The sequence below is a fragment of the Litoribacter ruber genome (assembly GCF_018449405.1).
GTDB lineage: Bacteria > Bacteroidota > Bacteroidia > Cytophagales > Cyclobacteriaceae > Litoribacter > Litoribacter ruber.
Window position 1 is genome coordinate 922268 of sequence record NZ_JAHCMY010000001.1, and the last position, 175333, is coordinate 1097600.

General features: G+C 42.7%; 151 protein-coding genes and 1 tRNA gene (1 of these 152 only partly in view). 71 read left to right on the forward strand and 81 right to left on the reverse strand.

The annotated features are described in order from the left end of the window. The 7 genes from KI659_RS03915 to KI659_RS03945 all read right to left on the reverse strand — a co-directional run. Positions 1 to 61, reverse strand: partial view of a Dps family protein gene (locus tag KI659_RS03915; protein WP_213944021.1) — the 5' end (the start) only. The gene continues 431 nt to the left of window position 1, outside the view; the window shows 61 of its 492 coding nt (coding positions 1–61); it begins with the start codon at positions 59 to 61; the stop codon falls past the left edge of the window. A gap of 8 nt (positions 62 to 69) precedes the next feature. Next, a complete protein-coding gene (locus KI659_RS03920) occupies positions 70 to 480 on the reverse strand; it encodes a thioredoxin domain-containing protein (protein ID WP_213944022.1) in 411 nt (136 codons plus the stop codon). Between the two features lie 154 nt (positions 481 to 634). Further along, positions 635 to 1657, reverse strand: a complete 1023-nt coding sequence (locus KI659_RS03925) for a hypothetical protein (RefSeq protein ID WP_213944023.1) — start codon at positions 1655 to 1657, stop codon at positions 635 to 637. Between the two features lie 9 nt (positions 1658 to 1666). Continuing rightward, positions 1667 to 1993 carry a DUF3817 domain-containing protein gene (locus KI659_RS03930; protein WP_213944024.1) on the reverse strand — a complete coding sequence of 109 codons (327 nt, stop codon included), beginning with the start codon at positions 1991 to 1993 and terminating at the stop codon, positions 1667 to 1669. 1 nt (position 1994) lies between these two features. Continuing rightward, complete coding sequence (locus KI659_RS03935; RefSeq protein ID WP_213944025.1) at positions 1995 to 2555, reverse strand: hypothetical protein; 561 nt, start codon at positions 2553 to 2555, stop codon at positions 1995 to 1997. Between the two features lie 191 nt (positions 2556 to 2746). Further along, positions 2747 to 3295 (reverse strand): acyl-CoA thioesterase, encoded by a 549-nt coding sequence (locus KI659_RS03940; RefSeq protein WP_213944026.1) that lies wholly within the window; start codon positions 3293 to 3295, stop codon positions 2747 to 2749. Between the two features lie 73 nt (positions 3296 to 3368). Beyond that, on the reverse strand, positions 3369 to 4034 hold the full coding sequence (locus KI659_RS03945; protein ID WP_213944027.1) for a protein-L-isoaspartate(D-aspartate) O-methyltransferase: 666 nt from the start codon (positions 4032 to 4034) through the stop codon (positions 3369 to 3371). 122 nt (positions 4035 to 4156) lie between these two features. Here KI659_RS03945 and KI659_RS03950 point away from each other — a divergent pair, with 122 nt between their 5' ends. After that, positions 4157 to 4750 carry a riboflavin synthase gene (locus KI659_RS03950; RefSeq protein ID WP_213944028.1) on the forward strand — a complete coding sequence of 198 codons (594 nt, stop codon included), beginning with the start codon at positions 4157 to 4159 and terminating at the stop codon, positions 4748 to 4750. Here the strand turns inward: KI659_RS03950 and KI659_RS03955 are convergent. From KI659_RS03955 to tamL, 3 genes are read right to left on the reverse strand one after another with little or no spacing between them, the layout of a single operon-like run. Next, a complete protein-coding gene (locus tag KI659_RS03955; RefSeq protein ID WP_213944029.1) occupies positions 4747 to 5316 on the reverse strand; it encodes a phosphatase PAP2 family protein in 570 nt (189 codons plus the stop codon). The genes KI659_RS03950 and KI659_RS03955 overlap by 4 nt on opposite strands. Beyond that, entirely contained in the window at positions 5309 to 6229 is a 921-nt protein-coding gene (gene hemF, locus KI659_RS03960; RefSeq protein ID WP_213944030.1) for an oxygen-dependent coproporphyrinogen oxidase, read from the reverse strand. Before hemF ends, KI659_RS03955 begins: the two co-directional genes overlap by 8 nt. Positions 6230 to 6263: 34 nt before the next feature. Beyond that, positions 6264 to 8708, reverse strand: a complete 2445-nt coding sequence (tamL, locus tag KI659_RS03965; RefSeq protein WP_394370080.1) for a translocation and assembly module lipoprotein TamL — start codon at positions 8706 to 8708, stop codon at positions 6264 to 6266. Between tamL and KI659_RS03970 the strand changes: the two genes are divergently transcribed. Then, on the forward strand, positions 8698 to 9447 hold the full coding sequence (locus tag KI659_RS03970; protein ID WP_213944031.1) for a TrmH family RNA methyltransferase: 750 nt from the start codon (positions 8698 to 8700) through the stop codon (positions 9445 to 9447). The genes tamL and KI659_RS03970 overlap by 11 nt on opposite strands. Here KI659_RS03970 and KI659_RS03975 read toward each other — a convergent pair whose 3' ends face one another. From KI659_RS03975 to KI659_RS04015, 9 genes are all read right to left on the reverse strand, one after another. Further along, positions 9448 to 10257, reverse strand: coding sequence for a queuosine precursor transporter (locus tag KI659_RS03975; protein WP_213944032.1), 810 nt, complete (start codon positions 10255 to 10257; stop codon positions 9448 to 9450). Then, on the reverse strand, positions 10242 to 11177 hold the full coding sequence (locus tag KI659_RS03980; RefSeq protein WP_213944033.1) for a ribonuclease Z: 936 nt from the start codon (positions 11175 to 11177) through the stop codon (positions 10242 to 10244). The genes KI659_RS03975 and KI659_RS03980 overlap by 16 nt, the downstream gene beginning before the upstream one ends. A 2-nt stretch (positions 11178 to 11179) precedes the next feature. Beyond that, a complete protein-coding gene (locus KI659_RS03985; RefSeq protein ID WP_213944034.1) occupies positions 11180 to 11554 on the reverse strand; it encodes an STAS domain-containing protein in 375 nt (124 codons plus the stop codon). 34 nt (positions 11555 to 11588) lie between these two features. Beyond that, positions 11589 to 12524: a phosphoribosylaminoimidazolesuccinocarboxamide synthase gene (locus KI659_RS03990; RefSeq protein ID WP_213944035.1), complete on the reverse strand. Its 936-nt coding sequence runs from the start codon at positions 12522 to 12524 to the stop codon at positions 11589 to 11591. 116 nt (positions 12525 to 12640) lie between these two features. Beyond that, the gene (locus KI659_RS03995; protein ID WP_213944036.1) at positions 12641 to 13954 is read right to left on the reverse strand and encodes a toxin-antitoxin system YwqK family antitoxin; all 1314 of its coding nucleotides are present in this window, start codon (positions 13952 to 13954) and stop codon (positions 12641 to 12643) included. A 48-nt stretch (positions 13955 to 14002) separates the two neighbouring features. Further along, positions 14003 to 15181: an acetyl-CoA C-acyltransferase gene (locus tag KI659_RS04000; RefSeq protein ID WP_213944037.1), complete on the reverse strand. Its 1179-nt coding sequence runs from the start codon at positions 15179 to 15181 to the stop codon at positions 14003 to 14005. Between the two features lie 35 nt (positions 15182 to 15216). Beyond that, positions 15217 to 15834, reverse strand: coding sequence for a hypothetical protein (locus KI659_RS04005; protein WP_213944038.1), 618 nt, complete (start codon positions 15832 to 15834; stop codon positions 15217 to 15219). Continuing rightward, positions 15815 to 16474 (reverse strand): hypothetical protein, encoded by a 660-nt coding sequence (locus KI659_RS04010; RefSeq protein ID WP_213944039.1) that lies wholly within the window; start codon positions 16472 to 16474, stop codon positions 15815 to 15817. The genes KI659_RS04005 and KI659_RS04010 overlap by 20 nt, the downstream gene beginning before the upstream one ends. A gap of 3 nt (positions 16475 to 16477) precedes the next feature. Continuing rightward, positions 16478 to 17443 (reverse strand): vWA domain-containing protein, encoded by a 966-nt coding sequence (locus tag KI659_RS04015; RefSeq protein ID WP_213944040.1) that lies wholly within the window; start codon positions 17441 to 17443, stop codon positions 16478 to 16480. Positions 17444 to 17659: 216 nt separating this feature from the next. Here KI659_RS04015 and KI659_RS04020 point away from each other — a divergent pair, with 216 nt between their 5' ends. The 25 genes from KI659_RS04020 to KI659_RS04140 all read left to right on the forward strand — a co-directional run bounded on the left by KI659_RS04020 (position 17660) and on the right by KI659_RS04140 (position 45686). Next, positions 17660 to 20011, forward strand: coding sequence for a TonB-dependent receptor (locus tag KI659_RS04020; protein ID WP_246535276.1), 2352 nt, complete (start codon positions 17660 to 17662; stop codon positions 20009 to 20011). After that, a complete protein-coding gene (locus tag KI659_RS04025) occupies positions 20008 to 20850 on the forward strand; it encodes a DUF4249 family protein (protein ID WP_213944041.1) in 843 nt (280 codons plus the stop codon). The genes KI659_RS04020 and KI659_RS04025 overlap by 4 nt, the downstream gene beginning before the upstream one ends. A gap of 179 nt (positions 20851 to 21029) precedes the next feature. Continuing rightward, on the forward strand, positions 21030 to 21884 hold the full coding sequence (locus KI659_RS04030; RefSeq protein WP_317195916.1) for a 1-acyl-sn-glycerol-3-phosphate acyltransferase: 855 nt from the start codon (positions 21030 to 21032) through the stop codon (positions 21882 to 21884). A 4-nt stretch (positions 21885 to 21888) separates the two neighbouring features. Then, the gene (locus KI659_RS04035; RefSeq protein ID WP_213944042.1) at positions 21889 to 22827 is read left to right on the forward strand and encodes a GNAT family N-acetyltransferase; all 939 of its coding nucleotides are present in this window, start codon (positions 21889 to 21891) and stop codon (positions 22825 to 22827) included. A 368-nt stretch (positions 22828 to 23195) separates the two neighbouring features. Next, entirely contained in the window at positions 23196 to 24026 is an 831-nt protein-coding gene (locus KI659_RS04040; protein ID WP_213944043.1) for a polysaccharide biosynthesis/export family protein, read from the forward strand. Between the two features lie 3 nt (positions 24027 to 24029). Continuing rightward, complete coding sequence (locus tag KI659_RS04045; RefSeq protein ID WP_213944044.1) at positions 24030 to 26408, forward strand: GumC family protein; 2379 nt, start codon at positions 24030 to 24032, stop codon at positions 26406 to 26408. 147 nt (positions 26409 to 26555) lie between these two features. Next, positions 26556 to 28346: an ABC transporter ATP-binding protein gene (locus KI659_RS04050; RefSeq protein ID WP_213944045.1), complete on the forward strand. Its 1791-nt coding sequence runs from the start codon at positions 26556 to 26558 to the stop codon at positions 28344 to 28346. 10 nt (positions 28347 to 28356) lie between these two features. Further along, on the forward strand, positions 28357 to 29490 hold the full coding sequence (locus tag KI659_RS04055) for a glycosyltransferase (protein ID WP_213944046.1): 1134 nt from the start codon (positions 28357 to 28359) through the stop codon (positions 29488 to 29490). Then, positions 29490 to 30455 (forward strand): glycosyltransferase family 2 protein, encoded by a 966-nt coding sequence (locus KI659_RS04060; RefSeq protein ID WP_213944047.1) that lies wholly within the window; start codon positions 29490 to 29492, stop codon positions 30453 to 30455. Before KI659_RS04055 ends, KI659_RS04060 begins: the two co-directional genes overlap by 1 nt. Positions 30456 to 30499: 44 nt before the next feature. Then, on the forward strand, positions 30500 to 31627 hold the full coding sequence (locus KI659_RS04065) for a glycosyltransferase (RefSeq protein WP_262898489.1): 1128 nt from the start codon (positions 30500 to 30502) through the stop codon (positions 31625 to 31627). 11 nt (positions 31628 to 31638) lie between these two features. Beyond that, entirely contained in the window at positions 31639 to 32100 is a 462-nt protein-coding gene (locus KI659_RS04070) for an acyltransferase (RefSeq protein ID WP_213944049.1), read from the forward strand. Positions 32101 to 32111: 11 nt separating this feature from the next. Then, positions 32112 to 33302 carry an O-antigen ligase family protein gene (locus KI659_RS18710; protein ID WP_213944050.1) on the forward strand — a complete coding sequence of 397 codons (1191 nt, stop codon included), beginning with the start codon at positions 32112 to 32114 and terminating at the stop codon, positions 33300 to 33302. A 3-nt stretch (positions 33303 to 33305) separates the two neighbouring features. Next, the gene (locus tag KI659_RS04080) at positions 33306 to 34403 is read left to right on the forward strand and encodes a glycosyltransferase family 4 protein (RefSeq protein WP_213944051.1); all 1098 of its coding nucleotides are present in this window, start codon (positions 33306 to 33308) and stop codon (positions 34401 to 34403) included. Positions 34404 to 34416: 13 nt separating this feature from the next. Continuing rightward, positions 34417 to 35574, forward strand: coding sequence for a glycosyltransferase (locus tag KI659_RS04085; RefSeq protein ID WP_213944052.1), 1158 nt, complete (start codon positions 34417 to 34419; stop codon positions 35572 to 35574). Further along, the gene (locus KI659_RS04090; RefSeq protein WP_213944053.1) at positions 35574 to 36143 is read left to right on the forward strand and encodes an LbetaH domain-containing protein; all 570 of its coding nucleotides are present in this window, start codon (positions 35574 to 35576) and stop codon (positions 36141 to 36143) included. Before KI659_RS04085 ends, KI659_RS04090 begins: the two co-directional genes overlap by 1 nt. Beyond that, positions 36140 to 37024 carry a glycosyltransferase family 2 protein gene (locus tag KI659_RS04095; protein ID WP_213944054.1) on the forward strand — a complete coding sequence of 295 codons (885 nt, stop codon included), beginning with the start codon at positions 36140 to 36142 and terminating at the stop codon, positions 37022 to 37024. The genes KI659_RS04090 and KI659_RS04095 overlap by 4 nt, the downstream gene beginning before the upstream one ends. Before the next feature lie 12 nt (positions 37025 to 37036). Next, on the forward strand, positions 37037 to 37798 hold the full coding sequence (locus KI659_RS04100) for a glycosyltransferase family 2 protein (protein ID WP_213944055.1): 762 nt from the start codon (positions 37037 to 37039) through the stop codon (positions 37796 to 37798). Between the two features lie 64 nt (positions 37799 to 37862). After that, on the forward strand, positions 37863 to 38735 hold the full coding sequence (gene rfbA, locus KI659_RS04105) for a glucose-1-phosphate thymidylyltransferase RfbA (RefSeq protein WP_213944056.1): 873 nt from the start codon (positions 37863 to 37865) through the stop codon (positions 38733 to 38735). Positions 38736 to 38784: 49 nt separating this feature from the next. Further along, positions 38785 to 39828 carry a glycosyltransferase family 2 protein gene (locus tag KI659_RS04110; RefSeq protein WP_213944057.1) on the forward strand — a complete coding sequence of 348 codons (1044 nt, stop codon included), beginning with the start codon at positions 38785 to 38787 and terminating at the stop codon, positions 39826 to 39828. Beyond that, positions 39829 to 40815, forward strand: coding sequence for a glycosyltransferase (locus tag KI659_RS04115; protein ID WP_213944058.1), 987 nt, complete (start codon positions 39829 to 39831; stop codon positions 40813 to 40815). It begins immediately after the preceding gene. Between the two features lie 101 nt (positions 40816 to 40916). Then, the gene (locus KI659_RS04120; protein WP_213944059.1) at positions 40917 to 41885 is read left to right on the forward strand and encodes a glycosyltransferase; all 969 of its coding nucleotides are present in this window, start codon (positions 40917 to 40919) and stop codon (positions 41883 to 41885) included. Then, the gene (locus KI659_RS04125; RefSeq protein WP_213944060.1) at positions 41878 to 42903 is read left to right on the forward strand and encodes a glycosyltransferase family 2 protein; all 1026 of its coding nucleotides are present in this window, start codon (positions 41878 to 41880) and stop codon (positions 42901 to 42903) included. Before KI659_RS04120 ends, KI659_RS04125 begins: the two co-directional genes overlap by 8 nt. Then, on the forward strand, positions 42900 to 43793 hold the full coding sequence (locus tag KI659_RS04130) for a beta-1,6-N-acetylglucosaminyltransferase (RefSeq protein WP_213944061.1): 894 nt from the start codon (positions 42900 to 42902) through the stop codon (positions 43791 to 43793). Before KI659_RS04125 ends, KI659_RS04130 begins: the two co-directional genes overlap by 4 nt. A gap of 16 nt (positions 43794 to 43809) precedes the next feature. Next, positions 43810 to 44775 carry an NAD-dependent epimerase/dehydratase family protein gene (locus KI659_RS04135; RefSeq protein WP_213944062.1) on the forward strand — a complete coding sequence of 322 codons (966 nt, stop codon included), beginning with the start codon at positions 43810 to 43812 and terminating at the stop codon, positions 44773 to 44775. Further along, entirely contained in the window at positions 44742 to 45686 is a 945-nt protein-coding gene (locus KI659_RS04140; protein WP_213944063.1) for an MraY family glycosyltransferase, read from the forward strand. The genes KI659_RS04135 and KI659_RS04140 overlap by 34 nt, the downstream gene beginning before the upstream one ends. 62 nt (positions 45687 to 45748) lie before the next feature. Here KI659_RS04140 and pfkA read toward each other — a convergent pair whose 3' ends face one another. The 9 genes from pfkA to KI659_RS04185 all read right to left on the reverse strand — a co-directional run bounded on the left by pfkA (position 45749) and on the right by KI659_RS04185 (position 55300). After that, positions 45749 to 46735, reverse strand: coding sequence for a 6-phosphofructokinase (gene pfkA, locus KI659_RS04145; protein WP_213944064.1), 987 nt, complete (start codon positions 46733 to 46735; stop codon positions 45749 to 45751). A gap of 1 nt (position 46736) precedes the next feature. Next, complete coding sequence (locus KI659_RS04150; RefSeq protein WP_213944065.1) at positions 46737 to 47114, reverse strand: methylglyoxal synthase; 378 nt, start codon at positions 47112 to 47114, stop codon at positions 46737 to 46739. 299 nt (positions 47115 to 47413) lie between these two features. Then, entirely contained in the window at positions 47414 to 49933 is a 2520-nt protein-coding gene (gene priA / locus KI659_RS04155; protein ID WP_213944066.1) for a replication restart helicase PriA, read from the reverse strand. Then, on the reverse strand, positions 49934 to 51964 hold the full coding sequence (locus tag KI659_RS04160) for a thioredoxin domain-containing protein (protein ID WP_213944067.1): 2031 nt from the start codon (positions 51962 to 51964) through the stop codon (positions 49934 to 49936). Continuing rightward, positions 51951 to 52940: a GSCFA domain-containing protein gene (locus tag KI659_RS04165; RefSeq protein WP_213944068.1), complete on the reverse strand. Its 990-nt coding sequence runs from the start codon at positions 52938 to 52940 to the stop codon at positions 51951 to 51953. Before KI659_RS04165 ends, KI659_RS04160 begins: the two co-directional genes overlap by 14 nt. Positions 52941 to 53031: 91 nt before the next feature. After that, the gene (rplI, locus tag KI659_RS04170; protein WP_213944069.1) at positions 53032 to 53475 is read right to left on the reverse strand and encodes a 50S ribosomal protein L9; all 444 of its coding nucleotides are present in this window, start codon (positions 53473 to 53475) and stop codon (positions 53032 to 53034) included. 37 nt (positions 53476 to 53512) lie between these two features. Beyond that, positions 53513 to 53764 carry a 30S ribosomal protein S18 gene (gene rpsR / locus KI659_RS04175; RefSeq protein ID WP_143960718.1) on the reverse strand — a complete coding sequence of 84 codons (252 nt, stop codon included), beginning with the start codon at positions 53762 to 53764 and terminating at the stop codon, positions 53513 to 53515. Continuing rightward, positions 53761 to 54132 (reverse strand): 30S ribosomal protein S6, encoded by a 372-nt coding sequence (gene rpsF / locus KI659_RS04180; protein WP_213944070.1) that lies wholly within the window; start codon positions 54130 to 54132, stop codon positions 53761 to 53763. Before rpsF ends, rpsR begins: the two co-directional genes overlap by 4 nt. Before the next feature lie 247 nt (positions 54133 to 54379). Continuing rightward, positions 54380 to 55300 (reverse strand): hypothetical protein, encoded by a 921-nt coding sequence (locus KI659_RS04185; protein ID WP_213944071.1) that lies wholly within the window; start codon positions 55298 to 55300, stop codon positions 54380 to 54382. A 50-nt stretch (positions 55301 to 55350) separates the two neighbouring features. Between KI659_RS04185 and KI659_RS04190 the strand changes: the two genes are divergently transcribed. After that, positions 55351 to 55929 (forward strand): methyltransferase, encoded by a 579-nt coding sequence (locus KI659_RS04190; protein WP_317195917.1) that lies wholly within the window; start codon positions 55351 to 55353, stop codon positions 55927 to 55929. Here the strand turns inward: KI659_RS04190 and KI659_RS04195 are convergent. Together KI659_RS04195 and apaG are read right to left on the reverse strand one after the other, a co-directional pair. Next, positions 55919 to 56683: an O-methyltransferase gene (locus KI659_RS04195; protein ID WP_213944073.1), complete on the reverse strand. Its 765-nt coding sequence runs from the start codon at positions 56681 to 56683 to the stop codon at positions 55919 to 55921. The two genes, KI659_RS04190 and KI659_RS04195, sit on opposite strands and share 11 nt — an antisense overlap. A 4-nt stretch (positions 56684 to 56687) precedes the next feature. Further along, positions 56688 to 57074: a Co2+/Mg2+ efflux protein ApaG gene (gene apaG, locus KI659_RS04200; protein ID WP_213944074.1), complete on the reverse strand. Its 387-nt coding sequence runs from the start codon at positions 57072 to 57074 to the stop codon at positions 56688 to 56690. Between the two features lie 58 nt (positions 57075 to 57132). On the opposite strand from apaG, the gene ung reads away from it, so the two are divergent. Then, positions 57133 to 57795, forward strand: a complete 663-nt coding sequence (ung, locus tag KI659_RS04205) for a uracil-DNA glycosylase (RefSeq protein WP_213944075.1) — start codon at positions 57133 to 57135, stop codon at positions 57793 to 57795. Between the two features lie 265 nt (positions 57796 to 58060). Here ung and lepB read toward each other — a convergent pair whose 3' ends face one another. The 8 genes from lepB to KI659_RS04245 all read right to left on the reverse strand — a co-directional run bounded on the left by lepB (position 58061) and on the right by KI659_RS04245 (position 66602). Further along, positions 58061 to 59143: a signal peptidase I gene (gene lepB / locus KI659_RS04210; RefSeq protein WP_213944076.1), complete on the reverse strand. Its 1083-nt coding sequence runs from the start codon at positions 59141 to 59143 to the stop codon at positions 58061 to 58063. A gap of 10 nt (positions 59144 to 59153) precedes the next feature. Then, a complete protein-coding gene (gene dapB, locus KI659_RS04215) occupies positions 59154 to 59876 on the reverse strand; it encodes a 4-hydroxy-tetrahydrodipicolinate reductase (protein WP_213944077.1) in 723 nt (240 codons plus the stop codon). 4 nt (positions 59877 to 59880) lie between these two features. Beyond that, on the reverse strand, positions 59881 to 60498 hold the full coding sequence (locus tag KI659_RS04220; protein WP_394370081.1) for a DUF5683 domain-containing protein: 618 nt from the start codon (positions 60496 to 60498) through the stop codon (positions 59881 to 59883). A gap of 28 nt (positions 60499 to 60526) precedes the next feature. Continuing rightward, positions 60527 to 61444 carry a ParB/RepB/Spo0J family partition protein gene (locus tag KI659_RS04225; protein WP_213944078.1) on the reverse strand — a complete coding sequence of 306 codons (918 nt, stop codon included), beginning with the start codon at positions 61442 to 61444 and terminating at the stop codon, positions 60527 to 60529. Between the two features lie 2 nt (positions 61445 to 61446). Then, a complete protein-coding gene (locus KI659_RS04230; protein ID WP_213944079.1) occupies positions 61447 to 62229 on the reverse strand; it encodes a ParA family protein in 783 nt (260 codons plus the stop codon). 9 nt (positions 62230 to 62238) lie between these two features. Next, a complete protein-coding gene (locus KI659_RS04235; protein ID WP_213944080.1) occupies positions 62239 to 62919 on the reverse strand; it encodes a metal-dependent hydrolase in 681 nt (226 codons plus the stop codon). A 212-nt stretch (positions 62920 to 63131) separates the two neighbouring features. Beyond that, positions 63132 to 64937 (reverse strand): membrane protein insertase YidC, encoded by a 1806-nt coding sequence (gene yidC / locus KI659_RS04240; protein ID WP_213944081.1) that lies wholly within the window; start codon positions 64935 to 64937, stop codon positions 63132 to 63134. A 45-nt stretch (positions 64938 to 64982) separates the two neighbouring features. After that, positions 64983 to 66602, reverse strand: a complete 1620-nt coding sequence (locus KI659_RS04245) for a CTP synthase (RefSeq protein ID WP_213944082.1) — start codon at positions 66600 to 66602, stop codon at positions 64983 to 64985. Positions 66603 to 66879: 277 nt separating this feature from the next. Between KI659_RS04245 and KI659_RS04250 the strand changes: the two genes are divergently transcribed. From KI659_RS04250 to KI659_RS04280, 7 genes are all read left to right on the forward strand, one after another. Next, a complete protein-coding gene (locus tag KI659_RS04250) occupies positions 66880 to 67338 on the forward strand; it encodes a hypothetical protein (protein ID WP_213944083.1) in 459 nt (152 codons plus the stop codon). Next, positions 67338 to 68756 (forward strand): CCA tRNA nucleotidyltransferase, encoded by a 1419-nt coding sequence (locus KI659_RS04255; RefSeq protein ID WP_213944084.1) that lies wholly within the window; start codon positions 67338 to 67340, stop codon positions 68754 to 68756. The genes KI659_RS04250 and KI659_RS04255 overlap by 1 nt, the downstream gene beginning before the upstream one ends. Positions 68757 to 68762: 6 nt before the next feature. Then, on the forward strand, positions 68763 to 69467 hold the full coding sequence (locus tag KI659_RS04260; protein WP_213944085.1) for a tetratricopeptide repeat protein: 705 nt from the start codon (positions 68763 to 68765) through the stop codon (positions 69465 to 69467). An 89-nt stretch (positions 69468 to 69556) separates the two neighbouring features. Further along, positions 69557 to 70876 carry a M24 family metallopeptidase gene (locus KI659_RS04265; protein ID WP_213944086.1) on the forward strand — a complete coding sequence of 440 codons (1320 nt, stop codon included), beginning with the start codon at positions 69557 to 69559 and terminating at the stop codon, positions 70874 to 70876. Positions 70877 to 71108: 232 nt separating this feature from the next. Further along, on the forward strand, positions 71109 to 73478 hold the full coding sequence (locus tag KI659_RS04270) for a TonB-dependent receptor (RefSeq protein WP_246535277.1): 2370 nt from the start codon (positions 71109 to 71111) through the stop codon (positions 73476 to 73478). Positions 73479 to 73593: 115 nt separating this feature from the next. Beyond that, positions 73594 to 74514, forward strand: a complete 921-nt coding sequence (locus tag KI659_RS04275; RefSeq protein ID WP_246535278.1) for a DUF4625 domain-containing protein — start codon at positions 73594 to 73596, stop codon at positions 74512 to 74514. A gap of 132 nt (positions 74515 to 74646) precedes the next feature. Then, positions 74647 to 75972, forward strand: a complete 1326-nt coding sequence (locus KI659_RS04280; protein WP_213944087.1) for a DEAD/DEAH box helicase — start codon at positions 74647 to 74649, stop codon at positions 75970 to 75972. 3 nt (positions 75973 to 75975) lie between these two features. Here KI659_RS04280 and KI659_RS04285 read toward each other — a convergent pair whose 3' ends face one another. Further along, a complete protein-coding gene (locus tag KI659_RS04285; protein WP_213944088.1) occupies positions 75976 to 77091 on the reverse strand; it encodes a site-2 protease family protein in 1116 nt (371 codons plus the stop codon). Next, a complete protein-coding gene (locus KI659_RS04290) occupies positions 77084 to 77716 on the reverse strand; it encodes an HAD family hydrolase (RefSeq protein WP_213944089.1) in 633 nt (210 codons plus the stop codon). The genes KI659_RS04285 and KI659_RS04290 overlap by 8 nt, the downstream gene beginning before the upstream one ends. A gap of 189 nt (positions 77717 to 77905) precedes the next feature. On the opposite strand from KI659_RS04290, the gene KI659_RS04295 reads away from it, so the two are divergent. Together KI659_RS04295 and KI659_RS04300 are read left to right on the forward strand one after the other, a co-directional pair. Next, positions 77906 to 77979: transfer RNA gene (locus KI659_RS04295), tRNA-Ile, on the forward strand. 45 nt (positions 77980 to 78024) lie between these two features. Next, positions 78025 to 78324: a GIY-YIG nuclease family protein gene (locus KI659_RS04300; RefSeq protein WP_213944090.1), complete on the forward strand. Its 300-nt coding sequence runs from the start codon at positions 78025 to 78027 to the stop codon at positions 78322 to 78324. A gap of 446 nt (positions 78325 to 78770) precedes the next feature. On the opposite strand, the gene KI659_RS04305 is transcribed toward KI659_RS04300, so the two are convergent. From KI659_RS04305 to KI659_RS04330, 6 genes are all read right to left on the reverse strand, one after another. Further along, the gene (locus KI659_RS04305) at positions 78771 to 79079 is read right to left on the reverse strand and encodes a rhodanese-like domain-containing protein (RefSeq protein ID WP_213944091.1); all 309 of its coding nucleotides are present in this window, start codon (positions 79077 to 79079) and stop codon (positions 78771 to 78773) included. A gap of 2 nt (positions 79080 to 79081) precedes the next feature. Then, complete coding sequence (locus KI659_RS04310) at positions 79082 to 80923, reverse strand: T9SS type A sorting domain-containing protein (protein ID WP_213944092.1); 1842 nt, start codon at positions 80921 to 80923, stop codon at positions 79082 to 79084. 196 nt (positions 80924 to 81119) lie between these two features. After that, positions 81120 to 81887: a PASTA domain-containing protein gene (locus KI659_RS04315; RefSeq protein WP_213944093.1), complete on the reverse strand. Its 768-nt coding sequence runs from the start codon at positions 81885 to 81887 to the stop codon at positions 81120 to 81122. A gap of 114 nt (positions 81888 to 82001) precedes the next feature. Continuing rightward, positions 82002 to 85073, reverse strand: a complete 3072-nt coding sequence (locus KI659_RS04320; protein ID WP_213944094.1) for a M43 family zinc metalloprotease — start codon at positions 85071 to 85073, stop codon at positions 82002 to 82004. 24 nt (positions 85074 to 85097) lie between these two features. Continuing rightward, positions 85098 to 85346 carry a NifU family protein gene (locus KI659_RS04325; RefSeq protein ID WP_213944095.1) on the reverse strand — a complete coding sequence of 83 codons (249 nt, stop codon included), beginning with the start codon at positions 85344 to 85346 and terminating at the stop codon, positions 85098 to 85100. A 4-nt stretch (positions 85347 to 85350) separates the two neighbouring features. After that, positions 85351 to 86445, reverse strand: a complete 1095-nt coding sequence (locus tag KI659_RS04330) for an Mrp/NBP35 family ATP-binding protein (RefSeq protein WP_213944096.1) — start codon at positions 86443 to 86445, stop codon at positions 85351 to 85353. A 155-nt stretch (positions 86446 to 86600) separates the two neighbouring features. Here KI659_RS04330 and dnaG point away from each other — a divergent pair, with 155 nt between their 5' ends. From dnaG to surE, 4 genes are all read left to right on the forward strand, one after another. Beyond that, entirely contained in the window at positions 86601 to 88535 is a 1935-nt protein-coding gene (gene dnaG / locus KI659_RS04335) for a DNA primase (protein WP_213944097.1), read from the forward strand. Positions 88536 to 88618: 83 nt separating this feature from the next. After that, entirely contained in the window at positions 88619 to 89854 is a 1236-nt protein-coding gene (locus KI659_RS04340; RefSeq protein ID WP_213944098.1) for a bifunctional 3,4-dihydroxy-2-butanone-4-phosphate synthase/GTP cyclohydrolase II, read from the forward strand. A 103-nt stretch (positions 89855 to 89957) separates the two neighbouring features. Continuing rightward, the gene (locus KI659_RS04345; protein WP_213944099.1) at positions 89958 to 90596 is read left to right on the forward strand and encodes a hypothetical protein; all 639 of its coding nucleotides are present in this window, start codon (positions 89958 to 89960) and stop codon (positions 90594 to 90596) included. Next, entirely contained in the window at positions 90597 to 91379 is a 783-nt protein-coding gene (gene surE / locus KI659_RS04350) for a 5'/3'-nucleotidase SurE (protein WP_213944100.1), read from the forward strand. It begins immediately after the preceding gene. A 308-nt stretch (positions 91380 to 91687) separates the two neighbouring features. On the opposite strand, the gene KI659_RS04355 is transcribed toward surE, so the two are convergent. The 10 genes from KI659_RS04355 to KI659_RS04400 form a co-directional block, all read right to left on the reverse strand. Beyond that, positions 91688 to 92548 (reverse strand): PhnD/SsuA/transferrin family substrate-binding protein, encoded by an 861-nt coding sequence (locus tag KI659_RS04355; protein WP_213944101.1) that lies wholly within the window; start codon positions 92546 to 92548, stop codon positions 91688 to 91690. A 13-nt stretch (positions 92549 to 92561) separates the two neighbouring features. Beyond that, entirely contained in the window at positions 92562 to 93113 is a 552-nt protein-coding gene (locus KI659_RS04360) for a DUF4269 domain-containing protein (protein ID WP_213944102.1), read from the reverse strand. A gap of 3 nt (positions 93114 to 93116) precedes the next feature. Continuing rightward, entirely contained in the window at positions 93117 to 93692 is a 576-nt protein-coding gene (locus KI659_RS04365; RefSeq protein ID WP_213944103.1) for a GNAT family N-acetyltransferase, read from the reverse strand. Between the two features lie 62 nt (positions 93693 to 93754). Beyond that, positions 93755 to 94519: a creatininase family protein gene (locus KI659_RS04370; RefSeq protein ID WP_213944104.1), complete on the reverse strand. Its 765-nt coding sequence runs from the start codon at positions 94517 to 94519 to the stop codon at positions 93755 to 93757. Next, positions 94512 to 95051 carry a GyrI-like domain-containing protein gene (locus KI659_RS04375; protein ID WP_213944105.1) on the reverse strand — a complete coding sequence of 180 codons (540 nt, stop codon included), beginning with the start codon at positions 95049 to 95051 and terminating at the stop codon, positions 94512 to 94514. The genes KI659_RS04370 and KI659_RS04375 overlap by 8 nt, the downstream gene beginning before the upstream one ends. A gap of 78 nt (positions 95052 to 95129) precedes the next feature. Continuing rightward, positions 95130 to 95666, reverse strand: a complete 537-nt coding sequence (locus KI659_RS04380; protein WP_213944106.1) for a GyrI-like domain-containing protein — start codon at positions 95664 to 95666, stop codon at positions 95130 to 95132. A gap of 112 nt (positions 95667 to 95778) precedes the next feature. Then, positions 95779 to 96306 carry a menaquinone-dependent protoporphyrinogen IX dehydrogenase gene (gene hemG / locus KI659_RS04385; protein WP_213944107.1) on the reverse strand — a complete coding sequence of 176 codons (528 nt, stop codon included), beginning with the start codon at positions 96304 to 96306 and terminating at the stop codon, positions 95779 to 95781. A 110-nt stretch (positions 96307 to 96416) separates the two neighbouring features. Further along, a complete protein-coding gene (locus tag KI659_RS04390) occupies positions 96417 to 97787 on the reverse strand; it encodes an MFS transporter (RefSeq protein ID WP_213944108.1) in 1371 nt (456 codons plus the stop codon). A 3-nt stretch (positions 97788 to 97790) separates the two neighbouring features. Next, a complete protein-coding gene (locus KI659_RS04395; protein ID WP_213944109.1) occupies positions 97791 to 99164 on the reverse strand; it encodes an alpha-amylase family glycosyl hydrolase in 1374 nt (457 codons plus the stop codon). 40 nt (positions 99165 to 99204) lie between these two features. After that, the gene (locus KI659_RS04400) at positions 99205 to 101631 is read right to left on the reverse strand and encodes a glycoside hydrolase family 31 protein (RefSeq protein WP_213944110.1); all 2427 of its coding nucleotides are present in this window, start codon (positions 101629 to 101631) and stop codon (positions 99205 to 99207) included. Positions 101632 to 101716: 85 nt separating this feature from the next. Here KI659_RS04400 and KI659_RS18650 point away from each other — a divergent pair, with 85 nt between their 5' ends. After that, a complete protein-coding gene (locus tag KI659_RS18650) occupies positions 101717 to 101848 on the forward strand; it encodes a hypothetical protein (RefSeq protein WP_262898486.1) in 132 nt (43 codons plus the stop codon). A gap of 2 nt (positions 101849 to 101850) precedes the next feature. Here the strand turns inward: KI659_RS18650 and KI659_RS04405 are convergent, their stop codons facing one another. Next, positions 101851 to 102885, reverse strand: a complete 1035-nt coding sequence (locus KI659_RS04405) for a LacI family DNA-binding transcriptional regulator (protein WP_213944111.1) — start codon at positions 102883 to 102885, stop codon at positions 101851 to 101853. A gap of 528 nt (positions 102886 to 103413) precedes the next feature. Here KI659_RS04405 and KI659_RS04410 point away from each other — a divergent pair. From KI659_RS04410 to KI659_RS04425, 4 genes are all read left to right on the forward strand, one after another. Then, on the forward strand, positions 103414 to 106359 hold the full coding sequence (locus KI659_RS04410) for a SusC/RagA family TonB-linked outer membrane protein (protein ID WP_213944112.1): 2946 nt from the start codon (positions 103414 to 103416) through the stop codon (positions 106357 to 106359). A 54-nt stretch (positions 106360 to 106413) separates the two neighbouring features. Continuing rightward, on the forward strand, positions 106414 to 108009 hold the full coding sequence (locus KI659_RS04415; protein ID WP_213944113.1) for a RagB/SusD family nutrient uptake outer membrane protein: 1596 nt from the start codon (positions 106414 to 106416) through the stop codon (positions 108007 to 108009). A gap of 18 nt (positions 108010 to 108027) precedes the next feature. Then, on the forward strand, positions 108028 to 109071 hold the full coding sequence (locus KI659_RS04420) for a SusE domain-containing protein (protein ID WP_213944114.1): 1044 nt from the start codon (positions 108028 to 108030) through the stop codon (positions 109069 to 109071). Positions 109072 to 109137: 66 nt separating this feature from the next. Beyond that, a complete protein-coding gene (locus tag KI659_RS04425) occupies positions 109138 to 111918 on the forward strand; it encodes a DUF4961 domain-containing protein (protein WP_213944115.1) in 2781 nt (926 codons plus the stop codon). A 157-nt stretch (positions 111919 to 112075) separates the two neighbouring features. Here KI659_RS04425 and KI659_RS04430 read toward each other — a convergent pair whose 3' ends face one another. Then, positions 112076 to 113107 (reverse strand): LLM class flavin-dependent oxidoreductase, encoded by a 1032-nt coding sequence (locus KI659_RS04430; protein ID WP_246535279.1) that lies wholly within the window; start codon positions 113105 to 113107, stop codon positions 112076 to 112078. A gap of 239 nt (positions 113108 to 113346) precedes the next feature. Between KI659_RS04430 and KI659_RS04435 the strand changes: the two genes are divergently transcribed. Then, a complete protein-coding gene (locus KI659_RS04435) occupies positions 113347 to 113979 on the forward strand; it encodes a SatD family protein (RefSeq protein ID WP_213944116.1) in 633 nt (210 codons plus the stop codon). After that, a complete protein-coding gene (locus KI659_RS04440; protein WP_213944117.1) occupies positions 113976 to 114680 on the forward strand; it encodes a DUF3307 domain-containing protein in 705 nt (234 codons plus the stop codon). Before KI659_RS04435 ends, KI659_RS04440 begins: the two co-directional genes overlap by 4 nt. Here the strand turns inward: KI659_RS04440 and KI659_RS04445 are convergent. Next, complete coding sequence (locus KI659_RS04445; RefSeq protein WP_213944118.1) at positions 114677 to 116800, reverse strand: TonB-dependent receptor plug domain-containing protein; 2124 nt, start codon at positions 116798 to 116800, stop codon at positions 114677 to 114679. The two genes, KI659_RS04440 and KI659_RS04445, sit on opposite strands and share 4 nt — an antisense overlap. A gap of 161 nt (positions 116801 to 116961) precedes the next feature. On the opposite strand from KI659_RS04445, the gene KI659_RS04450 reads away from it, so the two are divergent. Then, the gene (locus KI659_RS04450; protein WP_213944119.1) at positions 116962 to 118977 is read left to right on the forward strand and encodes a heavy metal translocating P-type ATPase; all 2016 of its coding nucleotides are present in this window, start codon (positions 116962 to 116964) and stop codon (positions 118975 to 118977) included. 33 nt (positions 118978 to 119010) lie between these two features. Here KI659_RS04450 and KI659_RS04455 read toward each other — a convergent pair whose 3' ends face one another. Then, positions 119011 to 119190: a histone H1 gene (locus KI659_RS04455; RefSeq protein WP_213944120.1), complete on the reverse strand. Its 180-nt coding sequence runs from the start codon at positions 119188 to 119190 to the stop codon at positions 119011 to 119013. A gap of 413 nt (positions 119191 to 119603) precedes the next feature. Between KI659_RS04455 and fbaA the strand changes: the two genes are divergently transcribed. The 5 genes from fbaA (at position 119604) to KI659_RS04480 (ending at position 127460) form a co-directional block, all read left to right on the forward strand. Beyond that, the gene (gene fbaA / locus KI659_RS04460) at positions 119604 to 120665 is read left to right on the forward strand and encodes a class II fructose-bisphosphate aldolase (RefSeq protein ID WP_213944121.1); all 1062 of its coding nucleotides are present in this window, start codon (positions 119604 to 119606) and stop codon (positions 120663 to 120665) included. 83 nt (positions 120666 to 120748) lie between these two features. Further along, positions 120749 to 122311 (forward strand): alpha-amylase family glycosyl hydrolase, encoded by a 1563-nt coding sequence (locus KI659_RS04465; protein ID WP_246535280.1) that lies wholly within the window; start codon positions 120749 to 120751, stop codon positions 122309 to 122311. A 253-nt stretch (positions 122312 to 122564) separates the two neighbouring features. Beyond that, positions 122565 to 124478 carry a polysaccharide biosynthesis protein gene (locus KI659_RS04470; RefSeq protein WP_213944123.1) on the forward strand — a complete coding sequence of 638 codons (1914 nt, stop codon included), beginning with the start codon at positions 122565 to 122567 and terminating at the stop codon, positions 124476 to 124478. 246 nt (positions 124479 to 124724) lie between these two features. After that, a complete protein-coding gene (locus KI659_RS04475) occupies positions 124725 to 125858 on the forward strand; it encodes a DUF4221 family protein (protein WP_213944124.1) in 1134 nt (377 codons plus the stop codon). A gap of 123 nt (positions 125859 to 125981) precedes the next feature. Next, complete coding sequence (locus KI659_RS04480; RefSeq protein WP_213944125.1) at positions 125982 to 127460, forward strand: S10 family peptidase; 1479 nt, start codon at positions 125982 to 125984, stop codon at positions 127458 to 127460. A 220-nt stretch (positions 127461 to 127680) separates the two neighbouring features. Here KI659_RS04480 and KI659_RS04485 read toward each other — a convergent pair whose 3' ends face one another. The 3 genes from KI659_RS04485 to KI659_RS04495 all read right to left on the reverse strand — a co-directional run bounded on the left by KI659_RS04485 (position 127681) and on the right by KI659_RS04495 (position 130649). Further along, a complete protein-coding gene (locus KI659_RS04485) occupies positions 127681 to 128739 on the reverse strand; it encodes an NAD(P)-dependent alcohol dehydrogenase (RefSeq protein WP_213944126.1) in 1059 nt (352 codons plus the stop codon). Between the two features lie 295 nt (positions 128740 to 129034). Continuing rightward, positions 129035 to 129913, reverse strand: coding sequence for a glutamate--tRNA ligase family protein (locus KI659_RS04490; protein ID WP_213944127.1), 879 nt, complete (start codon positions 129911 to 129913; stop codon positions 129035 to 129037). Between the two features lie 10 nt (positions 129914 to 129923). After that, positions 129924 to 130649 (reverse strand): DUF3291 domain-containing protein, encoded by a 726-nt coding sequence (locus KI659_RS04495; protein WP_213944128.1) that lies wholly within the window; start codon positions 130647 to 130649, stop codon positions 129924 to 129926. A gap of 108 nt (positions 130650 to 130757) precedes the next feature. Between KI659_RS04495 and KI659_RS04500 the strand changes: the two genes are divergently transcribed. From KI659_RS04500 to KI659_RS04510, 3 genes are all read left to right on the forward strand, one after another. Then, positions 130758 to 132578 carry an ABC transporter ATP-binding protein gene (locus KI659_RS04500; protein ID WP_213944129.1) on the forward strand — a complete coding sequence of 607 codons (1821 nt, stop codon included), beginning with the start codon at positions 130758 to 130760 and terminating at the stop codon, positions 132576 to 132578. A gap of 156 nt (positions 132579 to 132734) precedes the next feature. Next, complete coding sequence (locus KI659_RS04505) at positions 132735 to 133745, forward strand: glycosyltransferase family 2 protein (RefSeq protein WP_213944130.1); 1011 nt, start codon at positions 132735 to 132737, stop codon at positions 133743 to 133745. 44 nt (positions 133746 to 133789) lie between these two features. Next, on the forward strand, positions 133790 to 134695 hold the full coding sequence (locus KI659_RS04510; RefSeq protein ID WP_213944131.1) for a glycosyltransferase: 906 nt from the start codon (positions 133790 to 133792) through the stop codon (positions 134693 to 134695). On the opposite strand, the gene KI659_RS04515 is transcribed toward KI659_RS04510, so the two are convergent. Further along, positions 134673 to 135473: an FkbM family methyltransferase gene (locus KI659_RS04515; RefSeq protein ID WP_213944132.1), complete on the reverse strand. Its 801-nt coding sequence runs from the start codon at positions 135471 to 135473 to the stop codon at positions 134673 to 134675. The two genes, KI659_RS04510 and KI659_RS04515, sit on opposite strands and share 23 nt — an antisense overlap. Before the next feature lie 144 nt (positions 135474 to 135617). On the opposite strand from KI659_RS04515, the gene KI659_RS04520 reads away from it, so the two are divergent. Further along, on the forward strand, positions 135618 to 136424 hold the full coding sequence (locus tag KI659_RS04520; RefSeq protein ID WP_213944133.1) for a M48 family metallopeptidase: 807 nt from the start codon (positions 135618 to 135620) through the stop codon (positions 136422 to 136424). Positions 136425 to 136498: 74 nt separating this feature from the next. Here KI659_RS04520 and KI659_RS04525 read toward each other — a convergent pair whose 3' ends face one another. Together KI659_RS04525 and KI659_RS04530 are read right to left on the reverse strand one after the other, a co-directional pair. Next, positions 136499 to 137302 (reverse strand): 3'-5' exonuclease, encoded by an 804-nt coding sequence (locus tag KI659_RS04525; RefSeq protein WP_213944134.1) that lies wholly within the window; start codon positions 137300 to 137302, stop codon positions 136499 to 136501. Next, positions 137302 to 138669 (reverse strand): UDP-N-acetylmuramate--L-alanine ligase, encoded by a 1368-nt coding sequence (locus KI659_RS04530; protein WP_213944135.1) that lies wholly within the window; start codon positions 138667 to 138669, stop codon positions 137302 to 137304. Before KI659_RS04530 ends, KI659_RS04525 begins: the two co-directional genes overlap by 1 nt. Positions 138670 to 138982: 313 nt before the next feature. On the opposite strand from KI659_RS04530, the gene dnaB reads away from it, so the two are divergent. After that, positions 138983 to 140560, forward strand: coding sequence for a replicative DNA helicase (gene dnaB, locus KI659_RS04535; RefSeq protein WP_213944136.1), 1578 nt, complete (start codon positions 138983 to 138985; stop codon positions 140558 to 140560). A 77-nt stretch (positions 140561 to 140637) separates the two neighbouring features. Here dnaB and KI659_RS04540 read toward each other — a convergent pair whose 3' ends face one another. Further along, positions 140638 to 141822 carry an aspartate aminotransferase family protein gene (locus KI659_RS04540; protein ID WP_213944137.1) on the reverse strand — a complete coding sequence of 395 codons (1185 nt, stop codon included), beginning with the start codon at positions 141820 to 141822 and terminating at the stop codon, positions 140638 to 140640. Between the two features lie 138 nt (positions 141823 to 141960). Next, a complete protein-coding gene (locus KI659_RS04545; protein ID WP_213944138.1) occupies positions 141961 to 142857 on the reverse strand; it encodes a class I SAM-dependent methyltransferase in 897 nt (298 codons plus the stop codon). A gap of 117 nt (positions 142858 to 142974) precedes the next feature. Here KI659_RS04545 and KI659_RS04550 point away from each other — a divergent pair, with 117 nt between their 5' ends. Further along, positions 142975 to 143658, forward strand: a complete 684-nt coding sequence (locus KI659_RS04550; protein WP_213944139.1) for a hypothetical protein — start codon at positions 142975 to 142977, stop codon at positions 143656 to 143658. Between the two features lie 68 nt (positions 143659 to 143726). Here the strand turns inward: KI659_RS04550 and KI659_RS04555 are convergent, their stop codons facing one another. From KI659_RS04555 to KI659_RS04575, 5 genes are read right to left on the reverse strand one after another with little or no spacing between them, the layout of a single operon-like run. Next, on the reverse strand, positions 143727 to 144695 hold the full coding sequence (locus KI659_RS04555; protein ID WP_213944140.1) for a transketolase family protein: 969 nt from the start codon (positions 144693 to 144695) through the stop codon (positions 143727 to 143729). Positions 144696 to 144735: 40 nt separating this feature from the next. Then, the gene (locus KI659_RS04560; protein ID WP_213944141.1) at positions 144736 to 145587 is read right to left on the reverse strand and encodes a transketolase; all 852 of its coding nucleotides are present in this window, start codon (positions 145585 to 145587) and stop codon (positions 144736 to 144738) included. 14 nt (positions 145588 to 145601) lie between these two features. Beyond that, positions 145602 to 146051 (reverse strand): thioredoxin-dependent thiol peroxidase, encoded by a 450-nt coding sequence (bcp, locus tag KI659_RS04565; RefSeq protein ID WP_213944142.1) that lies wholly within the window; start codon positions 146049 to 146051, stop codon positions 145602 to 145604. A 22-nt stretch (positions 146052 to 146073) separates the two neighbouring features. After that, complete coding sequence (locus KI659_RS04570) at positions 146074 to 147945, reverse strand: M23 family metallopeptidase (protein ID WP_246535281.1); 1872 nt, start codon at positions 147943 to 147945, stop codon at positions 146074 to 146076. Next, positions 147932 to 148543: a fumarylacetoacetate hydrolase family protein gene (locus KI659_RS04575; protein WP_213944143.1), complete on the reverse strand. Its 612-nt coding sequence runs from the start codon at positions 148541 to 148543 to the stop codon at positions 147932 to 147934. Before KI659_RS04575 ends, KI659_RS04570 begins: the two co-directional genes overlap by 14 nt. A gap of 196 nt (positions 148544 to 148739) precedes the next feature. On the opposite strand from KI659_RS04575, the gene KI659_RS04580 reads away from it, so the two are divergent. From KI659_RS04580 to KI659_RS04590, 3 genes are all read left to right on the forward strand, one after another. After that, the gene (locus tag KI659_RS04580) at positions 148740 to 151085 is read left to right on the forward strand and encodes a TonB-dependent receptor (protein WP_213944144.1); all 2346 of its coding nucleotides are present in this window, start codon (positions 148740 to 148742) and stop codon (positions 151083 to 151085) included. Between the two features lie 5 nt (positions 151086 to 151090). Further along, positions 151091 to 152002: a DUF4249 domain-containing protein gene (locus KI659_RS04585; RefSeq protein ID WP_213944145.1), complete on the forward strand. Its 912-nt coding sequence runs from the start codon at positions 151091 to 151093 to the stop codon at positions 152000 to 152002. Positions 152003 to 152086: 84 nt separating this feature from the next. Further along, positions 152087 to 152296, forward strand: a complete 210-nt coding sequence (locus KI659_RS04590; RefSeq protein ID WP_213944146.1) for a hypothetical protein — start codon at positions 152087 to 152089, stop codon at positions 152294 to 152296. Between the two features lie 167 nt (positions 152297 to 152463). Here KI659_RS04590 and hemN read toward each other — a convergent pair whose 3' ends face one another. The 8 genes from hemN to ccoS all read right to left on the reverse strand — a co-directional run bounded on the left by hemN (position 152464) and on the right by ccoS (position 160162). Continuing rightward, positions 152464 to 153825 carry an oxygen-independent coproporphyrinogen III oxidase gene (gene hemN / locus KI659_RS04595; RefSeq protein ID WP_213944147.1) on the reverse strand — a complete coding sequence of 454 codons (1362 nt, stop codon included), beginning with the start codon at positions 153823 to 153825 and terminating at the stop codon, positions 152464 to 152466. A 78-nt stretch (positions 153826 to 153903) separates the two neighbouring features. After that, a complete protein-coding gene (locus KI659_RS04600) occupies positions 153904 to 154611 on the reverse strand; it encodes a sulfite exporter TauE/SafE family protein (RefSeq protein ID WP_213944148.1) in 708 nt (235 codons plus the stop codon). 1 nt (position 154612) lies between these two features. Beyond that, positions 154613 to 155041 carry a FixH family protein gene (locus tag KI659_RS04605; protein ID WP_213944149.1) on the reverse strand — a complete coding sequence of 143 codons (429 nt, stop codon included), beginning with the start codon at positions 155039 to 155041 and terminating at the stop codon, positions 154613 to 154615. 101 nt (positions 155042 to 155142) lie between these two features. Beyond that, positions 155143 to 156537: a cytochrome c oxidase accessory protein CcoG gene (gene ccoG / locus KI659_RS04610; RefSeq protein WP_213944150.1), complete on the reverse strand. Its 1395-nt coding sequence runs from the start codon at positions 156535 to 156537 to the stop codon at positions 155143 to 155145. Positions 156538 to 156631: 94 nt separating this feature from the next. Next, positions 156632 to 157516 (reverse strand): cbb3-type cytochrome c oxidase N-terminal domain-containing protein, encoded by an 885-nt coding sequence (locus tag KI659_RS04615; RefSeq protein ID WP_213944151.1) that lies wholly within the window; start codon positions 157514 to 157516, stop codon positions 156632 to 156634. Beyond that, the gene (locus KI659_RS04620) at positions 157513 to 157722 is read right to left on the reverse strand and encodes a CcoQ/FixQ family Cbb3-type cytochrome c oxidase assembly chaperone (RefSeq protein WP_213944152.1); all 210 of its coding nucleotides are present in this window, start codon (positions 157720 to 157722) and stop codon (positions 157513 to 157515) included. Before KI659_RS04620 ends, KI659_RS04615 begins: the two co-directional genes overlap by 4 nt. Positions 157723 to 157729: 7 nt before the next feature. Further along, positions 157730 to 159934 carry a cytochrome-c oxidase, cbb3-type subunit I gene (ccoN, locus tag KI659_RS04625; RefSeq protein ID WP_213944153.1) on the reverse strand — a complete coding sequence of 735 codons (2205 nt, stop codon included), beginning with the start codon at positions 159932 to 159934 and terminating at the stop codon, positions 157730 to 157732. A 30-nt stretch (positions 159935 to 159964) separates the two neighbouring features. Beyond that, positions 159965 to 160162, reverse strand: coding sequence for a cbb3-type cytochrome oxidase assembly protein CcoS (gene ccoS / locus KI659_RS04630; protein ID WP_213944154.1), 198 nt, complete (start codon positions 160160 to 160162; stop codon positions 159965 to 159967). A gap of 177 nt (positions 160163 to 160339) precedes the next feature. Here ccoS and KI659_RS04635 point away from each other — a divergent pair, with 177 nt between their 5' ends. The 7 genes from KI659_RS04635 to KI659_RS04665 all read left to right on the forward strand — a co-directional run. Next, on the forward strand, positions 160340 to 161740 hold the full coding sequence (locus tag KI659_RS04635; RefSeq protein ID WP_213944155.1) for an MBL fold metallo-hydrolase RNA specificity domain-containing protein: 1401 nt from the start codon (positions 160340 to 160342) through the stop codon (positions 161738 to 161740). Positions 161741 to 161867: 127 nt separating this feature from the next. Continuing rightward, a complete protein-coding gene (locus KI659_RS04640) occupies positions 161868 to 162578 on the forward strand; it encodes a Crp/Fnr family transcriptional regulator (protein WP_213944156.1) in 711 nt (236 codons plus the stop codon). A 130-nt stretch (positions 162579 to 162708) separates the two neighbouring features. Next, positions 162709 to 163530 carry a hypothetical protein gene (locus tag KI659_RS04645; RefSeq protein ID WP_213944157.1) on the forward strand — a complete coding sequence of 274 codons (822 nt, stop codon included), beginning with the start codon at positions 162709 to 162711 and terminating at the stop codon, positions 163528 to 163530. Between the two features lie 5 nt (positions 163531 to 163535). Continuing rightward, entirely contained in the window at positions 163536 to 165971 is a 2436-nt protein-coding gene (locus KI659_RS04650) for a heavy metal translocating P-type ATPase (protein WP_213944158.1), read from the forward strand. Positions 165972 to 165992: 21 nt separating this feature from the next. Continuing rightward, the gene (locus KI659_RS04655) at positions 165993 to 167798 is read left to right on the forward strand and encodes a hypothetical protein (RefSeq protein ID WP_213944159.1); all 1806 of its coding nucleotides are present in this window, start codon (positions 165993 to 165995) and stop codon (positions 167796 to 167798) included. 446 nt (positions 167799 to 168244) lie between these two features. Next, the gene (locus KI659_RS04660; RefSeq protein WP_213944160.1) at positions 168245 to 173440 is read left to right on the forward strand and encodes an MBG domain-containing protein; all 5196 of its coding nucleotides are present in this window, start codon (positions 168245 to 168247) and stop codon (positions 173438 to 173440) included. A 404-nt stretch (positions 173441 to 173844) separates the two neighbouring features. Next, positions 173845 to 175333 (forward strand): autotransporter outer membrane beta-barrel domain-containing protein (locus KI659_RS04665; RefSeq protein ID WP_213944161.1); only part of this gene is annotated, 1489 nt, incomplete at its 3' end.

A 175333-nucleotide genomic window follows, 5' to 3' on the forward strand; every position in this document is an offset into this window, starting at 1 on the left:
TGTCTGTCTCGCTTTGTTTGTAGCCGAGTTTTTTAAACACTCGCTTATCTTTATTACTCATGGTTATTTTTATTGGTTTTTGGTTTCGTCGCTAGGCGGAATGTTCTTGAATACCATGTCCAGTGAAATGGTTTCTGCCGAACTGTCTAGCATTTTACTTACATGTTTGGAAATCAAAATAGGGGTATTTAGGCACTCCTTTTCTTTCTGAAGTATATTCAGCAGATCTTTTTCTTGCACATCTTTTCCCTCTATCTGCTCTCTGAAATAGGCCGATTCCCGGTCGAAAAGATCTATAATTCTCACCTCCAACTTGTTGGCAAGTTCAGAAATCTGGGTAGGAGTCATATCGTTTTGATACACATCCAGCTCGTTGATTACATGTTGGTGGAGAGATTTGACATAGGCTAAGGTCTCCCTGTCACCCATTTTGTTGCTGTTGTATAGAAACTTGATTTCATTTCCTTCTACTTCGAACATATGGTGATGTTGTTAAAAATTAGTGGATAAATAATATTGCATTGCAACCCATTTGAGGACTTCAACAGGCTAAAATGTCCATAAATTATGCCAAGGTTGCCCTGTTTCTATTACTTAAACATGGATAGGAGGAGAATGTTTTTACAGGATTTCTTTATTTAGTGATTACCTGCTGCAGATTTAATCGCAGTATTTGGCCCATTTTGGTACACTTTAAAAAATCATCATTTTTATGATGTCTGGCTAAGTCTTTTTTAAGCGAATTGATGTTTTCAGGAGTGGAAATATTATCCTCTTCCATGGCCAAAAGAATGTCTTCAATTTCCGTTGGCGCAGTTTTCAGGCGGTTGGCGATCAAAGCCCGCTCTTCCCGCTGGTATTGGACCATGGATTCTGAGGTGATGTGCTTGATGCCTAGCTGGATTAAGGGGTTGTTTTGTTTGAAATACTGGGGGAGATAAATGCTCTTTTTCCCTTCATAAGACTGTTGGTCAAAATCTATAGCTCTGATCCTGTAATGGATCTCCTCAAAATCAGGTGTGATGTCCACCACAAAATTGCTGGAATGCATATCACCCAACAAACGCACAAAGCACCTCTCATTGAATTTTACAAACTCTTTCGCTAAACGAATAGGATTTAAAAGGCTACTGTTGATGTATTGGCGCATGAACATTTCCCCGGGAATCCCGGCGATATGCTCTTCAATCAGTGTGTCGCGATAGACAAGGTAATTGATCCTGTTGGGGCTGAGTAAATGCTCTAGCTCCAAACCGTAAACCCTGCTGGCATCAGCATTTTTTATATAAAAGTAATCGAAATTGTCGTTGATTTTATTGACAATCCGTACCCGGAAAGGCTGCGTATTACCATAGATACATAAGTCGACCCGATCTACATAAAGGTGTTCCATCACACCCATGTCGCCTTCAGCCTTGAGCAGTGAATAGATTTTCTTTAAGTTAAAGTATATTTCATTTCTGTCAGACTCATCAAAAAAGACCGTCTCCCAAAGTGTGTCATTGCCTTTGTAATCATACAGGGCAATTGAACTGGTATAGCGCAGCAATTCCTTATAGTGTATCGGAATATCCACCTCCCGGCCATATTTGACCAAATAATTCCTCAAAATGCCATTGATAGGGTAGATAATTTTCTTTTTGCTGATTAGCGCCATAGGGTGTGCTTAGGCTTTTTGTCCTTCCAGATAATGATATTCTTTTTTCAACTTTCTGTCAAATAGAAAGGGCCCGAATGGTAATACGGAAACCACCAGTCCCCAAAAGGTCTTCGCATAAGACCACTGAAGTTTTTTACTTGTTGGAAAAATAATATAAATGTACAGGACAAATAATGCGCCATGTGCCCAGCCCACATAGGTAACTGCCAAAGGCATATCCATGGTGTATTTGAGAGGCATGGCTATAAACAACAGCACCAAGAATGATATTCCCTCAGCTATACTTATAAATCTAAACCGATTGAGTACTTTTAGTTTTTCGCTAGGGGTCATATTATTTGTTGATTTGAAATAAAGATTGGAGGCTGGTCCAAAGCTGCTTTTTCAAGGCCACATTCTCGGAAATGTCCTTAAGATCATCCGCAAACAAAATCTCAAAACTTGGTTGGGTAATGATGTATTTGCTCTTTTTGTGTTCAAATATGGGGTGATGAATCAAGCCAAAGACGATTATTTTATTGGGATTGAGGACATCTATACAAGACTCAGGCATGTTTTCAATGTTGTCAGCGCCTATCAATGCAATGTCTTTGAGTGAACAGTTTACCGCTCCGAGGATTTTCAACAAAAATTCCTGAAGACTGCTTTCAAGTTCATGTCCCTCATGAATGACAACTATTCCTTTTTGGAATTGCCCCTTGACTTGGGCAAGGATGTCCTCAATCTGGATCTCCGCCACATTGCCATTTTCTTGTACTAATTCTTTCTGATGGGGAATCAGCGCATCATTGTTCTTGAATTTTTGGGAAAGGGAGATCTTTTGTAGCTCCTCTGGTATGATTACCATTTCCTCGGTAATGAATAGGCTTAGGCTGCTTAGGTTCAATTCATCCATACGGCTAATTTGCCTAAAAATTGGGCTTTAAGCAATTATTAGGAAGGATAAAAATTGGGGGAAATAATGGAAAAGCTTCGCGTAGTTTAAATGAAGTTTGACAGAGGACCGTCTTCACAAAAAAAAGAAAGCGGAAGGCGGTAAGGGGGTTATCCTTTACAGCCTCCCGCTGTATGCCAAAGTAGGTTGTATTATTTGTCTTTCTTGGCAGTTTTGTCAGGCTCGTCAAAATTAAAGATTGACTTGAGCTCTACTGCGTCGTTTGGACTCATTCTTTTGGCCAAAACTAATCTTAACTGGCGTCGACGAAGTGCACCTGCGTACAACTCCTCTTCCTCTGGATTGGAAGGCTTTACTGAAGGAACCTCGATAGGTCTTCCGTTTTGGTCTACTGCCACGAAGGTGAAAAATGCGCGGTGAGTTTTGACCTTTTTGTTTGCAGGAATATCTTCCGCCCACACTTCGATAAACACCTCCATGGAAGAGTTGAAGGAGCGGGTGACTTGAGCCTTCAATGTAACCACGTTGCCCAGGGCAATGGGGTGCTGAAAAGAAATGCTGTCCGCAGCTGCAGTTACCACGATCCTGTTGGAGTGTTTTTGGGCAGCAATGGCGGCTACAATATCCATCCAATGCATCAGTCTTCCACCCATGAGGTTATTTAAAGGATTGGTGTCGTTTGGTAGCACCAATTCGGTCATGACCACTTCTGATTCGCTTACTAATTTCTGCTTTACCATAAAAACTTTATTTAATGTAAAAATAAGAAATTAAATTTTTACATCATGAAAAACCCATTATAAAATCAGAATTTTATTTTGAAGGCTTCCATCCTTCATCACCCAAAAGCGGTACGAAGGCAAAATTATCGTATTCCTCCTGCATGATTTCGGTAGGGGAAACCTTGGTGAGTTTTAGCATTTTCTGGGAGTTGCGGTCCCCCACTGGAATGACCAAGATGCCATTTACATTCAGCTGTTCAAGCAGGGAATGGGGCACCACGGGGGCGCCTGCGGTAACGATGATCTTGTCGAAAGGGGCTTGGGCTGGAAGTCCTTTGGAACCGTCACCTTGGTAAAAGTTGATGTTTATGCCAAGGCGGGGCAAGAACTTTTTGGTGCGTTCATAAAGCTTTGGCTGATACTCTATGGAATGAACCTCAGCGCCCAAGAGAAAAAGAACTGCTGCCTGATAACCTGAGCCCGTTCCTATTTCCAGGATTTTATCGCCCTGCTTGACTTCCAAAAGCTCAGTCTGAAAGGCCACGGTGTAGGGCTGGCTGATCGTCTGCCCCTCACCAATTGGAAACGCCTTGTCCTCATAGGCATGGGAATGCAGTGCGCTTTCGAAGAAAAAGTGCCTTGGGATGGCATTAATCACATTCAAGACGCCCTCGTCCGTGATTCCCTTTTTTCTCAACAGGTTTACTAATTCCCTTCTTTGGCCTTTGTGGCGATAGGTGTCCTCAAGTCTAATCATTAACTATTATGTTTCTAAAAGTGGTATTTTTGCAAAGTTACGGCTTTAAATGGCTTAATTTGAATTACAGTCGCAAGATATCATTTTGCAGCTGAGTATTTGCATTTTAAAAATCAGCAAAGATGTTTACAGGAATTATTGAAGCTTTAGGAGAAATAAAAAACATTGAAAAAGAAGGGACTAATGTACATTTTACCCTTGCCGCCTCACTTGCCCCTGAGCTCAAGATCGATCAGTCCGTCGCCCATAATGGGGTTTGCCTGACAGTAGTAAAGACTGATGGGGTGAATTATACTGTGACTGCGATAGATGAGACGCTGCAAAAGACCAACCTTGGTGATTGGTCGATTGGGCAAAAGGTCAATTTGGAAAGGTGCATGGCTGCCGATGGACGCTTTGATGGCCATATTGTACAGGGCCATGTGGACCAAGTCGGTGAAGTGGAAAACATAAGCGAAAAGGATGGTAGTTGGGTTTTTGATTTCGGCTTCGATCCCGGTAAAAGTAACGTCACGGTTGAAAAGGGTTCCATCACCATCAATGGCACCAGTCTAACCTGTTTTAACTCCAAGAACGGGAAATTTTCTGTAGCCATAATTCCCTACACATATGAGCACACCAATTTTCACCAGCTCAAGATAGGTGACAAGGTCAATTTGGAGTTTGATGTAATTGGAAAGTATATCCAGCGGATTATTCGCGGATATGATAATTAAGGGGCTTTGGTGAAATAGTTTTTGAGGAATACAGCAACTAACCAAGATAAGACGGCTCCGACAATTCCCACTATTGCCCCTACAATGATATCTCCAGGGTAATGGACTCCCAAATAAACCCGGGTAAAGGCATACATGGCAGCCCAGAGGAACAGCCAGCCAACCCAGTTTCTTTTACCCCAGAAAACTAGGGTGAAATAAGTGGCTACGGCAAAGGCATTGGAGGAATGTGAGGAGACAAATCCAAACATTCCCCCGCAGCCTCCATAATTATTGATATCGTCCAGCCAGCGTTCGTCATGACAGGGGCGAAGCCTGCCAAAGTAGGGTTTCATCAAGGCAGAGGCCACTTGGTCGGCAAAAAGTATGGCCAGGCCAATTCCCATCAAGAACCAAAAGGATTGCTTCCCGTAGTCTTTGAATACAAAATATAGGATAAAAAGATAAAGCGGGATCCAGATGACTGAGCCGGTAAAGGTCAGCATGACAGGATCCAGCCAATCTGCTCGAAGGGCATTCAGCTGCAAAAACAGCTTTTCATCAAGTTCTATCAGTTTTTCAAGCACCTTTGGAGTCAAGTATATGTATCCAGTCTATTTCCTTTTGAAGATGCTTTAAAGTAAACTCCTCTTTGGACCCTACCTCCGGTTGATGCATATATTCCCAATTGGCCATGGGAGGCATGCTCATTAGGATGCTTTCCGTTCTCCCATTGGTGTCAAGCCCGAATTTTGTGCCCGCATCCCACACGAGGTTAAACTCAACATAGCGGCCTCGTCTGAGTGCCTGCCATTTTTGGTTTTCTTCTGTGAAGGGTAGTTGGGCATTTTTGGCCATGTAGTGGCGGTAGATTTTTGGGAAAAGATAGCCCACTTCTTTTACGAAGAAAAAAAGCTTTTCGAAAGGCATCTCCTCATCAGCTTTCAACCTATCAAAGAAAATCCCCCCAATACCCCGTGTTTCATTTCTATGTTTGATAAAGAAATAATCGTCAGCCCATTTTTTAAATTTGGGGTAATAGTCCTGATGGTATTGGTCACAGAGGTCCTTCAGGGATTGATGAAAAAATTGGGCATCCTCCAAATTCACATAATGCGGCGTCAGATCAATACCTCCACCAAACCAGTAGACTCCATTTGACATCTCAAAATAGCGGATATTCATATGGATGATCGGTATCATGGGACTTTTGGGGTGGATCACGATTGAGACGCCCGTGGCAAAAAAGTCCGCTTGGTCCAATTTGAGTTTGGCCAAAATCTTTTCCGGGGTAGGGCCGCTTACCGCTGAAAAGGCCACGCCTCCTTTTTCGATGATATTCCCATCCTGGATAATGCGGGTTCTGCCGCCGCCGCCTTCAGGCCTGTCCCATTGATCCTCTTTGAAGACAGCCTTGCCGTCTCCAAGTTCTAACTCTTTGCATATGTAATCTTGAATGGACTGGAAGTCCCTGGAAATTTCTTCCTTGCTGATGCGCATATCGTTTTGGTTATTACACCACAAAATTAAAAAATCAAAAAGGATATCCTATCCCAATGTTAAATACTGCCTGTCCTCGCTCTCCAAGTGGCCTGGCGAGAGATATCTTATCCAACACAAACCGCTCACCCTCCGGCTGGGCGGGGTCGAGGGCTTTGACCCCCATATCCAATCTCAGCACGAGAAAATCAAAATCCATACGCAGACCAACTCCAGTACCCACTGCGATTTCCTTATAAAACTCAGTGGCCCTAAACTGCGCACCTTCTCTAGTGGGGTCTGGCAAGAATGTCCAGATATTACCCGCATCTATGAAGAAAGCCCCGTCGAAATATCCGAAGAGCTTCCTGCGGTACTCAAACATGGTTTCAAACACAATTTCTCCAGGTTGCTCAAATCGATAGTCAAATGTTCCGTCCTCTCTCAGTTGAGGGGTGAACGAACCGGGTCCTAATCGACGGGGCTGCCAAGCCCGGTTGCTAGTGCTACCTCCGGCGAAGAAGTATTTTTCATAAGGAAGTACCCCATTGCTAATGCCATATGGTCGCGCCAAGCCTAGATTTGCTCTGTAGGCAAAAGTGCTCTGGTTATTTATGGGAATATACCTGCGCCAATCGAGTTGGACTTTCAGAAATTGGAAATAGGCTAGGGAGCGGTTGTCAAAGAATTCATCGGAGAGAAAATTATAGGTTGTTCCCCCGCTTTCTCCAAAAATCCTCAACAAGGAGGCGTTTCTTTTTCCAAAGAGGCCATATTCATTGAAATTGATAATTGCCTGTCCTGAAACGCTGCTGACGTAGGATGAGAGAAAGGAATTGATCAGGTTGTTTCCCTGGCCTTGAAGTTCCTCAAGTCGGGTCTGAAATGCCGGGTTGAGGTTTGAGCGGATGAAGTTAGCATCCAATAAATTGAGTGTAAACTGCTGCCTCAAATCCCGGGTGGCCCAATTGTAAGCAAAAATGGTGTTTAAGGCCTCTCTGACATATTCAGGCCGATTTACATAATTATAACCGAAGAGTACTCTTGTTCGCGGGTTATACCGGCCAAATTGGTTCAATGCCCAGGTGTTGAAAGGAAAAAGAAACTGGGGGAATATGATGGACGCGGAGGTGTTAAGCTCCCTACTACGATACACACCTCCCTCTGCTGTGGCTGAGGCAACTCCTTCCAAACCTGCCCTGAAATTCAATTCAAAGATCTCCAAACCACCAAAAAGATTCCTGTTCCTCAGCGAATGGCTGACAAACGGGCCAGGCAACTGCTCCGTCACACTGGCTCCCAATTGGTTTATCACTTGATATTTTTGACTGGGGCTGGTAAATATCTTGGTGTGTATTTTATTTCCCAGAGTGTCAAAGCTGATGTTCACAAACCTGAAAACATCCAGATTGGCCAGCTGCCTTTGGGTTTCTAATACATCTCGACGGTTATAGACTTTGCCCTCATTGATGAAAATCCTGGAATTCAAAATTCTCTCGGCATATCGATCCCGATAGAAAATGAACTTCTTGTTGTCAAATTCCGACTCCACCTGCCTGTCACGGATCACGTCATTGGGCGAAGAGATGCGGAAGGTGACAGAGTCAACTTTATAGACGCGGTGCTGCTCATCATAAACCGGTTTACGGATAATTTGCTCCACCTGCACATGTTTTTCTACCGTGTCCTTATAAATGTTGTATTCAATATAGGATTTTGAAAATGTGTAATATCCATTCTCTTTGAGCAAATCCTCCACTCGCTGCCTTTCTCTGCTGATGTTGGACTGGATGTAACGTTGATTTGGGCTGATTAGAGAACTTCTATTTGACCTTTGGAGGAGTTCGTAAATGTGACTGTCATCAGACCGTGTAAAGACAGAATCGATCAGGTATTCATCGTGTTCATTTATTTCATAAGTAATGAAGGCCTTACGTTTTTCCCGTCTTACGGAGGAAGTCACTTCCGCGTCGAAAAAACCATTATTGACTAGGTAGTAATTGATTTGCCTTTCGGTTTCAAAGGTTTTGATGCTGTCATAGATCACTCTAGGACTCCCTGTACGCATAAACCAATTTCCGTATTCAAGCTTTCTTTCCAGATTGGAAATTTGGGAGTTGACTTTGATGTATCGTCTGCGCAGTTTTCGCTGATTGGGGTCTTTTTGAAGGGTGGTTTCAAGCAACTCCCTTTCTGCCTCAAATTCGTTTTTCCGTTCGGCTAACTTTGCGCTGTCATAGGTGACCATCCCCATATCGTGAAAAAACACACCGGGGGAGAAATTTGTCAACGGGATGCGGGTGTTGGGTTTTTGGGCGATGAGGTTGCGGATGGCCTCACCATCAGCTTTTTGGATGCCTTTTACTTCATTATTATAAACTAAATACTGTCCCCTCTCCAGGCCTTTAGTCAAACTACAGGCCGTGGTTACGATTAGGAACAGAAGAAAGTTTATATATTTGAAGTAATTCACGCTATAGATATCCCAAATGCTCAGCAAAAATACGGTTAAGTTTATTAAATCCTTGCAACAGAAGAAATTCAGGAAGCAAGAAAACTCTTTTTTCGTAGAAGGTGCCAAAAATGTAACGGAATTATTGCGTTCCGAATATGAAATTACCCATTTGCTTTTTACAAAATCCTTTGAGCAAGAGAATATTAGCCTGATTAAGAGATGTGGGGCCGAAAAATTTGAAGTAACACCCAAAGTGTTGGAAAGTGCGGGTTCTTTTCAGAGCAATGACGCCGCGCTCGCTGTCGCTAAAATCAAAGAAAACCGTCCCTTGAAACTCGAAAGTTCTGAACTGATTTTAGCTTTGGATGATGTAAGAGACCCAGGGAATTTGGGAACGATCATTCGAATTGCCGATTGGTACGGATTGAAGAAAATCATTTGCAGCCCTCAATGCGCTGATATCTATAACCCCAAAGTGTTGAACTCCAGTATGGGATCTTTTACCAGAATGGATTATTACTATACCGATCTTGAGCTTTTTCTTCAAGATTGTGGCAAACCCATTTTTGGGACTTTTTTGGGAGGGGACAACATCTACGATTCAGATCTGCCCGCTGATGGGGTGATAGTGATGGGTAATGAATCAAAGGGGATATCACCTGAGGTCGAAAAACTGGTCACCCATAAACTTACCATTCCCCAATTTGGGCAGGCGGAATCATTGAATGTAGCCATTGCAACAGCTGTCATTTGCGACAACTTCCGAAGGGCCCAATGGAAATAATCAGTTGAAAAACGAGGTGTCGGAGGAGGCTTCGTCCATCATTCTTTGCGCAGTATCTTTGCCTAGGTATCTGTCGATCACACTATGGCCAAGATATAGCATCGGTGTAAGCATCACAGCCACGACGAATTTGTAAATGTAATTCATGATCCCCACAGAGATCACCTGAGGCCAAGTCCAATCCCCAAAGACATAAAAGGCGATAATTAATACCACAAAAGAGTCAAAGAATTGGGAAACCACCGTGGAGCCAGTAGCTCTAAGCCATATTTTGCTTGGGCCGGTGATGGCACGCAGTTTTTGAAATACAAATACATCAATAAGTTGCCCCAAGAGAAAGGCTATCAGCGAGCCGGCAATGATCCCAAGCCCCTGTCTGAATATGGTGTTAAAAGCAAAGTCAATGTTAAAAGCGTTTCCTGCATCATCCACTGGGGTTACCGTTAGCCAAAATGGGGCGGGGGGCAGTCCGGTAACCACCGTTATGACGATGAAAATGTAGGCAATGAAAAAGGCAGTCAGAAAACTGATTTTTCTTACCCCTTTTTTGCCAAAATATTCATTGATAATATCTGTGGTTACAAAAACCACTGGCCAAATAATGGCACCGGCCGTGAGGTTAAAGTCCAAAACATAATCCCCGAAAAACGTCCAGCCGGCCGGGGAGAGCCCTATGGATTTTTCGGCAGAAAAAATCTTTACCCCGATGATTTCGGCTAGGATTGCATTGGTTAGAAAAATCCCTGCTAGGATAATGAAAAGGTTGGTCTTTTTTGACTGGAACTTTTGATCGGTTAATACGGCTTCCATTCTTCCAAAATGTGGGTTTTTCCTTCAATGCTTAATTCGGTATTGGGAAATACTTCTTGAGCTTCCATGAGGAGCCCATCCAGTTCTTTGTATCTTACAGAATAATGACCCAAGAGTAATTTTTTTGCATTAGCCTGTTTGGCTATGCTTGCCGCCTGGGAGGCGGTAGAGTGGAAAGTTTCATGTGCTCTTTCCTTTTCACTTTCCATAAAGGTGGATTCATGGTAAAGTAAATCCACACTTTCAAAATTCGGAATCAAATCTGGATCATAGATGGTGTCGGCGCTATAGGCATAAGACCGCGTATGTGCAGGGGGATAGGTGAAATCTTCCAAGCTGTACAGAAGCTCGCCGCTTTCTTCATCAAACACATCCCGGCCTGCTTTCAGATTATTGATAGCCTCAAGGTTCAACTTATGCTTGAAAAGCATTTCTTTTCTAAGATTGCGAGGTTTGGGCTTTTCTGCGAAAAAAAATCCAGTACAGGGCACCCTGTGTTTGGTTGGAAAGCTGTAAACCTCGAAAAACTTGTGGTCGATGAGTTTAGTTTTCTCTTTAGGGTTTATCAGGACAAAATTGAGCGGATAATTGAGTTTGATGTTGCCATACTTCAATTGCACGGTGATGATTTCATCCAGACCTTTTGGACCAAAAACGGTAAGCGGCTTGGTTCTCTTATTGAGGTGGAAAGTGGAAAGGATTCCCATCAAGCCAAGGTAATGGTCGCCATGGAGATGGGAAATCAGGATATATTCGATTCTGGAGGTTTTAACCCCAAATTTCCGAAATTGGATCTGGGTGCCTTCACCGCAGTCCACTAAAACAGAAACCCTCCCAATAGTAACTATTTGGGAGGTTTGGTTTCGGTCGTGGGCCGGTGCGGCAGAATTAGAGCCTAAAATGGTAACATGGAAATCCAATTCTATTCTTCCTCGTCAGAAGTGTTTTTGATTTCATGGATAAAGATTGCCTCAGCTGCTTCCTCATGACTGTCAGCCACGTTCAACACTTTGTCAAGCATTGAGATTTTGATCAATTTCATTACGTGCTCCTGAGGGTTGCTGATCACGAAAATGCCGCCATCTTCATTGAAAGCCCTATTACCAACCAACAAGGCACTCAATCCACTTGAATCCGCGTATTTTACCTCGCTCATGTCCAAAATCATATTTCGGTAGCCCTCAGCATGTACCGTAAGCAATTCTGATTTCAAGACAGGACTCAGAGCAGAGTCAAGTTTTTCTTCGTGTGGGGTGAAAACTACGTATTGCTCTTTTTTATCAACTGAATATTTCATAGTAGTGTAAATATTAGAGACCTTGGGTGGCCTGTTATATATGGTTTAAAATTGCTTTTTCAATCCTTTCTGTCAGATTCTCGGCAGGAGCCTTCACAAACTTTTCTCCGGTAATCTTTTCAAAAAGCTCAATATATCTTTCGGATATTTCCTGGACTTTATCTTCCGACATAAATGGTGTTTTTTGATCCTCCTTACCTTGGAAGCCATTGGCGATCAGCCATTGGCGTACAAATTCCTTTGAAAGCTGCTTTTGAGGCAAATTTGCCTGCTGGTTTTTTTCATAGCTATCGGAATAAAAATACCGGGAAGAGTCTGGGGTGTGGATTTCATCGATCAAAAAGATTTCACCCTTGTATTTTCCGAACTCATATTTAGTATCTACCAAAATCAGGCCTTTTTTTGCAGCCAGCTCGGTTCCTCTTTCAAATAGGGCCCGAGTATATTTTTCCAAAAGTACGTAGTCCTGCTCACTGACGATTTTTTGGGCCAAGATTTCTTCCCTGGAAATATCCTCATCATGCCCCTTGTCCGCTTTGGTGGTAGGAGTAATGATGGGCTCGGGAAGCTTATCATTTTCCTTCAACCCGTTTGGCAACAATACACCACAAATTTCTCTTTTTCCATCTCGGTATTCTCTCCAAGCATGTCCCGCCAAATAGCCTCTAATGACCATCTCAACTTTGAAAGGCTCACATTTTTTACCAAAAGTCACATTGGGATCTAATTGGGCAGTCACCCAATTTGGGACAATGTCTTTGGTAGCTTCAAGTGATTTTGCTGCAATCTGATTTAAAACCTGGCCCTTGTAAGGAATCGGTTTAGGTAAGACCACATCAAAGGCTGAAATCCTGTCGGTTGCTACTACGGCAATGGAATCTTCAAAGATGTAAACATCCCTCACTTTGCCTCTATAGAAATCTTTCTGGCCTGGAAAGTTGAAATTTGTCTCTTTTATCGCGGAATTCATCCTAATTGGGTTAATTAAATAATGTTTTCTTGGAGCAACCCACTCTTTTAAAATACAGCGAGAGGGATGGAGCCTTAAGCGTAAACAAAAATATAAAAAGCAGAAGGATTACACGGTTAATCTGCCGATTTTTCTCCCATATTATATTCTTCCTCCTTGACGATATTTTCATCTTCATCAAAATATTGCCAGGTGCCATGCTTTCTGTTGGCTTTAAACTCACCTTTTACGGCTACATTCCCATTAGGAAAATACTTTTCAAAGGCGCCTTCCTTCCAGTTGCCCATGTAGGAGGTACTGCTTTCTTTTTCTCCTGTAGGGAAATAGGCAATCTCTTCCCCTGTCTGCTTCCCGTTTCGGAAGCGTCTTTCCAAGATTAGATTACCATCTTCATCAAACCTTTGGTACTTTCCTTCGCGTCTGCCATTGACGTATGCGGTTTCTTCCTGAAGTTTTCCGGAAGGATAGTAGGTGTTTTCTTTTCCGTGGATTCTACCTTCTCTAAATGGGGTTTCCTTTTTCAATTTGCCGTCCTCATAAAAATTTTTGGCCAGAATAGGGTCTCCATATTTGTCGTGGGTAGTCACAGCCATTTTTTGTCCTGAAGGATAATAGGCCAGGATTTCACCATCAATTTGACCGCGTTTGAACTTGGTGCTTCGGGAAAGTTTTCCATTATCGTAAAACTCCTTGAACTGCCCGTGGGGTTGGCCCCTTCTATAAGCTCCTTCCCGCTGTTTTTGGCCATTTTCGAAGTAAGTGACAAATTCACCATCCTTTACACCTTGGCGGTGAGAAATAACAGAGGCCACTTTTCCTGACGGGAAGTAGGTTTTTACATCCCCCTCGAGCTCTCCGTTTTTATAAAACGCTTCTTCTTCTACTTTGCCGTCGGGGAAAAACGAAATTAGCTTGCCTTCCAACTGACCCAGCTCATAAGTAGCTTCTTCCTGAAGTTCTCCAGTGGGGTGGTAGGTCAATGATTTTCCGTGGGGATAATTTCTTGAAAATTCGGCTACTGACTGTAAAGTACCGTCTTCATAATAAGTCTTTACTTCTCCTTCAATGATGTCGGATTGGTAGGTGGTGGTTTGGGAAACCTGTCCATTTTTATAAAAAGTGTGTGATTCACCTTCCTTGAGGCCATCTTCATACTTGATTATGCGCAAAGTGTCTTCCGTACCTGGGTGAAAATCCACAAATGCGCCAATCTTTTTCCCCTCTTTAAAAACTCCCTTTTGTGCCAATGAGCCATCATCATAGTAGAGGGTATACTTGCCCTCTGGTTGGTTGTTGACTTTATTGTAGACTTCTCTTACCTGAGTTTGGCCTGGATCATAATAGGTCCTGACAGGCTCCTGTGCCTGGCTTTCAAAGGCCAGTGGGGAAATCAAAGATAAACAACCTAGTAAGAAAGGTGCCTTTTTCATAGGATAAGCAAAGAGATATTGGGCAGCCTAAAGCTGCCCAATAAGAAATTACATTTTTTCAATTACAATAGCAGAAGCACCGCCGCCGCCATTACAGATACCGGCAACACCGATTTTGCCGTTTTTCTGATGCAATACGCTGTTGAGGGTAGCGATGATTCTTGCTCCGGAGGCTCCTAGTGGGTGACCCAAAGAGACTGCGCCTCCGAATATATTCAACTTGTCATTGTCCAAGTTTAGTTCTTTTTGGTTGGCAATTGCTACAGCTGAAAATGCCTCGTTGATTTCATAATAATCAACGTCTGCTTCCGTGATGCCAGCATTTTTGATTGCCTTTGGAATAGCCAGTGCCGGAGCCGTGGTAAACCACAACGGGTCCTGAGCAGCATCAGCAAAGCCAAGGATTTTTGCGATTGGCTTCAATCCCAACTCTTCAGCTTTTTCCTTGCTCATTAAGATAATCGCAGAAGCTCCATCATTCATGGTGGAAGCGTTGGCTGCCGTTACAGTTCCTTCCTTGTCAAAAACCGGACGCAAGGAGGGGATTTTTTCGAACATGACATTCTTGAATTCTTCATCCTCATCTATTACAGAGGTCTCACCTTTTCGGCCTTTTATTTCTACTGGAACTACCTCATCTTTGAAAGCACCAGCTTCCCAAGAAGCAGCACTTCTTTTATATGACTGGATGGCATAATTGTCTTGGTCTTCGCGGGAGATGTTCATTTCCTTGGCCGTATGCTCTGCACAATTGCCCATCGGGAATTGATTGTAGACTTCAAATAGGCCGTCTTTTACCAAACCGTCAACCATTTCAGCATTTCCGTATTTGTAACCGAATCTTGCCTTTGGTATATAATAAGGTACGTTTGACATACTTTCCATACCCCCGGCTACGACTACATCGTTTTGACCAGTCATGATGCTTTGCGCACCAAACATTACGGCTTTCATACCTGAAGCACAAACCTTATTTACAATGGTACATGGCACGTTTGTGCCGATTCCGGCTCCCAAAGCGGCCTGTCGAGCAGGTGCCTGACCCAGGTTGGCCGAAATTACGTTACCCATCAATACTTCTTGAACTTCTTTTGGGTCGAGGCCGACTTTTGCCAAGGCGCCTTTGATCGCGATACTGCCTAGTTCAACAGCCGTCAAAGAGCTAAGTTTACCTCCAAAACTTCCCAGGGGAGTTCTTACCGCTGCTATGATATATACTTCTTTCATTTGGGTTTATATATTTATAGTTAACAAAATTTATTTTACCATTCTGGCAATCCACGGTTGGTTTTTTGCGTGGGTTTCCTGCGATTTTGTTGAATATGACGCATTTCAGCGTTATTCATCGCATCTAAAATTTGGGCGGCCTGCTGTGGTGTGATATTCATATCCTGAAGCCTTTCCTGCATCTGCTGCATTTGCTTTTCCCGTTCACTGAGGTCACTTTCTTGATCGGAAAGTTCATCTGATGGCTGTTCTTGCTGGGACTTTTCGCCCTGCCTTTCTTCAGATTTTTCGCTTTCCACATCAGCATCTTCATCGGTTTGTTCATCTCCTTCACCTTGCTTCTGGTCCTGAGAGTCCTGCTGGTTTTCCTGATCCTGATTTTGGCCGTCCTGCTGGTCCTGTTGATCTTGTTGCTGCTGTTGCTCTTCTTCGTCCTCTTGGTTAAGCTTGTCTAAAAGCGCCTGCATTTTGCGATCACCGGGAAAACGGGAGAGACCCTCTGCCAGTGTTTGGCCGGTGCTTTCCCGATCAGCATTGACATACTGCTTGGCAGCGCGGTTGAAATAATCGGCTGCCGACTGGGCGCTGGCCATGTGGGTTAGCCCAAATGCCAGCAAACAAACAAATAAGAATTTATTGATTGTTGATTTCATTTACTTCATCTAAATATTGCATAAAATCTTGGTAGTAGGCCACCGTTTCATCAATCTGAAGTGCACGCTCCATGATATTTTGGGCTTCTGCAAAGTTGAATGAGTCCACCATCTTGTCAGCCTCTGCCTTCATACGTTTGGCATAATTGGAAGGTTTAAGCTGATCCTCGTCGGGCTGTTCGTCTTGCTCTTCCTGGTCCTCATTTTGAGCCAGCCATCGGGCAAGCATTTCGTAATTGTGCCTGGCAGTTTCGTTTTCCGGATTGCGGACAAGGGCTGCCCTGAAAGCCTGAAGTGCTTCTTTAAAATCCTTTTCCCTCCCAGCAATGGTGCCGTTTTGATTGGAGGCCATAGATGCGATTAACCTGTTTCTGCTCTCAGTTAGTTCCTGAAAACCCCGTTGGGCTTCCTCCTCCTGTCCATTGAACTGAAAACTCAGATTAAGGTTAAAATTGGCCTCAGGGGAATTGACATTGAAATCGTTTTTCAGAGCCAAATGTTCTCTAACCGCTGTTTCGTAATCAGTTTTTTTGTAGGCAGTTTCTGCGCGGTTGAGGGCTTTGTTTCGCAAGGCAATTTCCTTCCAGGTAGCTGGAATAATTAACAAAACGACAAATATGAAAGATAAAACCTGATTCATTCCTTACATTGAAATTGTGCGTAATGGTAAAATCATATCCAGAAGAGCAAGACTCAGACCTGCCAATAGAAAATAGAAGTATTTGTTGGCAGAGGCTTCGACCATTCTGGTTCCCGTGACGGTTCCTTCAATTCTTTCAATTGCTGAAATGAGATAAGGAATGTCCATGGCTATGTCACTAAGCTCAAAATACTGCCCATCTGTGCGGGTCGAAACCGTTTTTAGGGTGTTAGTTTCGAGTTTAGTCATGGCTGGCCGCCCAGTGCGCCGGTCCATGATCACCCCGCTGCCTTGGGGGATGGTGCTGCCTTCAGCGGTTCCCACTCCAAGACTGAATACACGGACCCCTGCCTCGTTGAGGTTTTTGATGGCATTATCCAGATTTTCCCCGAAATCTTCCCCATCACTGATCAAAATGATGGATTTTGAGGTGTTGTCCGGATTTTCATCCTGATTGAATTTGCTTAGAGCCAGCTCAAGAGGAGCAGCTATATCTGTTCCATAATTTGGAACCAATCCTGTGTTAAGGCCATCGATATGAAGCTGAATGATATTTTGGTCAAATGTCAACGGACATTGGATAAAAGCTTCGGAAGAGAAAATGATGATGCCAATCCTGTCGGAGTCAAAGTTTTTGACAAGTCTCTTCAATTCCAATTTGATTCTTTCCAGACGGCTAGGCGCAATATCTTGCGCATCCATTGACCGTGATAAATCCACGGCAATAAATATATCCTTACCCTCTTCCTTTATTTCCTTCAAAGCCCCGCCTATGGACGGACCGGTAAAAGCAACAAGAAAAAGGATAAAGTAGGCTGCACGGATCAACAGTTTAAAGAAAAGCGACCCTTTTTGCACTTTAAGTTTAGTGTTGATGCGGTAGAAGCGGTATAAATATATGACGTATAGCAGGGTGAAAAAAACCACCAATATACTTATCGTATCAAAATCAGGATATGCCCAAATCATGGCTTGAAATTAGGTATTTTTATCAAAACGAAATAGAAGCGGATTAATTATTCGTTAAGGCAGTGTTATAATTTATGTTAATTTTTGCTCCTTTGGGGTGAAACTAATTGTTTTGGGAGTTGTTATCGGTTTAGCATTGTCTTTGGATAGAAAGCATTGAAGATTTATATAGAATTTAGGAAAAGGAAATTACCCCAGTTTTTAGGGCTATTCATTTTGATTTTTACATTTTGTGGCCACCCCTCATTTGCCCAGCAGCGCGATGAAGTGGAAGGTGTGGTGTATGACACGGACTCCGGGGAACCACTCCCTGGGGCGAATATCTATTGGGCTGGCCGTCCTCAAAGCGGTGTGGTGTCCGATGAAAATGGCCGCTTCCGCCTGCAAAAAATCACCTTGCCTGCCGAGTTGGTGGTCAGTTTTATAGGATTTCAAGAGATCAGGCGGCAGATTCAAGAAAATGACAAACCAACCAAAATCTACCTCAGACCAGAAGAGTTTTCCCTCAGCGAAGTGGTAGTGAGTGAGAGGCGACCGGATGAAAATGTCAAGAGTGTGGATATGGGAAAATCAGTGGTGCCCATTGCCACGATCAAAAATATACCGGCCCTCTTCGGAGAAGTGGATATTCTGCGCTCGCTACAAATGCTTCCTGGGATCCAGACGGCCGGAGAGGGGACGACAGGTTTGTTTGTGAGGGGCGGATCGGCAGACCAAAACTTGGTGCAACTGGATGGTGCCCCGATTTACAACCCATCGCATTTCTTTGGGTTTTTCTCAGTTTTCAATCCTGATGCCATAGATAATGTCTCTTTATACAAAGGGAACATCCCAGCACAATTTGGAGGTAGGTTATCTTCATTGGTTGATGTGTCGCTGAAAGAAGGTAATACTAACAGGATCCGGGGTGAGGGTGGAATTGGGACTATTAGCTCGAGGTTGACTATAGATGGGCCGATCAATGATAAGGTGACTTTTGTGGCGTCCGGAAGAAGGACCTATGCGGATATTTTTCTTGGACTTTCAAGCGATCCAAACATTCGGAACAATTCCCTTTATTTTTATGACTTGAGTGGAAAGGTGACTTACAGACCTAGTGACAAGGATAAAATTACCGTGAGTAGTTATTATGGTAATGATTTCCTGGGGCTTTCCGAGCAGTTTGGCTTTGGCTGGACAAATTGGGTGAATAGCGCTGTTTGGAATAGGACATTGAGTGATAAGCTTTACCTGGATGTAAATGCCTATCACAGCTCATATAATTACGCGGTCTACTTTCAGGATGAAGAAAGCGGCTTTGCTTGGGATAACCTGTTTTCCGAAAGTGGATTGAGAGGGGAGCTGGTTTATATGCCGAAAGAAAACCTGAAATTTCATACCGGAGTGCATACCCAGTATTACCACTTTTCACCTTTGAATTTTGCGCCAGATGAAAATAGCAATCTGGAGGGGATTACAACTAATGCCAGAAATGCTTTGCAATATAACTTGTTCCTATCTTCTCAATGGGAAATAAATCCAAGGTTTAGCGCGGAAGTTGGACTGAGAAAAAGCTTTTACCAGCAAATAGGAAGTGGGGTGGCCTATGAATATGAAAATGGTGACCCACGCACAGGTGTGCTTACTGATACGTTGAACTACGGGTCTTTCCAAACCATGCAGACCTATTCCGGTTGGGAGCCCCGTGCGGCTTTGCGATACCTGGTAAACGAATCCAGTTCCTTAAAAGCATCTTATAACCGTAATTATCAATACTTGCAGGTGGCTTCCAATAGCTCAGCTGGACTTCCCATCGACCGATGGGTGCCCGCTGATCGGTATATGAGCCCGATTAGTTCGGATCAGTATTCTGTTGGGTATTTCAAAAACTTGGTGAATAACAGGTGGGAGTTTAGTGTAGAAGCTTATTACAAGGATTTTCAAAATATCATTGACCTGAAGCAAGGGGCCAATGTTTTGTTTACCGATAATGTAGAAACCGAAATTTTGGCAGGTAGGGGCTGGGCATATGGAGCGGAGTTTTTGATCAGGAAAAATGTGGGTTCCACCACCGGGTGGGTTGGATACACGTATTCCAGAACATATCGTCAAATTGAGGGTATTAGTTTGGGCCAGCCGTTCAATCCCAGGTTTGACCGTCCGCATGATTTGAATGTGGTGGTCAACCAGCAATTTAACCCGAAATGGTCCGCGTCATTAACATTCGTGTACACGACAGGGCAGGCGGTAACATTTCCCATTGGCATTTACGAGGTGGATAACCAGCGCCTGCCGCTTTATTCGGATTTGAGAAATGAAGATAGATTTCCCGACTACCACCGTATGGATGTGTCTATTAATTACAAAGCGCCTGACAAGGGTAGAAAATGGCGTGGTAGCTGGAACTTCAGCGTGTACAACGTGTATGGAAGGAAGAACCCCTTCTCGTATCAGTTTGCGGAGATTCTCAATGAGACCATTAATTTCCGCCCTACCAGCGACAACCCTGTCACCACCAGACGGCCAGGTGTGGTAAAAACTTACCTTTTTACCTACCTTCCTTCTTTAACCTATAATTTCGAGTTTTGAATAAGCTAGCATTATATATTGTAGTTATTACAGCCCTTTTGTTAACAGCATGTCAGGAGGAGGTATTTATAGAGTTAGACAGCCAGCCGGATATCCCGGTAATTGAGGCCATATGGACGGATGCGCCTGGCCTCAATCAAGTGACCATTTCTTACTCTAAAGATTATTATAACTTGGATGAAAACCAAGTTGAGCGTGATGCAGAGGTTTTTATCAGGGATGAGGAGACCGAGCAGATTTTTCCCTTCCGATTTGTGCCACAGATAGGAGCTTACTTGCCCATCAACAATCAGACAGCCAGAATTGGCCCTGAGTACTCCCTTCATGTGTTGATGAATGGTAGGCATTTTTACTCCAAAGGCAGGGTTTTGCCACCACCAACCTTGGACAGTATTGCCGTAAACTACAGGGAGGAGAGGTTATTTCGCGAGGAAGGATATTATTTGACATTATATGGGGATATTCCCTTTGAAACAGAGAATAATTACCGTATCCGGATTGTGAGAAATGATACGCTACTTAATCGAAGGAATGATTATTTGCTTTTTGACGACACATTTGGCACCCAAATATTAAACAGAGGTTTTGAATTAAATGGCTATGCATTTAAAGAAAACGATCGGGTCAGATTGGAGCTGTTTAGGCTTAATCGGGATGCTTATGATTATCTGAATGAATTGGTGGGGTTGTTGTTCAATGATGGGGGATTATTTAGCCCCCCGCCTCAAAATCCGACCTCCAATATTCGAGAACTGAATGAAAATGGTGAGGTGTTGGGATATTTTAAATGTAGTTCTGTATTAAGTTCGATTATCACTATTGGAGGTGCTGAAAATTAGCGATATATACATAAATGACTGTCTAACCAGCTTCAAATAAAATTTCGTTAGGGTAGGTTTGACCTCCTCAATTGATATTTTTTTGTATTTTTAGGGAACGGAAATTTTAATTTCGGCTCCTAACAAGAAACTTGGTTGCTTTGTTGTTAAAATAAAATTACTAGCAATCAGAGGGTTAGGTGGAACTGAAAAACCTTATTGTGGTGTCTGTGGAGCGCAAAGAGAAATTTATAGATATTGAAAAAATCCTTGGGGATAAGAATCCAACCCTTAAAAAGTGGTTGCCTTCCCCGATTTTAAAGTATATTAAAAGAATTGTTCATGAAAAGGACATAAACGTCATCATGAACAAGCATGGCCATCTTCAAGGTCTGGATTTTGTAGATGCTTTGATTAAAGAATTTGGAGTAGAAGTTGAGCTTCGGGGTGCCGAAAACATTTCATTGGAGAAGGGGGTAATCTTTGCCGCAAACCATCCTTTGGGAGGTCTTGATGGGATTGCCTTCATGCATGTTTTGGGCAAGTATAGGAAGGATATAAAGTTTTTGGTCAATGACATTTTGACCAATATTAAGAATTTTGAATCCCTTTTTGTGCCGGTCAACAAACACGGAAGTCATGGAAGGGGTGGAGTGGCAGCCATCGAAGCGGCTTATTCCGGCGATGATGCCTTGCTGGTTTTTCCTGCCGGCTTGGTTTCCAGGAAGCAGGCTGAAGGCATCAAGGATTTGGAATGGAAGAAGAGCTTTATTTCTAAAGCAAAAAAATATAAAAAGACTATTATTCCGGTTTACATCGACGGGCGAAATTCGGGTTTTTTCTATAATCTCGCCCGGTTCAGAAAGATGGCCGGCATAAAGGCAAATGTGGAAATGTTTTACCTGGCTGATGAAATGTTTCAGCAAAGAGGTAAAAAAGTGGTTATCCATATCGGGAAGCCAGTTTCTTATCAACATTTTGACAATACCAAAAATGAAAAACAATGGGCCAGTGAAATGAGGGATCGTGTGTATAGTATGGCCCAAGAAAAATAGAATTATGCAAGAAATTATAGCACCTATAGATAAAGCAGTTTTAAAGGACGAGTTGAATCATGATAGATTTCTCAGATATACCAATAACGGTAGCAACGAAATTTATCTGGTGAACTACCACAATGCTCCAAACGTGGTCAAGGAAATCGGTAGGCTGAGAGAAATCACTTTCCGTCAAGCCGGGGGAGGTACTGGATTACCTTATGATATCGATGAAAATGATACAAACGAAAGATGCTATGATCAACTGATTGCTTACAACCCCGAAGAGCAAGAAATTATTGCTGGGTACAGACTGATCAACTGTGGTGAGAATGGCGTGAGCCAAAATGGCAAGCTCAATCTTTCGACTGCTCATCTGTTTAAATTTTCGGAAAAGTTTATCAAGGATTTTTTGCCATACACCATTGAGTTGGGAAGATCATTTGTTCAGCCCAAATACCAGCCTAGCAAGGACAAGAGAAAAGGCCTGTTTTCTCTTGACAACCTGTGGGATGGCCTTGGCGCTATTGTGATGCTCAATCCAGAGGTGAAGTACCTTTTTGGTAAGGTGACTATGTACCCGCATTATAATAAAGAAGCAAGAGACTTGTTGCTCTATTTCATGAACCACTATTTCCCAGATCCGGAAGAATTGGTGAGGCCTCTTAAACCCTTGGGCTACCATGCGGATCCGTCCAGGTTTGAAGAGCTTTTTAAAGGACTTGATTATAAAGAGGGGTACAAGGTTTTGAATAGTAAAGTAAGAGCATATGGTGAAAACATACCACCGTTGATAAACACTTATATGAACCTGTCTTCGTCCATGAAAACCTTCGGGACGTGTATGAATAACGAGTTTGGAGCAGTAGAGGAGACCGGTATTTTGATCACCATAGATGATATCTACGAGACTAAGAAAAGTAGGCATATGGATACCTTTGAGCGAGATAGGGTGAAATAATATTATTTTAAAAGCCGATAATTTAAAATTATTGGCTTTTTTGTTTTTTACATTTATATTTAGGTCATCATATAGAGAGATTTCCCCTCAGGTGTATTTTTTTGGGCAATAATCTCTTCATAGGATTCAGTAGGAATTCGATTTTTAAATTTTCCCAGTATGAGATTCTCAGACTCACTATTTTATTTTTATCCCATACAGGCTAATTCTTGGAAAATTATAAATGTCCCAACTTCCTATAGTCCCAGTGGTTGTCAAATGAAATTTTAAAAGATTTTATTTAAATGCTTGTCATGTTAAATGCAAAAATGTATATTCGAAAAGCATTTTGCATTGTTTGTAGTTTTTTAGGTTTATAGATTATTTTTATGAGAACTGATTTTTGTCGAGTAGCGTCCTTCCTGTTGATTTTAGCGGTATTTACTGGCTGCATCTCCAACAAAAAGATCATCTATTTACAAAACCTTCCTGGCAAGCCAGAAATAGAGGAGGAAACCCTTGTGACATATGATCTGCCTATCTATCGAATCCAAAAGGATGATATCCTCGACGTACAGGTCCGGTCCACGAATGTGGAGGTGAATGAAATCTTTAACCTTGCCTCCGGCATGGCCGGAGCAGGAGGACAGATGGGTGTGGGAGGTTTTATGGGGGGTGGTGGAGGTGATGTCTATTATATGACAGGGTATACCGTGGACAAAACAGGGATGATCGAACTACCATTTGTAGGGAAGCTGTCTGTAGAAGGACTAAATACCGATGAGATAAAGGAACTGGTGGAGAAAAACTTGATGCAATACTTTCAGGATGAAATTTTTGTCAGGGTAAAACTCGGAGGTATTAGATATGCTGCCTTTGGCGAATTTAGAATGGCAGGCAATTTTGTAGTTCTTCAAAATAGGCTTACCATATTTGAGGCCATCGCCAATGCGGGTGACTTGAACATCATGGCCAAAAGGGATGAGATTTTAGTTTTGAGGCAATACCCCGAAGGAACTAAGCTCCATAGGGTCAATTTGAAAGACCGAAATATAATTAGTTCGCCATTCTATTTTATCCAGCCAAATGACCAATTATATGCCGAACCCATCAAAGCCAGGGAAATTGGTGGGGGAGAAACTGGCGTCCAAACTTTTCAACTTTTCATGACTTTGCTGTCGGCAGGGTTATTTATCTATGCAATTTTTCTAAATGACTAAGGTATGAGAAACAATTTTCAAAATAACTCGTCGGGCAACCCTTTTGAATCCTCAGGAGATGGGTATGATTTCCAGGCCTTGCTCAAGAAATTCATGGCCAAATGGTATCTGTTTTTAATATTCCCTGCCCTTGGCTTCGGTATTACTTATATAGTAAACGACATTCTTTTTAGCCAATACAGGGTAGAATCATCCGTATTGATCGGTGATTTTGGCAAGGAAAATATGAATTCTGTATTGTTTGAAAATTTTGGTCCTCAAACGGGGACCAACCTTGAAAATGAGATAGGGATTTTATCGTCCTTTGGCCTTCATGCACGTACTTTACAGGGGCTTGATTTTAATGTTTCTATCTCAGAAAAAAACCTACTAGGTGATGAGCTGGATTTATATAGGGCGGGACCTGTAAATGTTAATCTTGACCTAAATAAACCTTATGTAGCCAATGCTACACTTATTTTGTCAGTAACAGATGAAGGCGTTTTTTTAGAAACCGAAGGAGAGAGTTACACCATATATAACCCCGTTTCAAAAACCTACTCTTATAATGATGGAAAATTAAAGACCAAGTTGAAAGATGGTGTTCCAAGCTCGACTCCATTTGGCTCTCTTACTTTTTCTATTATCGACCAGCAGTTTAGAGGAGAGTTGATTGTAAGGTTCAGACCTACCCATGATTTGGTTTTAGATTACCTTCACGCGGTAAGCTTTGCAGAGCCACTAAACGAAAGTACGATCATAAAATTATCGATGGTTAGCTCTTCGCCTGAAAAAGCAAAGGTTTATTTATCTGCTCTGATGAATCAGTATATTCAGGAGGAGCTAGATCAAGCTAACCAAACAGCTGAAAATATTGTCAATTTCATTGACTCCCAATTGACGGGTATCACAGACAGCCTCAATCATATAGAAAACAGATTGGAAAATTACAGGACGAATAATCAAATATTTGACTTAAGTAGTGAAGGTGCCTCTATTTATGGCAGGCTAGCCGACCTAGAGCAGGAGAAGGCTATTTTAGATATGAATTTAAGGTATTACAATACTTTGAATGAATATGTCCAAGAGGAGAAATTTGAAGAGTTGATGGTCCCTTCTTTGGCAGGTGTTACAGAGCCTGTGTTAAATCAGCTTGTGAGTAAAGTGTTGGAGCAACAGGGCAAACTTTCGACATTGAGGCTGGCATTAACAAAAGATAATTCAAGGCTGAAAAATGAGGAGGAAAAGCTAAGAATTGTTATCCGCTCACTTAAGGAAAATTTAAAAAATCTTTTGATCAATACTAAAGCTCAAAGTGGTGACTTGGAGCGCAGAATAGCAAAAGTAAATGCTGAAGTGAGTAGTTTGCCGGCTACCGAAAGACGCTTGCTCTCCATTCAAAGGAAGTTTACTATCAACGAAGGGATATACAATTATTTGTTGCAGAGAAGAGCGGAATCAGCAATTTCCAAAGCTGCTACTAAGAGCCAAAACAACATATTGGATGAGCCTAGAATAATGGAAACAGTTTTCCCAAAACGGCAGCACAATCTTGCTATTGGGATTATAGCGGGACTTATGATTCCAGGGTTGTTCATATTTTTGAAGGATTTTTTCAGGACCAAAGTAGAATCTATTTCTGATGTGAAAAAATACTTTAGTTTTCCGGTAATTGGGAATGTTCCAAAGAGCAAAGTAAATGGAGAGTTGGCTGTATACAATTTTCCCAAATCCCATGTGACGGAATCTTACCGTTCTATCAGGGCCAATTTTAAATATTTATTTCCTGAAAGGGACATGAAAACAATCTATGTCACCTCAGCCCAGCCCAAAGATGGCAAAACTTTTACGGCTGTAAATTTAGCTTCTATTTTTGCCCTAAGCGGAAAAAAGACAGTAATAGTTGGTGTTGACTTGAGAAAGCCGCGGTTGCATGAGTCTTTTAATATGTCCAATAAAGTGGGATTAACATCCTACCTAATTGGGCAAAATAGTTATGAAGAAGTAGTTACGGCTACAGAGTATGAGAATTTATATGTGGTGTTAGCGGGACCTATTCCACCTAATCCAGCTGAATTAATCTTGACTCAGAAATTTAGAACTTTTGTAGCTGCTCTTCATGAGCAATTTGATACCATAATTTTTGATACTCCACCGATGGGGGTGGTCGCGGAAACCTTGGACATCATGTCTCTGTGTGATGCCGGATTGTTTGTGGTTCGACAAAACCAGACATCCTTGGAAGCTATGGAAGCCTGTAAGGATACTTTAGACAAGACCAATTCCCCCGCACTATATATTGTTTACAATGATTGCGATGACGTACGATCCGGATATGCTTCAGGCTATTACGGGGATGAAAGTGAAAGTAAATCCAAAAAGCTGATAAAGGACCCAGCATAAGAGAATTTTTTAGTACGCGTTATATTTTAATTAATTTTATAAGTAGCTGTTGCTAAGCTTTTTAATGGGGCTGACCGGGCGAAGCCGTGTTTTTAAGTGATAGTTACAAATGCACTATACTAAGTTTTTACGAGTAAGATTTATCTGATGAGTAGTTTAAAAAAATTGTTTTATAAGTACTTTTCTTCATTTGCTTATTTTTACCAACATCTTCGTTACAGAATATTTATAGCCCTGGCATTAAGCTTATCTGTAGGGTTGATGGACGGGTTGGGTATTGCAATGTTCTTGCCACTTTTGGAGTCGACTGATGGACAAGCTTCAGCTGAAGGCTTGGGAAATCTTGGGTTTCTTTTGGATTGGATGGATGGCATAGGTTTGGGCACGGGGGTAGGAGCTGTATTAATAGTTTTGGTTTTTTTCTTTTCGATGAAAGGCCTGTTTTACTTTTGTTCTGAATATTATTCTGTGATTATCCGCCGGTATTACATTACCAAAATGCGATTTGAAAATATAGATAGTTTAGCAGATTTTAATTACAAATCATTCGTTTTGGCAGACTCGGGAAGAATTCAGAATACATTTTCCGGTGAAGTGGGGCAGGTTCTCCAATCCTATATTTATTACTTTCATACCATCCAGGCCGTGATTATGGTTTCGGTCTATGCTACTTTAGCATTTTTCGCCAATCCGCATTTTGCTTTATTGGTAGTATTGGGTGGTGTTGCCACTAACTTTTTGTACGGCAAAATTTACAAAAAAACAAAAGAGCTCTCAGCCAAAATTACAGAGGATGCACATGAGTTTCAGGGTTTACTCGTACAAAAAGTAGCTTTTTTCAAATATTTAAAAGCAACAGGTTTGGTGTATGCTTTTGGGAAAAAGCTAAAGGAAACCATAGTCAAGATCGAAGACAGTTCCATGAAGATTGGTAAGTATGGAGCTATCTTAAGTGGGGCCAGGGAGCCATTGGTGGTGAGCATTGTGGCCATTGTTATTCTAATACAACTCAATTGGTTTGGTACCAACATGGGGGTGATTTTATTAAGTTTATTGTTTTTTTATAGGGCATTGGCTTATCTGATGGGGCTCCAAAATACTTATAATGCATTCATTGGGACTACCGGTTCGCTTAACAATATGACTGCGTTTATGAAAGAGCTTAGAGAGGGTAAAGAAAGTTTTGGAGACATATCCAGTCATTCCTTAGAAAATAGTATTGTGCTCAAAGACTTGAACTTTCATTATGGTATCACGCCAATTCTTACGGATATTAATTTGACTATACGTAAGAATGAAACTGTTGCTTTTGTAGGAGAGAGCGGAAGCGGAAAAACAACTTTGGTCAATATCATTGCCGGATTAATGGCACCTGATAGTGGGAATATATTGGTGGATGGCATTGACAGAGCTCAAATTGATATCAGAAGTTTTGCACTCAACGTAGGATACATCACTCAGGAGCCTGTGATTTTTGACGATACAATTTTTAATAACATAACATTTTGGGCTGAGGATAATCGTGAAAATAAACAGAAGTTTTGGAAAGCATTGGAGAAAGCCTCAATTGCGGGCTTTGTGCGAAGCCTACCTGAGAAAGAGTATTCCCATTTAGGAAGTAATGGTATAATGGTGAGTGGAGGGCAGAAGCAACGGTTATCAATTGCAAGGGAACTTTACAAAGATATTGAAATCCTTATTATGGATGAGGCCACCTCAGCATTGGACTCCGAGACAGAAAAGGCAATTCAACAGAACATTGAGGCTCTAAAAGGAAAGTATACAATTTTGATTGTAGCCCATAGATTAAGTACTGTGAAGAATGCAGATAGAGTGGTATTGCTTCAAAAAGGAAAAATAATGGGAACAGGGGAGTTTTATGAACTGGTGAATGATTCAGTTACTTTTAAAAACATGGTAGCTTTGCAAGAAATATAACCGTGGATAAATGAAAACCAAGAGGACTATTTTTATTCTGATTAACACACTTAGGGGAGGAGGCGCTGAGAAAGTGCTAATTGATATTTTGAGGCGAATAAATTTTGATAGGTATGAAATTACCTTAGGTTTAGTGTTCCCAAGCGGAGTACATATCAATAAAATACCCTCCCAGGTTAAGTTGATTTATTTGATGCCTGAGAATCCATTTTTTTCCAGATTATTGAATAAAATAATGTTTGAATGGCCCAATAAAATTGGTGTCGATTTTCTAACCAAGATTTTTATCAATATAAGGTTTAATGAAACCTATGATCTCGAAGTGGCATTTATGGAGGGACTATCCACCAAGTATTTGAGATATAAAAATAATCGTAATAAAAGAATAGCTTGGGTACATACTGACTTAAAGAACAATCATTATACCTCCTCGCTATTTGAGAGTGTCTCGGAAGAATCCCGCTTTTACAACTCCTATGATCAGATCATATTCGTCAGTAAAGAATCTATGCTGGAATTTAATGAAATGTTTGGAGTTCCAAAAAACAAGCAACTTGTTCAATCTAACCTGATCCCCCGGTCAGAAATTTTATATAAAAGTGAGGAGTTTCAGGTTTCTAAATCAAAGTTTACCATTGTATCCGTAGGGAGACTTGAAATTCAGAAAGCGTTTTATAGATTAATAGAAGTAGCTAAGTTTTTGAAAAATGAAGGATATGAATTTGAAATTTGGCTTATTGGTGAAGGTGAATTAGAAGCAGATTTAAAAGCTCAAGTTCAAAATTTGGATCTTACTTCTGAGGTTCAATTTTTAGGGTATAAACACAACCCTTACCCCTATATTAAGGCAGCAGATTTATACCTCAACACTTCAATTACAGAAGGCTATCCATTGTCTGTATGTGAGGCTATATGTTTGGGTAAAGTTGTAGTATGTACTTCGAGCCCTGGTTCTAGAGAAATATTGGGTGATAATGAGTTTGGTATCATTACTTACCATGAATCCTACGCAATATTCAGTTCGATCAAACAACTAATTGATACTCCCGAATTATTTGAGGAATATGAGGAGAAATCTTTAGAAAGAGCCAAAATCTTTGATGAAAAGAAAACCATGCGTGAAATTGAAAACATTCTAGGTTGATGATACTTTCAATTGTTTTGCCCACATATAATGTAGAAAACTATTTGGGAAGTTGCCTCAATAGTATTCTTAACCAAGGAATCAATCCTAGTTTGTATGAAGTGTTGGTCATAAATGATGGGTCCACCGATAATTCTGGGAAAATAGCGGAGAGATTTTCTAAAATTCATAATAATGTCAAGGTTATAAATCAACCAAATAAAGGGTTAAGTGGTGCTCGAAACACAGGTTTGAGAAATGCTATAGGAAAATACGTATGGTTTATAGATAGTGATGATATAATCGTGGAAGGAAGTCTAAAATTGGTTTTCCAAAACTTGAATGAAACTAACGTTGATGCTTTGGTTATTAATTTCGCTAGATGCACTCCTGAAGGAAAACTGATTTCTTCTTCCCCTTTAAACAAGACTTTTGATGAATATAAGACTTATACCGGCGTTGATTATTTTTCAAACAGGCCTGGTGATTTTTTATGTTCTTGGAGATATATTACCAAAAGGGAAATTTTATTGACTAATGACCTTTTCTGGCTTGAGGGAGTGATTCATGAAGATAACGAGCATACACCGAAGCTGCTTTATTATATACACAGTTTAAAAATTCTTCATTCGACTGTGTATGTTTACCAGGTTAGACCAGGGTCAATCATGAGCAGCTTTAGTCCCAAAAAAACAAAAAGCTGGATAGACATATTTAGATCCCTAAAAGTCTTCAGAGATAGTTTGCCAAAAAACGATTCCTACAGAAAGTGTCTGAATGAATATTTCCTTCAGCAGTATAGTAATTACCTTCATGATAGGTGTTTATTACCTAATATCAAGGCGGAAATAAAAATGTTAAATAGGGTCTCATTTCTTGAGTACTGGCAGGGGATGGGTGTAAGAAGTTTTGGGAAATTACTTTGGATTAAAAATTTCCCAATCATGTTTAGTAAATGCTCCTATTTTTATCATAAGCTGACCTGATGAAAATTTGCCTTGTTACCTATAGCGTTTTTACCCATGGCGGAATGCAGAGGATTACTGCTACAATGGCCAAGGAACTATGCAAAAGACATGATATTCATATTTTAGTGACCTCGGGAAAATCCGATGGGAACATTTATAATATTCCTGAAGAAATCCCCGTCACCATCCATGAGTTAAGTCTACCTAGGAAGGTGATCAGAAATTTTTTTAATTATATCGCCAAAAAAGGATTTTTCAACCGAAGACGTGTAAAGAGTTATAAAAAATTAATGTTTCTCAAAAAGCAGAGGGATTTTCTAATAGACTTTATTTATAGAAACAAGTTTGACCTTGTAATTGGATTTGATAATGGTAGTGATTTTTGGATGGCATCGGTTAAAGACCAAGTAGAAGTTCCCATGATTGGGGTGATCCAAGCGTCTTATGAGCACTTTTTCGGTAGTCCTTCAAGAGGAAATTATAATCACGAATGGATATTCCAACACCTTCTTGGCAAATTAGATAGGCTAATTGTGCTTTCTGATGATGATAGGAGAAGTTTTGCAGAGAAGTTAGGCCTTGATACGGTTAAGGTTTATAATGCACATGACATGGCCTATGATCAGATCACCGGGTTGACAAATAAGAAATTTATTGCGCTAGGAAGATGTGCGCACCATAAGGGATTTGACATATTGGTTGAGGGGTTTAAAATTTTCGCTGAAAAAAATTCGGAATGGTCCTTAGAAATTATAGGAGATGGACCTATGAAGGCAGAGTTGCAGGAAAAAGTTGCTGAGTACAAATTGTCGCAACGCGTTAGTTTTCACCCTTACACTAACAATGTTCAGGCGCATTTGGCGGCTGCTTCTGTCTTTGTTTTTAGTTCTAGAAGTGAAGGGTTTGGAATTGTGCAGGTAGAAGCCATGAGTTGCGGGTTGCCAATTGTTGCCTCTACTATTCCTGTGACAGCCGAAATTCTTTCTGACCGTGGTTTAGCTATATTTTATGAAACCGAAAGCCCCCAATCTCTAGCTGCAGCCATGAATGAAATAATTCAGTTAGATTTGGCGCAAATGAGTCAGAGAGCCTTGTCCTATTCCAAAAATTTTACGGCCGAAGAGATTGGTAAGCAATATGAATCCATTTTTTATGAAGTAGTGAAATGCGTTCCGGAATACAATATATAATTAACCTATTCATGCCCTTGATTCCCGAAACGAGGCTATTTGGGCTAAAGAATAAGCTTTATAAAATTGCAGGGGCGACAATTGGTAGGGGCGTGAGGATCTGCTCATCGGTGCAAATCAGAGGAATTGGCGAACTGAGTATTGGGGACCACACATGGGTGGGCCATAATAGTCATATTATAAGCGCCTGTAATATAGTAATAGGGAAAAATGTGGACATTGCCCCAAACGTATTTTTCACTACGGGTTCTCATCAAATTAATATGTCGGGCGAGAGAATTGCGGGGAAAGGCATTCAAGAAGCTATTAACATAGGGGATGGTAGCTGGATTGCAGCAGGGGCTATCATTTTGCCGGGGACTTCTATTGGTAACAAATGTATAGTAGCTGCTGGTGCGGTAGTGAAGGGTTCATTTCCTGACAATTCATTGATAGGCGGAGTCCCCGCCAAACTTATAAAACAGTTAATCTAGATTTTTAGGTTGTGAATAAACTCATCAAGTATTCTGCATTTTTTGTTGGAGCAATAGGCATCAATCAAGTTTTAATCATTAGTCCGGAGGTAAATCAAAGTATTTATTACGGGATCTGTGGACTATTTTTTATCATGTTGCTTTTTTCTGGGGGGATAGATAAGCTGAATATTTTCCTTAGCGGGTTTCTGTTTTTTGCGGTAGTAAGCATCATGATGAATACTATCCCTTCACAATTTCAACCTTGGTTTAGGCTGGTTTCCTTCATAATTATGGTTGGCTTGTTGGGCCCATTTATTTCTTCTCCAAAATTCTTTGCCTTTAGATATTTTACCTTTAGTAAAGTGAATTTATTTATTCTGATCCTTGGGTCGAGCAGCTTTTTAACTAAAATTGTTCCAATGGGTGTTGCGGAAGGACGAGGAGGTTGGAGCGGTTTATTTGTTCACACGATGATACTTGGACCTATGGCAGCCATTTCAATGGTTTTGGCATTGTACCTTTATTATAATGAGAAAATCAGCTGTCGACCACGAAAAAACTGGCTACTTTTGTATCAAGTCTGTATGGCTTCTTCATTTTTTAGTCTATTGCTTGCTAGTTCGAGAACGGCTATTTTGGCTTGTATAGGGGCACTTATATTCTTTTTTTATAAGATTTATCAAGATAGGCTGTCTAGGTTTTTTACCAAAATAATATTGATCTCAGGTTTATTGATATTCTCGAGCCCATTATGGCTTTCTTATGCCGAGGGAATTCAGGATAAGATGCATCAGAGTGAGAAAAAAGGTGATTTAGTATCCACCCGAAGGGCAATATGGGATGCCCGTTTTTTGGAGTTCTACGAATCCCCAATCTTTGGGGTTGGATTTGCCCATTTGAAGTACAATGCTAAAAAGAAAAAAGATGATGATGGGAAAATAGAACCCGGCAGCTCATTTTTAGCGACTTTATCTATGACAGGTATTTTAGGGTTTCTGATGCTGGTGGGTATTTTAGTATCCTATATAATTTTTGTAATTAGGAATAAGACTGATGTCTTAAATATTGGTGTTCTGGGAAGCCTCTTGGTATTCTTCTCAATTCATATGTTGGCAGAAGGCTACTTGCTTTCTTCTGGTGGAGTTATGTTTTTTTACCTCTGGCTCTTATTGGGAAATATTGAACTTTTTAAGCAAACTGGCAAAGTGCAGATTTTATAGCATATGAAAACCTTGATTTTTTGGCAGTACGCATTAAGCATTCATCAGTCCGCATTTACCAAGAACATTGCAAAAACACATAAGGTGATGTTATTGGTAAATAAGGACTTTAGTGAAAACAGGAAGGATTTGGGTTGGATTGCACCTGATTTTGGAAATGTGGAAGTCCGAGTTGCTCCATCTAAATCTGAAGTTGAGCAGGTCTTCAGATCCCATCCAGAGGCCATACATGTTTTTGGCGGTATAGACGCTTTTCCATTTGTATTTGAGGCATTTAAGTTGGCCGTGGGGCTAAAGAGTAGGATACTTGTTTACCTAGAAACCGTTAATCTCGAGGGTTTTAAAGGTCAGCTGAGGTTCATTAAATATACCTTGTTGTTTCGGAAGTATGAAAAACACATTCGTGGCATTTTGGCCACTGGATTAACAGCTAAAAGGTCTTTTATCAAATTGGGTTTTCCTGAAGCAAAAATTTATGATTGGGGATATTTTACTGAAGAACCTGATAATGTCTTGGATTTTGGTCAAGAGAATAAAAATAAGCCTAGCTACCTCTACGTGGGCGCTCTAATCAAAAGGAAGAATATAGTACCCATTATAAAAACCGTTTGTAAATTTTCTGAAAAAGTTGAAAGATTCACAGTTTTAGGTGGTGGACCTTTGGAAAACGAGGTTAAGGCTCTGCTGGAACCTGTTGGCAACTTCCATTTTTCCGGAAGCGTTTCCAATACTGAAGTTTTTGGCCTTATGAAAACCCATGACTATTTAATCCTGCCTAGTTATTTCGATGGCTGGGGGGCGGTGGTCAATGAAGCACTGATGTCGGGCATGAAAGTGCTGGTGAGCAACCGGTGTGGGGCCAGTGTGTTAGTGGCCAAAAATGAGGCTGGGTTGGTATTTGATCCATTTTTTCCAGAATCGTTTGAGTCGGTTTTTCGAAAGTCATTGCAGGATGGTCCATTAGAAAATGAATCAAGGGTGGCCATTCAAAATTGGGCCGTTTCCACAATTTCAGGTCCGGTGGTCTCTATGTATTTTGAAAAAATTATTGAACATATTTTTGAAGGTTCCGAGGACCTGACAGAGGCCCCTTGGCTTTAATATTCACTTTTTTATGCAAGTTTTACATGTTATTTCCACCTTGAATAAACGTTCCGGTGGGCCCTCCTTAAGTTCTTTTACTTTGGTGAAAGGGCTTCAGCAAATCGGGTTGAATATCGAAATGCTGACTTTTGCCCCTAGGGATGAAAACGAAAAATTGATTTCAGAGGAAGTTTTTATCTGGAAGCTTCCTTACTCTATGTTTCCAAGATGGGAGTATTCGTTGTCAGCTATCAAGTTTTTAAAATATAACCACAAGCAATTTGATATTTTTCATATTCATGGCCTGTGGGAGTTTTTGCCCCATGCCGCGGCCAGGCAGGCCATGAAAACCAATAAACCCTTTGTTTTTACCCTTAGGGGCATGCTGTATCCTTCAGCGCTGAATCACTCCAAAGCAGTGAAGACGGTAGCATCCATGCTTTTTCAAAACAAGGATTTGGCCAGTGCCGCAGTTCTGCACGCCACGTGTGAGGAGGAATACAAGGTCATCAGGTCATTGAATTTTAAAAATCCCGTTGCAATAATCCCCAATCCGATCTCTCTTCCGCCTGAATATAAAACGCTTAAAGAAAAATGCAGGGAAAAAGTTCGATTTGGATTTGTGGGGAGGCTCAATTTTATTAAAAATATTGAAGGGTTAATTTTTTCCTGGAGATTATTGATGAATGAACTGGATGAGGAAAGTGTAGAATTGGTGATTGTGGGCAATGGGGATAATAAATATAAGCGCAAGCTTACAAGTTTGGTGGCTAAAGAGAAATTGAAAAATATTATTTTTTCGGGATTTCTGGACGGTGAGGAGAAAGATGAAATGATCTCCTCTTTCCACTACCTTCTTTTGCCTAGCAAGTCTGAAAATTTTGGAATGGTGGTCACCGAAGCATTATCCAAAGGAGTTCCAGTGATTGCTTCCAAAGGAACGCCTTGGGAGGACTTGGAAACATTTGGCTGTGGATGGTGGGTGGATAATGAGCCATCAAACATCAAATCTTACATATTGAAAGCCTACCATCAAAAGGAGGCAGAAAGAATCCAAATGGGCATTTCAGGACAAAAGTTGGTTAGAAATAAATACAGCCAAGCTGCTGTGGCCGACAATATGAAAGATTTATATAATTGGGTGATGAATAAAGAAACTATACCGCCTGCATTTGTAAAACTTCATTAATGATTGAGCAAATAAACAATATAGAGGTAGATTTATCCAAATACCAAAATCGATTAAGTTTTGGCAATAAAGTGGGTAGGCTATTGTGGACCATAGTTCATCTATTATTAATTAGGCCATTTACCTTGGGGCTATTCAATTCCTATAGGGTGTTTATTTTTAATTTATTCGGTGCAAGTGTATCATATAAGGCGACTGTTAGTGCCAATGCGCGCGTTTGGGCACCTTGGAATTTGATTATGGAACCTTTTTCCTGTCTTGGTCCCAATGTGGACTGTTATAATCCAGGATGTGTCAGAATTGGCAAAAACTCAACAGTTTCTCAAAAAGCATATCTATGCACTGCTACGCACGACATTACTTTAGCGCACCATCCTCTGATAATTTCCCCGATTACGATTAAGGATCAAGTTTGGGTGGCCGCCGATGCATTTATTGGACCCGGGGTGACCATTCACCAAGGGGCAGTGGTAGGAGCGAGGGCGGCTGTTTTTAAAGACGTGGAAGGGTGGTCAGTAGTAGGGGGGAATCCTGCAAAGTTTATAAAAATCAGACAATTGGTAGGTTGAAAATCAGTGTTGTCATATTGACTTTTAATGAGGGAATTCATCTTCAAAGGTGTCTGGATAGTGCCAAATCCATTTCCAACGACATTCATGTAGTTGATTCCTTTTCGACTGACAATACCAGTCATATAGCCAAACAAAATTCAGTAAAGTTCTACCAAAGAAAATGGGAAAACAGCCACGCCAAACAATTGAATTGGGCACTGGCTACGTTGCCCTTTGAAGGTGATTGGATACTTAGGATGGATGCTGATGAATACCTGACCGATGAGCTTATTGAAGAAATGAAAATTAAGTTGCCTCACCTGGATTCCGATGTAAATGGAGTTTATTTGCCCTTGCAAAGGGTTTTCCTGGGTCGCCACATTAAAAGAGGTGGGGCAAATGGGGTGAAAATCATGAGGCTTTTCAGACCTGGAAAGGCATATTCCCAACAGAAATGGATGGATGAGCGGATGGTCGTACCAACTGGCTCTACTACAACCTTTAAAGGCGCTTTTGTAGATGAAAACTTAAATGATATCAGCTGGTGGATTGCAAAACATAATCAATATGCAACTAAGGAAGCAATTGATTTGCTCTCGGCTAGTTTCCGCAACCCAGATTTAAGGGTGCAGGATGATACTTTAAAGCGAAAGACCACCGAAAAGGTTGTCTACAACAAATTACCACTTTTCATCCGAGCCTTCTTATACTTTTTTTATCGCTACTTTATTCAGTTAGGTTTTTTAGACGGCAAGGAGGGGTTTGTATGGCATTTCATGCAAGGTTGGTGGTATAGGACTTTGGTGGACGTGTTATTATTGGAAGTAAGGATCAAATACGGTAAAGACACAGAAGCCATTAAAACATATTTTTTGAAAGAGCATAATATAGACTTTTAAACTTTTGAAGTTATGAAGATTAGCGTTGTCACGGTCAGCTTCAATAGTATCCGGACTATTAAGGACACCATTAATTCGGTACTTGCCCAAGATTATCATGATTTGGAATATATCGTAATCGACGGCAATTCCTGGGATGGTACAGTGGAGATACTCAAGTCAATTGATGATCCTAGGTTAAAATGGATTTCAGAACCCGATAAAGGGATTTATGATGGGATGAACAAAGGTATAAAAATGGCCTCGGGTGAAATAGTAGGGATTTTGAACTCCGATGATTTTTATAAGGATGAGACGGTTGTAAGCCAAATTGCAAAGGAATTTTCCAATTCAAATGCAGAGGCGGTATTTGGTGACGTGAGCTTTGTGAATCCTAAAAAGCTAAATAAAACCGTGCGGTATTACAGTTCCAAATTCTTCAACCCTTCAAAATTTCGGTATGGTTTCATGCCTGCCCATCCCACTTTTTTTACAAGGAAAATATGGTTTGAGGAATTCGGTTATTATCAAACAGACTATAAAATAGCGGCGGATTATGAGCTGCTGACTAGATTTCTTTACAAACACAAGCTCCCATACCGGTATGTTCCTGTAGATATGGTGGTAATGAGAACGGGTGGGGTGAGCAACCGATCCATTGTCAGCAATTACATTTTAAACAAGGAAATCATTCGAGGGTGCAAGGAAAATGGTATTAGGACTTACCTCGGTTTATTGATGTTCAAATATTTCGTAAAAGTTTTTGAATTGGTGCCAAAGTGGAAAGTCTCCTAAAATATGCTAATTTTGGGCTGTTTTAATCTAATTACCATATGCCGAGGCATATAAACGAAACTTGATGAAAGGAATTATTTTAGCTGGAGGCTCTGGCACGCGATTACACCCCCTTACCATATCCGTAAGTAAGCAATTAATGCCTATTTATGACAAGCCCATGGTTTATTATCCGCTTTCGGTGCTTATGTTGTCGGGGATCAAGGAAATCCTGATTATATCCACGCCTCATGATTTACCAGGCTTTGAAAAGTTATTGGGTGACGGAAGTCAATTAGGAATTAAATTAAGGTATGCCGAGCAGCCCTCTCCGGATGGTTTGGCCCAGGCTTTTATTATTGGAGAAGAATTTATAGGCGATGACGATGTCTGCTTGGTTCTAGGTGATAACATTTTCTATGGTGCAGGCTTACCGGGCTTGCTTACCAATTCCGCCAAAGTAGCCGCATCGGAGAAAAAAGGAGTGGTGTTTGGATATTATGTGGAGGATCCAGAAAGATATGGGGTAGCCGAAATTGATGACAATGGCAATGTTTTGAGTATCGAAGAAAAGCCAACAAATCCGAAGTCCAATTATGCAGTGGTCGGCCTATATTACTATCCAAACAATGTAGTTCAATACGCGAAGCAGATTAAGCCTTCAGAGAGAGGGGAGCTAGAAATTACCGCCATTAACCAGATGTATTTAGATGACAAAAATCTAAAACTACAAAAATTGAGCAGGGGATATGCCTGGCTGGATACCGGTACCCATGAATCGATGAGTGAGGCTACTGAATTTGTAAAGGCTGTCGAGAAAAGAACAAGTTTGAAAATTGCCTGTATAGAAGAGGTTGCCTACAGGATGGGGTATATTTCGAAGGATGAATTAAGGGAATTAGGTACACCGTTAGCAAAAAGTACTTATGGGCAATATATTTTGAAAATTGCAGAATAAATTATATAGGTGTTACATGTAGTAGCACCTTTTATTTCTTTATTTTTTTATGACATTAGTTACTGTTCTGATGCCAGTCTATAATGTGGCACCCTGGCTGCCTGAGACTATTAGCTCTATACTTAACCAGACTTTTACAGATTTTGATTTTTTGATTATAAATGATGGAAGTACAGACAATAGCGGAGAAATAATAAACTCTTTTAATGACCCCCGAATTAGATATATTAAAAATAGCCGGAATTTGGGATATATTGAATGTCTCAATTTTGGGCTAAAAAGCATAATTAGCAAATATATAGTCCGGATGGATGCGGATGATATTTCTATGCCAGATCGACTTGCGAAACAAGTTGCCTATATGGAAGCTCATCCAGAAGTAGTAGTATGCGGAGGCAGCAGAATTAATCTGTTTGAGGAAAGTACCCGAAAGCCACAGTTTATTAAGGCAGTTACAGATACAAATCGGCTTTTTATTCAATCTATATTTAATACCTCAATACATCATCCCAGTGCAATTATTCGTACTTCTGTGGTAAAAGAAAATCAACTAGAATATAAGGAGAGGTTTTATTACGCTGAAGATAAGGAGTTTTGGTTGAAGTTGTCGCAATTTGGCGTTTTAGCAAATGTTTCAGACCCTGTTCTATATTATAGAATCCACAGTAAACAGGTGACTTTTTTGTTTTTGGAAACCCAGCGAGCTAACAGCACTACCATCACCCAGGAATTTTTTAATAGAAATGGGATTTGCATACCTGGCCGAAGTTTGAAGGCCCTCAGAAAAATTTGTTACGAGGAATCCTGCACCTCCCTTTCCGAATTAAGAGAGGTTGAAGAGTTAATTTTTTTTATCCTTGAAAAGGCGCTTGCAACAGGTTTAGCCTACTCAAATGAATTGGAGATAGAACTGAAAAAAAGGATGGTTACGATTGTTTCCCGGTCGTCAAGAGTAGGTTTTGAGATGTTTGCCTTTGTGTATAAAAGCAAACTTATTAGTCTTATGCAAATGGGCCCTTCTACCTATTTGAAAATTGGGGCCCGATACTTTTACAAGGGCAACAACCCCTTACCCAAAGGTATTAGAATATAGATGATCCTAAGCGTAATCATATCAGCTTATAATCTAGAAAACTTCATTGGGGAATGTATAGAGTCATTAATGCTTGATTCCGATTGCTATGAATTAATTGTTGTTGATGATGGGTCGAGTGATAAAACAGCGCAGGTTATTAAACAATTTTCGAATTCAAATTCACAAGTCAAATACTTTTACCAAGAAAACAAAGGAGTAGGAGCGGCCAGGAATTTGGGTCTTTCAAAAGCGGATGGGGAGTACGTATGGTTTGTGGATGGGGATGATTTTATAAATACTGTTCAATTTTCCAAAGCTCTTCAAATTGTAAAAAATAGTGAGGAAGATGTGTTAAGCTTTGGGTTTGACCTGGTAGATGAAGCGGGAAGAAAACATGATTGGTTAAATCTGAAACCTGTTTTTGAGAAGTCAATAAGTATGTCAGGCGAGCAGTTTTACCTTCAGAATTTGCGGTTCAACTATGTGTGGCAGTTTATCATTAGAAAGGACTTGTTGCTAAAAAACAACATAACTTTTCTAACTCCTTATAAAATGCAAGATGCAGCATTTTTTCCCCGTCTAATGTATCATGCAACTTTAGTAAAGACAATTGATCTTATATTGGTTAATTACAGGCAAAGATTAAACTCGGCCGTAAATAGCATAAATCCTTCCGATCGCCATTTTTTTTATTTATCAATGCTAGAGGTGGCCAATAGTGTGCAAAGATTCAGAGATAAATTAAAGGAAAATTCGTCCTTTAAAAATGGATTGGAAAAAGCCATAGACAGGTTTAATCAGATGCTGTTTTTAGATTTTATTAGTTCTGACTTTGATATGGAGAAGGAAAGTCAACTGTATAAAATGCTTAAATCGTATGGATTTTTTCCCTTTAAGAGGATTACCGGGTTTACCACCAAGATGAATTTAAAACTGAATTTCTACAGGTCAATTTGCAATACAAATCCACTATTTTTTAAAAAAATATATCGTATAATTAACTGATGGTTGAGGTTGATTCAAATTCAAAAATACACTGCATAGTTCCTAGGCCGCAATCGGCCCATTGTAACCAGATCTTTACCGGTTTTTATACATTGCATAAGATGGGCCTGATTGATATGCAGCTCACAAACCCGAGTCTGGCTAACAATAATATTTTTGATGTGATAGTCAACAATCAAATCAAGGTCAGGTACGATTTGTTGGATGGGTTTAATTGGGGGCTGGGTGAAAGTGATTCCGGAAAATTTGAGCTTTTTAGCAAGCTAACAGGGGATTGTGATTATTACTTTAAAAGAAGCTTCCACCCAATTTTAGAGAATTATGCCAAAGCGTCATGTAAGGTTTTGCCACTGGGCTTCAACCTGAATGTGGTACCCTCATCCTATTATTTTTTAAAGAAAGGACTCTCATCTTTGATTTTCACTCCCAAGGTATTATTAAACTGGCTTTCAAATTTTGCTCAAGACAACATCGAGGAAAAATACTATTCCTATCCGCCAGTTCAAGGAATAAATGTCAATATTTTATTTTATACACGACTTTGGGACCCTGCTGATTATGTAGATAGTTCTGATTTTTCGGATCACTTGGCTCAAATTAATATCACCAGAATTCAATCCCTTCAGACTTGTAGAAAAAATTTTGGCGACCAATTTAAGGGAGGTCTATATGACAGTCCAATAGCTAGAAGGTTGGCTCCAGAGCTAATTCTTAATAGGAGAGCTGTTCGGAAATTGAATTACTTAAAGGAAATGAAGAAAAGTAGCATATGCATCAGTACGGCTGGCCTTCATAATTCCACAGGCTGGAAAATGGCCGAATATATTGCTGCAAGTCGAGCTATTGTATCGGAGCCCTTGCATTATTTGCCGACAGGTAATTTTCAGAAAAACATGAATTACTTGGAATTCCATTCAACTGAAACATTGATTGGTCAAATAGAACAATTGCTAGTCAATCCTGATTTACGGGCACAAATGATGAAAGCTAATCAGGAGTATTATCAAAATTTTTTACGACCAGACCAGCTGGTATTAAATTCCTTAAAGAAAATCCAAGAGTATGCGTGATTTGGTTACAGTGTTGATGCCTGCCTATAATTGTGAAAATTATATTCAGGAGTCTATTGATTCTATCCTGAATCAAACTTTTTCTGATTTCAAATTTTTAATCATTGATGACGGGTCTACCGATGCCACTAAAGAAGTGATCAACTCATATCCTGATCCACGCATCCAGTTTGTAAATAGCCCAACCAACAATGGCTATATACATTGCTTAAATCAGGGGATTGAGATGATTTCCTCTAAATATATAGTCAGGATGGATGCTGATGATATAAGCTTACCTCAAAGGCTGGAAAAGCAAATTGAGTTTATGGAAAAAAACTCAAATATTGCAGTCTGTGGATGCGGTAAAATTAATTTCTTGGATGGCCATCCGGAAACTGAAACGGAAGTTTTTAATATTACAGATTCTAGAGAATTGCTATTTAGCTCCTTATTTAACACCTCCATACCTCATCCCAGTGCGATTATAAGACGATCTATTTTATCTCAGAATAACATTAAATATAATGAGCACTATTATTATGCCGAGGATAAAGCCATGTGGCTTGACCTTTCCAAGTTTGGTGAATTGGCCAATTTACCAGAATATCTGATCAAATATCGGCTTCACAAAAATCAAGTGTCCACCACAAAGCATCTTATGCAAAGGAATAATAGCTTAGAGAAAACTAAGCTTGCTCTTAATGATTACGGGATTGACCTTGCACAGGAAGAAATGGATGCGCTTCATTTTATTTGTTACCCACAATGCTGTACTTCACTAAAAGATCTCTATCAAGTCGAAAGTCTGATCAATAAGATGATCTATTTTTTCAAGATCTCTAATCAGTTTGATATACAATTTGTAGAGAATTTTTTATTCAATAGGTTATTGATGAACGTGACATGGTCCACGCCAATTGGTCTTGAAATTATCGGGTTTATTAAAGGCAGTAAATTCCTGAATTTAAATATGTTTGATGTCAAGTTCTTCGTTAAGTCAATTTTGAAAAGAAAAACTAGAGGGTTATTTCCATGAAAATTGTTTACCTCATATTGGCACATAGGTATCCAGATCAATTGATCAGGTTAGTAAATAAATTGAATACCGAGGATACCCATTTTCTGATACATTTGGATAAAAAAGTTGGGCGTTATGAATATCATTATATTCATAACGCCCTGGCCTCAAATGGTAATGTTGATTTTTTAAAAAGACATACTTGCAATTGGGCTGGATTCGGAATAATGAAGGCAACTTATGAAGGTATAAAATTTTGCGTTGAAAATAACATTGCCTGTGATTACCTCTGCTTGATGAGTGGTCAGGATTATCCAATCAAAAGCAATGGATTTATATTTGATTACTTAAAAGCACATGAAGGTAAGTCATTTATAAACTTTAATTCTTTGCCAAACCCGATTTGGACGAATCACAATGGGGGATTGGAACGGTTAACTAATTGGTATATCATTACCGACAAGCAGCGATATGGATTCCCAAATAACCTATTTAGTTCTAGACCTAGGTTGTCTAAACTATTTAAAAATACGATTGGCAAAGTAATTCCAAAAAGGAAGTTTCCATCAGGTTTCAAACCCTATGGTGGTGCTCAATTTTGGACCTTACATAGTAAACATGTCCGATATGTTTATGACATCATTCAAAGCCATCCTGATTTTTTCAACTTCTTTAAATATGTGATGGTTTCTGACGAGTTTTTGTTTCAAACCATCATGGGCAACTATCCCCAGCAAGCAGAATTGATAAACACTACACTTCATTTTTTGGAATGGGACAGGCCTGGAGCTGTATTGAATTATAAAGACCGTGAAAACCTACGGACAACTGAACATCTTTTTGCCCGCAAATTTGACTGCAACGTGGACGCTGAAATAATCGATTATTTGGATTCACATCTTTTATAAACCTTAATTTATTTTTATGTCTTCTGTTTTAATTACGGGCTCCTCTGGTTTTGTAGGTAAAAATCTGGTCAAGTATTTTCAACTGGATAAAGGTTTTGACATTACGGAGGTTAATAGGTCACCAGCTTTTCCAAATCCAAATTATTTTACGTTTTCAGAATTTTTCTCTGATAACAATCATCAATTTAACCACTATATCCACTTAGCTGGGAAAGCCCATGATGTACACAATGCATCAAGTCCAGAGGAATACTTTGAGGTCAATTTAAAGCTGACCAAGAAAGTTTTTGATAAGTTTCTTCAAGATTCTCAGGCAGAAACCTTTATTTATATAAGCTCCGTAAAAGCGGTTAGGGATTCTATTGAAACTGCCCTTACTGAAGAAATTGAACCCAATCCGCTTTCGGCATATGGGCTGTCGAAATTAAAAGCCGAGCAATATATCCTTGAAAATTGCCCTTCTGATAGGAAAGCAATTATCCTCCGGCCATGTATGATCCACGGTCCTGAAAATAAGGGGAATTTAAACCTATTGTATTCTTTTATTTCCAGAGGCATACCATATCCATTAGGGGCATTTTCAAATTTCCGATCATTTCTCAGTATCGAAAACCTTTGCTTTATTATCATGCAGGTTATTGCCAAGCCCATTGCCACAGGAATATACCATATCTCAGATGACATCCCGTTGAGTACCAGGGATTTGATTGAAATCATGGGCGATTCCACAGGAAAAAGGGCTAGGATTTTACATGTTCCCAAACCAATTATTCGGGGTATTGCTAAAGTAGGTGATTATTTACGCCTTCCCATCAATTCAGAAAGGCTCAAGAAGCTGACAGAAAACTATGTCGTTTCTAATTCAAAACTGACCCGCTCACTACTTGTCGAACTCCCCGTGTCCAGCAAACAAGGACTTTTTCAAACTTTTAAATCTTTTCAAAAGCTATGTATTATCTTTTTGCCATATGCGCTCTTTTAGCCACAGAAATCCTCTACATTCAGTTAGCCAAAAGCTTTAGGATAGTAGATTTACCAACAGACCGGTCTTCCCATAAATATGCTACAGTAAGGGGAGGGGGAGTCATCTTCCCGATAGCATTATTCCTGCCATATTACTTTGGTGAAATCAATTCCAGCTTGGTTTTGGTGGTCCTTTTGGTAGCCGCGATTAGCTTTCTTGACGACATGTTTTCTTTGAGTCAACTGCCGAGGGCTGTAGCTCAAATTGCTGGAACACTTTATCTCTTTTATGATCTGGAAGTTCTTTACCTGGAGTGGTATTATGTATTGATTTGCGCGGTGTTGTTTTTTGGATGGATCAATGCCTACAATTTCATGGATGGGATTAATGGAATATCCGTACTGTACTGTTTGGTAGCTTTGATTTCCTTCAGTGTAATTGAAGCCAATTATATTTATCATGAGACCTTTGCCATCCTGGGGCTGGCTTGTCTTGTTTTTTCATTTTTCAACTTACGCCAAAAAGCTGTTGCTTTTCTGGGGGATGTGGGAAGCATAAGTCTCGCAATTATCCTCGGCTACTTTATGCTTCATACAATTGTGGCAACTGATAACATTTACTATTTATTGTTTTTTGCCATTTATGGAGTGGATGCCATAATTACTATCTTTATAAGATTACTGAAAAGGGAAAACATTCTTAAACCACATCGCTCACACCTGTACCAACAGCTGGCAAATGAGCACGGCAAAAGTCATATTAGGGTCTCCGTCTGTTACGCCTTGGCACAATTATCTCTCAATTTCCTACTGATTTATGGAATCGGTATGGCTAATATGAGCGCAATATTATTTACGCTTGTATTGTGCACAATCTTCTTTTTTTACATCTTGGCAAGAATCAATTACCGGATTAAAACCGTAAGTTGATAGTTAAGAGAGAAACAAAAAAGGCCAGATGTTTAGTCTGGCCTTTTTTGTTTAGGTTAAGATCATTGTGAAAGAATCTTTGCAACTCGAAAGTCATCCTCATCAACCTCCTTGTCATCCACAATGGCACGCTTAATTGGGGTATAAACGATCTTGTTGTTTATAATTCCCGCCATCACGTCTTCTTTTCCATGTATCAACCCCTCTACGGCGGCAACGCCAAGCTTACTAGCCAACAAACGATCGAAGGATGATGGAGACCCTCCTCTTTGAAGATGGCCCAAAATGGTAACCCTGATGTCGTATGTTGGCAAGAACTTTTTCACCTTCTTGGAAATCTCCAATGCTCCACCGCTCTTTCCGCCTTCCGCCACGATTACGATATTGGATTGCTTTTTGGCTTTTGCCCTGGATTTTAGCCTTTCAATAAGGTTTTCCACCGGCATTTTTCGCTCAGGGATCAAAGTAGCAGCAGCGCCACTTCCAATTCCGGCATTCACTGCAATAAAACCTGCATCTCGTCCCATCACCTCTACAAAGAAAAGGCGGTCGTGTGAACTTGCCGTATCCCTAATCTTATCGATTGCTTCTATGGCCGTATTGCAAGCCGTATCAAAGCCTATGGTACTGTCAGTCCCGGAAAGATCATTATCGATGGTGCCCGGAAGGCCTATGGACGGGATTCCAAATTCTTTATAAAACAGGTGCGCACCCGTAAGTGATCCATCACCACCAATGACTACCAGAGCATCAATGCCATGGGATTTCAAGTTGTCATAGGCAGTTTGTCGGCCTTCCGGAGTCCTAAACTCCTGGCTTCTGGCAGACTTGAGAAACGTGCCTCCTCTTTCAAGAATGTAGGCCACATCCCTATTTTCGAGTTTTTTGATGTCATTTTGTATCAATCCTTCATAGCCTCGGAAAATCCCAAAGACCTCCAAATTGTAGTATTTAGCCGATCTTACGACAGCTCTGATGGCGGCGTTCATTCCGGGTGCATCGCCTCCCGAAGTGAGCACACCAATGCGTGTGATCGTTTTGTTTGCCATTTTATTTCGAAATTGTGTTCAGGTGTTTAAACATTAATTCTGCAGACGCCAGGTTGGTGGCCAGGGGTATATGGTGTACGTCACATATGCGCATCAACATCTGTACATCCGGTTCATGAGGGTGTTTGTCCAGTGGGTCCCTGAAGAACACGACCATGTCGAGCTCTTTTTGGGCAGCCATGGCGGCAATTTGTGCATCGCCTCCCAAAGGTCCCGAAAGAACTCGGGTAACTTCAAATCCGGCTTTTTCTATATGTAGTCCTGTGGTGCCTGTGGCGACCAACTGAACGTTTGAACTTTTCAACTTTTGCTTAAAGCCGCTAAGAAAATGAACCATATCGGCTTTCTTGCCATCGTGGGCAATCAGGGCAATTTTCATAGAGAGTGAGTAATAGGTTTAGTTTACCTCTATCGATGCTAGTGCGCATATTCATGGACCGGAGATGGAAGACCGAAGACCGAAGACCGAAAGAGTCCTCATTAGTCCCTCTTCCCTTCACCGTTGGAGCTTACTGGCAATGATGCGGGTTAACAAATAGGTTCTAAAGCTTAAAGTTATAAAAAAACCATTGACCAATAAGCATTCTGCCAAGTGTAAAATGCTTTAATTTTTTGTTATAAGAATATGCTGAGGAAATATTTTGGCTGGAGAGGGGCATGGTTAAGCGCATTAGTATCTTACCCCGGATCCACATCCACCACAAATCTGATCGACCGGAAGGTCTTGTCTCCTTGAAGTTCCTCTATTTGTCGCATTAATTCCTGCTTGAAGTAGGCGGGGACTTGGTGGGACTTGTCGAGCTTGACCAAGATTTCAAAAATGTAGAGGTTTTTGATCTTGCCTATCAGCGCTTTTTCCGGACCGAGAATTATCTTTTTGACTTCTATGCTGTTCAGCAGATTGACTAGATGTTTGGCTCCACGCTCGGCAATGTTATGGTCTTTGTGCTTTACACTTATTTTAATGGCCTTAATGAATGGGGGATAGAAGAAATTTTTTCTCTCCCCCATTTCCTGCAGGTAAAAATTCCGGTAGTCCCCCTTGATGATTGATTGGTAGATAGGATTATCAGGTTGGCGGGTTTGGATGATCACCGAACCGGTTTTTTCTCTCCGCCCGGCCCTGCCGGCCACTTGGGTAATTTGTTGGAAGGCTCTTTCTCCGGCACGGTAATCCGGGAAATAGAGTATTCTGTCAGCATCCACGATGCCCACTACAGTCACCTTGTCAAAGTCCAGTCCCTTGGTAACCATTTGGGTGCCCACCAAGATGTCAATATTGCCTTGACCGAAATTTTCCAGGAGTTTTTGAAACCCATATTTGCTGCGGGTGGTGTCCATGTCCATTCTAGCGATTCTGGCTTCTGGAAAAAGCATGGACAAATTTTCCTCTATGCGCTCGGTACCTTGCCCCACCGTGGTAATGGATACACTGCCGCAGGCTTCACATTTTTTGGGAAGCTTTTCCTTAAATCCACAGTAATGACACCGCATTTCCTCGCCAAACTGGTGATAGGTGAGGCTCACATCACAATGCTCACATTCGGGAATCCAGCCGCATTCCTCGCAATTCACAAAAGGAGCGTAGCCTCGGCGGTTTTGAAAGATGATGACCTGTTCCTGATTGTTGAGAGCGGCCTGTATCTTTTCCCTAAGCTGTCGCGTGGTGTCAAGTTTGAGTAAATTTTTTTTCTTGTCACTCAAAATATCCGACAAGACAAAATCAGGCAACTGGGCATTTCCATACCTATGGGCCATTTCCACCAAACCATATTTTTGTTGGCGGGCATTGTAGTAGGACTCAAATGAAGGCGTAGCGCTGCCCAATAGTACCTTGGCTTGATGCAGGTAGCCCAACATAATGGCGGCATCTCGAGCATGAAATCGCGGTGCCGGGTCAAATTGCTTGTAGCTGGTCTCGTGTTCCTCATCCACAATGATAAGTCCGAGGCTGTCAAAAGGCAAAAAGATGGAAGAGCGCACCCCAACCACCAATGGAAAACGACCGCTCAGCACGCCCTGCCATACTTCCACGCGTTCATTGTCGGAATATTTGGAGTGGAAGACGCCCATTTTGCTTCCAAAAACTTTTTGTAGTCTATTAACAATCTGGGTGGTAAGTGCAATTTCAGGTAATAAAAATAAAACCTGAGAACCACTGTCAAGCACTTCTTCTATCAACTTTATGTAAATCTCAGTTTTCCCGCTGCCGGTGATTCCATGGAGCAGCACGGTCTGCTTTTCTTCAAAATGGGCCTTGATGGCTTGCATAGATTGGTCCTGCGCATCGGATAATTCCACCAGCTTTGGCTCATCCACCTGAAGTCCATCAAATCTGCTGATCACCTTTTTAAATTCCTCAAACACCCCGTATTTGACCATTGTTTTGACAGTGCTAGGAGAAGACCCTGTTTCCAACAGGAGTTTTTTATCTACCCCAGCCTCATTCAATTCAGGTTTTTGATAAATGGGCACCATTTGAAGATAACGCAGGAGCAATTCTTCCTGCTTGGCTTTTTTGGAAAGGAGCTCGAAAAGCCCTTCTAAGGCCGCTTTTTCTTCAATGAATTTCCCATGTAACCTTATCCTGTTTTCTATCTTGGGGGAGAATTTCTCCTTTACTTGGTCAAAAATCAGCACAGCCTCTTTGGCCACAAGGCTTTTGATGATATGGTGAGCTGATTTTAGCTGCAGGAGCTTCCCACATTCCTCGTAACTAAGCTCATCCTTAGTTTCCAATTGATCCAAAATGACCTGTTCCCTAGGATCCATGGGGTATTTGGTTTCGTAAGGGTCAAAATTGGGGTTGAGCTGGATTTTGCTTTCACTGCTTAATTTGAGCCCAGATGGCAGTGCGGCATTCATCACCTCCCCTATATGGCAACAGTAGTATTCAGACATCCAGGTCCAAAACTTGATCTGGAGCGGATTGACGGTAGGGTTGCTATCCAAAAGTTCCAATAGGGGTTTGGCCTCATATTCCTTTGGGGGTTTTTGATGCACCCTGCCAATGATGCCCGTCAACACTTTTCTTTTCCCGAAATGCACCATCACGCGCTGGCCAATTTGAATTTCAGCCAAGAGCTCTTTTTGGATTTTATAGGTAAACATTTTGGGAATCGGGACCGGAAGGATTACATCCGCAAAATGGCCACCTTGGGCCGATTCAGAATTGTCGAATAAGGTGTTCTCAAACATTTAATTCAGCTTAGGTAATTGTTTCAAGGCCTCTTCTACTGTTTCTACAGGCTGTTTGCAGGTCTTATTAAAGCAGACATAAAAACGTGAACCTGTTTCTGGGACAGTTTTGCCTTCCAAGAGTGGGGGAGTGGAAGATTCCACTTTTGAGAAACTGAAAACAACATTAGGGTGGAGTGATTTGACAAGCCTTTCCGCTTGCTTCTTGGCACTTGGGCCCATTATAGCTATCTCGCCTGTAGGCAAATGCATCTCCATGTAATGTTGAGCCCAATGGGCCATAAAAGCGGGATCAGATAGGATAAGCTTTTGCACCATTCCCAGCATCTTTTTGGAAAGGTCCAGATATTCCTCATTGTAATAATACAGACCTAAGAAATGAAGATTTCTGGCCATTTTGGAATTGCTTGATGGGATTACATTATCGAAAAGCTCTTTTTTATTGGCAATAAGTTTTTCCGATTTTGGATTGTTGAAAAAGAATAGGGGTTCCTTCTGGTCAAGAAATTCATCCATAACCACTGCAGTCATCTCACGGCTTAATTCAATCCATTTTATATCCCCCGTCATTTGATAAACTTTGATGTTTGCCTCTATTGTTGTGGCGTAATCTTCCAGGAAGGCGCTGTTGTAGGCGGTCCCTTCTTTGTAAACTCTATAGAGTTTTTTGTCGGTGTATAATTTGTCTGCGATGAAATTAGCCGCATTAAGAGCCAAATTTCTATACTCCTCTTTTCCACAGGCGAAATAGCAATCAACAAGCCCAGTAATGGTTAACGCATTCCAGCCGGTCAAAATCTTGTCATCCAAGCCTGGTTTTACCCTGTTTTGACGATGTGTGAAAAGTTTATGCTTTATCCCCTTCAATTTGGTATGTAGGTCTGTTTCCGTAAAGCCATACTTCTGAGAAATTTGGTCGTATTCCTGGGTTTGAAATAGAATGTTGGTGCCTTCTTCCCAGTTTCCTGCATCCTTAATGTTGTAGAGGTCTTTAAACCACTCAAAATCCTCCCCAAGCATATCCTCCAGATCGTTTGCCTTCCAAGTATAGAACTTTCCTTCTACTCCCTCACTGTCGGCATCAATGGCAGCATTAAAGCCACCTTCAGGCTGAAGCATATCATTTTTAAGCCATGCTATGGTTTCACAGATCTTTTCCAAGAAAAAGCTGTCATCACTGGCTTGGTAGGCCTTGGCATACATGGATAAAAGTTGACCGTTGTCGTAGAGCATTTTTTCAAAATGTGGGGCAAACCACTCGGCGTCTACCGAATATCTTGCAAATCCACCTCCGACATGGTCATAGATGCCTCCCATTCCGATTTTTTTGAGCGTAAACAATACCTGATCTCTTACCTCCAAATTGTCGGAAAGCCTAGAGTAGCTCAACAGAAATTCCCAGATTGCGGGCATGGGGAACTTAGGGCTCCTTGAGAGACCTCCCCATTGGCCATCAAATTGCTTTAGGATCTCTTCAGCTGCTTTGTGTATGACCTCATCAGTGGTCTGTATGGTTTCATCGGAAAGCCCATATTTATCCTTTTCCAACCTACTCAAGGTTTCCCCAAAGCCATCTGCACTTTCAGCCAGCTTATCATAGTGCTCATCAAATGCCTGGGTAATGTTTTTCAATAAAGCCTTAAAGTTTTTATTGGGAAAATAAGTGCCTCCATAAAAAGGCTTTTGGTTTGGCAAAAGAAAAACATTTAAGGGCCAGCCGCCATTGAGCCCCATAGCCTGCACAGCATCCATGTAGATGTTGTCCAGATCTGGCCGCTCCTCACGGTCAATTTTGATACATACAAAGTGCTCATTCATCAACTTCGCGGTAGCCTCATCCTCAAAGCTTTCTTTTTCCATCACATGGCACCAATGACAGGCTGAATAGCCAATACTGACCAGAATGGGCTTGTTTTGAGACACGGCCTGCTGCAAAGCATCCTCATTCCACTCCTGCCAATCCACCGGGTTGTAGGCGTGCTGGAGAAGGTATGGGCTTTTGCTATGAATGAGTCGGTTAGCGTTTTTCATGGGTGTTAAGCTGGTTAAGGATCGTTTGTTTTTCCGATTTAAAGTCAAGGCTTTCAGGAAGCTGTTCAATCTTCAGTAACAATTTTTTCAAAAATTTCTGGTGTCCCTCAGAGTCTGGATTGAATGGCTTATGCGCCAAATCCTTTTGAATGGAAGTGATCACCTGGTTTAATTGTTTTTCTTCTTCCTTCAAAAATGCATTTTCAAATTTCTCCCAAATGTAATCTTCTGCCATAGGGGTGACGTGAAGCAAGTCCGACTGGTAGAAACGGTAGTCCCGTAGATCATCCATCACCAATTCGTAGCTGGGGAAATAATGTACGTTTGCAAATTTGGAGCTGAGCTGATGGCTTAGCACCCTCAGAAGACTTTTGCTCACCTGGTTTTCAGGTATCCCGTCTTTGATATGACGTACTGGGCTTACTGTAAAGATCAACTGGATCTTCGGATTGACGGAAAGGAGTATAGCGTGAAGTTCTTCAAAAGACTCGATGTTTGCCTCCAGGCTCAGCAACCGTTTGCTAAAGTTTTTTGCGGGCTGCTTATGGCAATTGGCCACTAGCTGGCCTGAATCCAAATGCTTATATACGAATGAAGTACCTAGCGTGATAAAAAGATGGGAAGCCTGCGTTAAGTACTCTTTAGTTGCGCTTAGCTTTTCCTCAATTATTTTTCCCAGCAACTCCTTAGATCCGGCTTTGATTTCCGAGTGGACATGATAATGTAAATGTAGCCCGTTAGTTTCAAGCCTTAGAATTGGATCCAGCTCCTTATTGAGAAGAGCGCTCTTCAAAAGGTGAAAAAGGGAAATGGGGTTAAATATAATCCCAAATGGATTGGATAGAATTTGGTATTTTCTTTCCCCAAGCTTGTGTCCCAGCATGTTGGCAAAGCAGGAACCTACCGAAATTATTTTTTGGGAGTGGGTTAGGGGTTGCTGAAAAGTGGGGATGGGAAAAGTGGTGCGAAAATTCATATTATAAAAATAAGAATTTCAGCTTGAATGAGCCATAAAAAAAGCTAAGAACATACGTCCTTAGCTTTCTATTGGGGAAATAAAACAGTGCTTATTCGGCAACTACTTCAAATTTCACGTTAGTTTTTACTTCTCTGTGAAGGTCGATCTCAGCTTCGTATTCACCGGCTCCAACTACTGGAGAAGTGATTGCGATTTTCTTTCTGTCCACGTTGATGCCGTTGTTGGCAAGAGCGTCAGAAATCTGAAGAGTAGTAACCTTACCGAAGATTTTACCTGAATCACCGATTTTAGCTTTGATCTCCAAAGTGATTTTTTCGATCTGAGCAGCTATGTTTTCAGCTTCAGTTTTGATTTTTTCTGCTTTGTGAGCAGCTTGCTTGATATTTTCAGCTAGGATTTTCTTGTTAGAAGAAGTGGCCAAAACAGCAAAACCTTGTGGGATAAGGTAGTTTCTACCATAACCCGGCTTTACGGATACCAAGTCGTTCTTATAGCCAAGTCCTTTTATATCTGTTTTTAATATAACGTCCATTGTCTTATTGATTTATAAATAGTTGATAGAAACCGGATTATTTCAACCCGTCAGTCACGTAAGGCAACAAGGCAAGGTGTCTTGCTTTCTTGATAGCTGTAGCAACTTTTCTTTGGAATTTGGCAGAGTTTCCTGTCAATCTTCTTGGAAGGATCTTGCCCTGCTCATTTACAAACTTCAATAAGAAGTTAGGATCTTTGTAATCGATATACTTGATGCCGTGCTTCTTGAATCGGCAGTATTTCTTTCTATTTTCTCCTCTGTTGATTGGTTCGTTCTTAAGTGTCATTTTGCAGCTTCCTCCTTAACTTCAGATTTTTTGTTAAATTCACCTTTTCTTCTTCTTTCTGCATAAGCCATAGAATGCTTATCCATTACAGTGGTCAAGAAACGCATAACTTTCTCGTCTCTTCTGAACTCAAGCTCAAATTTCTTGATGATCTGTGGATCGGCGTTGAATTCAACCATAACATAAAAACCGGTGCTTTTTTTCTGAATTGGGTAAGCCATTTTCTTAAGGCCCCAGTTCTCAACATTCACGATTTCTGCCCCCTCTTCTTTTAACAAGTTCACGAACTTGTCTACGGTATCCTTCATCTGAACATCAGACAAAACGGGAGTTAAAATGAATACCGTTTCATAACTTTTTTGGAACATTTGTTTTTTCGTTTAATTTTAGAATATTTAAACAGACCGCAAAAGTATCACTTTCTAGTAAATAATCAAAATAGGTAGGGCAAATAATAGCCCTTCTCAGACCCATAAAACGAAAAAATCACGGGAGCTTTAAGTCCCGTGATATACTAATTCACCATCTCAGGTTTTCCTTTGGCTTGGAAACCTTACGACACTTTGCGGTCAAAGTCAGCTTTATCTCTGTGCCCCCGCGGGTATTTTTTTTCAATTACCTCACTTCAAACTCCCTGTTCCCAATTTGAAACCCATCGGCAAAAATCCTAACCTTGTAAGTGCCGGGCGCATAATCGGAGCCTTTCTCATAATAATAGGTTAGCTTTTGGCTGGAATTGTTATAAAGAATATCCTGCTTGGCAGTAAAGAATTCTTCTTTTCCCTCAAGGTCAAATGTGCCAGAACCTCTAGCTATGTCAAAGATCACTTGATTATTAGGAGCGATCACCTGCACAAAGATGTCCTTGGTACCCGCTGGGGTCAGGTCATTTTCCGTTAAGTCAAAAGAGATTTTAAGCTTGTCCAGCTGGCGGTTTCTGAAATTGTCTTCCCGCTCCCGTCCCCTGGAGTTGACGGCCGCCACTACGATGTTTTCAGCGCGTAGCCGTTCAGCTTTGGTGACTTTTTCGGTCAGTTGTTGCTGCTTGATATTGAGCTGGGCTACTTCCTCTTCAATCTCCGCCTGAGTGGATTTGAGCTGCTTGTTTTCTGAATAGAGTTCCTGATTTTGCTCACGCAACGCCAAAATTTCAGAATCTTTTTCACGGAGTAGGGTGGAGTAACCGTCAATTTTACGGTTTAGACTTGCAATCTCAGTCGCTGAGCGCTTGCGGTCAGTGGTCCTTTCCTCGATTAGTTGATCCCTGATCTGCTTGAGGGAGTCCACATCACCACCCAGGGTTTCGATCTCGTCGATACGGAGGGTGAGTTGGTAGGTCATAGAATCCAGCCTCAGGTTGAGATCATTGTTTTCCTCAGAAAGAATGATGATTTCCTCTGATTTTTTATTTTTGTCCTGGTGATCCATATACAATTTGACACCACTGACAATCACCAAAATGATCAAGACGATGATAAGAATATTCTTGCCCTTTTCGGTGTTTGGAGCTTTTCCCGAAGGAGTGTTGTTACTCATAATTGCTTTGTAGAAACTAAGTTATATTTGTTAAATATAAAATGCGAACGATGTTAGATGACCAATATTGGACAAATCGGTATATTAATAACGAAACTGGCTGGGATGCCGGAAACGTTACTTTGCCGATAATGCAATATTTAGACCAAATCAGGGACAAATCCCTGCAGGTGCTTGTTCCTGGGGCCGGCAACGGATATGAAGCGGCTTATGCTCATTCAATTGGTTTTAAGAATGTTCATATTCTGGATTTTTCCCCTGTTCCAATTGAAAACTTTATCAAGGAAAATCCCAATTTCCCAGCCTCCCAAATACACTGCGAAGATTTCTTTGAGCATCAAAATAAATATGATCTGATTCTAGAACAGACATTTTTTTGTGCCCTTCTTCCCGATCAACGGGAAAATTATGTAAAAAAAATGAAATCCCTATTAAATCCCGGAGGAAAATTGGTTGGGGTGCTTTTCGATAAAGAGTTTGCAAAGCAGGGGCCGCCCTTTGGAGCATCGCGTGATGAATACCAAAAACTTTTTGAGTCCAATTTCCAGATCCAGACCTTGGAGCCTTGCTACAATTCCATCGCCCCTCGGCAAGGGCATGAGCTTTTTATAATCCTTGTTAATAAGTAAGAATGTAATGTTCTTTTTGCAAATCCTTTTTGAAGAAAACCACGCCACATTCAAAAAAGTCAAAGGTCATTCTCACCTTCGAGTGGCCTTTGATTTTCTCCCAGGCCTTTTTCATTCCTTTGGACCAATAGATGTCACCTACAATCACAATACTGGTCTCATGAAGGAAGGGGAGTAGTATGTTGAAATATTTAATTGTGGCCTCGTAGGTATGATTGGCATCTATCAATAAAAAATCAAGAGAAGTGAATTTGCTGGCGATGAAAGGCAAAACATGGTCTATTTCCTCGCATACCACTTCAACATTCTTTAGTTTTTCCAAATGGGATGCGGCTAGCTGACAAATAGCCTTGTCGGCTTCAATGGTGATGAGTTTGTTTTTCACCTCCGCTGCAAGGTATGCCGAATTGATGCCCAGCCCTGTCCCGAGTTCTAAGGCATTTTGGGCAGGGGTTTGTTTGAGGAAATATTGATATAGGAGGTTATACTTGATAGGAGAATTGCTGTATTGGGCAACCTCTTTTACCTTTCGCTTGGCATGGGGAACTTTCTTGCTGCCCGCTCCATAGTCGGTCACCTGGATTTCAGTGGGGTCTTTTAGGAAGGCAGTTCTAATTTTTTCGATCTCAGGATATCGTACTATTTTCAAATGGTTTCGAAGCCCATCATACATTTTGAATGCAAATGGAGATTGCAGGCTATGTCTGTCTTCTTTTTTGAGAAAATAAAGAATATACTGAAATGCGGAAAACATTGTTCTAATTCGAGAAGATATCGGCCACAAGTTGAAACTCCGGGATTTCCACTTCGATGATTTTGCCATCTACTACTCTTTCCATGTAATAGTAGCCTTTCATCTTACCAAAGCCAGACCGGAGGTTGCAGCCAGAAACATAGCTGTGGGAGGTACCAGGTTCCAGTACAGGCTGGTTGCCTACGACGCCTTCGCCTTCTACAAGTTTGAGGTCTTCGGCAGCGTCGGTAATTTCCCATTTTCTCCTCATGAGCTGAAGAGTGGACTTGCTGTGGTTTTCGATAGTAACCTTATAGGTGAATACATAATGATGTTGGTGCGGGCTGGAGAACTCCGCCTGGTATTTCGCATTTATGCTTACTTTTACACCCTCTGTGATTGCAGTCGCCATGGAGAAAGATTATGATTTCGAATATAGTTTAATAATTTCAATTTCCAATTATTGAGATATGCACTTTAACATCCATCCAGATTGGGAGGCCATCCTTAGACCAGAAATGGAAATGCCTTATTTTCAGGATTTATTGAAATTTGTAGAAGAAGAATACAAATATAAAACCATTTTCCCTCCAAAGGCATTCGTGTTTAATGCCTTAAACCATGCGCGGCCTGAGGAAGTCAAGGTGGTGATATTGGGTCAGGACCCCTATCATGGCCCCGGGCAGGCCCATGGGCTGAGTTTTTCTGTTCCCGATGGGATAGCATTTCCCCCCTCATTAAGAAATATTTTCAAGGAAATCCAGCGTGATTTGGGGATTTCGGCCCCTTTTTCCGGCAATTTGGAAAGATGGGCCGATCAAGGAGTGTTACTTTTGAACGCCACATTGACCGTAAGGGCCTCCCTCGCCGGGTCACATCAGAAGAAGGGGTGGGAGGAATTTACAGATGCCATCATCCACCGTTTGGCCGAAGATAGTGAGAATCTTGTTTTCATGCTTTGGGGATCCCATGCCCAGAAAAAAGGACAATTTATAGATGAAAGGCGGCATTTGGTCTTAAAAGCACCCCATCCAAGCCCGTTGTCAGCCCATAGGGGATTCATCGGTTGCGGGCATTTTAGTCAGGCTAATGAGTATTTGGAAAGTAAGAGGAAGGGTGGAATAGATTGGTGAGTTAATTAATGAAAAAATGGTCACGAAGCACACGAAGTTAAAATGAAGTAGCACAAAGGCCACTTCGCGGTAAGATTGGTTAAATTTCGATGAATCGGGAATGATGTCAGTAGCTAATTTCCGTTGCTTATAGGGACTGAAGACCGAAGACGGAAGACCGAAATAGGGGCCAAACTAGTGTCAGGCGCAGTTTTTACACTCTTACTTTTAAATATATGGGATAAGTAAAAAAAAGGCTTGAGTTTATGTACTCAAGCCTTTTGATTTATCTGATGGGTTTGAAGAATCTTTCCCAACGGATTTTGCTAAACATATTGCGGTGCTTGTCTAGGGAAAGCCATAGGAACCAGGCTTTGCCTACAATGTGGTCTTCTGGAACGAAGCCCCAATACCGGGAATCAGCTGAATCATGTCTGTTATCACCCATCATGAAGAAATAATCCTGCTTGAAGGTGTAGCTTTCCTGCAATTGCCCGTCTATATAGATTTTGTTGGCCTCAATGTTAAGGTTCTTGTTTCCTTCAAACCTTTCAATGGTAAATGCATATCTGCGAACCATGTCCTCGTCGGTCAAATCTATCGTCCAGCCTTTGGCAGGGATCTCCAAAGGACCAAAATTGTCGCGGTTCCAAGAATAGTAAGATCCGTCGGGCATGATGTCCGGCTCCCCGAGGCCTTCTTTGTAAGACCTTAAGTGAACGGCTGAAATACTGGAAACTTTTCTTAGCCTCTCCGCCGTGGCAGGAGTGGTGGAAACCAAATATCCAGCACCATTTGAAAATGGCATTATACTTTCCGGGTTGATCTCGTAATCCTGGAAAAACTCCAGCCCAAATCTTCTTTCGGTCATGACCTCATAAGAGAACTGCATCAGTTCCGGATTGTCACCGGGCTGGCCATTGATCAGCAGCTGGGTATCCTTGATCTCAATCACATCTCCAGGCATGCCAACGGCGCGTTTGATGTAATTTGTTCTCAAGTCGGAAGGATGCTCAAATTCAACTGGGTAATTGAATACCACCACGTCGTTTCTTTTGACTGATGTAAAGCCTGGAAGCCTAAAGTAAGGCAATTGAACAGCATCGTTGTAAGACTTTATGTTGGTGCCCCAGATGGTCTGATGGGTGAGGGGCATCTGAAGGATGGTCCTGGGAGCACGAGTACCGTAATGCATTTTACTCACAAAAAGGAAGTCGCCTACCAAAAGGCTTTTCTCCATGGAAGCAGTAGGTATGGTAAAAGGCTCCAGCAACAGCCATCGGATTAAGCTGGCCGCAATGACTGCAAAAACCAATGCGTCCAACCATTCGCGGGCTGGGGATTTTTTCTTTTTTTCTTTAGTCTTCATTTACTTTCACTTAAAAGGATAAAAAATCATCCATGGACAAAATTCCTTTTCTGTTTTTTATCCATTCGGATACTAAAACTGCACCAAGTGCAAAACCTTTGCGTGAATGTGCGGTATGTTTGATCTCAATATCATCTGTCTCAGAGGAATAGGTGACTGTATGGGTACCAGGAACTTTGTCTATGCGCTTGGCACTGATCAGGATGTTGTGTCCGTTTTCGACCGACTCAGTGTCCAGATTCCAACGCTTGGCGCGGTCAATTTTGTTGATGATGTCTTCGGCCAGGGTGATGGCAGTTCCACTTGGGGCATCTTTTTTCTCCGTATGATGGATTTCCTCCATTCGAATGGCATAGTCGTGCTGTTCATCCATAAGTTTGGCTAAATAGCGGTTCACTTTGAAGAAAATGTTGACCCCGATGCTGAAGTTGGAAGCATAAAAGAATGCGCCTCCCTTAGAAAGTGTCAATTGTTCGACTTCATGTTTATGCTCTAACCAACCCGTGGTACCACACACCACGGGGATACCCTGGTTGATAGCCCAAGAGAGGTTATCGACGGCAGATTCCGGCTGGCTAAATTCTATGGCCACATCCACGGATGATCCGTCCAGATTATCTAATTGAGCTCTGTTGTCAGAGGTGATTTTAGCGACTATAGTATGGCCTCTCTCTTCTGCGATTTCAGAGATGATTTTGCCCATTTTACCATATCCGAGTATTATTATATTCACTTTATTAAAAGTTGATTTTAAATGATAATCCTATTAATCCAGAGCCGGCATAGAGATTCTCATATGCTGGCTTTAATTCAAAGCTGAGGTCATCGCTGACATCAAAAGCCGAAAGGTGGGCGTCCACTTGGGCATCCACTAAATTCAGGGCGTAAATGATTACGAAAATCATGTAGTTCAAATCCCTGTTTCTTCTCCAGTAGTTAACGTTTCGGACCAGCCCATCCTCGTTGAGATTAGGGAAGGGGTTGAGGCTGGGGTCAATGTTGGGATCTCTTGAAATCCTCAATGCGTCACGGAAAAGCTGATAGCGCCTATTGTTGAATTCCACAAAATAGGCAGTGGTGGTAATCCCCCCATAGATGATGGGTACCTTCCAGATTTTCTCATTGTACACCTGTCCGGCACCAGGCAAAATAGCTGAAAGCAAAGTCGCCGTTCGGGGATCCTTGGCTTTGGAAGGGTTGATTCGGATCTTATCCGCATCTGGACTTTCCATCACCACGCCTCCGGCCACGGTGTCTTGCACCACTTGGGCCATTCCCGACTGTGAGAAGCCAAATGATAAAACAAAAATAGCAATAGCTTTATATAAAACTATTGCTTGAAGTTTTTTTGCCATCCAACGATTTTCAAAAATCTGCAAATCTCTATATGATTTCAAGAATTTCAAGAATCCGGTTAAGGTCTTCTGTTGATCTAAACGGTATTTTGATCTCACCTTTATCTTTATTGTCTGACTTTAATGCAACCTTTGCTCCAAAGTGGGAGGCAAGCTTTTGCTGCAGTTTTCCCAATTCATATTTTTTGACGGGATCCAGGTCCTTTTCTTTTGTGTTTGCCTTTTCTTCCGGTCCGTCATTGAGACTTTTTACAAGTGCCTCCACTTTTCTAACGCTCAATTCCTCATCTACCGTCTTCTTATAGATGGCCAATTGCGTGTCGATGTCTTCAATATTGATCAACGCCCTTGCATGGCCCATGCTGATTTTTTGATCCCGAAGACCGGCTTGGATATCCGGCGGCAATTTAAGCAATCGTAGGTAATTGTTGACAGTTGTTCTGTTTTTTCCTACGCGGTCACCCAGCTGTTCTTGCTTTAGGTCGCATTCGCTAAGCAGTCTTTGATAGGAGTGGGCGATTTCCAAGGCATTCAGGTTTTCCCGCTGAATGTTTTCGATCAAAGCCATTTCCAGCATCTGCTGGTCATTGGCGGTCCTGATATAAGCCGGTACTTTGACTAAGCCAGCTAGCTTGGAGGCTTGGAATCGCCTTTCCCCAGAAATCAACTGGTATTCATTGTCAGCCAGTTTTCTAACCGTAATTGGCTGGATGATTCCTTGGACTTTTATGGATTCAGAAAGCTCTTCTAGGGCTGTTTTATCAAAATGGGTCCTGGGTTGGAATGGATTGACCTGGATTTCATCCAAGGGTATCTCGTTGATGCTCGCCGATGGGTTAGCAGCCGGCAAAACCTCTGGTTTTCCTTTCTTTGGACTGTCCTCTAATAATGCACCTAAACCTCTTCCTAATGCACTCTTCTTTTTCATAGGTTTATTATTAGCCATAATTATCCGTTAACTTTTACCATGTTGTTTTTCTCGACAATCTCACTTGCGAGGTTGAGGTATGCTACTGCACCTTTGCCTTCGGCGTCAAATGCCACCACTGGCACACCGAAACTTGGAGATTCACTCAGACGGACATTCCGGGGGATGATGGTTTCAAACACCATATCCTTAAAATGCATCCTCACTTCTTCCACCACTTGGTTGGAAAGTCGTAGTCTGACATCATACATAGTCAATAATATGCCTTCGATGCCCAATTCCGGGTTCAATCGGGTTTGGATAATCTTTATGGTGTTGAGCAACTTGCCCAAACCTTCAAGTGCAAAGTATTCACATTGCACCGGTATGATAACGGAATTGGCCGCAGTGAGTGCGTTGATGGTAATCAGACCGAGAGAAGGGGAGCAGTCGATGATAATGAAGTCATAAAGGTCTTTGATCCCTTCGATCACTTCTTTCATCTTTTCTTCCCGGTCTTCCAGGTTGATCATTTCGACTTCAGCACCTACCAAGTCGATATGGGATGGTACGAGATCTAAGTAGTCCATCTCAGTTTTGATGATGATAGAATCGATTTCGATTCCATCTACCATGCATTCGTAAATGCTAGTTTCGATTTCTTTGGGATCTTGACCAAGACCGGAAGTAGTGTTGGCCTGAGGATCTGCATCGATGACTAGGGTTTTGTACTCCAATACGGCCAAACTCGCCGCGAGATTCATAGCTGTAGTAGTTTTACCTACTCCGCCTTTCTGATTTGCAATTGCAATAATTTTTCCCATTCTATGCGATCAAAGGGTGATTATTTCTCCAATATTAAGCATTATCAATTCTTTTCCTGCCTCTTGGGCTGATTTTTTTACATCCTGCTCATCGATCTGGATGTAAGGAAAAGTATCGTAATGCATGCCTATGAACTTATTTGTGCCTACAAAGTCGGCCGCCTTGCAGGCATCTTTGATCCCCATGGTGAAATTATCCCCTATGGGCATAATGGCAAAGTCCAATTTAAATTCCTCTCCGATGAGCTTCATGTCATAGGTGAGGGCGGTGTCTCCGGCAAAATAGAAAGTGCCCTCCTCGGTGCTAACCACAAAACCTCCCGGATTTCCGCCAGGGGTACCGTCAGGCAAGGTGCTGCTGTGGATGGCATTCACATATTTAACATTTCCAAAATCAAATGTTTTGCTGCCTCCGTGATTCATAGGATGGACATTTTCCAAACCCTTTTCTTGGAACCAGCTCACTACCTCAAAATTTGAAACCACGACTGCCCCTGTGTTTTTTGCTATAGCCTTTACATCGGCGACATGGTCCTCATGGCCATGGGTCACTAGGATGTAATCGGCTTCAATCTGCTTGATATCGATATCCTTTGCCAACTCATTGGGTGTAATGAAGGGATCGAAAAGGATTTTCTTATCAGCAACAGTGATCAAAAAAGTGGAGTGTCCAAAGTATTGAAGTTTCATGATGATAGCATTTTTGGGTTAGTGAGATTCTACAAAGATAAAAGTTTAATCTTTACTGAAAACAGATTCTTATCCACATGGCATTGTGGATATATATCAAAACAGTAATTTAATCTTTTAACGACATATTTACTAATAAATTTTGCATAAAATAAGTCGTAAAAAAAGGGGGCAAAATTCACTTGCCCCCTTGATTATTTTTTCAGAGAATCTTATTTCTTTTTCTTTTGAGCTTCAGAGGCTTTCATGGCTTCCTCAAGTCTAGTCTGAAACTTACTCTTCTTCTTATTGGCATTCTTCTTTTTGCTTTCCTCTACTTTCTCTCTGATTTTGGCATCATCTACGAATGCTTTGATTAGATATTGCTGTCCAAAGGTTACCATGTTGGAAACAAAGTAATAGAAACTCAATGCCGCAGGGTAGGAGTTAAGTACAAACATAAAACCTATTGGCATAATATAACCAAGATTTTTCATTGGTCCCTGAGCGGCGGTCAGCTGGTTGTTAAACCTGGTGTAAACAATCTGTGAAATTGTCATCAACAAGGTAAACAATGACACGTGCGAACCATAGAAAGGTATGGTAAACGGCAGATTAATCACCGAATCATAGGTAGAAAGGTCATGTGCCCACAGGAAGCTCTCCTGTCTCAACTCAATGGAGTTAGGGAAGAAGAAGAACATTGCAAACAAAAATGGCATCTGAAGCAACATTGGAAGACAGCCGCTGATTGGGCTAACTCCCAATTGGCCAAACATCTTCATTTGCTCTTGCTGCATCTTGGTAGGATCATCCTTGTATTTCTCCTTCAGCTCATCAATTTCCGGTTTGATCACCCTCATCTTGGCCATGCCCACGTATGATTTGTAAGTGAGCGGGAACAAGAAAAGCTTAATGATAAACACGATCAGGATAATGATCACACCATAGTTGGTGAAGAATCTTTCCAGAAAGTGGAATAGGTTAACAATTATATATTTGTTGACCCAGCTTACAAACCAGTAGCCCATTTCCACATTTTTGTGGAAACCCGGGGTAATTTTTCTTAGGAGGTTGTAATTGTTCGGACCAAAGAAATAGGAAATGTCAGAACCGTTTTGATCAAGATTAAGGATCAAAGTGGCCGACATGTTTTTTACCGACATGGTGTCGGTAGGCGTTTCTTGGGCTAGATTTCCTTCTTGAAACTGATTTCCGGCAATGATACCAGAAGTAAAGAATCGCTGCTTAAAAGCCACCCATTTTAATGGAGTCCTTACCTGTTCTGCATCTGAAGATGAAGATGCGCTCAGATAGTCATAGCTCTCATCAGCCGTGAAGAAGTTCATGTAGGTCTTTCTACGCGACTCTTCGATATCCGCTTCATGTTTCTTGAGCTGCCCCTCCCAGTTGATGGTAATATTTCTGTCGGTCAATAGAGTGGAGCCCGCTGAAAGATCCAAATGCTGATTTAAGACATAGCTCTCATTTGGAAGAAAATAGGTTCTTGAAAGCGTTCCGGAAGGAGTCTGGGCAGTGAAAACTACCTCCTGTCCCGGAGCCTCGGCATCGGACACCTGTCTGGTTTCAGCTGCAAAGTAAAGGTTGTTCAAGCTGATAGGACCCTTTGCGGTCTGTACTTGATAGTCCAGCGAGAAGTTTTCCTCATCCACCAAGATCAACGGTCGTTGGTCCCAAGTTTTAAAGGTTTTCAATTCTACTTCCCTGATTTCTCCGCCTTTGTTGGAAAAGGTAACCCTGATCACTTCATTTTCCAACACCAGTGACTCTTCCGTTCCGCTCACTAAAGCGGCAAAATCACCGAACTGGGCTTGATTCTGCACTTGCATCAAGCTGTCAGTTGGTTGTGGTACTGCCTGCGTGGTGCTTTGCTGTTCTGGCTGGTTGGAATCCACTACTTCCGTTTGGGCGGGAGTTTCTGTTGCTTCCGGAAGTTCTGGCCCCTTGGCAAAGAACATCGAATAAACCAGAATAACTGCTGCGAATAGGATTAACCCTGTCGCTTGATTTCTGTCCATACTTTACTTTTTAAAAGAGCTCAAAGTATAAGCTCCCAACTTTCGTTAATTTTTAGTTTTATTCTCTATCGCTGCTTTCACAAACCTCACGAATAAAGGATGAGGGTTCAGCACAGTACTCTTATATTCTGGGTGGAACTGGGAAGCCACAAACCACGGATGGTCTTTGATCTCAACAATCTCCACTAAGTTGGTGTCGGGATTTATCCCTGCAGCCACCATCCCGTTTTTCTCAAATTGCTCCAGATATTTATTGTTGAACTCATATCTGTGGCGGTGTCTTTCGCTGATCTTTGTTTTTCCATAGGCCGCACTGGATTTTGTTCCTTTTTTCAGCTCACAAGGATAAGCGCCAAGTCTCATTGTGCCGCCCATCTGTTCGATGTTCTTTTGCTCTTCCATCAGTGCAATCACCGGGTGGGAGGTTTCGGCATCCATTTCGGTGCTGTTTGCGCCTTTGAGATTCAATACGTTACGGGCAAATTCAATCACCGCCACTTGCATTCCCAAGCAGATTCCGAAAAACGGGATTCTTTTTGTCCGCGCAAATTTAACAGTTTCTACCTTACCATCAAGGCCTCTTTCCCCAAAACCCGGGGCAACCAAGATTCCATCCAGCTCAGCCAGCTTCTTTTCCACGTTTTCAGCATCAATTTCTTCCGAGCTAATCAGCTTCAAATTCACTTTGCACTCTGCAGCCGCACCGGCATGGATAAAGCTTTCGATTATAGATTTGTAAGCATCTGGCAGGGAAACATATTTCCCGATCAGGCCAATATTTACCTCAGATGTTGGGTTTTTCAACCTGCCCAGAAAGTCTTTCCACTGCTCCAACTCTGTGTTAGTTTTGGTGCTGAGCTTCAGTTTGGACATTACTCGTTCATCCAATTTCTCCTTTTTCATCAAAAGCGGAACATCATATATGGTTTCCGCATCCAAGGCTTCAATCACACAGTTGAGCTGCACGTTGCAGAAAAGGGCCAGCTTTTTCTTCACCTCCTGTGGCAAATGGTGCTCAGAACGGCAAACCAAGATGTCCGGCTGAATACCTGCCTCAAGCAATTGCTTTACCGAATGCTGGGTAGGTTTGGTTTTTAGTTCTTTTGCTGCCGCCAAGTAGGGGATCAGTGTGAGGTGGACTACCAAGAAGTTGTTTGGCCCCAAATCCCATCTCGCTTGTCTCACGGCCTCAATGAAGGGCAATGATTCAATATCACCCACACAACCACCGATTTCGGTGATTACGACATCATATTTTTCACCTTCGCCAAGCTTGTAGAAGTTTGACTTGATTTCATCCGTGATATGGGGGATTACCTGAACGGTTTTGCCCAAAAACTCACCTTTTCTTTCCTTGGTAATCACATTGTTGTAAATACGTCCGGTAGTGATGTTGTTGTTTTGGGAGGTAGGTGCGTTCAGGAAGCGCTCATAGTGTCCAAGGTCCAAATCCGTTTCGGCCCCATCATCAGTTACATAACATTCTCCATGCTCATAAGGATTCAGTGTTCCTGGATCAATATTTAGATAAGGGTCAAATTTTTGGATGGTAACAGAGAAACCGCGGGATTGGAGTAATTTGGCTAAAGAGGCGGCGATAATGCCTTTTCCCAAAGATGATGTAACTCCTCCTGTAATGAAAATGTACTTGGTAGGTGAGGCCATAGAAGCTGAAATGAAATTTTGTTTTGAACTCTATGGGATGCAAAATTAAGTAATTTTTCAGAGATTCCTGATGTTTGTGGAATTAAAATTCTGAAGCAGCTCCACTTCTGATTTTAATTCAAATTTTCCTCCAAACAGTTTAATCCGCATCCTCCCGCTGAAAATGTTTGGCCCTCAATTTCAAACTCGTTGTGCCAATTTCTAACGTTATTCAGAATTCTGTTATACTTTTGGGGTATAAAAGCATTTGATTAAAAACTGACCCCAATTATATAAAGTGGATATCAAAAAAATTACCGATACGATAAAGTCCAAAGGCAGAGTTTGTTTGCAGGAAAAGTCCGGGATGCGGTTTGAGTTGATCAGCCCTGAAAAGTGGGAAAAGGGCAAGGATGACAAGGAGGGGATTTTTCTCCTATTCGACCTATTCCAGATCAGGACCATTACTGAGCAGTTTTCAGAAATATCATTGGACATTGTGGAATTCACCACCAAGCCGGTGGTTTTTCACTCACCTGTGAACAAAGTTTTACAGTCTGGTCCGATGGTAGACGGAAATGTGAAGTTTCTGATGATTAAGGAAGGGGTGTGGAACAAAGTACTGTTTGCAATCGGCAGACCGGTTGTTTTTCAAAAGGCCGGAAGAGAAGCCGAGGTGATCGTGGATGATAACTTCATTATGCCAAGCAAGGAGATGTTTTTGGGGCCTGAAGGGGATGTGAAAATTTTGGATTGATGAATTTCAAAGAGCAATTAGACAAAGTAGATATTTTTAGAAAAGTTGGAGAATGTGCTGACCAGCTCCAGTTGGATACCTATGTGGTTGGTGGATATGTGAGGGATTTGGTCCTCAAAAGGGATAGCAAGGATATTGATTTTGTGTGTGTGGGCAGTGGGATTCAGCTGGCGCAAAAGGTTGCCGAAAGCTACGATTTTCACGTGCCTGTCTCCGTTTTCAAAACCTATGGAACCGCCCAAATCAAACTTGGGGAGTGGGAGGTTGAATTTGTGGGGGCCAGAAAGGAGTCCTACAGGAGCGATTCCCGCAATCCGCTGGTGGAGGACGGTACCTTGAAGGAGGACCAAGACCGACGTGATTTCACCATCAATGCGATGGCCATCAGTGTGAATAATGAAGATTTCGGTGAATTGATCGACCCATTCGACGGATTAAGGGATATCAAACGCAAACTGATCCGCACGCCGGCCGAGCCAAACATCACTTTTTCTGATGACCCGCTGCGCATGATGAGGGCGGTGAGATTTGCCACCCAGTTGAAATTTGACATTGAGCCGGATACTTTTGATGGCATAGTGGATAATGCTGAAAGACTGAAGATCATTTCCGGCGAAAGAATTATTGATGAACTGAACAAGATCATCCTTGCCGACAACCCTTCTTATGGATTTAAGCTATTGTTTGTTAGTAAATTGCTTCACCAGTTTTTCCCAGAAATGGTGGACCTGCAGGGCGTGGATTCGGTAGGGGACAAGTCACATAAGGACAATTTCTATCATACCCTCCAGGTATTGGATAATGTGGCCGGCGTATCTAATGACCTTTGGCTGCGCTGGGCCGCTATCATGCATGATATTGCCAAACCTGCCACGAAGCGCTTTAACAAGAAAGTTGGCTGGACTTTTCATGGGCACGAGGATAAGGGGGCGCGGATGACCCCGGGGATTTTCCGAAGGCTCAAGCTTCCCATGGATGATCGCATGAAATATGTGCAAAAGCTGGTAAGGCTTCACCTAAGGCCAATTGCCTTAGTCAACGACAAGGTGACAGATGCTGCCGTTAGAAGGCTGCTTTTTGATGCCGGAGATGATATCGAAGATTTAATGATGTTGTGCAGGGCGGATGTGACCTCTAAAAACAACAACAAGGTGAAGCGTTTTTTGGCCAATTTTGACAAGGTTGAGGAAAAAATGCAGGCTGTAGAGGAGCACGATCAGGTGAGAAACTTCCAGCCCCCGGTATCTGGAGAGGAAATAATGGAAATTTTTGATTTAAAGCCATCAAAAATGGTCGGAGAGTTAAAAGAAGAAATAAAAGAAGCTATATTGGAGGGCGAAATTCAAAACAATAAAGAAGAAGCTTTGGAGTTAATGTATAAATTAGCCGCCAAGAAAGGATTGAATATTAACAGATAAATGAGTATGACCCAGAAGTTTAAAATCTTAACCTTAGTATTGGCCCTTTGCAGTGCCAATCTTTTTGCACAAGACCAACAGGTGGATCCCAAGGACACCAATAAAGTGAAAAATGAAGCCGATCAGCGGATTTACCAAATGGCTTTGAGATACAACGATGTGGATGTAGCCAAATCCAAACTGTATGACCTGATTGCCAGAAATCCCAACAATGCCCGCTATGCAGAGATGTTGGCGACTATGTACTTTGAAATGGACCAATATGCTTCGGCAGCCTTGGTTTCCATGGATATTTTGGAGGCCAACAGCAAGAATGTAGCAGCTTTGGAAATTGCTGCCTATTCCCTTGAGCAACTGGGAGCTTTGGACAGGGCATTGGGACATTTTGAGTCATTGTACCTTTTGTCAGATGACATCTTTAGCCTTTATAAAGCCGCTAATCTTCAGTTTAGCTTGAAAAAGTATGATGAGGCCTTAAATTCTCTAAACATGCTAACCAAAAACAAAAAGGCGGATGAGGAGAAGTTGGCTTTCCCAACCAAAGACAATTCCCAGCAGGAGATCTCCATGAAAGCGGCAGCCTACAATCTTAAAGGGTTGATCTATAAAGAAAAGGGCAGTAGCACAGATGCCAAAGAGGCGTTTAATCAAGCCTTGACCTTCTCGCCTGATTTTGAGGTGGCGAAAGAGAATATTGCTGAATTAAATTAAACCATTACAGGATATTTATAAAGGAGCTCTCGGGCTCCTTTTTTTATTTTTCAATTTTAACCTATTTTAGAGAGCCAAACATTATATATATGAGATTTCTGAAATTTACCACTTGCCTGATTCTTATCCTTAGCACGTTTCAATTTTCTTTTGCCCAAGGAAACAACAATCCTTTTGAAGAAGAAAACCCCTGGCCGGAAATCAGGAAGCAGCGTATTGCTGAACTACTGCCCTCTGCCATGAAAGCGGCCGAGGTGGACGCCTGGGTGGTAGTTTGCCGGGAAAACAATAACGACCCCATTGCGGCGCATGTAGGGGGAGAAAATGCAGGTGGAACCGCCGTGTTTTTATTTTATCAGGATGGTGGCAAAGTGACCTCCAAAGTATTTTCCCCCATAGGAGAGGCCACCGCATTGGCAGATTTGAAGATCCATGATGAGGTGATCCCCATCGGAAGAACAGAATCCGCCATGTCTGCGGCGGCGTCTTATATTAAAGACAGAGGGTTCAAGACTGTTGCCGTGAACAGCTCCAAAGATAACGAAATGGCCGATGGGCTCAGCTATACGCAAAGGAAGGCTTTTGAGCAAGAGTTGGGAGAATTGGCTTCCATACTGGTGTCCTCAGAAGGCTTGATATACGAATGGCTTAGCGTCAAACTGCCTCAGGAGGTTGAGATAATGAGAAAAGCTGCCCAACTAACAGCCGACTGGCAAGTGGAAGCTTATGAGCAGGTGGTGCCTGGAAAAAGTACCGATGCGGATATTGCCAAGTTTTTGAAAAACAAGATTGCTGAATTCGGTTTCAAAGATGGCTGGCATCCAGATCAGAACCCCAATGTAAATTCGGGACCCGACCGCGGACATTCCCATGCCACCGACAAGGTGATTATGCCTGGTGATGTTATCCAAATTGATTTCGGGATTAGAGTTCACGATATGTGGGTGACAGATATTCAGAGATTTGCTTATGTATTGAGAGAAGGGGAGACCACAGCCCCGGATTCCGTGCTTCAATATTGGGAAAACAGCAAGCAGGGATCAAGGATAGCTTTGGCTGCCATGAGGCCAGGATCGACGGGATATGAGGTAGATAAAGCCCAGCGGGAATTTATGAAGGAGAAAGGATCCGAGTATGTGATGTGGAGCACTGGCCACCCTGTAGGCTATGTAGCCCATGATGTGGGTCCTAACCTTGGCGGTGCGCAATTAGATGAACCTAGGCCATCTTCTTTAAAAGAGCTCAAGGAAGGGATGACATTCGCATTTGATGGTTTCTTTACCTGGAAATTGCCCGATGGAAACGAAAAGACTATGTCGGTAGAGGAAATGGCGGTAATTACAGCTGATGGCGCTGAATATTTAATAGAGCCTCAGGAGGAGTTGATTTTAATTCCCAATAGGAATTGATTTCTCATTTAATTTAAAACAAAAGATCAGCTATCTATAGTTGATCTTTTGTTTTATCATAATTTTCTTTTAAAATTGCTTTGGAGGCAAATTCCAAATCCCATTTACCCCATCCAAACCTGATTATTATCATTAAAATAAACTTTTAAAGTTCTTCAACTTTCTTCATTGATTCATGGAACTGAAATGCATACTTTTGTAGTTGAAACACTGTTGCAAATAACTGGAGAACTTGAAAACTTTATTTCTTTATATACCCATTTTCTTTCTTAGCCTAATTCACGTGTCTGGTCAGACCAAGACTTTTTCTGTTTCTGGCACAATTGTAAACGATGCAGGAGAGGGGCTGCCTGCCCAGGTAGTCGTCCATGAATTACAGAAAGGTGTAATGGCGGACCTTGACGGAGAGTTTGAAATCAGCAGGTTGCGCAGAGGCAGTTATCACCTGCACATCACCATGATGGGGTATCAATCTGCTTCCCAAACCATCATCGTAAAAGACGAAGATCTCGCGGATCTGCACATTGTAATGAAGGAGTCCACCTTCAATCTGGAAGAGCTTACGATTGAGGCCAATCCTTTTAAAAATGGGCCTTTGGAGCATAGCCAAACCATTGAAGTAGTGGATCGGGCATATTTGGAAAAGAACAATGCAGGGACTTTTGCCAATGCTTTGGAAAAGCTTCCCGGTATCACCACCATCAATACCGGGGTGGGGATAAGTAAGCCCGTGATTCGTGGCTTAAGTTTTAACCGGATTATGGTCAATGACCGCGGAATCAAGCAGGAAGGTCAACAGTGGGGTGCAGACCACGGACTTGAAATCGATCCATTTGACGTGGATAGGGTAGAGGTGATCAAAGGTCCAGGGTCGTTAATCTATGGCTCTGACGGGATGGCCGGAGTGATCAATATTTCCCCAGCCCCACTTCCATCGCCCGGAACCATCAATGCCGATGTGATGTCCACTTACCGGTCCAATAATAACATGTGGGGAAATACGGTGTCTGTTGAGGGCAATGAAAATGATTTTGTTTTCAAGGGAAGGTTTACGATGCAGGATTATGAGGATTATAGAGTTCCTACTGATCGATTTACCTATGCAGGGTTTGTACTGCCTGTTCATGGTGGTAGGCTTAAAAATACTGCCGGGCAAGAAAGGCACTTCAGCGTTACTGGGGGGCTTCGAAAAGAGTGGGGCCACTCTACGGTTACAGTCAGTCGTTTTTCTCAGCTGGCTGGGATCTTTCCAGGAGCTGTGGGAATCCCAAATTCCTATAACCTTCAGCATAGGGGCGACCACACGGATATTGAGCTCCCCAATCAAAATAATTCCCACCTTAAAGTCATTTCAAATACGAAATACCTTTTGGGAAAAAATTGGCTGGAATTGGACTTGGGGTATCAAAAGAACAACAGAGAGGAACATTCACTTCCCCATACCCATGGAATTGGCCCGACCCCTTCTGGCACAATGGCCTTGGGGCTAAACCTGGATACTTATACGGCCAACTTGAGATACAATACTTCTCAGTCGGAAACCCATCAGCATATTTATGGCTTCCAGTTTCAGCATATGAGAAACCAGAAGGATGGTTTTGAATTTCTTCTTCCAGACTTTACCACTACGCAGGGTGGCGTATTTTATTTTCATGAAATGACCTACAGCCCAAGCTTAATTCTCAACGCAGGTATAAGAGTTGATGGTGCTGTCCATGATATTCAGGAGCATTTACAGCCCATTTATAGACGACAGGAAGCCACAGGAGAGTTTGACCAGAGAAACCCTGACATCAACAGGTCCATGTACAATGCTAGTGGTGGTACTGGTCTTTCATGGATTATCAATGACTCGAATAACCTGAAAGTAAACCTTGGGACAAGTTATAGGATACCCACAGCTATAGAATTGGCTTCCAATGGCGTCCATCATGGGAACTTTCGACACGAGATAGGGAATGCGGATTTGGAGAGCGAAAGAAGTTATCAAATCGATCTTAATTATACCTATAGAAAGAAGAACTTCTATGTCGGAATCAGTCCGTATTTTAGTTTTTACGACAATTTTATCTACCTAGCTCCAACAGGTTTGTTTTCACCCCTGCCTGCATCAAGCATGATGTGGGAATACCGTCAAAATGATTCCTACTTTTTAGGGGCTGAACTGAAAACTGAATTTGCCATTTTGCCAAGCTTGAGGATATCCACAGCCTTGGAGTATGTCTACAATCAAAATCTTGATACAGGTCTTCCATTGCCTTTGACACCACCATTCTCGGCTCTAACGCGACTGGAATATTCATTAGGTAATATTGGTAGGAGGATAGAAAACTTCTACGTATTCGGTGAAGTCCGAAATGTGGCAACACAAGATCGAGTTGATAGAAATGAACGAATTACGGAAGGTTACACGTTGTTTGAATCCGGAATAGGAATGGATTTTAGATTTGGTAATCAATTGGTTAAGCTTAACGTGTCAGGTCAGAACCTCACGGATGCGTATTACTTCAACCATTTGAGTAGGTATAGGTTACTTAACTTGCCGGAGCAGGGTAGGAATATCAATTTCAGTATCAAAGTGCCCGTTCAAATAAGAAAATAGCCGTTAGTTCTATTCATAAGTAAAATTTAAATGCAAACGTGTTGCAATTAACTGATGTTTGTCTTATTATTGCAATGTGATTGCAAATACAACTAACTTACAAAATACAAATACCATGATTAAAAAGTACCTTTTATTGTCAGCGATGGCAGGTGTGGTTTTTTTCAGCTGTAACACAGATGATGATACACCTAGAGATATGGATGCGCCGGTAATCTCCACTGCAGAGGGGCGAGATGAAATAAGACCTAGACAAGGTGAAAGAATGGCCGCCACCAATGATCACATGCACGTGCGTTTTAGCGTGTCGGATCCTTCAGGCATTCAACAAGTGAGAATTGATGTGCATTCTGGTTTTGATGGTCATACCCATGGAAGAGTTGCTCAGGGCTTTGAGCCTTTGACTGTTTCAAGAAGAATTGATTTGAATGGTGCTACTTTTTATAACCAGGATGGTCATGACACAGATATCTATTGGGAAGGCGAAAACTCTGAAATTGACGGAACTGTATTAGCGGGTCCTTACCACTTTGGAATTGACGCAACTGATATTCATGGAAACGTGACTAGCTATGCGGATAACAACAACTATTCTTCAACTTTCTATCTTGAAAGACCATATGCGCCAGATATGCAGATTACCAATTTGGATGGTAACGAACTTGATGGAGAGCCAGGTGAAGCACTAGATGTTCAGGGTACGGTTCATAGAAGAGATCATCAATTAAGCTCTGATATTACTTTCCTTTGGGTTAGATTGGTAGAAGAGGATGATCATGATGATGACGACCATGGCCATGGTGAAGATGTTTATGAGCGTATGTGGGGACAGTCTACTTGGAGACAGCATAGCAACGGTAACTGGTATGGTGGAGCTGATTTGCCATCAGGTGCCTCTATCAACCTTGCAGAAGCTTTGGCTGGTGATAATGCGATAATATTGCCTTCAGGCGACCGTCATTATGAATTGATCATATGGGCTGAAGACTCCAATGGCAACGTGACCAGAAGAGCTTACGAAGTTCATGCACATTAAGAGTTAAGGTTTAATGAAATTGAAAAAGCCATCCGGATAGGATGGCTTTTTTTGTGCCTGCTTGGAGCGAGTGTGGCTGGAAATTAGAAGAGCATCCTGCAAAAGACCTCAGAATCTGATTACCTTTGTAGAATGGAAGACAACTTGCAGGAAGCTCAAAGCAAATACCTCAACAATCTCGGCATTGAAAAATTGAATGAAATGCAGGGGGCTTTTATCAAAAAAGCAAATAACGGAAACAACCTGATGCTCTTGGCGCCGACTGGGTCAGGCAAAACACTTGCTTTTCTACTCCCCTTAATTCATCAGCTCAAGTCAGATGTCAAAGGCATTCAGGCTCTCATCATAGCGCCTTCCAGAGAACTGACCTTGCAGATTGAACAGGTCTTTCGAGCCATGAAGACTTCATTTAAAGTGAGTAGCTGTTATGGAGGCCATGGCTTTAAGATTGAGCAAAACAGCCTTCAAGAAAATCCCGCGCTGGTGATCGGAACCCCTGGCAGGCTACAAGATCATGTTATTCGGGGATCATTTAATACAGATTCGATAAGCATTGTGGTGCTGGATGAATTTGATAAATCCTTACAATTGGGTTTTCACGAACAGTTAAAAACGATTTTCCATGCCTTAAATGGAGAGCAACAGCACCTGCTTACTTCGGCCACCAGATTGGATAAATGGCCCGAGTTTTTGACTTTTTCCTATCCTGAGACGGTAAGCTTTCTAAGGCAAGAAGCCTACTCTAGGCTGAAGTTGGGAGTGGTCCATACGGATAGCATTGAAAAAGCTCAGACCTTGATGAAACTGGTAGCAAGATTTAAAAACGAGGTTTGCTTGGTTTTTTGCAATCACCGGGATGCGGTAGAGCGGATTAGTTTGCTTTTGAATGACCATGATTTTGCACATGGTACCCTTCATGGCGGAATGGAGCAAATAGACCGTGAAAAGAACCTGATCAAGTTTCGTGGAGGGGCCTGCAATGTTCTTGTCGCCACAGATCTGGCTGCTAGAGGCTTGGATATTCCTGAAATCAAGCATGTGGTGCATTATCAATTGCCCCCTAAGGAGGATGCCTTTATTCACCGTAACGGGCGAACGGCAAGAATGCATGCCGAAGGTCAGGCCTACCTGGTTTTGGCCCATGATGAATCGCTGCCTGATTATATGGAAGGTTCTGTGGAGGATATCAGCATTGATAACCATATCGAGTTGCCTGCACCACCTGATTTTGTTTCCGTTTACATCTCTGCAGGGAAGAAAAACAAGATAAGCAAAGGTGACATACTTGGCTTGTTGACCAAAAAGGGAGGACTCAGCAGTGCTGATATTGGTTTGATTACTGTGTTGGACTTTTCCTCCTACGTTTCGGTCAAAAGGGAAAAGGTCACCAGACTATTGGCAAAGGTTAAGCATGAAAAGCTTAAAAAACAGAAAGTGAAAATGGAGGAAGCTAATTAGCAGCTACTCTATTTCAAGCATAAATGGGGCAGGCGTAAAGCATAGAATAAATATTAGCACAGCAGCCCATCCGATCAGTTTTTGCTTTTGAGAAAGTGGCCTGTTGTCCTTGACGGAGGGGTGTTCGATTCCCAGCACCCTTCCCAAGATGAAAGCAAAAAACAGCCATCCACTATAACCTATTGTTTCAGGATTGATAAAAACTATCAAATACTGGATAGCTACGATTCCCAAGGTAAGCATCCACTTTGTTTGGTTGGCCATACTTGTTTTTCGGAGACAGATGTAGATAAAGCCTATATAAAGGGGCAGGGCAAACATCAGATAGTTTGGATCATCGAAGGGGCTTACCATTCCTAATCCAGCGTAAAATATGAATAGGCAATAGGCCGTAATGGTGATGATTTTATGATGTTTCGGAAAAAGCCCAAACACCACGTGTCCTCCGTCCAACTGGCCAATTGGCAATAAGTTTAAAGCAGTAAAGAAAAGGGTAAGGAAGCCAGCGAATAAATATGGATAATGCATCACCTCGTCCATGGTAGGCATTTTGGCGGGATCGGCCAGCATTTTTTCCATTCCATAAAAGAGTAAATTATAGCCAAAGGTTACCTTCATCAAATCCCCCTCAGATTCCTCTGCTTGATTAGCTTCCAAATACTCGGGATGTATTTCATAAATGTAATCGGCCTCAGGAAGATTGGTGAAACCATAGGCCAGTAGACCAACAGCGACTACAAAGCCAGCAATAGGTCCTGCCACACCAATATCGAAGAATTTTTTCCGGCTAGATATTACATCTTGGATTTTGATAACGGCCCCAAAGGTCCCGATGGATGGGGCTCCAATAAACCCCAGCCAGCCTGGAATAAAATAGGGCAGGGTAGACTTTACCTTATGGTGAATGGAGGTAAATAGGTGTCCCAATTCATGAATTAGCAGAATTCCAATAAATGGAATAGAAAAATGAAGGGATTTCAGAAAATACTCCCAGGTCAAGGGAGATTCACTGGAAAGTACCGATCTACCGTAAAGCCACTCTGCACCAGCCAAGGTGGTAGCTACAAGCGTTAGAAGAAATAATAAGGTGTGTTTAAAATAGTCCTTTCTGCTATACATTATTTTTAAAATAGCCCATCCAAGCATTGGGATGGTCAACATGATACGTTCTTAAACCGGCTTTCTCTGCAGCTTTCAGGTTGTCTTCCAAGTCATCAAAGAAAAGACAACGATGTGGCTCTGAGTTGAGCTGCTTGATCACTTCATGATAAATAGCCGGGTCTGGTTTTTTGTAGCCCATTTCATAGCTCAAAAACAACCTGTCGAAGATACTTGAAAAACTATGGACACCACAATCTCTCAGCAAGATTTCCTCCACTTTTTTGAAGTGGATAGAATTGGTGTTGCTCAACATGCAGATTTTATAGGTAGACTTTAATTTTCGTAGCATATCTATTCTTTCTTGAGGGATTCTTACCAAAAGAGAATTCCACATTTCATCGATCAATTGGTCTTCCCATTTCTTGGAAAAAGCTTTTCTCACTGAATCCCGGAACTCCAAATCGGCGATCCTACCAGTTTCAAAATCAGCATGAATCTGTGACTTAAAAAAATCTTCAGCTAATCCATGCTCGGTATCTTGAAGGTTTTGTTTTAACAAATTGACAGTAAGAGGGATATCAATATCAATGATCACATTGCCCAGATCAAATATCAAAAAATCCACTTCAGGTAATTTTTTCATGCTACAAATTGTTGTTAATTTCGATTCAAATATGTAACATTGCAGTCCCAAAAGCAAGGTTTTTATGACCTTGATCTGGGACTATAGCTCTCCCGAAAGCTTTCGGGAGGTTAGAGCTTCTGACTCCCCCGATGTTCCGATAGCTATCGGGAGGGCAGGAGGTCCAGAAGAAAAGATATTATTAATTTAGGGCCTATAGCTCAGTTGGTTAGAGCTTCTGACTCATAATCAGGAGGTCCCTGGTTCGAGCCCAGGTGGGCCCACAAGCCGCTTAAGAGATTAAGCGGCTTTTTTTTATATATTGTAGTATGAAAACTTTTTTATATATACTCCACTCGCAGCAGCTCAATAGATTTTATACTGGCATTACAACTCTGGAAGTCGAAGAGAGGTTAGAAAACCATCTAGCCAAAAAGTATAGCCCATTAAATTATACCCAAAAGGCCAATGATTGGGAAGTCTTTTTTCATTTGGTGTGCGAGGATTATTCCCAGGCGCGAAAAATCGAAAACCACATAAAAAGAATGAAATCATATAAATACATTCAAAACCTGAAACTCTATCCGGATATCAGTATTAAACTATTGAAAAAATACCAAAGCTTTTGACCCGCTACTAGGGTAGTAATTGATACTGTCGTTAGAGCTTCTGACTCTCCCGAAGGTTTTCGGGACAGGAGGTCCCTGGTTCGCCATGTCCCGTTACTTGCTATCGGGAAGCCCAGGTGGGCCCACAAGCCGCTTAAGAGATTAAGCGGCTTTTTTTTGCATTAGAGATTGAAAAAAATGGTAAGAAGAAAACTCCGTGTTACTCTACGCAGAACTCCGTGCCCCTTTTTCTTCCGCAATGTTTTATTCGGTCTCCGGTCCTTCATCCTTACATCAAAAAAAGCTGCNGCATTAGAGATTGAAAAAAATGGTAAGAAGAAAACTCCGTGTTACTCTACGCAGAACTCCGTGCCCCTTTTTCTTCCGCAATGTTTTATTCGGTCTCCGGTCCTTCATCCTTACATCAAAAAAAGCTGCCTCAAATAGAGACAGCCTCAAATCTGTTTTTATCCTTGCCCTTCAAGCTCTCGGTAGGCCATAATACCACCGATTAGGTTGCGGACTTTCGAGAAGCCTTTGGTCTGCAAAAACTTCTTGGCATTGTCGCTTCTTGCCCCTGAGCGGCAGTGGACCACCAATTCCTTATTTTTATATTCATCGATCTCCGAAAGTTGGTGTGGCAGCTGGCTCAAGGGGATATTTAAAGCCCCTAAGTTGTCTTCTTCATATTCCCACTCTTCCCTCACATCCACAAAGCCAAATTCTTCCTTCTTTTCTAATCTTTCCTTAAGTTCCTGTACGTTGATATCTTCCATAGTTATTTCACTAAAATTCGTATTGAGGTTGGTTTCTGGTTCACATTTGTGCGTATCAAATATACGCCTTTTTGTTTGCCTATAAAATCCAAAACTTTACCGTTCTCGGTTTCGCTCATGTTCACCTGGATTTGGCGGCCAAAGGAATCATAAACTGTCACTTCACCAGTTGCTCCCTCCAAAACCAATCTTTCGGTCACCGGATTGGGATAGGCTCTCAACTTAACTTCAAGGGGTGCCTCAACTGTTTCTTCCGGGGCATCCTGGGTGAGGTGGGGGCGCAACAGCAGCGAGCCTTCCACTATCTGGTTCTGTGCCCAAGCACCTGTCACGTTGTAGAAGATTTCCTCTCCGCTGTCGTTGGTCTTATCCAATCCTACATGAATAAAGTCGTTGGTGAATTGCCTATAACCGACATAAAATTCCCCTTGAACTCTAAGCAGGGTGTCCAATGGGAAAAAGCTGATTTCTCTCAAGGATTCTTTTTGAGGGATGGTTCTTTCCCTTGCGTAAATTGGATCCTGATCTAGTGAATTCCAAACAAGGATTTCAATGGGGCTGCCGATCTGGACAAAATTTGTGAAATTGATACTTAATCCATTTACATAAGCCTCTTCCTCGATTTCATATCTTACGGCAAGCATACCCGCACGCTGGTTTATCCCAGCGGCATAATCGATTGAATTGTTGTCATAGGCAAAATAATCCCTCAAGGGGATGGTTTGCCGGATGGTGTCATTCACACGAAAATCTACTTGTCTTTGAAACACGGTATCCTGCCCGCTTATACTATTGATTAAATAGTTGTCACCTGTGGTAAGGTATATTACCGCCTCAAGGTCTATGCCCTCCGTGAGATCGGCGTCCAGTTCATCAAAAGGATTGCTAATGAAATCTCTTCTTTCACGGCTCAGGGGAACTGGATTGAAGGGTGTATCGGAATTGATGTTTTGTATTATGGCACCAGTCTCGGCATTTCTCAATTGCACGGTATATTCCATGGCCCTAAAGCGGTTGTCAAGGTTGTGAAATTGGCTGGCCACAATTCCTGAATAAAGTTCTGGGTGCGCTTGGTATTCAAAATACGGTATGGCCGTATAGCGTCCTAGAGGGGAGGAGGGGAGTTTGGTAAGGGCCCTGTCGGGAAAGTGTGTGTTGGATGGATTTCTGCCAGTGTTTAGAAAAACGTAATCCACTATCCAGGAGTCAAACGGGCCAGATAGCCGGCCTCGGTTTTGAAATTTGAATCTAAAGTTGTCATGGACAAATTCAGCTGGTATTTGAACAAAAACCTGAGTAAAAATTTCTCTTTTGGAAAGGTCCCCGCCAGGCATTTCCCACACCATTTGCCAATTACCGAGGGTGTCCATGAGATGGACTTCGAGGAAGTCATCTCCATCAGGAAATTCTGCTTTGCCGCCTGCCTGGTAAGAAAAACTTAAATAAAGGGATGAAATCTGCTCTGAAGTAAGACCTGAGAGGTTAAATGGCCAAGAAGAGAGCTGGTCTCCTAACCCTTGTTCACGCATCCTGGTGGAGTAGGGAGCGCCTCTCTCATCCGTTCCATCGAGAATTACACCGCCCTGTGTGACCGGATTGATCCCCACGGAGCGGGAGACTACAGTGCCGCTGTTTTCCCATTTGGCCGTGTCTAGAATGCCTGTGGAAAAGTCATCCCAAAAAGGCAGGGTTAATGTTTCTTGCTGGAGTCTTTGGCCTACAGATGGGGAACTTGCCTTCTTATGGGACACAGGAAGTTGCTGTAGCTGTGCTTTAATATTTTCAGGAATGAAAAATAAAAAAGTACAGCACAACCAAAAACCTATGTTGCCCAGTTTTCTCATGTAAGTACGCGGTGTTTAGATTACCGGCTATAATTTTAATAAGTATATCCGCAATAGAGCCAGTTATAAAATCAATTACTTAATCCAAGCTTAACGCTAACAGTGCCCGCTTCTTCGGTTCTGCCTTTGCTGAGCAGGCAGGTTTCGGTCTTCCGTTCAGTCTATCAAAGAAACAATGGGAGGATAATCATAAACCTTAATTATATTCCTCCATTTCAGAAATCCAAAGGTCAATGATCTCACCTGTTTTGGCATTTATGCCTGCTGGGGGAGACTGCTGTACGATGGTGCCTTTAGGCACCGTATCGGTTTCCACAAAGGCGATACGCCCCATTCTTAGCCCCGAGCCAATGATCAAGAATTCAGCGTCGGTTTCGTCCATTCCCAAAAGATCAGGAACCTGCAAGGTCTGCTTGCCCAAACCATCACCTACCACCAAGTCAATTTGTGAGCCTTTGCTGATTTCAAAGCCTTCCTTGATTGGCCTTCCTCTATATTTTTGCTCCAATACAGAATTAAGGGCAATGTCTGGAACATATACGATCTCCCCCCTCACCAGACCATGGTTGGCCAGGATTTCCTGGGCGTTTTTAAGTGGGGTATTCACCAAATTAGGCATCTTAATCAAAGGCGCATTCTTGGCGTTTAAGGTGATGTAGATTTTTCTGTCCTTTTTAACTTTGGACCCAGCTCTGGGATACTGCTTTAGAACTGCCAAGGGTTTTGCTTCAGCCATAAACCCACTGTCTGGTGTGATTTCATAGCGTAGGTCTTTGCTTGAAATGAGGTTTTGAAGTTCTTCATAGGCATATCCCTGAAGGTCAGGCACCGTGACCGTTTCTCCGTGATTGGTATAGCTAGGAAGATACACCCTAAAGAAAATGATCAATAGTATAAATAAAGCCCCGAATATAAGTAAGGTATGTAATCCTAATTTCTTTAATGCTGCTTTTAAAGTACTCATTTTATAATGTTATGAAGCGGTAAATTTATACCTATTTAATGGAATTTCCATTTACTATATGAATAATACGCAGTAGCCACTGTTCAAGTATAGATCTTGAGTTAAAAAATCTATTTACTGAATAAGTAGCCTCTTTGTGTCTGTGATGGATTGGCTTCTGATTTTCACGATAAATACACCTTTGGAAAACATTTGCGTACTGAATGTATAGGTCTGATTAAGCGTGTTGGGATAGTCTACATCATGAAGGACCATGCCTGATAGGTTTAGAATCTGAATATTAACATCCTCAAATTCATCAAAGTTAAAACCTATGCTAAACACATCCACAGCTGGATTTGGGTACATCACAGAGGTGCCTTGCTCAGGAATTACCGGTTCCGGTGTGTTGGTGAAGAACAGCTCCATGTTATCCACGTAAACCGGGGCAGTTGTGGATGTAGCCTGGTCCACTACAAATGCCACCCTCACGTTGTCGTTTCCACTTCCTGCAAATGCAGAAAGATCCACAAACTCTCTTCTCCAATCTTCTGGGCTGTTAGGATTGACACCCCCTGAGCTCTCTATCGAGGCGATTTCCGCACCCACTTGGGAAAGCACCTCGTTGTAGGTGGTCCCTCCGTCATTGGTGACCAGCACCCTGAAGCGGGCATTTCCGCCTTGGTGGCTGTGGGCCTTGTCAAAGAACACGCTAGCCGCGCCAGTCCTGCTCAAATCAAATTTTGGCGAAGCCAGCCAATAACTGTTCCCCTCTACCATTGAGCTCAGTTCCATCACCCTCTCCGGGCCGTTGCCAGTAGAAAGACTGAAGAATCTCCATGTGCCCAAGTTGTTTTCTGGATTGATTACAACCCAGGGCGCAAGTGGTCCCTGATTAAAGTCTTTTCTCCAAGGAGCACGTACGGTGTCAGGGGACTGAACAATGAACCTGGTTAATCTTGAGGTATTCCCTTCATTTTGGTCAAAGTTCGGCCTGCTGATTTCAAGATTCAGACGGTTTGTTCCATTGCCGAAATTGCTTGCAGGGAGGTTTATCTGGGCAGTTTCTCCTGCCGGCACTGCTTCACCTTGCGCTATGAAACTTTGCACACCCCCATTGTTGACCTGGCGGGAAAGGATAAAGGAAGAAATGGGGAGGTTACCTATGTTGGAAACTTCCAACACCTGGTTCTCCTGACTGCCATCGATCACTGGCCCTGGGCTGAGCAATCTATTTAGCCTTAAATTGTATTCAAACTCCTCAGTAGAAGTGATGCTGATGTTTTTAACATAAATATTGTTGCCATATCCGTTCAAGCTCACAAAGGCTATTCTGACATTGGGTTCACCCTCATATGCGCTTAGGTTGAGGATTTCTTTTCTAAACTGATCTTCAGAGTTGGGAACAAACTCATTTTGATCTGGGTCAGTGGTCTGTAGTTCGACACCTTCTTTCCGGTAGGGTGCGTTAAACAAGTCAAAGGTATTGCCACAATCCGTCGAAACAGCGATCCATAGCCTGTCCTCAAGTCCTTCCTGGGGATATGGGGCATAGGCCAAATCAAATGTCATTTGGGCACTCGGGGTATTGCTTAGATCTATGGGTGGAGAGATGAAGAAATCCTGAGCGCCAATTCTTTCATACTCAAAGCTTCTTATGAAAACCACTTCTTGACTTACTCCACTGATATTGAGAACCCTTGACTCCCATGTGAAGCCGCTGTCATCATTTCTCACTGTCCAAGTAGACTCAAAGTCACCAGGCGAATACGTATAAGGCAAAGGCAAGCCATCCTGTAAAATCGGTTCACTGGATACGAGGTTGGTGCTGGCATTGACATCCGCATCCTGGGCATTGATTTCAATAATTTCTAATTCAAATGTATTATCACTTGATTCATTCAAATCCACAGGATTGAAAGTAAGGGTCGCCCGATCCCCTGTTGGGAGGTTGGTGCTTACGGTTTGTCTGTAGGTTGCGCCACCATTTACCCTTACTTCCACTCTCACGGAGGTGATGGTGGTCTCGCCCACATTTTGAACTTCAATTTGTGGGTTGAGGGGAGTTTCACAGATAAAGTTGCTGGGCTGGATCAGCCTTCTGATCACGAGGCTGAAGGAAGGCAGGTCAGCTGGAGGCGTGGTGGCTCGGTTGTTAACCAGGCTTACACGTCTTGGGCTATTAGCCAATACCACCCACATTCTCTCCACCTGTCCTTGGGTGAAAAGATTCATGCAGCGATCTGGAGTGTAATCCATGTAATTTTGGATCATATCTCTAGAGTCGCAGGTAAATATCTCTGCAGTGGTACAGCTGGTATTGGCCCGCTGCTGGTTGGGGGTGTCGGCTACAAAATCATCCACATCACAGCCATTTGTCCCTCCTGGAGGATCCCCCCAGATGTGTCTCAAACCCAAAAAGTGCCCCACTTCGTGCGTGAGAGTACGTCCTCTTGCTGTACCCAAGGCATTTCCACCTTCACCGAAATACCGGTAATCCACAGTCACGCCATCCAACTCTCTGGTAGTGGGAGGGAAATTTAGGCCAGGGAGGTCGGAAATCGGAAAGGAAGCATAGCCAATGTTGGGGGCGGAAAGTCTCACCACCCAAATGTTAAGATATTCCTCTGGTGGCCAAAGGGCCAAGCTGGAAATCAAACTAGCGTCCTGAGGGGCATAGCTCTCCGCTGGTCCCTGTACCCGGTTAATGCCTGTGGTAGGCAGCCCGTCTGGATCTTCCTGAGCCAAGACAAACTCAATTCTGGAATCTGCCGCCACTCCTTGGAATTCAGCGGGAGTATCTCCTGCATCAGGGTTTGTCCTGCGGAAATCTTCATTTAAGGATCTGATTTGAGCTTCAATCTGTGATCTGGGTATGTTGGCTCCATCACCTACGGCAGTCCCGTCGTGAATCACATGGATTACTACCGGGATGGTTCTTATGTCATCTTGGGCAGTTCTTAGCTGTGGGGCTTCTTTAAGTTTTTTTAACTCACCCTGCATCCAGGTTTCAAAATATTCCTGGCTGCCATAGATGCCCATGGACTCGGTCTGCTTTTGTTCAATAAAAGTGGCAGCACATTTCTCATCGTGCTGGTGCAGGGGAGCGGTGTTTAGTATTTGCTGGGAATGACCGTGAAAGACTAAAAATAAAAACAAAAAGGATAAGACCAATCTCATCCTAAAAATCAGTAATATCCTTTTCATTTAAGAATCATTAAATAATCGCAATTAAGCCACAGTGATATTTATGGCTTCCACACGCTTGATCTCAGGGATTGCCCTCTTAACGGCTTCTTCCACCCCCGCTTTCAATGTCATGGTGGACATCGGGCAGCTGCTGCAGGCGCCAGTAAGCTCAAGCTGCAGGACCATATCCTCGCTCAACCCCACTACCTTCACATTGCCTCCATCTGCTTCCAGATAAGGTCGTATACTGTCCAAAGCCCCTTCTATTTTTTCCTTTAACTCTACTTGCATTTCATTATGCTTTAACCTGTACAATTTCTGTTTTACTTCCTTCGGCGTTTCTGATGGCCACTTGGCGGGCAAGATTCTCTGCCAAAGCTTGGAATGCCACTTGGGTTACGCCTTCCTTAAAAACGGCCGGGTAACCACTATCCCCACTTTCCCTGATACTCTGCACGATTGGGATCTCTCCTAAAAATGGAACATCAAATTTAGCGGAAAGTTTTTGTCCTCCTTCTTTTCCAAATAGGTAATATTTGTTGTCAGGCAATTCTTCCGGTGTAAAATACGCCATATTTTCGACAACACCCAATATTGGAACCTTTATTTGTGGCTGTTGAAACATTGTCAAACCCTTGGTTGCGTCTGCTATGGCCACTTTTTGAGGGGTAGTCACTATGACGGCGCCTGTTACAGGGATAGTCTGCACCATAGTCAAATGAATGTCCGAGGTGCCCGGAGGAAGGTCAATCAATAGGTAATCCAGTTCTCCCCACTCCACGTCTGCAATGAATTGACGAAGGGCGGAACTGGCCATTGGGCCTCTCCATACCACCGCGCTATCGGCAGGGGTCAGGAAGCCAATTGACATCAACTTCACGCCATATTGCTCTATTGGGATAATGATGTTTTTGCCATTTTCCTGCTTTACGGCCGGCTGTTCACCTTCCACATTGAACATGGTAGGGAGGGAAGGGCCGGAAATGTCTGCGTCAATCAGGCCTACTTTGGCGCCTGTTTGAGCCAGGGCTACTGCTAAGTTAGACGAACAGGTTGATTTACCTACGCCGCCTTTACCGGAGGCAATGGCGATGATGTTTTTCACCTGCGGGATAAGCGGGGCATTGTCTCTGGCAGTGGTTACATTGGACGTCATGAAGATGTCCGTTTTCACCTCGGTACCAAATTCTTGTTCAATTGCCTCAATACAATTGTTCTTGATCAGCTCTTTCAGCGGGCATGCAGGAGTGGTAAGCACTACCTTGAAACTGATTTTGTTGTCTTGGATCTCCACTTCTTGGACCATTCCCAAAGTGACAAGATCCTTCTTTAAATCGGGGTCATCTACCGTTGATAGAGCCTTGAAAACGCGTTCTTTATTGATACTCATTCTTCTGCTAGCTTATTGGGTCGCAATTTACTTCTTATAAATGCTTTTTTAAAACTTAATAAGGAATAATCCTCGGTATTTGTTCCACATAGGCCAGTTTTGGGTTAAGCAATTTTGCTTATCTTTATGCCCTAATTCTTCGATTGAAATAGTTTATGTCCATAAGTCACAGCACCACAGAGAAAGTAAAGGAAAGAGCGGATATTGAGGATGTGGTAAATGATTATGTGCCCCTGAAGAAAAAGGGGCAAAACCTTTGGGCCTGCTGCCCTTTTCACAACGAAAAATCCCCATCTTTTTCCGTTTCCCCTGCCAAACAGATTTATAAGTGCTTTGGCTGTGGCAAAGCGGGCGACCCCATTCAGTTTGTGATGGATGTGGAAGGAATCGGTTTCAATGAAGCTATCCGCCACTTGGCCAAAAAATACGGGATTGAAATAGAGGAGGATAAAGCCACCACCCCTGAGGACATTCAGGCATTCAATGAGAGGGAAAGCCTTTATATTGCCCTCAATTTTGCTAAAAACCTTTTTGTGGAAAACCTGAAAAGTGACGAAGGCCGGTCCATTGGTTTAAGCTATTTTAAAGAAAGAGGATTTACTCAGGAGATAATCGAAAAGTTTGACCTGGGCTATGCCCTGGACAGCTGGGATCACATGCTCAAATCGGGCAAGAAAGCCGGTCACAGCGAAGAAATCCTCCTAAAGGCCGGGCTGGTCCTTCAAAAAGACGACGACAAAGCCAGGATATACGACCGGTTTAGAAACCGGGTGATTTTCACCATCCATAACCTTGGTGGGAAACCCATTGCCTTCGGCGCCCGGATTTTAACCCAAGATAAGAAGCAACCCAAATACATCAACTCTCCGGAGACGGAGGTTTACCATAAAAGTGATGTCCTTTATGGCCTCTTTCAGGCCAAGCAGGCAATGCGTCAGGCAGACAATTGCTACTTAGTAGAAGGATACACCGATGTGATCTCCCTTCACCTCGCCGGCATCCAAAATGTGGTGGCCTCATCTGGAACATCATTAACAGAGGGGCAGATCAAGCTCATCAAGCGGTTTACCGACAATGTGACTGTCCTCTATGATGGGGATGCGGCCGGTATCAAGGCCTCTCTGAGGGGGATAGATATGTTATTGGAAGGTGGACTCAATGTGAAAGCCGTTGTATTCCCTGACGGGGATGACCCGGATAGCTATTCCAGAAAAGTGGGCGGAGAAATATTTCAGGATTACCTGAAAAACAATGCCCGAGACTTCATCGAATTCAAAATTGACCTTTACGCCAAAGAGTCGGAAGGGGACCCCATCAAGCGGGCAGAAGTGATCAGGCAGGTGGTGCAGAGTATCTCCAAGATCCCTGATCCGATCATCAGGACGGTGTATGTGAAGGAATCCGGCCGCCTGCTCAGCATTGAGGAGGATATTGTATTGGCCGAGCTTAACAAAATCCTGCTCAAAGGTGAAAAAGACGCCGCTTTCAAGGCCCAAAGGGAACAGGAGGCCAATGCCGCTGATATTCCTTTTGAGGACCTGCTTCCGGTGGCCAAACCTGAAGTGCCCGCCAAGGAAATTCTGGCCGCCCAGGAAGGGGAAACCCTTAGGTTGCTGATATCCTATGGGTTTGAAAAAGTCAGCGATGACCTTCATGTCTGTGAATACCTGCTTCAGGAAATTGCCGATCTTAGTTTTGAAACGCCGGTTTATCAAAAAATTCTTGTCAGGTATAAGCAGGCTTTGGCCAAAGGGGAGCTGCCTACTGCCGAATATTTCCTCAACACCCCAGATGCCGAGGCCAAATCCATCATTGTGAACATGATTTCCCCTAAGCACGAACTGTCAGAGTCTTGGGAGAAAAAGCATCAGATCTTTACCGCCCGGGAAAGAGACAATCTTCCCAAGACCATCTATGATGGGGTACTCAGGTTGAAAAGAAATGTGCTCAAGAAAATGATAGACGAGACCAAGTTAAAAATCAAGACTGCGGGTGATGATGAGCTACTCGAATTGCTTGGCGTGTATCAGGAGCTCAAGAGGTACCAGGCAGAAATTGATAAGCATTTCGGGACCGTGATCTCAAATTAAACCAAACTAAAAATCGCTTTAGTCGGTTTTAGTGGATAAGAAGTGTATTTTTGCACTCGAATTTCGATCTTTCAAAAAATATTATGGCAGAAGAATTTAAGCTCAATACCATAGAAGAGGCAATTGAGGCAATCAAAAACGGGGAAATCATCATTGTGGTAGACGACGAGGATCGTGAAAATGAGGGTGATTTCATCTGTGCTGCAGAAAAAGTAACGCCTGAAATCATCAACTTTATGGCCACCCACGGCCGCGGACTTATCTGTGCATCCCTCCATGAGGACCGCTGCGATGAATTGGGTCTGGAATTGATGGTTGGGAAGAATACCGCAACTTACGAAACCCCTTTTACCATATCTGTTGATTTGATAGGTCATGGCTGTACTACGGGTATATCCGCAAGTGATAGAGCCAAAACCATCCAGGCTTTGGTTGATCCGGAGACCAAGCCGGAAGATCTAGGCAAGCCAGGCCACATTTTTCCCCTTAAGGCAAAAAGAGGAGGTGTATTGAGAAGAACTGGTCACACGGAGGCTGCTATGGATCTTGCCAGACTTGCGGGATTTGCTCCAGGGGGCGTTTTGGTAGAGATCATGAACGAAGACGGTACCATGGCCCGCCTGCCGGATCTTGTGGAAGTGGCCAAGAAATTCGATTTGAAACTGGTAACCATCAAGGACCTAATCGCCTACAGGCTGAAGCATGATACCTTGATCAAAAGAGAAATTGGCGTTGACCTCCCTACCGAATGGGGGAATTTTGACCTGATTGCTTTCAGACAAACCAACACTGACGAAATCCACCTTGCCCTTATCAAAGGGGAGTGGGAACAGGATGAGCCTGTAATGGTGCGTGTACACTCCAGCTGTATCACAGGCGACATATTTGGCTCATGCCGTTGCGACTGTGGATCCCAGCTTCATACTGCCATGGAAATGGTGGAAAAGGAGGGTAAAGGTGTCATTATTTATATGAATCAAGAGGGCAGAGGTATAGGCCTTATCAATAAATTGAAAGCCTACAAGCTTCAGGAGCAAGGAATGGATACCGTACAGGCCAATATTGCCCTGGGCTTCCCAACCGATAAAAGAGATTATGGGGTAGGAGCGCAAATCTTAAGAGATCTTGGCGTTTCCAAAATCAGGCTGATCTCCAACAATCCTACCAAGAGAGCCGGTTTGCTCGGCTATGGCTTGGAGATTGTTGATTCCCTGCCTTTGGAGGTGGTGCCCAATCCACATAACACCAGGTATTTAGAGACCAAACGCGATAAAATGGGACACACCATTTTGAAGAAAGAAATAGATAAAATCAAATAAAAACACGGCCCGGAACTCCGGGCTTTGTTTTGCCTATAAAATCGTATTTTCTCCTAACTATTCTGTGGTTTAATTCGTTATGTAGATATAAAAATCATCCAAAATGAAAAAATACTTTTATATCGTCTTACTCACCCTAATTAGCGTATCGTTCGTGCAGGCTCAGGAGTTTCCAAGCCAAATCTGGCACGAAGGCCGACTATTTTTGACTGATGGGGAAATCCTTGATGGCCCTATCAAGTACGATCTGGAAACCAATACGGTCCAGAGGAAAGGTAACACCATAGAGACCTTCAACGCAACTTCTTTGGAGTATTTTGAAATCTATGACGAATATTACGGCGGGATCAGGACTTTTTACAGTCTGCCTTATGCCATGAATCCCGATTATGAAGTTCCTGTTTTCTTTGAACTTCTGGTCGATGGAAATAACCTCACTCTTCTTTGCCGTGAGTTCATCACCGTGGACAACCGCATGGGTGGTATGGGCATGGGTGGAATGTACATGAACCCAATGTGGGGAGGCCCGATGATGGGGGTCAACAAACTTGCTTTCAACTTCTATTTTCTCCAGGATGGGAAAATCCAAAAGTACAGCCAGAAGAGAAAAGAGCTTTTGAATATTATGGATGACAAATCATCCGAAGTTAAACTTTTCATTAGGAAAAACAGGTTAAACCACGATCGTCGTGGTGACCTGCTCAGAATCACCTCATATTACAATAAATTAAAAGAATCTTAAATGTCAAGACCGCTTATTTTGGTCTCCAATGATGACGGTATCACGTCTAGGGGAATTCGTGTGCTAGTAAATGTAATGAAAAAACTTGGAGATGTAGTCGTGGTAGCCCCAGATAGCCCTCAATCCGGAATGGGGCACGCCATCACCATAGGAAACACCCTCCGACTCGTGGAGGAGGAGATTTTTGACGATGTATTGGCCTACAAATCCAGCGGTACCCCTGCGGATTGCGTAAAACTTGCCAAACACTACGTTTTAAAAGACAGGTCGCCAGATTTGATTGTCAGCGGTATCAACCACGGTAGCAATACTTCTATCAGTGTTTTGTATTCAGGTACCATGTCTGCTGCCATAGAAGGAGCAATTGAAGGGTATCCGTCTATTGGTTTTAGTCTTTGTGATTACAGCTCAAAAGCAGATTTTTCCCATGTGGAGGAAATCGTTTATAAAGTAGCCAAACAGGTTTTGGAACATGGCATGCCCAAAGGGGTTGCCTTAAACGTAAACTTCCCTCCAAAGAGAAATGAGCCTATCAAGGGCGTGAAACTCTGTAGACAGGCAAGGGCCAAATGGCAGGAAGAGTTTAAAGAAAGATATGATCCGAATGGTCAGAAGTATTTCTGGATGGCCGGTAACTTTGTGAACTTCGATAAAGGTGAAGACAATGATGAGTGGGCCATTGCCAACAACTATGCATCGATTGTTCCTTGTCAATTTGATATGACTGCCCATCATGCCATTACCCAGCTGAATGAGGATTGGGACTGGGAGGAAATGAAATGATTTGAAAGGTCAAAATCAGGGATTAAAAAAAGGACGGTTTGTAAGCCGTCCTTTTTTTATGCCTCCGCCTAAAATTCTCTCATTACCAGGCGGGGAAAAGGTTTACCTGAACCAGTCATAGACCAGTAATAAACCAATGTTAAACCAGTGTAAAAACAATCTGTGATTGGTTTAATATCAGTTAATTATAGGTTGTTGTAAGGGATTTAAATGGTTGATTACTATTGTTATGATCTAAATGTTCTGATTTGAGATGCCTGAATGCCTGGGGAAGCCATGCGTAAATTGAAGAATAAACTAAAATAGCGTTACGTCAATTTTACAAAATTCAAATCTACCAATTCCTCAACGGGCAGCTCTTGATCTATTAAGCCGAGCTCTTCCAGAATGGTCATGGTGTTGAGCAGGGTGATTTTTTCCATATTCGGATCGGTGGCCCAATTGAGGTCCTTTAGCCAAGATTTGATGTCCTCAAGTTTCAATTGGTAATGCTTGCTAAGGTCTTCGGCAAGGGTGTCCTCTTCCTTGAGACTGGCAGTAGTTTCGTAGAGTGCTTTTTGAAGTTGCTTGAGCTCCTCGGTGTGGTTTTCCAAAGCGTTGTGGCTTGCCACGATCACAAAGCAAGGCCAAGGGGTGGGAATGGATCCTATGCGTCTAAACTCGCCATTGTCTACAAATGGCTTGGTCGTGTATTTTTCCCAAAGGAAAGCTTGTGGCTGGTTGGTGGCAAAGCTATTTCTAGCCCCATTGAGATCTCCGATGATGTCAAATTTGAGATTTTCCAAAGCCCATCCTTTTTGCTTGGCCAATAGAAAAGCCATCAAGTGAGATCCTGAACCCAATCTGCTGATCAGAAAGGGGTGATTTTGTAGCTCCGCCAGATCAGTCACTTCACTTCCAGAGGGAACATGAATTCCCCAAGTAAGTGGACTTTTGACATGGTAGCCGATAGCCTGCGCTTTTAACTTTTCCACCTTGGCCTTGAGGTAGCTTTCCGTTAAAAGAATGGCAACATCTGTTTCGCCATTTTGAAGAGACTGAATCATGGCTCCTGAGCCTTTGGGCTCTTCTTTCCAGGTTAGGTTGAATTTAAAAGGCTTTTTTTCAATTAATTTTATCCAGGGAAAATTGAAATGTTCCGGCACACCGGTGATTGTAATGTTTTTCATCTAATCGGTTTTTTCAAAAGTCAAACTCATCCTCCCGCTTTTCCAGCGGATAATCCAACAATACCAAATAGGGATTTCCTTCCAACCCTAATAACTTGGTAAATGCGGGCTCTGTTTTCATCCCTTCTCTTTTAAGCTCAATAATCTTCTCCTTGAAATCATCATCAAACTTTTTAAGGATATGGTATTCGATGATCATGTGGCGGAAAGCCAGCTGTTTTTCCGTTGGCATGTCCTGCCCAAATACCTCAATAGGTAGGCCTTCCAGCTCAAAACGGCATACAATGGTAGGTTTGTTGTGCAAATCGGTTTTTTTGATGCTAAACCATTTTTCCCCGCCAAACTTGGATTGCAAATCCTTCCTGAAATCATCAGGATCCTTTATTTCACAGATAATATCCACATCGCTTTGGGGAACATCTATTCCTAAAGGAATAGTGCCGACCACTAGCGGATGATATTTTTCCAATTTTGCCATCAATTGGTATTTGGTAAGAAGTTCAAAAACCTGTTTCTGGCGTTGGTTTCCATGCTCAAGGTAATCGATGGTGGTAAAAGGGTACATAAGTCAACTGTTAATGCTTGGCCATTCGTCGGCTAATATTCCAAAAAAAATTGTGTCTCTTCGTCTTTCCTTTGTCATCAAGGTATGACTTCTCAATATTCCTTCTTCTTTGATCCCCATTTTCTGGAGAGCTTTGCGGGCAGGTTGGTTTAGTACATCAGTTTTAAACTCTACACGCACAAAGTTTACTTTACCAAATGCATAGCTGAGCATGGCTTTTTTCATGTCCGCATTGTAACCTTTTCCTCTGGCGGAAGGAGAAAGCCAAGTCCAGCCTATTTCCACCCGTTGGTCGCGAAGGCTGATGTTGCCAAAGCTGCTGGACCCCAGGATCTCGCCAGTTTGCTTATCCTCTACTGTAAAGGGAATTCGCTGCCGTGATTCTTTCAGCTTTAAACCTTCCAATAGCCACATCTCAAGCTCCCTTTCATCAGAAAGATCATGTGTGAAATATGTCCAGTCCGAGGTTTTGGTCAATTCTTCAAAGGCTTTCATATCCTCAAGCCTCATGGGTCGCAATCTGACCAATTCGCCTTCCAGGCAAAGGTTGAAATCCAGGTATTTTGGGTCACATTTCATGCTAAAAAGTTTTTAGGGTCTAAATTTTATAGCCTCAAAGGCGCTAAGAAAGCACTTATGGTTCATTCGTAAAGGTTTTTTGGGTCCGCATCTGCAATTTCCGTATAGAGCTGGGCAAGTTTGTCCGTGACATCTTGGAAAAAACGTGCGCCCTTTTCAGCAGATGCAGCTTTGGGGTTTCCCACTCCGGTGTCTTCAGAGATAAGGGGCCAATTTCTTTCTGTCCAAGCCCAACCTTCACGGAAGCCCTTGATCTTGTTCTTTTTTTCCTGGCCCTCACCGGCTTCATCGAGGGGCAGTACTAGCTCAGGCTTGAGATGCATGATCAAGCTGGTTTCCATTTCATCAGCATGATCACCGTCTTGGTCAAAATACTTGGATTTGTCCAAAGACCTGAACCAATTGGAAGTCGCCAGAAACATCTCAGGATATTTAAGGCCAAGCTCTCTGAGTGCGGTTTTAAAATCATTTCCTCCATGGCTGTTGACAATCAGCAGCTTTTTAAGCCCTTGCCTATTCAATACCTCGATGATATTGTCGAGGATGGCCATTTGCACGGAGGGGTTTAAATTGATGTCAAGATAAATGTCTTTTTGGCCGGTATTTACGCCAAAGGGAATGGTGGGCAGGACGGTCACTTTTGTGCCGTTTTCCCAAGCTTTTCTGGCAGCTTCAGCGGCCAGGTATTCTGATTCGTAATTGTCTGTTGCGTAGGGGAGGTGATAATTGTGTGCTTCAGTTGCGCCCCAGGGTAGGACGGCTAGGTCAAAGCGAAAAGTCTGGAGGTCTTTCCAGTGGCTTTCTGCCAAAATATAGGGTCTACTCATGTGCTTCTATGCTAACTTCAATATGCTCTGGTAATTTTTCCAAACTGTCCAATTTGCCCTCAATGCCGATGTAAATATCCATCTCGGCATTTCTCCAATCCTGGATTTCACTGCTGTAAACTTCAAAATCGGTGCTGTACTTTCTGTCAATGTCTGATTCCCAAATCTCTTTCCAGGCCGCGGAATGGCATTCGGGAATTTTTTCATGGGAGCGAACTTTTAAATACGGCCCGTGGTCCATCTCAAATGTCTGCATCCCTTCTGGGATCTCATCGACATGTGTCACCTGACAGCCTACCAGAAACTCAAATGGCTTAGTACTGTCTCCCTCAAAATTAAAATAAGCGGCAATGATGTTATCATTAACTTTATTGGGTATTGCTTCGGAGTAACCACCCGTGACAAATTTTTTCCAAATCTCATCGCAATTTTCAAAAAAGTCAGAATCTACATCATGACTGACACATTTAGTAGCTAGCCCGATAACCGGAAAACTTTTGATATTTACTATTTTAAGTTTAAGTTTTTTCATAAGAGCACCCTTATACAGGCTTATAAGTTAAGAATATTTCTATATAGACAAAAACCACATGTATAAATGAGGATTGTCTTAGGGGTTGGTAATGTTGTTTTGAATATATTCGGGTAGCTCTTCAAGTTGGGAAGCACTCAATGAAATTCCAATAAACACATCCATATTAGCACTTCGCCACCTTTGGATGTCTGCATCATATACCTCAAAATCTGTTTTATAAGTTCTTGCCATATGGGAAGACCAGATCTTTTTCCAGGTGTCGGTGTGGCATTCCGGGACCTTGTCAAATGTGGTAACCTTCAAGTAAGTACCTCCTTTTATAGTCACGCAATCCATTCCCTCCGGTACTTCGGCGTCTGGAGCTACCTTGGACCCTACTAGGTAACGGGCCTGGGAGCCGGTCATCTCCGGATAATCGTAATACACTGCATACACTTTGCTATCGATTTTGTCTGGAATGTTTTCAGAAACCCTTTCCAATATGAATTTTCGCCAGACCTTACCGCAAGTATCCTCAAAAACCAGCTCATTGAATTCACAACTATTCTCAGATGTGATGCCTATAACTTTAAAAGACTCAACGTTAATAATTCTGAGGTTGTGATTTTCCATGATCTTATTTAGTGTTAGTGGTTCGTAAATCTTATATAGCAGTAATGTGCATATATCATTCCTAAATATTCATATTTAACTATTTCAAAAAAGGAAAAGTTAAATTTTTTTTCTACAATTTGGAGAAATCCCTGGAAAACGCCTCCACTTTTTGCCAATTGGTAAATTCCATGGCGATGGGAGGGAAGAGGGGCCCATCGGTGAAAAACATGATCATTCTTATGAGCCACTTATCCCAAAAGCTATATTTAGCATAGTCCAATTTACCTGCAAAGACGCCAACCATATCAGGTTTCCAATCCGTATTCTCGAAAAATTTCTTCACATAAGGATTGGTATCGGCCTCAGCTTTGTTTTCCTTCCGCGCTACAAGATTTACAGATAAAAATGCCGTTTTAAGCCGATTTAACTCCGTCAAATTTTCGTCAATAAAAGAGATAAGTTCTGCATTGTGTTTTCCATAGCGGATGCTGGAAGCCATAATTATTTTATCGAAAGCTTTAATCGAGGGCGGGGGATCTTGGATAGTCAAAATTTCTACCAGGTGTCCAGCCTCTTCCAGTTGCCCCCTTATTTTGCCGCAGATGTCTGCTGTCTGACCATCTACACTTGCATAAAGAATCAGGGTTTTATTAGGCATAAGTAGCTGTAAAAATGAATTGGTGATTAAACTTAATGAAAATAGCCGCAAAGGCTTTACCCTTACGGCTATTTTTATACCAAATCAATTTAATGATGAATTAACTGTTACTATTCATCCACGATTACTACATCATCTTTATCCTCTACGAACATTACGCAAACAGCTGCAATAAAGAGGATGATGCCAGCCGAAAGGATAGCATAGATGGCTTGGCCGCCATATAAATATTTGACGATATAGCCACCAAAGAAACCGTTGACGATCTGAGGGGCGGTGATGAAGAAATTGAAAATCCCCATGTAAACGCCCATTTTGCGCAAAGGAATGGATCCTGCCAATATTGCATACGGCATGGCCAATATACTTGCCCAGGCGATTCCCACGCCAATCATGGAAATGTTGAGCATCCAAGCTTGTGATGGGTCGGTGATCAACATGATGGAAGCCAGGCCGATTCCTCCCGCTGTCAAACAAATTGCATGTGTCCATTTCCTGCCCACCTTGGCCGCAATGACCGGAAGAGCTAGGGCGAAAAGGGCTGACACAAGATTGTAAACGCCAAAAATCACCCCTACATAATTTCCCGCTTCATTGAAAGCCAGCGAGCTCCGGTCCTCGGGTGCCAATCCCCAAACGTGCTGGGCCAAAGCGGGCGTGGTAAATACCCACATCGAAAATAGGGCAAACCAGGAGAAAAACTGTACCAAGCCTAGCTGGCGCATAGTTTCCGGCATTTTCCAAAAGTCGGTGAAAATGTCCATGATGCCCTTAGATTCCTCCTTGGGCTTCTCTTTGTTATGCCCGTCTATGGCCGCCTGTTCATCAGGAGAATATTCTGTAGTTCGCAGTACGGTCCAAAGTATGGAGCCTACCAGGATCATGGCACCAATGAAGAATGCCATGATCACGTTGAGAGGAATAATGCCTTCATCGGCGGTGGTTGCTACACCAAACCAATTGGTCAAAACATAAGGCATCCAAGAGCCCAAAACAGCTCCTAGGCCTATCAATAACGTTTGCACGGAAAAACCCAAAGTTCGCTGATCAGTCGGGAGTTTGTCCGCAACCAAAGCCCTGAAAGGCTCCATGGCCACATTGAAGGAGGCGTCCATGATCATCAAGAAACCAGCCCCCACCCAGAGAGCGGGAAGATAAGCCACGAAAAGTGAGGCGTTGGGCATCAATATCAATCCAATGGCTGCCAGGATGGCCCCGACCAGAAAATAAGGCCTTCTCCGGCCTAATCTGGTCCAGGTTCTATCGCTATAATAGCCGATGATGGGCTGCACGATCATCCCGGTAATGGGGGCCACCAACCAAAATAGAGACAGGTGCTCCACATCGGCTCCGAAAGTCTGAAGGATCCTGCTGGCGTTGGCATTCTGCAAGGCAAAGCCCATTTGTATCCCAAGAAACCCAAAACTCATGTTCCAGATCTGCCAGAAGCTTAGTTTTTTCTTTTCCACAAGTGTAGCCATGGCTTAGTTAGTCAAAACTCTATACCCCCAAGGCTGCATTTTTATCGAGGAACCAATCTCCGAGGCACCTGGGCTGAAATAGTCTTTCAGTCCTTCTTTGTTGTCGGTAAACTCATAGGTCCTTTCCCTAACCGAAAGGTTAACAATAGTGATCACCCTGTTACGGTCCTTTTTCCTTTCAAAGGCATAGATCCCCTCCGATTTGGAATTGGGAAGTCTCTTGAAGCTGCCACCATGCTCTCCATTCCAAAGGGCTTTGTTTTGGTGTTTCAAAGCATTCAGTTGGGTATAAAAATCGGCCTTTTCGTAATCACCCCAATCGATTGGGTCTCTTTCAAAAAACTCAAGGCGCTGGGTGATATTGGCCTCTTGTCCGGAGTAAATAAGCGGCATACCCGGGATGGTGTGGATCAACACTGCCATGGCTTCATGGGCTGGACCCAAAAGTGAATCAATGGTGCCTTTCCAAGTATTTTCGTCATGATTGGTCAAGAAATTCATTATAAAAGCCCCTTCAGGCAAACCTTCAACGCCTTCCAATACTGACCCATGCAAAGTGTCATTGTTTTTCTCTCTGTCTCCAGCCAAATCTACCAGCGTGTGAAAGACATTCCAAGCGTATGTCATATCGAAAGCCTCATAGAGCTCTACTTTTTCACCTTCCGCTAGCATGAATACAGGCTTGATTTCATCCAGACTTTTCCGGGTGTTGTTCCAGAATTCCATAGGAACCAATTCGGCCACATCACATCTGAAGCCATCGATATCATGTTCCTTTACCCAATACACCATGGCATCTTCCATGGCAGTATGAACCTCTGGATTATTATAATCCAAATCGATCACATCCTCCCAATCGGTATTGGCTGGAGGCATGAAATTGTCATTCTCATCCTTGGAGTAGTATTCCGGATTGCTTTTAGTCCAAGGGTGGTCCCAAGCGGTGTGATTGGCCACCCAATCAATGATTATATACATATCATTGTCATGGATGGTTTTTACAAGTCTGTCAAAGTCTTCTTTGGTCCCAAACTCTGCATTTACGCTCTTGTAATCTTTGATGGCATAATAGCTGCCGAGGGAGCCTTTTCTGTTCTTTTCCCCGATATCATGAATAGGCATAAACCATAGGATGTCCACGCCCATTTCCTTTAATCTTGGAACCTCCTTTTCAAAAGCAGCAAAGGTACCCTCTTGGGTATACTGGCGAAGATTGACTTCATAGATGTTTTTGTCCTTTACCCAATCAGGAGCCTGGGAAAAGTTACTCGTTTCCTGAGCTGTATCCGGGGGGCTTGTTTCTGGAGCCGGCTTGCAGCTCATAGTAAAGCCAATCAAGATCAACAGCAGGTAATTCTTAATAAAATTCGTAGTCATTCTGGGTTGAGTATAAGGTATTGAAACTAATTCTGGGTGTTTAATGCAATTCGATTTCCACCGCATCCGTAGTATTTTCTATTTCAAAGGTAAAGACATTTTTCACCTCATGGAAGGGATGCAAATGCTCCGGCAAGGGATCAAACTCGGTAAGTTTTTCAAGGAAAGCGAGATTCTCTTTCTTTAAATTACTTTCTGAATCCCCGATTTGTATGGATTTGGCATTAAAGCCGTGAAAATGCAGTTTGTATGTATTATAAGTAGACGGATGAGCTCCTTCCTGGCTGGAAATGGTGACCGAACCGGAATCCGAATCCAGAGTTATAGTCTTTTTGCAGAAATCACCGTCCTTGTGGCCGTTTGAAATCCCGTCATCTTCATAATGGACATATTTAGATTTACCTTTTCCTTTGTAAAAATGAAGGTTCAACACGCCGTCGTGATCTTCCCCGGTATGGTACGTTTCCGATTGCAGGGCTATAATACTGCCTCCTTTAACAAAAACAGGAAGGTAATTCAAAGGTGACTCCACAAAAACTGGATTGCCGCCCTTATGGTGTTGGTCATTAAAGAAATAATACCAGTCACCTTTTGGGAGGTAAACTTTGGCAATATCGCGGGTGCTTTTCACTGGAGCTACCAAGAAAGCATCACAGAAAATGTATTGGTCCTGGTATTTGGAGTCAAACACATTCATATCCTGGCTGTATTGTATGGCCAGACTTTCCGTCAAAGGTAAACCTGTCTGCGTGCTGCTGTAAAAGGCGCTATAAATAGTAGGAAGTAACTTGTACCTCAGCTTGATATAATTCCTTGAAATTTCTTCCACTTCTTCACCAAAAGCCCAAGGCTCAGCGTCGTTACTGTTTATCATACTGTGGGCGCGGAAAAGAGGGGCAAAGGTGGCGATACTCATCCACCGTGCATAAAGGCTCGGTGCAGCATCACCGGCAAATCCGCCAATATCATAACCTGAAAATGGTATGCCGCTGATCCCCATGCTGTTCAGTAACCTGACTCCAGCTAGCATATGGTCTTCAGAGGCCACATTGTCCCCGGTCCAAGCTGCTGCATAGCGTTGAATTCCGGAAAATCCGGCTCTTGTAAGTACAAAAGGACGGGCATCGGGGCTGATTTTTTCTGCGCCTTCTTTTACGCTTCTGGCCATCTGCATGCCGTAAATGTTTCGGGCTTTTCGGTGGCTCACCTTTTGGCCTTCAAAATCGAAATCAATTAAATTGGGAGTACATTGGCCCCATGTGGCCGGTTCATTCATGTCCGTCCAAAACCCGTCTACACCTGCTTCAGTGTAAAATTTCATTTTCCCTGCCCACCAGTCCCGGGTTTCAGGGTTGGTGTAATCAGGGAAAGCACACCAGCCGGGCCAAACCTGGCCTTCATAGATACTGTCATCCGGGTATTTGAGGAAGAGGTCTTTTTCTTTGCCATCTACATAAGGCTCATAGTCTTCTTCCGTTCGGATTCCTGGATCCATGATCACCACCACTTTAAACCCTCTATCTTTTAGCGTTTGGATCATGGCTTTTGGATCAGGGAATTTTTCTCCGTCAAAAGTAAAGACCTTGTATTTCTCCATATGATGGATATCAAGATAAATAACATCTGCGGGTACCTTTTTATCTCTAAATGACTGTGAAAGCGTCAATACCTCACTGTCAGGGTAGTAGGAATAGCGGCACTGCTGATATCCCAAAGCCCATTTTGGAGGCAGTTGCATCCGGCCAGTCAGATCGGAATAGGCACTGATGATCCCCTTGACCTCCGCATCATGGAAGAAATAATAATCCATTTCTCCATCCTCTGCAGAATAGTATGCAAAGCGGTTGTTGGAGGCGCCAAAGTTGAATACAGTTTTGTGGGTGTTGTCGAAGAATATGCCATAACTGCCCTTGTCATGGATGCCCACATAAAATGGGATGGACATATACAAGGGATCATCATCGGTACCATAGGCAAAATAATCTGTGTTCCAGTTGGTATAGGCGTTTCCGCTCCTATCCAAGTTGCCTGTCTTTTCACCCAGTCCGATAAACCGCTCGTTTTCTTGCAGTTTTTTATAGTTGGTGACCTCAGTGCCTAGCCAAGAGACGGAAAAAGCCTGGTCATCTTGGTTTATGATATTGCCCTTTTGGTCTTTAAAGATGATAGCGAAGGGTGTTTTATTGATTTCTATATTGATGTAGTCAGTCTGCAACAGCAAAAAGCTTCCTCCATCACTCACTTCAAAACCCTCCGACACCGGGGCTTTCACCACCGAGTAGGGGTTGGGGTTGAATTCATCCGAGCGGCTCACCTGTACCCTGACCGTTTTGGGTCCATATACGGAGAGGTTGAAAACCCCATTTTCGGTGGTGCCCTCAAGACCAAATGGGGTAGGGGACCATGAGTTGATGGCTCCAGCATGAAGGTTGCGGGAAGTAGATGTTGATTGGACTTTTTGGGTCATATTGGGCGTAAATTTTTGTCTTGAATCCAAACCTGGCCGAAAAATAAGAAGGTTTGTTTTGGGCTAATTTAGAAAGTATAATCAAATGAAAAAACCAGCCCAAGAACCAGATATGACAAAAGAAAGCCTTGCAAAGTCAAACTTTGACGTAAAAAATGATTACAAAACAATTTCAATCGTTTGCACTAAAAAATCAAATTTTGTTATAAAAAATTAATTTTAATCCTTTTTGAGGGAGGATCCTCTCACCAAAAGCTCCGTTTCCAGGATTTCGGTGATGGGCTCAAAGGGGTCTTCCTCCTTTTTGTTGATCATCTTTAGAAGCAACTGCGTGGCTCTTTCCCCAATCTTGAAACCTGGCTGGGATACGGTAGTGATGGGTGGGTCAACCATGGATGAAAACTGCCAGTTGCTAAACCCAACTATGCCCACATCCTGCGGAACTCTTAATCCGAGACTTTTTACAGCCCTCATTGCACCGGCCGCCGCAATATCGTTGGCTGCAAAGACGGCATCAGGCCTCACGTCTGATTCTTGGAAAACTTTTGTGATGATCCCGAAACTCTCCTCCTCAGTGCCTATAGGACAAGATTCCACCATAGTTGGGTCGAATTCACGGTTAGATTCTTTAAGGGCATCTTTATAGCCATCCAGACGGTGGGTACTGATAAGCAGGTTTTTTGGTCCTGCCAGATGGAAGATTTTTTGGTATCCCTGGTCAATGAGATGTTTGACGGCCTCCTTTGCTCCGGAATAATCGTCAACGGTTACGTTAACGGTATTGGGAAGTTCTGGAACCCTGTCAAAAAACACAATGGGGAAATTATGGTCAATGAGCTTTTGAAAATGGCTAAAGTCCGTGGTTTCTTTGGAGTAGCTAATCAATAGCCCATCTATCTGGTTACTTATTATTGTATCCACACTGGACATTTCCCTGGAAAGGCTTTCGTTGGTCTGACACAGGATTACATTATAGCCATTTGCAAAAGCTATTTCCTCAATACCGCTGATTACAGTGGAGAAAAAGAAGTGAACCACCTCCGGAATGATCACCCCAATAGTAAAAGATTTGCTTTTCCTAAGACTCAATGCCACTGCATTGGGACGGTAATTCAGCTTTTCCGCCAACTCCTTCACTTTCCGCTTGGTTTCCTTGCTGATACCGGGGTAATCCTTCAATGCCCGGGACACGGTGGAGGAGGAGACATTTAAAGCTTTGGCTATATCTTTTATGGTTGCTTGACCAAGTTTCATGGTATTCCTTTTTTCTGATTCAGAATTGGTAAAGAAAGCTTATTTTGATGATTATTCATAAAAACAAGCTAATTAATTTAAAGTTTGCAAAATGATGAAGCGCTCTTGATTATTTTGCAACGGTACGGCTATAATTTTAAATTATTCGCATTTTTAATAGTCTGAACGTCAAATAATTGAATTTTTTTAAGATATATTGATTTATTCAGAGGTTTGAATTAGGCTCTTTGTCACACATCCATTTTTAACAATTTAACAATCATAGACACCTTTTTGCATAATGTACTAAAAAATATTTTTTCTATGCAAACGATTGCGGTTTCGTTTGCAATAAAAAATGCAGGAAATACCCCTGCAACCTCCTTGGTAGGGAATTATTTTTTGGTTAATATTTCCTAAAATATGCACAGGGACTAGGAACGATATCATTTTCCAATCGCTTCAAACCTCTTCGGAGAATGCATGGAATTGGAATATTTTAAGAATTTTAACCTTGTACTAATTAAATAAATCCAAAATAAAACAGTTATGCGAAAAGTTTTTACCGTCTTTAAAATCACGGTCGTATTACTGTCCTTTATTTGTTGTCAGGAATTGATGGCACAGGAAAGGACAGTGACAGGTAAGGTGACAGATCTCAACTCAGGTGAGGAATTACCTTTTGTCAATGTTAGCATCAAGGGTACCACGCGGGGTACCACTACCGACATCGATGGTAACTATTCAATAGGCGTCCAATCCAATGAGGAGATCTTGGTTTACTCCTTTATAGGGTACACAGCCAGAGAAGTGGTAGCTGGAAACCAGTCTGTGATTGATGTGCAGCTGGAGGGTGACACCAAGCAGCTAGATGAAGTAGTTGTAATCGGTTACGGTACGCAAAGAAAAGCTGACCTTACGGGTTCGGTTGGCTCGGTGACCAGGGGCGACTTCAACGTCGGTCAGGTAACCAATCCCGAGCAGCTGATCACCGGTAAGATCGCTGGGGTGAACATCACCCCAAACAGTGGTCAGCCAGGTGCAGGTGCCAGAATCAGAATCCGTGGGGGTTCCTCTTTGAATGCATCAAATGACCCTTTGATTGTAATCGATGGGGTGCCTTTGGATAACTCCTCCATAGCAGGCTCTGCCAACCCGCTTAACTTTTTGAACCCAAATGATATCGAGACTTTTGATATCTTGAAAGATGCCTCTGCAACGGCAATCTACGGTTCTCGAGCTTCTAACGGTGTGATCTTGATTACTACTCGTAAAGGTAAAAGAGGTCAAGACCTGAGTGTTAATGTCAGCAGCTTAATGTCGGTGTCTGAGGTTACCAACACTGTCGATGTGCTAAACCCGGATCAATTCAGGCAAATAGCGTCGGAGCAGGCTTCTCCAGCACAACAAGCCCTGATGGGTGATGCCAATACCAACTGGCAGGATGCCATTTACAGAGATGCCATCTCTTTCGACAACAATGCAAGTATTTCAGGATCCATTAATGACATCCCTTATAGAGTGTCAGTGGGTTACTTGGATCAAAACGGGGTGTTAAGAACAGACCATATGAACAGAACTACGGCTGGCCTTTCCTTGACTCCAAGCCTTTTGGATGATCAGTTGAAAATCAATTTCAATATACGTGGAGCTTTGACTAGAAGCCGTTTTGCTGACCAAGGAGCCATTGGCGCAGCAGCGGTTTTTGACCCTACTCAGCCGATCCGTGACCCAGAAGGGTTAGGTGGATTTTGGGAATGGAGAAATCCTGACGGAAGCCCTCAGCTTTTGTCACCAAGAAACCCAGTGGGTCTTCTTGAGCAAAGAGACAATAGAAGTGAAGTGAGAAGAAGTATTGGTAACCTTCAATTGGATTACTCGCTTCCATTTGTGGAAGGCTTGAGAGCTAATTTGAACTTGGGTTATGATATCAGCCGTGGTGAAGGTACAGATATTATTCCTTCCACTGCTGCAGCAGGATTCAACCAGGGAGGATCAATTTCTCCATACGCACAAAATAACAGAAACCTATTGGCTGATTTCTATTTGAATTATGTCAGGGATTTTGGAAATGCGGGAAGACTTGATGTGACGGGTGGTTACTCTTGGCAAGATTTCTTGTTTGAATACCCACAATTCCCTACGGTGAACGAAGAAGGGGTAGAGCTCACCCCTGCAGGTATCGAAACAAGGCCACAATATAGATTGATCTCTTTCTTTGGAAGAGCAAACTACAACTTGATGGATAAATACTTGTTGACCGCTACAATCCGAACTGACGGTTCTTCAAGATTTAGTCCTGAAAATAGATGGGGTGTATTCCCTTCTCTTGCAGCAGCATGGAGAATCAGTGAAGAAGGATTCTTGGCCGATAACAATACACTGACAGATTTTAAATTGAGATTGGGTTGGGGGATGACAGGTCAGCAGGATATTGGATCGTTTTTCCCTTATCTACCAAGATATACCGTATCTGACAACGCTGCCAGATATAGATTCGGCAACACTTTCTACAATACGTTGAGACCAGAAGGATACGATAGAAATATCAAGTGGGAAGAGACGGTGACTTGGAATGCAGGGGTTGATTATGAATTCCTGAACGGAAAAGTATTCGGTACCTTGGACTACTATTATAAGAGAACAAATGACCTTCTTGCTGTAATACCGGTTCCTGCAGGTACTAACCTGACCAACCAGCTTTTTACCAACGTAGGTAATATTGAAAACTACGGTGTGGAGGCAGCTATCAATTACAACATCATCAGAACTAATCAGCTAGACTGGACTATAGGAGCAAACTTTACCTATAACCGAAACAACATCCTAAGCCTTAGCAATGTAGCCGAGGATGCAGTTGGTATCTTGGTGGGTGAAATTTCCGGTGGAACTGGTAACACTATCCAAGTTCATACTGTTGGCTTCCAGCCTAATTCTTTCTATGTATGGCAACAGGTATATAACCAAGACGGCAGACCATTGGAGAATGTGTATGTGGACAGAAACGGTGACGGTGTTGTCAATGAGCAGGATCTTTACAGAAGAGGATTCCCTGATCCACAATACTTCTTTGGCTTTAACTCGCAATTGCGTTACAACAACTGGGATTTCAGCTTCGTGTTGAGAGGCAATACAGGTAACATGGCTTACAACAACATCAGAGCTGCCAACGGAGCTTATCAAGGGCTTAGATTCCCAGGTTATTTGAACAACATCACTTCGGATATCCTTCAAACTGGTTTCCAGGATTACAGGTTGAGATCTGATTACTATTTGGAAGATGCCACTTTTGTAAGAATGGAGAACATCAGCTTGGGATATAACTTCGGTAATATTTTCAACTCCAATATTAATTTAAGAGCAAACGCAACGGTTCAGAATGCTTTCTTGATTACCAACTATTCAGGTATCGATCCTGAAATCCCAGGTGGTATAGATAACAACTTCTATCCGTTCCCAAGAATTTATTCCTTTGGTGTAAACTTTGGATTTTAATGGACTCAACCAATGAAAGGGTCTGACTCTTTGATTGTTAAAAATATTGAAAAGATGAAAAAACAATTTCTAAAAATAATGGCATTGGTGATGGGGACCTTTTTCTCATTCACCTCCTGTACCGACTTGGATTTGGAGCCCTTCAATGAGCTCACCTCCATTCAGGTATATGAAGATTTTGATAACTATATCCAAGTGTTGGCTAAACTGTACGGTGGTTTAGCCGTATCCGGCCAATCTGGACCTGATGGCCGTGGTGATATTGGCGGCCAGGATGAGGGTGCTTCCACTTACCTTCGTGCATACTGGAAACTTCAGCAACTTCCAACTGATGAGGCAATCATCGCTTGGAATGATGAGGGTCTTCCAACCTTGAACACTATGACTTATTCTGCTGACAACGGCTTCATTGCCGCTATGTACTACAGGATTTTTTACCAAATCACTTTGGCTAATGAGTTTATCCGTGAGCTAAGTGATGAAAACATGGCTTCTAGAGGAATTTCAGAAGCTAACCAGAATACCGCAAGAGGTTATAGAACCGAGGCGAGATTCCTTAGAGCCCTTTCTTACTACCATGCTTTGGATCTTTACGGAAACGTTCCGTTTGTGACTGAAGCAGATGTGGTAGGTTCATTCTTCCCAGAGCAGATTCAGAGAAGAGATCTTTTCAACTACATCGAAAGTGAGTTGGTAGAGATCATCCCTCAGATGGTGCCAGCTGGTCAGCATGAATATGCGAGAGCAGATCAGGGTGCAGCGAGAATGCTTTTGGCCAAATTGTATTTGAATGCCGAAGTGTACACTGGTGAAGCCAGATATACAGAAGCACTTGCCCAATTGAATGAAGTGATTGGAGCTGGCTATTCTTTGGAGCCAAACTACAACCACTTGTTCCTTGCTGACAATGATAATTCTCCTGAAATCATTTTCCCTATTGCTTTTGACCAAGTAAGCACAATGGCTTGGGGTGGCGCTACATTTTTGATCAATGCGGCGATAGGTGGTGACATGGCTTCAAACATCAACTTTGGCGTTCCAGGTGGATGGCAGGGATTGAGAATTAGGCCTGAAGTAGCCAATCTTTACCCTGGCTTAAATGGTGAGCCTGATGCAAGAGGTTGGTTATACACTTCAGGTCACCAAGCTGATATTGAAAGTGTGTCAACTTTCCAGGATGGCTATGGTGTAGTGAAATTCAGAAATGTGCTTAGCACTACTGACGCCAGACCTGACGGCCCTATCAACGATCACGTGAGTGTTGATTTCCCAATGTTTAGATTGGCGGACGCTTACCTGATGTATGCCGAAGCGGTATTGAGAGGCGGATCTGGTGGAAGCCAGGCGCAGGCGTTGACCTTTATCAATGAGTTGAGAGAAAGAGCTTATGGTGATGCGAGCGGTAATATTGCTGCAAACCAGCTTAACCTGGATTTCATCATTGACGAAAGAGCCAGAGAGTTGAAGTGGGAAGCTCACAGAAGAACTGACTTGATCAGATTCGGCAGATACACCGGTGGGGATTATGTATGGCAGTGGAAAGGTGGATCATTCAATGGAGCAAGTACGCCTGCTTCCAGAAACCTATACCCACTTCCTCAGGCAGATTTGATCGCCAACCCTACATTGGTACAGAACCAAGGTTATTAATCTAAAATTAGAAGAAGCATGAAATCTTTATTTAATATATTCTTTGCAGTATTTGCCCTGGCTTTTGCCTGGGCATGTACTGAGGAGATGGAGCAGGTCAGGATCAGCGAAAATCCTGAAGCCGCTACAATAACCAGCCCCTCAGCAGGCCAGTCATTCGTGTTAACTGAGGAAGACGCCGGAGAGAGAATGGTTTTCAACTATGAGCCTGCCGACTTTGGCTATTCTGCGGCAGTAAGCTATACGGTACAAATGGATGTGGCGGGTAATGAATTTGCCAACCCAACTGAGGTAGGAACAACCAACGGGACTTCATTGGACCTTTCTTATGCGGAATTTAACCAGAAGTTAGTTGGAAAAGGCTTAGCACCAGAAGAAGAAGCAGAAATTGAAATTAGGGTTAGATCTTCAGTGGGATCCGCTGTTGCGGCTAATTACTCTTCCCCTATTACTATGGTGGTAACACCTTATTTGGCAGCATTGACTTTCCCAAGAATGTATGTGCCTGGTGATTACCAAGGATGGAATCCAGAAAATGAAAATACCGTAATTTATTCCGTAGAAGGTGATGATGTTTACGAAGGCTATGTACACATCCTTGGTGGTTCAGGAGCTTTTAAAGTAAATGAAGAGCCAAACTGGGATGTCAACTACGGTGGAGTTAATGGCGTTTTGGAACAAAACGGACCAGATATTATCCTAGATGAACCATTCGGAACATTCAGATTAAAAGTTGATTTGAATGCAGGTACTTACGAAATCGGAACAAGAAGAGTTTGGGGTATAATAGGTAGTGCCACTCCAGGTGATTGGGAAACTGACACACCATTGGAGTTTAATGCTGATGAAAACGTTTTGACATTAACATTAGATTTGGTAGCTGGAGAAATGAAGTTTAGAGCTGATAATGTTTGGGATATTGATTATGGCGCTAATAGCCCTGAAGGTGGTGTCCTTGAACAAGGTGGACCAAATATTCCGGTTGAGGAAGATGGAAACTATACCATCACAATGGATTGGAAAGTACCTGGTGAAATTACGTATTCAATAGTTAAGAATTAACAATTCAAATTCCATATAAAGCTACCGGGTATGTGCCCGGTATCTTTTTTTAAACCCAATTTGCCTATGAAAGCAACTTTTACTTTACTTTTACTTTGGGTGATTGTCTTACTGCCGGTGGCAGTCCAGGCCCAAATAACCACAGACCCAGAATTTCCCAGAGCAAATGCTCCTCTAACCATAAGATATGATGCCACCCAAGGTACTTCAGGACTTCAGGGAGCAGATCAGGTATATGTCCATCTAGGCGCTGTAATAGCCGGACCCAACTCAACTTCTTGGGAAATTGTCCCATTTGATTGGGGACAGGATATTGAAGAGGCCAGAATGACCAGAGTGGAAGGGGATATCTGGGAATATGAACTAACTCCCAATGAACTTTTCGAGCCTTCAAGCGAACAGACCATTTATAGAATAGGGCTGGTTTTCAGGAACCGGGACGGTTCCCGAGAAGGAAAAACTGAAACCAACCAAGATTTTTTCATCAACCTCAGCCAGGGGTTTGATCTCCAGTTTACAGAGCCTACCAGGTCTACGGTGATGCTGGAAATAGGGGACAGTCAAAACATCTCCTTTTCCACTTCGGATGAAGGAGATTTAAGCCTTGAAATCAATGGCAGCGTTGTCGCTTCTGAAGCCAACTCTTCATCGCTGGATTATACGTTCATTGCTACAGAGTCTGGGAACTTTGATGTAGTTGCCAAAGCTGTTGCCAATGGGGAAACTGCAGAGCGTAGCATGAGGATTTCCGTAGTGGCTGAAAGCCCTAGGGGAGATTTGCCGATAGGAACCAGAAAGGGAATCAACTACAATTCTGATACAGAGGTGACTTTTGTATTGGAGGCTCCGGGAAAGAAAAACGTATTCTTGATCGGGGATTTCAATGACTGGCAAGTTGATCCGGATTATCAGATGACAATGACTCCAGATGGGGAAATGTTTTGGTTTACTCTTACGGATGTGGAACCTGGCAGGGAGTATATTTTTCAGTATTTGGTAGACGGCGACATCCGCATCGGGGACCCGTATGCCGATAAAACTTCCGATCCATTTCACGACCAAGAAATCATTGATCAAAACAGGTATCCTGGCCTGCTTCCTTTTCCAGATGGACAAACTGAATTTCAGGCCACCTACTTCCAGACTGCCCAACAGCCATATGAATGGAAACACCTGAATTATGAAAAACCTGCACCAGAGGAATTGGTGATTTATGAACTGCTCGTCAGGGATTTTGATGACCGACGGACTTACAAGGCCGTGACCGAAAGGTTGGATTACCTGCAGGATTTGGGGATTAATGCCCTTGAACTAATGCCCATAAAAGAATTTGAAGGCAACCTGTCTTGGGGATACAACCCGTCATTCTTTTTTGCCCCTGATAAATTTTACGGGACGAAAAATGACCTTAAAGAACTCATAGATGAAGCCCACAAAAGAGGCATGGTGGTGCTGTTAGATATGGTATTGAACCATGCGTTTGGCCAATCCCCATTTGTGAGGCTTTACAATGACGGGGACTATGGCGCTCCCACTGAGGATAACCCTTGGCTCAATAGAGTGGCCAGACATCCATTTAATGTGGGCTATGATTTTAACCATGAAAGCCCTTACACTAGGGAGTTTGTGGATTCAGTTAACAATTATTGGCTCACCGAATATAAGTTTGATGGATATAGGTTTGATTTGAGTAAGGGCTTTACCCAGGTCAATTCAGGTGATGATGTGGGGTTGTGGTCGCAGCTAGATGAGTCCAGAATCGAAATCTGGAAACACATTTATGACCGCATCAAGGCCAACCATCCTGATGCTTATGTGATTTTGGAGCATTTTGCGGACAATTCCGAAGAGACTATCCTTGCCGATTATGGCATGATGCTTTGGGGCAATATAAACCATCCTTTCCGGGAAATGGGTAGGGGCTTGAGCCGAAATTTCAATGGAGCTTATTATGAAACTCGCAATTGGTCGAAAAATCACTTAATCGCTTACATGGAAAGCCATGATGAAGAAAGGGTGATGTTTGAAACCTTGACCCGTGGGGCCACGTCTCCTGTTAATCTAAGGAATCTCACCCATGCAGTCAACAGAAAGCAACTTTTGACTGCCTTCTACTTTGGCATCCCAGGGCCGAAGATGATCTGGCAGTTTGGTGAATTTGGCTATGATGTGGAGCTAAACGATGACCGGCTGGGTATCAAGCCCACCAAGTGGGAGTATCTTGATGATGAGGACCGTCTGCGACTGTATTACCTCTACAGGGCCATGATCAGGCTAAAGGATCAGCATGAGGTGTTCAACCGTCCTGAGGAAGTGAATTTGAGTCTGAACGGATTGATCAAAACCATTTCTCTTAAGCATACTGATATGGATGTGTTCGTGGTTGGGAATTTTGGTTTGGAGGACGCCGAGCAGGCTTCTGTCAATTTTCCTTCCTCAGGGGTCTGGTATGACTACCTTTCTGGCGAGCAGATTTCAGTGGGTGGAAGCATTTACCGTTTGGATTTTGCTCCAAATCAGTTCCATATTTTCACAAGTGTGCCATTGGAAAAGCCTGAGGAGGAAATACTCTTTAATGACCCGATATTAAGTGTGGAGGAAAAGCCAAGCCTCGAGGGGTTAAAATTATACCCAGTGCCAGCCTCAAATTCATTAAATATTGAATTACCGAATGGTTTTGGACAAGCCAATTATCGCATCATGGATGTGACCGGACAAATGCTTCAGGAAGGTAGCTTAGAAAGCGAGTTTGTCAATGTGGGGCTTCAATCCATCCGGCCGGGTGTGTATGTGATAGAGATGTACAACAGCAATAATGTGGTGAGGAAGAGGTTTGTGAAGGAATGACCGGTGTTGGGTGTCGGATGTCCAATGTCGGATGGCAAAGTAACCACAGCACTTGTCCCGAGAAGCGAAGCGAATCGGGAGCCTCAGGGAGCACAGAGAAAACCTGTCAAGTAAAATTAGGCCGTGACACTGTTGAGAAGGAAACATCAAAAGGGGGTTACCCTCTTGATGTTTCTACTTCTGCTGTTTTTGCTATTTTTTGAAAAACTTCTGCGGTTAGTTCAAATGACTTCAGCCGGTCCTCATGATCATAAATGTTGGTAGTGACCATGATCTCATCGAGTTTAGTCTGATCTAGAAAGCTTTCCATTTCCGCCTTTATAGTTTTCTTGGTGCCAATAAAGGTGCAAGCCATCATATTTTGAATGGCAGCAGCTTCTTGGGGAGTCCAAATGTCTTGCATGCTCTTAACTGGCGGACGCAAAGGGTAAGATTTTCCTCTGACAATTCCCAAAGCCATCTGATAAAAAGAGGTAGCCAATCTGTGCGCTTTCTCTTCATTGTCTGCGGCAATTACATTCACGCATGAGATAACATATGGCCTTTGGCAGTCAGGAGATGGACGGAAGTTATCTTTGTAATATTTGGTGGCTTGCAGGAAATACGTGGGGGCAAAATGACTGGCAAACACATAGGGGAGTCCCCTTTCAGCGGCCAGCGCGGCACTACTCATGCTCGATCCTAAAATGTAAAAAGGAACGTGGAGGCCTTCCGATGGAAAAGCCCTTACCGATTTGTCAAAATTGGATTTGGAAAAATACTGCTGAAGCTCGCTGAGGTCTTTAGGGAATTCCTGGATTGTTTCCACCCGCCCTCTTCGTAGCACTGAGGCCGTTTTCTGGTCTGTGCCCGGTGCTCTGCCCAGTCCTAGGTCTATTCTGCCAGGATAGAGCGATTCCAGAACACCGATTTGCTCAGCCACGATCAAGGGGCTGTGATTGGGAAGCATTATACCCCCGGAGCCTATTCGGATTTTTTTTGTGCCCTGAGCAATATACCCCATCAATACCGTTGGGGCGGAACTGCCCACGTAGGGCATGTTATGGTGCTCGGCCAGCCAAAATCTGCTATATCCCCAGTCTTCAGCCTTTTGGGCCAATTCCAAACTCCTGCGGTAAGCGTCTCTGGCATCAAAATTCTCCTTGAGGATAGCCAGATCCAAAATCGAAATAGGTAAGGTTGTTCTCAAAATTCAGTACGGAATTAGTCTGCTATCAAAACGGTGACTTTATTGGTTTCGTTCCTCTTCATCCTAACTCGTGAAAATCAATGTTTCAAGCTGTTATTTTTCAGCTATTTAAATTAATAATGAGTTAGTGGTATATCGTTTGTTTGAGAGATATTTTAAAATATCGTTTATTTAGACGATATTTGTGATTATCGTTTGATTAGGCGATAATATGGGGATACCTGTAATAATGGAGAAGAATGATAGCAGTAATTAAAGGGGATATTATAAATAGTAGGGCGGTAGAAAACCAAGCCATCTGGCTGGAACCGCTAAAGAAGCTTTTGAGTGAGTGGGGTAGGGCAAATGCTGATTGGGAAATCCTGTGGGGTGATTTTTTTCAACTGGAGATAGGGGAGGTTCAGGATGTTTTGACGGCTGCTTTTCAGATCAAAGCTTTGATCCGGTCTGTGGAGACAGAGACGGGGAAAAACCTGGATGTTCGTATGGCCATCGGTATAGGAAAAAAGACATTTGAAGCCGAAAGGATTTCGGAAAGCAATGGCGAGGCATTTGTTTTTGCAGGTGAGAAATTTGACAGACTGGCAAAGGATAAAACCAATTTGGGGCTACTAACTTCATGGCCTGAGTTTGACCAGGATATAAATTTGATGTTGAGACTGGCAGGATTGTTTATGGATAAATGGACCGCCCCCTCAGCAGAGCTAGTCCAGCTGGTTTTGCAAAATCCAAAAATCACTCAGCAGGAAATTGGTAAAAAACTGGATATCAAGCAAAACTCAGTAAGCGGCAGATGGAGCAGATCTAATGTGGATGAAATTTTGGCTATCGATCAGGTTTTTAGGAAAAAATTGGCTAAGCTTATTGGATGATTATTTTTATAAAAATGATTTTGGCTCACCTCATAGGTGATTTTCTTTTACAGCCTACGGGCTGGATCAAAAGCAAGGAAGATAAAAAGGCCGGCAGCATGTTTCTCTACCTCCATGTTGTTCTTCACGGAGTATTGGTGTTTTTATTTTTATGGAATTGGCAAATAGCTTTGCTCATTGCAGGAAGTCATTATTTGATTGATGTAATAAAACTCTACGCTCAAACTCCCCAAAACAAGCCCGCATGGTTTTTAGGAGATCAATTACTCCATCTAACAGTGATTTTTGGCGTGGGAATGTACTTTTCTGGCATGACCATATTTCCTTTCTGGGAAAATCACTTGGTCTGGCTTTACCTTACGGCTATCCTGTTCTTAACAGTAGCGTCGGGAATCATCATACAGGTATTGATGTCCAAATGGTCCCAAAACTTATTTGACGGGGAAAATGAATCGCTTACCAATGCAGGGAAATACATTGGGATCTTGGAGCGCTTGTTTGTTTTTGTCTTTGTGATCAGCGGAAGATGGGAGGCTGTCGGATTTCTGTTGACCGCCAAATCTGTTTTCCGTTTTGGGGATCTTAAGGAATCCAAAGACAGAAAGCTTACAGAGTACATCCTGATAGGGACTCTGATGAGCTTTGGGCTGGCGATCTTTACCGCACTTTTGGTTTTAGGGATGGACAGAATCCAATTTTAATCGGAACCGACTTCAAAGGTGACCACCTCTCTTAAAGCCTGTCCTTCTGTGGTAATTCCTTCGATTATTACCCTATATGTGCCTGGGGTATCAGCAGTGAAGAAATTAAAGGTTTTTCCTCCTTCATTACTCAGGTGTATAATGGGATTCCAATAGAGGGTACTTCGCAGGTCAGGCAGGTCATAATAGTCCATGTCCTCATGGGTGGGTGAATAGAAGTTTCTGGTTCTCGAAAACCCTTGAGCTCTATGTACGACAATATGCTTGCCTCCCTGAATATCTATTTCCTCCTCATATCCGATATCTGTAAACATCGCTATCACCCCTCCGCCACCTCTTCCCCCATAAATCCCGGCAGCTGAGGGTCTCCTGATGATTTCAATCCTGCTGATATCAAAGGGATTGATCATCTGAAGGGTATTCTCAGGGATTGGCATGCCATCCAACAAATATAAAGGAGTGCCTTGACCCCGAATGGTGGCTGTAAACTCATTCATGCCCCTTCTTATAACCTGCAAGCCAGCCACTCTTCCTTGAAGGACCTCGAGAATATTTCCTGAGGGGGCCACAGGAAGTTGCTTGCGGAACAGCACCATATCCGGTTGGGTATGAAGCCTAAAGGGTTTATGAATTTCAGCCCTTCCTTCCACTACAATTTCATCCAAAAGCAACTCTCCCAGTTCCATCGCCCCAACTTCGGCCTCCGTACGGCGGAATTGATCCAAAACTGTGGCGGCATAATCCCGCGGAGGCTGACCAATTGTCTTGATTCTATTGGAAAGAAGGGGTGGGGTGTACTCCTCTTCCCCCATAATCACTTCCACCTGCTCCCTTCTCCCACGGTGGTCGCCCCCTTGCACCACTACGGGGATTTCTCCGGTATAATAGAAGCCTCGGAAAGCGAAATAGCCCTCCTCATCTGTGTTGGTACTGACAAAAGTCTGAAAGCGGTCCTTCAGCCACAGCAAAGCTTCTCCGTTGTTGACAGGTTTCCCGTTTTTTAACAATTGACCTCTGATGTTGATTTCCTGCTCATTGCCGTACCGAATCGCGGGAAACTTGGCACTTGCTAAGTCATCCAGGCTATAGCGTTTAAATTTAGCCTGGCTCAAGGCCTCATTCAACAATTCAATCTTCTTGTCATCTTCTCCGTTGAAAAATGCCCCCGCATTTAGGAGTGGGTTTTCAATTTCAGAGTTGATATAGAAATAGCTTAAAATATTTTCTTGCTCGGGTTGGTAAGGAACAAAGTTGTCAGCCGTCACGGACAGAGAAAGTTTGGCAATATTTCCTTCGTCCAAACCCAATGCCGATATGGATAAGGTGACTTCTTCCCGCACGTCATAGCTTTCTTTTTCAAGGTTGACCGAGATGGTTGGGGTGAATTCTTGATTTACGAAAAATAGCATTTCTGCTACTTTGTCTCCATCCGGATTGACCAATACAAACTTTGAAATGCCTGTTTGAAAATCCTCTCTAGGGATTTTTACGGAAGTCGTATTTTCCTCTAAAGTCTGATCAAAAATCATTTTATCTCCCGAAAAAGCCATCAGTATAAGCTCAGTAGTTTCTGGAAGATCATGGGTTACAAGGACAGCATCTTCCTGTACTTGTATAGAAAGTGGGGAATCGTGTTCATCAAATGGGATACTAGATGAAGCATTTTCGGTAGGGATTTCAGAGCCTTCTGCAAGAACTTGGATTTCCTTTTGGAAAAATGTCTCCTCGCCAAAGTTTCTCATCCACCTGGTATAGGCAGTCAGTTTATAGGTCCCTGCTTCCAAATCATCGGGCAGGGTGATATCTCCATAGGACTCCCCTTCGAAAACAGGCAAGGTGAGCTTTTCCACCGCTGAGCCTTCATCATCCAATAAATCCACATACAATACACCACTCCGCTCAGTAGCCTTTAGATCCGACGCTCTTAGCACATAAGCTTTTAGCCAAATTATCTCTCCACCCAAAAAATGGGATTTGTCCAAGTGCAGATAGATTTTCTCGGGTGTAAAGCTCTCCCTGTAGATTTTCAGGTTTTCTTTAATCTTGCTGGTTTTGTCTTGTGCTGAAAGTGGCGGAATTAGTAAAGCAATCAGACAGAATAGAATGAGCAGGTTTCGCATGTGTGGTTAAGGAATTTGGGTCTCTTAATCAATACGTTAATATAACCAAAAAGATTTTATAGGGAATAAATCCTGCCCCAGGCGTGTTAGAGGGAAATACAGAGATATGCAATTGCCGTGCATGCGGTAATTGGCTAACTTTCCCAAAAGCATATATGCGAATGAAAGACTCCACTGAACAAACAGATACTTTGGAAGCAACCGAAAAGGCGCAGCCGTCAGCTTCATTTTTGGATGCTGAAGGCTGTGGGTGCGATTCCCATGCCTGTAGTACCCATGCCTCCATCGAAGGTTCCACCTTCGATTGGAAATTGTATTGGCAGGCGGGAGTGAGTTTTATTTTGCTGGCATTAGGTATCGGTTTTGATTTTTTTGATTCCAGCTGGTTTGAGGGAGTACCGAGATTTTTATGGTTTGCCGTCGCATATGTTTTGGTGGCCTACCAAGTTGTGGGACCTGCGGTGAGGAACTTGGTAAAGGGTTCCATATTCAATGAATTCTTTTTGATGACCATCGCCACCTTTGGAGCTTTTTATCTGGGAGAGTATGCCGAAGGGGTAGCCGTGATGCTGTTTTATACTATTGGGGAGCATTTCCAGGCCTTGGCAGTGAAAAGGTCTAAAAACAGTATCAAAAACCTAATTGATGCCCGGCCTGATAAAGCTTTTGTCAAGCGTAACGGGGTTTTTCGGGCGATTGATCCCAAACAGGTCAAAATAGGGGAGGTAATTCAGGTCAAGGCTGGGGAAAAGGTGGTTTTGGATGGCGCGCTTCTCTCTGGACCAGCAGAGTTTAACACGGCAGCTCTCACCGGGGAATCGGTGCCACGTGTTTATGAAAAAGGTGATAAGGTGCTTTCAGGTATGATCAACCTAAGTGGGCTGATTGAGCTTCAGGTCGCCTCCCGCTTTGAGGATAGTGCCTTGTCCAGGATTTTGTATTTGGTTGAGCAGGCTGGGTCCAGAAAAGCCACTACCCAAAAGTTCATCAGTAAATTTGCCAAGGTTTATACGCCTATAGTGGTTTTTCTGGCGCTTGGGCTATTGTTGGTGCCGATGCTGATTGTTGCAGAATACGATTTTCAGGAATGGCTGTATAGGGCTTTGGTGTTTTTGGTGATTTCCTGCCCCTGTGCTTTGGTGATTTCCATCCCCTTAGGCTACTTTGGAGGATTAGGTGCAGGAGCCCAAAACGGGATTCTTTTTAAGGGCGCCAATTATCTGGATGTGTTGGCAAAGGTTGACACCATCGTGTTTGATAAAACAGGAACCTTGACAGAGGGAAAATTGAGGTTGACTGGGATTTCACCGACTGATATAGATCCTAATGTCATTGAAAAGGTAGTAGCACTGGAAATGGCCTCTACCCATCCGGTGGCCAAGGCTATAGCAGAACGCTTTTCAGAAATTGATTCGACAACAAAATTGGAAGAAATCAGAGAACATGCAGGTATGGGTCTTTCTGCCTTCACAGAGGAAAAGTTGCTTTTAGCTGGAAATATTAACCTGCTTGATAAGCATAACATAGAGTACCCCGCTGCCTTGAAAAACCACCCCTCAACCTTAATTGCAATTGCTATGGATGGAAAGTATCAGGGACACTTTACGTTTGAAGATGAAATAAAGCCTGATGCTAGGCAAATGGTTGGGCAATTGAAGAAGCTAGGAGCTAAAAGGCTGGCAATGCTTTCCGGTGATAGAAGCAGTGTAGCGGAAAAGGTGGCTACCAAACTTGATCTGAGTGATTTTCACGGCGAGCTCCTTCCCGAGGAAAAATTGAAAAAGCTGGAGGAATTGAAAAGCACCTCTTCGAAAATAGCCTTTGTGGGAGATGGCATCAACGATGCACCTGCATTGGCACTTGCTGATGTTGGGATTGCTATGGGGGGAATGGGTACTGATGCGGCTATCGAAACCGCCGATGTGGTGCTGCAGGATGATAGATTGCTCAAAATACCCTTGGCGATCCAGATTGGAAGAAAAACCAGGGAGATTGTTTGGCAAAATATAGGTTTGGCATTCGGAGTTAAGGCCTTGGTGTTAATACTTGGAGGTATGGGAATTGCCTCACTCTGGGAGGCTGTCTTTGCCGATGTAGGGGTGGCCCTGCTGGCCATTCTTAATGCGGTCCGGATCCAAAAATTTTATAGACCAAAAAAAACAACCCCTGCCAAGTAAGGCCGGGGTTGTCTACTCCTATTGGATTCGGAATTATTTTCCTGAGTTTTTGATATCAGTGATCTCTTTACGGATTTCCTGAGCAAGCTTCTTAGCTTCGTTCATACCGTTTCTTACTCTGGTCCCGGCAGCTTTGTTGCCTTTGTCATAAAACTTATGGAAGTCATCTTCCAGACCTGAGATCAAATTTTTAACTTCTTCAAATCTACTCATTTTTGTCTTTGGTTATGTTAGTTAAAATATTACCTATGGGAAATGTAGTTTAGTTTTTTTAAATCACCAACAAATAGTTTTAAAAAAATAAATAAAATTTTTTCTACCAATCCACTGTGCTACTTATAATTCCTTGATTTATAGAAAGAAGCGGGTTTTCAACTGATGTTCAAATAATTTAGGGGCATTTTCTTTAATTCGAGGGTTTTGGTGTTATTTACCAGCAAATTATCCTTTAAGACTATTGGGAGGTTGTTTTGGGATTATAGCTTAGAAGCATTCCCAATTCAAATAAATCCTTGTTTTCAGTGATTTTAAACTCCTTGTTTTTATCTTTGAATAACCCTCCATGCCAACCTTATTTTCACATGGAGTGGTGAGATGAAATTTAAATTTTAAACTAAACAATACCTATGAAATTCAAACCAGGAGTTAAGTACGGCCAAGAGCTTCAAGATCTTTTGGCTTATGCCAAAGAAAATGAATTTGCAATGCCTGCGGTGAACGTAATCAATACAAGTACTGTCAACGCGGTACTGGAGACAGCCAAAAAGGTGAATTCTCCAGTTATGATTCAATTCTCAAATGGTGGTGCTCAGTTTTTTGCTGGTAAAGGCCTTCCAAACGATCAGCAACAGGCTTCTGTAGTCGGTGCTGTATCGGGAGCCATGCATGTTCATAAAATGGCCGAAGCCTATGGAGTTCCTGTGGTTTTACATACCGACCATGCGGCCAAAAAGCTTCTACCTTGGATTGACGGAATGCTTAAGGAAGGCCAAGAATACTATAAAGCATTCAAAAAGCCTCTTTTCAGCTCCCATATGCTTGACCTTTCTGAAGAGACTTTGGAGGAAAACATTGAGACTTCGGTAAAGTATTTCAAGGAGTTTGCTAAAATCGAAATGGGCATCGAGATCGAACTTGGTGTGACGGGTGGAGAAGAAGACGGGGTGGACAATACCGACGTGGACAGCTCCAAGCTTTATACCCAGCCTGAGGAAGTGGCCTTTGCCTATGAGCAACTGAAAAAAGTTGGTGACAGCTTCACCGTAGCTGCTGCATTTGGTAATGTGCATGGTGTTTACAAGCCAGGCAACGTAAGCCTTGAGCCGATCATCCTTAAAAACAGCCAAGACTACATCAACGAGAAATTTGGCACTTCTGGCAAGCCGGTAAGCTTTGTATTCCATGGCGGTTCTGGTTCTTCTGTGGAGGAAATCCGCGAGGCAAACAGCTATGGTTCTATCAAAATGAACATCGATACAGACATGCAATGGGCATTCTGGGAAGGTGTGCTTAAGTATTACCACTCAAATGAAGGATATCTTCAAACACAACTGGGCAATCCTGACGGAGACGACAAGCCAAACAAGAAGTATTATGATCCAAGAGCATGGTTGAGAAAAGGCGAAGAGAACTTCGTGAAAAGACTTGAGCAGGCTTTTGATATGCTTAACTGTATTGACAGAAATTAATATCTCAATAATCCAAACCTGATAGTCCACCTTTCAAGTTGCTTCAGCTTGAATGGTGGACTATGTTTTTAACAATTAAACCTATGCGCAAACTTTATTCAGTATTCCTCTTACCTTTTTTTATTGCCTCAGTTGGATGTGCTCCAACCCCGGATGTAGTTTCTGGAAATGAGGTCAAAGATGACCATTGGCCAAAGGCTGGGATCACCTATGAGATATTTGTCCAGTCTTTTTACGATACAGATGGAGACGGAATCGGGGATATCAATGGCGTAACAAAGAAACTTGACCACGTTAAAAACCTAAATGCCAATGCTATTTGGTTTATGCCCATCATGCCTTCCCCAAGTTATCACAAATATGATGTGACTGATTATAAAGAGATCCACCCGGATTATGGTACCTTAGAGGATTTCAAAAAACTGATTGAGGAGGCCCACAGAAAGGACATCAGGATTGTGATCGATATGATCATCAATCATACTAGTAGCGAACATCCTTGGTTTTTGGAAGCCAAAAAAGGCCCCGATAATCCTTTTCGAGATTATTACGTGTGGGCTGGAAAAGATACTATCGCTGACCACATCAATAAGAAGCAAACTACGCTGGATAGTGATAATATCCGTCAGTGGCATGATCCAGGACATGGTGATGAGTTTTATTATGGTTTTTTCACCGGAAATATGCCGGATCTGAATTTTGACAATCCGAAGGTAAGGGAAGAAATTTATGAAATCGGCCGCTTTTGGCTGGAGGAAATGGGTGTAGACGGATTTAGACTAGATGCGGCCAAACACATCTATCCTGATGACAGACCAGAAGATAACCATGCGTTTTGGGTGGAGTTCAGAGAAGAAATGGAAAAGATCAAGCCAGATGTGTATTTGGTAGGAGAGGTGTATGACATGAAAGAAGTGGTGGCTCCGTATCTTCCGGGTTTGCCGGCACTATTTAACTTTGATTTCCATTATACCCTTCTGGAGTCTTTTGAGAAAGGGGAAGGGATGCTTTTGGCAGAAAGGCAAAAAGAGATCCTAGACTATTATTATGACATTACGGATGATTTTATCGACGCCACTTTCTCTTCAAATCATGATCAGCCTAGGCTTTTAAGTAGTCTGAAAGGAAACGAGGCTAAAGCCCGTCAGGCGATCGTGATTCTAATGACAATGCCAGGAGCACCCTATTTGTATTATGGGGAGGAAATTGGTATGCTGGGAGAAAAACCTGATGAGCACATCCGAGAACCTTTTTTATGGGATGTGGAGGAAAATGACACCGGTCGAGCCACGTGGATTGAGCCGAAATTTAGTACCGATGATACGGTAATTCCTTTGGTAAAACAAAAGGATGACCCTGAGAGTAAGTTTAACTTTTATAAAGAGATTACTTCTTTAAGAGCTAATGACCGGGTGTTGACTTTGGGCTCGCTTGAATTGACCGACCTTGAGTTGAATAAAACGGTGATGGGTTATGAAAGGCATCATAATGGGGAAGTCTATAAAGTGTTCCATAATATAGGAGATGCAGAAGTGGAATTTGACCTTGATGACCAAGATTACGAGGTTGTATATAAGCACGGCAATGTGGATGTCAAGAATGGAAAAATATCCTTGGCAGCTTATGAAAGTGTTGTTATTAAGTAATTTGTTGAATACTAGTAGTAAACCTCGCCAGATGGCGAGGTTTTTTTGTATTTGTAAAAATTTTATAATTATCCTTTAAAATGCTGATTTATAAGGTTTTGTGTATTTTTATCTAAATCAATACTTACATTTTTTGAAGAAAAATTTGGCATAACTCCTTAATTTTTAACCAGAAAGCTTATTTTTATGAAATCTTTTTATTTATATTTGAAATACAAAAAGAAGTATTTTTTAAACAACTGCAATTTTGGCTATGGAATTTTTAAGTCGAGTGAGCATCTTGCCCCGGTGGGCCGTTGCACTTTTTGATAGTTTGATCCTGGTATTTGCGATATTCATTGGCTTCACCCTCCGCTACAATTTTGATTTTTCCGGATTAGAAGCCTATTCAATACCAGCGGGTTTGATGCTTTTTCTTATTTGTGGGTGGGTAGCCATGCTCATCACAAAAAGCTATTTGGGGATCATCCGCCACACCAGTTTGAGGGATGGGGTTATCTTGGCAAAAATGGTGGTAATTACATCCGTTTTGGCCACTTTGGCCAATTTTACGGCTGTTCATTTTCTCGGCCAGGAATGGATCTTGTCATCGGCAGTTCTGCTTATTTCAGCAGGTGTCGCGCTGATGACTTTGCTTTTTTACCGCATGATCATCAAAGAGCTATTTGGGTACATCAAGCACAGCAACAAGGATATCATTCCTGTGGCCGTATTTGGGGCCGGAGAGGCCGGTATACTCGCCCAGGAGATTTACGCCAACGACAACCAGGTGAAAAAGAGGGTGGTGGCATTTTTGGACGATGACCCCAATAAGGCAGGTAAAATTCTATCTGGTGCAAAAATCTATTTGGGCTTGGAAATCCTTGCCTCTGTAGTGGCCAAGTACAAAATCAGAGAGCTAGTAATCTCGGTGCAGGAACTTTCCCCCACAAGAAGAAGACAGATCATTGATGAGTGTCTCCGTCTGAATGTCCACGCCACAATCATCCCACCTGTAAAAGAATGGATCAATGGTTCTTTGGGGTCTAATGAGATCAGGGAAGTGAAAATTGAAGATCTTCTTTCCCGTGAAGAAATTGGTCTTGACAATGATCAGGTCAAGAATGATATAGCAGGAAGGGTGATTATGGTAACAGGCGCAGCGGGCTCCATTGGAAGTCAATTGATAAGACAGCTGCAAAAGTATAATCCAAGACAAATCTTGCTTGTAGATCAAGCGGAATCCCCGCTTTACACTTTGTATACTGAAGTGTGCTCCTCTGCTAAAGAAATCAGCTTTGTGCCTTTGCTAGCAGATATCCGTAAAAGAAAAGGGATGTCGCGCATTATCAGCAAGTATAGGCCCCAGATTATCTATCACGCCGCAGCCTACAAGCATGTGCCGATGATGGAGGAATTCCCGGAAGAAGCTATCAAGGCCAATATACTAGGTACCCGTACCCTGGCCGACTTGGCAGTGATCAACCATGTAGAAAAGTTTGTCATGGTGAGCACCGATAAGGCGGTGAACCCAACCAATGTGATGGGGGCTTCAAAAAGGATTGCGGAAATGTATGTTCAAGCGCTCAATGACGCCATTGCTGATACGGGTGATCACAGAAGGACGCGATTTGTTACTACCCGGTTTGGAAATGTTTTGGGTTCCAATGGTTCAGTAATCCCGCTATTCAAGAACCAGATTAAAAACGGAGGCCCAGTGACAGTTACTCATCCTAACATCACTCGGTATTTCATGACTATCCCTGAAGCCTGTCAACTGGTCATTGAAGCCGGGGTGATGGGGAATGGGGGAGAGGTTTTCGTGTTTGATATGGGAGAGCCGATAAAAATCCTCGACTTGGCGAAGAAAATGATACAGCTCAGCGGGAAAAAGCTTTGGAAAGATATAGGAATCGAATTTTCTGGTTTACGGCAAGGGGAAAAGCTGTATGAAGAACTTTTGACAAGTTCTGAAAAAGTGATCGAGACCCATCATCCTAAGATCATGATCGCCAAAGTGAAAAAGGTCAACTTCGAGGCTATTGTCAATAAAGTGGAAGCCTTTAAAGTGTTGCGTGACAAAAACTCGGACATCGCTTTGGTAAGCCATATGAAAAAGATCGTGCCTGAATACATCAGTAATGCTTCCCGTTTCAGCTTTTTGGATAAAATGGAGCTTAAGCAATAACAATTTCTCAATTTAACCACTACGCCCCTTGACTACTGTTGAGGGGTTTTTTTATGGCTTAAGCTATCATTTAAACATGTGAATTATAAATAGATTTGATTTTTTGATATTGTTTAAGTAAAAATGTGATTTTTTTAATTAAAAAAATAAATATTTAATCTTGCAGAAAGTGCTCATGGTATAATAATTGTATCCTGTATTATTGAATTTGTATTTGGTGATTATTTTTTAAATCAATAATTGGATATGTTTCGTTTGGTGGCCTTTTTAGTATTTTACTGTTGTTTTCTTTGTGCCCATGAGGTGGAAGGTCAGAGACACACTCCTGTAATCGAATTTCACGATATCATCAGTGATACACTGGTACTAAACCACAACAAGTTTCCTGAATCTTACCGAATGAAGATGGTGACCAACCATAAGGGGGCTGATTTTTTATATGTTTTTGATTGTAAAAAGGGAGGTTTCGAAATCTTTGACCTTTGGACTAAAACCCACATCAAAACCATTAATCCCCCTGTAGTGGAGGGGTTGCCTGGGTTCAAGGCAGTTTCCTTCGATATCATGAGTCCAAATGAAATTTATATGCTCAGCCAGAAAGGGAATTTGATTCAGCTTGATAGTGCTGGAAAAATGGTGGAACATTGGCTGGTCACGCAGGAGTTGGATAATGAAGAATATGCGATAAGTGTGTCGGACCATCTTAATAACTTTGCTGTGATGGACCAAAAGGCCTATTTGCCTATTATGCATGCTTACCAAAAGAATGGAAGCTTCACCTTGAAAGGGAAGTCGGCCATGATTGTATATGACCTAGCAGCCGGGGAAGTTGAAAAAGAATTTGCGGGATATCCTAAATCGACTTATAAGTCAAACAATCTACCCAGTCCAAAATATGAATTTGCCACCTTGAAAATGAAAGACGAGGAAAAGTTGGTGATTTCTTACTTGAAAGATCCTGAACTCAAAGCTTATAAATTCAAGAATAACAAGGCCAAATCGAGTAAGGCTGAAAGTCCTTTCCTCAACGATAACCGAATTAGACCACAAAAAGACCAATTCGGAAACGTAATCCAATACAGCAACCCGAATGGATTTTACCACAACATTTATTATGATGAAAACAGGCAGTTGTTTTACAGAACTGTAGCCCATCATCATGACAATGGCAACAGTTTGGCCCGACGACCTTTTTCAATTCAGGTGATTGACAAAAATTTCAACTTGCTGTCTGAAATCAAAGTCCCAGGCTCAGAGCCTTTGGACCATATGAAACTGACTGTGATCAAAGAGGGAATCCTGCTCCAGATCTGTCAGCAAAAAAACCCTGAAGAGGTCAGGTTCTTGGTTTTGGATGTCAATAAGTCATTTAGAGACTAATCCGCTTATCAGGTTAAAGCAGTATTTATAGAAAGTTCAGATATAGTTTATCCATATTGTTTTATATTAGGAACCTATTCAGTGATGCTGGATAGGTTTTTTTGCAAATAAAACTTAACCCAAATGAAAAAAACTATACTGATGCTGAGTTTGCTGATCTCAGTTCAATTTGTATCCTTTTCCCAAGAAAGGCAGATCGAAGTGGAGTCGGCTAATACCACCAATCACGAGATTACCATCAATGGCAAGCGTGTCCCATATTCTGCCACTGCGGGTACCCAGCCTGTCTGGAATGAGGATGGCAAGCCAATCGCCTCTTTGTTCTACACCTATTACGAAAGAACTGATGTTAGTGATAAAGCTACCAGACCATTGGTGATTTCCTTCAACGGTGGCCCAGGCTCCGCTTCCATATGGATGCACATTGCCTATACCGGGCCAGTATTACTGAATATGGACGATGAGGGTAATCCAACGCAGCCATACGGGACCCGTTCTAACCCGCACTCCATCTTGGATGTAGCTGATATCGTGTATGTAGATCCGGTCAATACTGGCTATTCCAGAATTGTAGACAAGGAAACTGATAGAAAGAAGTTTTTCGGCGTAAATGCCGATATTGAATACCTGTCTGATTGGGTTAATACATTTGTGACTAGACAGAACAGATGGGCTTCCCCAAAATACCTTATTGGAGAAAGTTACGGTACCACAAGAGTGGCCGGAATGGTCAACAGATTGCAAAATTCCCATTGGATGTTTTTCAACGGTGTGATCTTGGTGTCGCCTACCGGATTGGGAATTGATAGAGGGGGACCTGTGTCAGCTGCCAATTATTTGCCTTATTACGCCGCAACGGCTTGGTTTCATGAAATGTTGGATTCCGATCTTCAAAACCAGGATTTGGACGACCTACTTCCTGAAGTGGAGGAGTTTACCATCAATGAGTTGATCCCAGCGATGGTGAAAGGTGGATATTTGGAGGAAGACCGCAAAAAGGAACTTGCCGAAAAGATGGCCCGCTATTCGGGAATGAGTGAAAAGGTGATCTTGGAGCATAACTTGGCTGTACCCACAAACTTTTTCTGGAAGGAGCTGATGAGGGAAGAAGGACTAACAATTGGAAGATTGGACAGCCGTTATAGGGGGATTGATCGCCAGGGCTCAGGAGAGCGTCCCGATCATGACCCAGCCCTTACTGCTTGGAACCATGCCTTTGCACCGGCCATGAACTATTATGTAAGGAACGTTTTGAAATATGAAACTGACCTAACGTATAATTTATTCGGACCTGTGCACCCTTGGGACAGAAGCGGTGATAGGACAGGGGAGAATCTCCGTTCTGCTATGGCTCAGAATCCTTTCCTTCATTTGTTGGTTCAGTCCGGTTACTATGATGGAGGTACTGATTACTTCAATGCCAAATATAATTTGTGGCAAATGGATCCAAGTGGTAAACTGAAAGACAGAATGGACTGGAAAGGGTACCGCAGTGGTCACATGATGTACCTGCGCGCAGAGGATTTGGAAACCTCCAATGAGGATATACGACAATTTATCTTGAAGTCGACGCCAGAAAAAGGAGCTCCTGCGAGGTATTGATAGAAATTGAAGACGGAGACAGGAGTAGGCTCCAAAAGAAACAAAAATGCCAAGTCTTTGACTTGGCATTTTTGTTTTTTCGAACCGCTTAATCGCAAAGATATGAAGGAGCGTGTTTAGGTCTCAAGGCTCAGCCTTGGAACAATTAAATCAATTTTACTAAACTCCTAAACCTCCCGATGTGCGCAGCACCCATCGGGAAATAAACTTCTAAACCACTCTAATCCTTCAACGAAGCCATATCAATAACAAAGCGGTATTTTACGTCGCTTTTGAGCATTCTTTCATAGGCCGTGTTGATTTCCTGCATTTTGATCATTTCTATATCCGAGACGATGTTATGCTCTCCACAGAAATCGAGCATTTCCTGCGTTTCGGCGATGCCTCCGATCACTGATCCGGCCACTGATTTTCTTCCAAGGATCATTGGAACAGAATTTAAGATGGGGTCAAGGTCTCCTAAATAGCCAACCAATACCAATGTGCCATTGATATTTAATGTGCTGACATAGGGATTAAGATCATGGGCGTAAGGGACAGTGTCTATGATTAGATCAAATTTTCCTCTTGATTTCTTCATTTGGTCGGAGTCGGTTGAAATGATGACTTCATCTGCTCCAAGCCTTTTGGCATCCTCTATTTTGCCTTCTGACCTTGAGAATAGCGCTACCGATGCCCCCAGTCCTTTGGCCAGCTTAATAGCCATATGTCCTAGACCACCCAGCCCGACTACAGCAACCTTGCTGCCTTCTTTTACATTCCAATGCCTCAAGGGGGACCAAGTCGTGATACCGGCACACAGCAAGGGGGCAACCGCCGCTGTGTCTAAATTCGTGGGGACCTTCAATACAAAATGTTCCTCAACCACAATTTTTTGCGAATACCCCCCAAAGGTCTGTTCATCTAGGTGTTTTTCATTTCCATTATAGGTGCCAGTAAAGCCATTTTTACAATACTGTTCCAGGTCCATTTTACAGCTCTCGCAGGTTCTACAGCTGTCTACCATACACCCTACGCCGACAAGGTCACCAACTTTATATTTTGAAACTTCTTCACCAACTTGAGTGACCTTGCCGATGATCTCATGCCCCGGCACGGTTGGGTATATAGTGCCTCCCCAGTCATTTCTGGCCGTGTGTAAATCCGAATGGCAAACCCCGCAATACAGGATTTCAATTTCGACATCCGTTGACGTCACCGATCTGCGTTTAATGTCCATTTGGTCCAAATCCGCCTCTTTTGAAGCTGCACCGAAGGCTTTTACTGTTGTGGTTTCCATGTTTTTGCTTGATTTAATTATATCTGAAGTCTGGGTTTACTTAGATAAGAAAATTGAAGGGAAATAGTTTGGATACAGCACCATAATACAATCCTGTCAGCAGTATAATTAAGGGATGTTAGGAGGATGTCAGTAGGATATCAGCAGGATGTTGGCAGGATGTAGGCAGGATGTAGGCCATCTTCCTTACCCATTCCCGCCTGTTTTGCTATGGATTAAGAATTCGTTGTACTTTTCTAAGGGAGAATTATTCCGGCTCAACTCTTCAATCCATCTAAAGCTGTCAGGAATAAGTTCAACCCATTCTAAATCCCTCAACGAATTCCTCAAATTTATTTACAGGTTCCATTTTTAGAAAATCGCTAACCATTTTGTATATGTCAGAGGGTGGGATTCCGATGCTGCGCATGTAGTGGATGGAAGTGCTTCCTGCTGACTTGGAAAGCTTGATGGATGATTCGTCTTTGATTAAAGGGTGATGATAAAAGCAGATGTTGGCAAAATTAGCTTCATCTAGTATCTCACTTAAAATGAGTTGGGCGGCGGTGGAGCCCAATAAGTCTTCCCCGCGTACAATCATATCAATTCCATAATGGAGATCGTCCACCAAGGAGGCTATTTGGTAGGCCGGCAGTAGGTGTTTTCTTCTGACGATGAAGTGCTGCAGCTTTTTGGGTAATTGGATTTCTTTTTTGTGTCCTTCAAGTGTTTGATAGCTGGTGACGGTTTTTCCTTTTACCCTACATCGCCAGCAGCAATCTTTTTTCTCAAAAAGAAGGTTTTTAGGAATACATTTGCCTTTGTAGATGCCCTTTTTGCTTCGGGATAAAATCTGTTTGCGGCTGCAAGAACATGAAAAAATTGCTTTTTGTGCTTTCAAACCCTCTAAGGCATTTTGGTATAAAGGAAGCCGATGGACCTGAGACCAATTGTTTTCAAAATCCTTCATATCTTTTGGTCCTTCATCAAAGGGGATTTTGAGGTATTCAAGTGTTTCAAAAATATCTTGGACATATGCTGCCCTTTTACGGGCTTGATCCAAATCATCAATTCGCAGCAGGATGGTCGCTCCCTGTTGGCGGGCCAAGGCGGCGGTGATCAGGAAGTTGAGCACATTTCCTAAATGCAGGTAACCACTTGGGGTAGGAGCAAGTCTGGTTTTGGTAAATTTCATGAAATCTGGCTCACAGGTCATTGATGTCAACAGGAATAAACCTTGCAAAAAGATCTTCCCTAAACCACCCTTCTTTATTGGCCATCTTAAGGACCTGCTTATGATCCGACTGGTAAGCGAAGTTTTTCATGCTTTCCAGGTCTTTCCATTGGGAAAATGTGGCCTGTTCCACCAAGGGGAATTGTCCAATCCCTTTAGCAAAAATAAGTCCCGGGGAGTCATAAAGCGCCTTTGTAGTCACGGGCACATTCCTCCAAAAAGCCAATAACTTGGTTTTGTCAATACTTGCTCTGGTCAAGGCAAAAACAGGCCCATCGGTATAGGCTGCCATTTCATAATTTTGGAAAGGGTTGCCATCTTCCCAGCAGCCATATGACTGAAGGCAGGACATCCAGTGAGTTTGGTGGCTATGGCTTTTGGAGGCAAAGGTTGAAAACAGATCGGTGCTCTCCCAGGCCTTGGCTTTCTCAGCTGAATCCCAAATGCACATAATGACGTAAGTTCCAAAATCGGGCTTGATGGAAAAACCTGAGCCTCCTCCGCTTCCCAGTAATTTTGCAAAACTGGCTCCCGGAACCTCCAAGTCTGAATGCTGCATCTGCCTCAGGGCCCACCATTTTTGAGCAAAAGGGAAATTAAAGAAACTGAAGGATACTAGGGATTTACTCATGGTCTTAAGCCTATTATGATCAGGGTTTTTGGCAATTCTACTAGTGGGAACTGGCTGTTGAGGCATTAGTTTTTGATTTTCAAAAGGATTTCTAGCCTGAATCGTTATAGATTTAGTAATTTTGCGGACTTAAATTACCAGATACGTCACAGGTGCATCCTGTAAAGATATATAATGAAAACATACTTTCGGTTACTTTCCTTTGCCAAGCCAATAGAAAAATTCGCCATCCCCTATTTGATTTTCACCTTGCTTGGGGTAATCTTCAATACACTTAACCTAGCCCTGCTGGCTCCGTTGCTCAACACCCTCTTTTCCAGTAAGGACGCAGGACCAACCCGCGAGCCAGAAAGCTGGACCGATCCGGTGGGTTATCTTAATTACTACGCCCATTTGGCCAATGAGCAGTTTGGCCCATACGGCGCTCTAAAAGTTGTTTGTGCTGTTATTGTCATTTCTGTGCTATTCAGTAATATTTTCAGGTACCTATCCCAGCGGGTGATGGAAAACCTGAGGATTCATACGCTCCTTAACCTTCGGAGAAGGGTTTTTGACAACATCATGGATATGCATGTGGGTTATTTCAGCAACCAGCGCAAAGGGGATATCATTTCCAAGATTGCCTCCGATGTGCAGGTCGTGCAGTTCAGTGTGACCGGTACCCTTCAAGTAATCTTTAAGGAACCCTTGCAATTGCTTGCTTATATATTCATGCTATTTGCCATTTCATTTAAGCTGACTATTTTTTCTCTGTTAATTATTCCCATTTCTGGTTTTGTGATAGCCAGAATCGTAAAGCGGTTGAAAAAGCAGGCCTCCGAGGCACAGCACATGTATGGGGTGATGATCAGTTACCTGGATGAGGCACTATCCGGTATAAAAATTATCAAAGCCTTCAATGCGACGGAAAGCATCAAAGACAAGTTTAACTGGGAAAACGAAAAGTATTCGAACCTGAGCCGTAAGATGGTCAAAAGGCAACAGTTGGCCTCTCCGGTGTCAGAATTTATGGGAGTGACCATGGTGGCAATCATAGTTCTTTATGGAGGATCCCTGATTATCGATAACCGATCGGAACTTAGCCCATCGGAATTTATCGCCTACATCGCCATATTTTCGCAGGTAATGCGACCTGCCAAAGCAATTACGGATTCCTTCAGCACGGTTCACTCGGGCATTGCGGCAGGGGAGCGGGTGCTGGCCCTTATAGACGAGAAGCCAGAAATAAAAGATGCAAAAAATGCGAAAGTTCTTAAGGAGTTCCAAGATGAGTTGAGCCTTGAAAATGTGGACTTTGCGTATCCGGGCAGAAATGTTCTCAATAATATTAACCTGAAAATCCCAAAAGGCAAGACAGTTGCTCTAGTTGGTCCGTCAGGGGGAGGTAAATCAACTTTGATGGATTTGATTCCAAGGTTTATTGAACCACAGGGGGGGAAGATTTTGATTGATGGCCATGATATCACGCAACTGACGATGGACTCCCTCAGGAGCCAGATCGGGGTGGTCAATCAGGAATCGATTCTTTTCAACGACTCCATCCGAAACAACATCGCATTTGGAAAGCCAGATGCAAGCCAGGAGGAAATCGAAGCAGCAGCTAGGATTGCCAATGCCCATGATTTCATTCTGGAAACAGAAAAGGGCTACGATACCAATATTGGTGATCGGGGGATGAAGCTGTCCGGTGGACAAAAGCAGCGGATTTCCATAGCCCGGGCGGTATTAAAAAATCCACCCATCATGTTGCTGGATGAAGCGACCTCAGCTCTGGATACCGAATCCGAAAAACTGGTACAAGATGCCCTGAACAAACTGATGCGCAACCGTACCTCTTTGGTCATTGCCCATAGGCTCAGTACCATTCAGAATGCGGATTTGATTGTAGTGTTGGAAGATGGCAGGATAACAGAGCAAGGGTCTCATCAAGAGCTTATTACGCACGATGGTGTCTATAAGAAATTGGTGGAAATGCAGGAGTTTTCTACTACCTAGGGTTGACATTCATTGAGTTGATTTAATAATACGCCAAATTTCTATTTTCTTGTATAAATATTTGTTTTTTATTATTTATTAAGAGAATGGTATAATAATTGGTTTAAAACTGTATTGTTTAATTACTAACTCAAATCAGGTTATACCCTAATAGCCATGAACCAGACAAACCAACTTAACCCACTTGTTTCAATTGCTGTTTGTACCTACAACGGTGAGAAGTATCTAAAGCGTCAATTGGATACTTTGGTTAATCAGACATATCCCAACTTGGAGATCATCGTTCTAGATGATGGAAGTTCGGATCGTACCTGGGAGATTTTAAAAGAGTATGAAGCTCAATTTTCATTTTTTACAGCCATAAAAAACGAGGAAAACTTGGGGTATGTCAAAAACTTTGAAAAGGCGTTGGGACTTTGTAATGGAGAATTCATTGCCCTTTCGGATCAGGATGATATATGGGAGTTGGGTAAAATCGAAAAGCAAGTGGCCAGTATAGGCGATCATTTGTTGATATACCATGATTCCCATTTTATTGATGAGAATGACAATGATTTGGAAAAATGTATGACTGATATAATCAACCTTTACCATGGATCAGACCCAGAACCATTTTTATTGTTCAATTGTGTCTCTGGTCACACTATGTTGATCAAACGCGAGCTATTGGATTATGCCCTTCCTTTCCAAAAAGGTTATTTTCATGATCATTGGTTGGCCTATGTGGCTTCTAATGTAGGTTCAATTGGATATGTGGATGAAAGGTTAGTAAGCTATAGGCAGCATACAGAAAGCAATACAGACATTCTCAACCTTCGTAAAAGGAATAGAAACAAAAGATACCACTCAAATAGGGATGTCAACAAATTGCAAAAAGAGTTGAGTTGGCTAAAAATGTGTGCATCTTACCCAAATAATAAAGATAGTAGGTTAGTGAAAAAGTTGACTAGGATGTTTGAAAACAGGATGTCTTCTTTCATTTCAATTGATTATGCCATCTACTTGTTTAAAAATAGGGACCGCTTCCTGTGTATTCCTAAGAAAAGTGCTGCTAGTAAAAATACATTTATTTATAAGCAGATTTGGGGTTTGAAAACCAAATTGTTTTGGGACAAATTGTCTCAAAAGCAAATCCTTCCTGAACTAAGGTCATTTTTGCATCTGTAGACTTATATATACAGGCCTAAAGACATTATTTTTAAATCTTAACAATGATTAGCATCATCATTTGCTCGGTCAATCAATCGTATTTAGACCAAGTTTCCCAAAATATTTCTCAAACCGTGGGAATAGAGTTTGAATTAATTGCTATTGATAATACTCAAAATCCAAGAGGGATTACTTCAGTTTACAATGAAGGGGCTAATAGAGCGAAGTATCCTCACCTTTGTTTTGTGCACGAGGATGTAATCTTTGAAACCATGGATTGGGGGAAAAAGGTTTGTGAGATCCTGAGTGACGAATCCATTGGCTTAGTGGGTGTGGCTGGGAGTATTTACAAATCTTTAGCACCGTCAGGCTGGTATCTTTATGAACTGAATTATCCTGCTAAAGCATTTCAAAAAATTCGGCAAGCTTACAAATTTGAGGATCGTCCACCTATGTTAGTAGAAGCGAATCATAACGATAAAAAGCTAAATGAAGTCGTTTGCATCGATGGGGTATGGTTTTGTACTACCAAAAAAGTGATGGAGGAGATGTCGTTTGACGAATCCATTCAAGGGTTTCATGGGTATGATGTGGACTTCTCTTTATCCGTTGCTCAGAAATATAAGGTGATGGTTACCTATGATGTCCTTCTCACGCATTTTTCAGAAGGTAGGTTTGATCGACAGTGGCTGGATTCGACATTGAAAGTGCAGAAAAAATGGAATCATTGCCTTCCGAACTATTTGCCAGATGTGCCTGAACATTTAATTTACAAAACTGAAAAAGCTGCCTTCAAAAGGTCTATAAAAGAAATGCTAAAATATGGATATGGTTTTAGGGAAATTAAAGCAATGCTTTTAAATGCCCGTAAATCTCCATTTATGAGTGATTCCCTATTTTACAAGCTTTATTTTTATCTAATTAAAACGACCTTATTTTCACGCTTTACTTATAACAAAACACAGTAATCGCCATGTCAAAAGTCTCACAGATTAAATTTTTATCCACAAACGGTCTCCTTCTAACACTTGATTCCTTGAGGTGATACTTGAAGCCTTCTTCAGTAATCAGTTTTAATAATTCATGCAAAGACTGAGGCTTATGGATATCGTTGTGATATTCGAAAAAGATGTGCTGCACTTTTGATAGGGAGCCCTTGCAGGCTTTTAGGACTTCCACTTCGGCGCCCTCTATGTCGAGCTTTAAAAAGTCTACTTGCTCGTTTAGTAAGGTTTTCAAATCCACCGTTTTTACCTTTTCTACAGGCTTTTTCTTGGATTTATAAAGGTTGTTGACCCGGCCGCCCATGCCGCCATCGGTGCTGAAGGTTAATTCTGTTTCCTCCGTCCACACCGCCTTTTGGTGTAGGGTAACGTTGTTGAGCTTGAATTTTTCAACATTCTCCTCCAAGACTTCAAAGATTGCCTTTTCCGGCTCAAAAGCTATAATCTGGTGCTTGGGGTAGTTTTTGGAGAAATACATCACGCTCAACCCCATATTTGCCCCACAATCCAAAATCACGCCTCCAGATTTTATCTTGGGGTTGAATTTATAGATCTCATCCTGGTAAATCTCCATGTAGGTGTTTACAAAACTCGCCGCATGGTGATAGCGAAATGGGGTAGTGAAAATGGTGCTGTATCCTTTGTGGCTGCTGGAAAGTCCGCGTAAGCGGTTGAGTTCTATATTGATTTTATCCGGTATGGATCTGACTTTCTTCTTAAAAAGGCGGGTAATAAAGCGCATGCGTGGGCTAATGGTTTTTATGAGTTCTAAATATAAAACAAATAAATGGGCACAGCTAAGCAAATAGTGATAAAATTGATAGGTTAAAGCCAGTTTTTTGTGGCACTTTTTTTGGTTATTTTCGCCTAAGCAAACTTTGAAAACATGATTAAGAAAATCATCTTTATTTTAGCTGCAGCCTTTATTATTGAAGGTTGTGCTAAAGTGCCTCTCAGTGGAAGACGGCAGCTGAGTATTATCGGCAATTCAGAAATTCTGCCCATGTCATACGAGCAGTATGACCAGGTAAAGGCAGAAAGTAATTTGGTTACCAACACTGCTGAGGGCCAAATGGTCGTAAACGCAGGTAACCGTATCGCCAAAGCGGTAGAAACCTATCTTCAGGAAAGAGGATACGATGATGTCACAGAAGGTTTTGCCTGGGAGTTTCATCTCATCGAAAGTGATCAGATCAACGCTTGGGCTATGCCAGGTGGCAAAGTGGCATTTTATACTGGAATTATGCCTATAGCGCAAAATGAAACCGGTGTGGCGGTAATCATGGGACATGAAGTAGCCCACGCCATTGCCAACCATGCAAGAGAGAGGATGTCGCAAGGTTTGGTAGCCAATGGTTTGGTAGGAGGATTACAGGTAGCTATGGGACAAAACCCGAGCATGACCCAGCAGATTTTCTTGCAAGCTGTAGGTTATGGCGGGCAAGTAGGAATGCTGAAGTTTTCCCGTGACCAAGAATTGGAAGCAGATGAGTTGGGCCTGACTTTCATGGCGATTGCCGGTTACGACCCAAGAGAGGCTCCGGTTTTCTGGCAAAGAATGGAAGCAGCAGCAGGAGGAGGACAAAGACCGCCTGAGTTTCTATCCACTCACCCTGGACCAAACAGACGTATCGAGCAGCTTAATAAAATGATGCCCGACGCCTTGGAATATTATAACAAAAACAGAAGATAATATGGAAGTACGAGGAGTGAGGTGCGAAGGACGAAGTAAACAAACGTCGCGACTTCGTACCTCGTACCTCGTACTTATTTATTAAAGCTTCTTAGCTTCACTTGCGTAAATTTCCTCTTGGTGTCCAATGGGAAATCTCCCTTCATCATCCAATCGTAATAACCCGGCTCTTCCTTTAGCACCTGCTCAATGGGCTTACCCTTGTGCTTGCCAAAGTTAAAACATTCCACGCCATCATCATTAAAGATAAATCGGCCGGCCAGATCAACCATTTTTTCGTTGAAAAGCGCATGGAGCTTTTTGATGTCGTTTTCAATGACACCTAATTTGTTCCCCAAAAGATCCTCTACTTCTTGGCCATTGTACCTGTCAATCTGGGCCTTGAAGATTTCATAGGTGGCAATCGTGTCAGCTTCGGCACTATGGGCATTTTCTAGCAATTTACCGCAGTAGAATTGGTAAGCTGCTGTGAGGTTTCTTTTTTCCATCATATGGAAGATTTTCTGGGCATCCAAGATGCTTCTTTTCTCAATGTCGAAATCCAAACCGGCTCTCAAAAACTCCTCTACCAGAAGAGGAATATCATATTTTAACACATTGAAGCCAGCCAAATCAGCACCTTCCAAAAACTTGTAAAGCTCTTTGGATATGTCCTTAAAAGTCGGCGCGTCCTTTACATCCTCATCATAGATACCGTGGATCAAAGACACTTCCTTTGGAATGGGAATGGTTGGATTTACCTTTTTGGTCAAGATTTCTTCTGTGCCATCAGGCTGAACTTTCACTACGCTGAATTCCACAATGCGGTCGGTAGATATATTTGTGCCAGTGGCCTCCAGGTCAAAAAATGCAATAGGTGTTCTTAGATTCAGATTCATTATTCAGCTAGGTTAAATTTGTTTTTCAATAAAGTCAGCTCCATGTCGTCATAATTTCCGGAGCTCATTAGCAGCAAGTTGGTGTTGTCATACCTTTTACTTTCCAGGTAGCTTTTTAGTTCTTCCATTTCAGTGAAAAGTTTGAGGTCTTCTCTTTTAAAACCCTCCCGAAGCGTATCCTCACTCATCAATTCAAGTTTTTTCAGAGCGACTGCCTTGGGGTTCAGATAAATCAAAGCCTCATCGGCTGCATCAAAGGTATGGGCATAATTGGACAAAAAGTCCCTGTTCAGGGAACTGTAAGTGTGAAGTTCCTGTACGGCGATGAGCTTTCTATTGGGGAACTGGGATTTCACCGCCTCCACCGTGGCCTTCAGTTTGGAAGGGGCGTGTGCAAAGTCCCGGAAGAATATCCTGTCATCCGCTTTGGCCAAGATCTCCTGCCTTTTGGCCGCTCCCTTAAAATGCTGGATGGCATCGTAAAAGGCTGGCGCACTCACGCCAATTGCCTGGCAAACCTCCAAAGCTCCTTGAAGATTTTGAAGATTATGCTCTCCAAATACCGCAATTGGGATATTGGCTTCAGGAGTTTTTAGGTATGTGATTCCTTCTGCGATGTCATAAGGATGTGCCTCGTAAGGAGTTTTCTTGTACTTGCCGAAACTGGCTTCTCCAAGTTTTTTGACCTCAGGGTCTCTTTCACAGTAGATAAACTGACCTTCATCAGGAGTCATTTCGACTAAAGTCTTGAATTGCTGAAGATAATTTTCAAAAGTCGGAAACACATTATAGTGGTCCCATGCAATCCCGCTCATCAGGAGGATATCATGATGGTAGTGGAAAAACTTGGGACGCCTGTCCATAGGGGAGGTGAGGTACTCGTCGCCTTCAATAATGATGATTGGTGCATCGGACAACTTGACCATTAAATCAAACCCTTCAATTTGGGCTCCTACCAGATAATCGAAATTCATCCCGTGATACTTGAGCACATGCAGGATCATCGATGTGATGGTGGTTTTACCATGGCTACCAGAGATGACGATTCTTTTCTTTTCCCGACTTTGTTCATAGATAAACTCAGGGAAGGAGAAAATTGGAATTCCAAGTTCCAGCGCTTTCTGCAATTCGGGATTATCTTGCCTGGCGTGCATGCCCAAAATGATGCCATCCAGTCCGGGATGTATTTTGGTGGGAAACCAGCCTTTCTCAGCAGGTAAAATGCCTGCGTTTTCAAGGCGGGTGCGGGATGGTTCGTATATCTCATCATCCGAACCGCTCACCTCGTACCCCTTGGCAACCATCGAAAGGGCTAAATTATGCATCACACTGCCTCCGACGGCAATAAAGTGGTATTTTTTGGACATAGGGTCAAAGTTTGATCGATCAAAAATAAGAAATTCATGGGTAACCTTATTGACTTTGAAAGCTTTGTTTGCAATTAACTCCGGCCAAATCTGATTGGCTGATTGTAAGCGTTTAAAAATTAGTCGTTTTGATTCTTTGAAAAATTACATGAGGTTAATAATTTCCCTTTCTCGCTTTAAGCAATTTTTCACAAGGGTCAGTTTCTTACTAGGTTAGCAGTGAGTGTTTTAAGGGGTTTTTAAGTTCTGGTGTTGATAACTGCGTGAATAAATTGTTTATTAACTCTGGATTAAACGGCTTACATTTGTTTCTATGGCAGAGAACAAACCCGCAGGTAAAGATTGGAGTCCTTCAAGGAGAGGCAATTCCTTAAAACAGAGTATTGGAGTAGGTAAATTACCCCCACAGGCGCCCGAATTGGAAGAGGCGGTGTTGGGTGCGCTGATGCTGGAAAAGGATGCCCTCACGGCAGTGGTGGATATCCTGAGCCCCGACAGCTTTTACAAAGATTCACACAAGGTCATCTACCAGGCCATACTGGATCTTTTCAACGGCAGTGAGCCGATTGACCTGCTGACTGTAACCAATCAGCTTAAAAAGAACGGCAAACTCGAAATAGCCGGCGGTGCTTACCATATCACCGAACTGACTTCAAAGGTTTCCTCTGCCGCAAACATTGAATACCACGCCAGAATCATCACCGAACAGGCCATGAAGCGGGACATGATCCGGATAGCCTCGGATATCCAAAAGGAGGCCTACGAGGAGACAACGGATGTTTTTGAGCTTTTGGATAAAATGGAATCCTCCCTTTTTGAAATTTCCGAAAGAAATATTCGGAAAAACTATTCCGACCTTAGATCCATCATGAGAGCAGCCATCACGGAACTGGAAGGTAAAAAAGGCCAGAAAGATGGACTTACCGGGGTGCCAAGTGGTTTTACTGCTCTGGACCGTGTGACCTCTGGTTGGCAAAAATCCGACCTTGTGATTATAGCCGCCCGTCCTGCCATGGGTAAAACGGCTTTCGTATTGTCAACCTTGAGAAATGCGGCTGTGGATCATAATAGACCTGTAGCCATCTTTTCTCTGGAGATGTCCTCCGTGCAGCTAGTGAACAGACTCATTTCCTCTGAAGCCGAATTGGATTCGGAGAAAATCAAGAAAGGAAATCTAGCTGACTACGAATGGGAACAGCTCATTCATAAAACCAGTAAACTTTCGTCTTCCCCACTTTTTGTGGATGACACTCCTGCACTGTCCATTCTTGAGCTTCGTGCCAAATGTAGAAGGTTGAAGGCGCAGAGTGATATTCAAATGATCGTAGTCGATTACCTTCAGCTGATGTCTGGAGATACCAGCAAGGGTTCAGGAAACAGGGAGCAGGAAATTGCCAGTATTTCCCGGGCTTTGAAGATGATTGCCAAGGAACTGGAGGTTCCGGTGATTGCACTATCCCAGTTGTCACGTTCGGTGGAGACCAGGGGTGGGGACAAGAGGCCACAGCTTTCGGATTTGAGGGAATCTGGAGCCATCGAGCAGGATGCCGATATGGTAATGTTCCTATATCGACCTGAGTATTATGGTATCACGGAAGATGAGGAAGGCAACAGTACAGCAGGTGTGGGTGAAGTAATCATTGCCAAGCACAGAAACGGTTCCTTGGAGAATGTAAAACTGAGATTTATCGGTAAATACACCAAATTCTGTGACCTCGAGATGAATACTCCTTACCAACCACAGGATGCCATGTATGGTCACAAATTCCCAAGTAGCGCCGGTGGGCAGGGATTTGATGACGGTGGCATGATAAGACTTCAGAGCAAAGCCAACAGCAACGATGATCCATTCCCAGGGGGATTCGGAAGCAAAGATGACGCTCCTTTTTAGGTTTAAAAGTTTAATTCTGACATAAGACAAAGCGAAGCATTTGTCTTATGTCTAGAAGTTTAAGGGTTTAGAGCAAATTAGGCTTTATATTCGATTGCTTTCAATATTATTTCGCAGGCTTCTTTGATTTCCTCTTTTGTAATTACTAGAGGAGGGGCGAGGCGCATGGAGTCGTCGCAGAATAAAAACCAGTCGGTTACCACACCCATTTCGATTGCTCTATCAATGATGGGCTTGAGTTCTTCAAATGATTCAAAAGCCACGCACATCAATAAACCTTTGTTTCTGACCTCTTTGATTTTTGGATGGACAAGGAGTTCTTTGAAGAGGTTGGCTTTCATTTCTACCAGTTCGACAATGTTTTCCTCTTGGAGGATTTTTATGGTAGCCAATGAAGCTGCGGCGCTTACGGGATGTCCTCCAAAAGTCGTAATGTGACCCAATAAAGGATCATTTTTAAAATGGCCCATGATCTCTTTGCTGGAGATGAAAGCCCCAATGGGCATTCCTCCGCCCATTCCTTTGGCACAAACCAAGATGTCAGGTTGGATTCCATAATGCTCAAAAGCCCAGAATTTGCCAGTCCTACCAAAACCTGCTTGGATTTCATCTAAAATAAGTAAGGTCCCGGTTTCATCACATTTTTTGCGCAGCGCTTTGAAGTAAGATTCACTAGCCACTCTTATCCCCGCTTCGCCTTGCACGGTTTCCATGATCACAGCTGCGGTGTCTGTGGTTATATCCTCTAAATCCTCTTCCTTTCCAAAATGGATATGCGAAATACCTGGCAATAGCGGGCGGTAAGCTCTTTTAAATATCTCATTTCCTCCTACCGAAAGAGAACCGTGGGAGGAACCGTGGTAGGCATTCACACAACTGATTATTCCACGCCTATTGGAATAGCGCTTGGCAAGCTTCAGCGCGCCTTCTACAGCCTCGCTGCCACTGTTGACCAAGTAGACATTATCAAGTCCATCAGGAAGTGTTTGCACTAAAGCCTCGGCAAGTTGGGTTTGGGGTGTCTGAATGTATTCCCCGTACACCATCAGATGCAGGTATTTATCCATCTGATCTTTCATGGCCTGAAGGACCTTGGGGTGTCGATGGCCCACATTGCTTACACCTATGCCGGAGATTAGATCCAAATATCGCTCCCCATTAGGACCATACATATAGAGTCCTTCCGCTTTTTCTATCTCTATCATCAGCGGAAAGTCCGTAGTCTGGGCTAAGTGAGAAAGGAATAATTGTCTGTTGTGCATGATAAATGTCAATAATGATTAATAAACCACAGAGAAAAAGAGGTTAATAATAAGTATGATCTTTCCCTTCTTGGCGGTTTCTCTGCGCCCTCCCGATTCGCTTCACTTCTCGGGACAAGTTTTGCGTGAAACTTCCTTCTACAATTTCCTAAACCTGAAGAAAATTCCCAAGGGGAGCTTTTTCTGAAAGTTATCCTCCAAATACAGTTCCCCGTGTTCGGCATTTTCCACCTCTCCAAAGTTGGACTTCACGAGGTTGGCGGCAATCATGCTGGAGAAACTCAGGGAGTACAAGTTGAGGATCAAGAAGTGGTGATCAGGTTCCAGGATCTCGGAGCATAGCTTCAGCAACTCGTTTATCTCTTCTTCCAAAACCCACTTCTCACCGTTTGGACCTCGTCCGTAGGCAGGTGGGTCAAGGATAATACCGTGGTATTTGTTTCCCCTGCGGATTTCCCTTTTTACAAATTTCATGGCATCATCTACCACCCAGCGGATGCCTTCCTGACCGGAGGATTCCATGTTGTGGCGAGACCAAGTGACTACCTGTTTTACGGCGTCTAGGTGGGTGACATCCGCACCGGCTGCTTTGGCTGCTACGGACGCTGCACCGGTATAGGCGAATAGGTTGAGAACTTTTGGCTTTTCCACGGGCATCCTGGCGATGCTTTCTTCAATATAGTCCCAATTCACAGCCTGCTCAGGAAATATACCGATATGCTTGAAAGAGGTCATGGCAAGGTTCAATGTCAATTTTAAACCTGCAGGGTTGTTATAATCAATCTGCCACTTGTGAGGGATCTTTTGAAATTCCTTCCATTGGCCCTTTTCAGGGTTGTTTTTTTCTTTTGCAAAATGAGCATGGGCTTTCTCTCTCCACTCTTTCTCATCCATGCTTCTGTCCCAGATAGCCTGCGGTTCGGGACGGCTTATGATGTATGGGCCAAAGCGTTCTAGCTTTTCGAAGGCTCCACTGTCAATCAATTCATAGTCCTTCCAATGCTGCGGACTCAGGGATAAGATGCTTTCTTTCATGGTGCAAAAATAAGGATATTATTAGAAACAACGTGCCTGGGTAAGGCTGTCAAAAATGTTTGGATTGCTATTCTTCTCCGAAAAGGTTAAATTTATAGATATTAACTTTCTACGATTATGAAAAGAGCGGTTCTCCTAATTTTTTGCCTAATAACCTGTTTTTTGGCCCATGGACAGGAAAGGTCTGATGTGAATGAAAACGAATATCTTTTTGTAACCGAATATGGAAAGACGGCCAAATCAAAAGGGGTAAAGGGGACTCCGTTTGTTTTTGAGGAAATGAAAAAAGGGGACATCCTGATGAGTGACGGCAAGTTTTATCAAAATGTTAACCTAAATATCTACCCCAAAAAAGCCCAGGTATTCATCGGAGAAGAACTGCCGGAAGGCGAAGGGAAAAGCAACAAAACCATTGTCATTGATAACAGAAAACTCGACAGGGTAGTCGTGGAAGAAGGTAACCGGGTTTTTAGGTATTTCAAAATCAAAGACATCTACATGATAGGAGAGGTGCTTTTTGAAGATGGGGATGAAAAATTTGTGGCCTATCATGAAAAAAGGTTTATGCCTGCCCAAGTTGAGGCTTATTCCATAAATGCTTATGATGTTTTTCAGGATGTGATCAAATATTACCTTGTAAAGGAAGATAGGGAAGAAGAGGTCAAAAAAGGAACTGCGGGGCTAAAGAGCATTTCCTCTGACAACTGGAAAGCTCTCAGAAGCTATATGAAAGACAATAAACTGGATTTCGGCAATCCAGCCGATATGCGCCTGGTGTATTTGAAGGCTAAGGAATTATAAATTCTTTTTCTTGATTTTAGATAAAAAAAAACTCCCGAGACATTGTCGTATCGGGAGTTTTTTATGGCTTATTTTCTAGCTAAAGCCTTCTTCGCTTTTTCTACGATGTTTTCGGCTTTAAGACCATATTTTTTCATCAGATCCATCGGTGTTCCTGACTCGCCAAAGCTGTCGTCCACACCTACAAATTCCATCGGAACAGGATTGTTTCTTACCAATGTCTGAGCAATGCTGTCGCCAAGACCACCGTTAAGCTGGTGCTCTTCCGCGGATACGCAGCAGCCTGTTTTGGCAACTGATTCCAGGATAGCCTCCTCATCAAGAGGTTTGATGGTGTGGATGTTGATGACTTCAGCAGAGATGCCCTCTTCAGCTAGCATGGCTTCTGCAACCACTGCTTCCCATACCAGGTGTCCAGTAGCAAAGATGGTAACATCCTTGCCATCGATCATTTTCCAGGCTTTACCGATCTCAAATTTTTGATTGCTATCCGTAAAGATTGGCCAGCTTGGGCGTCCAAACCTCAAGTAAACCGGTCCATCGTGCTCAGCAATAGCCATTGTCGCAGCTTTGGTCTGGTTGTAATCACAAGGGTTAATCACCGTCATGTGAGGAAGCATTTTCATCATTCCGATGTCTTCCAAAATCTGGTGAGTAGCACCATCTTCGCCAAGAGTAACTCCAGCGTGAGAGGCACAGATCTTTACGTTTTTACCAGAGTAGGCAATAGACTGGCGGATCTGATCGTAAACCCGGCCTGTGGAGAAGTTGGCGAAGGTACCTGTAAAAGGAATCTTTCCGCCGATAGTCATACCAGCGGCAAGGCCCATCATGTTGGCTTCTGCGATACCTACCTGGAAGAATCTGTCAGGGAATTCTTTCTGGAAAGCTCCCATTTTTAGGGAACCGATTAGGTCAGCGCAAAGTCCAACCACCTCAGGGTTTTTTCTGCCAGCCTCCAATAGACCGTCGCCAAAACCTGAACGGGTATCTTTCTTTTCTGTATAGGTGAATTTTGTATTCAAAGTCTTTTCCATTGTGCTAAATTTTTTCTTTTCCAAGAAAAAGGGTTTTCAATTAATAATCTCCTAAGGTTTCTTCAAGTTGGCCCAAAGCGTTTTCCAACTGCTCGTCATTTGGAGCCACGCCGTGCCATTTGTGAGTGCCAACCATAAAGTCTACGCCATAACCCATTTCGGTATGTAGGAGATTCATTACTGGTTTACCGTTTCCTAGAAGGGATTTGGCTTTTTCAATCACAGAAACCACTTCTTCGATATCGTTGCCGTTTTTAGTTTCCACAACCTCCCAACCGAAAGCCTCATACTTCTTTCTAAGGTCCTGAAGGTCCATTACATCAACTGTAAGACCGTCAATCTGCTGTCTGTTCAAATCAATCGTTGCAATCAGGTTGTCCACTTTGTGGTGGGCGGCATACATGGCCGCTTCCCAAACCTGACCTTCCTGCTGCTCTCCATCACCCATCAACACAAAAACTGTTTTGTCATCACCGTTGATTTTCTTCGCCTGAGCTGCTCCGATACCTGCTGAAAGACCTTGGCCCAATGAACCTGAAGCGATTCTGATGCCCGGTAGGTTCTCCTCAGTAGTAGGGTGGCCCTGAAGCCTGCTGTCGATCTTTCTGAATGTAGCCAGTTCCTCAACGCTGAAGTACCCGCTTCTGGCCAGGACACTGTACCATACTGGAGAGATGTGGCCATTGGAAAGGAAGAACAGGTCTTCATTTTTGCCGTTCATATCAAAGTTGGTGTTGTGCTCCATTTGGTTGAAATAAAGGGCCACAAAGAATTCAGTACAGCCAAGAGAACCTCCTGGGTGACCTGAATTGACCGCATGTACCATGCGCAGGATGTCTCTTCTTACTTGAGAACAAGTTTTATTGAGTTGATCGATTGAGAGTTTTTCCATTTTGGTGGAATAGTTTATTTGAGTATTTGATTTGTATGCTCTTTGGTTTTCACCTTTTCGATGATGTCGGCGATATTTCCCTCCTCATCGATGACGAAGGTTTTGCGGGCAGTGCCCATGTATTTTCTACCGTACATGTTTTTTTCCACCCAAGTTCCATATTTTTCATGTACCGTCTTTTCAGTATCGGCAAGAAGGGTAAATGGAAGCCCTTGTTTTTCAATGAATTTCTGGTGGGCCTTTTCTGTGTCGGTGCTGATTCCTAGCACCTCGTAGCCCTCCTTTTGGAGTTGGGCGTAATTGTCGCGAAGGTTGCAAGCCTGGGCTGTACAGCCAGGAGTGTTGTCTTTTGGATAAAAATAAAGAATTACCTTTTTGCCTCTGTAGTCAGAAAGTTTGACTGTTTCCCCGTCCTGATTTTTCACTTCAAAATCAGGTGCTTGCATTCCTTTTTCTAGTGACATATGCTTTTTGGTTTTTGGTTATTCAAATCTTTGAAGTAAACACCGCCTCGTTGCCCGCCTTGTCCCTTACTTTGAGCAAAACATCTCCCTTGTATGGTTTTGCGTCTCTTTTTTCAGACCAGATCACTGACTGCTTATGCTCGTAACGCATCCAAACCCATTCTCCATCCACAAACGCTTCAAAACTGTCAATCCCCGATAGGTTATCCGCAATGGTAAACCTTAATCCCGAGGAGTTGACCCTGACAGGGTTGATCCTTGGCGGGGTGCTGTCTTCCGCGATTACAAAAGTACCAAAATTTTTGGTTTTGAACCTGATCTGATCCCCTATCCATTGACCGCCTATAAAAGACCTCCAACCATTTTCATATTTAAGATACACGTGAGCTTTGTCTCTAGCACCCTCAAAATGACTGGCATCCATATCAATTTCCAAGTTATTCCATAGGTATTCATAGGGTGAGTTGACCGTCAGTTGCCTGTCAGGGCCGATTTTGTGATAATTATACCTAAGGTATAAATCATCGAAATGGGTGTTGTCGGCAAAGCGGAAACCAGTGCTTCCATCGGTAAAAAATAGTTCTTGCTGAAATGGAATTTTTGCCCTCACATCTGGAAATAATTTTTCTGTGCATACATCTACCGAGTCCGGCATTCCGTATTCCATGTCCCAAAGGTAGGTGCGCTTATTAGATCCCACATAGGCTGGTGGTATTTCCATGACTAACCCATTTACAAAAAACTTGGCCAAAACCCCCTCTGCAGCGCCTTCACCATTGACCACCATGATGTTGTTTTGGTAGCTGATTTGCTCATTCCCAGCCGTTTGATTTCTCCCGCCTAGATTGGATTTAGCTTCTGTGCCCTTAAAGGACAACTTCAAAGTCGACCTGTTTTTGTACACATCCTCGAGTAAGACCTCAATGGCACGGCTTTCACCTGGCTTCGCATCTATGCTTCCGCTAAGTGGCTCGCTGGGCGTGTAGAAAGGGAAAAGGTTGTTTTTGGCTTTGTAGAGTTTGGTAAACCTGTTTCTGTGGGTATGGACAAGTAAATATCTGCCGATATTAAAATCAATCACATCCACATTACTTTCAAAAACCTTTTCTCCCTGGTCATAAATCTGGTAAATAGGAAAGCCATTGGGGTTGTGCATGTTGTCCAGCTTGTCAAAAGCCAATACTTCTATACCAACTTTCCCGGCAATTTCTAAATCCTGATTGACTGTAAACTTTTTACCATCATAGATCACAGGGAATTCTGTGCGCTGAAACTTTCCATTTACCCGGCTGTCGATGGTGAGCGGTGTGATGGCTACTTTTTGGACGGTGGGCGGGGTGTTGTCCACTATTTCGGAGAAACCAAATTTCAAGGGATCCAAAGCCCTATCAAGGGAGTCTCGAATCTCAAAATGCAGGTGGGGGCCAGCAGAACTACCTGTATTTCCGCTGTAGGCAATGATATCCCCTTTTTTGACAGGAAGAGCTGTCGGGTCCGGGTAAACCTCAATTTCATTTTTTTTCTGGCTATAGGCCTCTTTACGAATGTAATCCCCAATTTCATCGTTGAAGTTTCTCAGGTGAGCATAGGTAGTGATCTGCCCATTGGGATGGCGCAGGTGAATGACATTTCCATAGCCAAAGGTGGACGCTTTCATGCGGTAGACATAGCCGTCTGCAGCGGCATAGATGGGTAATCCCTGCCGGCCTTCCGTTTTGATGTCGATGCCGCTGTGGAAATGGTTGGGCCTGATTTCACTCATGTTGCCGGCCAAAAAGTTTTGGTGGCCAGGTTTTACGGGGAAGAGATAGTACCCTTTTTCAATATTAGCCGAAGCCATCAAGATGGCTCCGGCTAAAAATACAATTGCGAAAAGAAATTTATTTGATTTCAAAATCAAGCAGCTTTTTATCCTCTATATACGCCTCTAACCTGTCTCCTATGCTGATTTTGCTAACCCCTGCAGGAGTACCGGTGAAAATGAGGTCTCCTTTTTTTAACGTAAAAAACTGTGAAACATATTCTATAATGGCACCAAAATCAAAAAGCATCATGTTGGTGTTGCCTTTTTGCTTTTCCTCACCGTTGATGGCCAAGTGGAAATTGATGTTGTTCAGATCCTTAAAATCTGCTATGGGCAAAAATTCCCCGATGGGTGCAGAGCCGTTGAAGGCTTTGGCGATTTCCCAGGGAAGTCCTTTCTCCTTGCATTTTTGCTGAAGATCCCGAGCGGTGAAATCAATACCGATTCCGATTTCATCAAAATAACGGTGGGCAAACTCTTTTTTGATGTACTTGCCTTCCTTGTTTATTTTCAGCACCAGTTCGACCTCGTGGTGGATGTTGGAAGAAAAATCAGGGTGGTAAAATGGCATGTTTTTCTTCAGAACTGCCGTGTCGGGTTTGAGGAAAACAACCGGTTCTGCGGGCCTTTCATTTTCCAGTTCTGCTATATGTTCGGCGTAGTTTCTGCCTATGGCAATGACTTTCATGGATGTGCTTTTAGTGTCTGCTAATCAGAAGCACAAAGAAACTTAATTAGCCTTGATTTTGAAAGCCGTAAGGCGAAAAAGGTGAGGGGAGAAATGGGAGGTGAAATTCAAAAAAATCAAAATTAGTTTTTATTTTTAAGGTTTTAGTCTAGATTTGGATTCCCAGTTTTTGAATTCTTATTGTAGCTATCCCTATATGAGTAAAATTTTTACCCTCCTACTAATCCTTTTTGCCACAGCTTCTTTTGCCCAAAAAGTCACCTTGAATGGAATTGTGAAAGACAAAGAAACAGGCGAAAACCTCATTGGCGTGAATGTTTTCGACAAAACCACCCAAAAAGGAGCTGTTTCCAATAATTACGGTTTTTACAGTTATACCAGTCAGGGTGGCGAGGTGGAAATCCTCTTCAGCTATGTGGGATACGATCCCTTTATTTTCAAGCAAAACCTTACTGAAGACATCACTCTCCATGTGGAATTGACTCCGGCCCATCTGTCGGAATTTGTGGTGGAAGGCTCACGGGAAGAACTGATCCAGGAAAACACCCAGATGGGGAGCATCAACGTGCCCCTGCGTCAGATCAAGGAAATGCCTGCTCTCTTTGGAGAGGTGGATGTTTTAAAAGTGCTTCAACTCCTGCCTGGGGTGCAATCCGGAACGGAAGGTGCCAGTGGTATGTATGTGCGAGGGGGAGGGCCCGACCAGAATCTCATACTGCTGGACGGCGTGCCCGTGTACAACGCCACCCACCTTTTCGGTTTCTTCTCGGTTTTCAATGCCGATGCGCTCAATAATGTGGAGCTTATCAAGGGAGGCTTTCCGGCCAGGTATGGGGGGAGGCTTTCTTCAGTCATTGATATCAATATGAAGGAGGGGAATATGAAGGAGTTTCATGGGGCTGGATCTATAGGATTGATTGCTTCTAAGTTGACTTTGGAAGGGCCGATAGTGAAGGACAAGACTTCATTTTTGTTGTCTGCCAGAAGGACCTACATTGATCTATTAGCGAGGCCATTCATCCGTAGAGAATCAGGGGGACAAGAAAGTGCCGGTTATTATTTTTATGACCTGAATGCTAAAGTGAATCATATTTTTGATGACAAAAACAGGCTTTACCTGAGCGTGTATGGTGGCGATGATGTGGGATATACCAGATCGGATTATTCCTCAAACAGCAACAATGAACGTATGAGAAGTACCTCAGAAACCGGACTGGGTTGGGGTAACCTCATTACAGCCATCCGTTGGAATCATATTTTCAACAAGAAATTATTCGCTAATTTCTCAGGGACTTACACCAAGTATCATTTCAGGATTTTTGATGAGTACGATTACAGTAGGGTAGGGAATGGAGTCGAAGAAGACAGGTTTTATCAAGCTGATTACAGATCTGGAATTAGGGATTATGCCTTGAAGGCCGATTTTGACTACATTCCAAACACCAACCATTATGTCCGCTTTGGAGCCAATCATATTTTTCACCGCTTTACCCCTGGTGTATTTACTGCTACAGAAAGAGCCGAATGGTTTGATATGGAAGGTGGGGATATTTATGATAGTCAAGAATACGCTGTCTATGTTGAGGATGATATCCAACTAGGGCGAAGGGTCAAGTTAAATGCAGGGTTACACTATTCTGGTTTTATGGTAGATGGTGAGCATTACAATTCACTTCAGCCCAGAATTGCCTCAAGATATCTGATAGATGAAAGCAGTTCGGTAAAAGCCTCTTTTGCCACTATGACTCAGTTTATCCATTTGTTGAGCAATGCTGGACTCGGTTTGCCTACAGATCTATGGGTGCCTGCCACTTCAAACATTGGTCCTCAGCATTCTTGGCAGACAAGTTTGGGCTATTATAAATCCTTACCCGGAGGATTTGAGTTGAGCACCGAGGCATATTACAAAGAGATGGAGGGGTTAATTGAATATAAAGACGGGGCCTCATTTTTAAATATGGGTGAAAATTGGGAGGATAAAGTGGAAGTAGGTAGGGGCAGAAGTTATGGTGTAGAAATGCTTTTGCAAAAAAAGGTAGGGAAAACTACTGGTTGGATCGGCTACACGCTTTCCAAAACGGAACGCCAATTTGAAAATCTAAACCGCAACCAATGGTTTCCTTTCCGATATGATAGAAGGCATGACCTCAGTTTGACGGTATCACATCACCTGACGCCCAAAATCCATCTATCAGGTACCTGGGTTTATGGTACTGGAAATGCCATCTCCATTCCGACGGAAATCTACCAAAGCTATGAAAAACATCAGTTCTATGGTCCAATGTTCGGACAAGTGGAGCATTATGACGAAAGGAACAACTTTCGTATGCGGGATTACCATAGACTGGATCTAGGAATTAATTTCATAAAGCAAAAGCGCTGGGGCGAAAGGGTTTGGAACATATCTATTTACAATGCTTATAACAGGATGAATCCTTTTTACATGGATATCACCAGGAACCGGCAAACACAGCAGAAAGTGTTGGCTCAGTACACCCTTTTCCCGGTAATGCCTTCTTTCTCTTATGGATTTAAATTTTGATTTTGATGGTGAATTTTAGATTTGTTTCAGCCTTATTCCTGCTAATTGGACTGGCCTCCTGCGAAAGATACCTAGAGGTGGATTTGCCTGCACATACCCCAAGGTTTGTAATCAATACTGATTTGGAGGCAGGCAGACCAGCAACGGTTTTTGTGAGCCAGACTCGGGGAGTTTTGGAGGAAAGTAATTTTTCTCCGGTCCGGGACGCCAAAGTGGAGATGATTGAGGATGGCGAGCAAGCCTATCCTTTAAGCTTTCAAGGTTTTGAAGGCCGATTTAATAATACCCTAAATGGATACGTATCCGAAGCGATTGAGATACAACCTGGTAGGACTTACCATTTGAATGTGGAAGGCAGACTGGAGTCAAGCCATAATACGGTTACAATCCCAAGTGAAGTTCCGATTAAGTCGTTGGAAATTAAAGAGGTCGGAGGGGATAATGTCGAGTTTGTCTTAACTTTCGAAGATCCAGAGGAGCGGAATTTTTATGAAATTACAGTTTTTTATGACGGGTATATGACATATCAGTATAGTGACGATAGGATAGATACTGTTTCTGAAAGTAGCGCAGTTCGAATAGAAGCCCTCAGTCCGGCATACCAGAGGGACTTTTCGGTCGGGAGTGGATTGTTGATTGACGACCAGCTGTTCAATGGAAATGAAGCTACAATAGAATTTTCGGCAAATTTGAGGTATAGATTGACAATGGAAGTAACGGTGGTGCTAAAAAATGTCACCGAAGATTATTACCTATATGAAGTGACTCGAGGCCTGCAAAGGCACACCGGAGGTGACCCCCTTGCCCAGCCGGTGTCGGTCCATAATAATGTCAATGGGGGCAGGGGCATCATCAAGGCAGGAGTAATTTCTAAGGAGAAAGTGCCGTTTGCTTTTTCTGGGGCGCAGGGAAATTAAGAAAAGGGGGAATTGGTTAATTGTGAAGAGAGACTGAAACTTAAGAGTGGTAAAAATGTTAATTTTGTTAAAGACAAAAACATTATGGACATCCAGACAGAAAAATTACGGTTAATTGAGTGGCTAGCAGGGCTAAATGACCCTAAAATACTTGAGGAGTTCATCAATTTGAAAAATAAGAAGGATGTGGACTGGTGGGAACAGATCAGTGCGGAAGAACGGTCTGAAATCGAGCAAGGACTACAACAGGCAGACAAAGGTGAGGTTAGGGAAAAGTATAAGAAATGGCTTTAGAGATTATCTGGAAAACTTATCTAATATTCGTTCATCCAGACAACTACTCCCAAAGTAAATTTCGGAAAGGATAAGTTGGATTTTTACCTATGACTTAAAAAAAAGCAACGCCATCCAGCGTTGCTTTTCCTTTATCGATAAACCGTGTTAACCTTTATTGAGTATGTTTAAACCGTACTGCTGAACAGCTGCGTTTCGGGCTGGTTTCTCCAGAGTTTGGCGTCCAGGGCCATGCAGATGTTTCGGATGAAGGGCTTGCCAGCTTCGTGGACGGTGATCTTGGTCTCACTGATTTCGATCAGGCCGTCTTTTTCGATATCCGTCAACCTTTCCAGCCCCTCCAAAAGTGCTGGCGTGTACATGCCTTCCTCATCCCAATGGGTGTGGAAAGTGCACATCAAATTGAGAATATGCTGCCGAATAATGAGATCCTCATCCGTAAGGATATGGCCTCTAAATACCGGGAATTTACCTTCATTTACAGCTGCTTTGTAATCTTCAATCTTCTTTAAATTCTGGCCAAAGGCTGTCCAAGTATCGCTGATAGAGGATGCTCCCAATCCGATCAACAACCCCGTAGGACTGGCACTGTATCCCATGAAATTTCTATAAAGTGAGCGGTTCTGGGAAGCGATGTATAATTCATCCGTGGTTTTGGAAAAATGGTCCATACCGATTTCCATATACCCAGCCTCCTCCAGGAGGGCTTTGCCGGTTTCGTATAGCTTTCTCTTCTCCTCATTTTTGGGAAGGTCGGCTTCCGTGTAGGAGCGCTGCCCCGGGCTGGTCCATGGCACGTGCGCATAACTGTAGAAGGCGATCCTATCAGGTTGCAGTATCTTGACTTTCTCGATTGTATTGATGATGCTGTCCAAAGTTTGCAGAGGCAATCCATAAATCAGATCAAAATTGATGGAGGTGTATCCGATCTTCTTGGCCTGCATGGTTACCCGCTCCACATTCTCATAGGGCTGAATTCTATGAATCACCCGCTGCACCTTTTCGTCAAAGTCCTGGATGCCAAAGCTCACCCTTCTGAATCCCAGATCATATAAAGTCTGCAGGTGGTCTTCAGTCGTATTGTTGGGATGGCCTTCGAAACTCATTTCCGGCTGATCAGCAAGTGTGCTTGCCTCCAAAATGCCCTCAATAAGGATTTTCAGGTTTTCTGGTGAAAAGAATGTAGGCGTGCCTCCACCTAGGTGGGTTTCCTTGATCAATGGCTTTTCGCCAAACAATTCCAAATACATCTTCCACTCCTTAAGCAAGGTCTCGATATATGGCTCCTCCACCTTATGGTTGATGGTGATCCGCTTGTTGCAGCCGCAATAGGTGCAGAGCTTTTCACAATAGGGGAGGTGTATATAAAGGCTCAGACCGGCGCCGGTGATTCCCGAAACCATGAATGCCTTCTTTACATGTTGCTTCCAAGTTTCCTCGTTGGGAGAGGTTTCCCAATAGGGCACGGTAGGATAGCTGGTGTATCGGGGCCCCGGTACGTTATATTTGGTGATCAAAGATTGACTCATAGTAATCGATGTTTAGATAATTGTCCGATGACGGATGTCGGATGACCGATGTCCGGAGCCGGATGATAATTTTATTCCTTATTTCAATCCACACATGGTTATTCCAGCTTCTACAAATTCCAGAACTGGACTCAGAAAAGGAATGCCTAATCCTAGCCCCCTCACGATGAGGACAATTCCGAAAACGCCTGTGACAAATGGAATGACTTGACGGATGTTGTTTCTAAATTTCAAACTTGCAAAGCTTCCCGCGAAGACCAAGGTAATCATGGCCGGCAGGGTGCCCATACCAAAAGCGGCCATGTAAATGGATGCCTCTGCGGGGCTGTTTTGCAACAATGAAGCAGCAATGGCCAAATAGACCAAGCCACATGGAAGAAAGCCATTGAGAACACCAATCGAATAAGCCGATAGCATTCCTCTTTTTTGAAATTGCTTTCTAATTTGCCCTTTCAGCCAATTGACCATTTGTGCGAGTCTGCTGCTGGGGCTTAGTTGGTTTTGAATGGCTGCTGGTAGAAATACGGACAGCAGGATTACAATACCCAGAATGACCGAAAGGCTTTTCTGAAAACCGGCCATGGCAATCCCTGTTCCCAGCAGTCCAAATAACAACCCCAAGAGGGCGTAAGTGGTCACCCGGCCCAGATTATAGTTAAGCCTGTTAAGGAAGAAAGCCGACTTGTTTCCGTTTTTGCCGGGAAGGGCCAAGGCGATGGGGCCGCACATGCCCACGCAGTGGAAACTCCCCACAAAACCTAAGGTAAGGGCTGTCCAGATTGCCATGTTAATGGAAGTTTAAGGCTTCTTCGGTATAATACTCCACTCCTTGGGACTGCCAGTTGATTTTTACCCGGTAGAAGCCTGCTGGTAGCTGGTCCACCGGGATGACCTGCTGGTAATCAGCATTCACCTCAACAGGTTTTTCAAGGTCAAACATGGAATCTGATGGTCGGAATATTTGGATATCACCCTCGATTCCAGGTAGTGGAGGGAAAGTGATGCTTACCGTTTTATTCTTGAATTTCACTGCCACTGGTGATTCCAGTTGTTTGGCATTGTTGATCTTGTCGATTTGCTGCTGGAATTTGAGCTCCTGTTCGTAATAATTGTCGGTCACCAAGTCAATGTTTTCCTGATGGGCCCTTACTACCAACATGATCATAAATGCCACAAAGCATGAGAAGAAAATTGCGATTCCGTGTCCCCAGTTCATAATGTTTATCTTTAACATTACAAAGGTGCGGTAAAAAGGCAAGGTAGGGTATGAGGGGTGTCACGGAAAAACCTGATTAATGTCAGGTTTTTCCGTACTGCCTATCGGCCAATGAATTTGGTTTTCACTTTCTTAAGTGGTTGGCCGCCCTCATAGATTTGCAGGATTACCGGTTGGGAAAGGCCGCTCATTTCATCTTTTTCCATGTAAATGAACAGGGCGCCCTCAGCAGTGCCCTGGGCAGGCAAAGTGATCTGGTTTTTTCCCACAAGTGTCGCTGTTCCAACCATGCTTTCTAGCTCTAGTGTCATCTCACGATTCGTCTTATTGATGACTTTATAATTGTAAAGGTTGCTGATTCTACCATCCTCTAATTTTTGTGGCATCATGCCTGGGGTACGGAGGATAGTGGCATCGACTTCAGTTCTCAAGAAAAGCAGACCAGAAAGCAGCCCAGTAATCAGCACCAAAACCACCGTGTAGGCAATACTACGCTCGTTCCAATGGAAGCCGCTTTTGCCTTCTGCGATGTTTTCTTCCGAATCATATCGGATCAAGCCTTTGGCAAGCCCTACATTATCCATGATGCTGTCGCATGCATCAATACAGGCGGTGCAGTTTATGCACTCCAGCTGGGTGCCGTTTCGGATGTCAATTCCGGTAGGGCACACGCTCACGCAGAGGCTGCAATCCACACAGTCTCCCTTGAGGGCGGAGCTTCGGTCCTCATTTTTACGAAACTTGCCCCTGTTTTCCCCTCTTTTGTAATCATAGGCCACCACAATGGATTTCTTGTCCAAAAGTACCCCCTGTAGCCTTCCGTAAGGGCAAACATTGGTACACACCTGCTCACGGAAGAAAGCAAACACACCATAAAAAACGCCCGTGAAAACCAATATGGCAATGAAGCCTGAAAGATGTGCCGTAGGTGGCTCGGTGATAATTTGAAGCAACTCCTCGCTTCCGATAATGTAGGCCAGGAAAGTGTTGGAAATGATAAAGGATATCAGGAAGAAGATTCCGTGTTTGATGCTTTTCTTCCAAACCTTTTCAGCATTCCACTCCTGTTTGTCAAGTTTTTTCCGGGCGGTCCAATCGCCCTCAATCCAGTATTCAATACGTCTAAATACGCCCTCCATAAAAATAGTCTGCGGACAAATCCATCCACAGAAGATCCTGCCATACACCACCGTAAAGAGCACGATAAAGATCACTCCCACGATCATGGCTAGTCCGAACAGGTAAAAATCCTGTGGCCAGAAAATTTGGCCAAAGATGATGAATTTCCTTTCCAGGATATTGAGCATTAATACCGGTTGGCCATCGATGCGTAAAAATGGTCCGGCAAAAAGAATGATCAAAAGTATGGTGTTGACGAAATGTCTCCAATTTGTGAACTTCCCTTTTGGCATTTTGGGGTACAGCCATACCCGCTTGCCGGATTGGTCCACTGTGGTGATTTTGTCACGGAAATCTGTTTTTTCCACGGTTTTCATTAGGTTCTAGGCTTTAGGGGGGGCTGTAGTGTAATGAGAGAAAGAAATAGGACCGAAGGCGTGGTCAGTCGCCCCCGGCCCAAAAAAAATGGGTTTATTGTCTGATAAACTCGTCACCTTCCGGTGCTTTGGCATTTGCAGGTTCAGTGCCTTCCTTGCTCATGATGTAGCTGGTTACCATCTGGATCTGTTCCGCGGAAAGTTGGCCTTTCCAGCTGATCATACCCTTGGAAGGTACACCGTCGCGGATTACTTTGAAGATGTCGCCAACCTCACCGCCGTGTATCCAATAATTGTCTACCAAGTTAGGTCCTACGGTGCCCTGAAGTTCCTGCCCGTGACAGGCTCCACAGTTCCCATCGTAGATGCTTTTACCCTCCGTTAAGCTTTCTTCATCGGAGAGGAAAGTAACATTGGTCTCGTTAAGCGCGCCGCCGATGGATTCGAAGTAGGCATCAATTTGAGCTTTTGCTGTGACCATTTCATGTTCGTATTCCTCAGCCTGCAATTTCCCCCATCCGAAGATGTGATAGTTGGCCATATAGAATACAGCAAATACGATGGTCACATAGAACATGGCTTTCCACCAAGGAGGAAGACTGTTGTCCAGTTCACGAATGTCATCATATTCGTGGTCAGTCATGACCTCAAACTCGCGCTCTACCGGTACGGCATCAGTAAGTCTATATTCCAGTCGTTTCCAGAATCCAACCTGTTCAGGGATGATACCCATCTCTGCTGCTTTCTGCGCATCGATTACTTTCTTCAGGGCATAGAGCGCATAGGCCAGTCCCAATAGGGCCAACACCACAAATCCGGCCATGAATATCACCGCTCCCAGCATCAGGTCTGCTGAAGTCCAGTTGGTATAATCCAGCGTCGGAGTGGCTTGCGCAAATGCGGAAAGGGTAGGCAGGGTCACCAAACCTAGGGTGAATGCGGCTCCTTTGTTTATCCGTTTTAAAGAAGGTCTTTTCATGGTAAATCTATTTTGTTGCCAGTCTCTGAATAAGTTCCGTCTTCATCAAGGGGTAAATTCTCTACACCCGAAAAGAATTCTTTTTTGGTATAAAATGCCCACAGAATAAGTGTAGTGAAGAATATGAAGAAGATGAGCAGGGAGATCATGGGATAGATCTCTATCCCGATGATTGAATCCATATGTTGTTTTACAAATTTGAGCATGGCTGTATTATTTAGCTGGTTCTATGTGATAAGGTTTAGCCACTTTGCCTTCTGGGTTGATGTCGGTACCCAGTCTTTGCATGTAAGCGATTAAGGCGATGATTTCTCTATCGTTTTTAACCTCAATTCCGCTTTTAGCAAGGTTGGCTGTGATTTCATCAGCCTGCAGGTACATGTCGGCCACAGCCTGGTTTTCGTATCCCTCGGGATAAGGTACACCCAACCTTCTCATCACATTGATCTTGGCTTCCGTGCTGGCTACATCTATGTCCTTTTCAAACAACCAAGGGTAGCTTGGCATGATTGAACCTGGTGACATGGACTCTGGGTCGAGCATGTGGTGATAGTGCCAGCTGTCCGGATATTTCCCGCCTAGCCTTAGGAGGTCAGGGCCCGTACGCTTTGATCCCCATAGGAAGGGGTGATCGTATACGAATTCCCCTGCTTTGGCATATTCCCCATAGCGTTCGGTTTCGCTTCGGAAAGGCCTTACCATTTGGGAGTGGCAGTTGTTACAGCCTTCTTTGATGTAGATATCCCTGCCGTGGAGTTCCAGAGAAGTATATGGTTTTACACTTTCAATTGTAGGTATGTTGGAATCGATCAGGAAGGTTGGCACCATCTCTACTGCCCCGCCGATCATGATTACGATCAAGGAGCCCACTAGCAATTGGACAGGCTTTCTTTCAATCCATCTGTGCCAGTGCTCGCCTTTATGCTTCACATAAGTATCGCTCAATGGCGCTGCCTCTGCTTCTTCGTTTTTCAGGAATGATCCTTTTTTGGCGGTTTTGTAAAGGTTGTACCCCATGATCAAAGCACCAATGATGTAGATTGCTCCTCCACCTGCTCTAAGCGCATACATCGGCTTCAGCTGGGTAACCGTCTCCAGGAAGTTTGGGTAAGCCAATAGACCTTCTTGGGTAAACTCTTTCCACATCAGGGACTGCGTAAACCCGGCCCAGTAAAGCGGAAGAGCATAGAAAAGGATTCCAAGTGTAGCCAGCCAGAAGTGGGTGTTTGCTAATTTTTTGGAATAAATCTCTGTTCTGTAAAGTTTTGGGAAAAGCCAGTAAAGCATACCAAAAGTCAACATCCCGTTCCAGCCCAGACCACCGATATGAACGTGAGCCACTGTCCAGTCGGTAAAGTGAGAAATTGCGTTTACATTTTTAAGGGAAAGCATTGGCCCTTCAAAGGTGGCCATACCGTAGGCTGTGATTGCCACAACCATGAATTTCAATACTGCATCCTCTCTTACTCGGTCCCAAGCACCTCTTAAGGTCAAAAGACCATTGAGCATACCGCCCCAGCTAGGCGCTAAAAGCATGATACTGAATACCACACCGAGCGATTGAGCCCAGTCAGGAAGTGCATTGTAAAGCAAGTGGTGTGGACCCGCCCAGATATAAAGGAAGATCAGCGCCCAGAAGTGGATAATGGATAACTTGTAAGAATAAACCGGTCTGTTGGCTGCTTTTGGCACAAAATAGTACATCAAGCCCAAATAAGGTGTGGTCAGGAAGAATGCTACAGCATTGTGGCCATACCACCATTGTACAAGGGCATCTTGCACACCAGCGTAAAAGCTGTAACTTTTCATAAAGCTGATTGGCAACTCGAAAGAGTTTACGATATGCAAAACTGCCACAGTCACAAACGTACCGATGTAAAACCAGATGGCTACATACAGGTGTCTTGTTCGTCTTTTCACAATGGTAGCAAACATGTTCCATCCAAATACCACCCAAATCAGCGTGATGGCAATATCAATCGGCCATTCCAGTTCAGCGTACTCTTTGGAAGTAGTGAATCCAAGTGGAAGTGTGATGGCTGCGGATAAAATGATCAGCTGCCAGCCCCAGAAGTTTACCCGGCTAAGAATGTCGCTGTACATTCTGGCCTTACAGAGCCTCTGCAGGGAATAGTACACCCCGGTAAAAATACCATTGCCCACAAACGCAAAAATCACCGCATTGGTATGCAGGGGCCGGATCCGCCCAAAGGTGGTGTATTCGGTGTTGAAGTTTAAGGCGGGAAATACGAGTTGTAGCGCCACCAAGAGACCTACCAACATGCCGACCACGCCCCATATCATGGTGGCAATGGCAAACATTTTGACAATTTCGTTGTCGTAAGAAAAGCGATCCAGTCCCAGCCTGGATTGCCGTTCACTGTTTGGCCTTTCAAGAATTGCAGCTTCCTTGCTCATAGAGATTAATTTATTGATGGTAAAATGTTTCTATTTTTTATGGTTTGATGATGGTGTGCTCGGGGAGGACTTGTCTTTGGCCACTGGTGCTTTGTCATCAAAAAGCATCCTTACGGCCGGTGTGTAGTCGTCTTCAAACTGTCCACTTCCCGTGGCCCAGAAAAAGGCAAACAGAAACCCGAAGGCTACCAAAATGCTTATGATGATCAGGACAAATAGTGCACTCATGATTTTTAGATTTATCAGTCATGCAAAATTGGAGGAAGATGTAAAGTTTTATTATGATGGTCATCAGAGAGAAATATGACTTTTGTCAGGTTTTAAAAAATAATAGTTAACTTCCTTTGCAGTACATTATCATGTGGTGAATCCACATTTGGGAAAGATTTTTATTCAAAATTAGATATGGACGTAAGAGTAAAGTTTCTGGGTGGTGCCAAGTCGGTAACCGGGTCAAGGTATTTATTGGAGATTGATAGCTTAAAGGTTTTGGTGGATTGTGGTATGTTTCAGGGCCTCAAAGAGCTGAGGGAAAGGAATTGGGAAGAATTCCCGGTAGACCCCAGCACCATCGACATGGTCTTGCTGACTCACGCACACATCGACCACAGCGGCTATTTGCCAAAACTGGTAAAAGAGGGTTTTTCTGGGCCCATTTATGCCACCGACGCCACTATTGAGGTAGCCAAAATCCTGCTCAAGGATGCCGGAAAACTGCAAGAAGAAGAGGCTGAATACGCCAGGAAGAAAGGCTATTCGCGGCACGAAAAACCGGAGGCTCTTTTCACCATTGAAGAAGCAGAGAGGGTGTACCCCCTGTTTCAATCCATCCCTTTTGAAAAGGAAACCTATTTGACGGAAAACATTGTATTAAAGGCATTCAATGCTGGCCACATTCTAGGAGCCGCAATTTTTAAGTTAAGACTGATAGGTGAAAACCAGGAAAAGAAAATTGTGTTTTCTGGTGACCTGGGCCGTTTTCATGATCCAGTGATGTTTCCTCCAGTGACTTTACCGCATGCAGATGTTTTGTTTTTGGAATCCACCTATGGAAACAGGCAAAGTATTTCGTCCAAAGCTGAAGAGCAACTTGGTTTGGCCATTAGGGAAACCTTCCGGAATGGTGGGGTGGCCCTGATCCCCGCATTTGCTGTGGGTAGGTCACAGATGGTGCTTTATTATCTGCATAGGCTTCAGATGAAAGGGAAAATCCCCCAAATTCCCATATACATCGATAGCCCGATGGCCATAGATGTGACCAAACTCTATGTAGACTTTCCCCAATATCACAAACTAGGGCCAGTCTTCGATGAGCCGGGTGCAAATCCCTTTCAGCATAAAAACCTACATTATTATACCAGCCAAGAAGCCTCTTTGACCCTCAACCATATTAAGGGCGACGCGATAATTATCTCTGCAAGTGGCATGGCTACAGGGGGTAGGATTTTGCACCACCTTTACAATAGGCTTCCCAATGAGCAGGATAGTGTAATATTTGTGGGATATCAGGCAGAAGGCACAAGGGGCAGAAGGTTACTTAATGGGGAGCCGACTGTGAAAATGTATGGAATTGATGTTCCGGTCAAAGCCAAAATCCATTATGTGGAGGGACTGTCGGCCCATGCCGATCAGTCGGAGTTGATAGAATGGGTGGATGGCTTTACCAACAAACCAAAAATTACCTTTCTTATACATGGTGAGGAGGAGCCTGCCCAGGTTTTGGCAGACAAGATCAAAGAGGAGTTTGGCTGGCAGACCATAGTGCCGGATTATTTGGAGTCCTTTGAATTATTTAAGGGGATTTGAACTAAATTAATTATATTTAACTTCAGAAATTTCCCTTGTCGGTAGAGTTGGATGCTAAATAAAAGATAAAATAGTATTTAACTCTAAATAATAATATCTTTGTCGGATTGTAGGAACTATTGCCATTATGAGTTTTAAAAAAGCGCCAAAAATCAGCTGTGAAGATTGCAAAAGCCGTGGAAGGTCCCTTTTCGGGGTTCTGTGTTCACATGAGGTAGCCCAAATTTCTGACGCCAAATCCTGCACCAATTATAAAAAAGGGCAGGTTTTATTCCATGAAGGTACACGACCACTAGGGGTGTTCTGTATCAATAACGGAAAAGTCAAAGTTTATAGGCTAGGCGCAGATGGCAAAGAGCAAATCATGAAGATCACCAAAGAAGGTGATGTGCTTGGGTATAAGGCTATGATAGGGGAGGAAACATATCCTGTCACTGCTGAGACGCTTGAGGACTGCACCATATGCTTTGTTCCAAAAAACGATTTTTTATCCTTACTAACAGACAACCCCAATTTCAACAAGAAGCTTCTTCAGGCCGTTTGCCAAGAAATTGGCGTAATGTCTGAAAAACTTACCAACCTAGCCCAGAAATCTGTGCGTGAGAGACTTGCCATCACTTTATTGATGCTTAAGGACACTTATGGCATTGATGGTGACAAGGAACCCGTGGAAATCAACCTGACCAGGGAGGATTTAGCCAATATTGTGGGTACGGCTACGGAAACCCTGATCCGACTACTTCACGATTTTAAGGAGGAAAATTATATCAGCACCAAGGGCCGAAAGATCAAGGTGGAGGATGTAAAAGGCCTCGTAAGGGCTGCCGGGCTGTATTGATACCTCAAATTACCTGATATAAATCAGTTTTTTCTTTGATGACCATCATATAATAGGTTGCAGGTAATCCTGACATTTGCTATTGGTACCGTGGGTACGGTTCCGACGTAGCGAAAAACAGGGAGAACTAATGAACCGGATAAAAATCATCATTGGATTTGGGGGAAAACTAGACCATAAAGAAATTGACTTCATCTTTAAACTCATACCCAGAGAGGAAGTGCTCTTTGTGGGAGCTGTAGTCAATGATCTCATTGGTGGAAGTGAACTCCCGCCTTGTCAATCAGGCAAATGTGACAAAGATGCCTGCAGACAGAAAAAGGAAAATGAAGCCAGAAAATCCTGGTACCGTTATTTTGGGGAAAATTGCAAAAAATCCCATTGTAAATACACCATCCATAAAGAAGACGGCTGCTCATCCACAGAACTGATGCGGGAAACGCATTATGCTGACTTGATGATCATCAACCAAGAAACCTACCGAGGCCAAGTCAAAAACGAAGCAGGGGACCAGGTTCCTTTTAGGAGCCTTTTGACCCAGTCGGGTTGTCCCGTTTTGGTCATTCCGGCCAATACTATGGAAATCGACCAGGTAGTCATGACTTTTGATGGGAGCACCCGGGCCATGCATGGCATCAAACAATTTAGCTACCTGCTATCAGAATTGGGCCAAAATCTACCCGTCACGGTTTTAACCACCTATTGTGAAGAGGGTCCTTCTGCTATGGAGGAAAAGCTTTTCATCGAATACCTCAAGCAACATTTTCATAATCTGGCTTTGCATAAGCTCAGCGATGAAACCGAGCATACCATTTATACCGCAGTTGGTTTAAATTCCAATACCCTAATGGTGGTCAACAACCCATCTCCTGAGAATCTCACCGTGTTGGGCAACTTGCTCAATAGTGATGATTCGATCGTGCCATTTAAGCTTTATACCCAAACTGTTTGAGATTGATGATTGAGGAAGTAAAGGTGAAAAGCACTTGTTACCACTGTGGAGAAGACTGTCAGGATGCACCAATCAAAGCTGATGACAGAGAATTCTGCTGCCAGGGATGTTTTGCCGTGTATGATTTGCTGCGGGGCAATGACATGGTAGATTACTATGAGATGGAGAAAACCCCCGGGTCCAAAAGAGTGGAGGAGCACGGTAACCGTTGGGCATTTTTGGACAATGAGGAGGTGAAAAGGTCGCTGTTGTCTTTTTTTGACGCCCATATTAGCAAGGCAACATTCTATATTCCGGCCGTTCATTGCAGTTCCTGTATTTGGCTGTTGGAAAATCTACATATTTTAAATAATAACATTAGACAGGCCACGGTAAACTTCACCAAAAAGGAAGTTGCCATCACTTGGCAAAACGAAAATTTGTCTTTGCGACAGCTGGTCGAGTTGATAAGCAAATTGGGATATGCTCCGGATATCAGTCTGAATAAGAATGAGAAAGAGGTAAAGACTGACAGGAGTTTCTATTACAAAATCGGAATCGCAGGGTTTTGCTTTGGTAATATCATGATGCTTAGTCTACCCGAATATTTGGATACCAAAAATCTTGTAGACCCAGAGTATCAGGTATTCTTTACTTTCCTGAATTTGATTTTGGTGCTTCCTGTGGTGTTTTATTCCTCTTATGATTTTTACAAATCCGCATGGAACGGTCTGAAGTACAAGTACCTCAACCTCGACTTGACGATCGCGTTGGGTATTTTGACCATTTTTGGCAGGAGTGCCTATGAAATGATCACCCTTTCCGGAGCTGGATACATGGACAGCTTATCGGGCCTGGTGTTTTTCTTATTGATAGGAAGATGGTACCAAAGCAAAACCTACGAAGCCTTGGGCTTTGAGCGGGATTATAACAGTTACTTCCCTGTAGCCGCCACGGTGGTCAAAGAAGGAAAAGAAGAAACGGTTTTGCTAAAAGACCTGCAAGTAGGTGACCGCATTTTGATCCGAAACCAAGAGTTGATTCCTGCAGATGCCAAACTGATGAAAGGGGAGGGCAAGATTGATTATGCCTTTGTGACTGGGGAATCGGACCCCGTTTGCAAGTCCAGTGGAGATTTCATGTATGCCGGAGGCCGTCAGACAGGTGGAATGATAGAGGTGGAAATCCAAAAACCTGTGGAGAGCAGCTATTTGACCCAGCTGTGGAACCAAGAGGTGTTTAAAAAGAACAACCAGTTTCAACTTACCGAAGTGGTCTCCTCTCTGAGTAAGCGTTTTACTTATTTTATTATCATCCTTTCCATCATCACGGCAGGATACTGGTATTTTCAGGATGCTTCCAAAATCTGGAATACAGTTACGGCAGTATTGATTGTTGCCTGTCCTTGTGCATTGGCCTTGGTGATTCCCTTTTCTTTTGGCAATGTACTTAGGGTTTTGGGCAAGTGGGGATTCTATATGAAAAGCTCCGACTCGGTGGAGGCTTTAGCGACGGCGGATACAGTGGTCTTGGATAAAACCGGCACAATTACCCAAAAAACCAAAGGCAAGCTGTCTTTTGAGGGACATCTTTCTGCCAAAGAAAAAAGTCTGGTCAAGTCCATCGTCCGTAATTCCACTCACCCTTTAAGCCAGATGATCAATAATCATTTGGATGAATATGCGCTTGTAAAAGTTGAGGATTTTGAAGAAATAAGTGGATCGGGCTTAAAGGCCTACTTTAATAATGAAGTCATAAAAATTGGTTCGGCCAAGTGGGTAGGGGCAGAAAAGCCAGACGGTAAACAAACGCGGGTTTATATTTCTCTAGGAAATGAGGTGAAAGGCTATTTTGAATTTGTGCCTCAATATAGAGAAGGACTTTTAAACCAGCTTGTGCAGCTCAAAGACGCAGGGATTAATCTACATCTTCTCAGTGGAGACAACGACCAAGAGAAGGAGACGCTCAGCCCATATTTTGATGAATTAAAATTCAACCAGCAACCGATGGAAAAGCTGGAATATATAAGAAACCTGAAATCACAGGGCAGAAAAGTAATCATGATCGGGGATGGATTGAATGATGCTGGAGCCCTTCAGGAGAGCCAATTGGGGATTAGTGTGAGTGATGATATCTATCATTTTAGCCCGGCCTGTGATGTAATTATGGATGCCAAGAGCTTTCCCAAGCTGCAGGATGCAATGAAACTTGCCAAAAGCAGTATGAAAGTGATCAAAATTGCCTTTGTGCTATCATTTCTATATAACATCATAGGATTAAGTTTCGCTGTCACAGCCCAACTTAGCCCCATTGTCTGTGCTATTCTGATGCCGCTGAGCTCGGTGACCATCGTTGGCTTTGTCACGGGGGGTATTCGCTGGTGGGCTTCCAAGTTAGAGAAACCCAAAACCCGCGTGATACAGAAAGATTGGCAGACATCAAAAGTACCACAAACCACTTAATTATTAACCTTTATTGAAATTATGAGTAGTAACACCTTCAAACATACTTTCCATATCCCTGTGATGGGTATTGGATTTACCATTGACACACCTATCCGAGTGGCTCCTTACGGGATATCCTCGGCCATGTCACTGGTGGATGATATGCTTATCGAGCGGATGCGGGAGTTTTATAGTGAAAAAATGAAAGTGCCATTTGAGGCCATCACCAAAAAAGTAGATGATTTCAGGGCAAAAAGAATAACCGCCTACCTCAATTTAGTAGATGAGCTGGTGGACCGTAAATTCCAAGAAATTAAAGACTCTTTTGATCTACAGGAAGGGGAGTGTGAAAAATACCTAAGGATGCTTCCAAGCTCATTCCAGGAGCAATTCAAGCAACTCTTAGCAAGCAAGGGCAAAATGGAAAAGCAAGTATGGGACTGGGCGAAGCAGCAGCTGGTCAAGGGTAGCATCGATGTGAATATCATGACTAAGCTGGATAAGGACAATTACGTCAATGATGAAAAATTACCTGTAGAATTTAATGATGCACATGCAGCCCTGCGGGGTTATGCGTTGAGCAATCTTGAAAACAGTAGCATTATTCTTTCAGCTGGAATGAACCCAAGACTTTACAGTTACCTGGAGAAATTTGAGGATTTCTTTCCTGATGAAGAGGGTAAGCTGAAAAAGAAAGTGACGCTTAAAGTAAGTGATTTCCGTTCTGCTATGATCCAAGGTAAGTTTCTAGCCAAGAAAGGTATTTGGGTTTCCGAATACAGGATCGAGTCAGGACTTAACTGTGGAGGCCATGCATTTGCCACCGATGGTTACCTGATGGGGCCTATTTTAGAAGAGTTTAAGACGAAGCGAGCAGAACTGATAGATACAACCTGGGATCTTTTAACGCAGACCTGGGAGAAAGCAGGGAGAAGTTTCCCTGCTCATAAGCTTCCCCTTAAGGTAACCGCTCAAGGTGGAGTTGGGACATCTGAAGAGCATGAGTTTTTGATGAAAGAATATAACCTGGATTCCATAGGATGGGGCACGCCCTTTTTATTGGTTCCAGAGGCGGTCAGTATAGATGAACTGACCATGGAGCTACTGAGCAATGCTAAGGAGGATGACCTGTATTTAAGCAATATTTCACCATTGGGTGTGCCTTTTAATAATATAAAGGGCAATACTGAAGATATAGAAAAACAACGGCTGATCGACAAAGGTAGGCCAGGCAGTTCTTGCCCTAAAAAATATGCATCGTTAGATACTGAATTTACTGAAAAAGTGATCTGCACCGCTTCGCGTCAATATCAACAGCTTAAGCTGAAGCAACTCGAAGTAAAGGAATTGGAACCTGCCCAGTATCAAAAGGCCTATGATAAGATCACGGACAAAGCCTGTATCTGCAAAGCCTTAGGGACAGCAGCCTTGGTGGAAAAGGGGATGGAGACTAAGAAAGAAGGGTCGACAATTGCCATTTGCCCAGGACCAAATATGGCTTATTATTCGGGAAAAAGGACGTTGGAGGAGATGGCGGACTATATTTATGGTCGTGGAAGCATTGGAGAAAGAAAAGATCGGCCTTTCATCTTTGTAAAAGAACTGACTTTGTATGTCAATTATCTAAAGGATAAATTGAGTGAATTGGAAGCCCCCATCACTTCAAAGCAGGCAAAATATTTTGCTGATTTTGAAAAAAATCTCCAGGAGGGAATAGCTTATTACCATAATCTGCTTTCTAGGGTGGAAGATAATTTAGGTTGGAAAAAGGAGGTTCTTTTTAAGGCGTTTGAGGAATTAGGTAAAAAGATAGATAGATTGGATTTGAGTGAAGTAAAGATTTAAATTAATAGGCTCCAGAGTTTTGATACCACTAGGTAACCATACCTAGTGGTATTATTTGTAAATGCTTTCAAACTACCTATGGCAGGTTATAAAACCGTGTAAATTTTTTTAGTCGTTTATTTTACGTAATATTCATCTGTTACTATTTTATTTTCAGCTTTTGAATTATATATTTAAGAGTGAATTCACTTTTTAAGAGAGTATCTGATTACCCTTTCCATTACCCATTCTAATTTTTGAATCTCGAGGATCATATCCTCTATTTAGTTTGGACTCCAGAAGTTCATTTTGCGGACACTTGGTTTTGTAGGTTAATTCCTTCAAGATAAAGTTTTGTGTGCAGGAAAAATGATGGTCCAATTGGTTTGTTGAAGTTTTTTTCGACCATAGGTGGAGTAGATTGCTCCAGTCCGTAAAGGTTTATTTCATTTTTTACCCAAAATCAGATGACTAGAAATTTTAAAACAACTCAACTTAAGCAATCTCTATTGCTTTGGGCGGGATTCATGCTATCCTGCTTAGCTGTTTCAGCCCAATCTATTGAAACAGAAAAACCAGATTATTTGCCTGGTGATACCGTGGTGATGACAGGAAGCGGTTGGCAACCGGGGGAATTAGTAGAGCTAAGCATAGTGGAAGTTCCAACTGAACTTCCGAATATGATCATTAGGCTTATTGCGGACAGTGATGGAAATCTGTTTTCTAAAGAATTCATTACCCAAGAACATCATTTAGGCAAGGCTTTATTTATTGAAGCAAAGGGGAATATGGGTGGCAAAACTGACTTTCATTTTACTGATGCCTCTTTTTCATCAGCCAAATCAGGACCTTGGAATAAAGGCGAGACATGGGGGCACCCCGGCAACGACGTGGAGGGATCAGGCTATCCTGGAGCCAAGGATGTGGCCACAATTTTAAATGGTCATGCGGTGACCTTGTACGAAGATGCCTCTGCCTTGCGGGTAACCATATCTGGTAATGTTGAAGGAACCACAAAAATTGACCTTAACGGTCATCATTTGAGAGCCGTGGAGTGGATAACCCTGGCAAGTAGTAATTCTGCTTTACGGAGATGCGAGCTTCATATTAACGGAGGTACTTTGACCACAGCCCAAGTAAATGTCAATACTCTTAATAATGGCTTTTCAAAAGTTTACCTACTTGAAGGGAGGGTGAATACTAATATTTTCCGCATTGATTCCCATTATTCAAACGCATTCATCAGAGGATGGTCAGAGTTGGAAATAGGGGATGAGGGGGTATTAGATGTAACCGGGAATTTCATCAGAACTGGAACGGGAGATAGTAAAATTTTTGCTTCAGAAAATAGCCATGTTCTGTTTACAGGATCTCAAGGTCAACTTTTGAGACTAGAATTCGGGTATGTTTATGGAAATGTGAAAATCATAAGTAATGGTACCGTGTATGTGAGAGACCATATTACTCCTGAAAAGGTTAAAGGAAATATAACCATTGAAAAAGGGACTTTTTTTGTAGAAAACAATACCTCTATCTCAGGTCAACCAGGAAAGGTTTTTCATCTAAAAGATGGAACGAGGCTTAGACTTAACGGTCATTGGGCTAATTCATTTCCTACAGTAATTATTGATAAAAACAGCACGGTTCAATATGCCACAGGAACCCAAAATATAGGGGCAATTTCTTATGGAAATTTGGAGGTAACAGGGTCAGGAAATAAATACCTTACCGGTACCACAACTGTGCAAGGTAGATTTTCTATTGGTCTCAATTACTCATTTCGACCAGGAAATCATAATTTGATTCTGCAGGGAGATTTTTACAATAATGGAATATATTACCCTGAATCATCAACCGTTACTTTCAGTAGCAAATCTAGCAAACAAACGTTATCAGGAAGAGCGACTACCTTTAACAACATTGTAATTGACAAGGAGGATGGTGAAGTAGAGCTGGGAAGTAATAATATTTCCATCAATGGATTATTAGATCTTAAACAGGGAAAGATTATCACTGGTATGCATGAAGTTAGGGTGAATGGCGCTGCTAATATTGCAGGCGGTTCTGCTTTATCCTATGTAATCGGAAACTTAAGAAGACTAATTTCACCCACTAGGCAGCAGTATGATTTCCCAATCGGAACCGCTTTGGGATTTACCCCCTCCTTAGTGAAATTTTATGAATTAACAGGTTCAGGGTCCGTTTTAGGTAAATCTATAGATGGGCCACATCCCTATGCTGCAGATCTGGGTTTTGACCCCATACTTAACCGCCATTGGGAATTTGAGAATGAGGTAGATGGATTTAACAATTTTGATCTTTCACTGGCTTTTTTGCCGGCCGATATGAGTGAAAATTCCAACTACAATAATTTTATGGTGGGTAAACACAACGGATCCTTATGGTCATATCCAGCAGTTGGTAATAAAACCCAAAGTAGCATTCAGGTGACAGGGTTAACCTCCTTTAGCAGCTTTGCTGTTGGAAGCGGGCTTGTAGTTACAAAAACTACCGTTGTAAACCCTGCCCCTATAAAGTACGGTTCCCAAAGCGTCTTCCTATCAGCCAAAGTGGAAAGACAAAGTAATTCGGCTCCTATTGAGGAAGGTAGTGTTGACTTTTTTGTTGATGAAATTAAGGTCGGTACCTCCAATGCTATAATAGGAGGGGAAGCAATTTTGGAGTTTAATCCATCTCTATTAAAAGTTGGAAATTATCAAATTAAGGCTGTTTACAGTGGGGAGGGTATGATTGCCGAAAGCTCAACTGATGTTGAAGGAGGTGGGGTTTTGGTAGTGGAAAAGGCTGATTTACTAATTAGGATCAAAGACCAAGTAAAAATCTATGGGGAGACTTTCAGTTTTTCGGAATCAGATTACCTGTTGGAAGGCTTAGTAAATGCCGATAAGGTTAATTCAGTGTCTCTTTTGAGTATTGGAATGGATGCTGCCTCGAGTGTAACCTTAGAAGGGGAGGCCTATCCTATTATGGCCAATGCCGCCCAGGGAGAAGGGTTAGAAAATTATGATATTCAGTATTTAGATGGGCGTTTTTCGGTAACTGCTAAACCTATCGTATTACATGCAACAGATCGAATAAAGACTTATGGAGAAGAACTTGATCTTGGAACAGGAGCTTTTACTGTTGAGGAAGGAGCCTTGGTGAATGAGGATATAATCAAAGGAGTGAAGCTGGAAAGTATGGGGGCTTTAGACACAGCATCAGTTGGGAGAAGCTATCCTATAATAGCAAGTGAGGCAGAAGGGGTTGGTCTTGAAAATTATGACATAGAATACAAGGAGGGTATTTTGGAAGTGAAGATAGTACCCCTTATTGTCAGTAATTTATATAAAGTTAAGAAATACGGTGAAGTTTTAGATGAAATAGATTTTGCGGGAAGTATTACGGGAGTAGTAGCTGGAGACCAAATTACTGTAAATAGAAGTAGTACCGGTGAAATTGAAAGTGCATCTGTTGGAGTTTATCCTATAGTTGGAACCCTTGCGGATCCCAACAGTAGGCTTGGCAATTACATTGTAACAAATGAAAATGGTCTACTGACAGTTGATCCTGCATCCCTTACAGTTGTGAATAATGCTAGGTCGAAAGTATACGGTACCATCTTATTAGAAGCGGATTATACTGGGAGTATCAGCGGTATCCAGGCGGGCGATGACATCACAGTAACCAGAAGTAGTGTTGGTGAAGTTGAAGGAGCGGATGTTGGAAGTTATCCAATAGTGGGAGACCTAAAAGATCCGAATGACAGACTGTCCAACTATTTAGTAACTTACGAGAACGGTATGTTGACAGTGGACCGGGCGGCCCTTACTGTAGTTAACACTGACCGAACTAAAGAATATGGTGTAAGCCTGTTAGATCCTGATTTTATGGGAAGCATTAGTGGTATCCAGGCTGGTGATAATATCACGGTTACCAGAAGCAGTGTAGGTGAAGGTCAGAATGCAGATGTGGGTACCTATTCCATTGTTGGGGCACTTGTAGATCCGGACAGTAGGCTTGTGAATTATGAAGTAAGCAATGCTGATGGAACCCTAACGGTGACGCCTGCTACTACCTCTATATCAGTATCTAATGCGATTTCAGACTGCGGAAAGAATATTAAACTGATTGCAACGGTGTCTTCTACAGCCCTTTTCGAGGTCAACAATACAGGGGGTAGGGTAGAATTTATAAATGGTGAAAACTTGATTGGATTTGTGGAGCCAACAGTAGTGACCAATGGTAAATTTGAAGGTGCCTTCTTACATAATTTTAATGCCGGTGGGGAATATAATATCCAAGCTGAGTTCATTCCTAATTCTGGTAATCTTATTGGATCAATTACCACAAACCCAGCCACAGTCACGGTCTTAAATTCCACAGTAACCTCAAGCGTAGCTGAAAACAGAAATGGAAATGTGGTGATATTTGACGGGGCGGCAATTTCATTAGGATTGCCTTCTATAACAACCTTGACTGCCTCTATCGCACCAGTCAATGCGGGAGTAACATATAAGTGGTCGTATTTTGAGAAGGGAGTCTCTAAACAACTTTTAAGCACATCAAATTCACTTCAGGTAAATGGATCTGGTGACTTTGTAAGAGAGTACATGGTTGAAATGTCCAGCAATGGGGTTTGTGTGGCAAGTGCGATGTTTAAGGTAATTTCGGTAGAGGCATCCTGCGGCAATGACAACAATAAAGTTCAAGTCTGCCAGATTCCTTCAGGAAATCCTAATAACCGCAAAACTATATGTGTGAATGCTAATGCAGTGAGTGCGTTACTTGCCAACTCGGAGTCCTATATAGGAAGCTGTGATGTTTCTTACAGAGTGGACGAGGGGGAAAATGTGCAACCGGAAGGTGAGCACCAAACAGCCGAAATGATTAATGTTCGTTGGAATACTCCATTTGAAGATCTGCAGGTTAAACTCATTGAGATAGGTAAAACCATTAATAAGGGATCGGCACCGGTGAAATGGTTTAGCAATGATTACGATCCATTGAGACCTGGGGTCTATCAGATTACTGGTGAGTATGCGGATCACAACGGTAAAGGCACCAACATGATAATAGTTCCGACAATTGTATCTGACAAAGCCATACCAACTGATATTACCGTTAGTAACTTGCAGATCGCGAATAACATTTCTACTGGTGAAATCATAGCAAATATAATGACCGTAGATGAAATGGACGATATGCATGAATATAAGATAGAAGATGCAATAATGGAAAACAGTTTCTTTGCAATCAGAAATGGTAAACTGATCTGGAATAGTTCTGAATTAGCTAAACAAAGACCGTTGTATCAGATACGCTTATCAAGTACGGATAGGGTTGGAAATACTATTTCACGAAACTTCACGCTACATGTCGAGAATTCAGGCTTTGCGGACATTGAGATTTTCAACACCTTCACTCCTGACAATGACGGGGTTAACGATACTTGGGGTGTACCGGAACTTAAGACGGTTGTCAAGGGGAGAATTACTGTTTACGACAGGTTCGGTAGGCAGGTGTTTCGATCGGTTGATCCGATTGACCGTTGGGACGGCAAGGCTAATGGTGTGGACCAACCGGTAGGCGCTTACTTCTTTGTCATCGAAAGCGGTCAGGGAGAGGTAAGAAGAGGTACTTTGAATTTGTTGAGGAAATAAAAAGGCAAAATATGGCAGGTGGCTAAGGCTATCTGCCTTTTTTGTTTTCGGTGAGTGGAACCATAGCCCCAAAAAAGGTAATAGAATGAATTAAATTTTTTAGGTACGGAAATAAGAGTAATTTATTATTAATTGTTGTTAAAATTATATTCAAATTTTTTTTGACTAAAATTCTCAAAAGTGCGGCTCGGTAAAGCAATAAATTAGGTAATTTACTTTGGTTAATTTAGCCGATTGAAATTTTTTAATCGGCTATTATTCAATAAAACGTATTTTATACTTCTTTTTTTGCTTTTTAAAATATATTTTTGTCAAGAATTCTTCTTACTTTTTTTAAGAAGGCTCCAGGTGACATTTTTAGGGCCACCGCTGTAAATCAACACTTTCCATAACTTTCTATTGACATGAGAAAACTTTTACTCCTGTTTACCTGCATCGCATGGGTTTCGACCACCTATGCCCAAATGCCGGCCCCAACGTATCCGGCCGGCAGCGAACCCACGGTAGTCTCTGATAAGGATGATTATGCACCCGGGGAGGTCGCGATTATTACGGGGTCGGGTTGGACTCTGGACACCTCCGTCAGGATCCACATCGAAGAGGAACCTCATTATGATCATCATAATGACTTCAATGTTGCCGTGAAACCTGACGGGACATGGAGATTGGAGTTTCCCATTGATGAAAGGCATTTAGGGGTAGCTTTTCATTTGGAAGCTACTGGAAATGTCACAGGTTATTTGGCGGAGACTTTTTTTACGGATGCAAATGTAAGGTTTTCTACTTCAGGCCTTCCTAATGGGGTGAATGTTACTGTAGAATATTCAGGCACAGCACCAGGACCGACTCCTGTAAACAGTTCGGTAACATTTTCTACAAGTGGTTCAGGTAATTCTGGAGCTATAGCTTTAATTGGCAATTTGATATTTTCATTTCCTGCCTCTTTATCAGCGGGAGGAAATACTTATATTTTAATTGGAACAACTCCCAACTCTCCTGCTAATGTGCCTGCAACAGGGAATTTTCCGATTGTAGGAAATTACACTCTTCAAACAGGTAGTGAAGGATCAATTGGTTCAGTTTCAGTTGCTCCACAATCATCTACAGTTGTTTTTGGATCTTCTAATTCAATAGATTTCGTGGTTACCTCAGTTAGAGCTTCTAACGGTAATGTTAATGGTACTTATACTGTAAATGGTTTTCCTTCTGGTGTATCGGGTGTTTTTGATCAACCTACTTTTAATTCTTCCGGAAGTAATGCTTTTCCAGGTTCAATCTTAACAGTTTCGGTACCTAATAATGTAAATGCCGGTTCCTATCCTTTTACAGTTACTCTATCTACGGAAAATTCTGGATCTGGAGTTGCAGAAGGGATTTTGGTAATTGATAAAGCTCCAACTACTACTACCGTATCAATTAACGGCGGTCCGTTCACTTACACGGGATCAGCAATTGAACCAGCTACGGTAAGTGTAACAGGTGCCGGCGGGCTGAACCTGACTCCAGAAGCTTCTTATGCGGACAATGTGAATGCGGGAACAGCAACAGCAAGCTATAGCTATGCAGGAGACAACAACTACCTTTCATCTTCTGACAGTGAGGAATTCACTATTGGCAAAGCAGCTACAGTTACGACTGTAACCATCAACGGCGGTCCTTTCACTTATACTGGTTCGGCAATTGAGCCTGCTGCTGTAAGTGTAATTGGAGCGGGTAATCTAAGTCTTTCCCCAGATGCGCTTTATGATAACAATATCAATGCGGGGACAGCTACAGTTAGCTTTTTCTTTGAAGGAGATAATAACTACGAGCCTTCTTCAGACATCAAGACTTTTATAATCGGAAAAGCTAGCCTTACGGTAGTGAATACAGACAGAAGCAAGGTATACGGTA

Excerpts from the sequence above, each read along its gene's own strand:
- KI659_RS03920 (WP_213944022.1), bottom strand. The coding sequence starts at position 480 with ATGTTCGAAGTAGAAGGAAATGAAATCAAGTTTCTATACAACAGCAAC.
- KI659_RS03925 (WP_213944023.1), bottom strand. The coding sequence starts at position 1,657 with ATGGCGCTAATCAGCAAAAAGAAAATTATCTACCCTATCAATGGCATT.
- KI659_RS03930 (WP_213944024.1), bottom strand. The coding sequence starts at position 1,993 with ATGACCCCTAGCGAAAAACTAAAAGTACTCAATCGGTTTAGATTTATA.
- KI659_RS03935 (WP_213944025.1), bottom strand. The coding sequence starts at position 2,555 with ATGGATGAATTGAACCTAAGCAGCCTAAGCCTATTCATTACCGAGGAA.
- KI659_RS03940 (WP_213944026.1), bottom strand. The coding sequence starts at position 3,295 with ATGGTAAAGCAGAAATTAGTAAGCGAATCAGAAGTGGTCATGACCGAA.
- KI659_RS03945 (WP_213944027.1), bottom strand. The coding sequence starts at position 4,034 with ATGATTAGACTTGAGGACACCTATCGCCACAAAGGCCAAAGAAGGGAA.
- KI659_RS03950 (WP_213944028.1), top strand. The coding sequence starts at position 4,157 with ATGTTTACAGGAATTATTGAAGCTTTAGGAGAAATAAAAAACATTGAA.
- hemF (WP_213944030.1), bottom strand. The coding sequence starts at position 6,229 with ATGCGCATCAGCAAGGAAGAAATTTCCAGGGACTTCCAGTCCATTCAA.
- KI659_RS03970 (WP_213944031.1), top strand. The coding sequence starts at position 8,698 with ATGCTCAGCAAAAATACGGTTAAGTTTATTAAATCCTTGCAACAGAAG.
- KI659_RS03975 (WP_213944032.1), bottom strand. The coding sequence starts at position 10,257 with ATGGAAGCCGTATTAACCGATCAAAAGTTCCAGTCAAAAAAGACCAAC.
- KI659_RS03985 (WP_213944034.1), bottom strand. The coding sequence starts at position 11,554 with ATGAAATATTCAGTTGATAAAAAAGAGCAATACGTAGTTTTCACCCCA.
- KI659_RS03990 (WP_213944035.1), bottom strand. The coding sequence starts at position 12,524 with ATGAATTCCGCGATAAAAGAGACAAATTTCAACTTTCCAGGCCAGAAA.
- KI659_RS03995 (WP_213944036.1), bottom strand. The coding sequence starts at position 13,954 with ATGAAAAAGGCACCTTTCTTACTAGGTTGTTTATCTTTGATTTCCCCA.
- KI659_RS04000 (WP_213944037.1), bottom strand. The coding sequence starts at position 15,181 with ATGAAAGAAGTATATATCATAGCAGCGGTAAGAACTCCCCTGGGAAGT.
- KI659_RS04005 (WP_213944038.1), bottom strand. The coding sequence starts at position 15,834 with ATGAAATCAACAATCAATAAATTCTTATTTGTTTGTTTGCTGGCATTT.
- KI659_RS04010 (WP_213944039.1), bottom strand. The coding sequence starts at position 16,474 with ATGAATCAGGTTTTATCTTTCATATTTGTCGTTTTGTTAATTATTCCA.
- KI659_RS04015 (WP_213944040.1), bottom strand. The coding sequence starts at position 17,443 with ATGATTTGGGCATATCCTGATTTTGATACGATAAGTATATTGGTGGTT.
- KI659_RS04035 (WP_213944042.1), top strand. The coding sequence starts at position 21,889 with ATGCAAGAAATTATAGCACCTATAGATAAAGCAGTTTTAAAGGACGAG.
- KI659_RS04040 (WP_213944043.1), top strand. The coding sequence starts at position 23,196 with ATGAGAACTGATTTTTGTCGAGTAGCGTCCTTCCTGTTGATTTTAGCG.
- KI659_RS04045 (WP_213944044.1), top strand. The coding sequence starts at position 24,030 with ATGAGAAACAATTTTCAAAATAACTCGTCGGGCAACCCTTTTGAATCC.
- KI659_RS04050 (WP_213944045.1), top strand. The coding sequence starts at position 26,556 with ATGAGTAGTTTAAAAAAATTGTTTTATAAGTACTTTTCTTCATTTGCT.
- KI659_RS04055 (WP_213944046.1), top strand. The coding sequence starts at position 28,357 with ATGAAAACCAAGAGGACTATTTTTATTCTGATTAACACACTTAGGGGA.
- KI659_RS04060 (WP_213944047.1), top strand. The coding sequence starts at position 29,490 with ATGATACTTTCAATTGTTTTGCCCACATATAATGTAGAAAACTATTTG.
- KI659_RS04065 (WP_262898489.1), top strand. The coding sequence starts at position 30,500 with ATGCAGAGGATTACTGCTACAATGGCCAAGGAACTATGCAAAAGACAT.
- KI659_RS04070 (WP_213944049.1), top strand. The coding sequence starts at position 31,639 with ATGCCCTTGATTCCCGAAACGAGGCTATTTGGGCTAAAGAATAAGCTT.
- KI659_RS04080 (WP_213944051.1), top strand. The coding sequence starts at position 33,306 with ATGAAAACCTTGATTTTTTGGCAGTACGCATTAAGCATTCATCAGTCC.
- KI659_RS04085 (WP_213944052.1), top strand. The coding sequence starts at position 34,417 with ATGCAAGTTTTACATGTTATTTCCACCTTGAATAAACGTTCCGGTGGG.
- KI659_RS04090 (WP_213944053.1), top strand. The coding sequence starts at position 35,574 with ATGATTGAGCAAATAAACAATATAGAGGTAGATTTATCCAAATACCAA.
- KI659_RS04100 (WP_213944055.1), top strand. The coding sequence starts at position 37,037 with ATGAAGATTAGCGTTGTCACGGTCAGCTTCAATAGTATCCGGACTATT.
- rfbA (WP_213944056.1), top strand. The coding sequence starts at position 37,863 with ATGAAAGGAATTATTTTAGCTGGAGGCTCTGGCACGCGATTACACCCC.
- KI659_RS04110 (WP_213944057.1), top strand. The coding sequence starts at position 38,785 with ATGACATTAGTTACTGTTCTGATGCCAGTCTATAATGTGGCACCCTGG.
- KI659_RS04115 (WP_213944058.1), top strand. The coding sequence starts at position 39,829 with ATGATCCTAAGCGTAATCATATCAGCTTATAATCTAGAAAACTTCATT.
- KI659_RS04120 (WP_213944059.1), top strand. The coding sequence starts at position 40,917 with ATGGGCCTGATTGATATGCAGCTCACAAACCCGAGTCTGGCTAACAAT.
- KI659_RS04125 (WP_213944060.1), top strand. The coding sequence starts at position 41,878 with ATGCGTGATTTGGTTACAGTGTTGATGCCTGCCTATAATTGTGAAAAT.
- KI659_RS04130 (WP_213944061.1), top strand. The coding sequence starts at position 42,900 with ATGAAAATTGTTTACCTCATATTGGCACATAGGTATCCAGATCAATTG.
- KI659_RS04135 (WP_213944062.1), top strand. The coding sequence starts at position 43,810 with ATGTCTTCTGTTTTAATTACGGGCTCCTCTGGTTTTGTAGGTAAAAAT.
- KI659_RS04140 (WP_213944063.1), top strand. The coding sequence starts at position 44,742 with ATGTATTATCTTTTTGCCATATGCGCTCTTTTAGCCACAGAAATCCTC.
- pfkA (WP_213944064.1), bottom strand. The coding sequence starts at position 46,735 with ATGGCAAACAAAACGATCACACGCATTGGTGTGCTCACTTCGGGAGGC.
- KI659_RS04150 (WP_213944065.1), bottom strand. The coding sequence starts at position 47,114 with ATGAAAATTGCCCTGATTGCCCACGATGGCAAGAAAGCCGATATGGTT.
- priA (WP_213944066.1), bottom strand. The coding sequence starts at position 49,933 with ATGTTTGAGAACACCTTATTCGACAATTCTGAATCGGCCCAAGGTGGC.
- KI659_RS04160 (WP_213944067.1), bottom strand. The coding sequence starts at position 51,964 with ATGAAAAACGCTAACCGACTCATTCATAGCAAAAGCCCATACCTTCTC.
- KI659_RS04165 (WP_213944068.1), bottom strand. The coding sequence starts at position 52,940 with ATGAATTTTCGCACCACTTTTCCCATCCCCACTTTTCAGCAACCCCTA.
- rplI (WP_213944069.1), bottom strand. The coding sequence starts at position 53,475 with ATGGACGTTATATTAAAAACAGATATAAAAGGACTTGGCTATAAGAAC.
- rpsR (WP_143960718.1), bottom strand. The coding sequence starts at position 53,764 with ATGACACTTAAGAACGAACCAATCAACAGAGGAGAAAATAGAAAGAAA.
- rpsF (WP_213944070.1), bottom strand. The coding sequence starts at position 54,132 with ATGTTCCAAAAAAGTTATGAAACGGTATTCATTTTAACTCCCGTTTTG.
- KI659_RS04185 (WP_213944071.1), bottom strand. The coding sequence starts at position 55,300 with ATGAGTAACAACACTCCTTCGGGAAAAGCTCCAAACACCGAAAAGGGC.
- KI659_RS04190 (WP_317195917.1), top strand. The coding sequence starts at position 55,351 with ATGTTAGATGACCAATATTGGACAAATCGGTATATTAATAACGAAACT.
- KI659_RS04195 (WP_213944073.1), bottom strand. The coding sequence starts at position 56,683 with ATGTTTTCCGCATTTCAGTATATTCTTTATTTTCTCAAAAAAGAAGAC.
- apaG (WP_213944074.1), bottom strand. The coding sequence starts at position 57,074 with ATGGCGACTGCAATCACAGAGGGTGTAAAAGTAAGCATAAATGCGAAA.
- ung (WP_213944075.1), top strand. The coding sequence starts at position 57,133 with ATGCACTTTAACATCCATCCAGATTGGGAGGCCATCCTTAGACCAGAA.
- lepB (WP_213944076.1), bottom strand. The coding sequence starts at position 59,143 with ATGAAGACTAAAGAAAAAAAGAAAAAATCCCCAGCCCGCGAATGGTTG.
- KI659_RS04220 (WP_394370081.1), bottom strand. The coding sequence starts at position 60,498 with ATGGCAAAAAAACTTCAAGCAATAGTTTTATATAAAGCTATTGCTATT.
- KI659_RS04225 (WP_213944078.1), bottom strand. The coding sequence starts at position 61,444 with ATGGCTAATAATAAACCTATGAAAAAGAAGAGTGCATTAGGAAGAGGT.
- KI659_RS04230 (WP_213944079.1), bottom strand. The coding sequence starts at position 62,229 with ATGGGAAAAATTATTGCAATTGCAAATCAGAAAGGCGGAGTAGGTAAA.
- KI659_RS04235 (WP_213944080.1), bottom strand. The coding sequence starts at position 62,919 with ATGAAACTTCAATACTTTGGACACTCCACTTTTTTGATCACTGTTGCT.
- yidC (WP_213944081.1), bottom strand. The coding sequence starts at position 64,937 with ATGGACAGAAATCAAGCGACAGGGTTAATCCTATTCGCAGCAGTTATT.
- KI659_RS04245 (WP_213944082.1), bottom strand. The coding sequence starts at position 66,602 with ATGGCCTCACCTACCAAGTACATTTTCATTACAGGAGGAGTTACATCA.
- KI659_RS04255 (WP_213944084.1), top strand. The coding sequence starts at position 67,338 with ATGAATTTCAAAGAGCAATTAGACAAAGTAGATATTTTTAGAAAAGTT.
- KI659_RS04260 (WP_213944085.1), top strand. The coding sequence starts at position 68,763 with ATGACCCAGAAGTTTAAAATCTTAACCTTAGTATTGGCCCTTTGCAGT.
- KI659_RS04265 (WP_213944086.1), top strand. The coding sequence starts at position 69,557 with ATGAGATTTCTGAAATTTACCACTTGCCTGATTCTTATCCTTAGCACG.
- KI659_RS04275 (WP_246535278.1), top strand. The coding sequence starts at position 73,594 with ATGATTAAAAAGTACCTTTTATTGTCAGCGATGGCAGGTGTGGTTTTT.
- KI659_RS04280 (WP_213944087.1), top strand. The coding sequence starts at position 74,647 with ATGGAAGACAACTTGCAGGAAGCTCAAAGCAAATACCTCAACAATCTC.
- KI659_RS04285 (WP_213944088.1), bottom strand. The coding sequence starts at position 77,091 with ATGTATAGCAGAAAGGACTATTTTAAACACACCTTATTATTTCTTCTA.
- KI659_RS04290 (WP_213944089.1), bottom strand. The coding sequence starts at position 77,716 with ATGAAAAAATTACCTGAAGTGGATTTTTTGATATTTGATCTGGGCAAT.
- KI659_RS04300 (WP_213944090.1), top strand. The coding sequence starts at position 78,025 with ATGAAAACTTTTTTATATATACTCCACTCGCAGCAGCTCAATAGATTT.
- KI659_RS04305 (WP_213944091.1), bottom strand. The coding sequence starts at position 79,079 with ATGGAAGATATCAACGTACAGGAACTTAAGGAAAGATTAGAAAAGAAG.
- KI659_RS04310 (WP_213944092.1), bottom strand. The coding sequence starts at position 80,923 with ATGAGAAAACTGGGCAACATAGGTTTTTGGTTGTGCTGTACTTTTTTA.
- KI659_RS04315 (WP_213944093.1), bottom strand. The coding sequence starts at position 81,887 with ATGAGTACTTTAAAAGCAGCATTAAAGAAATTAGGATTACATACCTTA.
- KI659_RS04320 (WP_213944094.1), bottom strand. The coding sequence starts at position 85,073 with ATGAAAAGGATATTACTGATTTTTAGGATGAGATTGGTCTTATCCTTT.
- KI659_RS04325 (WP_213944095.1), bottom strand. The coding sequence starts at position 85,346 with ATGCAAGTAGAGTTAAAGGAAAAAATAGAAGGGGCTTTGGACAGTATA.
- KI659_RS04330 (WP_213944096.1), bottom strand. The coding sequence starts at position 86,445 with ATGAGTATCAATAAAGAACGCGTTTTCAAGGCTCTATCAACGGTAGAT.
- dnaG (WP_213944097.1), top strand. The coding sequence starts at position 86,601 with ATGTCCATAAGTCACAGCACCACAGAGAAAGTAAAGGAAAGAGCGGAT.
- KI659_RS04340 (WP_213944098.1), top strand. The coding sequence starts at position 88,619 with ATGGCAGAAGAATTTAAGCTCAATACCATAGAAGAGGCAATTGAGGCA.
- KI659_RS04345 (WP_213944099.1), top strand. The coding sequence starts at position 89,958 with ATGAAAAAATACTTTTATATCGTCTTACTCACCCTAATTAGCGTATCG.
- surE (WP_213944100.1), top strand. The coding sequence starts at position 90,597 with ATGTCAAGACCGCTTATTTTGGTCTCCAATGATGACGGTATCACGTCT.
- KI659_RS04355 (WP_213944101.1), bottom strand. The coding sequence starts at position 92,548 with ATGAAAAACATTACAATCACCGGTGTGCCGGAACATTTCAATTTTCCC.
- KI659_RS04360 (WP_213944102.1), bottom strand. The coding sequence starts at position 93,113 with ATGTACCCTTTTACCACCATCGATTACCTTGAGCATGGAAACCAACGC.
- KI659_RS04365 (WP_213944103.1), bottom strand. The coding sequence starts at position 93,692 with ATGAAATGTGACCCAAAATACCTGGATTTCAACCTTTGCCTGGAAGGC.
- KI659_RS04370 (WP_213944104.1), bottom strand. The coding sequence starts at position 94,519 with ATGAGTAGACCCTATATTTTGGCAGAAAGCCACTGGAAAGACCTCCAG.
- KI659_RS04375 (WP_213944105.1), bottom strand. The coding sequence starts at position 95,051 with ATGAAAAAACTTAAACTTAAAATAGTAAATATCAAAAGTTTTCCGGTT.
- KI659_RS04380 (WP_213944106.1), bottom strand. The coding sequence starts at position 95,666 with ATGGAAAATCACAACCTCAGAATTATTAACGTTGAGTCTTTTAAAGTT.
- hemG (WP_213944107.1), bottom strand. The coding sequence starts at position 96,306 with ATGCCTAATAAAACCCTGATTCTTTATGCAAGTGTAGATGGTCAGACA.
- KI659_RS04390 (WP_213944108.1), bottom strand. The coding sequence starts at position 97,787 with ATGGCTACACTTGTGGAAAAGAAAAAACTAAGCTTCTGGCAGATCTGG.
- KI659_RS04395 (WP_213944109.1), bottom strand. The coding sequence starts at position 99,164 with ATGACTACGAATTTTATTAAGAATTACCTGCTGTTGATCTTGATTGGC.
- KI659_RS04400 (WP_213944110.1), bottom strand. The coding sequence starts at position 101,631 with ATGACCCAAAAAGTCCAATCAACATCTACTTCCCGCAACCTTCATGCT.
- KI659_RS18650 (WP_262898486.1), top strand. The coding sequence starts at position 101,717 with ATGAAAAAACCAGCCCAAGAACCAGATATGACAAAAGAAAGCCTTGCA.
- KI659_RS04405 (WP_213944111.1), bottom strand. The coding sequence starts at position 102,885 with ATGAAACTTGGTCAAGCAACCATAAAAGATATAGCCAAAGCTTTAAAT.
- KI659_RS04410 (WP_213944112.1), top strand. The coding sequence starts at position 103,414 with ATGCGAAAAGTTTTTACCGTCTTTAAAATCACGGTCGTATTACTGTCC.
- KI659_RS04415 (WP_213944113.1), top strand. The coding sequence starts at position 106,414 with ATGAAAAAACAATTTCTAAAAATAATGGCATTGGTGATGGGGACCTTT.
- KI659_RS04420 (WP_213944114.1), top strand. The coding sequence starts at position 108,028 with ATGAAATCTTTATTTAATATATTCTTTGCAGTATTTGCCCTGGCTTTT.
- KI659_RS04425 (WP_213944115.1), top strand. The coding sequence starts at position 109,138 with ATGAAAGCAACTTTTACTTTACTTTTACTTTGGGTGATTGTCTTACTG.
- KI659_RS04435 (WP_213944116.1), top strand. The coding sequence starts at position 113,347 with ATGATAGCAGTAATTAAAGGGGATATTATAAATAGTAGGGCGGTAGAA.
- KI659_RS04440 (WP_213944117.1), top strand. The coding sequence starts at position 113,976 with ATGATTATTTTTATAAAAATGATTTTGGCTCACCTCATAGGTGATTTT.
- KI659_RS04445 (WP_213944118.1), bottom strand. The coding sequence starts at position 116,800 with ATGCGAAACCTGCTCATTCTATTCTGTCTGATTGCTTTACTAATTCCG.
- KI659_RS04450 (WP_213944119.1), top strand. The coding sequence starts at position 116,962 with ATGAAAGACTCCACTGAACAAACAGATACTTTGGAAGCAACCGAAAAG.
- KI659_RS04455 (WP_213944120.1), bottom strand. The coding sequence starts at position 119,190 with ATGAGTAGATTTGAAGAAGTTAAAAATTTGATCTCAGGTCTGGAAGAT.
- fbaA (WP_213944121.1), top strand. The coding sequence starts at position 119,604 with ATGAAATTCAAACCAGGAGTTAAGTACGGCCAAGAGCTTCAAGATCTT.
- KI659_RS04465 (WP_246535280.1), top strand. The coding sequence starts at position 120,749 with ATGCGCAAACTTTATTCAGTATTCCTCTTACCTTTTTTTATTGCCTCA.
- KI659_RS04470 (WP_213944123.1), top strand. The coding sequence starts at position 122,565 with ATGGAATTTTTAAGTCGAGTGAGCATCTTGCCCCGGTGGGCCGTTGCA.
- KI659_RS04475 (WP_213944124.1), top strand. The coding sequence starts at position 124,725 with ATGTTTCGTTTGGTGGCCTTTTTAGTATTTTACTGTTGTTTTCTTTGT.
- KI659_RS04480 (WP_213944125.1), top strand. The coding sequence starts at position 125,982 with ATGAAAAAAACTATACTGATGCTGAGTTTGCTGATCTCAGTTCAATTT.
- KI659_RS04485 (WP_213944126.1), bottom strand. The coding sequence starts at position 128,739 with ATGGAAACCACAACAGTAAAAGCCTTCGGTGCAGCTTCAAAAGAGGCG.
- KI659_RS04490 (WP_213944127.1), bottom strand. The coding sequence starts at position 129,913 with ATGAAATTTACCAAAACCAGACTTGCTCCTACCCCAAGTGGTTACCTG.
- KI659_RS04495 (WP_213944128.1), bottom strand. The coding sequence starts at position 130,649 with ATGCCTCAACAGCCAGTTCCCACTAGTAGAATTGCCAAAAACCCTGAT.
- KI659_RS04500 (WP_213944129.1), top strand. The coding sequence starts at position 130,758 with ATGAAAACATACTTTCGGTTACTTTCCTTTGCCAAGCCAATAGAAAAA.
- KI659_RS04505 (WP_213944130.1), top strand. The coding sequence starts at position 132,735 with ATGAACCAGACAAACCAACTTAACCCACTTGTTTCAATTGCTGTTTGT.
- KI659_RS04510 (WP_213944131.1), top strand. The coding sequence starts at position 133,790 with ATGATTAGCATCATCATTTGCTCGGTCAATCAATCGTATTTAGACCAA.
- KI659_RS04515 (WP_213944132.1), bottom strand. The coding sequence starts at position 135,473 with ATGCGCTTTATTACCCGCCTTTTTAAGAAGAAAGTCAGATCCATACCG.
- KI659_RS04520 (WP_213944133.1), top strand. The coding sequence starts at position 135,618 with ATGATTAAGAAAATCATCTTTATTTTAGCTGCAGCCTTTATTATTGAA.
- KI659_RS04525 (WP_213944134.1), bottom strand. The coding sequence starts at position 137,302 with ATGAATCTGAATCTAAGAACACCTATTGCATTTTTTGACCTGGAGGCC.
- KI659_RS04530 (WP_213944135.1), bottom strand. The coding sequence starts at position 138,669 with ATGTCCAAAAAATACCACTTTATTGCCGTCGGAGGCAGTGTGATGCAT.
- dnaB (WP_213944136.1), top strand. The coding sequence starts at position 138,983 with ATGGCAGAGAACAAACCCGCAGGTAAAGATTGGAGTCCTTCAAGGAGA.
- KI659_RS04540 (WP_213944137.1), bottom strand. The coding sequence starts at position 141,822 with ATGCACAACAGACAATTATTCCTTTCTCACTTAGCCCAGACTACGGAC.
- KI659_RS04545 (WP_213944138.1), bottom strand. The coding sequence starts at position 142,857 with ATGAAAGAAAGCATCTTATCCCTGAGTCCGCAGCATTGGAAGGACTAT.
- KI659_RS04550 (WP_213944139.1), top strand. The coding sequence starts at position 142,975 with ATGAAAAGAGCGGTTCTCCTAATTTTTTGCCTAATAACCTGTTTTTTG.
- KI659_RS04555 (WP_213944140.1), bottom strand. The coding sequence starts at position 144,695 with ATGGAAAAGACTTTGAATACAAAATTCACCTATACAGAAAAGAAAGAT.
- KI659_RS04560 (WP_213944141.1), bottom strand. The coding sequence starts at position 145,587 with ATGGAAAAACTCTCAATCGATCAACTCAATAAAACTTGTTCTCAAGTA.
- bcp (WP_213944142.1), bottom strand. The coding sequence starts at position 146,051 with ATGTCACTAGAAAAAGGAATGCAAGCACCTGATTTTGAAGTGAAAAAT.
- KI659_RS04575 (WP_213944143.1), bottom strand. The coding sequence starts at position 148,543 with ATGAAAGTCATTGCCATAGGCAGAAACTACGCCGAACATATAGCAGAA.
- KI659_RS04580 (WP_213944144.1), top strand. The coding sequence starts at position 148,740 with ATGAGTAAAATTTTTACCCTCCTACTAATCCTTTTTGCCACAGCTTCT.
- KI659_RS04585 (WP_213944145.1), top strand. The coding sequence starts at position 151,091 with ATGGTGAATTTTAGATTTGTTTCAGCCTTATTCCTGCTAATTGGACTG.
- KI659_RS04590 (WP_213944146.1), top strand. The coding sequence starts at position 152,087 with ATGGACATCCAGACAGAAAAATTACGGTTAATTGAGTGGCTAGCAGGG.
- hemN (WP_213944147.1), bottom strand. The coding sequence starts at position 153,825 with ATGAGTCAATCTTTGATCACCAAATATAACGTACCGGGGCCCCGATAC.
- KI659_RS04600 (WP_213944148.1), bottom strand. The coding sequence starts at position 154,611 with ATGGCAATCTGGACAGCCCTTACCTTAGGTTTTGTGGGGAGTTTCCAC.
- KI659_RS04605 (WP_213944149.1), bottom strand. The coding sequence starts at position 155,041 with ATGAACTGGGGACACGGAATCGCAATTTTCTTCTCATGCTTTGTGGCA.
- ccoG (WP_213944150.1), bottom strand. The coding sequence starts at position 156,537 with ATGAAAACCGTGGAAAAAACAGATTTCCGTGACAAAATCACCACAGTG.
- KI659_RS04615 (WP_213944151.1), bottom strand. The coding sequence starts at position 157,516 with ATGAAAAGACCTTCTTTAAAACGGATAAACAAAGGAGCCGCATTCACC.
- KI659_RS04620 (WP_213944152.1), bottom strand. The coding sequence starts at position 157,722 with ATGCTCAAATTTGTAAAACAACATATGGATTCAATCATCGGGATAGAG.
- ccoN (WP_213944153.1), bottom strand. The coding sequence starts at position 159,934 with ATGAGCAAGGAAGCTGCAATTCTTGAAAGGCCAAACAGTGAACGGCAA.
- ccoS (WP_213944154.1), bottom strand. The coding sequence starts at position 160,162 with ATGAGTGCACTATTTGTCCTGATCATCATAAGCATTTTGGTAGCCTTC.
- KI659_RS04635 (WP_213944155.1), top strand. The coding sequence starts at position 160,340 with ATGGACGTAAGAGTAAAGTTTCTGGGTGGTGCCAAGTCGGTAACCGGG.
- KI659_RS04640 (WP_213944156.1), top strand. The coding sequence starts at position 161,868 with ATGAGTTTTAAAAAAGCGCCAAAAATCAGCTGTGAAGATTGCAAAAGC.
- KI659_RS04645 (WP_213944157.1), top strand. The coding sequence starts at position 162,709 with ATGAACCGGATAAAAATCATCATTGGATTTGGGGGAAAACTAGACCAT.
- KI659_RS04650 (WP_213944158.1), top strand. The coding sequence starts at position 163,536 with ATGATTGAGGAAGTAAAGGTGAAAAGCACTTGTTACCACTGTGGAGAA.
- KI659_RS04655 (WP_213944159.1), top strand. The coding sequence starts at position 165,993 with ATGAGTAGTAACACCTTCAAACATACTTTCCATATCCCTGTGATGGGT.
- KI659_RS04660 (WP_213944160.1), top strand. The coding sequence starts at position 168,245 with ATGACTAGAAATTTTAAAACAACTCAACTTAAGCAATCTCTATTGCTT.